The sequence below is a fragment of the Bifidobacterium sp. SKU genome (assembly GCF_026016405.1).
GTDB classification, from domain to species: Bacteria; Actinomycetota; Actinomycetes; order Actinomycetales; family Bifidobacteriaceae; genus Bifidobacterium; species Bifidobacterium bifidum.
In genome coordinates this window covers 1,843,201-2,073,886 of record NZ_CP092890.1, presented here as the reverse complement: position 1 = coordinate 2,073,886, position 230,686 = coordinate 1,843,201, and the positions used below count along the sequence as shown (strand labels likewise).

Genomic DNA, 230,686 nt, shown 5'->3' with positions numbered 1-230,686 from the left:
TGCTGGTGGTCGCGGCCGTGGTGGCGTACCTCGTCAAGTCCGGCAACAAGCGTTTCACCAAGTGGATCTACGTGGGCGTGCTCGCCGGTCTTGCCGGCGCAGGCGTGGTCGCGGTCATCTTCGTGCTCGCGTTCGGCGGGTCCGGCCCGATTCAGGAGATCATGGAAGGCGTGTGCGCCCTGATTGCCATGGCCATGCTGCTATGGACCAGCAATTGGATGCTCAACAAGTCCAGCGTCGAGGCATGGAACCGGTACATCAAGGAGAAGACCGAAGCCGCGGTGGCCTCCGTCTCCTCACAGGTCGATGCCGGCGAAAAGGTCGCATCCCGTACGGTGATCTCGCTCGCCATGCTGAGCTTCCTCGCCGTGTTCCGTGAAGGCGCCGAGACGGTGATCTTCTACCAGTCGATTTACACGATGAGCCGCGATGCGCATGGCATGGTGATTGGTGCCGTCGCCGCCGCGGTGGTGCTGCTGATCATCTTCTTCGTGATTCGCTTCACGTCGGTGAAGATTCCGATCGGACCGTTCTTCCTGGTCACGTCGATCCTGATGTCGGTGCTGGTGGTCGTGTTCGCCGGCGGCGGCGTGCACTCGCTGATCGAGGGCGACGCACTCCCGGCAACGTATCTGCAAGGCGTTCCGACGAACGACTGGATCGGCTTCTACCCGTACGTCGAATGCATCATCGCCCAGGTGATTGCGGCCATCACGGTGATCGCCCTGTTCGTGGTCGGCTTCATCAAGCAGCGCAAGGCGAAGGCCAAGGCTGCCGTGACGGCCGGTGCCGCGAACAATCAACCCAACAATCTGTGAATACCATTCACTACACAACAAAGGAAATAGAGAAATGATGAAGAACAAGAAGATCGCAGCCCTGCTCGGCGTGCTGCTGGCCGGTTCCATGGCCTTCTCGCTGTCCGCGTGCGGTTCCACCAACAATGCTTCCGACAACAAGTCTTCGGGCAGCTCCTCTCAGTCCAGCGACAAGAAGGACGACTCCAGCTCCGGCGCAGGCTTTGAAGAGGTCCCGGTCGGCCCGTCCGGCACCGCCGAGGAGCAGGACAAGGACGCCGGCCCGCTGACCGTCGGCGCCGTGTACTTCCAGCCGATTGACATGGAGCCCGCCTCCATGGGCCTGAAGGCCGCTGATTCGAGCTTCCACCTCGAAGCCGACATCCACGCCAACCAGAAGGGTACCGAGCTGGGCTACGGCAAGGGCGACTTCGTCCCCGAGCTGACCGTGAACTACACGATCATCGACAAGTCCACCGGCAAGGAAGTCGAAGGCGGCAAGGCCACCTCCGGTACCTTCATGCAGATGAACGCCTCCGACGGCCCGCACTACGGTGCCAACGTCAAGCTCGACAAGGCCGGCACCTACCAGCTGAAGCTGTCGATCGAATCCCCGGCCAAGAAGGGCTGGATGCTGCACGTCGATCCCGAGACCGGCGTCAAGGGTCGCTTCTGGACCGAGCCGATCGAGGTCACCTTCGACAACTGGGAATACACCCCGCGTCAGTGGTGATTGACATTGTCTGAGTGAAATGCTCCTCTCTGCCCGAGAGGAGCTTTCGCTGTTTTTATGACGGAATGAACGGAACATAATAGACGGAACAAGGAAAGGGTGCGAATGCTCGAACAGTTCGTAGCGGTGATGCCGGGCACGCTGGGGCCCGCGTTGCTGGTCATGTGCATGAGTGTGATGCTGACCGTCGGCGAGGGGCGTGACAAACCGATCAGCTCCCGATGGCGTCTGTGGGGAATCCTCATCGGATTGGTGGCGGCGATCGTGTTCGCCGGACTGCGTGCATCCGCGGTGATTAACCAGCGTACATTCATCAACTACCCGGTGCTGTGGTGCTGCGTGGTCATCGACCTCCTGCTGATCGTGTTGGTGTTCGTGAACCGACTGATCACCCGCAATTGGCGTCGGCACGCCGCGGTGATGCATCTCGCCAATCTGGTGGCGGCGTTGGGCATCGCGCTCACCGTGTTCTATGCGCTGCCGGACGTGATCCTGCAGCTGACCATCTGGGTCGAGCCGGGAGACCCGATCTTCACGTCCGATATGCTGCTGCGTGCGCTCGGCTTTGTGCTGGGCATCATCGCGTCCGCGGTCATCGCCGCGGTCTTCCGCACGATGCGTTCGACGGCGGTCCGTCCGGCGTTCCTGTCCGCGGTGCTGGTGGTGCTGGTGATCCAGCTGATGCAGCATCTGACCGGCCTGCTGCAGATCATGCAGGCCCGCACGCTGCGGTTCCCGCACATCGCGTTCGTGATGCTCGCCTGGCTGATCAACAACAAGTCCGGTTTGATTATGGCCCAAGCGTTCATATTCCTGATTCCCGCCGTCGCCTCGGTGGTGGCCGGCTTGCGTATGCCGGTTTCTGCGAAGCGACTCGCGGCCGACGTCAATGCGGCCACGGTGCGCAAGCACAAGGCGTTCCGGCGCCGTGCGATCGCCGCCGCCGCATGGAGCGTGGTGGCGATGATCGGCGTTACCGCGACGCTGACCTTGGGCGTGGCCGCAATCAACCAGCAGCCGACTCTCTCGCCGCCGGAAGCGTATTCGCTCAAGGACGGCGTGGCCACGATCCCGTTCAGCCAGGTCGAGGACGGCCATTTGCACCGCTTCGAATACAAGGCCAAGGACGGCACCGTGATGCGCTTCATCATCATCAAGAAGAACGGCGGCGCGTACGGCATCGGCCTCGACGCCTGCGAGAACTGCGGCGACGCCGGATACTACGAGAAGGCCGGCAAGATCATCTGCAAGAAGTGTGAGGTGGCCATCAACCTGGCGACCATCGGCTTCAAGGGCGGGTGCAACCCGATCCCGTTCCCGTACAAGACCGGTAGCGGCAAGATCACCATTCAGACCGCCGACCTGGACGCGCTGAGCGCCCACTTCCAGTAAGGCAGGAAGGGGTTTAGACCATGTTCTTTCTGAGAATGATCAGGCGCTCGTTCACCCGCCAGTTACGCAGGCGCCTGCTGATCGCGCTGACCGTGTGCCTGTCGGCCACGGTGTCGGTGTCGATGCTGGGCGTCGTGTTCGACGTGGGCGACAAGCTCAACGCCGAGCTGAGCACATATGGCTCGAACATCACCGTGCAGCCGAAGTCCGATGCGGTGGTGTCCGACCTGTACAACATGGAGGGCGGCCCGCAGTCCGACGCGGACCCGACCTCGTTCCTGAAGGAGTCCGACGCGGCGAAGATCAAGACGATTTTCTGGGCGTTCAACATCACGAATTTCGCGCCGCAACTCAACGTCCACGCGCAGCTGAACGGCACGGCGGCGGCGGTAGTCGGCACGTGGTTCAACAAGACGCTGAAGCTCGCGTCGGGTGAGACCACCGTCGTGGGCGTCGACGGCATGCGCTCATGGTGGAAGCTCGACGGCAGCTGGCCGAAGGATGACACCGATCAGGGCGTGATCGGCACGACGCTCGCGCAGCAGCTCGGCGTGGGATGCGGTGATACGGTCACCTTGCGCAAGACCACGGCGGCCGGGAACACGCACGAGCAGAAGATTCGCATCACCGGCGTCTACGATTCCGGCGACGACGACAACAGTGCCATCTACATCTCCTCGTCGGTGGCACAGGTGCTGTCGGACCTGCCGGACTCCGTTGACAAGATCGAGGTGAAGGCGCTGACAACGCCGGAGAACGATCTGGCGCGCAAGGCGGCCCAGAACCCCGCCGCGCTCAGCCAAGACGAGTGGGAGACCTGGTATTGCACGGCATACCCCAGCTCAATCGCCTATCAGATCGAGGAGGTCATTCCCGGCGCGGTCGCCAAGCAGGTGCGGCAGGTCGCCGCGCTGCAGGGCAACGTGCTGCAGAAGACCCAGGCCGTGATGATCCTGATGACGGTGCTGAGCCTGCTCGCCGCGGCCGTGGCAGTGGCCAACCTGATGGTCGCCTCGATCGGCGAGCGGTCGAGCGAACTGGCCCTGCTCAAGGCGATCGGTGCGACCGATGGCGCGGTGTCGCGCCTGATGATGGCGGAGACCGCGGCGATCTCGCTTCTGGGAGCCATCGTCGGCGCCGCTTTGGGCTCGGGCGTGGCGCAGATCATCGGGCAGGTGGTGTTCGGTTCGGGCATCACCATGCGCCCGATGGTGTTCGTGCTGGTGTTCGTGCTGCTGGCGCTGACCGTGCTGCTGGCATCGGCGTCGTCGATTCGCTCGATTCTGAGCCTCAAGCCGGCGGAGGTGCTGCATGGACGCTGATCGTAAGACGATGATGAAGGAGGCGTGCTGAGATGACCAATACCGGTATGTTCTTCAGGATGCTGTTGAGTGCGGTGTTCCGCAGGCGGTCTCGCGCGGTCATGGCCGTGGTGGCGTCGCTGGTCGGCGCCGCTACGCTGTCCTGTCTGGCGATGATCTGCATCGCCGTGCCGCAGCAGATGAATCAGGAGATGCGAGCCTATGGCGCCAACCTGATCGTGACGCCGCTCGCCGATTCGGAGAACGGCAAGTCCGGCATCGATGACGCGATGGTCGAGCACACCACGGAGATGGTGAGCGCCAAGGGCTCGGAAAAGCACGCCACGTACCGTTACGAGAACGTGCGCGTCAATGCGGCCCCGTACGTGATGGCCGGCGTCAACCCCGCGCAGGTCAGGAACCTCAACCATCATTGGGTCGTCGACGGCTCCTGGCCGTCCGCGGGCAAGGTGCTGGTCGGCCGGGACGTCGCCGATGCGATGGGCTTGAAGGTCGGCGGCAGCATCACCATCGGCTACCGCGCATCAGACAACGCCGCGTCCTCGGGACAGGCGAGCCAGCCCGGTACTAACGGCACGTCAGACGGCCAGACCTCGTCCGGCTCCACCGGCGCCCAGCAGACCCAGAATGGCCACGTCTCCAGCGACATCATGGACACGTCCGGCACCGAGTTCCGTGTGGCCGGCATCGTTGACACCGGCGGCAGCGAGGATTCGATCATCTACGCGCTGGCCGGCGACGTGGACAAGCTCACCGGCTCCACGCGCGGCGTGGACGTCATCGAATACTCGTCGGGCGCCTCGGACCTCACCGCGCTGGTCAACAGCATCAACGATATGACGTCGATGCATGTCAAGGCGCAGCAGGTCACCAAGATCACCGCTTCCGACACGCGCGTCATCACGATGCTGCAGACGCTGTTCTGGATCGTGTCGCTGGTTGTGCTGGTGTTCACGCTGGTCGGCGTCGGCACCACGATCAGCTCCATCGTCTCGCAGCGGCGCAACGAGATCGGTCTGCGCAAGGCGCTCGGCGCGAGCTCGCATGCCATCGGCGTCGAGTTCTATGTGGAATCGGCGGTGTATGGCCTGCTCGGCGGCCTGCTTGGCACGGCGACAGGCTATGGCATGGCCCGCTGGCTGTGTGCCACCGTGTTTGAGCGTTCCATCGGTTTCAACTGGTGGCTCGCCGTCGTGTCGGTGGTGTTCAGCGCGCTGGTCGCCGTTGTCGCATCCATCCCCCCGGTGCATCGCGCCACGCGCATCGACCCCGCGGTCGTGCTGCGCGAGGAATAGTTGGAATAGTTAAGGAATAATCATGGATATGCTGCTTGAACTCGATCATATTTCCAAGATCTACGGCGACCTGCATGCGGTCGATGATCTGAGCCTGACCGTTCCGCAGGGCGAATGGCTGGCCATCGTCGGCTCGTCGGGTTCCGGCAAGACGACGCTGATGAACATGATCGGCTGCATGGACACGCCGAGCAAGGGCTCCGTTTCGCTGGAGGGCCGCAAGCTGGAGGATCTGAACGCCGGCCAGCTCGCCGACGTGCGCAAGAACCTGATCGGCCTGGTGTTCCAGAAGTTCTATCTGGTGCCGCACCTGACGGCCGTCGAGAACGTGATGGTCGCGCAGTACTACCATTCGGTCGTCGACGAGAAGCAGGCCCTTGAGGCGTTGAAGAAGGTCGGTCTGAAGGACCGCGCCCACCATCTGCCGAGCCAGTTGTCCGGCGGCGAGCAGCAGCGCGTGTGCGTCGCGCGTGCGCTGATCAACAACCCGAAGCTGATTCTCGCCGATGAGCCCACCGGCAACCTGGACGAGAAGAACGAGAAGATCGTCCTCGACCTGTTCCGCCAGCTGCATGACCAGGGCACCACGGTCATCGTGGTCACCCATGACGCTCTCGTGGCGAGTTGCGCCCAGCGTGAAATCATGCTCAACCACGGCGTGCTCGTGGGCGAGAAGTGGAATGATAAAAATGCACATGATGCGTACGTAGCGGCCGGTGGCAAGCCTGCATCCACCGGTTCTGACGCCGAAGGTGCGCAGCATGGCGATTCTTCCATTGATTTCATTGATCCTACCAAGGCGGCGAAGACAGGTGGTGACCATGAGTGACGGCGGCGCTCTGCAGCATGACGGGCTTGCGGACGGCGGTTCCCCGTCGAAATCACGCACGCTGAAGAGCGTGACGGTGGCGGCCGCGGGACTGATCGCGGCGACCACGTTGCTGGCCGGTTGCGGCGAGCCCAAGGCCGCGCCGATGAACGACGAGTATGCCGGCAATTCCGGCGAGACCGAGAAGTCGCAGGAGAGCGAGTCCCAGTCATCGAGCGGCTCCGACAGCTCCTCCAAGCGCAAGTCCACGACCTCCGACAAGAAGGACACCGGCAACTACAAGGACGGCACCTATTCGATCAACGGCCAGTACGGGCCGGTCGGAGAGGATTCCATCGACGTGCACCTGACCATCGCCGACCAGAAGGTCGAGAAGGTCGAGATCGTGGGGCATCCGTTCACGACGATCTCCAAGAACCACCAGAATGACTTCGCCGAGGCAATCAATGGCGTGGTCGATGGCAAGCCGCTCAAGGACCTGAAGGTCGACAAGGTGGCCGGAGCCAGCTGGACGTCGGACGCCTTCAACAAGGCGTTGGAGGTCGCGCGGCAGGAGGCCTCGATTCAATAATCGCATGTCGGTTCGTATGGCGCTTGGGTGGCATGGCATGTCGCCCAAGCGCCATTGTCGTATAAGGGGTGCCGAGGCGCACGATATTACGATTATCATGTACGATTGTACATGTTGTTATTCGAATAACCGTGTGTTGTGCGATAAAATCATGATGTCATGGGATGCGGTGTCTCTGGCGGTGATGGGGGCCGCTGCATCGGGCGGAATCAGACGGTAGGAGGAATGATGGCTCAGGATTACCGCGAATTGGCCACGACTCTCAGAGGCCGTATCGATGCCGGTGAGTTCCGGCAGACCGGGAAGCTGCCCACCGAGGACCAGCTGATAGAGGAGTACCAGACCACGAGGTACCGCGTGCGCAATGCCATCGCGGTGCTCGCCGAGGCCGGCGACGTGTTCCCGGTGCGGGGCAGTGGCGTGTTCGTGCGCGAGGACCGTGAGGGCGATTACCTGTCGATCGGCACCACGCGCGGCATTTCCGCGGAGTACCCGCATCGCAAGGTGACGTCCGTGGTGCAGGAGTTGTCGCTGCTGCAGGCCGACTCCGTGCTGGCCAAGCGCATGCACTGCGCCGAGGGTGATCAGGTGTGGCGTGTCGTGCGTCTGCGGCAGGTCGACGGCAATCCGCTGGCATATGAGACGGCGTGGTATCTTAAGGAATTCGTGCCGTTCATCAATGAGCAGATCGCCGAGGGGTCGCTGTTCGGGTACGCGCGCAACGACCTCGGTCTGAATTTCGGCTTCGTCGACAAGGTGCTGTACGCGGGCAAGCTGGAGGCGGACGCGGCCCGGGTGCTTGGTCTGAACGAGGGTGATCCCGCGCTGTACCTGGAGGATGACTCGTTCCTGACCAACGGCCGTCTGTTCAACTCCTCGTTCATCGCATACCATTACGTCAACGCGAGGTTCTTCACGATGACCTCGATGCGCTGACGCACGGCAGCCGGCTCCGCTCGTAAGGCCGCATGGCCGCCACGACCATCGACGAAAGGCGGACGACGATGTCCAAGATCATCCTGTTGGACGTGGACGGCACACTGGTCGACTACGACAACAACCTGCCGGACTCGGCCGTGAGGGTCATCCGCGCGGCCTTGAATTCTATCTGGAAAGCAACAACGGCCTGTTCGCCAGCGAGGGCTTCGAGGAGGGCGCGCTCGACGCCATCCGCGAGTATTCCGCCCGCAAGGGCAAGGAGAACGTCAATCGCCTGACCGTGCGCGAGGCGTTCCCCGACATGATCTTCGACGGTGAACTGTACCGGGACGACGTGAACAAGATCAGCTACGTGCTCGGCTCGTACCGGGACTTCCTCGACACCCGCGGGCGTTTCCCCGACCTCGAATCGGGCACGTGGGGCGGTAGGGGAGCGACGGCGCTGTTCGGCGATCTCGGAGTCAAGGGCATCACCAAGGCCCATGCGATTGACCGGCTGCTCGCGCATCTCGGCGCGAATCGGCAGGACACCGTCGCGTTCGGCGACGCGGCCGTCGACATCCCGATGCTGGAGTACTGCGCGGTCGGCGTGGCGATGGGCAACGGGTCGGAGGACATCAAGGCGATGGCCGGCATCGTCGCCGGCGATGTGGAGGAGGACGGGCTCGCCCGCGCTTTCGAACGGCTCGGCCTGATGTGAGCCGTCGAAGTAAAAACGATTAATTTATTCGAATAAATTTTGACCACCGGCGTGTCGCAATCTTGACCAGTGAGCGCTGACAATGGCTGAATTATGCCGATAATCGGTGTAATAACAGCGATGTGACCATATTTGACAGGATTCCCATAATCCGTATACTAAAAGCACAAGTTATTCGAACAACAAAAAGTATATCGAATAACTGAAGGCTGAAAAGCCGTGCTGGAAGTACAACAGAAGATGCGGACTACGAAGTCCGCAGATGTCCAAGGAAGGACTCCTGTGATGAAGGAAAGGTTCACCAACGTCGCGCAGAAGACGCTTGACGTGTTCGTGAAATTCGCGAGCACCAAAGCCATCACCGCGCTCAAGGACGGCTTCGTGCTGTCCATGCCGATCACGCTCGTCGGCTCGATCTTCCTGCTGATCGCAAACCTGCCGATCACCGGCTACACCGATTTCATGGCCCGGATCTTCGGCAGCGATTGGAATCTGGGTCTCAACCAGATCAACAACTCCACGTTCAACGTGCTCGCGATGGTCATCGCCGTCGGCATCGGCTACTCCTACGCCCGCAACGAGAAGATGGACGGCATCTCCTGCGGCATCCTGACGCTGGTCTCGTTCCTCATCGTCTCGCCCTCCACGCTGACGGTCACCAGCGACACCATCAAGGCGCTGGGCGGCGACACCGCCACCATCTCCAACGTCCTGCCGAACACGTGGATGGGCGGCAACGGCATCATCTCCGCCATCATCATGGGCCTGATCGGCTCGTGGGTCTACACCACCTGCATCAAGAAGAACCTGCGCATCAAGATGCCCGACGCCGTGCCCGAAGGCGTATCGAACGCCTTCTCCGCGATGATCCCCGGCTTCTTCATCATGTGCTACTCCGCGATCATCTACCAGGTGTGCCAGGTCTTCGGCGGCGTTTCGCTGACCGAGCTCATCTTCAAGATCATCCAGACCCCGATGCAGGGTCTGACCGACAACTGGGCCGGTGCCATCATCATCGTGCTGCTCATGTCGCTGCTGTTCTGGTGCGGTCTGCACGGTCCGAACATCGTCTCCGGCATCATCTACCCGGTGCTCACCGCCAACTCGCTGGTCAACCAGAACCTCATGGACCAGGGCATCAAGGCCACGCAGGCCAACGGCGGCCACTATCTGGTGCCGCAGCTCATCGACTGCTTCTGCAAGTTCGGCGGCGTCGGCCTGACCCTCGGCTTCATCGTCGCGGCGCTGCTGGTCGCCAAGTCCGCCCAGGTGCGCGAGCTGTCCAAGCTGTCGCTCGCCCCCGGCATCTTCAACGTGAACGAGCCCATGATCTTCGGCCTGCCGATCGTCTACAACCCGATCATGCTCATCCCGTTCATTTGCGCCCCGCTGGTCGCCGTGATCCTCACCTACGGTGCCATGGTCATCGGCTTCCTGCCCGCCTTCGGCGCCATGCAGGTGCCGTGGACCACGCCGCCGATCATCTCCGGCTTCCTGCTCGGCGGATGGCAGGGCGTGGTGATCCAGGTGCTGATCTTCGCGGCCTCCATCGCCATCTGGTTCCCGTTCGTCAAGATGCAGGACAAGATCTGCCTCAAGCAGGAGCAGGACGCCGCGGCCGAGTAACCGTCAGGCCGCCGGCCGGCCACTGCGGCCGGCGGCCGGTCCGCACGACACAACTTCAACCCAACCCCCTCAACAAGCCAACAAGTCAACAGCGCGGCCGCAAGGCCGCACCCCACGAAAGGAAACCATCATGCATATCGTCCTTTGCTGCAACCAGGGAATGTCCACCTCCATGCTCGTCAAGAAGATGCGCGAAGCCGCCGCCAAGAACGGTGTCGACGTGCAGATTGACGCCTACCCGATCTCCGAGATCGAGGAGAAGGCTCCCGACGCGGCCGTCATCCTGCTCGGACCGCAGGTGCGCTTCGAACTGAACCGTGTCAAGGGCCTGTTCCCGAACATCCCGGTCGAGTCCATCAACCCGCAGGACTACGGCCTGGTGCGCGGCGAGAACGTGCTCAACCACGCGATCGAGCTCGCCGGTAAGTGATCTCCCTCTCCCGGCGTCGCCCGATACGACGGTGCCGGGCATTCCCTCCCTCATTCCCCACCACCCAACCCCACGAATGACCGTCCGCCGCGAGCCGGTGACCGGCGCGGCGAACACCGACGAAAGGACAGTCCAATGGCGGACGCACCCGAAACCCTTGACATGGAAGTGCTGTGCATGCAGATGATCGTCGCTGCCGGCTCCGCGAAATCCGATTACATGGAAGCGCTGCAGGCCGTCAAGGCCGGCGACTATGAGACCGCCGCCGCGAAGATGAAGTCCGGCGACGAGCAGTACGCGGCCGGCCACGAACAGCACGCGAAGCTGGTGCAGCAGGAGGCGGCCGGCGATCCGGTCACGATGTCGCTGCTGCTCACCCACGTCGAAGACCAGATGATGTCGACCGAGACTGTGAAGCTCATGGTCACCGAGCTCATCGACCTGTATCGAAAGCTCAACGGCTGAGGGCCTTCGGCGCACGACGCGCATATCACGTACGGCAAACACAAGTAAAGGAACAAGCATCATGGGATTTCCCGAGAATTTCCTCTGGGGCGGCGCGGTCGCCGCACATCAGCTTGAAGGCGCATGGGACGTGGACGGCCGCGGCCCGAGCATCTGCGACGTACTCACCGGCGGGGCGGCCGGCGTGGCCCGCAAGATCACCGACGGCGTGATCGACGGGCTCAACTACCCGAACCACCGCGGCATCGACTATTATCACACCTTCCGCGAGGACGATGCGCTGTTCCGGGAAATGGGCTTCAAGTGCTTCCGCACATCCATCTCCTGGTCCCGCATTTTTCCGAACGGCGACGAAGAGGAGCCGAACGAGACCGGACTCAAGTTCTACGAAGAGCTGTTCTCCGACTACCGCGCCAAGGGCATGGAGCCGGTCGTCACCCTCTCCCACTTCGAAATGCCCCTGCACCTGGCCAAGATGGGCGGCTTCACCAACCGCAAGGTCGTCGACTGCTTCGTGCGCTTCGCCACCACGGTGATGGAGCGCTACAAGGACCTGGTGACCTACTGGCTGACCTTCAACGAGGTCGACAACCAGATGAACATGCACACGCCGATCTTCCCGTACACGAACTCCGGCATCATCCCCAACCCGGACGACACCTCGCACGAGGTGGAGCAGAAGGTCTGGCAGGCGATTCACAACGAGTTCGTCGCCGCGGCCATCGCGGTCAAGCGCGGACGCGAGATCAACCCGGACTTCCAGATCGGCTGCATGCTCTCCTTCGTGCCGATCTATCCGGAGACCTGCCGCCCGGACGACGTCATGCTCGCCCAGGAGCAGATGCGCAAGCGCTACCTGTTCGGCGACGTGTACGTGCACGGCGAGTATCCGCGCTACCTGCTCAAGTGGTGGGAGCGTGACGGCATCGACATCGCAATGGAGCCGGGCGACCTCGACGCTATCAAGGACGGCATCGTCGACTACATCTCCCTGAGCTACTACATGTCCGTAGCCGTCAGCTCGCAGGGCTCCACGCTCGACGCGATGGAGCACGGCCTCGACGGGCTGGTGCCCAACCCGTACATCAAGGCCACCGACTGGGGCTGGCAGATCGATCCGGTCGGCCTGCGCTACTCGCTGTGCGAGATGTACGAGCGCTGGAACAAGCCGCTGTTCATCGTCGAGAACGGCGTGGGCATGTACGAGACGCCCGACGAGAACGGCTACATCGCCGACGACTCGCGCATCGAATACCTCAAGAGCCACATCGCCGAGGTCAAGAAGGCCATCGACCTGGACGGCGTGCCCGTCATGGGCTACACGGTCTGGGGCTGCATCGACGTGGTGAGCTTCACCACCGGCGAGATGAAGAAGCGCTACGGCCTGATCTACGTGGACGGCGACGATGAAGGCCACGGCTCGTACAAGCGCAGCCGCAAGAAGTCCTTCGGCTGGTACCAGCACGTCATCGCCACCAACGGCGAGGAGCTGTAAACCCGAATCCCGCCGGTGCCCTGCACGCCGACGGGATTTTCGCATATCATCGCAGGCCGCCATCATCGTCCAATGCGAAGGAGCGTCACCATGACACGCATGCTGTTCCTTGACATCGACGGCACACTGGTCGGCAAAGACCAGCGCATCCCGCAATCGGCCATCCGCGCGATTCGCGCCGCGCAGGGCAACGGCCATCTGGTGCTGATCTGCACCGGCCGCGCGCGAGCAGGCGCGGCGGGATGGCGTTACGCTCTGCGACCTGGTGCCTGGCAGCAAGGGCGGGGGACTGCGTTTCGCTGCGGCCACCATGGTCGTGCCGCTCGCCGACACGGTGGCGATCGGCGACAGCGACAATGATCTGACCATGATCGAGGTGGCCGGCATCGGCATCGCGATGGGCAACGGGGAGCAGTGCGCCAAAGACGCCGCCGATTGGGTCGCCGATGCGGTGGACGCGAGCGGCCTCGCGCACGCCTTCGAGCGGCTGGGCGTGGTGGAGCGGCCCCAGCCCGCGCACGGCACGGCTTTCCGGCAAGGAGCGTAATCCATCTGACTGTATTACGATGGAACATGATTCGTACACCGACGTCGGAGGTATCGCCGTTATGACATCCAAGCAGAACAACTATCTGCGCGAGCGTGAAAAAGCCAATGCGCGCTCGCCATTCTCCAAACGAACGCCGGAACGTGTGATCATGTGCGCCGGTGCCGTGTATTCGGTCGGCATGGCCATCTTCTTCGCGCTGTCGTACTTCGGCGTGATTTCCAGTACGTCCGAGGCCGCCCGGACGTCGGCTCAGGCCGTGACCGCGCTGAGCCGCAACAGCAGCAACACGGCGCTCATCATCCTGTACGCCATCGTGACGGCGGGAGTCGCCGCGGTGACCATATATATGGCCGTGAAGCACATGCAGCCCGGTCCGCGGTTCAAATGGACGGTCGGCTGGATGATCTTCGTGATGGTCTTCTCGCTGTTCACCGCTGACATGGTGGGGCTGATCGCGTTCGGCGTGGCCTTCGGCATGTACATGACACGCGATTGGCAGCTGCTGCGTGCCGTCAACGCCGCGAACGCCGGCAAACGCTCGTCGAAGCGCTGACGCATGGCCTCTGACACGACCAGTCAGCGTCGCGACGGGCAGGAGCTCGCCGCGGACGTCGACGCACTCGCCAACCAGGCGGTACTCGCCGACGTCGAACAAGAAGCGAAAAGCCACTCCGGCAAGGATGCCGCGGACAGGCGGCTGCCGCTGATCGCCCGCATCTACGGCGTGCTCGTGCTGCTGCAGGGCGTCATCACTCTCCCCGTCATCGTGCTGATGGCGGGATATTCGGTGCATGAGATTCTCGACGGCCGTGTGACCGTCGACGTGCTGAACCTGACATTCATCCTCACATGCGCCCAGACGGTGGTCTCCAGCGCCAACGCGGCATGCCTGACCGTGCTGGGCGTGCTGCTGATCCGCAACCGACGGCGGTATTCCGCCTGGTGGTCGTATATCGTCATGATGGTGACGTTCGCCGAGGGACTGCTGTCGCTCGCATTGGACGGGTTGGGCGCGAATCTGCTCGTGCCGTCCATCCAGATGACCATACTGGTCGCGCTCGCCATAACCCTTGACCCGACTCTGCTGGAGGAACGGCGGCTGCAGCGCGCGCTCAAGCGCATGGATGAGCGCGACGAATACGAGGCGGCGCTCGCCAAGGGCATGGTCGGCCGCGACATGAGCGGCAAGGGCTATATCTCGCTGGATTTCTTCAACCTGTTCTGGATTTTCGTCATCGGCTGCATGATCGGGCTGGTGGTCGAGACGATATATCACTGGTATTACTACGGCGAATATCAGGATCGCGCTGGCATGCTGTGGGGGCCGTTCTCGCCGATCTACGGGTTCGGCGCCGGATTCATGACGATTCTGCTCAACCGGCTGTGGCGTTCGAACTGGGTGCTGATCTTCTTCTCCAGCGCTCTGATCGGCGGCGTGTTCGAGTACTGCTCCAGCTGGTTCATGGAGGTCGCGTTCGGTATCAAGGCCTGGGATTACACGGGCGAATGGCTGTCGATAGGCGGGCGCACCTCCGGCAAGTACATGGTGTTCTGGGGGATTATGGGGCTTGCCTGGATCAAGTTCGTGCTGCCGTACCTGCTGAAGTTCATCAACCTGATTCCGTGGAAGGTACGGTATTCGCTGACCGCCGTGGTGTTCGTGCTGCTGTTCATCGACGGCATGATGACATTGATGGCGTTCGACTGCTGGTACGGGCGCATGGCGGGGCATGCGCTGGATTCGCCGATCACGCAGTTCTTCGCCGACCATTTCGGCAACGATTTCATGGCGAACCGGTTCCAGACCATGTCCATCGACCCGTCCAGGGCAGGGCGCATGTAGGTCGTGGGCCGTGCGCGGGCGGGGCTGTGCCGAGCCGGGCCGTGCCGGGCCGGGGCGGACGGAGTGCAAGACCGCCCGAAGTCCTACACTGGTGCACCGGAAGCGCCTGGAGAAGGCGCGGGAAGGGTGGCAATGTCCAGCAAACTGGTGTTTCTCGATATCGATGGCACATTGGCCGACGAACGGCATGAAGTGCCGATCTCCGCGCAGGAGGCATGCAAGGCGGCCCGGTCGCGCGGCCACAAGCTGTTCATCTGCACCGGACGCTCGATGCCGAAGATCGAACGCGGCATTCTCGATCTCGGATTCGACGGCGTGATCTCGGTGGCCGGAGCGCAGGCGGACGTCAACGGGCGGGTGCTGTTCCGGCATGACATCGCGCCCGAAGCGATCGACGCCGCAACCGCGTATTTCGAACGGCACGGCATCGAGAACTACCAGTGGCAGGGCGCGGACGGCATGTACATCTCGTGCGGGTATGCGCGGCATCTTGAATCCAAGGGGTCGGCCGTGTGGAAGAACGGTCAGTTCGCGCGGTACTGGCATCTGATCGACGACATCGCGGTGCCGGACGGTTCCACGCTGGGGCATGTCATCCATGCGAGCAAGGGATCGTATTTCTCCGGAGCGGATCCCGATGTGAGTTTTGATGACGTATCGCGTGATTTGGGGGAGTGGTTCACGCTGGTTCACGGCTCGTACGATGATATTTCGCCCAACAACGGCGAGTTGCTCATCAATGGCGTCGACAAGGGCACGGCCCTGTGCGATGTGGCGAAGGACCTCGGCTACAGCATCGCCGACACAATCGCGATTGGCGACAGCGACAACGACACCGCGATGCTCAAGGCCGCGGGCACGTCCGTGGCGATGGGCAACGCCACTCACGGCATCGAGTGTTTCTGCGACATGACCACCACCGACATCCACGACGACGGTATCGCCAACGCCTTCGTCACCCTAGGCCTGATCTGATTCAGTGCGTCGCGGGGCGACTGCTGTCTTGCCTCCCCCCGCTGGCGGGCTGAGCCGTTAAGCAAACAGCGGAGCTGTTTGTAGGCGAAGTCGAGCTGACAGGCGAGCAGCAGAATGGTCGTGCGCAGCACATCCGTAGTTGCAGGGCCCGGAGGGCTGCCGCGTAGGGACTGTGCCATCTTTTGCCCCCCCCCCCGCTGGCGGGGGCTGTCGCGTAGCGACTGGGGGTGGTCGTCAGTCAGCGCGCGCAAGATGCCGCCTGCGCGCAACGCCGTACTGGACATTGTCCGGTGTTCGCGTGTATCTTGGTAATGTTGCCCCTTTAGCTCAACGGTTAGAGCAGCGTCCTTTTAAGTCGTGGGTTGTGGGTTCGAATCCCACAGGGGGCACGGTTAAGTCCTTGGAAATCGGCGTTTCCGGGGACTTTTTGCTTGCCATTGACTTTCGGCCCTGGTAGGGGCCTGATGGGAGGTGCTTCCTTCCGTCGATTCGTTGCTCGTGTTGAAATCCAACATTCGGATATCATGAAAATTACCAATACCCGCCTGAAGCCGTGACTGCTGCTCTTACATGTGGCGGATCTTTTCATCTGCGATATCAGAGGGGAGTGTGACGATGGCGTCCATTACCGTACATCCAGCCACGCTCCGGTGGCTGTAGCACATAGAGATGGTCTTGCCGAGCTTCCTCAATGGCTAAATGCGGATGCTCCGTTGGACTTGTCTTTTACCAAGCTATCCACGATTGGTTCTGCGTTGCAGATGCCGTTTGGTGCGTTGGTGCGTTCCGTGGTTCCTGAAGCTCGTGAAGACGAGCTGATTAGATATCGGACGATTAACAATCAGGGAGTCGAAGCGAGCCGGAATCTTCGAGATACGATTGTTACTTCAAGGATTTCATGGCTCCGAACGTAGGGGATCGCCATTTCCGTGTCTTCTGGGTGCCGGCCAGTGTTTTTCAAGTGATGGTCGGCGGCGACGGGAAACCGCTCGCTGATGTCCTTCATGACGAACGGGCTCCGATGGATGCACTCCATCGCCGACCCGAAACAACATGCTCAAACGCTCGACAATGTATTAGGAGCATCAGAACACAACGGAAGACAGGCCGGGGCCGTACCGGTCATGGAACCGGCCCCGCGCGTGGGAGCGAGCCCGACGATTCATGGGAACGGCCGTCCGCCCGTCGTTCCTGACGGACCGCCGAGACGATATGGGGGGGGTGGCATCCTTCAGAAATGCGGCGTGTCGGAAAGAAGGGGCAAAGGGGAGGGGGTGATGTCGTGGCTGCCGTCCGCGGCAAAGGAATCCCGGCTTCGTACGGCGGGGGGGGGATGGCGCGTCGGATGGAAGACGTCCCTCGTCGCCGTTCCGCGTTATTCTGCCTTCCGCAGTGAGGGAACCAAGCCGATCCGTCCGGAGGGAGGTGCGCATGCCGGCATCGTCGAAGACCATCGTCCGCGGTTGGGGAGCCGTCCTGGGCCTGGAGGACGTCCGGAAGGCCTACGACGCACGCCGCCGGGCGTCGTTCAGGGGAAGGCTGCTGTCCGTCGTGTCCGTCGCGCTCGTCGTATCGGGGTTGGTGGTGGTGTCCGTGCCGGTCATGCTGCAGTCGTGGTCCGCCGGGGAACAGTCCGCCACGTCCGGTCGTCTGGAGGAGACGGTCGCGGACCGGCCGTATCAGCGGGCGGAGAACGAATTGAAGGAGGCGCGCGCGTACAACCGCAACCTCGCCTCGCACGGACAGTACGTCCTCGGCGAGGCCAACGACCCGTTCACGCAGACGAGGGGTTCCGTCTCCGACAAGAGATACCTCTCCATGCTTGACGCTGGCGAGGGCGTCATGGGGTCGGTCGACATCCCGAGGATCGGGGTCGACCTGCCCATCTACCACGGCACGTCCGAATCCACGCTCGAGCTCGGGGCAGGCCACCTGTACGGCAGCAGCCTGCCCGTCGGGAGGCAAGGGCACGCACGCGGTCATCACCGGGCACAGGGGTCTGATCAAGGCATTGATGTTCACCAGGCTCGACGAGCTCAAGAAGGGCGATTCCTTCTACATCAAGGTGATGGGCGAGACCCTGGGCTACAAGGTCGACCGCGTCAGCGTGATCGAGCCGTCCGACGTGTCGAAACTCAAAATCGTCGAGGACGAGGACCGTGTCACCCTGATGACATGCACGCCGTACGGGGTGAACACGCACCGTCTGCTCGTGTCCGGACTGCGCGCCGCGATCCCGGACGAGATCCCGGACGAGTCACAGGTCATCGACCCGCGTCCGGTCCCTCTGTCCGTGGTGGCGGCCTACGTGCTCGCGGCGTTGTGCATACCGCTGTTGTTCACAAGAGATTCTGATCCGCGGCATCATAGTTCGGGCGTGAAATCCGATTCCGTCCTTGGAAGGAAGCACTGATGAGAATGGCGGAAAACGGAAAAACCACCGGGGGGGATAGGTTCCTCCTGGCCGTGATGGTCGCCCTCGCCATGGTGCTCGCGTTGTCGGTGGCCGGCACCGCGAGCGGTGAGGACATGCCGGCCGGCACGTCCTCGGCGGAGACAGCGGTGAAGTCCGCCGGCAAGACGGGCGAGATCACGTTCCCTGCCGGCTCGTACATCGTCGACATGGGCGACACCTTTTCTGACGACGCCCAGCTCAAACCATACGGCCTCATCTACGATCTCGTCCTCAACGCCAAGGTCCCGGTGTACTGGGTCATCAACGGGAGCAAGACCAGCCAGACCGGCGTGGACCTCACCTACAACGGCAGGAACTACATCTCCGGCCCGTTCGTCATATCCGGCGACGACGTCGATTACAACGTCAGGTCGATGCTGTTCAAGTGGCGCGGCTACGGCGTGCGCATCGATGGGCCCACCGACACCGCCGTCACGGTTGCCGACAGCCGGAAGATCTCCTCGGTCCCCCGCGTCGTGCTCGACAAGCAAAACGGCGATATAGCCAAGAAGTACCTAGTCAAGTCCGGCATCCTGCGGAACGAGAATGCCAGCGATGACCGCGTCTACAAAGAAAAAGCGACTCCGGCGGACCTGGACTCTTCCTGCGACGACATCTACGTCATGCCGCACGCCGAACCGACCACAGCGACGCATAGCCCACTCGCCTCCTTCAACAAGGGCGGCGGCTACATCTGGGCCGGATGCCACGCCGTCTCCTATCTCGAAAGCAATACCAAGGGCAAGGGCGTGGATGACGGTTCCATGTTCTTCCTGTCCACCAACGGCCTGCTCATCGGAGACAAGCATAAAGGAGCGTCGGGTGTAAGCGGCGCCTACCAGGTGGCGGGCGCCGCGTCGGACCCGATCATGCAGTTCGTCGGGAACACGTTCGCCGCGCACGCCAACGGAGCGGAAGAGATCTACATGCCCGCCCCCGGCAGCGCGTGGCGCGCCACCACCAGGGTGCTGGAGACCGACCCGAACCAGTGGCAAGTCCTCGCCGGTATGTCTCCCGGTCCGGCCGTGTTCATGGCCGTGGGTCCCGGATACGGCGACTACGGCAACGGCATGGTCATGTACGAGGCCGGACACGAATTCAAAAAAACACCGACGCCGACCGCAACGCCATACGAGCGTTCCTGAACTTCCTCATCCTGTCCGGAGTGGAGAAAAGCCTCGACGTGAAGGCCACGATCCCGTCCGACGCCACGGCCGGATCGACCGTGCAGGCTTCCGTGACCGTCACCAAAGGCACGCCGCCATACACGTACCAGTGGCAATCCGACTGCAACGCGTCGTTCTCCGACCCGACCGGATCGGCCACTTCCATCACGTTCCCGAACGAAGGCCCATGCCATGTGAAGGTCACGGTCAAAGACCAATGCGGCCGCGCCACGTTCGACACCCGGCTGGTCGACGTCAAGACCCGCAAGGGAACCGTCTCATGGCGCAAGACCGACACCGAAAACAATCCGCTGGCCGGATCCTCCTGGACCCTGACCGGCCCGGACGGCCAGTCCAGGACCATCACGGACAACGGCGAAGGCGACGAGGATCGGACCGACGGATCGTTCAGGGTGACAGGCCTCGACATGGGCGCATACACGCTCACCGAATCCCAAGCCCCGTCCGGGTTCCACAAGGATGACAGTAGCCACCCGTTCACGCTCGACAACACGCATCCCGACTGGACGTTCGCCAGTGGATTCGTCAACAGCCCGACACCCGCCACGGTCACCGTGAACGGCTCCAAAACCCTGACCGGCCGCGATTCGAAGAACGGCGAGGCGTTCAGGTTCACGTTCATCCCATCCGACCAGGCCACCAGACAGGCCGTTAGGGACAAGACCATCAAGGTATCCAAAACACGGTCCGTCGGCGGTTTGCGGGACGGCGTGGCCAAGGACTTCACCTTGGCCACGGCGACCGTGGCCAAGGCCGGCACGTATACGTTTTACGCGGCCGAGGACCGGACGGACTGCCCGGGCGACCTTGCCTGCTCGAAGGCCGGATACCGGATCACCATCACGGCCACCGGCGGCACCGCATCCAGCGGCGCCCTCACCGTCCATGCCTCCATCGCAAAGACCAAGGACGACGAGGGAAACACGGCCGACGTCACCGGCATCGCGAAGGCGGCGTTCACGATCACGCGGGTCGCACAGAGCGCGCTGCCGTTGACGGGTGCGTCCGAGGCCCGGAACAACACGATGCTCGGCCTGTCCGTCATCGCCGCAGCGCTCGTGCTGGCCGTCCTCGGAGCGAAACGCTCCAGGGCGTAGCGACAGATTTCGCGCGCCGCATGCACGCCGGCGCGCGGCCCGTCCGGCCGTCCGGCCGAACGGTCTTTCATGAAAGAAGGAGAGTTCCCCATGAAACTCACTAAGATCACGGCGATGGCGGCCGCCATCGCCACCGTCGCGGGACTGGGGGCCGTCGCGGCGTCCAGCGCGAACGCGCAGGTCGTCACGGACGGTGAGAAGACCATCACGTTGAACGCCACGAGCGCGGACCAATTGACTGGACACACATTCAAGGTCGTGAAGGTCGCGTCCTACGACGTGTACGGCACCGCCCCGAACCAGAGCGTCACCCTCAAGACCGAGGACGGCCTCAAGACGGATATCGCCAAATACCTGAAGTATACGGGCACCGGCGATCCACTCGCCTGGGCGCAGCAGCAGGACCAGGCCAAGCTCGACAAGTCCACCACGAGCCCGTGGCTGGGCGACGGCACCACCCGCGGCCTCGCCGACAAGCTCGCGTCCAAGGCCACGACCACGGTCACGTCGACCCTGTCCAACGAAAACAAGCAGGCCACGTTCACGCTGGACAGCCCGGGCCTGTGGCTGATCGTCGACCAGGTCGTGACCGGCAAGAGCAGCAAGGCCCTGCCGATCCTCGCCGGCACCAAGCTGACCATCAACAACACGGTGTACTCCTCCGGTTCCATCGACATGAAGAACCAGACCGCGTCGGTCAGCAAGACCGTGACCGACCAGACCGTCGCAGCCGGGCAGGATGCCTCCTACACGATCACGACCAAGGTTCCGAACTACGTGGGCTACAAGGTCAACGGTTACCAGTTCACCGTGTCCGATAAGTTCGCGCACAACGCGCCACTGTCCTACAAGACCGACACCCTGAAGGTCACGGTCGATAACAAGCAGCTGAGGGCCGGCACCGACTACACGGTCGCCGGCTTCGACGCCACGTCCAAGACCTTCATCATCGACCTGAGCGGCTACATCAAGGCCAAGGGCTTCAAGGGCACCCCCGTCGATGACTCCAAGTTCACCGACGCCGACCTGGTCGGCAAGAACGTGACCGTCGAATACAAGGCCACCGTGACCGGCAGCACCGGCAACACCGGCGCCGCGAACACCCCGACGATCAAGTATCCGAACGATCCGAGCAACAACGAGAGCAAGCAGGAAGTGCCGGGCACCCCGGTCAAGGTCTTCAACTTCGACTACACCCTGGTCAAGAAGGACAAGACCACCGGTGCTGCGCTCGAGGGCGCCAAGTTCGCCATCAAGAATGCCGCCGGCAAGTACCTCGCCTACACCCGCGACCAGGACGGCAACGGCAAGTGGATCACCCTCGACACCAAGCCGGAATCCACCGCCGACGGCACCCTCTCCGGCGTGTTCACCACCGACCCGAACGGCAAGGTGACCTTCACGGCCCTTGACGAGGGCAAGTACACCATCGAGGAGATCGCAGCCCCGAACGGCTACGTCAACGTGGGCGTGTCCTTCAGCTTCACGATCGCGGCCAACCTCTCCGGCACCGGCGCGGACCAGACCGCGAAACCGTCCTACACGATCGACGCCGATGGCGTCAGCAGCGATCGTTGGGGACTGGTCTCCGACGGCAGCACCGCCGAAGTGGTCGTGGAGAACGTGAAGAGCATCACCCAGCTGCCGCTCACCGGCGGCGCGGGCACCGTGCTGTTCACCGTGGTTGCGGCCCTCCTGATCGGCGCCGGCGTGACCGTCGGCGTCAAGTCCCGCAAGGCGAGCGCCATCGCCTGAACGGTCTGACGGATGCCCCCGGCCCTTCGGGTCCTTCTCCCTCAAGGGGACGTCCGTCCGAGAGGCCGGCATCCCATGGAAACCGCCATGGGATGCCGGCCTTTGCCGTATATGGCGTCTCATACGGAAAGGAACGGCGATGAGAAGGGAGTTCACTCCTGACGAACCTCGTACCTGCGCGGCCTGTGGGCCGTGTCCAACGTCACTCCGACGCGCATCATCTATTCCGACGAGTTCAAAAGATACTTCCTCCGCGAACACGGGAAAGGCAGGGGAGTGACCGAGATCTTCCGCAACGCCGGACTGCCGGTGCCGATCATCGGCAGGAAACGCATCGAACGCTGCGCCGCCCGGTGGGTCCGGCCGGATCATTGTCGTCACCAATGAGCAAGCAGTACATCCCATCCCCAACAACCCGTTGAAGAAAGAGCCTAAGATTCCCGATGTGGCCGAGGCGATGGGCGTGCGCGCCATAAACCTACGTGAGTTCTATGACGCTAGCGGCGATCTCATTCCCCTGCCGTACCCCATTCAGCCGACACTCTGATCGTGTGCTGTCGGCGCGGCGTAGCGGTCATCGTGATCATTTGTCGCATCCTCTGCTGTTCCATTCGTGTGCGTCATCGGCGTAACCACCTCGCGTGTGTCGCCCGGGACATTGAGACAGAACAAACGCAATGGCTTCCTGAGCCGTGGCTTCAATGGAGGGATTTAATCGTGTGTCGGCGCTGTTGCGGCAGCGAGGCGTTCCCTCTGGCGCAATCGCTGAAATACCTGTATGATTGTCCTTATGTCGGACAATTCAGAGAATGCCGATGTGGGGCATGGCGGCGAGAGAGACATGGCTCGGGATATTGAAGCGTCATCGATCGCGAGTCATATCGATTTGTTCTTCGATGAACTGCATCGCATTGACGTGGCGTATTCGGATTACGCTCGCCGAGCCGGAGTGTCGGATAATGTGATGTGCATTCTGGACTACCTCAAGGACCATGATGGGGCGTCGCAGCGGGCGATCTGCGAGTACACGCTGTTGCCGCGGCAGACGGTCAACAATGTCATCGCATCGTTTGTGGCGCATGGGTTCGTGGAGCTTGGGGACGCCGAAGGCGATCGTCGGGTCAAAACGGTCCGTTTCACGCCTGCCGGGCGCAGATATTGCAACAGCTTGATCGCGCCGAGTCGCGCCGCGGAGTATCGGGCGATGAGCGAGCTTCCTGACGAGCTGCGCAGCGCGTTGCTCAAGGGCATGGGCGTCTACGGGCGGGTGTTCCGCAAACAGATGCATGACATTTCCGTGTAGTTTTCCCGCCTCGGACTTCGCCACGCCGTATGGCTCAATTGTCCTACTTCGGGACAATACTGAGATATGAGCGTAGACGATTTCGCGAGGGGAAGGAAGAAGCATGCGGCTGGTTGCCCGTTTCATGAAGCCATACTGGGCGCTGTGCGCGGTGACGACGGTGCTGCTGCTGATCGACGTCGTCGGCGCGCTGGTCATTCCCACATTCGCAGCGGAGCTGCTGAACGAAAGCGCGACATCCGCATCATTCAAGAAGATGACCATCACGGCGGTCGGCATGGGCGTGGCCGCGCTGATTTCCGGCATGTGCGCCGTGGCGGGCGGATGGTGTTGCTCGCAGTTGACCTCTCGCGTCGGCAAGGACATGCGCATGGCTCTGTACCGCAAATCCATGGATCTGTCGATCTATGATTTCCGCAATTTCGGTACGGCATCGATAACCACGCGAACGATCAACGACGTAGTCAACATCCAGATGGCCATGACCAATGTGCTGTGCATGCTGATGCCGGTGCCGATCATATTCATCATCGCGCTGACCCTGTCGTTCCGGCTCGACGTGACCCTGTCTCTGTGGCTGCTGGTGGCGATAGTCTTCGTGTGCGTCGTGGCGCTGTTCATCATGCGATCCGCGGCGCCGTTGTTCCGCAAACTGCAGAAACTGCTTGACCGCATCGGCGCCGTGCTGCTCGAAAACCTTACCGGCGTCCGCGTGATCCGCGCCTTCAACAAGGAATCCCATGAGCGGCGGCGCATGGACGGCACGTTCGTCGACTACGCCGATACGTCCATCAAGGCGAACCGGCTATTCGCGAACCTCGACGGCCTGTCGTACTTCGGCATGAACGCATTCATCGTCGTCGTGTATTTCCTCGCGGGAGGACGCATCAGCGCCGGAAACTTCCAAATCGGCGACATCACCGCCATCGTGGAGTATGCGATCATGGCGCTGTTCTATCTGATGATGGCGCAGATGGTGATCATCACCTTGCCGAGGGCGCTTGAATGCTGCGAGCGTGTGCGGCTGGTGCTGGACCACAGTCCGCAGATCGCCGACCCGGAGCCGGGCGCGGCGGTGGATATGAGCGGCCGCGGTCCGCTCCCGGACGGCGAGGTGCTGGCGTTCCGCGATGTGACATTCCGTTTCGCGGACGCGCAGGAGGACACGTTGCGACATGTCAGCTTCTCCTGCAAGACGGGCCAGACCACGGCGATCATCGGTGGCACGGGCTCGGGCAAATCGACGATCGCCATGCTCGCACTGCGGTTCCATGACGCCAATTGGGGAGAAGTCACCCTCGATGGCGTGGACGTGCGCAAGATGACGCAGCACGATCTGCGGCGCCGCGTGTCCTACGTACAGCAGCAGGCGTGGTTGTTCTCGGGGACGATTGCCGACAATCTGCGGTACGGAGACCGAGATGCCTCCGATGAGCGGCTGAATCATGCGATCGATGTCGCGCAGGCCCGCGAGTTCGTCGATTCGCTGCCGCAAGGACTGGAATCCCGCGTCGCGCAAGGTGGTACGAACTTCTCCGGTGGGCAGAAGCAGCGTCTGTCGATTGCGCGCGCACTGACCGGAGACACCCAGCTGGTGGTGTTCGATGACAGTTTCTCGGCGCTCGATTTCAAGACCGACGCCGCGTTGCGACATGCGCTCGCCGCAGAGACGAACGGGCGTGCGGTGCTCATCATCGCGCAGCGCGTGAGCACCGTCCAGCACGCCGACCAGATCGTCGTGCTGTCGGACGGACAAGTGGCAGGCATCGGCAAACATGACGAACTGATGGCGGACTGCGAGGTGTACCGCGAAATCGTCGAATCGCAGACCAAGGAGCCGGCAATGGGAGAGGAGGCGTGACGAGAATGACAACGCAGAATGACGATATGACGGAAACCGTTGTGAACGCGGGCGACACGGTAAAGACCGACGACATCGAGCTCGAAGCGCCGAAGAACGCGATGGCCACAGCCCGGCGGCTGTTCGTGCAGCTGGGCAATCAGCGGATGCGCCTGTGCGTGGTCGCCGCGTCGATTCTGCTGTTCACGTTTTTCCATATCGCCGCTCCGATGTACAGCGCCGTCGTGGTGGACTCGATATGGGATGCCGTGCAGGGCGCATGGCGTGACGGCGTTCCGTTCTCAGTAAGCTGGAACGCCGGCGGTATCGGCTGGACGATCCTGATTCTGGCAATCCTGTATCTCGGCGAGTGGGGCTTCTACTACCTGCAGTCCTATCTGATGGCGTCCGTGGCCGAAAACCTCAACCTGACGCTGCGCAAGCAGATCAGCGCGAAGATCCAGCGGCTTCCGCTGCGCTTCTTCGACCGCAATAAGCCGGGAGAAGTGCTGAGCAAGGTCACCAACGATCTTGACCGTATCAGCGAAGTCATGCAGACGGGGTTGCTGCGACTCATCACTGCCATCACCACGGTGACCGGCTCGCTGGTCATCATGGTCTACTACTCGTGGCTGCTCACGGTCGTGTTCCTCGTGTTCATGGCATTGAGCATGTGGGTAACCAAACTGGTCGCCCGCAAGAACCTCGAGATCGCGTCATTGCGTCAGGAGACCATCGGAGAGCTGACCGGCCTGGCCGAGGAATACTACAAGGGCCGCAACATCATCAAGGCATACAATCGCGAGGAAGACAGTGCGGCAGCGATGGAGGACGCCGCCGAACGCACCCGAAAAGCCGCGCAGCTCGCCGACTTCATCACGATATCCGTCAATCCTCTGATCCGCATGATCGCGCGGTTCTCGCAGATGGCGGTGATGCTGCTCGCCGGTTGGATGGTACTTGGCGGCCGCATGACCGTCGGCGTGGCGCAGGCGTTCTACCAATACATCAACCAGGTGTCCGAACCGCTGACCGAAGCCAGCTACATGATCAACTCGCTGCAGTCCGCGCTCGCGTCCGCCGAACGCACCTTCGAGCTGTTGGACGAGGAAGAGGAACGGCCCGACCCCCAGCCCGCTGACGCGGCGAAGGTCGCTGAGGAGCCTGTGCGGGGCCGTGTGGTGTTCAACCACGTGAGGTTCGGATACGATCCGCAACGGCCGCTGATGAAAGACGTCAACTTCGTGGCCGAGCCAGGGCAGAAGGTCGCAATCGTCGGGTCAACCGGCGCGGGCAAGACCACGCTGATCAACCTGCTGATGCGATTCTACGAGATCGATGGCGGCGCGATAACGCTTGACGGCGTATCCACAGCCACCATGACGCGAGGCGATCTGCGCCGCGAATTCGGCATGGTGCTGCAGGATACGTGGCTGTTCGGCGGCACCGTGGCGGAGAATCTCGCCTACGGGCGGCCCGATGCGACCCGCGAGGAGATCATCGCGGCGGCCAAAGCCGTGCGCGCCGACTACTTCATACGCACGCTGCCGCACGGCTACGATACCGTACTCGACAACGAGGCCGGGAACCTGTCGGTCGGACAACGCCAGCTGCTCACCATCGCCCGCGTCTTCCTTGCGGACCCGCCGATCCTGATACTCGACGAGGCTACCAGCTCCGTCGATACCCGGACCGAGGCGGAAATCGGCAAAGCCATGACAAGACTGATGGCAGGACGCACCAGCTTCGTCATCGCGCACCGGCTGTCGACGATCCGTGACGCGGACCTGATTCTGTATATGGAACATGGTGACATCATCGAGCACGGCAACCATCATGAACTGTTGGAACGCGGCGGCCGTTACGCCGCACTGTACAACAGCCAGTTCGCGTGACACGCCAAGGCTCATCGACGGGCGATCATGCCGGCGATGAGCCTATGCCTCGCGGTCGAGCGGAGGCAACTTGTGCAGGGTCCGCACGATGTCGCATTGGTCGCGCAGCGTGCCTTCGTCGGCGCACATCGTCGGGTACCACATGCGTTTGCGCAATGTGGACTCCGCCCTCAACAGCATGCCGTCATCGTTGGCGTACTGAAAATGCAGATGACTGAGCAGGCCGCCGCTCGCCAGCGCAGCCCGTTCGGGCATCGGATCCATCGCCACCAGCACACTGAACGGGCAGCCTGCCGGCGCGTCCGTCGCATGAAACACATAACAGGGTTTGCCCTCCAACCCCTTGGCGATGGTCCGGTCAAGCCGATACCGGTAGCGGCCCAGTGAACGATCCGGTCCTGCCAGCCAGTCGATGATGAATCCGTCGGCCTCGCCGGCCGCCGTTTCGACGCCGGCGCTCTCCTGCCGCGGCGCCCCGTGGCGAGGCACCATCCTCCGAATCCGCATCGGCCTGACGGTATCGGAACGAGCAATCGCGCAACCGTATGATCACATCGCTCATAGTATGCCGCCGATGCTCAGTGCCAGCGGGATCGTGCAGACCGCCATCGCCGCCCAATCAAACCAACGCTGTGAATCTCCGTTATGCAGGTATGCCGGCCGAACCGTCCCAATCCCTTGGTAAGTGCCGCGACCGACAGGTCACGCGAGACGATCGTCGCGTTCATCAACAGCGGAACCAGCACGAACTCCAGCGACTGGGCCGGATGCCGCAGCAGCGCGAGTCGGCCGGAGGCAAGACCGCGAAGGGCCATCGCGTCGCGGGTTCGCCGGTAGTCCCGCCCGATTGTCGGAAAGAACCGGATGACCACCATGCAGGGGATGGCCACCGATTCGGGCACGCGCATACGACGCAGCGCGCACACGAATTCGCTGACGCGCGTGGTGGAGAACGCGTAGGCGCCGGTGATGAAACAGGGCATCATCATGCGAAGCCCCACGGAAAACAGCCCGACGACATGTATCCAGGCGTCGGCGCCAGAGCCGGAGGCCGACGCGGCGCCCGAAGCCCCCCCCGTGTCCTGCGTCGCCGCGTCCGGCCACAATCCCCACCCCAGCAGAACCGCATAGCAGGCCGTCAGCCGCAGTCCCATACGCCAGCGTCCGGCAAGGAACAGCGGCGTGAGGAACAGTGCCGTCAGCAGTGCTTCGGCTCGCGCATCCGCGTGGAAGAACAACAGCGTGTTGGCGAGCAGCATCAGATACAGTTTCGCCCGAGGGCCGAGGATGACGGCCGCTGGCGCGGGAGCGGACTTGGATCTGCTCATGCCGTCTGCGCCGGCTGCATATGCGCCGATTCGCCCCGCATGGCTGCTCTCGAATGTTGCCCGTGAATTCATGATGTGTCGGTGTTGATGTTCGCGAACACCACGTAGCTGATGAGCATGCCGATCTTGCTGGAGTATTTGCCGGCTTTGGCAATCAGGTCGGCGACCAGCGCGAAGTACAGCGCGGAGAACACGCCGATGTTGATCAGATCGGGGATGTCAGCTTGCCGGAGCGGCTCTGGTGTGCGGTGCCGGCCTCGGCGGGGCTTCCCGCCTGTGCGGTCGGGCGGGCGCGCCAGACAAACTGCGCCGATTGCGATGCCTTGCCTAGATGCGTGGGCCGGGGCGCCACAATACGGGTTGAAATAGCCGAAATCCGCAATTCCCCGTGTCAAATCGCCGTTTTGTGGCCCGAAAACGGCGATTTGACACGGGGAATTACCAAGAACGGCTATTTCAACCCGTGTTTTGGTGAAGTGCGACGCCGCGATGGAGGGGCGCGGAAAAAGAGAAAGCCCGGCGGGGAAGCCGGGCTTGAGAGAGAAGAGAAGAAGGGGTTCAGTTATTGCGGCCTTGCGGTCGTGATTACTATATAAACGCATGTTTCGGGGCAAGTCATGTGGTTTACCTGAAAAATTCGTGTGAAACCCTGCGTATTTGGCTGAGATGACATAAACATAATATTTGGCCTTCCGCAGTTTTTTCTGCCGCAGCCGTCCCGTTGATGCGCGATGGTGAGGCCGGCTCCTACAGTGGTCGACATGTCATGCACCACATTGCTTATCGGAAAATCAGCCAGCTGCAGCGGCGCGACGATCATCGCCCGCAACGATGATTCCGGCTCCGGCCGCTACGATCCCAAGCGGCTCGTGGCCGTGGCGCCGACGGACCAGCCGCGCCACTACCGCAGCACGCTCAGCCATGTCGAGATCGACCTGCCGGACGACCCGTGCCGCTACACCATCGCGCCGAACGTGCTGCCGAACCGAGGCGTGCTCGCCGAGGCCGGCGCAAGCGAGCGCAACGTGGCGATGAGCGCCACCGAAACCATCGCGGTGAACGAGCGCGTGCTCGCCGCCGACCCGCTGGTCGAGCTCAGGCCAGCCGAAGGCGTGCCGGGAGAGGCCGGCTATCGGCCGGAGACCCCCGGCGGCATCGGTGAGGAGGACATCATCACGCTGGTGCTGCCGTATGTCTCTTCGGCCCGCGAGGGTGTGGAACGGCTCGGCGAGCTGCTGGAACGGTACGGCACCTATGAGTCGAACGGCGTGATCATTTCCGACGTGGACGAGATCTGGTATGTCGAGACAATCGGTGGGCACCACTGGATTGCGCGCCGTGTGCCCGACGACTGCTATGCGACGATCCCCAACCAGCTGGGCATCGACGACTTCGACTTCTCCGACGCGTTCGGCGAGCGGCGGTTCTTCATGTGCAGCGCGGACCTGCGCGAATTCATCGATCGGCACCATCTGGGCCGTGCCATGCGGCCCGCGCAGGGCGCCGGTTTCGGCGTCGCCGCCGTGCTGCCGGACCACATCAACCCGCGTGTGGTGTTCGGCACCAGCACCGTCAAGGACCATATCTACAACACGCCGCGCGCCTGGTACATGCAACGTCACCTGAACCCGAGCGAGGATTGGGATTCGCCCGCGGCCCGCTACACGCCGACCTCCGACGACATCCCGTGGTGCCGGGCGCCGGAGAACAAGGTGACGGTCGAGGACATCGACTTTCTGATGTCGTCGCATTTCGAAGGCACGCCTTTTGACCCGTACGGAACGCTTGGTACACCGGAAAGCCGGCATCGCTACCGTCCGATCGGCATCAACCGCACTGGTCACATGGTCGCGATCGAACTGCGGCACGACGTGCCGGCCGCAGCGGCGGCGGTGATGTGGATCGCCTTCGGTTCCGGCCCGTTCACGGCGGTCGCACCTTTTTATGCGAACGTGGACGACACTCCGGCGTATCTGCGCGACACCACGCCCGAGGTCTCCACCGACAACCTGTACTGGACGAACCGTCTGATCGCCGTAATTGCCGACGCGCACTGGTACGAGACGCGCAACGCGATCGAATACTATGGCGAGCAGGTGCGGGCGTTCGGGCGCCGGCTTGTCGAAGAAACGGATGCGGCGCTCGTCGATGCCGAAGCCGGGGACATCCGCGCGGCGCTCATGGCTGCGAACGAGACGATGGCCGGGCGTCTGCGGGATCTGACCCATAAGCTGCTCGATAACGTGCTGTATACGTCGAGCAACCTGATGCGCAACTCGTTCGCCATGTCCGATAGGTGGGTCTGAGGGCTTGCTCCCTTGTCGCAGCGAACGGTTCTCAATAAGAAAGGTGCGAGTCCGTGTGACGGGGAAAACGAACATGAAAACAGCAGAAAGCCCGGAATTCCGGGCTTTCTACGCAATGTTCGCTTGTTCGAAAATGTGCGGAATCCTCGCACCTTTCTTAATGAGAACCGTTCGCTGCTACCTCATACGTCTGCGCGTGGAAATCACACGTCACGGCGGTGCCGTCGGCGAAGACCGAGCGCTGCACCAGCGGGTCGCCGCCGACAAGGTCATGCCGCACGAGCTCCTGCATGCCGACGCGCCGGTGCAGCCCGGCCACGACCGCACACCGCTCGATGTCATTCTCGGTACGGGCGCGCAGTGCGGCATTCATATCACCGTCCATGCCGGCATATGCGGCGTCACGGATCAGGTACGGCGCACCGCCGTTGAGCAGCGCGTACAGCATGTAGTCGTCGCCACCGGCCACCCGATCCATCATCCACGGCTGGATCACGCAGTCATGGTAGACGAGGTTGTACAACGGCACCGGGATGCCGTGCCGAGGCGCGTCGGGGGAGCGCATTTGGAAGTCGTACGGCGCGTAATGGCAGAACACCAGGCTCGGCACCGCCCAGTCGGACACCTCCTCGGACGAGGTGAGAATGCCGTGCGCCAGCAGGTATTCGAAGCATTCGGCGCGGCGCTCGTAGCATTCGCGGCGGGTCATGCGGTGCTCGGGATGCGAGCATTCGTCGCCTTCATTGCAGGTGAACACGTCCAGATACGCGCAGTCCAGCACGATGCCGTGCGTGGCGATCTCACTGAAGTTGCGGCGCACGTAATCCGGCGCAAGCTCGGCGCACAGGTACGTTTGGCGCCCGCCGGCCCACATCGCGTGCTCGGGCATCGTGCCGTCCGCCAGTCGGATCGCATTGCGCGGGTCGAACGTGCGCGCGGCGAAGTAATAGTCGCGGTATTGGTCATGCGTGCCGAACAGGTCTCCCTGCTCATGACAGGCGTCGATCAGCGATTTCATGCCCTTCCAGCCGCCGGCCTCGCGGCATGCGGGCAGATAGTCGGGATGGCCGTTGTCGTAGCCGGGCTGCGCCCAGCCGTCCAGATGCAGGTACAGCCGCCCGGCACCCATTTCGTGCAGCGTACGCATCTGCCGCTCGCGCTGCGCGAACGTGACGAGCGAATCATTCTTGCCGGGCTGCGCGGGATCATAGAACGACGAGTCCGGCTGAACGTTCGTCTTGATACCGACATGCACCCATGAACGGCCGAGCAGGTCACGCACCGACGGGTTGCGCGCCGCCTTCTCCGCCAGCGTGCGCAGCCGGCCGCGTTCGTTGACGTAAGCGCGGTACGTCTTGCAGATGGCGGTATGGTCGGCATGGTCGAGGAGACGATATCGCACGACACGGCGGTAATCCATGCGGCCGAGACTTGGCTCGAACCACATTCCGACGTGCGTGTACGGTCCGCCGGCCGGATGGTCGATGTCATATCCTGCGTTCCACGGCGTCTCGCAGATGGCGATGTACGCATGCCCGTCGCTGCGCAACTGCGCGAACCAGGGCATGTACCCGCCCGCAGTCTCGAACCGCCCGCCGAAGGAGACCGCATCAGTGCCGACCTCGGTAGGCCAGCTATTCGGTATCATCACGCCCTGCTCGTGGGTGATGAGCGTCACGTCATGCGCGTCCGCACGGTCGAAGGACAGCGGCGCAGGCCAAAGCACCCTGTCGATGCGCGGCTCGGCCCCACACTCGCGCAGTGGCACCCATTCGCATAGCACGTCGCCGCTCGACCGCTCGATCCAGATATACGTCTCAAAAGCGTAATCCGCACCCGCGAACCCGGCGAACACGCTGCGCACGCCGACTCCGGTGCCGGTCTCGATCCGCTCATGCGTGACGGTAGCGGCGCCGGCGAACGAGAATGAACGATCCTCGCGCGTCAGCTGCGGCTCTATGCCGTCGCAGCCGCTCCAGGTCGCACCGTCGCGGCTGAATGAGAACCGCAGCGTCGTCTCATCGAAGCGCAGCATGGTTCCGGACATGGTGAATTGCATCATGGACGTTCTCCTGATCGGTGATGGAGGGGCGAATATCAGCTGGCAGCCCCGTCGCGCGGCACGTCAGTTGAAGCCGACGACCTTCTCTGCGACGACATAGCCGCGTCGGATCACCCAGCGCCCGACAGACCCACGCAGGTTCAGCGCGCGCGACACCAGCTTGCGCCGCACGTCACGCCCGATGGCCGGCGACGCCTTGTCGATGTCCGCCCACAGTTCGTCCTTGAGACGGTAGTTTGCCTTGTCTTTCGACAGGATCAGGAACACCGACGTGACCGAGCTTTCGATCGCGAGGAAATGAATCATATAACGGTATAGGCCGTCCGGCACGGTTCCCGGTTCGGGAGTGGCCTCCACCATGCGCTGGTTGACGAGCCGCAGCTGCGCGACGCGGCGGATCATCACGTCGGTCTGTACGCTCTGCCCCTCGCGCCCGATGAAGTAGTGGTAGAACGGGATGTCCATGTACAGCATCGACTTGACCCACGGGAACGGCTGGTATGCGTAGATGAAATCGACGTAGAACGTGTGCTCGGGCAGCTGCATGCCGGAGTCGCGCACCACCTGGGTGCGGTAGATCAGAGCGTGCATCAGTATGTATTCGGCGACGCCGAAGCAGCCGAGATCGTCCCAGCCGAGCACGGTGTTGGCCGCCATCGCATGACGGAAGTTCACTGTGTGCTTGACGCGCTTGCCCACCTTGTCGTACACGTAATTGGTGACGATCATGTCGACCGGATCCGTGGCGACGCGCTGCACCCGCAGCGTGCCCATGAGCGTGTCGATGGAGGGCATATCCACCCAGTCGTCGGCGTCCACGACCTTGACATACATGCCGGTCGCGTTGGCGATGCCGGTGTTGACCGCGCCGCCGTGGCCCTTGTTGACCTGGTGGATTGCCCGCACGTTGCCGGGCCAGCGCCGCTCGTACATGTCGGCAAGTTCCGGGGTGCCGTCCGAGGATCCGTCATCGACGATCAACACTTCGATGTCGCTGTTGTCCGTCGCGGAGAGCAGCGACTCCACGCAGCGCTCCAGATACGTTTCCATGTTGTAGGCGGGCACCACGAAGGTGAGTGTTTTCGACGATTGTTCCATAGTTCCTCGTTATACAGGTGTCGCGGGGATGACGTGCGACACGTCGCCTCGGATGTTGCAGCGAGTCTAACCTCTACAAGCAAAGCTATCACTAAGCGGCGTTCAGGCAAGTCCCGTCGTCCGTTCCGCCGTTTTTTGGGCTTCCGGCTTGTGCGCGGTTCTGATGATCAGCCGGCGCTCGCGGGCAGGTATGCCGGTTCGTCCGGTTCGGCGGTCTCGACAGGAGCGTCCGGCTCGTCCGGGGCCGTTGTCTCGCTCCGCTCTTTGTCTCGACGTTCTTTGTCTTCCTTGGCTGCGAGCTGCTTCGCCTTCTGGCTCTCGAACCGCAGGATCGGCTTGGAATCCAGCCGGCTCAGGCCGTGCCATGCGAGGTCGACGATGTATGCGGCGAGCTGCTCCTTGTTGACCTTCGGCCGGTCCGCCCAATATTGACCGGTGAATACGGTCATGCCGACCAGCATCTGCGCATAGTATGGCACGCCCTTGGCGGAGAGCTTCCGGCGTTTGAACGCGGCGGTGAGCAGATCCTCCACGCGCAGGCTGATGTCGCCCAGCAGCGAGTTGAACGATCCGGCCGGGTCGGTGGTCGGCGAGTCGCGCACGAGCACTTGGAAGCCTTCGGAGTTCTCCTCGATATAGGTGAGCAGGGCGAGTGCCGCGCGCTCCACGATCTGGCGGGGATGCGCCTTGGTGTCGGACAGCGCCTCGATGAGCGCATTGGTCAGCTCGCGCATCTCACGGTCGACGATTACCGCGTACAGTCCCTCCTTGCCGCCGAAATGCTCGTAGACGATCGGCTTGCTGACCTTCGCGTTCGCGGCGATCTCCTCGACACTCACCGCCTCGAACCCCTTGGATGCGAACAACGCTCGCCCCACGCGGATGAGCTGTTCGCGGCGTTGCAGCGCCGTCATTCTTGCAGTATTGGCCATGAGCTCCAGTGTAGTGGTCGCGGTGCCTAGCGCCTATACCTCCCGAAATGTTGTCGGGGGTCTACGTTTTCGCGGTAGGTCGTGCGGCTGAGGAGAGTCAATCATGAAGACGTATGTGGCCCCGTCGATGACGGCGAGCGAGTTCGACAACCATGACATCGTGTCGTGCGTGTCCTGTTTGATACGTGTTTTCGGTGGCGGTCGCGAGTGTTACCACGATGAGGGTGGGGCACCATTGCCCGACTTGTTCTATGTTGAATATCATGGGACCGCTGGCAATCCGGTGCCGTCTGGTATGCCGCTTTATGCATTGGTGGCAGATTTGCCTATACCAGCGTCTTCCCCGGTTCGATATGTAGGGACGACTCAGGGGCAGCGTCTGTGCCAGCAGTCCAATTAGTCGTCGACTTGGCTGCAACAACGCGACGTATGTGGTATTCCGGCCGCTGTCCGTTGCGGTTTTTAGGCTGGAGCCATGGATACGAATCTGATTATCGGCATCGTCGCCGCAGTGGTGATTGTCGTCCTGCTTATTGTGTGGGGCGTAGTACGCGGCAAGTCGCGTAAGAACGAAGTCGGCGGCCGGCCGGCGGAAACCGCAACATCGCCGCGCCAGGCGGGTCGTGCGGGTGAAGAACCCGAGACGGCCGCCGCAACAGTTGACAGGCAGCTCTCTGCTCCCGAAACCGAGGGCGAAACCGCCTCCCCTCGAAGTGAGGAAGAGCGTAAGCCGGTCGAACCGACGCAGGCCGCCCCGGCCAAGCCGGCGGCTCCCGCATATGATGTACCGGAAAAATCCGGCTCGCGCATTCAGCGGCTCAAGGCGAAACTTTCCAGGTCCTCGAATCCGTTCGGCAAGGCGTTGTTCAACATCCTCACCAAAGACAACCTCTCCGAATCCGATTGGGAGGATGTCGAGGACACGCTGCTGCTGGCCGACGTCGGTGCCGAAGCAAGCGAGCAGCTAGTCGGCGAATTGCGCCGCGATGCGCGCATCACCGGCAAGGCAAGCCCCGACGAGGTGCGCGCCATGCTGCGCGACAACCTGCTCGACCTGGTCGGCCGCGACACCGACCGCCGTCTGAACGTCGACAAGCCGGACGCGCACAAGCCCGGCGTCATCATCATGGTCGGCGTCAACGGCACCGGCAAGACCACCACGGCCGGCAAACTGGCCCGTCTGTTCGTCTCCGAAGACAAGAAGGTCGTCATGGGCGCGGCCGATACGTTCCGTGCCGCCGCAGCCGACCAGCTCGAAACCTGGGGCGCCCGCGTCAACGTGCCCGTCGTGCGCAGCGACAAGGACGGCGCCGACCCGGCATCGGTCGCGTTCGAGGCGGCGGCCCGCGCCAAGGAGGACGACGCCGACGTGCTCATCATCGACACCGCCGGCCGCCTGCAGAACAAGTCGAACCTGATGGACGAGCTCGGCAAGATTCGCCGTGTCACCGAAAAGAACCTGCCCGTCGACGAAGTGCTGCTCGTGCTCGACGCCACCACCGGCCAGAACGGCATGGCGCAGGCGAAGGTGTTCGCCGAGGCGATCGGCCTCACCGGCGTCGTGCTCTCCAAGCTCGACGGCTCCGCCAAGGGCGGCATTGTCATCTCCGTGCAGAAGGAGCTCGGCGTGCCGGTCAAGCTCGTCGGCCTCGGCGAAGGACCGGACGATCTCGCGCCCTTCGACCCGGAAGGATTCGTCGACGGCATTCTCGCGTGAGGTTGTTCGCAAACCGTCGGACATGAACCCTGCAAGCCGGCAGTCCACAACGTGGACAGCCGGCTTTTGCATTCCGGAACCGTTGCCTGCGCCGGAATCCGGCCGAAAGCCAAGATCCGCGTCATCGCGCTTTACATGAGCGTAACGTGTCGTAACGTGTTGAAAACTCAGCGAGCGTTGCATATCGTTGTGTTGATTCCCCTATCAGGGGATGTCAGATGAAGTGGTAACGACCCGCTTCCCGCGCGGTCAAGATGCGCGGCGGCGGGAACGAACAAGAGAGGAAGGTAACGATGGACTCCGGTAATACCGCATGGATGCTCACATCCGCAGCCTTGGTTTTCCTCATGACGCCTGGCGTGGCGTTCTTCTATGGCGGTATGGTGCGCGCCAAAGCCGTGCTGAACATGCTGATGCTGTCGGCGGCGGCCCTGTCGGTCACCGCGGTCGTATGGACGCTGTGGGGCTGGTCGATCGCATACGCCGGCAGCAGCATCGGCGGCATTTTCGGTGACCCTGCGACCGGGTTCCTGCTGAAGGACACGATGGTGTTCGACGCCGGCACCCGTCAGTACACGGCCGCCGGCCTTGCCGCGAACGGCAACAAGTACCCGAGCAGCGTGGACGTGTCGTTCCAGGTCACGTTCGCGATGATCACCGTGGCGCTGATCTGCGGCGCGATCGCCGAGCGCGTGAAGTACAGCACGTGGATGCTGTTCGTGGCGCTGTGGGTCACGTTCGACTACGCGCCGATGGCGCACATGGTGTGGAACAACGGCCTTCTGAGCGCAAAGGGTCCGATCTCCACCGCGATCGGCGCCGCGGCGCATGATTTCGCAGGAGGCACGGTCGTTCACATCAACGCCGCAATGGCGGCCCTTATCATCGTGCTGATCATCGGCAAGCGCAAGGGCTTCGGCACGCAGCCGATTCGCCCGCACAACGTGCCGTTCGTCATGCTGGGCGCGTTCCTGCTGTGGTTCGGCTGGTTCGGCTTCAACGCCGGCTCGGCGTTCGCGGCCAATGGCACCGCTGGCTATGCGTGGATGAGCACGACCGCGGCGACCGCGGCTGCCATGCTCGCCTGGGGCTTCACTGAGAAGATCCGCACCGGTCATTACACGGCTATCGGCGCGGCCTCGGGTATCGTCGCCGGTCTGGTTGCCATCACCCCCGCGGCCGATGTGGTATCGCCGTTGTGGGCCATGGTCATCGGTGCGATCGCCGGTGTTCTGTGCTGCTTCGCATGCGGCCTGAAGTTCAAGCTCGGCTATGACGATTCGCTCGACGTGGTGGGCGTGCATGGTGTCGGCGGTTTGACCGGTACCGTGCTCATCGGCTTCTTCGGCGAGGGCACTGGTCTGCTCGCCGGCGGCGACTGGCGCCAGCTGGCCGTGCAGGTCATCATCGCCCTGTGCGCGATGCTGTACTCCGGCGTGGTGACCGCGATTATCGCGTTCGCGCTGGAGAAGACCATCGGCTGGCGTGTGACCGAAGCCCAGGAGGTCGGCGGCATCGATCTGGCCGATCAGGGCGAACGTGCCTATGATTTTGCTGGTACTGCCAGCTCGGTTCTCAAGGAGGTGAGGTGAGATGAAGCTCATCACTGCCATCATTCAGCCCCATAAGCTCGATGACGTCAAGGAGGCGCTCGCCGCTGCGGGCGTGCACGGCCTGACGGTCTCGGAAGCCAACGGTTACGGCCGCCAGCGTGGCCACACCGAGGTGTACCGCGGGGCGGAATACACGGTCGATCTGATTCCGAAGATTCGCGTCGAGGTGCTGTCCGATGACGCGGACGCGGAGACCCTGGTCGGCGTGATCGTCAAGTCTGCCGGTTCCGGCACGATCGGCGACGGCAAGGTGTGGGTCGCCCCGCTCGATTCCGTGACCCGCGTGCGTACCGGCGAGACCGGCTCCGCCGCGATCTGAAATCGGCCCGTGGTTCGGCGCTTTCCGCCGGACGCGGGTTATCGGTAAGACAAGTCCCCGCACGCCGTCACCTGACCATGCGGGGACTCTTTTATATATCGACATCCTTGCCTCCGGTGACGGAGGGCAAGGATTGAAATTGCTCCCGCTGGCGGGAGCTGTCTCGCGTAGCGAGACTGAGGGTGGTCTTGTGCACCCGGGTGGGTTTGACCACCTCCAGTCGGCTCCATCGACAGCCCCCGCCTGCGGGGCGGAATTTGGTGAAGGTGGTGTGTCTTGAGTTCGGCGGTCGATCATCTCAAGCAACGGTTCATGGACATGAGCCAGCCGGATGCTGACGGCGTGTACCGGGGTGGCTCCGCGAAGCGCCGGGCGCGAACGGAGCTCGCCATGGATTGCCTGCGCCGCCTGTGGAGTGACGCGGTGGCCGCGGTGCCGTTCGACGTGCCGTCCACCGGCATCGGATTCGGCGCGGTCGGGTCGCTCGCACGGGGGCAGATTGGCCCGAGCTCCGACCTGGATCTGGTCATCATCTATGAGCCACATACGATCAACGACCAACAGCTCAATGAGCTGACCAACAAACTGTGGTATCCCCTGTGGGACAGCGGCCTTGACCTCGATCAGTCGGTGCGCACGCGGCAGCAGTGCGAGGCCGTGACCGATTCCGATCTGCCGGCCGCTATGGGCTGGCTGGATGTCAAGCCGATCGCCGGCGATACGGCGCTGATTTCGGCGACGGCCACGTCGATTCTGGAACGCTGGCGTCGAGCGGTCCGCAAGCGGCTGCCGGAACTGCTGAATTCGGCGCGCAAGCGACTGGACGAGTTCGGACGACTCGCCTACCTGAACCAGCCCGACATCAAGGAGGCGCGAGGCGGTCTGCGCGATTCGGTGCTGGTCTCCGCGTTGACTGTGTCATGGCTTGCCGACCGACCGCACGGCCGGTATGACGACGAGGTCGAGGCGTTGCTGGACGTGCGCGATTGCATTCATCTGGCTGCCGGCAAGGACGCGAATCGGCTGCTCGCCCCATATCAGGCGCAGGTGGCGGCGATGCGGGGTCTTGCCGACCCGACACTGCCGCCGGGGGAGCGGGAGGCGCGTTCCATCGAGGACTTGCAAACCCGGCTCGCCCGCATAGGCCGACAGATCGCGTTCGCGCTGGATTCCACGGCGTCGCGTGCCGAGCATTCGCTGACGCATGAGCGCCCGCGTTTCTCGTTCTTCCAGATGCTGTCGCCGCGCGGTGGAGGCAGGCGAGAGGCCCCGAAGTTCGAACAGGTCGCGCCCGGCGTGGCCAAGCACGAGCAGGAAATCGTGCTGGCTCCGGGCGTGGAACCGGAGTCGGACCGGTATCTGCCGTTGCGCGTGGCCGCGGCGGCTGCCGAGTTCGAGCTGCCGATCAGCCCGGTCACCTTGCAGAACCTGCGGCGCTGCCCGATCCGCGATTCCGTGTGGGATGATGAGTCGCGCCAACTGTTCGTGCGTCTGCTGGCCTCCGGGCCGGCGCTCATGCGCGTGTGGGAGGAACTGGATTTCGTGGATATACCCGGTCGATGGATGCCTGAATGGCTGGGCATACGTAATCGCCCGAGCGCGTCTGCAGCGCACCGGTATACCATCGACCGGCACAGCGTCGAGGTGACGTCACGGCTCGCGCGGGTTTCGGCGGCGCGAGGCGAGCGGTATGACGACCGTCACTACACGGCGCTGCTATTGGCTGGCCTGCTGCATGATGTCGGCAAACGTCCGTTCGTGACCGATCATGCGGCAGAGGGCGCCCGTCACGCCGCGGTGATCATGAAGCGCATGGGATTCGACGCGGACATCGCGCGATGGGTGCGCATCCTGGTGCGGGAGCATCTGACGCTCTCTGAGTTCGCGACCGGCAAGAACCCGAACGATCCGGCCGTGGGGGAGTCGCTCGCCCGTTGCGTGGACCGTGATCCGATGCTGCTGGACATGCTGTATGACCTGACCCGCGCCGACGGGTCGTCGCTCGGGGCTACGGCCGGTGAGGAGATATCCAAGCGGTACGGGTGGAGCCATTGGCGCGAAAGTCTGGTGCGTGCCATGTACAGCGCCGCCCGTGAGAGTATCCGGGTACAGGTTGAAGGTGGCTATGTCGACGTTGACTTCGGCTGACACGGGATTGCCCGCCGCGTCGAGGGCGCGTACCACGACCAGGTCCTGCGGTATGTATTCCTGACCGCCGACCACATAGGTGTCGTTGCCCTCTCGCACCCAGCTTTCGAACCCGCGACCGGTCAGGCGCGCGCTGAACTGCTTGGCGGCCTTCTCCCGCACGTCGATCATGCTTTGCTTATCTGTGAGTATTCGGATGTCATCTGATTCGGGGCGGAATCTCCTTCCGCGTGGCGTCTCCCATCTTCGGGAGCCGATGCCATTATCATATGATGCTCAGCTGAGGCAAAGGCGATGTCAAGGTGGGTGTTCCGCAGCGCAGCGAGGGCTGTCGCGGGCCGGTCGTTAGAGGGCGGTCTGACCGAGCCATGATTCGCTGCGTATGCGCAGGCCATTGAACAGGCCGCGGCCGCCCATGAGCACGATATTGAACATCGCCCATAGCAGCACGGTCGAGGCCAGGTCGCCGGGCAGCATGGGCGCGGCCGCATCCACGCAGATCGCGGTCAATGCGATATATACCGTTGCGGTCAGTGTGCAGGTAATCGCCAGGTAGCGGAAATCGCGGGCGCCGATCAGTATGCCGTCCAGCGCCATCATCCACCCCTGTAGTGGCAGGAACGCACCCATCGTCACCATGCCGGCGGCGACCAGCAACTGGACGTGCGGGTTGGGCGAGAACAGGCGGCCGATGAACAGGCCGGCCACGGCGAATCCACAGCCGATAGCGGCTCCGGCCGCCAATCCGGCTCGTCCCGTGGCCCGGGTCAGTCGCAGTGTGCGTGCGCGGTCTCCTGCGCCCATCGCCGCGCCCACCAGGGTCTGACCGGCGATGCCTACCGAATCCAGCATATTCATCGCGAAATTCCAAGACGAGTTCACCGCCTGGAACCCCGCCAGCACTGTCGTTCCCAATCGGGCCGCCGAGGCGACCGTCATCACCATCGCGGCGCGAATGGCGAGTGTGCGGATGAATAGCGGCAGGCCATCCCCTCCGGCGGCGGCGATGCCCGACAGGCGTGGTCGCAGCGCAGCGCCGTCGGCCTTCGCCCATAGCACCGCCGGAACCGTCAGGAACAGTCCCATGAACCATTGTGCGATCATCGTCGCCGCGCCCGATCCGGCGATGCCCCAGCCGAATCCGAACACGAACAGCACATCCAGCATGGTGTTGAGCACGGCGCCGCACACCGCGGCCACCAACGTGATGCGTACCTTCTGCAAACCGCGGAAAATGCCGTTCGCCGCGTACACGAGCAGCATGCCAGGGGCGCCGAGTACCACCGCCTGCGTGTACGCCACCGCCTGGTCGAGCGTCTCGCCCGTGCCCCTGAGCGCCACGCACAGCGGCCGGGCCCCTGCGAACAGAGCCGCCGCCAGCACGATGCCGATGCCGAGAGCCAGCCATAGTCCGTCTATGCCGGCCTGCAGCCCCTCTCGGCGGCGGCCCGCACCAAGCAGGTGAGCCACCTGCGCGGTGGTGGAGTAGGCGAGGAAGATGCACAGTCCCACCGCGGTGAGGATGATGGTCGATCCGATTGACAGTCCGGCCAGGGCGGAGACGCCGATGTGCCCGACGATGGCCGTGTCGATGAGCACGAAGGTCGGCTCGGCGATGAGCTGGCCGAATGTGGGGAGGGCCAGCGCGAGTATGCGGCCGTATGCGGCTCGGTTACCGGTGCGGGCCGTGCCGGCGGTCGCGGGATCGGATGATTGTGGGTCAGGGGTGTGCACATGCACACTGTAGCTCATATGGGCGGGCGCGTATGCGGCATCGAAGAGCTGAAAGCGCGGCGGTGATCCGAATGGGGCGCCGTTTATATCGCATGACGACGTGTTTGGCAAATCGAGTGGGGGTGTTTATGGACTTATCCCCATGTTATGCACAGAGTTATCCCCCTGATGTGGATAACTGCATATGTTATCCCCAGAGTTATCCCCTAAATGTGGATAACTCAACTTTTTTGTCCACATGACGTCACCCGTGCGTGTCGCGCAGGTAAACGCCGGCTGAATATGACTTGCGAGCAAGCCGTGCGTGACGGTGACGAATGTCGCGTCCGCTTACCGCGACATGCCGTCCGAGAGATGGCCCTGTGCATTTTTCGCCAGATATCTTCCACCGGAAAAGCTCCGATATATACTCAAGTCTTATGGCAGCAGAAGAAACGAATTGGGGAGGGCCGCGCCCGCAATCAGGTGGCTCGTATGTGCAGGGCGACGCGGGGTTGCCGGGGCGCGACGCCGTGTTCGACCGCGTGCCTCCGCACGACGACGAGGCGGAGATGGCGGTGCTCGGCGGCATGCTGCTGAGCAAGGACGCCATCGGCGAGGTCAGCCAGATGATCGACGTCACCGACTTCTACCAGCCGAAGCACCAGACGATATACGAGGCGATCATCGACCTGTTCTCGAACTCGCAGAACGTCGATGTGGTGATCGTCGCCAACCAGCTGATGAAGGACGGAAACCTCGACAAGGTGGGCGGCGCCGACTATCTGCACACGCTCGTCGCGTTCGTGCCGACCGCCGCAAACGCCACGTACTATGCCGAGATCGTGCATCAGCGGGCGATATTGCGCAACGTGATCGCGGCCGGCACCAAGATCGCGCAGCTCGGCTACTCGGCGGAGGGCTCGCAGGCCGAAGACGTGGTGAACCTCGCGCAGGCCGAGGTCTACGAGATGAGTACCGGACGCGTCAAGCAGGACTACGAGGCCATCGGCCCGGTGGTGCACGATGCGCTCGAACAGCTCGACAAGCTGCAGAACGGCGATCTGAAAACCGGCGTGCCGACGGGTTTCCGCGATATCGACGACGTGACCCAGGGCCTGCAGCCCGGCCAGATGGTGGTCGTGGCAGGGCGCCCCGCCATGGGCAAGTCGACGCTGGGCATCGATTTCGCCCGTGCGGCCGCGCTGCATCACAATATGACGTCGATCGTGTTCTCGCTGGAGATGAGCAAGGTGGAGCTTGCGCAGCGCATCATCTCCGCCGAGACCAACATTCCGCTCGCGGCGATGCGCCGCGCCGACGACATCACCGCCGACCGGTGGAACACGCTCAACAATTTCTGGAACAAGTTGCAGAACGCGCCGCTGTTCATCGATGATTCGCCGAACATGTCGCTGATGGAGATCCGTGCGAAATGCCGCCGTCTCAAGCAGACCAACGACCTCAAGCTCGTCGTTATCGACTACCTGCAGCTGATGTCATCCGGCAAGCAGGTGGAAAGCCGACAGCAGGAGGTCTCGGAGTTCTCGCGAGCGCTGAAGCTGCTCGCCAAGGAGCTGGAAGTGCCGGTCGTGGCGTTGTCCCAGCTGAACCGTGGGCCCGAGATGCGCAACGACAAGAAGCCGCAGCTGTCCGACCTGCGCGAATCCGGCTCGATCGAGCAGGACGCCGACGTGGTGTTGCTGGTTCATCGACCGGATTTCTACGACAAGGAGGACCGGCCCGGCGAGGCGGATATCATCATGGCGAAGCATCGTAACGGTCCGACGGAGACGTTCCATCTGGCGTTTCTGGGCGCATACTCGAAGTTCAAGGACATGCCGCAGGACTACAACAGCGATCAAGGAGTGTGACGATGGGTGAGGAAAACGGATCCCAGCCTCGTGAAACATCGCGTGAAACACAGCGCGAGGCGCTGGGCGGGCAGTCGGATGCGGCGCGTCCATGGACCGCGTTCGCCACGCCGCTGATCGGCAAAGCCGTACGCGGCGCCTCTCGGCTGCTGCGGCACGGCGGCAGCGCGTTCCCCGGCAAGATCGTCGAACAGATCGACCCCGGTTTCCTCGCCCGCACGCTCGCCGACCTGCCGTATGGCGTGGTGCTGGTGTCGGGCACGAACGGTAAGACCACCACGACGCGCATGGTCGCCTCGATGCTGGAGACGCTGGGACTCAAGGTGTTCACAAATCCGACCGGCTCCAACTTCACGCGCGGCGTCGTCTCGGCGCTGCTGACCGAAGTGCCGTTGAGCGGCAGGCTGGACGCCGACGTGGCCGTGCTTGAGCTTGACGAGGCGTATGCGGTGAAATTCGTGCAGCAGGTGAAACCGCGGTTCGCGCTGTTGCTCAACGTGATGCGCGATCAGCTCGACCGGTTCGGCGAGATCGACAACACCGCGCGTCTGCTGGAGCGTGTCGCCGAGGCGACGACGGGCACCGTGGTGCTCAACCGTGAGGATCCGCGAATCGCGCGTTTCGCTTCGGCCGTGCCGGAAGGCACCGGAGTGCGCTATTTCGGGCTGGCGCCCGAACTGCGTCGGTTCTTCCCCTCCGACGACGACATGCAGACCACCGTCGCCGAAGAGGCCGCGAGCGTGGTCGGCAATGGCAGGCCGTCGGCAAATGACCGCGCGCAGCAGGAGCCGGCAGGCACATCGGTTTCGGCTGAGGCCCCCGATGCCGATGGGCGCGAGGTGACGGCCGATGTCACGCTGACCCGTGTCGGCAACCATGAGGCCGATTTCCTGATTGACGGGCGGGCCGTCCATACCGCCGTCAAGCTGGAAGGCGTGTACAACCTGTTCAACGCGGCGGCGGCGCTCGCCACCGTCCGCGCGGTCATGGCGCAGGATATTGCTTCGGCGCAGGTCGCCGAAACCATGCCCGGCCAGGCCTCGCATGCGTCAGACGCGGCGATATCTGACGAGAGCCCAGTAGACCATGACCGGCTTCTGGCGGCGCTCGCCGAGGTGACCCCCGCGTTCGGCCGCGGCGAAACGATTGCGGTCAACGGCAGCGACGTGCAGCTGCTGCTCGTCAAGAACCCGATGGGCTTCAGGCTGTCGCTCGGCTCGTTTCCGCCCGACGGGCATGACACGATGATTGCCATCTGCGACCTGTACGCGGACGGGCGCGACATGAGCTGGCTGTGGGATGTCGATTTCACCAGCCTGCGCCCGACTGGCGTCGCGATGGTGTCGGGTACGCGAGCCTGGGATATGGCGTTGCGGCTCGAATACGATCAGGTCAGGGTGGAGCAGACCGGCACGGATCTGGAGGCGGCGGTGCGGCAGTTCGTCACCGCCCGTCCCGGTGTGCCCAAACACATCTACTGCACGTACACGTCGATGCTCCGCGTGCGTGCCGAACTCGCCAAGCTGACCACCGTCGCCGATGCCGGCGTCGGGCGATGAGCGGCGCGACGACTGACAGCATGAGCGGGAAAGGCGAACGGATATGGGAAAAGTGATCGACGTGATGTCCCTCTACCCGAAGGACATGAACATCTACGGGGATTCCGGCAACGTGCTGGTGGTTCTGCGCCGGCTGGCACTGTACGGGTATGAGCCGCGCCTGCACGCATACAATCAGGGCGACGAATGGCCCGAGCGCGTGGACATGATCCTCGGTGGCGGCGGTCAGGACACCGGGCAGAAGAAAATCACCGGCGACCTGTTCAAGCGGGCCGGCCGGCTGCGCGACCTGGCCGCGGACGGTACTCCGATGCTGATGATCTGCGGCCTGTTCCAGCTGTTCGGCGAATACTTCGAGACCTCGGAAGGCGAGCGGTTGGACGGCATCAACGTGCTCGGCGCGTACACGGTGGGGCAGAGCCACCGGATGATCGGCAATCTGGTCGAGCACAGCGACGAATTCGGCGACGTGATCGGCTATGAGAACCATTCCGGGCAGACGTTCCTGCGCGAGGGAACGTTGCCGCTGGGGCATGTCGATCATGACGGTACCGGCAACAACGGCGAGGATCATACGGAAGGCGCTCGTGTCGGCAATGTCATCGGCACGTACATGCATGGCTCGCTGCTGCCGAAGAACCCCGCGGTCGCGGATTTCCTGATTCGGGCCGCAGTGACGAGACGGTACGGGGAGTTCGAGCCGGACCAGTCCAGCGAGCAGATGTTCGAACTGGCACGGTTGGACGCTCTGGCGGACAAGGCCCGCAAGGTCGCCGCCGCCCGCCCCCGGTGAATTGGACGGTTCCGCGCCCTCGGACTCTGCGATGCTTGACGGGTCGATGAGCTTGATGGGCCGATGAGCGGATTGCCGGGGCGTGGTTTCCATCTCATAGCGGAAACCACGCCACCCCTATCGCGTTATGCGACGGGTGGGGGTAATCTTGGAACCACAAGTAACCAAAGGAGGTATCATGGCTGATTTCGATTTGGGTGAAGGCCTGCGCCGGGTGTTTCTCGCGGGCGTTGGGGCATTGGCCACCGGCGTTGAGCTGGGGCAGCAGAGCTTTGAGAAGAGCCAGCAGATCGTCGACGGTCTGGTGAAGAAGGGCGAGCTCACCGTGGAACAGGGCAAGGCGTTGAACACCGAGCTCAAGCACAAGGCGCAGGAGGCCAAGGAGAAGGCCGAGGAAAAGACTGAGGGCGCCAAGGAGCAGAGCGATGCCGGTGCCGCCGCCGAAGATCCTTCCCCGGCGGAAGGCTCCGCTGCTTAGCATGCCGGAGCAGCGCACCATGCCGTCCTATACCGCGGGCGGCCATGCCGGCGACCCACGGCATGATCCGGAACGGGGGAAATCCGCATCGGGGTCGGACGGTTCGGCGAAAGACGGTGTCGTGACGCGACGTGCCGGCAAACGCCGCGAATGGGACGGGTCTCCCACCATCGGGCTGTTCAACAATCATCGCGACACCTTCTCCAGCCGATATCACCTGACGAGGCGCGGGAAAGTCAAGCGCCTCGGACAGATCATGCGCATTGCGAACCAGTTCGATGTGGTGCACGGCCTCACTCCGGTGAAGATGAGGCTGATGCTGGAGGCACTGGGCCCCACATTCGTCAAGGTCGGGCAGATACTGTCCATGCGGTCGGAGATTCTGCCGCAGTCGTTCTGCGACGAGCTCGCGAAGCTGCGCGCCGATGCCGACCCGATGCCGTATCAGATCGTCGTCGACACGTTGACGCAGGAATATGGCCGCCCCATAGGCGAGGTGTTCGCCCGCATCGATCCGACGCCGCTCGGTTCCGCATCCCTCGCGCAAGTGCATCGCGCCACGCTGGTCACCGGCGAAGACGTCGCCGTGAAGGTGCAGCGGCCTGGCGTGCGCGAGATCATGGCGTTGGATGTGTCCATCATGCGTTCGATCGCCCGGGCTGCCACGAAGATGCTGCCCAGTGCGCAGGTGGTGGATCTTGGCGGCGTGGTCGAGGAACTGTGGGATACGTTCGAATCCGAGACGGATTTTCTGGTGGAGGCGCGTAACCTCAGCGAGTTCAAGCGCTTCTGCGAAGCCTATCGGTATATGGACTGCCCGAAACCGTACATGGATCTGTGCACCGAGCACGTGGTCGTCATGGATTACGTCGAGGGCATCGCCGTCTCCCATACCGATCAGCTGATCGAAGCCGGGTATGACCTCAAGGAAATCGGCACCAAGCTGGTCGACAACTATGCGACGCAGGTGCTGGACGACGGTTTCTTCCATGCGGATCCGCACCCCGGCAACATCATCATCTCCGGTGGCCAGATCGTGCTTATCGATCTGGGCATGACCGGGCGGCTCAACAGCCAGGCCCGCAGCGTGCTCCGGGAGATGATCTTCGCCGTCGCCAAACAGGATTCCGCCGCGCTGGCGGACGGTCTGCTGCGTTTCGCGGGCACCGAGTCCGATCCTGAGGATTACCCCGCGCTGCTGGCCGACCTGGACATGGTCGTCAAGGAGTTCGGCACGGTAGACCTGGGCGACCTGGACATAGCGGCGTTCCTGACGTCGCTGACGTCGTTGGCCCAAAGGCACGGCATCGAGGTGCCGGGCACGGTGACGACGGTCGGCAGGGCGTTGGTCACGTTGGAGGGCCTGCTGGATGAATTCATCCCCGACGTGAACATGATTCAGATCATCTCCGACCATATTGCCGGCAGCAAGTCGTTGGATCGAGCGGCGAAAGACGAGATCAAGGCGCTGGGCGTCGAGGGACATCAGGCATTGCACGGCTTGCTGTCCGCGGCGAGCGAGTCCAGGGTCGCGATGCGCATGCTCACCCGAGGCCAGCTGCGCATGAACATGGAGGTCGTTGGTTCCGAGGAACCGATGCGCCTGCTGTCGGACATGGTCAACCGTCTGACGATGGCGTTGATCGTCGTCGGCCTGTTCGTCGGATCGTCGATCGTGTACTACGCGGGCATGAAGCCGATCATCTTCGGCATACCGGTCGTGGGATTCATGGGATATGTGATAGCGTTCATCCTCTCCGTATGGATCGTGTTCGACATCTACTTCAAGGGACGCAGATCAAAGCGCCGGTAGTACTCGACGGAATGATTTGCGCCCCACGGTCCGGTCGGTCTTCAGGCCGGACCGTTTTACGGGCCGGTCAGTTTTCCAGGAACAGCTGCGGTGCCTTCATGAAGTTGTTGGCGCAGTGTTCCCCGCAGAAGTAATAGGTTGTGCCGTCGTGCTCGCGCGTGATGGCGTCGTTGTTGACGGCGACGGTCATGCCGCACACAGGGTCGGTCGCGGTCTGCGTCGCGTCGTTCATGTCTGCGGAATGCATGTGGTTCATGTGCATGGGTTGCTCCTTGTTCGGCTGATGGTGATGGCCCTCATCGGTGTGATGGCCATCGGCACGGGGACGGTCTCCGGTGTCGAGAATGATGCTGCGCGCGCCGTGTTGGTCGGGCGCTTTCCTGTCGGCGTCTCTTCCGCCTGCGGCGGTGAAGGAGACGGTGTCGGGGCTCAGTGTGACGCGCCGCATGCGGTTCGCGTTCAGCACCAGGCAGACGGAGCTGAGCGCCATCGCCAGGCCTGCGATCATCGGGCTGAGCAGCCAGCCGGTGAAGGGGTACAGCACGCCGGCGGCGATGGGGATGCCGATGATGTTGTAGCCGAAGGCCCAGGCGAGATTCTCCCGGATGTTGCGCATCGTGGCTTGGGATAGGTTGAGGGTTTTCACCACGCCTCGCAGGTCGCCGCTCATGAGGGTCACGTCGGCGGATTGCATGGCGATGTCGGTTCCGGTGCCGATGGCTATGCCCACGTCTGCCTGCGCCAAGGCGGGGGCGTCGTTGATGCCGTCGCCCACCATGGCCACCAGTCCATTGGGGACGTCGGCGATGGCGGGGGCCACCGACGACTGTGCCGCGGCGGCGTCGCGCGATATCTGCAGCTGCCTTATCCAGTAGGCCTTGCCGTCGGGCCTGACCTGAGCGATCACCGTGTCGATGCCGACTTCCGCGGCGACGCGTTCGGCGACCTCCGCCTTGTCTCCCGACAGCATCACCGTGCGGATACCAGCGGCTCGAAGCGCTGCTATCGCCTCCTTGGAACCCGGCTTGACGCTGTCCTTCGTATAGCTCGGCTTGGCGTAGTCGGCGTCGTCATCGATGGCTCCGACGGTGATCGTCCCGGTCTTGTCGAACACGACGGTTCGGATGTCGCGGGCCTGCTCCAAGGCCCTGGCAGATGTGACCAGCACGCCGTTCGTGGCGCCGAGGCCGGTCGCCGCGGTCACCGATAGCGGCGTGGCCAGTCCGAGCGCGCAAGGACACGCGATGATCAATACGCTGACCGCCGTCACCAGCGCATGGGCTAGTTTGGGTTGCGGCCCGAACGTTATCCATATGGCACCGGTCCACAATGCGGCGATAATCACCGCGGGGACGAACACGCGGGCGATCCTGTCGGCCAGACGCTGCACGGGCGCTTTGGTCGCCTGTGCGCGTGCGACCAGAGCGATGATCTGGGAGAGCACCGTGTCCTCGCCGGTGCGTGTGACCTTCATGACCACATTGCCCTGCTGCATGATGGTCGCCCCCGTCAGGGGCTCTCCGACGCCACGCCGGGCCAGAACGGATTCGCCGGTGATCATGGACTCGTCGACGCTGGCCTCGCCGGCCAACACGACGCCGTCCAGCGGTATGCGCTCGCCGGCGCGGATCACCAGCAGATCGCCGGTCTTCACGCGGTCGATGTCGATGTCTTGGGATTGGGCAGGGTCGAGCCATCCGTCGCCGGATGCCTTGCCGGCGGCCAGATCCTTGGCCAGTGGCGTTCCGACATCGAGGATGTGGGCGACACGTGGGCGCAGCTTGATCAGTGATTGCACGGCCTTTCCGGTGCCCTCACGGGCTTTCGCCTCCAACAGGCGTCCGACCAGAACGAGCGTGATCACTACGCCGACCGACTCGAAGTAGGGCTCTCTCGACCCCTCGGGCATCAGCTCCGAGACGAAGCACAAGGCGATGCTGTACAGGTATGCGGCGGTGGTCCCCAATGCCACCAACGAGTTCATGTCCGGAGAACGATGCCACAGTGCCGGCCATCCGACGCGGTGGATCGGCGCCCCGCAGTAGAACATGACCGGGGTGATGAGTATGGCCTGCAGCCAGGGGTTCATCAGCCATGAAGGAACGAGCGAGTGACTGACGAGCATGAGCATCATGGGGACGAACACCGGGAGCGTGAGAACGGTGCCGATGGCCACCAGCATGCCGGTATGGCGAATCTCCTGACGGCGTTCCTCCGCCTCCTGCCGCTCGGCCAGCAGCGCGTCCGCGGCGGACATCCTGGGCGTGCCGGCCGGTATGGCGGTCCCGGTCGATGCAGTGCCGTCGTCCGGTTTTGTGGCGGAGTCCGTCTCCCCCTCGACGCGAAGCAACCCATGCACCATGTTCATACCGCATGCAAAGGGGTAGTCGCCGGCCGGCAGCGGCGGAAGCGACATCTCGGTGGTCTCGTTGCCTGGCAGCATCGTGTCCGTTCCGAGATCGGGGAACACGACATGCGACGTGCATTCGCCGGTCTCCTTCCGATCGAACCTCAGCGTGATCGGAATGCCGGCTTGCATCGTGACGATATCGGGGGAGTACCCACCCCTGACCGTGATGGTCGCCTGTTGAACGCCGTCATGCAGCGTCGCCCGGGCGCCTCCCCTTCTGGGCGCGAAGAAGAATCGCAGGATGCACCATGTCAGCACGGCGGCTATCACCAGTGCCGCCACACCGAGGAAGATGTCGAATTCCATCGCCGCTCCTTTCCCCTTTCTATCATAATCTCGGATATTAACTATACCCTATACCCCTAGAGGGTATATAATGCGTGTTGTCAGGAATGTTCGCGCTGGGCGGAAGGTTGGTTATGCAGGGTTACGACGGAGACAAGGCGAAGATCCTCGCGCGGCTGCGGCGTGTCGAGGGGCAGGTCCATGCGGTCGCGCAGATGGTGGAGGATGATGTGTATTGCATCGATGTGCTGACCCAGATCTCCGCCGCGACTTCGGCATTGAAGGCCGTGTCGGTGATGCTGGTTGACGACCATCTGAACCATTGCGTGCGGCAGGCGGCGGCCGAGGGCGGCGAGGTGGCCGACGAGAAACTGTCGGAGGTCGAGAAGGTGATTTCCCGACTGGTTCGCTCATAAGTGCGGCACTCGTTCGTCCGCGGGATGATGTGTAATAATACACATGTTCGATGAAGTGCTTGATGTGGTGATCGTTGCGGTGGTGGCGTTGTTGGGTCTGGCCGCCGGATTCGCGCTGGGCAAAATGCGTGGCCAAGCCTCCGCCCGCATGGCGAAGGCCTCCGAGGTGGACGCGCTGAGGGGATCCTGCGAGGCCATGAAGGACGACAATGCGCGGCTTGCCGCCCAAGTGGCTCAGGCCAAGGCCCAGTCCGAGGGACTTCTGCAGCAATTGTCGTTCGCGAAATCCCAGCTTGCTCAGGCGCAGCAGGCGGAACAGGTGCGGGTGCAACGTGAGCGCGAGCGGGCCGAGGCCGATGGGCTGCGGCGCCGGGAAGAGCAGGAAAAAGCGCTGACAGAGCAGGGCAAGGTGCTGTCGGCGTTGGCTCCTTTGCAGAAGAATCTCGATGAGCTGCAGCAGAAGGTCTCGAACATCGAGGAGGGGCGCAAACACGAGATGGGCGTGCTGGGCGAGCAGCTCAAAGGGCTGGGTGAGCAGCAGGCGAGGCTCGACCGTGAGACGAGCTCGCTCTCGGCGGCATTGCGCAACAACAAGGTCCGCGGCGCTTGGGGAGAGGCGCAACTGCGCAACATTGTGGAGTCCGCCGGTTTGCTGGAGCACGTCGACTTCGATACGCAGGTGGTGATGACTGGCGTCGACGGTAAGACGCTCCGGCCTGACATGATCGTCCATCTGCCGGGAGGCAAGACGATTCCCATCGACGCGAAGGTGCCGTATGCCGATTATCAGCGGGCCTGCATGATTCCGGAAACCGCGGGGCCTGAGGATCTGGAACGGCGTGACGAGCTGCTGCGGTCGCATGCGAAAGCTTTGCGTGAACACGTCAGGGCATTGGGTGATAAGGCGTATTGGAGTGCATGCGACACGGCCCCTGATTTCGTGATCGCGTTCATTCCCAACGAGGCGTTGCTGCAGGCTGCAATGGAGGCCGATCCGACATTGATGGATGACGCCTTCGCCCGCAAGGTCGCATTGACCTCGCCGGTCACCCTGTGGGCCGTGCTGAAATCCGTCGCATACGCTTGGCAGCAGCAGAGCCTCACCGATGACGCCAAGACCCTGTTCGACCTGTCGAGGGAACTGTACGAGCGTTTCGCCGTACTGGGGGAGCGTGCGAACAAACTCGGTACCGCGCTCACCCGCACCGTGACGGCGTACAACCAATTCGCATCATCGTTGGAATCCCGCGTGCTGGTCACCGCGCGCAAACTGCAGAAGCTCGATCAGGCCACGGTCATCGGGTCGGTGAACATCATCGATCCGGACAAATCCGATGTCCGTGAAATCACCGCCCCGGAAACCACCTCCGAATAAAACCAACGCAAGAGCATCCAAAGGAATACCAGCATGACTCGGCCCCCGCCAGCGAGGCAAATACGCAACCGCGCGGATATGCATGGCCATTGCCGGCGGTGACTTGACGGCACGCAACGATATCCTGAGAACCATGAATGAAGAGCAAGGATTCCGCAAGACCGGGACGACCGGAACCGCTGTGGGCACGAACAACATTCCTTCCGACGCATCGCCGAATCAGACGGATGACTTCTCCATGCTGGAGCCGCGCGAACAGCTCCGACGGCTGATTGCCGCGGAAATGGAAGGCAAGCCGTTCTGCGAGCTCGCCGGCGTCACCTTCGACCATCGCGGGGCGGCTATCGTCGGTCACATTCTTCTGGACACGCTTGAGGAGAACGGCTATTCCATCGATGATTTCGACGCCGTCGGTGCGTTGACCGCCGCGGCCGTTCCACTGGTCGGCGCGATGATTCAGGCGGCGGCATCGCGCGGTGAAGACCTCGACGGATTCGTCATGGACTTCGTATACCCGTCCATCAAAGGCCCGTCCATCAAGGGCAAGCGCGTGGTATTGCTGGATTCATGGCTCTCGGAGAAATCCTATGTGCAGACCTCGTCGCTGGTGACGCTGCGCAACGGCAATGAGCTGAGCCTCGATTTCGGCGTGGTGGAGCATGAAGGCGCGAAAGTGGTTGCCATCGCATCGCTGATCGGCGGCGTCGACATGACCGAACCCGTCATCGAGGTCGTCAACCCCGTGAGCGGTGAACGGCAGGAGCTGCCATTCATCGAAATCTACCACGAATCCGAACTGCGATAGCCATGCACAAGCCCAACCCCATCTCTCTGGCGGCAAAGGCTTCGGGGGAGCCGGAATTTCGTGAAGTCGGCGTAGGACCATGGACGCAGGAGCACCCCGGTGAGCCACGCCCGGATGACCCTAAATCGCCGAACTACGATCGACGCTACGATACGACGCTGCTGGATGAAGGCGATCGTCGCAACGTGCTCGACCGTTACCGGTACTGGACCGTGAACGCCATTCGCGACGATCTGGACGCGGCCGGTCGCCACGGCTTCGAAGTCGCCATCGAAAACTGGACGCACGATTTCAACATCGGTTCCATGGTGCGCACGGCGAATGCGTTCACCGCGAATCGCGTGCACATCGTTGGCCCGCACAAATGGAACCGCAAGGGCTCGCTGATGACCGAGCTGTACCAGCACGTTGAGTATCATCCCAGCATCGACGAACTCGTCACCTGCTGGAAGCTGCGCATCGCGGGAGAAATTGCCGCCGCCCAGGCACAGGCCGCCGCCGCGGCGATGCACGCGCATCAGGCTCACTCCGATGCGAGTGCGCTTCTCTCGGACGATGACGAATCCAACGGATCCCCCCGATTCGCGTCCGCAACGGATCATTCGGGCTATGATGCGGTCGCGCGGGCCGACGCTCGCATCAGGACGCTGGAATCGTCCCGCATCATCGCGTTGGATATCATTCCCGGTGCCGTACCGATGGAAACCTACCGTTTTCCGGAACGGTGTCTGATGCTGTTTGGCGCGGAAGGCCCCGGATTGTCGAACAAAGCTCTCGAACTCGCTGATGACGTGGTATACATCTCGCAATTCGGTTCCGTGCGGTCCATCAACGCCGGCGCCGCAGCCGCAGTGGCCATGCACAGCTGGATTGCGCAGCACGGGTGACGCGGGTGTGTATGCTCGAATCATGATAACGATAGAGGCCTTACCAAACGCTTCGGGCGTAAGACCGTGCTTGATAATGCCAGTTTCACCGCCGAAGACGACAAGGTGACCGGTTTCCTTGGGTCGAACGGCGCCGGGAAGTCCACGACGATGCGGGCCGCCCTCGGCTTGGCCACCCCCCAATGCGGGCCGTGCGCTGGTTGACGGAGTGCCGTTCGTCAAGACACCATCGCCGATGACCGCCGTAGGAGCGGTTCTCGACGCCAAATCCGCGCATAAGGGTCGGTCCGCCTACACCCATCTGCGTGGCCTCGCCCTTACCAACGGCATACCGCGATCCCGCGTCGATGAGGTCATCGAATTCACCGGCCTTGCGAGCGTGGAAAAGCGCAATGCAGGAGCGTTCTCGCCGGGCAGGGCCGTGCGGTGCTGTTGAGTTCGCGCCTGATGAGCGAGGTCGCATTGACCGCTGACGATCTCGTCATCATCGGTCGCGGCCGCATTCTGGAGACCACGACGGTCGCGGCGTTCGTCGCAGAGCATTCCACCCATTCGATCCGTGTCGCGACGCCGGAACCCGACAAACTGCACGCGGTGTTCGAAACCGCGCCGCAGGTCACCGTCCGCGAGGTGCCCCGCAATGCCAACGACCCGCAGCAAGGCCGGGTGTTCCGCATTGAAGGTGCCGCATTGGAGCCGACTGCGCGGGCGTTCACCCACGCGCAGGTGCAGTACGAGACCCGCGCGATACCGGGGCAGGTGCCGGCCCAATACGGCGAGCCTGCCGCAACCTACACTCAGCCGAACACGCAGGAGGTGCCGCGATGACGCAGCCTCATATCCCGCCGCAGCCTCAGCCCGTGCCGTCGCTCGGCGTGGCGAGACTGGTGTTCCTCGGCCACGAGGTCACGCCGCTGGCTGCCGACGAGTGGAGGATTCCATTGATCGGCCTGCTGGTGTTCAAGAAATCCGACATCAAATGACACCCATTCGGCCATATCGTCGCGCGCTCGGGCACAGCCGCGCGATATGGCCGCTGCCGCAGGGCCGCCGGACACCGCGCAACATCGTGAGAATGTAATGGTGCGTGTCACATACGGCTCATATAGTTAAGGCCATGCCTACATTCACACGTGAAGAAATCGAGCACCTGGGCGATCTCGCCCGTATCGCGCTCACCGATGAGGAGATCACCCGTCTGCAGGGTGAGCTGAACGTCATCGCGGATTCCATCAACAAGGTGCAGGAGGTCGCCGGCGATGACGTGCCGCCGACCGCCAACCCCGTCCCGCTGGAGGCGTACCTGCGCCCCGACGTCGCCGAAACGCCGCTGACGCAGGAAGAGGCGCTTGCCGGAGGCCCGAAGACCGAAGCCGGCATGTTCGTCGCGCCGCGCATTCTGGGAAGTGAGGAGTGACGATGAGCGACACCACTGAACTCGTCAAGCTGTCCGCGGCCGAAATGGCCGCCAAGGTCAAGGCCGGTGAGGTCTCCAGCCGCGAACTGGTCGAGGCCCACCTCGCCGTCATCGACACCGCCGAACCGTCCATCAAGGCGTTCCTGAAGGTCTCCGCCGATCAGGCGCTCGACCAGGCCGACGCCTTCGACGCCAAGAGCGCCGACGACAAGGCCGCGCTGCCCGAACTGGCCGGTGTGCCGATTGCCATCAAGGATATGATCGTCACCAAGGGCATCGAGACCACCGCCGCCTCGAAGATCCTCGAAGGCTGGGTGCCGCCGTACGACGCCACCGTCATCGAGAAGCTCAAGGCCGCCGGCATGCCGCTGCTCGGCAAGACCAACCTCGACGAATTCGCGCAGGGCTCCTCGACCGAGCACTCCGCCTACCAGACCACGCACAACCCGTGGGACACCGAGCGCGTGCCCGGTGGCTCCGGTGGTGGCTCCGCTTCCGCGGTCGCGGCATTCGAAGCCCCGATCGCCCTCGGCACCGACACCGGTGGCTCGATCCGCCAGCCCGGCGCCCTGACCGGCACCGTGGGCGTCAAGCCCACCTACGGCGGCGTGAGCCGTTTCGGCGCCATCGCCATGGCCTCCTCGCTCGACCAGATCGGCCCGGTCTCCCGCACCGTGCTCGACTCCGCGCTGCTGCAGGAGATCATCGGCGGTCACGACAAGCGTGATTCGACGTCGATTCCCGAAGGCCCGCGTCCGATGGCCGCTGCGGCCCGCGAGGGCCTCAAGCGCGACCTTAAGGGACTCAAGGTCGGCCTGATCAAGGAACTCGGCGGCGACGGCTACCAGCCCGGCGTCGAGGCCCGCTTCAACGAGGCCGTCAAGAAGCTCGAAGAGATGGGCGCCGAGGTCGTCGAGGTCTCCTGCCCGCACTTCGAGTACTCGCTGGGCGCGTACTACATCATCATGCCGTCCGAGGTCAGCTCCAACCTGGCCCGCTACGACGGCATGCGCTACGGCCTGCGCGTGATGCCGCCGACCGGTGTACCGCAGACCGCCGCCAACATGATGGCCTACACCCGTGAGACCGGCTTCGGCGACGAGGTCAAGCGCCGCATCATCCTCGGCACCTACGCGCTGTCCGCCGGCTACTACGACGCCTGGTACGGTTCCGCGCAGAAGGTGCGCACGCTCATCATCCAGGACTTCCACAACGCCTTCGAGAAGGCCGACGTGCTGGTCTCCCCGACCAGCCCGTCCACCGCGTTCAAGTTCGGCGAGAAGATGAACGACCCGCTGGCCATGTACATGAACGACATCGCCACGATTCCGGCGAACCTCGCCGGTGTCCCGGCCATGTCGATTCCGGCCGGCCTGTCCGACGACGGCCTGCCTGTCGGATTCCAATTCATCGCTCCGCAGCAGCGCGACGAGGTCATGTACAAGCCCGCCGCCGCGCTCGAAGCCGCACTTGAGGAAAGCTGGGGCGGCCCGATCTGGCAGTCCCTGAAGACCCCGTGGTTCGACGGCCTGAACAAGTGACGCATCGGAAGGAAAACAAACATCATGGCTGAAAAACTGATGAAGTATGCCGATGCCACCAAGAAATACGACGTGGTCTTCGGTCTGGAAACGCACGTGGAGCTGTCCACGAACACCAAGCTGTTCTGCCCGGCCCACATCGAGTTCGGCGGCGAGCCGAACACGCAGCTGACCCCGGTCTCCCTCGGTCTGCCCGGCTCCCTGCCGGTCATCAACAAGACCGCGGTCGACTACGCGATCAAGCTGGGTCTGGCCCTGCACTGCGAGATCGCAGAGTGGAGCCAGTTCGCCCGCAAGAACTACTTCTACCCGGACATGCCGCGCGACTACCAGATCTCGCAGTACGACAAGCCCACCAACGGCAACGGCTACCTGGATGTCGAGCTTGAGGACGGCACCGTGTTCCGCGTGCCGATCGAGCGCGCCCACATCGAGGACGACGCCGGCAAGAACACCCACGTGGGCGGTGCCGACGGCCGCATCGAAGGCGCCGACCATTCGCTGGTCGACTACAACCGTGCCGGCGTGCCGCTGATCGAGATCGTCACCAAGCCGATCGAGGGTGCGGGCGACCGCGCTCCGGAGATCGCCGGCGCTTACATGCGCGCTATCCGCGACATCGTGCGTGCGCTGAACATCAGCCACGCCCGCATGGAGCAGGGCAATATGCGCGCCGACGTGAACGTCTCGCTGCGCCCCTCCGCCGACGCCCCGTACGGCACCCGTTCGGAGACCAAGAACGTGAACTCGTTCCGTGGCATCGAGAAAACCATCCAGTACGAGATCCGCCGTCAGGCGGCGCGTCTGGACGACGGCAAGGAGATCCTGCAGGAGACCCGCCACTGGGATGAGGCCACGCAGACCACCGCCGGCGGCCGTCTCAAGTCCGACGCCGACGACTACCGCTACTTCCCGGATCCCGACCTCGTCATGCTCCACATCACCAAGGAGCACATCGAGGAGATGAAGGCCCAGATGCCGGAGATGCCGCGCGAGCGCCGCAACCGTCTCAAGGCCGAATGGGGCCTGAGCGACCTGCAGATGCGCGACATCCTCAACGCCGACGCGCTCGACCTGATCGAGGAGACCGTCAAGGCCGGCGCCAAGGCCGCCGGTGCCCGCAAGTGGTGGCTGGGCGAGCTGAGTCGCGAGGCCAACGCCAAGGGCGTCTCGCTCGAAGAGCTGCCAATCACCCCGGCCGACATCGCCGAGGTCGAGAAGCTCATCGCCGACGGCAAGCTCAACGACAAGCTCGCCAAGCAGACCGTCGAAGGCGTGCTCAAGGGCGAAGGCACCCCGGATGAGGTCGTCAGGAAGCACGACTACAAGATCGTCGAGGACAACGGCGCCATCGAGGCGGCCGTCGACGCGGCGTTCGAGGCCAACCCGGATGTCGTCGAGAAGCTCAAGAGCGGCAATATGAAGCCGATGGGTGTCATCATCGGAGCCGTGATGAAGGCCACGCGCGGCCAGGCCGACGCGAAGGCTGTCACCAAGGTCGTGATGGGCAAGATCAAGGGCTGACGCCCCACGGGTTCGCCGGAATCCCGAGACTCTGAAATTCCGGTTTGAAGAACGGCCCTTGGCCGCGGTGCTGAACCGCGTGTCGAGGGCCGTTCGTCATGCCGCAGGCGCTCCCACAGCCGGCAGACACGTGGGCAACTCCTTCACAGCAAACGGTCAGTCGGGTAGGATATCTTCTGTACCGACTTCTACCAGCGTCAGTTGAGGAATAACGAATGTCTGAAAATGCCGCATTACCGCTCGATCAGGACGTATCCCGTGAGCTGCCCTCGCAGATCACCATACCGCCGATCAAGGGGGAGATGGTGCACCTGCGCCCGGCCAGCGTCGACGACCTGCCGCGCATGGATGAGCTGGACGCCTACTATGGCGCCTCCAAGATCACCGGCAAGGACGCTCAGGCGGAACGCGCTGTCGTACACACGTGGGTGAGACGCTCGGTGGCGTGGGCGAACGGGCAGAAGCCCGACGAGTCGGGCGTAGGCGATCCGGAGTCCCGCCGCACCATCGCATGGGCGGTACTGACCGACGCCGACCATGACGAGGACGGCGAAATCGACGCGCAGTCGACAGACAACGTCATCGGCATGATTTTCCTGATCGACATCGATGGCTGGTCGCGCTCCGCCCGCATCCAGGTGGTGCTGGGCCGTGACTACCGCGGGCGCGGCTACTCGCGCGACCTGATGCCGCGAGTCATGACGTACGGTTTCGCGCCCGAACCGGCCGGCCTGGGCATGCACCGCATCTGGGTGGCGGTGCCCGAGCAGAACTCGCGTTCGTGCTCCGTCTACCAGTCGCTCGGCTTCGAGCCGTCCGGCGCCTCGCGCGACGCTCTGTGGGATGCGGAGAACAACAAATACCAGGATCTGATTGTCATGGACACGCTGGTGGACGAGTATGATCCCATCCGCTCTCTCGACGCGTTCGGCATGCACGTGATTGAGGACAATCCCGGTGTGCAGGAGGCGATGAGCGCCCGTGAGCACTCGATCGCCATCAGGAAGAACATCGCCGCGCAGGCCGAGCCCGCGCCGGAGCCCGCCGCGGTCGAGGAGAGTGCGGATGCCGAACAGGCGCCCCGAATCGAGAAAGTCGCCGCAGCCCGAGTGCCGGAAGCGCACAATGACGATGAATTGGCCGCGCCGGGCGAGGGAAGCACCTGGCCGTATGGGCAGAGCGAACGCAAACCTTCGAAGGAAGCTTGGTGGCGTATCCTCGGACGTGGCCGTAAACGTGATATGGAGGATGACGAATGAGTGCCGAGGATCTTGACAATTACGAAACCGACGCGGAACTCACCCTGTACAAGGAGTATCGCGACGTCATCAAGCTGTTCACCTACGTGGTGGAGACCGAACGGCGTTTTTATCTGGCGAACAAGGTCGATTTCAACGTGCGTTCCGCCGGTCAGGACGTGTATTTCGACGTGCAGCTCACCGACGCATGGGTGTGGGATGTGTACCGGTCGTCGCGTTTCGTCAAGAACGTGCGCATCGTCACGTTCAAGGACGTGAATGTCGAGGAAGTGCAGAAATCCGATATCGACATCCCCGACGATATGAATTGAGGCGCTGACGGTCGGACCGGCTGATTGCAGGCCGACTGCGGTCGGCCGTCCGCCGTCATTTGCCGGTGCCGTGTGCGCCCCAAACCGGCACGTCGCCGTTTCCCGCTCTCGTTTTCGTTGCGATACGCGGCTTCTCGTGTATGGCGACGGAAGGTTTTTGTAAGCAAAACAACAAAATCGGCGTGCGTTTCCAGCGGTTCATATATACTGTCTCTGATTCAGCGATAAGGAGACCTCACGTGACGCAGAAGCAATCCGTGGTGATCATCGGCGGCGGCCCGGCTGGCCTGACCGCAGCATGGGAGTTCGTCAACAACGGCGGCTCCGACACATACGATGTGACCGTACTCGAAGAAACGCAGGAGTTCGGCGGCATTTCGCGTACCGTCAAGCACAACGGCAACCGCATGGATATCGGCGGTCACCGCTTCTTCTCCAAGGACGACCGGATCATGGACTGGTGGAAGGACGTGCTGCCGCTGCAGGGCGCCCCCAGCTATGACGACAAGAAACTCGGTCGTGAGCACGACATGGAGCCGGGCGGTCCCGACCCCGAAACCACCGACCAGGTGATGCTCAAGCGCCACCGCGTCTCCCGCATCTACTGGAACCGCCGGTTCTTCGACTACCCGATCTCCCTGTCCGCCAACACCTTCAAGGCGATGGGCTTCAAGCTCACCATGGTCGCGGGTTTCAGCTACCTCAAGTCCATGTTCCATAAGCTGCCGGAGACCAGTCTGGAGAACTTCTACATCAACCGGTTCGGCCGCAAGCTCTACTCCATGTTCTTCGAGGGCTACACCGAGAAGCTGTGGGGGCGTCATCCCTCGCAGATCTCCGCCGATTGGGGTGCCCAGCGCGTCAAGGGCCTCAGCATCCTCGGCGTTCTCAAGAACGCCTTCCGCAAGCTCAGCCCCAAGAAGCGCAAGGGTGAGGTCGAAACGTCGCTCATCGAGGAGTTCTGGTACCCCAAGCTCGGCCCCGGCCAGCTCTGGGAGACCGTGGAACGCCGGTGCGTCGACGCCGGTGCCACCGTCATCACCGATGCCAAGGTCGTCGAGATTCGTCAGGCACAGGGCCGTATCGAATCCGTGGTCTACGAGTCCTCGGACGGCAAGCGCACCGAACTGCACGCCGACCAGTTCATCTCGTCCATGCCCGTCAAGGACCTCGTCAACGCCATCGATGCGGCGTCTCATGACGATGACGCCGAAGCGTCTTCGGCGCCTGTCCCGCAGGACATGACCCACATCGCCAACGGCCTGCCCTACCGTGATTTCGTCACCGTCGGACTGCTCGTCAAGCACATGCGCCTCAAGAACACCACCGACATCCCCACGCTCGGCAACCCGCCCATCGTGCCCGATTGCTGGATCTACGTGCAGGATCCCGGTTACAAGGTCGGTCGTCTCCAGATCTTCAACAACTGGAGCCCCTACCTTGTCAAGGATGTCGACGATACCGTCTGGATCGGCCTCGAATACTTCTGCAACGAGGGTGACGATTTCTGGAACATGACCGACGCCGAGGCCACCAAGTTCGCCATTTCCGAACTGACCCGCATGCGTGTCATCAACGGCCCGCAGGATGTCCTCGACTCCCATCGCGAACGTGTCAAAAAGGCGTATCCCGCCTACTTCGACACCTATGCCCAGATGTCCGAACTCGTCGAATACCTCGACTCCTTCGGCAACCTTTACTGCGTCGGCCGCAACGGCCAGCACCGCTACAACAACATGGACCACTCCATGGCCACCGCCATCGAGGCCGTCGCCAACATCAAGTCCGGCAAGACCTCGAAGCAGAACGTGTGGTCCGTGAACACGGATAAGTCCTACCACGAACAAAAGTAACCCACACCAGATATCGCCCCCGCCAGCGGGGGCATTTGTTTATGTCTGCGACTCGGCGTCCGTTTTTGCATTGGTCTCCAGCCCGTTATACAGTATGGAAAGTCCGAAACGCATGGAGTGCGTCGGACGTTCAAAGCGGCAAGACCGCAATCATTCTTAGTGCAGGGACCGGTGCAATACGGTCTGCTAAGGAAAGGCAAACGAGTGGCAACTAGCCAGAATCTTGAAGGTATGAAGCTGATCGAGCTCAAGGAGCTCGCCAAGCAAATGGGTCTGCGCGGTACGTCGACGATGCGCAAGCCGGAATTGGTCGCCACCCTGCAGGCTGCACGATCAGGCGGCGAGGCGCCGGCGGGCGTTACCGTGCGACCGGTAAAGGGCGCCGCAAGCAAGCCGACCCAGCAGACGCAGCCCGCTGCACAGGCCGCGCAGACTCCGGAACAGGCTCCCAAGGCGGAGCCCAAGGGAAGTGCACCGGTGTCAGCGGCGGATGATGCGGTGGCCGGACTGGTCGCGTCTCTGCCCGAGCCCGATGCAGCCTCGACCCGCACGCCGCGTATCTCCCGCCAGAAGGCCGCCGAATCCGACAGCAAGGACGACCGCGCCGCGGCTCCTCGCCGTCGCACCCGCGACGATGCAAAGGCGGGCCAGGTGGCTGCCGATCTGTTTGATGAACTTGACATCGCGCCGGCGGACGATCAGCCGCGTCATCGCGATGATGCGGCTGATTCCGGCATGATGCGTCGTCGTCGCCGTACCATCGAACCGCGCGAGCGCGACCAGCAGAACGACACCGTCCGCGACCTCGACGATATTCTCGCCACGCTTCCGGTGCAGAACGCCAATGCGGACGCCGCCCGCGGCACCCGTGGTGACCGTGATAATCGAGATGACGACGAGCGCGAATTCACCCGCCGCAACCGTAGCGACCGCGCTGACCGTTCCGACCGCGGCGACCGCGGCGGCGATCGCAATGACCGTGGCGACCGCGGTAACGACCGTCGCCAGCGCCGCATGCGCGGCCGCGACCGTGGCGGCCGCGACTACGATGATCGCGACACCCGCGAAGTGCGCATCTCCGACCATCAGGACAACGGCGGCGACGATCTCGTGCCGGTCGCCGGCATCGTCGACGTGCTCGACTCCTACGCCTTCGTGCGCACTTCCGGCTACCTGCCCGGCCCGAACGACGTGTACATCTCGATGGGTCAGGTCAAGAAGTACGGCCTGCGCAAGGGCGACGCCGTGACCGGATCCATCCGCGCGCCGCGCGAGGGCGACCGCCGCAACCAGCGCCAGAAGTTCGTGCCGCTGCAGTCCGTCGACACCATCAACGGCATGAGCGTCGAAGAGGCGGCCAACCGCCCGCAGTTCGCCAAGCTCACCCCGCTGTACCCGCAGGAGCGCCTCAAGCAGGAGACCACGCCGAACAAGCTCACCGGCCGCATCATGGACATCGTTTCCCCGATCGGCAAGGGCCAGCGCGGCCTGATCGTCTCCCCGCCGAAGGCCGGCAAGACGATCACGCTGCAGAACATCGCCAACGCGATCACCACGAACAACCCCGAAGTGCACCTGATGGTCGTGCTGGTGGACGAACGCCCCGAAGAAGTCACCGACATGGAGCGCACCGTGGCCGGCGAGGTCATCTCCTCGACCTTCGACCGCCCGGCCTCCGACCACACCACCGTCGCCGAGCTCGCCATCGAGCGCGCCAAGCGACTCGTGGAGCTCGGTCAGGACGTGGTGGTGTTGCTTGACTCGATGACCCGTCTCGCCCGCGCCTACAACATCGCCGCGCCGGCCTCCGGCCGCATCCTGTCCGGTGGCGTGGACGCCCAGGCGCTCTACCCGCCGAAGAAGTTCTTCGGCGCCGCCCGCAACATCGAAAACGGCGGCTCGCTGACCATCATCTCCTCCGCGCTGGTGGAGACCGGCTCCAAGATGGACGAGGTGATCTTCGAGGAGTTCAAGGGCACCGGCAACATGGAACTGCGTCTGAGCCGCGAGCTGGCCGACAAGCGCCTGTTCCCGGCCATCGACGTGAACGCCTCCGGCACCCGCCGCGAAGAGCTCATCACCTCGCCGCAGGAACTGCCGATTATCTATCGTCTGCGCCGTCTGCTCGGCGGCATGGAGCCCGAGCAGGCATACCAGACGCTGGTGCCGCGCCTGAAGAAGACCGCGACGAACCGCGACTTCCTCTCCGCCATTATCCAGCAGAGCAACAGCAACCCGGTCAACGGCAACTGATCCGGCAGACGGCCTGAACGAGAGGAGCCCCCGCTTCGGCATTGAAGCGGGGGCTCCCGTCTATATCCGGCCTGCTTTCAGGCCATGATCTGCAGATGATGGTATCCGGGCGTATGGCGGCCCAGCGCGGGGTCGACGTGACGTTCGGCGAACACGCGCATCCGTCGCACGCCCTCGCGCAGCTCACGCCCGTCCCCGGCGTAGGAAAGCCTCACGAATCCGGCCCCCTCACTGCCGAAGGCCGTTCCCGGCACCACGGCGACGTGCTCCTCGTCCAGCAGCATACGGCTGAACCTGTCGCAATCCATGCCGCAGGCTCGCACGTCCACGAACGCGTAGAACGCGCCCTGCGGCTCGATCAGGCGCAGCGCGGTGCAGCCGTCGAGCTCGTCCAGCACGATCTGCCGCTTGGTGCGGTATTCCTCGCGCATGGCCGTGACATGCTCCTGCGGGCCGGTCAACGCGGCCACGGCGGCATATTGCGCCGTCGAGTTGACCGATGAGTGCATCAGCTCGGCGAGCTTGCTGGTCTGTTCAATCAGCGGCTCGGGGCCGAGCAGGTAGCCGATGCGCCAGCCGGTCATGGCGAAGGTCTTGGACAGGCTTTCGACGACGACCGTGCGCTCGTGCATGCCGTCGATGGCGGCGATGGAGGGCGCGATTGACGCGGAGCCGTCGAAGACGAACGGGTGATACACCTCGTCGGAGATCGCCCAGATGTCATGCCGGATGCAGACGTCGGCGATGCGCTCCAGCTCGGATAGCGGCGTGACAGCTCCGGACGGGTTGCCGGGGGAGTTGAGAAGAACGGCCTTCGTGCGCGGCGTGATTGCTGCTTCGATATCGTCGGCGTTCAGCCGCATCTGGTGTTCCGGTTTGAGCGCGACGGGCACCGGCACTCCGCCGCACATCAGGGCCTCCGCGTCGTACGAGGTGAAGTACGGCGACGGAAGGATCACTTCATCGCCGGTGTCAAGCAGCGCCTTCATCGCCAGGAACAGACCGATGGTCGCGCCGTCGACCGCCTGTATCTCGGTGTCGACGTCGTAGCGCAGCCCCTTCACCTTTTCGGAGTATGCCGCCACGGCCTCGCGGAACGGCTCGATGCCGAGCACGTTCGTGTATGTGGTGTGTCCTTCGTGGATCGATCGGCATGCGGCTTCCACGATATGCGGCGCCGCGGTGGCGCTGGGTTCGCCCACGCACAGCGAGATTGCGTCAGGCACGTGCTCGACCCGGTCGAATACGTCCCGGATGCCGGAACGGGGGACGCTGAGCGAGTGCTGCGAAAGTGCGGGCATGGACATGGTGTCACCTTTCAATCATGAACAAGAATATAAAATATACAGTAGTACATTGAAAAACAGTAATTATTACTATATATTTCGTAAATAACAGTAAGAAATCAATGGAATAATACTGGATTGACATCGCGATAAGCTGTCATCAGACAAGTTCGCGCCGGAACCGCTCCACATGCAGGTTGCGGCGAACCGTATGACCCGGGAGGACGTGATGGCACAGGCGAATACGCGCAATGACGAGGAACCGGACGCGGCATCGCGCAAGGTGGAGATCAGGCCGGAGGGCTCCGCCATGCTCGACGCCACGGACGAGTCCATCCTCGATGCGTTGGAGGAGGACGGGCGGGCCACGCTGGCTCAGCTGTCCCGGCTGTCCGGCCTGTCGGTGTCCGCGGTGCAGTCCCGCGTGCAGAAGCTGGAGAAGCGAGGAGTCATCAAGGGGTATCGCGCGGTGCTCGACTATGAGCTGCGCGGTCTGCCGATCAGCGCGTTCGTGTCCGTCACGCCGCTGGACTACTCGCAGGAGGCCGATATCCCCGGCAAGCTGCATGAGCTGGAAGGCGTGGTGTCCTGCTACTCCATAGCCGGCGCGCCCAGCTTCATGCTGGTGGTTCGCGTGTCGTCACCCAGCAAACTGGAGGAACTGCTGAACCGCATCCATCGGACGGTGCCGGTCAGCACTGAAAGCACGGTGATCCTGCAGACGTATTTCTGACGGATGCCATTCGCCGTAGGCGTTAGACATCCCGGCCGGCATTGACCATATCGTTCCATCGTTGAGGAATAGCCGACGGCCCGGGTTCGGCCCACGCGCTATGGTAGGCAGTATGAGTGAACCCGAGAACAGCGATTGGGCGAAGCCGTCATCCCGCGAGGTGGGAGGCGGCGGATCCGAAACCGTCATCGACGCCGACACCGCACGGCATGATCCGCAGACCGCGGTCACCGTGGCCAAGATCAAGGCGCTCAGGCAGTCCATCGACAATGTGGACACGGCCATCGTCTCCTTGCTCGCGGAGCGGTTCAAGTACACGTCCCAGGTGGGCGTACTCAAGGCGCGGGCCGGATTCGCGCCGGCGGATTACAAGCGCGAGGACTACCAGATCGAACGGCTGCACCGCATCGCCATCGACGCCGGACTCGATCCCGACATCGCGGAAATGTACCGGGAATTCGTGGTGGCCGAGGCCAAGAAGCGGCATCAGCGCATCGCCGACGCGGGAGGGGATCCCGGCGTGCTCGACGTGTTCGCCTGATCGGCGGAGATTTGCCGCTCTGCCCGCATCGTCGGTGGCGTGCATATGCATGCCTGTATTCGGCATGCGGGCCGCGTGATGATGAATGAAAGGGGGAGCGACGATGGCGCATATGACCGGGGTGATGACGCGAAGCCTGGCGGCTGTCGCCACGCTGGCCCTGACTCTGGCCCCTTCGGCGGGCGGGCCGGTCACGGCCGGTGCCAATCCGGCCGAAGGAGATGCCGGGTATTCCAAGACGCAGAATGTCATGTCTCTCGCCAACTCGGACGGGGTTCCGGGACGCCTGTACGTCACCAACCAGTTCACGGTCTCCCGTGGCGGCGACATCGTCGACTACGTGGCCGGCAACAGCGGTGACGGTTCCATGCTCGCGGCGGAATACAAGGCTGTGGAAACCGGCAAGACCACACAGGAGCGGGTGAAGGCCGGGCAACGCGTGTTGCCGTGGTCGGTCAGCATCGCCTACGGCCTGAACGGCCCGCAGGTGAAGCCGTCCCAGATCGCCGGTGCCAGCGGACTGGTCGATATCCGTATCACCGTGGAGCCCAATGCGGCCGTGTCCAACGGCTACGCGGAGAACAGCATTCCCGTGGTGGCGTTCACCGTACCGTCTGCCGTCTCCGACGATATCACCGTCGGAGACGGCATGACGCTGACGACGCAAGGATCCGACATGCTTGTCAGCGGCGTCGGGGAGCCCGGCAAACGCACGGTGTTCGACTGCTATATGAACGCGAAGAACTTCTCGATGAGCCAACTGGCGTTCGTGACCGTGCAGGCCGATGACACGGCGTCGTTCGTCGACGAGGTCACGGCTGTCTCCGACCGTGCTGACGCACTGGTCAACACGCTGGTCGTCACCGGTTCCGCGTCGGACCACAAACTAATCGAACAGCTGACCACCATGCGCGATCGCGAGCAGAAGCTCGGCGAGAAGGCGATCAAGGAGAAAACCGCAGCGCACAAGGCTGCGTTCTCGTCGTATATGGCGCATTACGTGGGGTCGTACACGACCCATCTGTCCGGCAGCATCGGCTCATCCACGCAGATGCAGGCGCTGATCGGCACAGCCGGCGAACTGACCGGCGACACCCCGATGGCGCAGGCGGTCACCGACCTCGCCAACGCGGTCAACGCGGTCAGTGCCGCGCATGAGCACGACGGCGCAGTACATGCCATAGACGACCTGATTCAGCGCATCCGTCAGCGCGGCACGTCGGGACTCGCCGATGAGATCAGCCAGACCATGGCCCAGGAGTCCACCGAGGGCGCGACGGCGTACAAGGCCGGGCAGAGCCAGCTGTCCAACGCGATGATCCCCTATTCGATGGCCTACACCGACGTGTACACCAAGCATCTGAGCGAGCTGACCGGAGGCACGTCGGCGGGAGCCGCGCGGTATCAGCAACAGGCGATTGACGCCGCCAACGAGGAGTTCTCCACCAGCGCCGACCTTCAGGACGACAATCAGAAAGTGCAGTCGGCGATGGACGCCTTGGCGGCGGCATCCGAACATACGGGCGCGGCGAACGCATTGCAGCAGATCAGCATACAGTTCGCCGGCGCACTGACCAGCACCGCCTCCACCGGCGATGCGCAAGGTGGCGATGCGGCTGCGGACCGGGTGCGTTACGGCTGGGCCGGTTCCGACACGACGTCGATGGCGGCGAAGGCCGAGCGCAAGCGGCTGGCCGCCGTCAGCAAGCAGGAGCGTGAGGAGGCCGAGCGCAAGGCGCAGGCGTTGGCCAGTGGCAAGACCGATGACGACTCGCAGTCAGGCATGAGTATCGGCGATGTGATGGGCAACGCCAGCGGCCTGGGCATGCTCGGCGACGCCGTCAAGAGCGACGGCAAGGGCGGCAACAAGGATAGCGGCGACGGCAAGGATGGCAACGCCAGCGGCAGCGGCTCATCTTCGGCGGCGGGCACGGCATCCGGTTCGAAGTCGGCGTCGGTTCCGAAGTTCTCGCCGGTATACGGCATCGCCGGCATGAACCCCAGATCGCCGTTGCAGAGCACGTCGTCTGAGCTCATCGACGAGACAGTGGCGATTGGTGACGTCTCCGACATGCTGGTTCAGGCCGCGCAATCGTTGGCCGGCAGCGGCAGCGGCAGCGCGGCCGTCGACGGCAAACCGGTCGCGCGTCTCGCTGCCGCGTTGAGACGGTTGTCGTGCGACGGTGCCAACGCATACTCCGACCACTGCATCGCCGACGGGCGGCACAGTTACGACGTGCTATCCGACTGGAACCGGCATACCGAGGATCTGCGTCTGCTGATCATCATGCCAGCCGTGTGACGGGTGCGCGGCATACGGCGCACGGCGCGCAGCCGGCATGCCGCCGTCACGATGCCGTGGGTGCAAAACGGCCCCCTCGTGGATCCGAGGGGGCCGTTTCCGTTAGTGAGAAGCAGGTTACTTCTTGGCCTTCTTCGCCGGCGGCTCACCGAGCTCGCTGGCATCGATGACGACGGTATCGTCGCCCTCGCCTTCGGCCGTGGCCTCCTCGGCGTGCTTTTCGGCGAGATCGAACTTGCCGATCACGCGGCCGGCCTGCGCCACGTCGTCCAGAGCGGACTTGATGGCGTCGATGCCGTCCTTGACGGCGGCCAGCGTCACCGACAGGATCGGGGTCTTCATCGAGACCTTGGCCTCGGACTTGATCTTGCGCAGCTGCTCGACGGCCTTGCCGGCCCAAGCCAGCGTCTCCGGGGAGGCACCGGTGGCTGCTGCGGCATAGATGTCGGCCTTCGGCCAAGCGGCGCGGTGCACGGACCCCTCGCCGGTGTGCATCCAGCTCCACACCTCTTCGGTGGCGAACGGCAGGTACGGGGCCAGCAGGCGCGCGAAGGCGTCCAGGCCTAGGCCCAGCGTCGTGCGCGCGGACTTCACGGCCGCGTCGCTCGGCACCTTGCCGTGCGCGTCGGCAGTGCCGTACGCGCGGTTCTTGACCAGTTCGATGTAGTCGTCGCAGAACTGCCAGAAGAAGCTCTCGATGACTTCCAGCGCCTTGGAATGCTCGTAGGCGTTCAGCGCGTCGGTGGCCTGGCGGATCACCAGCGCCAGCTTCGCCATCACGGCGCGGTCGAGCGGCTCGGTCACATCGACCGGGTTCCAGACGGCGTCGGCCGTCTCGCCCACATGATGGTTCTCGTCCTCGCGACCGATGGCCAGCGCGAACTTCGAGGCGTTGAGCAGCTTGATCGCAAGACGGCGGCCGATCTTCATCTGGCCTTCGTCATACGTGGCGTCGAGGCCGAGACGGGCCGCGGCGGCCCAGTAGCGCACCGCGTCGGCGCCGAACTGCTCGATCGGCTTGTTCGGCACGACGACGTTGCCCTTGGACTTCGACATCTTCTTGTGGTCGGGGTCCAGGATCCAGCCCGACAGCGTGGCGTGCGCCCACGGCAGGCACTTGTTCTCCAGATGGGCGCGATCCACGGTCGAGAACAGCCAGGTGCGGATGATGTCCTGACCCTGCGGACGCAGATCCATCGGGAACGTGGCCTTGAACAGCGCCTTGGAAGCCTCGTCCGGCTCCTCCCAGCGGGTCACGATCTGCGGGGTGAGCGAGGACGTCGCCCACGTGTCCATGATGTCCGGCTCGGCGGTGAAGCCGCCGGGCACATCGCGCTGGGACTCGTCGTAGCCTTCCGGCACGTCATTGGTCGGGTCGATCGGCAAACGGTCCTCGCTCGGAGTGATCGGATGATCGTAATCCGGCTCACCGGAAGCCTTGACCGGGTACCACAGCGGGAACGGCACGCCAAAGAAGCGCTGGCGGGAGATCAGCCAGTCGCCGTTGAGGCCATGCACCCAGTTCTCGTAGCGCACGCGCATGAAATCGGGGTGGAAGTTGAGCTCCTTGCCGCGCTCGATCAGCTCGGCGTTCAGTTTGGCGTCGGTGCCGCCGTTCTTCAGGTACCACTGACGGGAGGTGACGATCTCCAGCGGCTTGTCGCCCTTCTCGTAGAAGTTCGTCATACGCTTGGTCGGGGTCGGCTCGCCGTCCAGGTCGCCGGCCTCGCGCAGCGCGTCGACGATGATCTTGCGGGCGGAGAACGTGGTCTTGCCGGCGGTCGCGGCGAACATCTCACGGCCGGCCGGGTCGGTGATCCAATCCGGGGTGTCCATGACGATGCGGCCGTTGCGCTGGATGATCGGGCGGGTCGGCAGCTTCAGGTCGCGCCACCACTCGACATCGGTCACGTCACCGAAGGTGCAGCACATCGCGATGCCGGCGCCCTTGTCCATCTCGGCGGCCGGGTGCGCGAGAATCGGCACCTTGACCTTGAACAGCGGGGAGTACACGGACTGGCCGAAATACTGCTTGTAACGCTCGTCGTTCGGGTTCGCGATCAGCGAGGTGCAGGCCGCGAGCAGCTCGGGACGGGTGGTCTCGATGTAGATCGGCGTGCCGTCCTCGAAACGGAAGGCGACCTTGTGGTAGAAGCCGGGGTATTCGCGGCTTTCCAGCTCGGCCTGGGCCACGGCGGTCTGGAACGTCACGTCCCACAGGCCGGGCGCGTCCTGCTGATACGCCTCACCGCGCGCGAGGTTGCGCAGGAACGCCTTCTGCGCCACGCGCTGCGGGTGCTCGCCGATGGTGTGGTAGGTCTGCGACCAGTCGATCGACAGGCCGAGGGAACGCCATAGCGCCTCGAACTGCTTCTCGTCCTGGGCGGTGAGCTTCTCGCACAGCTCGATGAAGTTCTTGCGCGAGACCGGCACCTGATCCTTGGCGTCGATCTTCTTGCCGTCGGTGCCCTCGAACGGCGGCTTGAAATCAGGATCGTACTTGAGCGACGTGTCCACGCGCACGCCGTAGTAGTTCTGCACGCGGCGCTCGGTGGGCAGGCCGTTGTCGTCCCAGCCCATCGGGTAGAACACGTCATAGCCTTGCATGCGCTTGAATCGCGCGATCACGTCGGTGTGCGTGTAGCTGAACACGTGGCCGACATGCAGATGGCCGGATACGGTGGGCGGCGGGGTGTCGATGGAATAGACGGCCTTGCGGTCGCGGGTTCCCTGGAACTTGTAGACTCCGTCCTCGTCCCATTCGCCGCGCCACTTGTCTTCGAGCCCGTCGACGCCGACCTTGTCGGGCAACGGGGTGAGGTGTGCCTTGATGATGCTGTTATCCTGCTCTTCGGTCATAAGCGACAGTCTAGAAAGCAATCGTGACAACAGCCGCGCGGCTGCGTCCGCCGGCGGGCGGGTCCGGGCGCATGGACCCGAATCAGTCCGTGGTGGTCATATCGGCGAGCGGCAGCTGCGTGTAGGTCATGTTGACGGGCACTCCGGTGATGTTGCTGCGGTACGCGCTGATCGGCTTGCGCGTGCAGATCCAGTCCACCGGCGAATCGTCGTCGAGCGTGCCGATGAACGACTGGAAGTTCTTCGCGTAGTCGTCGCCGCTGAAGGATTTCAGCGCCTTGCTCCACGCGTTCTGCGAGTCGGTGCTGACGAAGCCGATGTACGAGTTGCTGTTCATCAGGAGGTCCAGATCGTCCTCGCCGTCGGTCTCGTAGATCGTGAAGTCGTATTGGCGGTCCTGCGTCACGGTCTTGCTCCATGTGGCATCGTCGACCATCGACACGGACACGTCCGAATACGCGGGCTCGGCGTACATCGTCTGCTTGACCTGTTCGCCGATCTGGGAGCCGTATTCCTTCGGATAGACGAAGGTCAGCGGTCGTCTGGAGACGCGGAAACGGAAGTATTTGATCAGGTCGTTGCCCTTGCCGATGTCGTGGCCGAACGTCTCATCCGTCTTCTGATATCCGTCGTCGAGCGGTGACAGCGGCCCGGTCATGACCGTGCCGCCGCCCAGCGCCTCGGTCATCGCGTTCTTGTCGATGAGGTAGCGCACTGCCTGCCGGAACCGCTTGTCGGAAAGGATGGACTGCGTGTTGTTGCTGAAGGCGAGCACGACCTTGCGGTTGCTGACGCCCTGCTTCTTGACGATGCCGTCATCTTTCACCGCGTCGGCGGCGGACTGATCCAGCGCGACGGCCGCGTCGATCTGGCCGTTGTTCAGAGCCTTGGCCAGCTCCGTGGTGTCGGCCGCGAAGTTGACGGTGACGGTCTTGGCCTTGGACTTGCTACCCCAATAGTGGTCGTTGCGGCTCAGCGTCAGCTGCTTGCCGGATTGCCATTGGGAGACGGTGAACGGTCCGGACCCGCTGGCCTGCTTTGCGTAGTCGATGTTCTCACGCTGGTTGTAGACGATGCCGATGCGCGTGGTGAGCTTGGCGAGCAGCCGCGGGTCGGGTTCGCGAAGCCGCAGCACCAGCGTGCTGTTGCCGTCCGACTCCACGTTGGACAGCGCGGACAGTTCGTCGCTGCCGACATACTTCTTGGTGATGATCTGCTGCAGGGACCATACGGCGTCGGACGAGGTGATCGTGGTGCCGTCGGCGAACGTCGCGCCGCTGCGCAGGTTGAAGCGGTAGGTGGTGCCGTCTTCGGACACCTTCCACGAGGAGGCGAGCGACGGCTGGATCTTGTTGTTGTCATCGCGCTTCAGCAGCGTCTCATAGACGTTGCCGAGAAGGACGCGGTCGAGCGAATCGTCGTCGGTTGTCCGGATATCCAATGATTCCGGGGCGCCGGTGATGCCGACGCTCACCTTGACGCTTGATTGCAGGCCGCTGAAGGTGGGCAGCGTGTATCTGCGGTGCAGCAGGGACCAGCCCAGCCAGACGGCGCAGCCGAGCACCCCCGCGACGATGACAAAGATGATGGCGGACTTCGCCGAACTGCTGATGGAGGTATGCCGTGCGCTGTGCTGCATGGCTCCGAGTGTAATGCCCGGGGTAAACGGGTCGACGGGGGATCCCTGATGCGTGGGATACCGGCCGGGTCCGTCCGCTTGGTCTATATCAGTGAGCTCGGGCAGGTGTCATGAAGTGGACACACCGCGCAATCGGGTTTGCGCGCGTGACAGGTGGCGCGTCCATGCAGAATCAGCCGGTGCGACAGGTCGGTCCACTGCGACGGCTCGAAATACGAGCAGATCTCCCGCTCGATATGCACCGGATCTGGACTGGACGAGTTCCAGTCGCCGCGCCAGCGCAGCCGTCCCGTCACGCGGATCACATGCGTATCGACGGGGAATCCGGGCACGCCGAACGCGTTGCCCAGCACCACGTTGGCCGTCTTGCGGCCGACGCCAGGCAACGTCACCAGCGAGTCCATCGTATCGGGGACCTCGCCACCGAAACGGTCACGCAGCACTACGGCCAATCCCAGCAGATGCTTGGTCTTGGAACGGTAGAAGCCGAGCGGGTGGATGATGTCTTCGACGTCCTGCGGATTCGCTGCGGCCAGGGATGCGGCATCGGGGAAACGCGAGAACAGCTCGGGCGTGACGGTGTTCACCCGCTTGTCGGTCGTCTGGGCGCTGAGCACGGTGGCTATCAGCAATTGCAGGGGAGAAGTGAAATCCAAGGCGCATTTCGGGTGCGGGAACGCCTCGACGAGCAATGCGTACTCCTCGTGCATCCGCTGGATGCGTGCCCGTTTGGATTCGCGTGGCATGATGCGCCGGTCTTACTGGGCGTCGGCGTCAGTGTCGTCGGAAGCCGCCGGAGCCGCGAGTGACTTGTCTCCCTCGCCCTCGGGCGGGTCGAAACGGTAGCCGACGTTGCGCACGGTACCGATCAGATGTTCGTATTCGCCGCCCAGCTTGGCGCGCAGGCGACGGATGTGCACGTCGACGGTACGGGTGCCGCCGTAATAGTCGTATCCCCACACCTCCTGCAGGAGCTGCGCGCGCGTGAACACACGGCCGGGATGCTGCACCAGATACTTCAGCAGTTCGAATTCCTTGTACGCCAGATCGATGGGCCTGCCGTGCAGCGATGCCGTGTAGCCGTTGGTATCCACCACGAGATCGCCGGAACGGATCTGGCCATCCTCGGTGCGCTCCGAATCGACCGTGGTGCTGGCGCCCGTGATCGGCGCATTGCCGCGTTCCGACACCAGTCGCAGGCGCCCCTCCACCTCGGCGGGTGAAGCGGAGGCCACCACCACATCGGCGATGCCCCACTGCGAGTTGACGACGGTGAACCCGCCCTCGGTGAGGATCAGCACGATCGGCGTGGCCAGACCGGAAGCGTGAATCAGCCGGCACAGCGTCTTCGCCGTGGCGAGGTCATCCCGGGCGTCGAGGAAGAGCACGGTGTTCTCCGGCATCTTCACCAGGCTTGCGGCGTCCATCGGCAGCACGCGCACGCGGTGGGACAGCAGTGCAAGTGAGGGAAGCACGGTGGCAGGGTCGTTCGCGAATGTCATCAGCGTCAAATCAGTCAACCGCTTCCCCTTTCCTGAATATGGATAACCGTAGTACCCATATGGTTAGTGGTCATATTGTAGGCGCATAATGTGGACAGCCGACGCTAGGCTAGAGTTAGTGGAATGGCGGTCGCGAGGCTGCCGCGGATTGCGATTTGTGGAGTGTGATGACGATGGGCGACGGCGAACAACGTACCGGAAGCTCGATTGGCCGCGTACTTGCGGTTCAGGCGGTGGCATACGTGGTGCTATTCGGCGTGACGGGCGTGCTGGAGTTCACGTTCGGGAACCAGGGCGGTGTGGCGCAAGGGGTTGCGATCGCGCTCGCCGTGGTGCTGCTCGTGCTATTCCAGGTTGGGTGGCCGTTCCGTGCCGGCATTGCCGACCGCCTGATCGGCGCGGTTGCGGGTGTGCTGTCGATTCTGTGCGCGCGGACGTCGTTGGCCAGCCAGCTGTTTTACCCCGCGTACGAGGGCGGGCGTCTTGCGGATGATGGACGTCTGGTGATGTATCAGCTGGTGCGTTGGGCGGCGTGCTTCGCGATACTGCTGATCGCGGCGACGATCATCGCGTTCGGCCGGCAGATGGTGCGCGCGGAGCGCAGCCACCTGATTCGCGCGCTGTCGCACTGCATGACGGGGGCCGTGGTCTCCGTCAGCGCCGCGGGATGGTGTTTTGTGCCCGATCTCATCGACATGGGCTCCGCGTCGCCGGATAACGGGCTGCTGACGAGATTCATCATCGTGGCCGCGGCGTTCGTGGTAGTGGCGGTGCTGTTCGCCGTATGCTCGGTGTCGTGGAGCCGCGAGGCGGATCCGGATCCGGCTGCTCCGGCGCCGTGGCTGGGTATCGGGCTGCTGCCGGTGATGCTCAGCGGTCTGCTCGTGTTCGCCGCGTCATTCGTCATGCAGCTGATCTTCTGATATTTGACGGTTTTCTTCGGCAGGGAATACTGGTCTTCGCCAGTATGCGATGCGGGGAGTCGGTACCCGTCATTCAGCCAACGCGCTTCTTTCTTTTGGGCGGTGGAGTTCGTCGGCGAAGGGTCGCCATCATGGGCGGCCTGATCGAGACGGTCGCCACGGACCGCCCTCCGGCGACCGGCTCGCATGGAGGAGCCTGGGTCGAGGACCTCGGCTGCGCGCAATGACGCACACGCGGGGAAGACATGTCCCCTTGGGCACCACGACGAAATCCGCGCCGGCAAGACGATGGCCTCATCGTCCCGGCAATATCCAGACACGGAAAGTCCCGAACACGGACGCTGACAGCCGCATATTTTCAGTCTCGTTGCGTTACCATGCTATGAAGCCAAGGTGCTCAAGCAGCACCTTAAGACCGAGAAGCACGAGCACGGCACCGCCGGCGATCTGCGCCGGCTTCTGCCAGCGTGCGCCAAACACGCGGCCGATATACAGGCCGACAGTGGAGAACGCGCCGGTCACCACGCTGATGACGATCACCGAAAACCAGATGTTGACCTTCATGAATGCGAAGCTCACGCCGACGGCGAACGCATCGATGCTACACGCCACCGCGAGCGGCAGCATATGGCGCCAGTCGAACTGGGCCGTCTCCCGGCTGTTCTCCTCTTCCTCGCCGAACGCCTCGCGGATCATGTTGCCGCCGATGAACGCGAGCAGCGCGAAAATGATCCAATGATCAACCGCGGTGACGTATTTGCTGAACGTGTTGGCCGCGAAAAAGCCCAGAAGCGGGAACAATGCCTGGAAGCCGCCGAACCACAATGCGGTCTTGATGACGTCGACCGGCCGCACGCGCGTGACGGTCAATCCCTTTCCGATCGAGACGGCGAAAGCGTCCATGGCGACGGATACGGAAATAAGCAGTATCTCAATCATAGCTGGAACATAAAGGTTCATCCCGCCGGCTTCCCCGGGGGATGGGCCTCGACGGATAAACCGCCTACGCCTAGGGGGCACGGACTTTGAGAACTGCCGGGCCAGCAAGCCGGCTTTGAATCCAAGCGAATGCTGTTCGCAAGTCGTGAAAACTACAAGGCACTACTGTAACACAACATCGCCCCGCTGGCGGGACGAGCCGTGAAGCAAACAGCGGAACATGTTTGTAGGCGAGCCAGAAAGCTGTGGTCGATAAGATAATAAGATAATAAATGCCCCCGCTGGCGGGGGCTGTCACGGAGCGACTGGGGGTGGTCGTGGCACTTAAGCCAGAGTTACCACCCCCAGTCAGCCGATGGCTGACAGCCCCCGCCAGCGGAGGCGGAAGCGAAGCAAATCACTTCGACGCGTTCGCGAGACGCTCACGCGCCTCCTTGATTTCCTTCTCGGCAACGGTCCTGCAATTGAGGACGGCCTTCGGCCGGCTCATGGTTGGCTCGGTCGCTGTCGCGTCCTCGCACGTTGCCGCCGGACAGCCCACCGGGCTGTCCTGAAGCAAATCACTTCGACGCGTTCGCGAGACGCTCGCGCGCCTCCTTGATTTCCTTCTCGGCAACGTCCGCGCCGGTCCAGTAGTCGCCGGGGAGGACTTCCTTGTTGGGTTCCAGGGCCTTGTACTGCTCGAAGAAGTGCTTGATCTCCTTGAGGTGGTACTCGTTGACGTCGTTGACGTCCTTGATGTCGTCGTAGCGCACGTCGGCGGGCACGCACAGCACCTTGTCGTCGCCGCCCTCTTCGTCTTCCATGTGGTACAGGCCGACGGCGCGGCACTCGATGACGCAGCCCGGGAACACGGAGTTCTTGACCATCACCAGCGCGTCCAGCGGATCGCCGTCCTCGCCGAGCGTGCCTTCGATGTAGCCGTAGTCGTCCGGGTAGCCCATGGCGGTGAACAGCTCACGGTCCAGGGTGATGCGGCCGGTCTCCTGGTCGACTTCGTACTTGTTCTTGGAACCACGCGGGATTTCAACGAGAACGTTGAACGTTTCTGCCATGATATTGCTCCTTAGAGTCGATTGACATAATCACACTCCACAATACCCCGTCGTACGCCGGAAGCGCCACGATTTCGCCCAAAAACGCAGATGGGGCCCGTCGTCGAAACGACGGGCCCCATCACCGAAACGGTCAGCCTGCCGGCCGCGCGTCCCTCATGCGTTCTCAGTCCTCATGCACCACGGTGAAGATGTGCGCCACATCGGCCCACGGTGCCAACGAGACGAAGTTGTCCCAGCTCCACGCGAAGTCGCGGCCGGTCAGCTCGTCGTGTATGTGCGCACCCCACTTCGGATCGATGCCGTAGTCGGGCAGCTCCAGATGCACCATGGCCTGATGCGCCTCGTGACCGTCCAGGTTCACCACCACGATCAGCGTCTCCGGCTTGTCGGTGCCGGTCAGCTCGGCCGGTGTGTGGCGGGCGAATGCGAGGATGTTCGGGTCGGAGGATTCCAGCACCGTCAGGTTGTGGTAGCTGAACGCCTTCGGATGCTCGCGGCGGACGCGGTTTAGGTTGGTCAGCAGCTCGGCGATGCCGTACTTGTCGGCGGCTGACCAGTCGCGCACCTTGACCTCGTACTTCTCGTTGTCGATCTGCTCCTCGAAACCGGGGCGCTGCTTGTTCTCGATCAGCTCGAAGCCGTTGTAGATGCCCCAGCTCGGGCTGCCCATCGCGGCGAGCACCGCGCGCACAGCGTGGCCGGCGATGCCGTTGTCGCGCACGTAGGCGGTGAGGATGTCCGGCGTGGTGGGCCAGAACGTGTTGTGCTGGTAGTAGCCGTCGTCGCCGTTCGTGGTCTCCAGGTACTTGCCCAGCTCCTCCTTGGTGTTGCGCCACGGGAAGTAGCAGTGCGACTGCGTGAATCCAACGTAGCTCAGCGCGCGCATCATGCCCGGGCGGGTGAACGCCTCGGCCAGGAACAGGATCTCCGGGTGCTTCTTGGTGACCGCCGCGATGACGTCCTGCCAGAAGCGCACCGGCTTGGTGTGGGGGTTGTCGATGCGGAAGATCGTCACGCCGGCGTTGATCCACAGTTCGAGAACACGCTCGACTTCCTTCTCGATGCCGGGCATGTCGGCGTTGAAGTCGATCGGGTAGATGTCCTGATACTTCTTCGGCGGGTTCTCCGCGAAGGCGATGGAGCCGTCCGGCTTGTGGCGGAACCAATCCGGGTGCTGCTTGACCCACGGGTGGTCGGGCGAGCACTGCAGCGCGAAGTCGAGCGCGATTTCCAGACCCAGCTCGTGGGCCTTGGCGACGAGCGCCTTGAAATCGTCCATGTTGCCGAGCAGCGGGTCGACGGTGTCATGCCCGCCCAGCTCGGAACCGATGCCGAACGGCGAGCCCGGATCGTCGGGGCCGGCCTCCAGCGCGTTGTTGCGTCCCTTGCGGTTCGTCTTGCCGATCGGGAAGATCGGCGGCAGGTACACGATGTCGAAGCCTTCGGCCTTGGCGCGTTCCAGGCCGGACACCGACGTCTTGAGCGTGCCCTGGACGATCTTGCCGGTCTCCGGGTCGACGTAGGCGCCCTCGGAACGCGGGAAGAACTGGTACCATGCGGCGAAGCTGGATTCCGGACGCTGCACGAGGAAACGCTGGGGCTGGCTGGGCGAGACGCCGTCGCGCAGCGGGTTGGTCAGATGCAGCTGGGCGACCGGTTCGCTGGTCGCCGCGGCGAGACGGTCCTCGGGCGTAAGCGATGTGTCCTTCATGGTGGAGGCAGCGGCGACGAGCGTCTTGCGCTGCGCGGCGCTCAGCTTGGCGTCGGCGGTCTTCGCCCAGCGTTCCAGCAATTGCGCGCCGGATTCGAGGGCGTTCTCGACGTCGTCGTTGACCTTGACTTTGATGGCCGCGTCATGCAGCCAGGACTTGTAGGTGTCCTCCCATCCTTCGATGGTGACGCTCCATTCGCCCAGCTGGCGCTTGATGGCGGCGAATTCGGGCTGCCACGGCTTGACGTCGCTGTGCTCGCCGCAGGTGAGCATGACCTCCCAGCGGTCGAGGCCGGGGTTGGTGCAGGTCATCGGCAGACGCTGCATCTCCTTGCCGCGGTGGTTGCGCACGATGGCGGTGGCACCGACTTTGGTGCGGCCTTCGATGAAGACCTGCGCGGTGACCTTGAACGGTTCGCCCAGCTCGACACGGGCGGGGAAACGGCCGGATTCCTCGTTCGGTGTCACGTCCATGACGGCGATGCGTCCGAACTGCGACGGGTCTGCGACGGGAATGGACTGCGCGGGGACCTCACCGTTGGCGACGGCGGCCGCAGTGGCGGCTTTCGTCGTTCTGGAGGCGCGAGGCGTCTTGGCCGTCGTGCGCTTGCGCGTCGAGGTGGTACGTGATGTGGACTGCTTGCCCGACGAAGTGTGACGGGTTGCGGATTTCGCTTCGGTCTTGTCGTCCGAATGCGATGTGGCTGATCGAGATGAACTACTGCTAAGCGCTGACGCGCCTTTCTTTTCTTCTGCCATACCGCCCATTGTATACGGCTGATGGCCAATGGGCGATTGTGGATAACCCCCTGTCTTATATGCCGAGAACCGCCAAATGTGGATAACTGTCGTGGGGAGTTATCCACAACACGCCGAAGGGGGATAGCCTTCGACCACATTGCCTGAAATCCGGTGGCCGACGGCGTCCGGCATGGCATGGTGTCATCAACCGCCCATCGTGGACGCGGCGGGATTTCAGGAAGGGAATATCATGAACATGGTTGTATTCAGGCGATGTCAGTCCGCGCTGGGGGTCGCGGCCGTCATGGCTCTCGCATTGGTGGCCTCGCTGGTGTTTGCCGCCATGCCGGCCGCGGCGGTGACGTTGAGCAGGGCGGATGCCGGCACGTTTCTGCGCTATGAGCATGGCGGCGAGCAGGTCATCGGCGTCATGGCGAAGGATTCGACGAACAACTATTACTGCATCGAGTCTGGCGAACGCGTCGAATACCAGCTGGGGGAGAGCGTCAAGCTGCGTGACGACGACACCGCGCGCCGGCTCGGCTGGCTGATGGACCATTATCGCGACGGGACGGCCGCGGAGCATGCGGCGATCGCGGTGCTGGCCCATGATCTGCTGGACCTGAAGCCGGACACGTGGAAATCCCGGCGCGTGTCCGTCATGCGCGACAATCCGACGCTGCGGCGCAAGGTAGAGCAGATGTGGGAGGAGGCGGGATCCAACGCCCCGGCGAATGCGACGGTGACGCGTACATACGCCGAAGGCACGCGGACCGGGCGCGTCACGGTGTCGGTGACCAATGCGCAGGGGAAGACGATCGCCGGGATCAAATACGCCGCGACGCTGAACGGTCCGGCGGTGTTCGCGAACGGGAGCGCGACGGTGACCGGGATATCCGGGGCGGAGCCGATCGTGTACTCGTGGAAGGCGACCGGCGAGGGTGAAGTGAAGGCGAGTGTGGCATATGACCGCAAGCAGGTGGACGTGTTCGCAGTCGCGGGAGGCCAGGATCTGGTGCGTTACGGCGGCTCTTCGCAGGTGAGCGGCAAGGCGGTGAATTTCTCGGTCCGCAAGGAGTTCGTGCCCACACTGGGCACCGCCGTCGCGGCCAAGGTGGTCGACGCCGGGCAGCCGGTCGTGGATACCGTCACATCCGGAGTGGATGACGGCGATTCCTGGGCGTCCGGATTGGAGTTGCGGGCGTCCGGATGGTATTTCGACGGGCTCGGCGTGGGCGATCTGTCCGAGCCGGTCATGCCTGGTGCCGACGAGACGGCGAAGGAGTTCATCGCAAGGCTGGGCACAATGGGATTCCGGCCGTCCGCTTATGGCGAGGCGTCGTTCACTGCTCCCGGGCAGCGCGTGGACGTGAGAGCAACGGCCGAGCCGGGCGGCGACGCGGCTTATGAGGCGCCGCGAGGTGGAGGATTCGGCACATGGGTGTGGGCGTTCGAAGTCGAGAAGTTGAGCGATACTGCGCGACAATATATAGGTAAGGATGTGGTCAGCGGGTTCCTGGAATACACGGAGACGAATTCGAACCGTGCTCGGGTGAGTGTGGAATCCACGGTCACGGAGCATACCGGCGTGGTTGGTTCCGAACTGAGCGACACCATTACGGTCGACGGATTCCCCGATGATCACGGATCCTTTGACGGCAATGTCAAGCTTGGCATCGGCGCTGACCGGGCGATGGCGCAGGTGAGCGTGTGGTGGGCGGGCGATCCGAATGATTCCGCCGGCGACGAGGCGTACCGGCCTCAGGGGGAGACGCCGCCGGCCGAGGACAGCAATCACCGGTTGATTGGCGTGTGGGATTATCCGGCGGTCAACGGGCGTATCCGAGTGGGCGCCGGGGCGCCGGACGCTCATGGCGATCCGGTGCACATCGTGGCCGAATCGCCCGGATGGTACGTGTTCGTTTGGAGCTTCGACGGCGATGACCGGGTGATGCCGGCGTCCAGCGCATACGATGACGCGTGGGAGCGCGTGCGCATATGGGATGTGGCACGGCCACGCAAGCCGGCGCTGACCACGCAGGTGGAGCCGGACATTGTGCGGGTCGATGAGCCGTTCCGCGATACGGCGCGGATTGTGGGCGATGTGCCCGAAGGGGCCTATGTGACGTTCACGGCGTACGAGGCGGTGGAGGAAGGGGCGGTGCCCGGCATGAACGGCGTGCTGCTTGACGAGGCCCGCGCCGAAGTGGACCATACGCTGTTCGAGCAGACGATCGCCAGTCCGCAGGTGCGCTCGCCGAAGGCGGGACTGGTGTATTGGAGAGCGTCGCTTCGCTCGCGTGACGGTGATGTGCTGGTTTCGCATGAGCTCGGCGTCGAAGGGGAGACCGTAACCGTCGAAGTGCCTGATGATCCACCCGCTGAGCCGAAGGCGGATCCAGAGCCCGAGAAGCCGGTGCTGTCTCATACCGGTGCGGGGGTCGTCGCCATCATCGTCGTCGGATCCGGAGCCGCCGCGGCCGCCATCGGTGCCCTGGCCTTCCGCCGCCGATCCCGTCGCTGACGCTGCCGCTGGCGAAGGTTGTCTAGCGAGACCGGTGGATGGTTTGAGGCACTTGAGAAAGGCGCAATAGAACAGGAAGGCTAGGAATCTTGTAATTCCTAGCCTTCTATTTGGCATGGATTTGAACCATGGGCCTCATGGTATATGGGTCAGGCGTGGGCGTTTTCGCGACGTCGCATGGTGCGCAACTGGTCGGCGATCCATGTATTGACGACGGCGTTGCGGCTGATTGCCAGCTCGGCGGCTTCCTCGTCTAGTTCGCTGACCATCCATGCGGGCATCGTCAGCGTGATTCGCTTCTCCAGCGGGGGATGATGTTCGACTACGGGATTGCCGAGATCGACATAGCTGAGGATGTCCTCGCCGTTGTCGAACATCTCCTCAAACTGGTCGCTGGTGATCGCTTGGCATCATTTTTTGGCTTTCATGGTATGCCTCCTCGTTCTTGCGCGATCGGTGCACGGGTATGATGCGGATGCGCTTGCCGCGTTTGGCTGTAATCGCCGTCCAATGCCTGCCGTCGATCATCCCGAGCACGATGTGGCGCACATCGTCGTTTCCGGGATTCGGGGCGGTCAGCGTCACTGGAGGCATCGCGCCGGTCGACAAGATCGCGGCCTTCCGCGTACTACGATCAGGGTTTTGATTCTCGACTCCGTATTAGTTATATACAAATCAGTTTTATGTATGGATAAAAGATATGTGTAACAATATCATGGTTTGTAAATTCCTAATCCAAGACTTGAAAGTAAGTCTATGCATTGCTAATCTAGTTCACATGACTGCAGTGATGGTCTCGCCGGCGTTAAAGGCGCAGAAGCAAGAGTTGAGCCTTCAGGATCGCGTTACATACAACATGAAGGTTCTTATCGCCATTCGACAGACCTCTCAGAAGGATCTGGCGCAGGCTATGGGAATTGCCGCGCCGACTCTATCCCAGAAGTTCAGTGGGCGCACCCGATGGAACATGGATGATATAGAAAAAGCCTCCGATTTCCTTGATGTGAAACCGGAGGCACTGGTAGCGGGGCATGGATTTGAACCATGGACCTCTGGGTTATGAGCCCAGCGAGCTACCGAGCTGCTCCACCCCGCGCCGGCTGTTTTCAAACAGCTCTATCTAAGATAGGGGAGAATGCGAGATTGTCAAATCGGCGTGTCGGATTTTTGCGCTGAGTGAAATGCCGGGATTGATAACCGGTCATAACTCATGGCGATAACCTGACGGCGTATCAATATCCCGGCCATTGCCATAATAAGAACATGCCTATCAAGATCCCAAGCGGCCTGCCCGCGCGTGCCATCCTCGACTCGGAACGCATCTTCGCCCTGGAGAAGCCCGAGGCGGAGCGCCAGCGTGTGCGACCGCTCAAATTGGTGATCCTGAATCTGATGCCCAAGAAGGTCGAAACCGAGACGCAGCTGCTGCGCCTGATCTCCAAATCGCCGCTGCAGGTCGAAATCGACTTCATGAAGACATCCACCCATGAACCGACCCATGTCAGTCACGATCATCTGGTCAAGTTCTATGAGACGCTGGATGCCTTCCGCGACAACTACTATGACGGTTTCGTCGTCACCGGAGCCCCGGTCGAGCACCTGCCGTTCGACCAGGTCGATTACTGGGACGAGTTCAAGTCGATTCTCGACTGGGCGAGCGCCCATGTGTTCTCCACCATGTACCTGTGCTGGGGCGCGATGGGGGCGCTCAACTACCGGTATGGCGTGCGCAAGGTCGACCTGCCGGAGAAGATATTCGGGGTGTTCCCGCAGTACCTGCAGGACGAGTACTGCTTCCTGACCAATGGTTTCGACGAGATCGCGCTGCAGCCGCACTCCCGTCTGGCGGGTGTGAACGAGGCCGACGTGGCGGCGAATCCCGACTTGCAAGTGCTCACTTGGGGTCCGCAGTCCGGGCCTGGCCTGATCGCCACTCGCGATTTCTCCGAAGTGTTCGCTCTCGGCCATTGGGAGTACGGCAAGACGACGCTCCAGGAGGAGTACGAGCGCGACATGGCGAAGGGGATGAGCAACGTCCCGTTCCCGCACAACTACTTCCCGCATGACGATCCGCACCTTGAGCCGTTGTTCGCATGGCGATCGCACGCGAATCTGCTGTGGCGCAATTGGCTGAACTGGGTGTATCAGACCACGCCGTACGATCTCACTGAAGTGCCCGGATTGCGGGCGGAGCGCCGGCTTGGCATCGATCGTTTCCGCCACGCGCCCTCCGGCCCGCGCAAGGACGATTTCTCACCGTTCGTCCATGACGACTACGGCGTGATACGTGGCGAATGATGGTTCTCGCCTGCGCTGCGGTCGTTTGACGGGGGTCTGGGACCATCCCGGTCGGCTCCCCGTTGATGGTCTTTCGGATCTGGAGGGCGCAGATGACCTCGGAATCCCGCTGTAATTGGTCGGAGATTCGAGATTTGTTGCATTAGCACGGTTTGGTGTCCACATGGCGTACAAAAGAGGGCCATCGCCGTGTTCAATAGGTGGAATACCGGCCTCTTTTGTCCATGCCTTATGAGTGGTGTTTAAAAAACCGTCCAAATAATGAGACAATGACCAATATGTTAACGCTCACGAATTTGGCGAAGAAACGCCGTACAGCCCTTGGAAAATAAGGCGTGTTGCGTGTTGTCCAAGGTGGTCATAGGATAATCATTTAGTCATTCGGAGCGGAATGTCTGGGCAGGAGCTCCGGTTGGTCGGTCTTATGCCCGGGCAGCTTCGATAACGGCTGGACGGACGATATCCAAACGTCACATTCGCCTCAACCGTTGGGCTAAACTGACAGCTGATAATGAGAGCAGGAGGCGCGATATGGTAGATGCGGTCGGTACGGGCGCACTATTGGCGGCCGACAGCGGTCCCGAACTGCCAACGGTCAATGATTTTCTTCCTCCCGAGATCCTGTTCCAGGGAACCCCCTTCGCGATCAATCGCATCATATTGATCCGCATCGTGGCGACCGTGGTGCTTCTCGTGGTGCTCGGTATCACGGCGAAGCGCGCCAAGCTCATCCCCGGCCGCTGGCAAGGCGTGGTCGAGATGGGCATCGACTTCGTGCGCGACAGCGTCGTATATCAGGTCATGGGCGAGCTGCGCGGCAAGCGCTACGTGCCGATGATTTCGACGTTGTTCTTCACGATCTTTGTGTTCAACCTGTGCGGCATCATCCCCGGCATGAACATGGCGGCCACCGCCACAGTGGTCATGCCGCTGGTGTTCGCGGTCTGGGTGCTCATCCAGTACTGGATCACCGCAGCACGCGAGAAGGGCCTGTGGGGCTACATCCGCGACGAGTGCTTCCCCAAGGGAGTGCCGTGGCCGGTGTACATCCTGCTGGCGCCGATCCAGCTGTGCGAGCTGGTGCTGATCCGCCCCGCATCGCTGACCATCCGTCTGTTCGCCAACATGATCTCCGGGCACTTGCTCGTGGCATCCTGCCTGGCGTTTGCACAGTACTGGGTCATCGACGCGACCAATAAGCTTGCCGGCATCCCCGTCGGCGCGCTGTGGTTCGTCTTCGGTTTGGTGCTCACCCTGTTCGAGGCGTTCGTCGCCTTCCTGCAGGCCTACGTGTTCGCCATCCTCTCGACGGTGTACATCAGCATGAGCTACCCGGAGGAATGAGCCGCACCCGCGTGAGACTCACCACGGACAATACGAATACTTTGCAATTCCCGAGACAACTGAAGAAATTAACCAAGTTTTTTTAACGGTTACGTTAGAAAGGAAACAGAAATGGACATCATTACTCTCGCTCAGGTCACCGGCAGCCTTTCCGTCATCGGCTACGGCCTCGCGACCCTCGGCCCCGGCCTCGGCCTGGGCATCCTGTTCGGCAAGGCGATGGAGTCCACCGCCCGTCAGCCCGAGGTGAGCGGCAAGATCCAGATGATCATGTTCATCGGCCTCGCACTGGTCGAGGTGCTGGGTCTGCTCGGCTTCGTGGCCGCCCTGATCGTTAAGTGAGACGACAGGCGACGATTCACACGTTTATTCGACATTGAAAGGAGGGCTTCATGATGACAATAGCCGCAAGTGACGGCCTCAAGCTGTTCATTCCGCAGGTCTACGACATCGTGTGGTCCCTGATCATCCTTGTCATCGTCGCGCTGTTCTTCCACAAGTTCTTCATGCCGAAATTCAACGCCATCTTCGATGAGCGTGCGGCGAAGATCGAAGGCAACATCGCCAAGGCAGAGCAGTCCAAGAAGGATGCCGACGCCGCCAAGAGCAAGTACGAGGCCCAGCTGAGCACCGCTCGCGTCGAAGCCTCCAAGATTCGTGACGACGCCCGTGCCGAAGCTTCCCACATCATCGCCGACGCACGCTCCCGCGCGGAGTCCGACGCCGCCCAGATCACCGCCAACGCGCAGCGCTCCATCGAGTCGCAGCAGCAGCAGGCGCTGGTCTCCCTCAAGGGCGAAGTCGGTACTCTTGCCACGGCCCTGGCCGGCAAGATTCTCGGTGCCAAGCTTGAAAGCGACGACGTGCAGTCCTCGATGATCGACAAGATGATCGACGACCTGGACACGAACGACAAGAAGTGATTCCGGCGTTCCGGAAAGGGAGGTGACCAATGCGAGGAGAGGCATCCCGCATCTCGGATCGCGTTTCGCGTGACGAGTTGGCGCCCAAGCTGCGCTCGACCGGCAAGGACGCATGGCGTATCGGCAACGAACTGTTCACGATCACCAACGTGCTTGACCACACCGTGCAGCTCGAACGCGCTCTCACCGATCCGTCACGTCCGGTCGACGACAAGATCGGCGTGCTCAAGGAGCTCATCGGTGCCCAGGCCCATCCCATGACCCTGGAGATCATGAGCGATCTGGTCGGTCGCAAATGGAGCCGTGCCGCGCACATCGCCAACGCCGTCGAAGACTTCGGCGTTGACGCCATGATGTACTACGCGGATGCCGCGGGCGTCACCCTGCGCGTGTCCGTGGAACTGGCCGAGCTGCATTCCGCGCTGCTCAACCTGCCGGTTCTGCGTTCGAAGCTCAATGACGACAGCGTACCCGCCAAGGCGCGCATCGATCTGCTGAACGCCGTGCTGGGCAAGACCGAGTTCAACGAGGTCACGCTCCGGCTGGCGGAACACGCCGCGTGCAACCCGCGCAACCGGCGCTATCTGGAGACCATCCAGTGGCTGATCAACAAGTTCTCGCGCCACATGGGCGAGTCGATGATTACCGTGACCACCGCGTCGCCGCTGAACATCGACCAGATCAAGCGACTGACCGACGTATATTCCGCGAAGCTCGACCATCCGGTGCACATCAACTCGGTCGTCGACCCCACGGTCCTCGGCGGCATGCGCATCCAGGTCGGCGACGAGGTCACGGACAACACCGTGGTCGCCCAGCTCCAGCAGCTGCACCGCACGGTAAAGGCGAAAGCCTGACGATACGGTTCCGGGCCGCGCCACACGCGGCGACGGAGCCCGACATGAAATTTTCCAACAATAAGGAGTGATCATGGCAGAACTTACCATTGATCCCGCCACGATACGCAAGGCGCTCGATGATTTCGTCGAGTCGTACAAGCCGAGTGACACCCCCACCCAGGAAGTGGGCTATGTCGCGACGGCCGGCGACGGCATTGCGCACGTGACGGGACTGCCTGGTTGCATGGCCAACGAGCTGCTGACCTTCGAGGACGGCACGCTCGGCCTGGCGTTCAATCTTGACGCCCGTGAGATCGGCGTGGTTATCCTCGGCGATTTCGCAGGCATCGAGGAAGGCCAGGAGGTCCGACGCACCGGCGAAGTGCTCTCCGTGCCCGTCGGCGACGGCTATCTCGGCCGCACCGTGGACCCGCTGGGCAACCCGATCGATGGTCTGGGTGAAATCAAGGGCATTGAAGGGCGTCGAATCCTCGAAGCCCAGGCTCCTGACGTTATGCACCGTCATCCCGTCGACGAACCGCTGTCCACCGGCCTGAAGGCCATCGACGCGATGACGCCGATCGGCCGCGGCCAGCGTCAGCTCATCATCGGAGACCGCCAGACCGGCAAGACCGCAATCGCGATCGACACCATCATCAACCAGAAGAAGAACTGGGAGACGGGTGACCCGAAGAAGCAGGTGCGCTGCATCTACGTGGCCATCGGTCAGAAGGGTTCGACCATCGCATCCGTGCGCCAGAGCCTCGAAGAGGCCGGTGCCATGGAGTACACCACCATCGTGGCCTCCCCGGCTTCCGATTCCGCAGGCTTCAAGTACATCGCGCCGTACACCGGCTCGGCCATCGGCCAGCACTGGATGTACCACGGCAAGCACGTGCTCATCGTCTTCGACGACCTGTCGAAGCAGGCCGAAGCCTACCGTTCGATCTCGCTGCTGCTGCGCCGCCCGCCGGGGCGTGAAGCGTACCCTGGCGACGTCTTCTACCTGCATTCGCGTCTGCTCGAACGCTGCGCGAAGGTCTCCGACGATCTGGGCGGCGGTTCCATGACCGGCCTGCCGATCGTCGAGACCAAGGCGAACGACGTGTCCGCGTACATCCCGACCAACGTGATCTCCATCACCGACGGCCAGATCTTCCTGCAGTCCGATCTGTTCAACGCCAACCAGCGTCCCGCCGTGGACGTCGGCATCTCGGTCTCCCGAGTCGGTGGCGCCGCACAGACCAAGGCCCTGAAGAAGGTCTCCGGCACGCTGAAGATCTCGCTGGCGCAGTACCGTTCGCTGGAATCCTTCGCGATGTTCGCGTCTGATCTGGACGCCGCGTCCAAGAACCAGCTGAACCGTGGCTCGCACCTGACCGAGCTGCTCAAGCAGCCGCAGTTCTCGCCGTATTCGATGGAACAGGAAGTCGTCTCCGTGTGGGCCGGCACCCATGGCAAGATGGATGATCTGCCGCTGGGCGACGTGCTGCCGTTCGAGCACGCACTGCTCGATTACCTGGAGCACAGCACCGACATCCTCAAGACCATCCGTGAGACCGAGAACTTCACGCCTGACACCGAAGCCGCCTTGGACGAGGCCGTCGAAGCGTTCCGCGAGACGTACGTGACCAAGGCCGGCAAGCCGCTGGTCGTGAAGAAGTCCTCGACGCGCAAGCCCGTGCCCGTGGAGCAGGAGAAGATCATCGCCAAGGCCGACAAGCCCGCGCACGATCCGACCAAGCACCCGATGGCTGGAGAAAAGAAGTAGCCCATGGGATCGCAACTCGCATTGAAGGGCAGGATCGCCTCTACGGGATCGCTGGAGAAGATTTTCAACGCCCAGGAGATGATCGCGTCTTCGCATATCGCCAAGGCCCGTGACGTGGCCCTGAACGCGAAGCCGTACGCCGATGCGATTTTCGATGCCGTTCAGGCTGTGGTAGCCCACACCCGTATCACGCATCCGATTGTCAAGAAGGAGGAGGACAACCCCAAGGTTGCCGTCCTCGCCTTGACGGCGGATCGTGGCATGGCCGGCGCATACACCTCGTCGATCATCCGTGAGACCGAGGAACTGCTCACGCGACTCGACGACGCCGGCAAGCAGCCGGAACTCTACGTGTATGGCCGGCGCGGCGTGACGTACTACAAGTACCGCAACCGCGCAATCGCCGACACGTGGGAGGGGGATACCGACAAGCCGGGCGTTGAAATCGCCGAAGCCATCTCCAACGCACTGATGACCGCCTACATGAAGCCGGCCAGCGAGGGCGGGGTCTCCGAGCTCTACATCGTCTACACCGAGTTCATCAACATGGTGGTGCAGAAGGTGCGCGTGCTGCGTATGCTTCCCGTCGAAGTGGTCGAGGCCAAGGTCGAATCCGGCCCGGGCATGTCGCGCGAGAGCGAGGGCGACAACGCCGCCAGCTCCAAGGTGCGCCCGTTGTACCGCTTCGAGCCCAGCCTGGACAAGGTGATGGATGCCATCCTGCCGAAGTACATCCAGTCGCGTATTCACGAATGCCTGCTGGAGGCGGCCGCGTCCGAGACCGCGAGCAGGCAGAACGCCATGCACACGGCGACGGAGAACGCGCGTAACCTGATCGACTCGCTGACCCGTAAGATGAACGCCTCCCGTCAGGCGTCCATCACCCAGGAACTTACCGAAATCATCGGCAGCGCCGACGCGCTGAACACAAAGGAAGAGTAGGAACGCATATGGCTGACAATCAGACCACAGCGGCTCCCGAGACGGCTGCAGAGCCGATCAATGGACGTGTGACGCGTATCCAGGGTTCGGTTATCGACGTCGAATTCCCGGTGGGCCACCTGCCCGATATCTACAACGCCCTGACCGTCGAGCTGACCAACACCGGCGCTCACGAGGAAGGCGAGACCGCGCACACGATCACGCTTGAGGTCGAGCAGCACCTTGGCGACTCCACCGTGCGCGCCGTGGCCCTGAAGCCCACCGACGGCCTCGTCCGCGGCGCTTCGGTGCACGACACAGGCAGCTCGATTTCCGTGCCCGTCGGCGACGTGACCCTGGGCCACGTGTTCGACGTGACCGGTCACGTGCTGAACAAGAAGGCCGACGAGACCATCAAGGTCACCGAACGCTGGCCCATCCACCGCAAGCCGCCGGCATTCGACCAGCTGGAGTCCAAGACCCAGATGTTCGAAACCGGCATCAAGGTCATCGATCTGCTGACCCCGTACGTGCAGGGCGGCAAGATCGGTCTGTTCGGTGGTGCAGGCGTCGGCAAGACCGTGCTGATCCAGGAGATGATCCAGCGCGTCGCCCAGAACCACGGCGGCGTGTCCGTGTTCGCCGGCGTCGGCGAGCGTACCCGTGAGGGCAACGACCTCATCGGCGAGATGGGCGAGGCCGGCGTTCTGGAGAAGACCGCACTGGTCTTCGGCCAGATGGATGAGCAGCCGGGCACCCGTCTGCGCGTCCCGCTGACCGCACTGACCATGGCCGAGTACTTCCGCGACGTGCAGAACCAGGACGTGCTGTTGTTCATCGACAACATCTTCCGCTTCACGCAGGCCGGCTCCGAGGTCTCCACGTTGCTGGGCCGCATGCCCTCCGCCGTGGGTTACCAGCCGAACCTGGCCGACGAGATGGGCTCCCTCCAGGAGCGCATCACCTCGACCCGAGGCCACTCCATCACCTCGCTGCAGGCCATCTACGTGCCCGCCGACGATTACACCGACCCGGCCCCGGCGACGACCTTCGCCCACCTGGACGCGACCACCGAGCTTTCTCGTGACATCGCATCCAAGGGCATCTACCCGGCCGTCGACCCGCTGAGCTCCACCTCGCGAATCCTTGATCCGCGTTACGTCGGCCAGGCCCACTACGACTGCGCCAACCGCGTCAAGGCCATTCTGCAGCGTAACAAGGAGCTGCAGGACATCATCGCCCTGATTGGTATCGACGAGCTTTCGGAAGAGGACAAGACCACCGTCAACCGCGCCCGCCGCATCGAGCAGTTCCTCGGCCAGAACTTCTACGTGGCCGAGAAATTCACCGGTCGTCCGGGCTCCTACGTGCCGGCCGACGAGACCATCGAGGCCTTCACCCGCATCTGCGACGGCGTTTACGACGACGTCCCGGAGCAGGCGTTCTCCGGCATCGGCGGCATCGACGACCTCGAAAAGAAGTGGCACGATCTGCAGAAGGAACTTGGTGAGTGATGGCTGAATCGTCAAAGGCCCTGATGCAGGTCAACATCGTCGCCGCCGATCACCCGGTGTGGCACGGCACGGCGAAGTCCGTCACCATCCCCGCCTCCGAAGGCGAGATGGGTATTCTGGCCGACCACGAGCCGGTGCTCACGGTGATCAAGGGAGGCACGGTTTCGGTCGTGGATCCCGCAGGCGAGCGCCATGCGTTCGAGGTCAGTGACGGATTCATCTCCTTCGATTTCAACAAGCTCACGGTTGCCGTCGAACGCGGCCGTGATGTGGTCCGCACTGAAGGACCCGGTATCGAATAGCGAGCTCTTCGGCACGGCAGCGGCTGTGCCGAAGAGCTCGCACTGGGCGTCGTCTGCATCCCGCAGGCGGCGCCCTTTTTGCGTTATCTACTCGGTGTTATCCCCCACGTCAATGCCCGGCGCACTCCACCATTCCCACCAAAATACGGGTTGAAATAGCCGAAATCCGCAATTCCCCGTGTGAAATCGCCGTTTCAGGATCCAAAAACGGCGATTTCACACGGGGAATTGTTCAAAACGGCGATTTCAACCCGTATTTTGGCGTTCGATACGCTCGCGCTGTCGGCGCGGCCGTACGGTTCGTGCCTGTTACTGGTCCGAGAGGCGCTCCCTCCCTTCCGCGCGTACTGTACACTGGTGTGACGTGCGCGTTATTGTTGCTGATTGCTCTGCTGAATATTCCGGTCGCCTCAGTGCGTCGCTTCCTCCCGCGAAGCGCGTTCTGCTCATAAAGGCCGACAACAGTCTGCTGATCTTCTCCGAACTCGGCTCATGCAAGCCGCTCAACTGGATGGCTGCGCCCTGCACTTTGAAGGACATCACCCCGGACTCTGTTGAGGCCGCGGACGGGCCTGCCCCCGAGCATATCCTTCGCGTCTGCGCCGACAAGACCAGCGACGTCTTGGAAGTCTCCCTGTACCACGTCTACTCCGACACCACCTATGACCTCGGCATCGATCCAGGCCTCATCAAGGACGGCGTCGAAGACCACCTCCAGCGTTATCTCTCCGAACAGATCGACCGCATCGGCCCCGGCTCCAAGCTCATCCGCCGCGAATACCCCACCGCCATCGGCCCCGTCGACATCATGGCCCTCAACGCCGACGGTGAGCACGTCGCCATCGAGATCAAACGCCACGGCGGCATCGACGGCGTCGAGCAGCTCACCCGCTACTGCGAGCTCCTCAACCGCGACCCCCTCCTCGCCCCCGTCCACGGCATCTTCGCCGCCCAGACCATCACCCCTCAGGCCCGCGTCCTCGCCCAGGACCGCGGTTTCGAATGCCTCATCCTCGATTATGACGAGATGAAGGGTAGGGAAGATGATTCCCTTCGCCTCTTCTGAACACGCCTGAACACACCGCGATGGTGCGTTACCTGCGTTGCGTCTCAGTCGCGGTACCTTTGTACCGCTTCCTTCGGTGCGTCTTGGTACCGCGCGCATCGCGGCGTGTTCAGGGGTGTGTTGTGTGGTGGCGCGTTGCCGGCGTTGCTCCTCAGTCGCGGTGCGCTCAGGCGGTATGCATGCGGCCCAGGGCGATGGCGGTGCGTAACACATAGGCCTCGCGCGCGTCGGCGGCGTCCCAGCCGGTGGTTTCGGCGGCCCGCTTCAAACGGTACCGCACCGTGTTCGGGTGTACGCTCAATTCCTTGGCCGTGGTCTCCAACGAGCCGCCGTTGCGCAGGAACGTGGACACGGTCTCCAAAGTAGGATCGTCCGGCCCCGCCGTCTGCAGACTGGCATATACCGTATTCACCAGCTCGTCCACGGCATCCTGATCCCCCAGCAGCGCCCGCTCAGGAAGCACGTCATCGGCACGCATCGGGCGCGGAACCTGCGGCAATGCGGGAGCCGCCGCAATCGCCGAACGGACCGCCTGCACCGTGCGGCAGGCACCCTCGACACCGCGGCGCAAAGGTCCCAGGCACACCGGCGCCTTCGTCGAGAACGCCGACAGTGTATTGGTACACGTCACATCGGGCGTCGCCGCCGCACGCGGCATGATCAGCGCCACGCACAGACCGTTCGTCGTCCCCGTCACGCACGGTCCGCCGCCCAGATCATGCACGGTCCTGCGGATCGCGGCCCTTGTGCCCGCCATCGTGTGCAACGGCTTGCCACCGATGGCAAAGCACAGAAAATCATCCGAAAAATCAAGAATCCCCAGAATCGCCGCGGCACGCTCATCCGCCAACCCATTGACCAGACACGCGAACGCCACCGATTCCAGTCGGGAATCGGCGTCATCCTGAGCGGAACCACTGCTCAGCAGGTCAAGAAAGTCAACGGAACCATGCTCCGTGTCGAAATCGGTCATACCGTCCAGCATAGCCGAACCGTCTGCAAGCGTCACCAGTCGTCACCGGATGTCCGCGTTGCGCCGCGCCCGCTGCGACTCCCGCCAGAACGTGAGCACCACGAATCCGAACACGAACGCCACCGGCAGCATATGCCGCTCGAAATTGTTCGCGGGCGCGGTGATCATCACGCCCATGAGCAGCAGCAGCGGCAGATGCATGACCAGTGTGCGCCACCGGCGAAGCACCACTTCGGCCGCGCCGATCAGCAGCGTCATCATCACATACAGGTTGCCGTGAGCCACCCATCCCAGCACCGGAATCTCACCGAACTGCTTTGCGCCCTCGGCGATGGACTGCCGCCACTCGCTGCACCAGTATTTGATCCACGTGGTCTGGTCTGTCACATAATCGCTGTTCACGTAGTAATCCATCGACACGTACGGCTGATCCATCGGGTTGAAATAGCCGAAGCACTTCGCCAGCAGCGCGTCGATGGCGGTGACGGGATCGGCCTTGACGATCTGCCACCAGGCGCTATTGAACCGGGCCATGTCCTCCTGCGTGACCGACCGCCAGCGGTAGCTCACCTTCTTCGACTGGATGCCGGACGACTTCACCGGGTCGGCATCCTGCGGCTGGTAGGCGTCGGCCATCTGATCGAGATTGAAGATCGGCGCGATCTCCTCCCTGGCGGACTGCGGTATGCTGCCCGGATTGCGCTTGACGATGCGGGCGATCTGCTGCAGCTGGACGCCGTGGCTTTCGATCGGATCGCCGCTGATGATCGCACCGGTGCGGGTCAGCATCACGACACCGCCATGCAGCACGATGACCGGCAGCAGCAACGCGACGACGTACGCCTTCCAGCGGCGATGGTCGGAAAGCAGCGCAAGAATCAGCTGCAGCACGATGATGTACCAAGCGTACTTCGCGCTCGCCAGCATCACCACGCAGGCCAGGATCAATGCGATAAGGCTGCGACGGCGCAGCCTGACCACCTTGTCGCCCTTGCCTCGCCACGTACGGAACAGCTCGTACCACACGCCGAACGCCCACACGAACGAGAACGCGAACAGAGGCGATTTCGTCAGCGAGATCGTCGAGAACACCGCGAGCGGACAGCATAGGAAGAACAGGATAATCACCAGACGCGAGAACCATCCCGAGGCGCCTTCGGGCAGGCGTCCGTTCCCGGCACATGCCCGCGCCGCGAAGCCGGGGGAGGCGTACCCGCGCTCCGGATGCGCGAAATCAAGCATGACCAGTGCCATCGGCCCGCGTTCGGGATGCGTGAAGTCAATGCCGGCGCGGCGCGGCAGCCACGGCAGGTTGAGGAACCGGTTGGCGGTGGCGGCGCAGCAGAACGCGGCGAACAGGAACTGCGCGGATGACAGCACCACGAATCCGACGTCGTTGGAATCGGTGAAATACCGGGAGACCGACAGCACGGCACCATACAGTACCGTCAGCACGATGTTGTGCTGATCGGTCAGGTACGTCGGATTCGACGGCCATATGTAGTGCGCGGTCGGATAGATGTCCATCGGCACGAATGAGAAGAATCCGATATACGGCTGATCCAGGCCGGTCCATTGGTTCCAGGCCCAGCTGAACTCGCGAGCCTGAGAGCGGATGTCGGCGCCGAACGCGGACAGCAGTGTCGTCGGCACCCAAAGCCAGCCGATGAACAGGATCAGTGCGATTTTCCACCACCGGTCGGTGGCACGTACGCATATCCGGGCGAGGAACCGTCCGGTCCGGCTGACCCACGAGCCGGGAGCGGATGCCAGGAGCCGCGCGGCCGCGCGACGTGCGCCCGCCGGAATCAGGCGCCGTGGATGCAGGCCGTTCTTGCCGCTGGACCAGCCGAACACCGGTATGCCGTTCGCCCAGCGAGTCATCGCGACCACGGCGGCGAATGGCACAAGGAATCCGACAACGGCAAACAACCAGTTCAACGCGCCGAAATCCGCGATCGAGGAGTCTGCCCAGTAGAGCGGCCCCACCGCCACGCACAAGGCGATCCACAGGCAGGCCGCGACGGCCAGCGTCCATCGCGCCACGGCCGCGAGACGCGCGAGGGCGGTGCCGGTGGCGCGTCGTGACCTGCCGCCGCTGCCTCCGCGCCCGCCGCGGGCCGGGGTGGCGGCGGAGTGATCCGTGATGTGAGCTGTGGTCATGTCACGGTATTCTACCGATGCGCCTTGAACGGCGGCGATCGTGCCATTGCCGGCATTTGCCGTAGGACGATATCGGGCATAATCTGAAGGCATGTCGGAAACAACAAGGGGAATCATTCCAAACATGCCACGCACCACCGAGGTGGCTGACAATGTGATTGCGGTGGTGGAAACCGCATCGACCAATACGCTGGCGCGGCAGATGCTGCGCGACGGCACCATGGCGCCTCCGGCCGACGGGGGTGCCGGTGTGGCCGTGGTGGCCACTGATGTGCAGAGCGCGGGCCGCGGCCGGCTGGAACGCACATGGGTGAGTGCTCCCGGCGAATCGATGACCTGCTCGTACATCGCCACGCTGCCGGCGGGCGTGATCGCCGACGGCAGTGTAAACGGCTGGCTGACGGTGATCGCCGGGTTTGCCGCGCTGGATGCGCTGCGGGGCGCGCTCGCCGAATGTGGGGTGGCCAGTGAAGATTGCGGTCTGCGGCTCAAGTGGCCGAATGACCTGTTCTGCCAGGGACGCAAGCTGGGTGGCATCCTCACCGAGATGGTGCCGCTGCCCGGGCGCGATGACAGCGCGGCGCTGGTGATCGGCATCGGCATCAACCTCGCGATACCGGCCGACCGGTTGCCCACGGAGCAGTCCACGTCACTGCAACTGCATGTGCAAGGGCTGCCCGATGCCCGGACACTGCGTGATATGATCGCCGCGCATATCGTGCGGTCGCTGAGTTCCCGACTGAGCGGTTTCGTGGCAGACCCGCATGCCGCCGCCGAGCGGCTGCGCGAGGAGACCTCCCGCGTGTGCTGGACGCTGGGACGTCGTGTTGAGGCGCGCTTCACCGATGGTTCGGTGCTGACCGGTACGGCGACGGCGCTGAACGCCGACGCGTCGCTGAGCGTGCGTGACGATGCGGGCGAAAACCATGTCGTGCACACGGCCGACGTCGGCGTATTGCCGCTGTAGTCGCAGCGAACGGTTCTCAATAAGAAAGGTGTGAGCCTGCATCCGTCCGAAATGAACAAAAAATATGGAAGAAGCCCGGAATTCCGGGCTTCTTCCATGTGAGCATTTGTGCGGGAATGTTAGAAATCCTCGCACAAACGCTATTGAGAACCGTTCGCTGCGACAACAGCGACGCGAATCAGAACAGCTTGGCCAGACCGGTCGCCGCGAGCGACGCGACGACGGCCTTGATGACATCGCCGATCACGAAGCCCATCGACGCAATCGCCACGGTCGTGAACGGAACATGCATGACCATGGACTGAATCGTGATGCCGAACAGGTACAGCACCACCAGGTTGCCGGCCAGTGAGGCGCCGAAGTAGCGGACGGCGGTCAGCGCGGCGTGCGGAGCCGAGTCAAGACGCGCCTTGCCGCGCAGCAGGGCGGTGACGATTACGGCCGGCAGGAAGCCGATCAGGAAGCCCGCGCTCGGGCCGAACAGGGCGGCGGTGGAGGCGCCGCCGGCGAACACCGGCAGTCCGGCCGCGCCGGCGGCCAGATACAGCGCCACCGCGCTGCCTGCCTGACGCCAGCTGAGCATCAGACCTGCCAGCATCATGACGAAGGTCTGCAGCGTGATCGGCACCGGGGTGCCAGGGATCGAAATCTCACCAGCTGCCGAAGCGAGCCACATGAGGACGGCGAACAGCACCGGCTTGCCGATGGTCGAAGCCAGCATACGGCCGCGCTGGGCGGTGGAAACAGTACGTTCGGACATGAATAACCCCTCTCGATGATGAAAGAACGGACGGCGAGTGTCCCCCCGTTGTCGCCAATGATAGAAAGCCCTCGCCTTAGACGGCCTGTCGGGAACATACAAAAGTCGAGACGGCCTTTTGTGGATGTTCGCCGGTTACGGTGCCGGAACTTACGTGGCCGTTTGTCTTCGCTCTACAAAATATCGCCGCCGTTTTTGTCGAAAACTTGACTCCGCACTCGCGCGCATACGGCGATAGTGGAATATATGGGAAATATCGTCAAAAAAATACTCGTCGCCAACCGCGGCGAGATCGCGCTGCGCGTGGTGAGAACCGCCCGGGAGATGGGGATTTCCACGGTGGCGGTGTACTCCGAACAGGACCGCAACGCCCAGTACGTCCAGCTGGCCGACGAGTCGTACCTGCTGTCGGGTGACACATACGCGAGCACATACCTCAACGAGGACCTGTTGATCGGCATCCTGCACCGGTCCGGCGCGAACGCCGTGCACCCCGGCTACGGATTCCTCTCCGAGGTGCCGAGCTTCGCCGACAAGGTCGAGAAAGCGGGCGCGATCTGGGTGGGACCGCATCCGCAGGCGCTGATCGACCTCGGCGACAAGATCACCGCGCGTCGCGTGGCGAAGTCCGCGCAGGTGCCGCCGGTGCCGGGCATCAGCGAGCCGGTGCGCGAGCTGCGCACGCTGCTGGACTTCTCGCACACGTACGGCTACCCGGTGATGATGAAGCGCACCGACGGCGGTGGCGGCCGAGGCATCACCGTCGTGCACGACGATGACGAGATGCGTCGCTTCTACATGAACCATGACGCGATGCAGGGCGGCGACCTGGACGAGTACTTCATCGAGAAGTTCATCGACAAGGCCCGCCACGTGGAGACCCAGTGCGGCCGCGACCGTTTCGGCGACTTCACCGTGTACTCGACGCGTGACTGCTCTGTGCAGCGGCGCAACCAGAAGCTCGTCGAGGAGGCCCCCGCTCCGTTCCTGCCGGACGAGGTCATCAACCAGCTGGAGACGTATTCGCGCAGCCTGTTCAACAAGGTCGACTACATCGGTCTGGGCACGTGCGAGTTCATGGTGACCCCGCATCGAAAGGTGTACTTCCTGGAGGTCAACCCGCGTCTGCAGGTCGAGCACACGGTCAGCGAGGAGGTGTGCGGGCTCGACCTGGTGCGCGAGCAGATCGATATCGCCGACGGCGGCCACCTGACACCGGCCCCCGCGCCGCGCGGCCACAGCTTCGAGCTGCGCATCACCAGCGAGGATCCGGCGACGAACCTGACGCCGTCCTCCGGCACGCTGGAGCGCATCGTCTGGCCGTCCGGCCCCGGCCTGCGCATCGATACCGGCGTGGAGCAGGGAGACACGGTCTCGCCGAAGTTCGATTCGATGATGGGCAAGGTCGTGATCACCGCGCAGAGCCGTGAGGCGGCTGTCGCCCGCGTGCGCCGCGCGCTCGACGAACTCGTGATCGAGGGCGTGCCGACCCCGGCCAGCCTGTTCAAGCAGATCTTCAACGACGATGAGTTCACCGCCGAGCATGGTCATCTCTTCGACGTGAGCACGAAGTGGCTGGAGCGCAAGTACCTCAACCATGAGCCGCAGACCGTGCGCTCGGGACAGCCGGCGTCGCTCAGCGGCGAAGGCCAGGACGCCGGCGCGAAGGCCCCGACGAGCGAGAGCTTCGTCATCGAGGTCGACGACCGCCGCGTCAAGCTCACCGTGCCGACCGACATCGTCAACAACCTCATGGGAGCGGGGCGCTCGCGCGGAGCCAAGCGCCCGTCGCAGCCGCTGCGAGGCCAGGGGCTGCACGCCATCGCGGAGAAGAAGGAGCACAACGACGGCAAGTCCGGCGTCATCGCCTCGCCCATGCAGGCGGTGGTCACGCGCATCAACGTCGCGGAAGGCCAGTCCGTCACCAAGGGCGACCTGCTGGTGGTGCTGGAGTCGATGAAGATGGAGAACTACGTGTACGCGCCGGTCAACGGCACGGTCGCGAAGATCTTCGTCGCGCCCGCCACCGGCGTCGAGGCCGGCGAGACGCTGGTCGCGATGGACGTCGACGGCGCCAAGGCGCGCGACAAGTCCGGCGCGGTGGATGACGGCGGCAAATCCGCAAGCACCGCGAAGAGCGGCAAGGAGGGCAAGTGATGACCGATATCATGAACTCGCCGGCCGTGAAACAGGTCATGAAACAACCTGGGCACGTCTCGGCGGACGGCGCCGCACAGGCGCAGGGCGAGCAGCCGATCCGCGCAGCGGTGGTACGCGCGGCGGAACTCGCGCGTGACGCTGAATCCAACGCGCGCACCCGCCAGCACGCCAAGGGCAAGATGACCGCCCGCGAGCGGCTCGGACTGCTGCTCGACACCGGCTCATTCGAGGAGATCGGCCGGTTCCGCGGCGGCGACATCAACGGCGGCAAGGCCGGTTCGGCCGTCATCACCGGATTCGGTGACGTGTACGGCCGCAAGATCGCCGTCTACGCGCAGGACTTCTCCGTCAGGGGAGGCACGCTGGGTCGTGCCGAAGGCGAGAAGATCTGCCACCTGATGGACATGGCGCTGGACCTGAAGGTGCCGATCGTCGCGATCGTCGACTCCGGCGGCGCCCGCATCCAGGAAGGCGTCGCCGCGCTGACGCAGTACGGCCACATCTTCCGCAAGACCTGCGACGCCAGCGGCTTCGTCCCGCAGATCTCGCTGATTCTGGGTCCGTGCGCCGGCGGCGCCGTGTACTGCCCGGCGCTGACCGACCTGATCGTCATGACCAAGGAGAACTCCGACATGTTCGTCACCGGCCCGGACGTCGTCAAGGCGGCCACCGGTGAGACGATCAGCATGAACGACCTCGGCGGCGGACTCGTGCACAGCACGAAATCCGGCGTGGCGCACTACCTCGGCGAGGACGAGGCCGACGCGATCGACTACGCGCGCACGGTGCTCGCCTACCTGCCGTCGAACAGCGACGCCCAGCCCCCGATGTACGCCTATGCGGCGACTCGCGCGGACCGCGAGACCGCGAAACGCCTTACCGACATCGTGCCGGACAACGACCGCCAGCCGTATGACGTGCTCGACGTGATCCGCTGCATCGTCGACTACGGCGAATTCGTGCAGGTGCACGAGCTGTTCGCCACGTCCGCCGTCGTCGGATTCGCCTGCATCGACGGCCGGCCGATCGGCGTGGTCGCCAACCAGCCGAACGTTCGCGCCGGCATCCTCGACGTGGACGCCTCCGAAAAGGTGGCGCGGTTCGTGCGTCTGTGCGACTCGTTCAACCTGCCGGTCATCACGCTCGTGGACACCCCCGGATACAAGCCGGGCGCCGATCAGGAGCACGCCGGCATCATCCGCCGCGGCGCCAAGGTGATCTACGCTTACGCGAACGCGCAGGTGCCGATGGTCACCGTCGTGCTGCGCAAGGCGTTCGGCGGCGCGTACATCGTGATGGGATCCAAGGCGATCGGCGCGGACATGAACTTCGCGTGGCCCAGCTCGCAGATCGCGGTGCTCGGCGCCACCGGCGCGGTGAACATCATCCACCGCAAGGACTTCGTCAAGGCCAAGGAGGCCGGCGAGGACGTCGACGCGCTGCGGGCCAAGCTCGCCGCCGAATACGAGCGCACCACCGTCAACGCGAACCTGTCGCTCGAAATGGGCGAGATCGACGCGATGATCGATCCCGAGCAGACCCGTCAGGCCATCGCCGAATCGCTGCGACTGCTCGCTGACAAGAAGCGCGTGCGCCGCACCACCAAGCATCACGGCAACCAGCCGCTGTAGTCCATCCCGCCGCGGCGGCCACGCCGCGGCACAACAGATTTTGAGCCGATACCGGCAACGGCGGCTCCGCACAATGTCCAAATAAAAGAAGGAACACCAACCCATGTCAGACCCCAATTTCTTTCTCAGTCGGCTCAACGGCGAACCTCATGCGCTCGCTTTCGGCGGACAGTCCACACCCTGGCCGGTTGCGCTCGCTGACCTGACCAATGATCCGGCGCTCGAAGCCACGCTGCGCGGCCATGTCGCCGCGGCGAACACGATGCTCGCCCCCGTGGCCGCCGACCTGCTCGCCACCACCGGACGCGCCGTCGACCTGTTCGGCTTCAAGCCGAACCCGGCACGGCTCGGTGCCGCCGCCGCGGCGACCGTCAGCGTCGAAGGCATTGCGCTCACCCAGCTCGGCGCGCTGATCGACGCCGCCGGTCTCGGCCTTGACGTGGCGAACACCGCCCCCGTCGCCGTGCTCGGCCATTCGCAGGGCGTGCTCGGCGCGCACATGGTCAACGTCATCCGCAAGGCCGGCTCCATCGAGGCCGCGGGCCAGCAGATCGACGAGATCCTGGCCATCGCCGAGCTGATCGGCGTGGCCGGCACCCGCAAGGCGCGCGAGCTCGCGCTCACCGCGCAGCACGCCGGCGCCACTCCGATGCTGTCTGTGCGCGGCGCCACCAAGCGCCAGGTCGAGGTGCTCGCATCCCGCGTGCCGAACCCGCGCGGCCCGATCAGCATCGCCGTCACCAACTCCAGCAACAACCACGTGCTCTCCGGCTACCCGGAGGACCTTGCCGCCTTCGAGGTCGAGGCCGGCAAGGAGCACAAGCGCCAGCAGACACTGCGTGACGAGAAGATCCGCGGCGGCGCGGTGTTCGGGCCCGTCCTCGAATACCTGGAGGTCACGCTGCCGTTCCACTCGCCGCTGATGGCCGATGCCGTCGAGCAGGCCGTGGCCTGGGCGCACGTCTGCGGCTTCAAGGAGACCCGTACGCGCGAGCTGGCCGCCGAAGTGCTGCTCAACCACGTCGATTGGGCGGCCCGCGTCAAGGCGATGCTGGAATCCTGTGATCCGTCCAAGCTGTGGATCGTCGACTTCGGCCCGGGCAACACGCTCGGCAAGCTCATCGGCAACCTGATCCAGGGCACTGGCGTCGGCGTGGTCGAAGCCGCCACGATGGCTGAGCGTTCCGCGCTGTCCACCATGGAGGACGAGCCCGTCCGCACCCAGAACTGGAAGACGTTCGCGCCGAAGGTGTTGCACACTCCCGCCGGCGACAAGATCCGCACCAAGTTCACCGACCTGACCGGCAAACCGCCGGTGCTGCTGCCCGGCATGACCCCGACCACCGTGGATCCCGAGATCGTGGCCGCGGCCGCGAACGCCGGCTATTGGGCCGAGATCGGCGGCGGCGGCCAGGTGACCGCCGACGTGTTCGACCGTCATGTCGCCGAGCTGGAGAACCTGCTCGAAGAAGGCCGCACGGTCGAATTCAACGCGATGTTCATGGATCGCTACCTTTGGAACCTGCAGTTCGGCCCCTCCGGCATCGTGCCGAAGAAGCGCGCGTCCGGCACGCCGATCGACGGCGTGATCGTCTCGGCCGGCATCCCCGAGCTCGACGAGGCCAAGGCGCTCGTCGCCTCCCTGCAGGCGGACGGCCTGCCCTACGTCGGCTTCAAGCCCGGCACCGTCGCGCAGATCCGCCAGGTCGTGGCGATTGCCAAGGCCGTGGCCCCCACGACGATCCTGATGCAGGTCGAAGGCGGTTCGGCCGGCGGCCACCACTCCTGGGAGTCGCTGGACGACCTGCTGACCTCCACATACGCCGAGGTGCGCGCATGCAGCAACCTCGTGCTGGTCGCCGGCGGCGGCATCGGTACGCCGGAGCGCGCGGCCGACTACATCTCCGGCCAGTGGGCGCGCGCCTACGACCTGCCCGACATGCCGGTCGACGGCGTGCTCATCGGCACCGCCGTCATGACCGCCAAGGAGGCCCATACCAGCCCCGCGGTCAAGCAGCTGCTCGTCAAGACGCCCGGCATCACCGACACGTCGGCCGACGCCGACCCGTTCGCGCCCGCCGGCGAGAAGTGGGTGCCGTCCGGCAAGTCGGTTGGCGGAGTCTCCTCCGGCCTGAGCCACCTTCACGCCGACATCTACGAGGTCGAGAACGCCTCCGCCGCCTGCGGCCGTCTGCTGGTGCGCGTCATGAAGCACCCCGAAGAGCTGGAAAGCCGCCGCGACGAGATCATCAAGGCGCTCGACGCCACCGCCAAGCCGTACTTCGGCGACCTCGCCTCGATGACCTACGTCGAGTGGGCCGAGCGTTTCGTCGACTTGGTGTTCCCCGTGGTCGACCCGACGTATTCGCTGCGCTTCCTGCACCTGCTGCAGCGCATCGAAGCCCGTGTGTGCGGTCAGGAATCCGGCGAGTTCACCTCGCTGTTCGCCGGCGTGGACGATGTCGCCTCCGATCCGAAGGCCGCCATCGCCAAGCTGGAAGCCGCCTACCCGCAGGTTGCCGAAATCCACGTGACCCCGGCCGATGTGGCTTGGTTCCCGGTACTCGTGAGCGAATATCCCAAGCCCATGCCGTTCGTGCCGGTCATCGACAATGACCTGCTGCGCCGGTGGGGCCAGGATCAGCTGTGGCAGTCCGAGGACGCCCGCTATTCCGCCGATTCCGTGCGCGTGATTCCCGGCCCGATCTCCGTGGCCGGCATCACCACCGTCGACGAGCCCGTCGCCCACATCCTCGGCCGTTTCGAGGCCGCGGCCCTGGAGCGCACCCGCGAACTGCAGTCCGGTGCCTCCACCGACGCCTACAGCGAGCTCGGCGGCGCCGAGAGCGCCGAAGCGTTCATCCGTACCTGCCCGAACATCTCCTGGGTCGGCCACCTGACCACGAACCCGGCGTACGGCACGCAGGTCGGCGACGCCAACTATGAGATCATCGACCGCGGCGCTTCCGAGCAGGGCGAGGAATACGACCTCGACATCCATCTCGACACGTACTGGGACAACGATCCGGACGGTGGCGTCTCCAAGCACGCCGTGCGCGACATCGTCATCCCGTTGACGCTGCGCGGCACCGAAACCGGCCTGCTGCCGGTCGTCAACCGCGAGCGCCTGGTCGGCAACGTCTACGCGATGCTCGCCGCCACCGCAGGCATCGGCAACACCGCCATCACCGGCGACAAGCTGACCGACATGCCGAAGATCACCCCGTCCGGCGACAAGGCCGCCTACCCGTTCGGCACCGCGTCGGCCACCTACACGCTGTCCGCCAACCTCGGCTACGACCACGAGGCGGCCACCGGCGGCGCGCTGCCGCAGGACCTCGCGCCCTCGCGCATCGCCCCCGACGCGCTGGTCGGCCCGGCATGGCCGGCGATCTACGCGGCGCTCGGCTCCGTGTACGTCAAGGGCTACCCGGTCATCGAGGGACTGCTCAACGCGGTGCATCTCGACCACCTCATCGAGCTTGAGGAGACCGAGGACGAGCTGCTGAAGCACGTCGACGAGACCATCACGCTCACCAGCTGGGCCGAGAACTACTTCGAGTCCGCATCCGGCCGCGTCGTGACCATCCACGTGCTGCACACCGCCGCCAACGGCACCGTGCTCGCCCGCGAGACCGAGCGCTTCGCCATTCGCGGCCGCGTCTACTCCGACGCGCTGCCGGCCGACGCCCCCGAATACGGTGGCGCCCTCGAAGCCAAGCAGGAGGACGACTCCGCCGCAGCCACGGTGCAGGCCACGCCTCGCCGTCTGCTGCGCCGCGTCACCGTCACCGCACCCGATGACATGACTGCATTCGCGCGTACCTCCGGCGACTTCAATCCGATCCACACCTCCACGCGCGGCGCCCGCATCTCTGGGCTCGCCGCCCCGCTGGTGCACGGCATGTGGCTGTCCGCCACCGCCCAGCACGCCGTCCAGGCGCTGGACGACAAGGGTGCTCACTACGAGATCGCAGGCTGGACCTACAACATGTACGGCATGGTGCAGCTCGACGACAAGGTGGAGATCTCCATCGAGCGCGTCGGCAAGGTCGAGCACGGCGGCATGGCATTCGAAGTGACCTGCCGCATCGACGGTCAGCTGGTCTCGCGCGGCACTGCGCTGGTCCGCGCGCCGAAGTCCGCGTTCGTCTACCCCGGCCAGGGCATCCAGAAACAGGGCATGGTGCTTGACGAGCGTGCCAAGTCGCCCGCCGCCCGCAGCGTGTGGGAGCGCGCCGACAAGCTGACCCGCTCCAAGCTGGGCTTCTCGATCCTCGCGGTCGTGCGCGACAACCCGAAGGAGCTCACCGCCAACGGCGTGACCTACCGTCACCCGGACGGCCTGCTCAACCTCACCCAGTTCACGCAGGTGGCGCTCGCCACGGTGGCCTACGCCCAGACCGCGCGTCTGCGCGAGGCCGGCTCCGACATCTGGCCGGCGTACTTCGCGGGCCACTCGCTCGGCGAGTACAACGCGCTGTCCGCGTTCGCCGACATCATCCCGCTGGAGACCGAGCTGGAACTGGTGTTCCACCGCGGCTCCACCATGCACCACCTGATCGAGCGCGACGCCCAGGGCCGCTCGAACTACCGCATGGGCGCGCTGCGTCCGAACCAGTTCGGCGTCAACGACGCGCACGTCAAGGAATACGTCGAGTCCGTCGCCAAGGCGTCCGGCGAGTTTCTGGAGATCGTGAACTACAACCTCGCCGGCCAGCAGTACGCGATCGCCGGCACGATCGCCGGCCTGAAGTACCTGCAGGCCGACGCGTCCCGCCGCGCCAAGGAATATGGCGGCAAGCCGCCGTTCATGCTGGTGCCGGGCATCGACGTGCCGTTCCACTCCACGCTGCTTCGCAAGGGCGTGCCGGAGTTCCGCGACAAACTCGACGCGCTGCTGCCGCAGTACATCGACTACCGTGGCCGTCTGGTCGACCGCTACATCCCGAACCTGGTGGCGTCCCCGTTCGAGATGACGAAGGAATTCGCCGCCAAGATCCTCGAAGTCGTGCCGTCCGAGCGCATCAAGGCCGCTCTGGACGACCCGGCAGTGTGGGACTCCTACGCCGCCGACGACCAGAAGCTCGGCCGTCTGCTGCTCACCGAACTGCTGTCGTGGCAGTTCGCGTCCCCCGTGCGCTGGATCGAGACCCAGGCGCTGCTGTTCAACCCCGCCAACCGCGGTGGTCTCGGCGTGGAGGAGTACGTGGAGGGCGGTCTCGGCAACTCGCCGACGCTCGCCAATCTCGGCTCCAAGACGCTGCGACTGCCCGATTTCTCGGGTTGTGACGTGACCGTGTACAACGTCGGCCGCGATGAGGGCCGTGTGTACATGACCGACTCTGATTCACTGGTGCCGGACGATGAGCCGGAGGAGACCGAGACCGCGGCGCCCGCTGCTGCTCCGGCTCCGGCTGCGCCCGCTGCCGCCGCGCCCGCCGCGGCTCCGGCAGTCGTCGCCGCGCCGTCCGCCGCTCAGGTCGGTTCCGCCGTCGCCGAACTCGGTTCCGCCGTCAGCGGCCCGGTCGACGACCTGCCGTTCAAAGCGTCCGACGCCATCGGTGTGCTCATGGCTTACTCCACAAAGATCCGCCTCGACCAAATCGGCGCGAACGACACGACCGACACGCTGACCAATGGCGTGTCGTCCCGCCGCAACCAGCTGCTGATGGATATCAGCTCCGAGCTGGGTGTGGCCAGTGTGGATGGCGCCGCAGAGGCGACGCTCACCCAGCTTGCACAGCTCGTCAACAAGGTCGCCCCGAACTACAAGGCGTTCGGCCCGGTACTGTCTGATGCGATCCGTGACCGCCTGCGCGCGCTGTTCGGTGCCGCCGGCGTCAAGCCCGCGCACATCCGCGAACGCGTGACCAACGTGTGGCAGCTCGGCGAAGGCTGGGTTGCCGCCGTGACCGCGACCCTGCTGCTCGACACCCGCGAGGGTGCCAGCTCGCGTGGCGGTGATCTGGCCAAGCTGCCCACCGGCGCCGCCGCCAATGCGGCCGCTGCCGATCAGCTCATCGACGATGCGGTGGCCCTGGTCGGGCAGACCAAGGGCGTGGCTGTCTCCAAGCCGAGCGCCGGCGGCTCAGCCGGCGGTGCCGTGGTGGATTCCGCGGCGCTCGACGCCTTCGCGGAGAAGGTCACCGGTGCCAACGGCGTGCTCGCCTCCACCGCCCGTTACGTGCTCAACGAACTGGGCGTGACGGCTCCGGCCGCCGAACCCGGCGAGGACGAGAACGCGGCCGTCGTGGCCGCCGTCGACGCCGAGCTCGGCTCCGACTGGCCCAAGCAGGTCGAGCCGCGCTTCGACTCCCGCAAGGCCATCCTCTTCGATGACCGCTGGGCATCCGCGCGCGAAGACCTGGCTCGCCTGTTCTACAACGGCGACCAGTCTGTCGAGTCCCTGAGCTTTGTCGGCGCCGGCAAGGACGTCGCCGACCAGGCCAAGTGGTTCGCGTCCAAGAGCCATGGACGGCTCGCCGACACCTTCGACCGCATCGCCACCGAGGCCCTCGAATCGGTCGCCGACGTGCCTGACGCATCCCGCTTCGCGAACGACATCGCAGTGGTGACCGGCGTGGCTCCGAACTCGATCGCCGCGCAGGTCGTCAACGGCCTGCTGGCCGGCGGCGCGACCGTCATCGCCACCTCGCACAGCTTCCGTCCGTCCGTCAAGGCGTGGGCGAAGCAAACCTACCGCGAGCACGCGGTGGGCGGCGCCAAGCTGTGGCTGGTTCCCGCGAACCTGTCCAGCTACCGCGACGTGGACGAACTGGTCCAGTGGATCGGCAACGTGCAGAAGAAGACCTCCGGCGCGACCACCACGATCCTGAAGCCCGCATACGAGCCGACGCTGTTCTTCCCGTTCGCCGCCCCGCCGGTGCATGGCACGTTGACCGACTCCGGCGAACTGTTCGAGTCCCAGGCACGACTGATGCTGTGGGGCGTGGAACGCGCGATCGCCGGCCTATCCGCCATCGGCGCCGACACCGACGTGCAGCACAAGCTGCATGTGGTGCTGCCCGGCTCCCCGAACCGCGGCATCTTCGGCGGCGACGGCGCGTACGGCGAGGTCAAGAGCGCGTTTGACGCGATCGTCAACCGCGCCCATGCCGAAAAGGTATGGTCGTCCCGTGTCACTTTCGCCCACCCGAAGATTGGCTGGGTGCGCGGCACCGGCCTGATGGGCGGCAACGACCCGCTGGTCGAGGTCGTCGAACGCCACGGCATCCACACGTACTCCACCGAACAGATCGCCGTGAAGCTGCTCGACCTGTGCACCGCGGAATCCCGCGCGGAAGCAGTCGAGCATCCGCTTGACGTGGACCTGACCGGCGGGCTCGGCAACGCCCCGATCGATATCAAGGCGCTGCGCGCCGAGGCGATGGCCGACGCAGAGAAGGACGCGGCCTCCGCACAGCAGTCGGACGACGACTCCACCTCCGCGAAGACCGCCGCATCCGGCCTGAGCATCAAGGCGCTGCCCAGCCCGCACGTGCCGCAGCAGGCGCCGGTCGACCTGGCCGACTGGCAGAACGTCACCGCCAAGCCCGAGGACGAGATCGTCATCGTCTCCATCGGCGAGCTGGGCCCGTGGGGCTCCGGCCGCACCCGCTTCGAGGCGGAGCTCGGAATCCACTCCGACGGCAGCGTCGACCTGTCCGCCGGCGCGGTGCTCGAACTCGCGTGGAACATGGGTCTGGTCGAATGGCAGGACAGTCCGAAGCCGGGTTGGTACGACACCGACGGCAACCTCGTGCCCGAAGAGGACATCGCCGAGCGCTACCATGACGAGGTCGTGGCCCGCTCCGGCATCCGTCCGTTCGATGAAGGCATGGGCAACGACTACAAGGACGGCGCCGACGAAGAGGAGACCGAGGTCTTCCTCGACCACGACGTCACCTTCTCCGTGCCCACCGAGGACATTGCCAAGGAATACGTCAAGATGGACGAGGCGCACACCTCCATCGCGGCCGACCCGGAGTCGGGCGAATGGAACGTCACCCGTCACGCCGGTTCGATGATTCGCGTGCCGCGTCGCGCCACGATGACGCGCACGGTCGGCGGCCAGTTCCCGAAGGGCTTCGACCCGCTCAAGTGGGGCATCCCGGCCTCGATGGTCGGCGACGTCGACAAGATCGCGCTGTGGAACATCGTCACCACCGTGGACGCCTACCTGTCCGCCGGCTTCACGCCGACCGAGGTGCTGCAGGCCATCCATCCTTCGATGGTGGCGAGCACGCAGGGAACCGGCTTCGGCGGCATGATGTCGATGCGCAAGCTGTACCTTGACCGCTTCCTCAACCATGAGATCCCGACCGATATCCTGCAGGAGGCCCTGCCGAACGTGGTGGCCGCGCATGTGATGCAGTCCTACGTCGGCGGCTACGGCAACATGATCCAGCCGGTCTCCGCCTGCGCCACCGCCGCGGTGTCGCTGGAGGAGGGCGCCGACAAGATCGCCCTCGGCAAGGCCGACTTCGTGGTCACCGGCGCGATTGACGATATCGGCGTGGAATCCGTGATCGGCTTCGGCAACATGAACGCCACCGCCAACTCGGAGGAGATGTACGCGAAGGGCATCGACGCGCGCTTCTTCTCGCGTGCGAACGACCGTCGCCGCGGCGGCTTCCTGGAGTCCCAGGGCGGCGGCACGATCCTGCTGACGCGCGGTGACATCGCGCTTCGCATGGGTCTGCCGGTCGCCGGCGTAGTCGGCTTCATCCACTCGTACGCGGATGGCGCGCACACCTCGATCCCGGCCCCGGGCCTCGGCGCCCTGGCGGCTGGCCTCGGCGGCCGCGACTCGAAGCTCGTGCACGATCTGGCCGCGCTCGGCGTCACCCCCGACGACATCGCCGTGGTCTCCAAGCACGACACGTCCACCAACGCGAACGACCCGAACGAGTCCGAGCTGCACAACACGCTGGCGCACGCCATCGGCCGCACGAACGGCAACCCGCTGTTCGTGATCTCCCAGAAGACGCTCACCGGCCACGCGAAGGGCGGCGCCTGCATCTTCCAGGTCAACGGCCTGACGCAGCTGTTCAAGTCCGGCGTGATCCCGGCCAACGCCTCGCTCGACTGCGTGGACCCGAAGCTGGAGCGCGACGACCACATGGTGTGGCTCACCAAGCCGCTGCACGTCGGCCGCGTCAAGGCCGGCCTCGCCACCTCGCTCGGCTTCGGCCACGTGAGCGGTTTCGCCGCGATCGTGAACCCGGGCGCCTTCGAGGCGGCCGTGGCACACACCGCGGGTGAGGACGCACTGAACGCCTGGCGCGAGCGTGCGAACGCCCGTCTGGCTGCCGGCCAGCGTCACCTTGAGGAAGGCATGATGGGTCGCGCGGCGCTCTACGAGCCGATCGACAACCGTCGCTTCCGCGAGGACGGCACCAAGCTCGCCGACGGCAATCGTTACAACGGCCACGAAGTCGAAAAGGCCATGCTGTTGAATCCTGACGCCCGCCTCGGTCAGTCCGGCTTCTTCGAAGCCTGATCTGCCGAGTCGTTCGTCAGGATTCCCTCGCGGGCGCAGGTAGCGCGCCCGCTCGCTTCGCCTACGGGGAGTTCACTGGACTCCCCGTTTGACGGCTCAGCCTGACGCCCGCCTCGGTCAGTCCGGCTTCTTCGAGGCCTGATCTGCCGAGTCACGTCTGACTGCTGAATGATGGGCCCGCACGTTTCCGCGTGTGGGCCCATTTTGCGTTCGTAAGTGCGCGCCGAAACGACGTGTCCGCGCACATAGCGACGCAAACCAGCCCATTTGCGTCCTTAAGTGCGCACACTTGTCGTTTCGGCGCGCACTTAAGGACGCAAAGCGGCCCGGACCCGTCATACACTGGAACAGGTCTCTCGGAAAGGTGGCGCGGTATGTCGGTTCTCGGTCTCGGGCACGATGTCGTCGATGTCTCGGCGTTCGCCGAACAGCTTGCGGAACCGGGTTCGCGCATGCGAGGGCTGTTCTCTGTGCGCGAGGTGAGGCAGGCCGGAGAGCGGGCCAGACGCAAGAACGATGACGAGTCCACCCACTTGGCGGCGAAGTGGGCCGGCAAGGAAGCGGTGCTGAAAGCCTGGTGCGACGCGCTCGGCGACATGCCGAACCCGTATACCATCGAGAATTTCCCGTGGAACGGCATTGAAATCGTGGATGATTCGCGCGGCCGACCGTGCGTTGCGTTGCGGCCGGACGTCGAGCGGAAGCTGTGTGCGTTGCTGCCCCCCGCAGCCTCCAGAAACTCCGATGAAATGTCGGGCGCGCCCGGGTTGGTCAGGATGGGGCCTGCGGTCATGCGGATGCCGATCGTGACTCCGGTGAGCACGGGTTCCGCGCCGGCTGCGGCGTCGAGCGCATCGGTTTCCTTGGTTTTTCGGTGGCATGTCTCGCTGAGCCATGATGGCGGTATCGCCTCGGCCGTCGCCATGTTGACCGTGTGACGGCGGTTTTCGGCAGTCATGACGCCGCTATACGGACAGTTCTCAGACTCTTTGAAGACGACGCTCGAAATAAGCGTGCGTCATAGGTATGTATGCAGGCGGATATCCGTTGGGGCGTCCGCAGGCATCGGCTGGCGAGTGTACGCCATCCATGTCGGGGCAGAATCCGACATCGGGCTCGTCGGCTGTTTACGGCCCGCTGGTGCGAGGCTCGGGCAAGACTCCCGGGAGACGCACCAGCGGGTCGTATCGTATGCGGCCGACGCTTGTGTGACGATACATCCGTTTTGACGCTGCCATATCTTCCGGCGTACAGTATCATCATGATTGCCTTACACAAAGTCGCAGCGCCGCGACTTGACCGGACTGCAAAAGCGGCGGACGAGGTGGCCGCCTATGAACGCATCGATTCCACCCATGCGAAGGCACGCCGACTCATCGAGCGGGGGAGGTTCGCGCGCAACGATGACGGCGGCATCGCCATCACCGTGGTCGCCGCCGGTGCCATGGACGACGCCCGAGGACGGCTCGGCCGGCCGTGGGCATGCGTTCCCGGGCACTCGTTCGCCATATCGTTCATCGTGACCATCCCCGAATCGGTGGCGACCGATGACGCAGTCAACGGCTGGATGTCGATGATTGCCGGCCTGGCCACTCTGGACGCCATCGAAGGAACCCTGGACGAGTGCGGCGCGGTCCCGTTCGACCCCGAATGCGGGTTCCATCTCAAATGGCCGAACGACATTTACTGCCATGGACTCAAGCTCGGCAGCACGTTCACCCAGGTCGCCTCGCCGCCCGACCGGCACGGTGACGTCGCCGTGATCTTCAGCGTGGGCGTCAACCTGTCGGTGCCCGCGGATCGTTTGCCGACGCCGGAATCCACGTCGCTGCGGATGCACGTCGCACCGCTGCCGCCGACCGCGGAACTGATTGACATGATCGCGGCGCGCCTGGTCGCTTCACTGCGCACCCGTCTGGAGGCGTTCGTGCAGATGCCGCTCATCCAGAGTTCCCGGTTGCGCTCCGAGATGCACCACGTCTGCTGGATGATGGGGCGGCAGATCGACGCGCAGCTCATCGACGGCCGGACGATCGCCGGCAAGGTGGTATCGCTCAACGATGACGCTTCGATCAGCGTGCGCACGGCATCAGGGGAGACGGAGAGGCTGAGCACCGGCGATATCGGTCTCATGGTGTGACGCCTGTTCCGACGGTCCTGTTTTGACGGTCCCGTTCCGCATGGACACGGGAGTTGCCAAAGTGTCGGCGATGTGTATAATAGCTCAAGTCGCCAAAAGCGACATTTTCGCGGATGTAGCTCAATGGTAGAGCCTCAGTCTTCCAAACTGATTACGCGGGTTCGATTCCCGTCATCCGCTCCACTGCCACTTCACCGGCAAATCCGGCCGTCCAATCGCGTTTGACGTGATTCGATAGTAAAACTAGCATGACTAATCGGAACGGTTGAGAGAACGCGTCGTCGATGACGACTGCCACGAGAAGCTGAAATATGGATCGCGGCATCTGGCGAAAACCCGCGGGAACGCAATCGTTTCGCCGCACGCCAGATATACCGCAGCGACGAGGACAGGCCCACCGGGATGTGGGCTTGGTCATGTGATGAGGCATATGCGCGGGCGGTGCACAGTATCACAAGAACAGATAAGGAAACAAATGCGAGCGAATGGTAATTCCACGCATGAGATTCTAGGCAAAATCGTGACGGCCATCGCGTCGATCGCCATGACCGCGGCGTTCGCGGTTCCGGCCATGGCGGCCAGCGACAGCGGCACGGCGGCCGACCCCGGCACGACCCAACAGTCGGGCCAGTACAAGATCTACCCCCAGCCGCAGAACACCGAGTACGGCGACGGCAGTCTGATTCTGCGCGACAAGGCGAACACCGTCGTGGAACCGGGAATCGATTCCGCCACCAAGGCCCGTCTGAACGAGGCCCTGAAGCTCAAGGGCATCGAGACCACCGCGGCCGACGCCGTGCCCGAAACCGCGTACCAGCTCAACGTGCTGGTCGGCATCAACGGATCCAACGGCGTGGTCGACAAGTACGCCAAGCAGCTGATCGCCGACGGCACCCTGAAGGTGGACGACAGCACGTTCTCCAAGAACGACTCCTATGTGCTTGCCGTCCGTCAGGGCAACGCGAAGACGCCCGACACGATCCTCGTGCTCGGCCGCGACACCGATTCCGCGTTCTACGGCCTGACTACCCTGTACCAGATCTTCCAGCAGCTGCCGGGCCGCGCCGTCAGCAACCTGACCTTCAGCGACTGGGCCGACGTCAAGTCCCGCGGCTTCATCGAGGGCTATTACGGCAGCCCGTGGAGCACCAAGGACCGCGTGAACCTGATGACCTGGGGCGGCTACTACAAGATGAACACCTACGTGTACGCCCCCAAGGACGATCCGCTGCACCGCAACAACTGGCGCGGCCTGTACACCAAAGACCAGATCGAGAACGAGATCAAGCCGCAGGCCGAGGCCGGCAACAAGTCGAAGGTGCGTTTCGTTTACGCGCTCGCGCCGTTCCATAACGACGGCGAGGCTAGGGGCAAGCACTTCCGCTTCGACACCGAGGAGCACTACCAGAAGGACCTCAAGGAACTCAAGGCCAAGTACATGCAGACCATTGACGCCGGCGTACGCCAGATCGCACTGCTCGCCGACGACTCCACCGACTGGGGTGCGCAGTACGGCAACGACAACACCTACGTGCGCGTGCTGAAGGACCTGACCGACTGGATCCACGAGCTGCAGCAGGAGAAGAACGACGACGGCACCGCGAAGTACGAGGGCCTCAAGGACACGATCCTCTACTGCCCGGCCCTGTACAGCTACACCGGAGCCGGTGACGCCTGGTACAAGGACATCCCGTCCAACGTGCAGATCGTCATGACCGGCGGCCGCACCTTCGGCGTGGCCAGCAAGGACTTCGCCGACACGTTCACCAAGAACACCGGTCGCGCCCCGTTCATGTGGATCAACTGGCCGTGCTCCGACATGAACCGCAACACCGCCTACCAGTACCTGGTCATGGGAGGCCAGAACAACTTCCTCAAGCCCGGCGCCACATACGGCACCTACGACGGCATCATGCTCAACCCGATGCAGCAGTCCGAGCCGAGCAAGCAGGGCATCTTCATGGCCGCCGACTACAGCTGGAACCTGTGGCAGAGCGAAAAGGACGGACAACAGTCCTGGGAGGACTCCTTCAGCTACATCGACCACAACTCGCCGATCGCGTCCAAGGGCTCCCGTGGCCTGCGTGACCTCGCCATGAACATGCGCATCCTCAACGACGGCGGCATCGACGGCGCTCACAAGGATGCCGAGTATGACGCCGTCAACAAGTGGTGGATCAACAATGAGTCCGTCGACTACACCGGCAAGCTCGACGTCAAGGGCGTCCTGACCGAACTCAAGGGCAAGCTGGACGGCGGCACCGCCACCGCGGCCGACTTCAGCCAGGCGCTCACCGTCTACACCACGCTGCAGCGCGCCGCGAAGAACTACCGCGCGAACCCCGGCGACAAGAACATGTTCGACCAGATCGAACCGTGGATCAGCTACTGGGACGACCTGACCGCCTCCGCCATCGACTACATCACCGCCGCCAAGCAGGCGCTCGCGGGTGACACCGAGGCCGCGAAGGCGACCTACGCAACCGCGAAGGCCGCTTTCGCCAAGTCCGACACGCATACGATCGCCGATTACTACCAGCGCAACAAGCCCGCCCGTGGCGGCCTGGTCATCGTGCGCCCGACCGTGCAGGCGCTCGATTCCTTCGTCAAGGCCAAGACCAGTGGCAGCGTCACCCCGACGCCCTCCGACGCCACGGTCAGCACGAACGGCGTGGGTGCCGCGGCATGGCATGAGAACGTCGATCCGAAGGCCGTCATCGACGGTGACGACAGCACGTTCTTCTGGATGCAGTCCGCCGGCTGCGACTGTGTCAAGGCCAACGCCGCCCTCACCGTCACCTACGCCGAGGCCCGCAAGGCCAAGGAGTTCCGCTTCATCCAGGCGGAAAAGGGCGGTGACACGATCGTCAACGGCAAGATCGAATACCAGGATGCAGATGGCAACTGGACCAAGATCGGCGACGTGAACGGCGACCAGAAGCAGATCTTCACGCTGGACTCCGCCGCGACCGTCAAAGCCGTGCGCATCACCAACCTGGCCCAGACCTCCAAGTGGTGGAAGGTGTACGACCTGTCCGCCACCAAGATCGACGAACCCGGTACGGTGACCAAGGACGCGCTGAACGCCAAGATCGCCGAAGCCGAGAAGGTCGACTCCGCCGACTGGACCAAGTCGAGCCGCGAGGCTCTCGCCGACGCGATTGCCGCCGCCAAGGCCGTCGCTGCCGACCAGGACGCCACGCAGGCCAAGGTCGACGCCGCCGTCGCCGCGCTCGAATCGGCGATGAAGGGTGTCGAACGGTACACGGCGAAGACCGCCGACCAGCTGAAGGCCGAGCACGTCTCCAACGACGATGCCACCTACACCGAGGCGAGCTACAACAAGTACCAGTCCGCGTACGACGACTTCGCCGCCGCGCTGGCCAACGCCGACGATCTGGCGAAGGCCGACGGCGAGGCGCTGGAAGCGGCCTACACCGCCGCGAAGTCCGCGTTGCGCTACGACCAGTCCGCACGCGACTACGCGCAGCTCGCGCTGAACGACGCCGAGCCTTACGTGGGCAAGGCCTCCGAGTACACCAAGGACAGCTATGCCAAGTTCACCGTCGCGTATGAGGCCCTGAGCAAGCAGCTGAAGGCCGACCCGAACGGCGAGGGCGATCCCGCCACCTACACCGCGCTGCGCGCTGCACTCGACAAGGCCATCAAGGGCCTGGTCAAGAGCGACGGCACCGAGCCGGAGCGGCCTGGCGAGAAGCCCGGCGAGAACAAGCCCGGCGAGAACAAGCCCGGCGAGAAGCCGGGTGTCAACAAGCCCGGCGCCGACGGCAAGCTGTCCAACACGGGCGCCGACGTCTTCGGTCTCATCGCCGCAATGACAATGTTGGCCGCGGCGGGCGTGACGATGGCCGGCCTGCGCAAGCGGATCGGCTGATTCGGCATGAGTCCGGGTGGTCGCCCTCGCTCGTGAGAGCCGGGGCGTCGGCCCGGACGACGCTGGCAATTACGGGCTGAAATGGCCGGAATCCAAGATTCCCCGTACGAAATGGTACGTTTCGCGGTGCCGAAACGGCGATAATGTACGGTGAATCCCGGATTCCGTCTATTTCAGCCCGTATTGTCGTGCATGGAAGTCAGTAAAGAACATATGGCGAGCGAGGCGAACATGGCGGACGAAACCAATAACAACGAGGCGACGGAACTGGTCGGTGACCACGTCGAAACCGTTGACGTTTCCAAGCATCCGGACCCATCCATCCCGGTGACCGACCTGTCTCTGGCCGATATCGAGCGGCGGCAGTCGCACCCGGTGCCATGGGCGGTGTTCATCGTGGCGGTGCTGGCCGCCATCATCGCGCCGTACTGGCTCGGACGCTCCCTGGCGGTCGGCCACACGCAATGGCTGATCACCCATCTGAACCTGTTCACCCCGCGCGGCGTGGCCTTCGTGTCGTGGACCGTGACGCTGACAACGTTCACCGGACTCGGTCTCGCCGTGGTGGAGTCGCGCAACTGGCTGTGGCGTATCGTGTTCGTGGTCGGACTGGCCGCCGAACAGTTCATCGCCGGCCTGAGCCTGCTCAAACTGAATTTCTGGTACTCCACGTACGTGGTGTACGGCGACTCCGCGCGGCTGCCGAATGCGGCGAATCTGGGAATCATCGCGGCCGGGGTCGGCGTGGCGGTGTATGCGGTCGTGTGGGTCGGCCTGCTGATCCTCATCAAGAAGGACTCTCCGCTGAACGTGCTGACGCGCAGCTGGGCTTCGTTCATCCTGTTCTTCGCCATCGAGACCGCGGCGCTGTTCATTGTGCTGTTCGGCGGATTGCTGACGGCGGTGTGAGACCCTGCCACGAAAGGCCGGAAGTAGTCCGACCCCTTGCCTATACTATCCCATTGGCGTGTTTCGCCCGCGGATAGAGAGCGCACCGGCATAAAGCCGGGTGCACCGCGCAGCAACCATAAGGAGGATGCCGTGGCACTTACGGCTGAAGAGAAGCAGGAAATCATCACCAAGTACGCGACGCACGAAGGCGACACGGGTTCCCCCGAGGTCCAGGTCGCGCTGCTGAGCAAGCGTATCGCCGACCTGACCGAGCACCTGAAGGAGCACAAGCACGATCACCACTCCCGTCGTGGTCTGCTGCTCATGGTCGGTGACCGTCGTCGTATGCTTGATTACCTCAAGCGCGTCGACATCAACCGTTACCGTTCCCTGATTGAGCGTCTCGGTCTCCGTCGATAAGAGAACTTCCGCCCGGGCATTCCTTGCTCGGGCGTTTTGCATATCGGCATGTGGATGAGGATGTTGCGAATTCGCGGATGACATACTGTGGCCCGGCGGTTGAGGGCCGATGATGAAGAAGAATCTGGAATGAACGGGTGCGGTCCGGGACGGGCCGCGTCAATGAGAAAAGCCGACAAGCTTGAACAAATCGGGATTTCGGCGTCTCGATGTGGATTACAGATATCAGCAGACAATAGAACAAAAAAAGGAGGAACCCTATGGAGGGTCCCGAAATCAAGGCCGTGGAGGCCGTTATTGACAATGGTTCGTTCGGAAAACGAACCCTGCGCTTCGAGACGGGTCGTCTCGCACAGCAGGCGGATGGCGCGGTGGCAGCCTATCTTGACGATGATTCGATGATTCTGTCCACCACCACCGCCGGTTCCAGCCCGAAGGAGAACTACGACTTCTTCCCGCTGACCGTCGACGTGGAGGAGAAGATGTACGCCGCGGGCAAGATCCCGGGCTCGTTCTTCCGCCGTGAAGGCCGCCCGAGCTCCGAGGCGATCCTGGCGTGCCGTATCATCGACCGTCCGCTGCGCCCGCTGTTCCCGCACACGCTGCGCAACGAAGTGCAGGTCGTGGAGACCGTGCTGTCCATCGATCCCGACGACGCCTACGACGTCATCGCCCTGAACGCGGCCTCCGCTTCGACGATGATCTCCGGCCTGCCGTTCGAAGGCCCGGTCTCCGGCGTGCGTCTGGCGCTGATCGACGGCCAGTGGGTCGCCTTCCCGCGCTGGAGCGAGCGCGAGCGCGCCGTGTTCGAGATCGTGGTCGCCGGCCGTGTCATCGAGAACGGTGACGTCGCCATCGCCATGATCGAAGCCGGTGCCGGCAAGAACGCCTGGCACCTCATCTACGACGAGGGCCAGATCAAGCCGGACGAGGAAGTCGTCGCGCAGGGTCTCGAAGCCGCCAAGCCGTTCATCAAGGTGATCTGTGAAGCCCAGAACGAGCTCAAGGAGAAGGCAGCCAAGGAGACCAAGGACTTCCAGCTGTTCCCCGAGTACACCGATGAGCTGTACGCCCGCATCGACGAGATCGCCCACGAGGACCTCAACGAGGCGCTGTCCATCGCGGAGAAGCTGCCGCGCCAGGACCGCATCCACGAGATCAAGGAGCATGTGCGTGAGGCGCTCGCGAACGAGTTCACCGACATGGACGATGCCGAGAAGGAGAAGGAACTCGGCAACGCGTTCAAGGAGCTGCAGCGCCAGATCGTGCGCCGCCGCATCCTCACCGAGGACTACCGCATCGACGGCCGTGGCCTGCGCGACATCCGCACCCTGTCCGCCGAGGTGGACATCGTGCCGCGCGTGCACGGCTCCGCCCTGTTCCAGCGCGGCGAGACCCAGATCCTGGGCGTCACCACGCTGAACATGCTCAAGATGGAGCAGCAGATCGACGCGCTTTCCGGCCCGCAGTCCAAGCGCTACATGCACAACTACGAGATGCCGCCGTACTCCACCGGTGAGACCGGCCGCGTCGGCTCCCCGAAGCGCCGCGAGATCGGCCACGGCGCCCTCGCCGAGAAGGCCATCGTGCCGGTGCTGCCAAGCCGCGAGGAGTTCCCGTACGCCATCCGTCAGGTCTCCGAGGCCATCGGTTCCAACGGTTCCACCTCGATGGGCTCCGTGTGCGCCTCCACGCTGTCGCTGCTCGCCGCCGGCGTGCCGCTGAAGGCCCCGGTCGCGGGTATCGCGATGGGTCTGGTCTCCGGCGACGTCGATGGCCAGCACGTCTTCAAGACGCTCACCGACATCCTGGGCGCCGAGGACGCGTTCGGCGACATGGACTTCAAGGTCGCCGGCACCTCCGAGTTCATCACCGCCCTGCAGCTCGACACCAAGCTTGACGGCATTCCGGCCGATATCCTGGCTGGTGCCCTGCAGCAGGCTCACGAGGCCCGCACCACGATCCTCGACCTCATCAACGAGTGCATCGACGGCCCGGCCGAGATGAGCGAGTACGCCCCGCGCATCATCACCACCACCGTTCCGGTCGACAAGATCGGCGAGATTATCGGGCCGAAGGGCAAGATGATCAACCAGATCCAGGAGGACACCGGCGCCGAGATCGCCATCGAGGATGACGGTACCGTGTTCATCTCCTCCGAAGGCGGCGAAGCGGCCGAGAAGGCCAAGGCCATCATCGACCAGATCGCCAACCCGCACGTGCCGGAAGCCGGCGAGACCTACAACGGCAAGGTCGTCAAGACCACGTCGTTCGGCGCGTTCGTCAACCTCACCCCGGGCACCGACGGCCTGCTGCACATCTCGCAGATCCGCAACCTCGCCAACGGCGAGCGCATCGACGCCGTCGAGGATGTGCTCAAGGAAGGCGACACCGTCGAGGTCGTCGTGCAGGGCGTGGATGACCGCGGCAAGATCTCGCTCGCCATCCCCGGTTTCGAGGACCAGGAGAACAACGCCGGCCGTGGTCGTCGTGACGACCGTGGCGACCGTGGTGACCGCCGCGGAGGCCCGCGTCGCCGTTCCGACCGCGATGACCGCCGTGACGACCGCGACTACGACGACCGTCCGCGTCGCTCCTCCCGCCGTGACGACCGCGATGACGATTTCGACGATCGACCGCGCCGTCGTCGTTCCGACCGCGACTACGACGACCGTGACGACCGCGGCTATGACCGCGATGACCGTCCGCGTCGCCGTTCCGACCGTGACGACCGCGATTACGATCGCGACGACCGCCGTGGCGGCCGTTCCGATGATCGCCGTGGTGGCCGTCGTGGCGGTTACGATCGCAACCCGCGTTACGCGACCGACGAGAACTACGACGAGTACCGCGCCGACCGCGTGGAGCGCTCCGAGCGTCCGCGCCGCCGCGTGCGTCGCGACTTCGATCCGTTCGAGAACTGATCTCTTGCAGCATGGCCGCTCGCGCTAACGGCTCGATGTCCGAGAACCGGCGTCCTCTGAGCCAACGCGGGTAGCCTGCGCCTCACTTACGGGGAGCCCCATCACGGGGCTCCCCGTTTTTGTGTTTTCTGTGCCGCGCGCCCATCCTGCACGTCAAATTACGGGTTGAAATTGTCGTTATTCGCAATTCCCCGTGTCAAATCGCCGCTTTCGGGCCCTAAAACGGCGATTTCGCACGGGGAATCACAGATATCGACAATTTCAACCCGTAATTTGGGGATGATCCGGCCTGGCGGGGCATTCGCCACGGTAGGTGAGGCGGCACCGTTTCCGGATGTGGCCTGCGGCAAAGGCCGCATGCCCCTTGTGCGGCCTCAGCCCGCGAATCCGAGAATCGTGGTCTCGCGGCGGGTGAATCTCGGCGGCGTGCGTTCTACGCCGGGCTCGAATTCCTTGCCTTCGATCTGCTCGATGGCGACTTCGACCGCCCTCGCCGATCAGTCCGATGTCCTTGCCTGGGGCGACGCCGGTGAGCAGCATCATCTGCTCTATCCACGCAAGCGTCCGCGGCGAGCGGGTGTAAATGCATACGCCGTTGCCCTTCCACTCCGGGAACTTCCCTGTCAGCGGCTCGAACGATTGCCAGCGCGTGTCCTTTGCCTCGAACCGCTCCAGCTGTATCCCATGCCGTTCGGCGCATATGACGCTCTCCCGGTCGAAGATGTTGATGAACGGAAACTCGGGGTCGCCGTACGGCACGATGGGCAGGCCGAGTTTCATTGCGGATTTCAGACGCCCGTCATGATGCCGGATGTCCAGCATGATGAATGCGTCGACGAGGTTGCCTTTGCCCAGCCGACGCATGTCGGCGAGGTCTTCGGTCGTGCAGGTCGATGACATCAGGATGAGGTCGTAGCCGTGTTCCTTCGCGGTGGCGCGGATGGCCCGCAGGATGGGGAACAGCTCCGCGCCTTGCGTGGTCTCCGTGGTTTCGGTGAGCAGACCGATGATGTACGAGCGGTTGCTGATCATGGCCCGGGCGTGCGCGTCGGGCACGTAGCCGAGCTCCCGCATCGCCTTCTCGACTTTGTCCCGCGTCTTCTGCGAGATCGGCCGGTTGCCGCTCATGACATACGACACGGTGCTCTGCGCGACGCCGGCGAGGGCGGCCACGTCCTTTGATGATACCGTGCGGAGTGAAGGACATGGACGGCGACACGGTGACGTATCATTTCACATAGTCATGCTTCAATGGCGGCAACAACGATACGAAGGAGTGCACATGGGGTGGATCATTCTGGCGATAGTCATCGTCGTCATCATCGCGCTGGTGCTGTGGGCGGTCGGTGCCTACAACGCGCTGGTCGCGCTGCGCAATCGCGTGAAGAACGGCTGGGCACAGATCGACGTGCAGCTCAAGCAGCGCGCCGACCTGATACCGAACCTGGTCGAAACGGTCAAGGGGTACGCCGGGCATGAATCCTCCGTGCTGACCCAGGTGACCCAGGCGCGCGCCGGAGCCGTCGCGGCCGCGGCGAACCCGAACGCGACCACCGTCGAGCGTGCCGCCGCCGAAAACGCGCTGTCCCGCGCGCTGTTCAACCTGCAGGCGACCATGGAGGCGTACCCGCAGCTGCAGGCGAACCAGAACTTCATGGATCTGCAGGCGCAGCTCAAGGACCTGGAGACGAAGATCGCCTACGCGCGGCAGTTCTACAACGATGTGGTGCTCAAGTACAACACCAAGATCGAGACGGTGCCGAGCAACATCATCGCCGGCATGTTCCACTTCGAGCAGGCACAGTACTTCCAGGCCGACGAGGGGTCCCGCCAGGTGCCGCAGGTGCGTTTCTGACGCCCGACGTCACCGACCGCCGGAACCATCGCCGCTGCTGATCATTGGAGATCGCCATGAACCTGAAACGTCTGCTCCGCTCGCTGGCAACGGCGTTGGCCGGCACACTCGTCGTCTTCGCCATCGTCATCGGCGCCGGCCTGATGCTGAGCGGAAGCTCGCCCGACCTGAGCTACCGCACGCTGGACTATGACGTCGCGGTTCAAGCCGACGGCAGCCTGAAGGTTACCCAGCACATCGACATGAAGCTCCGCACGCGCGACGGCGACACACCATGGCGGCAGCTGTACCAGAAGTACACGCTGCGAGAGGACGGCCTGACCAACATCACCGACATCAGCGTGCGCAACGTCACCGCCGGCGAAAACTATGAGCAGGGCGCGCTGGCATCGCCGGCCGACCATTCCGATACGTCATGGGACCGCGAATACGCCGGGCACTGGTACATCGCGGACGTGACCGACGGGGCCGAGAACCCCCAGCCGTTCGATCCCGCCAAGGACGGGTACGAGATCAGCGACAACACGACCTCGCGGCGGTCGAAAGACGTGGAGATCGGCTGGAACATCCCCGCGACCAAAAAAGCCAGCAGTCTCAAGTTCGACGTGACGATGACGCTCCACGGCGGCACCACGCTCTACAAGGACGTGGCATCGTGGCAGTGGGAGCCGTTCGGTGACAGTAACCTGATCCCCATCGGCAAGGTCACCGGAATTGTGCGCTTCCCCGACGGCATCGACGCCTCCAGCAGCTGGGCATGGCTGCACTACGCCGGCGTCTCCGAAACCTCCCGGATGGACGACGGCTCGCTGCGTTTCAGTGCGTCCGATGTTCGCGCCGGGCAGTATCTCGACGTGGTGGCGGCCTACGACGCCTCCGCCGTCAAGCCTCCGTCCGGATGGCGGCAGGGCGATGCCGCGTGGGTGCGCCAGCAGACCGGCCGCACGTACCTGCCGAAGCTGAAGCAATCCGAAGACCAGCAGGAAATCGCGTGGCGGCAACAGCAGGCCGGCCCGGCCCGCGTGCGCGTGGCCTTGTGGATCGCAGTAGTCCTCGCCGGATTGGCGCTGTTCGTCATCGGCATGGTCGCGGCGGTGCGCAGCTATCGCGAATCCCAATACCACGGCGACATCGAATACTGGCGTGAGCCGCCGGACATGAGCCCTGCCTCGGCCGCGAAGATGGCGGATGTCATGGGACTGTCCAAGAGCAGTGTCGACTCGCTGCAGATGACGGCGACGATGCTGTCGCTCGCCTCGAAGAAGGCGATCGCCATCTATCCGGGTCCGTCGAGCCTGTACCGGGGCATCGATATGAGCAATGCCGACAACGTGCGTCTGGCCGGCATGATTGGCGCCGACGAGGGCAAGGCGAAGTCGCTGGGCAAGACGATGACCATAGTGCTGCTGCCGGCGGGATTCGACAAGGACGCGAAGCGGGAGCTCAACCTGAGCCAGAGCGAGCGTGCCGCGCTGAGCCTGATGCAGAAGGTCTCCAAGCGCGTCGGCTCTCCCGTGTTCGATCTGGACGGCATGAAGCGGCATTGCGAGGACTGGAAGAACGGGTACAAGGCGCTGAACCTGTTCACCGAAGCGTGCTCGTCCGAGTTCGCGATGCTCGGAGCGACGCGCAACGGCGGCACGCTGGCCAGCTGGATGGGCGGCCTCGGCGCCGCGCTGGCGCTGGTCTCCGGCATCATCGCGGTGTTCGGCGGCAATATCGCACTGGCACTGATCATTTCCGCACCGATCATGATGCTGTCGATCGTCGTGTGCTCATATGCTGCGTCCAGTGCGCTGACGTCTTCCGGCCAACGGTATGCGGGACAGGTGCAGGGACTGTACCGGTATCTGCAGGATTTCAGCAATTTCAGTGACCGCGGGGTGGCCGACATGGTGCTGTGGGACCGGTATCTGGTGTATGCCGCGGCGTTCGGCATTTCGGACCGCGTGATGGCGGAGTTCGCCAAGGCGTACCCGCAGGTGACCGATCCGCAATGGCTGGACGCGCATGGCGCCGGCTCGCTGCTGTACTGGAGCTACCGCCCGTACGGGTATGGCTATATGGGCGGTCCGACCGCCGGGGCGGGTGCCGGCGGCGTCGGCGGTGGTTTCGACCCGGCGTCGTTCAGCGCGAACTTCGGTGACTTCGGCGCGCGGCTGAATGCCGGTTTCTCCGAGATCGGCTCCGTCATCCACGCGGCGACGTCCGGTGGTGGCGGTTTCGGCGGTATCTCGGGCGGTTCGTTCTCGGGCGGCGGCGGTTTCGGGGGCTCCTCCGGCGGCATTGGCGGCGGATCTTTCGGAGGCCGCTGAAGTCACGCTCTCAAAACTCGCAGATAGAGGGGCTTTTGGACCGGAAAGCCCCTCTATCTGCGAGTTTTGAGAGCGCAACCTCAGCTAAGCGCGTGGTCGATGTCGCGAATCAGGTCGTCCGTATCCTCCAGACCGACGGCGAGACGGAAGAAACCCTGATGGAACTCGGACGGATACAGGTACTGCCGTTCGTCGTCTTCGCCCAGAAACACGATGAGGCTTTCGGCATGGCCGAGCGACACCGCCGACGTGATGACGTTGAGTTTGCTGACGAAACGGTTGTGTCCGTCATGGTCGGTGTTCAGTCCGAACGCGAGTACCCCGCCGAAACCGGCGTCCGGGCGGGCGAGCTGGCTGGCGGCGAATGCGTGATGCGGGTGCGATTCGAGCCCCGGATACGCCACGAACCGCACCTGCGGCAGTGATTGCAGGTGTTCGGCGATGGCCTGGGCCGAGGCGTTGTGCTGCCTCATGCGCAGCGGCAGCGTGACTAAGCCGCGGTTGATGAGCCATGCGTTGAACGGCGAGATGAACGTATTGTCCACTCCGGCAAAATCTGGTTGAGCAGACGGTATGCGGCGATGTAGGTCGTGTCGGAGAAGATCGCGTGGTCGCCGCGGTTCAGCATGGTCGTGAACGTGGCCGCCAGCGCCGCCACTCCGCTGGCGAGCGCCTACGCGTAACCGGTGCGATTCCAACGGTTGATAGCCCCTCATGCAAAGAACCGTCGCGCTGAGGGGCGCAGAGGTACCGCTCAAAGCGTCACTGTGTGAGGACACCGTCACTGTATGTGCCCTCTCACAGTGACGGTGTTGCTAGAGCCCAGTATTTGCAACGGTTTTCAGGGTGCCGTCACGCTGTGCGCCCTCGCGCGGTGACGCAATTTCAGCCACCGTGCGAGGGCACACATCCGTCAGAAGTCCCAGTCCTCGTCGTCGGTCTCCTCGGCCTTGCCCATCACGTAGGACGAGCCGGAGCCGGAGAAGAAGTCGTGGTTCTCGTCGGCGTTCGGCGACAGCGCCGCCAGAATCGCCGGGTTCACGTCGCACGCCTCGGCCGGGAACAGCGCCGGATACCCGAGGTTCATCAGGGCCTTGTTGCCGTTGTAGCGCAGGAACTTCTCCACGTCGTCGGTCAGTCCCACACGCTCGTACAGCGACTCGGTGTATTCCACCTCGTTGTCGTACAGCTCGTTGAGCAGGTTGTACGTGTACTCGCGCATCTCCTCGCGCTTCGCGTCGCTCACCCGCTCAAGCCCGCGCTGATACTTGTAGCCTATGTAATACCCGTGCACGGCCTCGTCGCGGATGATCAGACGGATCACGTCGGCCGTGTTCGTCAGCTTCGCGTGCGCCGAGAAATACATCGGCAGGTAGAAGCCGGAGTAGAAGAGGAACGATTCGAGCAGCGTGGAGGCGACCTTGCGCTTCAGCGGACTGTCGCCCTCGTAGTAGTCGAGCACGATTTCGGCCTTCTTCTGCAGGAACTCGTTGCGCTCGCTCCAGTCGAACGCCGTGTCGATCTCCTTGGTGGAGCACAGCGTCGAGAAGATGCTCGAATAGCTTTTGGCGTGCACGGACTCCATGAACGCGATGTTCGTGTACACGGCCTCCTCGTGCGGGGTGAGCGCGTCGGGAATCAGCGAGACCGCGCCGACTGTGCCCTGAATCGTGTCGAGTAGCGTGAGTCCGGTGAACACGTGCATGGTGAGCGTGTGCTCGTCGTCACTCATCTTCTGCCAGCTGGGGATGTCGTTGGAGACGGGAACCTTCTCGGGCAGCCAGAAGTTGCCGGTCAGGCGGTCCCATACTTCGAGGTCCTTCTCGTCCTCCAGACGGTTCCAGTTGATCGCGGAGACGCGGTCGATGAGCTTGAGCGGTTTGCGCGATACGGAGATTGGTGCCATGGTTGTCTGCCTTTCGTTGTTGGGGGTGTTCTGTTACGTTCTTTCGGATGACGTCGATCTCGTCGTCGGCGGGTTTGTCTTCAAACTCCTCCGGCGCGGTCAGACGGAGTATGAGCCGGTAGATCATTGGCGACATGTGGGTTCCTTGAGTTGCGGGCGTGCGCAGGGCTGTGGAGCGGAATCGGTGGATGACGTGTGTGGAGACCGCCGTCTGAGGCCGAAGGCGTACGAAGGTACGTCGAGCGCCGAAAAAAGGCGGTATACGCATACATCATCCACCGATTCCTCAGAGCGTGCAGGAGACGCAGCCTTGCACCTCGGTCCCTTCCAGCGCCTGCTGGCGGATGCGGATGTAGTAGAGGGTCTTGATGCCCTTGCGCCAGGCGTAGATCTGGGCCTTGTTGAGGTCGCGGGTGGTGGCGGTGTCGGGGAAGAACAGCGTGAGCGAGAGTCCCTGGTCCACATGCTGCGTGGCTTCGGCGTAGGTGTCGACGATGGCCTTCCAGCCGATTTCGTAGGCGTCCTTGTAGTATTCGAGGTTCTCGTTGGTCATGTAGGCGGCCGGGTAGTAGACGCGCCCGAGCTTGCCTTCCTTGCGGATCTCGATCTTGGAGGCGATCGGGTGGATCGACGAGGTGGAATGGTTGATGTATGAGATCGAGCCGGTGGGCGGCACGGCCTGCAGGTTCTGGTTGTAGATGCCGTCGCGCAGGATGTCGTCGCGCAGCTCGGCCCAGTCGGCCTCGGTCGGGATCGCGACGCCGAAACGCTCGAACAGGGCGCGCACGAGTTCGGTGCGCGGGGCGAGGGAGCGGCGGCCGTCGGTGTACTTGTCGAAATAATTGCCCTCGCCGGCCGGCTTGGCGTACGCCGAATCGGCGAAACCGCGGAACGCCGTGCCGTGCTCGACGGCCAGCGTGTGCGAGGCGCGGTAGGCGTGGTAGGCGACCGTCATGAAATACATGTCGGTGAAGTCGAGCGCTTCCTCGGAACCATACTGGATGCCCTCGCGGGCGAGGAAACCGTGCAGGTTCATCTGTCCCAGGCCGATCGCGTGCCCTTCATCGTTCGCGCGGCGGATCGAGGGCACCGCGTCGATGCGCGTGTGTTCGGACACCGACGTCAGGGCGCGAATCGCCGTCTCGACGGTGCCGGCCAGGCCCGCGTCCATCGCCTTGGCGATGTTCAGCGAGCCGAGGTTGCAGGACACGTCGCGCCCGACGTGCGAGTAGGTCAGGTCCTCGTTGTAGGAGCTCGCCTCCTGCACCTGCAGGATTTCGGAGCACAGGTTCGACATCGTGATGCGCCCGGCGATCGGGTTCGCGCGGTTCACCGTGTCCTCGAACACGATGTACGGGTAGCCGGATTCGAACTGGATTTCGGCCAGCGTCGTGAAGAACTCGCGCGCGTCGATATAGGTTTTCCTGATGCGGTCGTCGGCCACCATCTCGTCGTAATGCTCGGTGACGGAAATGTCGGCGAACGGCTTGCCGTACACGCGCTCCGCGTCATACGGGCTGAACAGCGCCATCTTGGCCTTCTTCTTGGCCAGCTCGAACGTGACGTCCGGGATTACGACGCCCAACGCCAGTGATTTGATGCGAATCTTCTCGTCGGCGTTCTCGCGCTTCGTGTCGAGGAAGCGCAGGATGTCCGGATGATGCGCATTGAGGTACACCGCGCCGGCGCCCTGCCTCGCGCCAAGCTGGTTCGCGTACGAGAACGAGTCCTCCAGCAGCTTCATGACCGGGATCACGCCGCTCGACTGGTTCTCGATGTGCTTGATCGGGGCGCCGAGCTCGCGAAGATTGCTGAGCAGCAGCGCCACGCCGCCGCCGCGCTTCGACAGCTGCAGGGCCGCGTTGATGCCGCGCGAGATCGACTCCATGCTGTCTTCGATGCGCACGAGGAAGCAGCTGACCGCCTCGCCGCGCTGCGCCTTGCCGAGGTTCAGGAACGTCGGCGTGGCCGGCTGGAACGCGCCGGAGAGCATCTCGTCGAGGTATTCGACGGCCCGCTGCTCGCTGCCGGCCGCCAATTCGAGCGCGACCGCCGCGCAACGCTGCGGGAAGTCCTCCAGATACAGTTTGCCGTCGAACGTCTTCAGCGCGTATGACGTGTAGAACTTGAACGCGCCCAGGAACGTGCCGAACTCGAATCCGGAGGATTCGGCGTGCGCGTAGAAGTCGTCCAGGAACTCGGGGGAGTAGCGTTCGAACACCGCCGGGGCGTAATACTGGTGGTCGATCAGGTAGCGCAGGCGCTCGCCGGTGGATTCGAAGCGCTTCGTGTTCGTGGCCACGTGGCCGGTGACGTATTCGCGTTCGGCGGCCTTGTCCTTACCGAACTGGATGCGCCCATCGGCGTCATACAGGTTCAGCATCGCGTTGAGCGCATGGTAGTCGTGCGCCGGATCGTACTGCTCGACAGTGGTGTCGGTGGTGTTGTCGAGCGGCAGCTCGGTGTCGGTGAAGTCAGTCATGAGTATAGTTTTCCCTTGGAGTAACTGGAATAACGGTGATTGTGGCGCGTTCAGCCGCGGTGGTCCCGGAAGAAGCGCACGAGTCCATCGCGCACCTTGCGCGTGTCTTCGCGCGTGCCCATAAGCTCGAAACGGTAGAGGAACGGCACGCGGCATTTCGCGGCGATGATGTCACCTGCCGCGCAGTATGCGGTGCCGAAATTGGTGTTGCCGGACGCGACCACGCCGCGGATCCACGCGCGGTTCGCGGGATTGTTGAGGAAGCGCTTCACTTGCGGCGGCACGGCCTTTTTCGCGTCGCCGCCGCCGTAGGTCGGCACCATCAGCACGTACGGCTCGCGCACGTTGAGCGGCGCCGAGCCCGGCTTGAGGGGGATGCGGTACACGGCGATGCCGATGCCGCTCAGCTGGCAGGACTCGATGAACCGGGCCGTGTTCTCGGAGGCGGAGGAGAAGTACACGACTGCGCCGATGTGCTCGACCGTGTTGCCGGCCGGCTGCTCGGGGGTGCTGGGCGTGGTGCTGTCGGCGGCGGGGATGGCGTGCGCGGCGGTCAGGTCGATCGGGGTGCTGCGCGGATGAGGCTGGGGCGTGCCGGGGGTGGCGGGGGCGCGGCCGTTCATGCGGCCACCGGCGCGGTCTTCTTGGCCAGTTTCTTGGCCAGCTCGCGAATCAGGTCCGGGCGGTAGCCGGTCCAGGATGCATCGGGGGTGATCACGACGGGAGCCTGCTGGAAGCCGGCCTGCTGCAGCTGTGCCAGGGTCTCCGGATTCTGCTCCAGGTTCACGGTCTCGAAAATCACGCCCTGCTTGGTGAGCTGGCGCTTGGTGGCGTCGCACTGCGGGCAATACGGTTTGGTGAACACGGTGACGGTCATGTTGCTCCCTTGATGCGCTGGGGTGAACGTGTTGACTCGCTCAGACTACAGCGTTGTAATTTGCAGTCAAGAACCCCTACAAGTCGTGTCGCGCGCAGTGTGTGGTCACTATATGTAGTGTTTCGTTGGGATGATGCCGATTTTGGGCGATGGTGGATTTTTGGTGTCGGTGTGAAATGTGGGGATAGTCACATGAGCGGTCTCCGGGCGGATTTGTAGCAGCGAACGGTTCTCAATAAGAAAGGTGCGAGCCTGCTGTCGGCCGAAATGAACATCAAAATCGGCTGAGCCCTGGAATTCCGGGACTTTGCCTATTTGTGCGATTGTGCGAAATTGTGCGGAATCCTCGCACGTTTCTTATTGAGAACCGTTCGCTGCTACCGGGGTCGTATCCGCCGCGGCCTCGGCGTATTGTGGAGGGCGACACTATATGACCATCAAGGAGATGCACATGGTACTGCACCGCAACCTCGGTCCGTTCGGCACCACCGCCATCGGCCTCGGCGAAATGCCGCTGACCATCGAGAACAACCTCGGCCACGATAAGGGCATCGAGACCATCCACGCCGCACTCGACGCCGGCTGCCGTCACCTCGACACGGCTTGGGCCTACTACTGCTCCGGCGGCGAAGAGCAGACCGGCGAAAAGCTGATCCGCGAGGCCATGGCCTCTTGGAACGGCCCGAAGGACGAGGTCACCATCGCCACCAAGGTCGGTCATTTCCGCAACTTCACCGACGGCCGCCCCACCTGGGACGTGGACGGGCGCCCCGAAAACCTGATCAAGCGCGGCAAGGAGAGCGCGCTCGCGCTCGGCGTCGACACGATTGACCTGCTCTACTTCCATCGCCCCGACCCGAAGGTGCCGTACAACGAGTCCGTCGAAGCCATCAAGCAGCTGGTGGACGAGGGCGTGGCGCAGGAGGCCGGCATCTCCAACGCTTCCATCGAGCAGATCGACATCGCGCGCGGCATCCTCGGCGACAAGCTCATCGCCGTGCAGAACCAGTACTCGCCGATCTACCTTGACACCGCCGATACGCTGGAATACACGGCGAAAGTCGGTCTGAACTTCGTGTGCTGGAGCCCGCTGGGCGGCTTCCGCAAGCCCAAGGACGAAACCAAGTTCGACCCGTTCCGCGAGATCGCGGCGGCTCGTGGCGTCTCCTACCAGCAGGTCGTGCTCGCGTGGGAGCTCGCCAAGGGCGACCATGTCTTCGTCATCCCCGGCGCCCACCGCCCCGAGACCATCCTCGACAGCCTGCATGCCGGCGATTTGGAGCTCACCCCCGACGAGCTTGTGAGGCTTTAAGGCGACAGGCTCTCAAAACTCGCAGATACACCGGTGGAATAGCGGTTTTCCTTGTCTATCCGCGAGTTTTGAGAGCCTGCTTTTGTAGTCTCACTGGAGTCTTGCGACTCCAGGGCATGGCCACCCCAGTCATGCGTTGCATGAGGTGGATTCTAGTGGTGGTTGCAGCACCTGAGGTTTGAGCGGCCTTCCATGGCCACGTTGTCGGTTGTTGAGGCTATCACGCGGTGTCGAGGAGTTCGAGGATTTTCTCGCTTGGTTTCATGTAGCCGAGGGTCTTGCGGGCCGGTCGTTGAGTTCCTCGGCGACCGCGTCGAGGTAGTCCTCGGGGTATTTGGATAGGTCGGTGCCCTTGGGGAAGTATTGGCGCAACAGGCCGTTGGTGTTCTCGTTGGTGCCGCGCTGCCACGGGGAGTGCGGGTCGCAGAAGTAGACCCGCATGTCCAGGCTCGCGCCGATCTGCTTGTGCAGGGCGAGTTCCGAACCCTGGTCCCAGGTCGGCGAGTTGCGCAGGAGCCTGGGCAGGTTCCGCATCTTGCGGACGATGGCCTGCTGGACCTGGCCTGCGTCGTGCCCGTCGGGCAGGTGCAGCAGGATCGTGAACCTGGTGGCGCGTTCGACCAGGGTGCCGATGGCGCTCCTGTTCGCCGAACCGGTGATCAGATCACCCTCCCAATGGCCGGGGACGGCCCGGTCCTCGACCTCGGCGGGCCGGTCCGAGATCATGACCATGGGATCCCGGAACCGGGGTCTGCGACCCGCGCCGCCACGGGGTTTGCGTTGGGCGCGGCCCTGGCGCATGGCCCGTTTCAGCTCGGCTTTCAGCTCGCCCTTGCCCTGCAGGTAGATGGCCTGGTAGATCGTCTCGACGCTTGCGTGCATGTCCTCATTATCGGGGAAGTCATGCCTGAGCCGGTTGCCGATCTGCTCGGGACTCCAATGCCGTCCAAGGCCGGCGAGTATCTCCCGCCACAGGCGCGTGCCCGGCCCGGCTTTCCTGGGCCTGGGGCGTTTGAGCCGGTCGGCGCTCGATCGCTGGGCGTGGTACGGCTCGTGGCATCCGGTCAGGGGGTTCGTGTTGCGTCGTATCTCGCGGCTCACGGTGGCCGGGTTCCGGTCAAGGAGGCGGGCGATGGCGCGTATGCCGTCGCCCAGGCGCAGCCGGTCGGCGATCAGGATGCGTTCCTCCTGGCCCAGATAGCGGGCGTGTATCTTCCTGGGCTTGTCCATGGTGGAACGATACCAGTCCACCGATGGTCTCTCGTTCCTGCCGGTGGCCCGGGCGCGTCCGTTCCTCCAGGCCTTGCCGGTGCGTTTCGACACCCCGACCGCATGGGCGGCCTGGGTGAAGTTCACGCCCTCCTCGGCCAGCAGGCGCACGTACTCGGCCCGCCTGGCCTCGCACATCGCCTTCCTCGTCGGATAACCGTGCCCCTGGAACACCCAGCGGCCGGTCCCTGTCCCGTCGTCATGGTGGCTCGCGGTCACCTGATCCTCCCTGCGGTAGGCCAGGTGTTGCAACGATCACTAGAACTCGCCGGGAGCGGATTTTGTTAGGGGGGGGGTACTTGACGCCTGATGTCAGAGGCGCGACATTGGCACCAGATTCCATGCACTACACTGGTGGGGTGCTTGAATCTCAACAACGAATGGCCCGGCGTAAGCCGGAAGTGCTGGCTCCGGCGGGCAACCTGCGCGGGCTGAAGGCTGCGGTCGATTACGGGGCCGACGCCGTATATTGCGGCGGCAAGGCGTTCGGCATGAGAAGTGCTCCGAAGAACCTGAGCCTGGAGGACTTCGAAGAGGGCGCCCGCTACGCCCATGCGCGGGGCGCCCGCGTATATGTGACCTGCAACGTGCTGCCGCGCAACAACGAGGTCAGGGCCATCCAGGAATACATCAGCCAGCTGGCCGGCACCGGTGTGGATGCGCTGATCGTCACCGACATCGGCGTGCTCATGACCGCGCATAGCGTCGCCCCCGAGCTGGAACTGCACGTCTCCACGCAGGCGGGCGTCACGAACTACGGTGCCGCCAACGCGCTGTACGACCTCGGCGCCAGACGCGTCGTGCTCGCCCGCGAGATGGATCTGCAGGCCGTGCGAGACATCCGCGCCAACATTCCCGACGACATGGACGTCGAATGCTTCGTGCACGGGTCGATGTGCATGGCGTTCTCCGGACGCTGCCTGATCTCCAACTATCTGACCGGTCGCGACGGCAACCACGGCGAATGCGCGCAGCCGTGCCGCTGGAAGTACTCGCTGGTCGAGGAGAAGCGTCCCGGCCAGTACTTCCCGGTCGAGGCGACCAAAGAGGGCACGTACCTGTTCAACTCGCAGGACATGTGCATGATGGAGCACCTGGATGACCTGATCGACTCCGGCGCCACCAGCCTCAAGATCGAGGGGCGGGCCAAAAGCGCGTACTACATCGCCGCGATGACCAACGCCTACAAGACCGCCGTCAACGAATACATGGTGCAGCGCGGTTTCGAGGCCGCGGACGGCAACACGCTGCGCCCGTTCCACGACCGCGTGATTCGCACCGACGCGCCCGCCCCCGTTTGGCTGAACGATGACCCGTACGCGGCGGAACTGTCCGGTGCCGATCTCACGGACCACATCATGGAACAGGCTGACGTCGCCTTCGCCGGCGTCCCCGGCGACGACGGCGTCCTGGAAGTCGGCCAGAGCCCCACCGCCCCAGACCGTATCTCCGATCTTGAACAACAGGCCCGCAGCACGCGCCGCAAATCGAACACGCGCGACGAGTCCCCGATCGACACGAACGGCTGGCAGCATGCGGCCGTCGCGCCCGCGCCGCCCGTCACACTGCCCGAATGGTTGAAAGAGGAACCCTACAAGGTCGCTCACCGCGAATACTCCACCGGCTTCTATTACCCGGACCGCAAGGTCACCGAGAACACCAACCGCAGCGGCTACTTCCGCTCATGGCTGGTCGTCGGCGAAGTGCTGTCGTGGAGCCCGGACGAAGGCGGTCGCGTCACGCTGATGAGCCGCAACAAGATCGAACCCGGCCAGGAGATCGAATTCCTGCTGCCGGGCGATGCACCGCTCATCTACACCGTGCCCGAAAACGGCCTTCGCGACGCCGACGGCAACTGGGTGCAAGCCATCAACAATCCAGCGCACGTGTTCTCCATGCCGTGCCCGCATGAGGTGCCGGTCAACGCCGCGATCCGCTCCCGCACCAAGCACCCCACCCTCAAAGCCGCCTGACGCCAATCGCCGAGCCGAAGAGCACGCAATCACATAGGATAAGGAATCATGAGCGATACGCAGTTTGATGATGAGATTCTGGACAGCAACGCCATCAGCCCCACCGACGAGGAGGGCAACCCGGTTCCAGTGACGATCCCGATCGCGCTGGCGCCTGGTGTCACTGTCGTCTACACCACGCGCCTGGGCGGGGTGAGCCACGGCGATTTCGGCGATTGCAATCTCGGCGGCAAGGGCGGCGACGACCCGCAGGCGATTCTCGCCAATCGCGTGTCGCTCGTGAAATCCGTCGGCTGCGGGCTCTCGCTGGTCAGTCAGGTGCATTCCGGGCGTGCGGTGGACGTGGATGCATCGTGGCATCTGAACACCCCGTTCGGCTTCGATGTGTCCGGCACGCCCGGTGAGGTGACCGCCGACGGCGAGGCGCAGGCCGCGACCGTCGTGGAGGCGGACGGGCAAGTCACGTCTCGCGCGGGTGTGGCTCTGGGCATGTTCGCTGCGGATTGCCTGCCGGTGCTGATGGCCGACGCCCAGGCCGGCGTGATCGGCGCCGCTCACTGCGGGCGCAAGGGCCTGCAGCGCGGCATCATCAGTGCCACGATTGATGCGATGGTGGCCAAGGGCGCTGCGCCGGAGCGCATCGCGGCCACGCTCGGACCGTGCATCTGCGGCGACTGCTACGAGGTCGGCGACGCCATCGCCGACGGGTTCGACGCGCAATTCCCCGGTACGTTCACCCTGACGCGATTCGGAGGCCCCGGCATCGACATCGCCAAGGCCGCCCGCATGGAGCTCGCCAAGGCGGGTGTTCCCGCCGACAGCATCGTCGACTCGCGCCCGCGCGTCAACGCCGCCTCCCAATACCTGTATGAAGACGAGGAGCTTGCCTCGCTGTGCGCCGCCGACGGCGAAGGCGAGCCTGCGCTCGCCGACCGCTGGAGCACCGTGCGCCACAGCATGTGCACGCTGGAGAACCCGCTGTGGTACTCCCACCGCCGCGCCTCGCTCGCCGGCAAGACGCACGAGGGACGCCTGCTCGCCCTGATCATGCGCGGCTGACCCCGATTTGCCTCGGTTGTGACGAATCGGGCCGCTATCTTCGTTTCGTGAGGTTGATTCCACCGGTCGGGAACATCTATCTTCGTTTCGTGAGGTTGATGGCCAAGTAGCCCAAGGCCCTAAACCGCATGATTCCAATGGCGTTTGGCGCTTAATACTCGCGGTATCGTGTTTGGGCAACCCCTTGAAACGCAGATAGATGTTCGGCGGAGCCGAAATCAACCCCTCGAAAGCGAGATAGCCCGTTGCGGCGGGGCCGACACCGGTGTTGGCGGCCTGTTCGTCGTCGAATCAGAAAAAATTCCGTGCAGAAGAGTGTGGCTTCCGTCACACCCGGGCAGGGCGGGGCATACGGTGGGCGGTATGACTCAGAGAGATGACAGAGAACCCGAAGCACCGGTCGTCGCCGTGGTATTGGCCGCCGGCTTCGGCACGCGCTTCGATCCGGACAACCCCAAGCAGCTGGTGAGCGTCGACGACAAGCCGATCGTCTGCTGGTCCATCGAGGCGTTCGAGCAGAACCCGCATGTCACCGACACCATCGTCGTCGTCAACCCGCAGGTGCGCGATGAAGTGGAACGCCTGGTCGATGAGGCCGGCTACCCGAAGGTGCGCATGATCATCGACGGCGGCGCCGAACGCGCCGACAGCACTGCGGCGGCTCTGCAGGCGCTGGGGGCAGCTGGCATCCCGCCCCGCGCGAAACTGCTGATCCACGACGCGGTGCGTCCGTTCGTCGAGCAGTCCTCGATCGACGGCTGCATCACCGCGCTGGACGAGTTCGAGGCAGCCACGGTCGCATTCGCCTCCACCGACACGATGCTGCTCACCGAGGATCTGGGCGACCGCAAGGTCGTGCGCTCCGTCCCGGACCGCGCGAACATGTTCCGGGCGCAGACTCCGCAGGCATTCCGGTTCGAGACCATCCGCCGCGCATACGAGCTAGCCTCGCGCGACCCCGATTTCCACCCGACCGATGATACGCGCGTGGTCGTCGACTACCTGCCCGACGTCCCGGTCGCCATCGTGGCCGGCTCCCGGACCAACATGAAGATCACCACGCGCGACGACCTGCCCCAGGCCGAGCAGATCTCGCTGGAGATCCGCAAGCGTCTCGCACGCGAACGGATGCATCAGGTGTTCGCCCAGGTCCGCGAGCAATAGCAGCGGCAGGCGTTCGCGGGGTACACTGGCATCATGCAGCAGCTCAATGTCGTGATTTGTGGGTTCGACCACTACGAGAACATCGACGTCAACCCGTCGTACGAAGTGCCCGAGGCGCTCGTCCGCGACGGCATCGGGGAGCCGTCCGACGTGGACGATCCGCTGCATGACGCCAACGTGTCCATCAACACCGTGGCGCTCCCGGTCAGCTTCGCCAACGCTTGGCCCACGTTGCTGGAGACCTTGGATGCGACCCGGCCGGACATCGTGATCGCGACCGGTCTCAAGCATGCGGCGCACAGCGTGGCGATGGAACGCTGCGCCACGAACCTGATGAACGCTGCCCGCCCCGACGCCGACAACGCGCTGCCGCGGTTCGAGCCGATCATCAAGGACGGCCCGGCCGCATATTGGACCCGTTTGCCATTGCGGGCCATCATCAACGATTTCGCGCGCGACGGCATACCCGCCACGCTCAGTTCCGACGCGGGCACGTTCGTATGCAATTCGCTGTTCTACCAGCTGCTGCACTGGACGGCGACACAGGATCGTGTGCTGGCCGGCTTCGTCAGCTTCCCTCCGATCAATGGCGGCAGCAGGCTGCAGAACGGTCTGGATCTGCGCCAGCAGGTGCGTGCTGGGCGCGATGTGGTGCGCGAGACGGTCCGTTATTATCTGCAGCCGTCGTCCGGGGATATTCTCATCGCCTGACGTTTTGCTGGGATGCAGCTGGTTTCTTGCTGGCATGTGTGTACGTTCGCGTATGGTTCGTCGCGTTTCTGGCGTGGGCTTGACGCCATGCGGTACAGTCGTGTGTGGTTGTGCTAACGAGCAGGTGTAATGGCGAAAGGAACCGAACATGGCGGACCAGTTCCCGATTGTGATACGTGGATACGATAAGGAGCAGGTGGACCGGGCGTTTGCCAGCGCGCAGCAGACGCTGGCCGCGTTGCGTGCGCAGATCAAGCAGGATGGGGATCGTCTGCTGCAGTTGCAGGCGAAGCTGCAGGAGGAGCGCAACCGTCAGTCGTCCAAGAACCACACGTTCGCCTCGCTGGGCGCCAACGCCCAGCAGATGCTTGCCTCCGCGGAGCAGACCAGCACCGAGCTGCTGGAGCGTGCCAAGCAGGATGCCGCCTCGACTCGCGCGTCCGCCAAGGCTCAGGCGGAGACGCTGATCAACAACGCGAAGCTGGATGCGCAGCATCTTCTCGATGACGCTCAGGCCAAGGCCGATACGATTACCGGCAACGCCACCAATCAGGCGCAGACCATTACGACCAGCGCGCAGCAGGACGCCGCCCAGCTGCGCGCCGAAACGGCGAAGATCGTGACCGAGCAGCGTCAGTCCGTTGATCTCGAACTCACCAATTCGCGCGAGGAGCATGAAAAGCGCATGGCGTCGGAGCGCGCCAAGCAGGAGCGTGAGATCGCCGAGATGCAGGCGAAGGCGACCCAGCAGATCGCCTCGCAGCGCAGGAGCGCGAACGAGGAGATTGCCAAGCTCAAGTCCGAGTCCAACGACCAGATTCAGGCGGCGCTCGCGGAGGCGAACAAGAAACTGTCCGACGTGCGCGAGCAGGTGTCCAAGATGATGGCCGACGCGCAGCGCAGGGCGGGCGAGATTATCGATGCGGCCAAGGCGAAGGCGCAGGAGATTCGCGACGACGCCGAGGTCCGCCACACGCAGACGATGAGCCAGGTCAACGCCGAGGTCGAGCAGATTCGCACTGACATCGCCGCCCAGCAGGACGAAGCGACCAAGAAGGTGAGCGAGCTGCTCGAAAACCTCGAAGAGCGTCGCGTGGCCGCCAAGAAGGAATCCGACGAGCTGATCGGCCAGGCGAAGACCGTGCGCGAGGATGCCGACACGTATGCGGCGAGCAAGCGCAAGGAGGCCGACGATCAGGCCGCGCAGATCCTGGAAAAGGCCGGCGAGGATGCGGCGTCGCAGATCGAGGATCGCCGCAAGGCCGCGCAGGTCGAGCTGGAGGATCTTCAGGGGCGCATCGCCGAGCTGCAATCGCGTGAGGCGGCCATCACGCAGCGCGTGTCCGAGCTGCGTTCGATGTTTACCAAGGCGTTCAGCGGATTCGGGTTCATGAACGAGCAGGGGGTGGAGCAGCCTGGCGCCGCGTCGCATCAGGGAGCGCCCGATGTGCCGCTGTACAATGCCGCCGCGCAGGATGAGCCGGCACCGGCGTATGAGTCGCATGCCGTCGCGGAGCATGCCGACAATCAGGATGCGGAAGCGGTCGCCGCCGAGCCGGTCGCCGAGCATGTGGCCGAGCGCTCGGCCGAGCACACCGAGGCCGGCGAGGCCGAAACCGCCGAATAGCAGTCGGCCGGGATCCCGAAGCGTCGGATGCCGGGCTTCGCCGTCCGGCCCGCAGGCGGCTGCAGAAGTCGCCGGACTCCTGCCGAATCAAGGTATTGAACCGGTTCGATGGCGGGAATCCGCTGTCGCCGCTACACTCATTAGAGACCCGTCGTGGCATCCGGTCAAACGCTGGATGCCACGTTTCATTGCGGCCACAAAACCGGCCGCGCACGTCCCAAGTCAAAGGAGCAGCATGACCGAGAACACGTCATCGTCTGAAATCACACCGCTGTCCGGCGAGCAGCTGAATGATCTGGTCGCATCATTCGATACCAGCCAGTCCAACCGTCTGGCCATGAACGCCGTCACCGCCGCCGGTATCGACAAGGTCGCGCTGAACTATGACCGTTCCCGTCTGCTGCAGCGCCGCTTCTCCGTCACCGTCGACAACGGCGAGGTCACCCATCAGGACCGTTCCGGTCGCTGCTGGCTGTTCAGCTCGCTGAATGTGGCCCGTTTCGTCGCCAAGAAGAACCTCGGCGTCAAGGAGTTCGAGTTCTCCCAGAACTACGCGATGTACTTCGACAAGCTGGAGCGCGTCAACTACTTCCTGCAGGACGTCGCCGCGCTGGTTCGTGCCGGAGAGCCGTCCGACTCGCGCCTGATCCAGCACCTGCTCGCCGACGTGATGGGTGACGGAGGTCAGTGGACGATGGCGCTGAACGTGTACAAGAAGTACGGTGCCGTGCCGAAGGACCTGTTCCCGGAGACCGAATCCTCGAAGAACACGGGCGCTATGAACACGCAGCTGCGCCACCTGCTGCACACTGCCGTGGCGCACATGTACGCCGACCCCGCGTCGATCGACGACGAGGTCGCCAAGACCGTCGCCGCCGGCCACCGCATCCTGACGATTCACCTGGGCGAGCCGCCGAAGAGCTTCGACTGGGAGTGGACCGACTCCGAGGGCATGTTCCACCGCGACGGCGAAATCACGCCCGTCGAGTTCTGGAAGAAGTACGTGGGCACCGCCGACCTTGAGGATTACGTGTGCCTCGTGGACGATCCGCGCCGCGAGCACGCCAAGGGCAAGAAGATCGGCATCGAGCACCTGGGCAACGTGGCCGGCGGCAACCCGACCGAGTACCTGAACGTGCCGAACCAGTTCATGAAGGATTGCGTGCGCGCGATCCTGACCGAAAAGGGCATCCCGGTGTGGTTCGGCGCGGACTGCGGTCCGTTCATGGATCGCGAGCGCGGCGCGTGGGCGACTGACCTGTTCGAGTACGGCAGCGTCTACGATGTGGACTTCGACATGGACAAGGAGTCGCGCGTACGCTTCGGCGACTCCGCGATGAACCATGCGATGGCGTTCGTCGGCGTGGACGTGGCCGATGACGGCACCACGACCCGTCGCTGGCGCGTGGAGAACTCCTGGGGCGACAAGATTGCCGACAAGGGCTACTTCACGATGAGCGACGACTGGTTCACCGAGTACGTGTACGAGGTGGCCGTGCCCAAGGCGATGCTCCCGGCCGAGTATCAGGCCGCGCTCGCCGAGCCCGCCACCATGCTCCCCGCATGGGATCCGATGGGTGCGCTGGCCTGAGCGAGGTATCGGCCCGTGCGTCGAGCACGAGACTGAATGACCGATTTCGTCGATTCCCCGTGTCGGATGGACATTTTACGAAAGGAATGTGCCGTTCGATGTGGGGAATCGTCATTGACGGCGGTCTTCCGCTATTGTTGGATGACAATGATGTTTCTAGCCAGAGGACCGCGCATCGGTTGCGGCATAGCGGAATAAGCCCAGAGAAAGCTGCATGATGAAGAAAGCGTCGGCCGGAAGCCGCACATCATTCAATACATTCAATCGAATACTGACGTGTCTTATCCCGATCGCGTTCGTGTTGACCGTCGGCGCATGCGGAACTCCCGGCTCCGATGCGGGGTCGGCTGAGCGTCAGTCGTCCGGACAATCCGAATCGGCTGAGTCGTCCGAACCGTCAAGCTCGGCTTCCACGTCCGGCGGACAGCTCGCCACGAGCGTGCTGGAGACGTTGCCGGTCAAGGGACGTGCACCGAAAACCGGTTATTCGCGCGACCAGTTCGGCGCGGCATGGGCCGACGTCGACCACAACGGGTGCGACACGCGCAACGACATCCTCAACCGTGACCTCACCAACAAGACTTACAAGGCCGGTACGCACAATTGCGTGGTGACCAGCGGTCGGCTCGTCGACCCGTACACCGCCGCGGTGATTGATTTCGTGCGCGGGCAAAGCACCTCGGCGGCCGTGCAGATCGATCATGTGGTGGCGCTGTCGGACGCATGGCAGAAGGGCGCGCAGCAGCTGATCGCCGACCGGCGCAAGCAGCTGGCGAATGACCCGTACAACCTACTCGCGGTGGACGGCCCGTCGAACCAGCGCAAGTCCGACGGCGACGCGGCGACCTGGCTGCCCGCCAACAAATCGTTCCGCTGCTCATACGTGGCTCGGCAGATCGGCGTGAAGGCGAAGTACTCGCTGTGGGTGACGCAGGCCGAGCATGATGCGATGTCGCGCGTGCTGTCGTCCTGCCCGGCCCAGACCGTTCCGACCGGCGACGGCGCGGAATCAGTGGCGCCGCAGGAGGACGTGTCGCAAGGCAGCTCATCGCAGGACGGTTCATCGGGCGAACAGTCCGAGTCGAGCACGGTGGTGGAGCCGGCCGCTCCGCCTGACGGCGACAGTTCCGATGTCTACTACAAGAACTGCGCCGCGGTGCGTGCAGCCGGCAAAGCTCCGCTATACAAAGGGCAGCCCGGCTACTCGGCCAAACTCGATCGCGACGGCGACGGCGTCGCCTGCGAATAGCGCCCCATCTCCATCCCGCGAAAGTCCCATCCGCAGCCGCCGGAATGGGACTTTCGCCGGGTGACGGCTTCGCAGCTCCGCCGTGCCCGCATTGCAGCCGTTGTTTTCCGTATTCCGACGGCATCTACTATTGTGTGTTCGGTATTGGTATGCGACGTGAGGGCGCGGGTCGAAAGACGCCGGCCTGCGGTGCGGAAGGAGAGCAGAGCGATGGCAGGGCTTCGTGGTCCGGACAGTTCCGAGGACGAGCGGCATTTGGGCGGGAATGCCGTGTTCCCTGAAACGGTGGACGTGAACATTCGCCAGCTCGACCCGATTCCGGCACCGCGGTATTTTCTCAGGGAACTGCCGCTCACCGATGATATGAGCGACCTGGTGCTGCAATCACGTCAGGAGATCCGCGACATCCTGCACGGTCGCGATGATCGTCTGCTGGTCATCGTCGGCCCGTGCTCGATTCACGATCCGAAAGCGGCGCACGAGTACGCGCAGCGTCTTGCGGCGCTCAAGGGCGAGCTTGAGGACCGACTGATGATCGTGATGCGCGTGTATTTCGAGAAGCCGCGCACGACGATCGGCTGGAAGGGTCTGATCAACGATCCGGATCTGGATGGCCGCTTCGATATCCGCAAGGGCATGTGGCTGGCGCGCAAGGTGCTGACCGACGTGCTTGGCCTGGGGCTGCCGACGGCGACCGAATGGCTGGATCCGATTACACCGCAGTACATCTGCGATCTGATCAGCTGGGGGGCGATCGGCGCGCGCAACACGGAGTCGCAGGTGCATCGTGAGTTGGCGAGCGGCATGTCGATGCCGATCGGCTTCAAGAACGCGACCGACGGTTCGATCAAGCCGGCCGCCGACTCGTGTTTCGCGGCCGGGTTCGAGCACCATTTCCTGTCGATCAACCTGGATGGCCGCGTGATCTCCGCCGAGACGAAGGGCAACCCGGACTGCCATCTGATCCTGCGCGGGTCGAACACCGGCCCGAACTACGATGCGGCTTCCGTGGCGGCCGCGCTTGAGGCGCTGCGCGCGTCGAAGGCGAGCGGTCCGAGCGAACGCGGTCTGGTCATCGATGCGGCGCACGGCAATTGCGGCAAGGACGAGAACGTCGAGGCCGAGGTCATTGAGAACATCGCCTCGCGTATCGCCGATGGAGAGCCGGGCATCCTCGGCGTCATGATGGAGAGCTTCCTCAAGGGCGGGCATCAGAAACCGGCACCGCTCGACCAGCTGGTGTATGGCCAGTCGGTCACCGACTCCTGCGTGCCGTGGGAGCGCACCGAGGAGCTGCTGCACACGCTCGCCGACGCCATCGACGCGCGTCGCGCGCTCTGATCCGGTGCCCGGCCTAGGCCGCTAGGTGGGGCATGCCACAATACATGGCTGCTAGCATATACGTAGGTTCGGCGTGGCCTTGTCTGTTCGAGAGGCCGCGCCGAACCGTTTTTTGCATTGGCGCTGCTTCAGTGATGCATCGTCACAGCGACGCGTCGTCCCAGTGGTCGGCGGCGGGGAGCGAGCGGATCGACGGCATCAGCAGCGCGATGACCACATTGACCGCAAGCACGGCCAGGAACAGGCCAATCGTGGCGCCGAACCCGATGCGTGGCAGCAGGGAGCCGGCGAGCGCTGAGCAGAACAGCGTGGGTATCATCGACAGCATGTCGCTCGCCGACTCGACACGTCCCTGCATCTCGCTCGGCACTTTGGCGAACACGAATCCCATCAGCAGCGAGTTGATGGTGGGGATGGGCAGCCCGACGATCAGCGATGACGCCAGTATCACCAGGTAATCGCTGCTGAACAGCATCGGCAGCAATGTCAGCAGCGACGTCACCGACAGGACGACCAGACCGGTGCCCATGTGCACTCGCTCGCATACCCGTGCGGCGATCACCGCGCCGATCAGCATGCCGACTCCCATGACGGTGTTGACGAAACCGAGTCGCACGGAGTCCACGTGGGTGCTCACCAGTTGCAGGTTCACCGCGGCGAACACGCCGTTGAGCCCGAAATTCACCAGCGCGGCGATTACGCAGATCGCCAGCAGCGTGTGCCTGCGCAGCGTCCAGCGCCATCCTTCGATGAAATCCTCGAAGAACGAGGTGTGCGCCGACTCTGCTGTCGCATCGGCGTCGGGCACGACGGCGGCATCGGACGTGCAGCCCGCTTGCGACGCGGTGTCGGGACGCTTGCTCTTGCGATCTGTCGTCACCATGTCGCGGACATGTTCGTCGACGCGCAGCTGGGCGGCACTGACACCGCTGATCGCGTACATCAGCGAGGCGACCGCGAACGGCAGCCACGGCGCGACCGCGTACAGCACGCCGCCGAGCGGGGATCCCGCGATGCTGACCACGGAATCGCGCCCCTGATTGAGGCTTTGCGCCTTCGGATATTCGCGGGTCGGTATGATCGTGCGCAGCATCGCGTTGGTCGCGTTGGCGAGTAGTCCGTTGACCGCTGACGCCGCGACCGTCACGATGGCGAATATCGGGAATGTGATTGCATGCAGGGCGATCAGCACGAACACCGTTCCCCACAGCAGCGTGCCGAACACGGCGTTGGCGATGATGAGCCCTTTGCGGTTGTGCCGGTCCACGACCGTGCCGCCGAACACGTCGCTGACATGCGTGGCAATTTGGCTGAACGTGGCGAGCCATCCGGCGAGCACCACCGATTGGGTGAGCGAGAAGGCGATCAGCGAGATCGCGAAGCCTTTCATCGCGGCTCCGATCGTCGAGGCGGTGTCTGCAGTGAACCATTGACGATATGTGGGGTTGCCCCACAGCGATTCACTGCGTTGCGGGGAAGTGCGTTCGCGGTGTGGCGCGGTTTGCGCCTGCGATGATTCGGGCATGATGTTTCCTTTGAATAAGTTGAGGGGTGTTGTGCGTCGAGGGGTGAAATTGCGTATGCTTGCGCTCGCCCATTGCATTGTGGGCGCAGGGCGTGGGGTGAGAGGGTATGTCAGGCCGCCGTTATGGCAGCCATCTGAAGGCGTCGATGTTGAGCATGACGGGTTGCGAGCCGTCCCCTTCCTCGTGTGCGAGGTCGCGTGATGTCCATGTGTTGAAGAGCTCGCGCAACTCCTGTGACATGCGCGCGTATTCCTCGCTTGTCAGCCGCAGCACGCTGCTGCTCGTCACCGTTGGGTCCGTCCACTGTTTGGGCAGGTTGTCAGAGGCCGACCTGTATCGCTGCCATGCCTCTTGCCGAAGCGTGGAGCTGACCTGATCCATTGTCGTCGCCATTGCCGAATCGACGGCCGCGTCCGCGTTGATTTCCAGTCTGCGTTGGGCGGCCAGCCAGCAGCTTCTGCGGTTGTCTCCGTCGGGTGATGGCGTTTGCGTGACGAATCCGGCCTTTTCGAGCTGTTTCAGGTGATAGCTGACCGTTCCGGCCGATTCTCCGAGCTGTTCGGCGATCTGGCCGACCGTGACGGGTTCGGTGTCGCTCATCACGGTCAGTATGCGCAGTCGTGTGGGGTGCGACAGCGCCTTCAGGCGGTTCGTGTCGGTGACTGTCGCGGGGTTGTCGCGGCGGGGCGGCGTCTGCGGTTGCGCCGTGTCGGAAGCCTGTGCCATGTCCGTTCCTTCCGTGCCTCATGACACCTGTCGCGTGTGATGCTGCGCTCATGTTATGAAGCGATATCCAATTGACAAGAAATATTGTACAACAACTCTTGTATAAATCAAGTGCCCCCGTTTTTTTCCCGTTTCATGTTAGGCTCGCATAAGAGTTCAAGCGGTGGTTCCTCTCCTTCAAGAAACACCGCGGATACCGGCGCGTGTTGGCATAGGTGCCAGCGCGGGCAGGGGGGTATTAGTGCGCGACCGCAGCGTGGCGCAAGTCAGAGAAGACTGAAAGGGCATGGCTCATCACGATGAATGCACGGCAACTGTGGGCGAAGGCGTGACGTTGTTCGCGTCGGTGAAGGAGGGCGCGTGATGGCGGAATCGGCACGGCACTCAGGGCGCAAAACTCCCTGGAAGACGATCCTGGCGGTGTTGCCGGTGGTCGCGATCGCGGCCGGCGACTACAAGGACGCCGCGGCCGGCGAGACGGCAACGCTCCAGAACATCGTAATGTCCCCGTGCCCGTTCGACGCGGGGCATGGGGACGTTCGTCATGCGCGGCGGATACGGGCTGGCGCGGCCCGTGTGCCGGCCCGTGTATGGCCAAGTACAGGGCCGTGCCTTATCCTTGGGGGAGAGAACAAGGCAAGGAGACATCACGTCATGCAGCAGCAGAACATGGGAGAGCGTACGCCGCAGGGCACGCCGCGTCACGCCGGCCCGAAGCCGCTGAACACGCCGGAGGAGCTGCGGGCCATCCGGCAGGCCATGGACGAGGGCAAGAACCCGCTGCTCGCCACGGGCGTGCCGCGCTGGGAGGATCAGGTGGGCGTCAGCCGTATCATCAACCGCCGGGTGCTGGAGCTCGAACCGCTGCCCACCCCGGCCCAGGTGTTGGCGGAACTGCCCCTTGACTCCGCCGCGCAGGAGATCGTCGCCTACTCGCGCGACGAGATACGCGCCTGCCTGTATGGGCAGGACGACCGTCTGCTCGTCATCGTCGGCCCCTGCTCGGTGCACGACCCGAACGCCGCGCTCGACTACGCGCACCGGCTGTCGAAGGTGATGAAGGAGACCGAAGGCGAACTGCTCATCGTGATGCGCGTGTACTTCGAGAAGCCGCGAACGACGGTCGGCTGGAAGGGACTGATCAACGACCCCGACATCGACGGCAGCCACAACATCCGCAAGGGCCTGCTGCTCGCGCGCAAGACGCTGATCGGCGTGCTGGGCGAAGGACTCGCCGCCGCCACGGAATTCCTGGAGCCCACCAGCCCCCAGTTCATCTCCGACGCGGTCAGCTGGGGCGCGATCGGCGCCCGCAACACCGAATCGCAGGTCCACCGCCAGCTCGCCAGCGGCATGTCGATGCCGATCGGATTCAAGAACGCGACCGACGGGTCCGTCAAGGCCGCCGTCAACGGCTGCTACGCCTCCGCGCAGCAGCACACGTTCTTCGGCATCGACCACATGGGCCGGGCCTGCGCGGTGGAGACGCTCGGCAACCCGGACTGCCACGTGGTGCTACGCGGCTCGATCCACGGGCCGAACTACGACACCGCATCCGTGCGCCGTGCGATGGACGACGTGCGCGCGATGATGCCGGCGGAATCCGCCGCCACCCACGGGCTCATCATCGACTGCTCGCACGGCAACTCCGGCAAGGACGAGCACCGGCAGGCAGAGGTCGTGCGAGACATCGCCCGGCGCATAGCCGATGGCGAGGAAGGCATCACCGGCATCATGATGGAAAGCTTCATCGAAAGCGGCAGCCAGCCGGCGGCCCCGCTCGACCAACTGGTCTACGGCAAGTCGATCACCGACCGCTGCATCGGCTGGGACGAGACGGAACGGCTGTTGCACGAGCTCGCCGACGCGGTGTCCGCCCGGCGCTGGCGCTGAAACGGCGTCCATCACTCTTCACGAACAACCACACGGAAAGGATTCCCATGACCACCATCGCCATCATCGGCGCATTGGACGACGAAGTCGCACTCATCGCCGCATCACTGAACGACGTCACCCACGACCGCCAAGCCGGCCTCGACGTGACGCGCGGCACGCTGGGAACCAACGAAGGAGGCACCGTCACCGCCGTCGCGACCGTCGGCGGCATGGGACTGGTCAACGCCGCCGCCACCACCCAGCACCTGATCGACGCATACCATCCCGACGCGGTGATCTTCTCCGGCATCGCCGGCAACCTCAACCGGAACCTGCACATCAACGACGTGGTGCTCGGCGGCACACTGCGCTACCTCGACACCGACATGCGACTCGTCGGCCAATGGAAGCCCGGCACCGAGCAGCAGCCCGTCGAGGAATTCCACTCCGACGACCGTCTGCTGTCCCTCGCCGACCAGGCGCTCGCGGCCATGGGCGTCACGCACATCATCGGCATCATCGCGTCCGGCAACTACTTCGTCGATACGCCGGCGCAGATCGCCAAGGTCATCCACGACACCGGCGCCGACGCCGTCGAGATGGAAGGCGCATCCGTGGCGCACGTCGCCGCCCGAAACGAAGTACCCGCGTTGGTGATCCGCGCGCTGAGCGACAACGCCGACACCGACTACGAGGAGTTCAAGGGCTTCGACATCTCCGAATACGCGGATACCGCGGCCCGCATCGTGCTCGACATCCTGCGGCGCATGTGACGCCGGGCGCGGCTCGCTCCGACGGGCTGTGCCGCGGAAGGACACGGCAAGTTGAACAACTGGCAAACTTACGTAGTCGCGCTGGCGGCGGGACGTGCGGAGCCGTTACGCTGAAACCATCCGCATCCGCATCATCGGTGCGGGTGGATGAGAGTGGTGCAGGGCCGAGGAAAGGCGGGGCGGGTCCGATGACATGGATGCATGTGGCGTTGGCGGTGCTGGTGACGATTATCGTGTTGGTGATTGCCGTATCGAGGTCGTACGCGCTGGGGCGCGAGTCCGGCGAACGCGACACGCTGGCGGGGCAGGGGAGCGATTCCGGCTCGCTGTTCGGCACCGACGTGCCGGTGCGTGAGGCGGAACAGGGGCTCATCGACGTCATGCCGTCCGAGGTGATCGTCTGCGACGGCAACGGTTCCGTGCGGTGCTCCAGCAAAAGCTCGGTGAACGTCGATGTCATCGAGAACGGCTGGATCGTCAAGGACGAGATCCTCGACATCCTGCACGTCGTGGTGGAGAACGGGGGCGTGCGGGAACGCGAGATGCGCGTCTCGCTCGACCTGACCCGCATGTCGAGCGCGATTTCCGGACGAGGTGTCACCGCCGGCAGCTCCGCGCCCTCCGACAGCTACCTGCGCGTACGCGTCGGCCATATCTGCGACGGTCTGTACGCGGTGTTCATCAACGACGTGACCGAGCAGCGTCGGTTCGAGCAGATGCGCCGCGACTTCGTCACCAACGTCTCCCACGAGCTGAAGACCCCCGCAGGCGCGATCTCGCTGCTCGCCGAAACCGTCTCCGACGCGGCGGATGACCCTGGCGCCGTGCGGTATTTCGCCGGCCGCATCACCAAGGAATCCGCGCGGCTGACCGAACTGGTGACCCACCTGATCGAACTGCAGCGCGCGCAGGACGCGCCGGCGATGCTCAAGGCGCAGCGCATATCCGCCATGTCGGTGGTGCGCGCGGCCGTCGGCGAGAACTTGGTGCAGGCCGGTGCGAAGCACATCGCCATACGGCTGTCGCTGCGCGGCGAGCAGGCGCCGGTCGACGCTGACGCCGCCGCGGACGACGAGGCGCAGCGCGACATCGCCATCATGGTCGACCGGGAGACCCTCACCATGGCCGTGAAGAACCTCGTCGAAAACGCCATCCGCTACTCGCCCGAATACACGACGGTCAGCGTGAGCGTCTCGCTGTGCAAGGACCCGAGCTCCATGACGATTCGCGTGATCGACCAGGGCATCGGCATCCCCTCGGCGTCGCTGGACCGCGTATTCGAACGGTTCTACCGGGTCGATCCGGCGCGGTCGCGGGCCACGGGCGGCTCGGGGCTTGGCCTTGCCATCACCAAGCATTGCGTGCAGGAGTGCGGCGGTACGATCTCCGTATGGTCGCGCGAGGGCGAAGGCTCCACGTTCACCATCGAGCTGCCGGTCGCTCCCGAACCGGATGACGATGACGGCGAGCGGGCGGATGACGGCGAAGCGCCCGGCGAGACCGTCGGCGCGCCGGAGGCCGGCGACGCCGCGACGCAGGAGTAGGCCCGCCGCCACGGTCTCCCCGGCACGTCGGCCACCCATCGTGAAACCCGCGGAAAAGCAACGTAGTCTTCGGAGCCGAATGCGGGTGGTGCCGGAACACGCTACGATGGTGACGGTACGGACATTGAACACAGTATGTGTGAAAGGTAAACATGACACGCATTCTCATCGTGGAAGACGAGGAATCATATCGTGAGCCCTTGGTGTACCAGCTGACGCGCGAGGGCTACGACGTCTCCGCCGCAGCCAGCGGTGAGGAGGGCCTGGAGCTGTTCACCAAGGGCGGCATCGACCTGGTGCTGCTCGACCTGATGCTGCCGGGCATCGACGGCACGGCCCTGTGCCGGCGCATCCGCGAGCAGAGCCGCGTGCCGATCATCATGCTCACCGCCAAAAGCGCCGAGATCGACAAAGTCGTCGGTCTGGAGATCGGCGCGGACGATTACGTGACCAAGCCCTACTCGTTCCGCGAGCTGCTCGCGCGCATCCGCGCGGTCCTGCGGCGCAACCAGGGCGCGGTCGAGGCCAGCGGTGCGGTCGACGACGACATCCCGCTGGTGTGCGGCGACATCTCCATGCAGGTCGGCCAGCATCAGGTCACCGTGCGCGGCGAAAGCGTGTTCTTCCCGCTCAAGGAATTCGAACTGCTCGAATACCTCATGCAGAACAAGGGGCGCGTGATGACCCGACACCAGCTCATCGACCGCATCTGGGGCTCCGATTACGTCGGCGACACGAAGACCCTCGACGTGCACGTCAAGCGCGTGCGCTCCAAGATCGAGGAGGATCCGGCCCATCCCCGGTACCTGACCACCGTGCGCGGCCTCGGCTACAAGATCGACAGCCCGCAGCAGTGACCGGCCCGCACCCGGTATAAAGCGCCCTCGGCCCGCCTGAACCACCCGGTGCAGGCGGGCCGAACCATATACCGCAAACCGCGCATTCCAACTACGTGGCAAGGTCGGCAACTATTCATCTTCTGTTTACCGATTTTGTCTTCCGGCCCCTCGAACAGCTCATAGGCTAGTAACTGTCATGAAAAGGAATCGGCTCTGAATCGTATGACACGAGCCGCTATGACAGTTGATAAGAGGAAAGAAACAATGCGTAAGAATCTCTTCGTTCGTTCCATCGCGGCGGTTTCCGGCATCGTGATGCTGGCGTCGCTCGCCGCCTGTGGCGACAACACTTCGTCCGCCGGCAACAACTCCGGTTCCACCTCGACCGAGAAGATTACCGGCAGCTTCTCCGGCGCTGGTGCCACCTCCCAGCAGGCGGCCGAGGAAGCCTGGATCTCCGCCTACATGGCGGCGAACTCCGGCGCGAACGTCACCTACAACCCGACCGGTTCCGGCGCGGGCGTCACCACCTTCCTGAGCGGCGCCACCGCGTGGGCCGGCTCCGACAAGGCCCTCTCCGATGACGAAGTCACCCAGTCCTCCGACAAGGCGTGCGCCAACGGCACCACCGCGTTCGACGTGCCGGTCTACATCTCCCCGATCGCCATCATCTTCAACTTGAAGGGCGTTTCCGACGCCGGCAAGCACATCAACCTCGATGCCGACACCGCCGCCAAGATCTTCGACGGCAAGATCGTCAAGTGGAACGATCCGGCCATCGCCAACCAGAACAAGGACCTGACCTTGCCCGACACCCAGATCACCGTCGTGCACCGCTCCGACAAGTCCGGCACCACGCAGAACTTCGTGAGCTACTTCAAGGACCAGGCCCCCGACTCCTGGACCCATGAGCTCTCCGAGAACTGGCCTGACATCCCCGGCCAGCAGAGCGCCAAGGGCACCTCGGGCGTCGTCACCGCCGTCAAGCAGGCCGATGGCACCATCGGCTACGCCGACTTCTCCCAGGTCGGCGACCTGGGCACCGCGGCCATCAAGGTCGGCGAGAACTACAACGAGATCTCCGCTGACGCCGGTTCCAAGGTCATCGAGGATTCCGAGATCGACACGTCCGTCAAGGGCGACAACCGCGTGGTCGTGAAGATCAACCACGCCACCAAAGCCAAGGGCGCCTACCCGATCGTGCTGGTCTCCTACGACATCGCCTGCCCCGCCTACAAGGACGCCAACACCGCCAAGTTCGTCAAGAGCTGGCTCACCTACGTGACCAGCGACGAAGGCCAGAAGACCGCCTCCTCCGCTGCCGGCTCCGCCCCGCTGCCGAGCAACATCGTCGAGAAGGTCACCAAGTCCATCGAGGCTATCAAGACCAAGTGATCAGCGTGAGCTGACACGCCGTATGGCGGATGCCGCAGAACACCTGACACAATGAAAGGTGTCTGCGGCTTCTGTCGGTTGTACACGGCCGTGAAGCCACCATTGAAAATGCATACGAAGGAGAACCTGTGAGTTCGCAAGACAAAGCGGCAGACAGTCCGGCCAGTACAGGCAAGACCGGCGATGTCGTGTTCAAGACGATCGCCTATGCTGCCGGCATTCTCATTCTCGTCGCGCTTGCGGCGGTGTTCCTGTTCCTGCTGTTTCAGGCGTGGCCGCTGATCGGAGGCGATCAGGCCGCGAACACCGCCACCATCGAATCATTCACCGGCAACCGCGCGCACAACTTCTGGCAGTACGTGGGCCCGCTGGTGTTCGGCACGGTGCTTGTCTCCGCGCTGTCGCTGATCATCGCGTTTTTCATCTCGATCGGCATCGCCCTGTTCATCTCGCATTACGCACCCAAGAAGCTGGCGACCGCGCTGAGCTACGTGGTCGACCTGCTCGCCGCCATCCCGTCCGTCATCTACGGCCTGTGGGGCGGCCTGATTCTGGTGCCGGCCATCCAGCCGGTGTGGAACTGGTTCGCGAAGTACCTGAGGTGGACCTACATCTTCGATGGATCGCTCAATGACCCGTCGGTCGCCGACAGCCCCTCGCGAACCGTCGCCACGGTCGCCGTCGTGCTGGCCGTCATGATCCTGCCGATCATCACCTCGGTGTCGCGCGACATCTTCATGCAGACCCCGCGTCTGCAGGAGGAGGCGGCCATCGGCCTGGGCGCCACCAAGTGGGAGATGATCAAGCTGGCCGTGCTGCCGTTCGGCAAGTCCGGCATCGTCTCCGCATCCATGCTCGGCCTGGGCCGCGCGCTCGGCGAGACCATGGCCGTCCTCATGATTCTTTCCCCCGGCCTGACGTACTCGATCAAGCTGCTGCGGGCATCCCAGAACCAGACCATCGCGGCGAACATCGCGGCGCAATACCCGGAAGCCGACCCGAACATCGGCGTGCCCGTGCTGATCGGCACCGGCCTCGTGCTGTTCGTTATCACGTTCCTCGTGAACTTCGTCGCCCGTAAGATCACCGAGAAAGCGAGCGCATGATGAGTGAAGCAACTGTAAAGAGCACCATCAGCGTCGACGCGAACGCCGTGAAGAAGACGCCCGCCGCACGCAACGACAAGCAACTGCCCGACATCGACTTCGACCGGTTCAAGACCAGCCGTTCCTTCGCCGCGTCCCGCAAGCGCAAGGACGTCTTCATGAAGAGCCTGATCTGCCTCGCCTTCATCATCGCGTGCATCCCGCTGATCTCCGTGCTGTGGACGACCGTCGCCAACGGCATCAAGCGACTGAACCTCAACTTCCTTTCGTACAACATGTCCGGCGTCGTCGGCGGCAGCCAGACGCCCTCCGGCGGATACGGCGGTGTGCTGCACGCCATCATCGGTACGTTGGAGATCACCCTGGGCGCCATGGTCATCTCCGTGCCGGTCGGTCTGATGTGCGCGGTCTACCTGATCGAGTACGCGGCCCGCGGCAACAAGCTCGCCAAGTCCATCGGCCTGCTGGTCGACGTGATGAGCGGCATCCCGTCCATCGTCGCCGGTCTGTTCGCCTACTCGATGTTCTCGCTCATCGGCGGCCCCGGCACCATCAGCGGCTTCGAAGGCTCCGTCGCGCTTTCGCTGCTGATGATCCCGACCGTCGTCAAGACCAGTGAGGAGATGCTGAAGGTCGTGCCCGGCGACCTGCGTGAGGCCTCGTACGCGCTGGGCGTTTCCAAGCAGCGCACCATCTGCAAGATCGTGCTGCGCACCGCCCTGCCCGGCATCGTCTCCGGCGTCATCCTGGCCATCGCGCGAGTGATCGGCGAGACCGCGCCGCTGCTGATGACCGCAGGCTACGCGACGTTCACCAACGTGAACCTGTTCAGCGGCGAGATGACCACGCTTCCCGTGTTCGTCTACCAGGAATACAGCAAGCTGCGTGCCAACTGCCCGCCCAACGCCGGCTCCTCCTGCGTCACCACGATCCCGATGGAACGCTCCTGGGCCGCCGCCCTGGTGCTGATCATCATCGTGCTGATCCTCAACCTCATCGGCCGTGTCGTGGCTCGCGTCTTCGCCGTGAAGTCCGAACGGTAAGCCGCCGTACACTGTATATACATCAATAAAGGAATTCATATGGGACAACGCATTGACGTCAAACATCTGAACATCTACTACGGCGACTTCCTGGCCGTGGAGGATGTCAACATCAACATCGAACCCAACAAAGTCACCGCGTTCATCGGGCCGTCCGGCTGCGGCAAGTCCACGGTGCTACGCACCCTCGACCGCATGCACGAGATCATCCCCGGCGCCCACGTCAAGGGTGAGGTCGAGCTCGAAGGCAAGAACCTTTATGCCAAGGACGTGGACCCCGTCGCCGTGCGCCGCGATGTCGGCATGGTGTTCCAGCGCCCGAACCCGTTCCCCACGATGACGATTCGTGAGAACGTGCTCGCCGGCGTGCGCCTGAACAACCGCCGCATCTCCAAGTCCGACGCCGACGACCTGGTCGAGTGGGCGCTCAAGGGCGCCAACCTGTGGGAAGAGGTCAAGGACCGTCTCGACAACCCGGGCATCGGCCTGTCCGGCGGTCAGCAGCAGCGTCTGTGCATCGCCCGCGCCGTGGCCGTGCACCCGCAGGTGCTGCTGATGGATGAGCCGTGCTCCGCGCTCGACCCGATCTCGACGTTGGCCGTCGAGGACCTGATCAACGAGCTCAAGGGCGACTACACGATCGTGATCGTGACCCACAACATGCAGCAGGCCGCCCGTATCGCCGATTACACCGCCTTCTTCAACCTGAAGGCCGTCGGCGAGCCCGGCCACCTGGAGTACTTCGCGGACACTACCACGATGTTCAACAACCCCCAGAACGCTGAAGCCGAGCGCTACATCTCCGGTCGTTTCGGCTGATCGGCGGCGCGCTGGCGGACCGCATGCGTTGCATCCGCCCGCGCGTCCATCGCCACAAGACCCCGCCTCCGCGCGGGGTCTTCGCGTTTGTGAGGGGGAGCTCCGGAATAGAAGAAGCGACGACGATGCTGGACAACTGCCGCGTTTTGTTGTTTTGCGGGCGTTGTCCTGCGGTCGTATCTGAATCAATAAACCAGAATGGCTCTATTCCGCGTTTTTGGGTAGTAGCTTCCTTGTACAACAGCCGCGTTGTACAACGACATTCTTGACTGTCACGCTCCGCTCCACCCGAGAACGTTCGCGTTGTTCCCGGTCATAGCATGATTCGACGCCTATCGTCTTCGGTCATACCGATACCCGTGCTTCCTCGCCAGTTCCTCTAGGCTGATTGCGATGACCTCGAATTCTATCGTCGCTCCGCGCTCGGCGAGTCGTCTTGCTATACGCAGGGCCAGTTCCGCAATCGACATCTCGTCAATCAGATTTTGAGCGGTCACGATGATTAATATCCAGCCGGGGGCCCGCAACCGTTCCCTTTTTTCGTTGTCTCGGCGCCACTGGACCTTATCCGTTCGATGATGATCGCCGTCATATTCCACTCCGACCTTGAACTCGACCCATGCGATGTCCAGCGAAATGGCTGCTCCTGAGCGAAAGGTGATTCCAGGAACCACGACATTGCATCGTCCATCCGGTATTCCGTGGCGTTGAACGCCCAGCCGTAGCGAGCTTTCGGCGGGAGACCATACATTGGGGCGTACCAGTGTCATGGCTTGCCTGCAAATGCTTTTTCCTCGGAACGGCGGCATCTCTTTTATGAAACGCTGCAACTCCAGATACAATTTGTCCGCGTCCGGCGCGCCATTGCGCACCAGCATCGCGAGAATGGAATCTCCGAGCACAACCAGATTCTCTGTCGAAAGATATGGGGACAGCTGCACCCACACATGAAACACGTGCAATGCGTGCACGCCATTCGATATGTGGATGAGTGATTGCGGAGTGCAATGGCTCCAGATGTGGACAATGACCGGGACGGATTTCAACGGTCGAATATGAGGCCTGCCGGAGCGCGTCCGCACCGTGACATGCAGCGCGGCCGTGTCGAGATTGCAGTGGGAGGGCACCGGCACGCCTTGCAGTTCCAGAGCGGTGGTCATGCCGAAGAGCAGCTGGCGGTCGGACTGCCCTACCGTGGCGGTGCAGCGTTGCAGAGTCTGCCGCCTAATCTGTTCCAATGACTGGAACATGGTGGCTGTCGGCTCGCCCGGTATCGGTTCGTAATCGTTCATGGGCGCAACGCTAGCGGGTCGGGGGCCCGCGCGCCACCGACGGCGGGATTTCTGTGGATATGTGGATGGAGAACGGGTTATCCACATATATCCACAGGCCGTCCGGCACCATAACATCCATGACTTATGAAGATGTTATGGTGGGCGTGTTCGGGAAACCGGGCGAATAGCAGTTTGTCTCGCCGAGGCCGGATGGCCTCGCACATTCAAGGAAGCAGAGAAAGTATGGAGAAGTTCTTCCATTTGAAGGAGAACGGCACGACCGTGTCCACGGAGATCGTGGCCGGCCTCACCACGTTCTTCGCGATGAGCTATATCATCGTCGTCAATCCGCAGATCCTGCACCAGACCGGCATGCCGTGGGGCGGCGTGTTCCTGGCAACGATCATCGCGGCCATCATCGGCACGCTCGTCATGGGCCTGTTCGCCAATGTGCCGTACGCGCAGGCGGCCGGCATGGGCCTCAACGCGTTCTTCACCTACACGGTGTGCTTCGGTCTGAAGTTCACGTGGCAGGAGACGCTGTGCATGGTGTTCCTGTGCGGCCTCATCAACATCATCATCACCGTCACCAAGATCCGCAAGATGATCATCGAGGCGATCCCGCCCATGCTGCAGAACGCCATCGGCGGCGGCATCGGCATCTTCGTCGCCTACGTTGGCATGCTCAACGTCAACCTCGTCACCTTCACCCCGAAGGACACCAAGGCCGCCGGCAAGGGCCTGGCCACCGGCGCCACGCCTGGTCTGGCCACGCTGAACACCCCGACCCTGTGGCTGTTCCTGATCGGCCTGCTGTTCGCCATCGTGTTCACCGTGCTCAAGCTCAAGGGCGGCATGCTGCTGACCATCGTCATCACCGCGATCATCGGCATCCCGATGGGCCTGACCAGCATGTCCAACTCCGTGTCCATCTCCGACACGTTCGCCCAGCTGCCGCAGACCTTCGGCGTGATCTTCAGCGCCGATGGCTTCCCGGCGCTGTTCTCCGACGTATCCAAACTGCCGCTCGTGCTGGTCACGATCTTCGCGTTCTCGATGTCCGACACGTTCGACACGCTCGGCACGTTCATCGGCACCGGCCGCCGCACCGGCATCTTCTCCGATGACGACATGAAGCACATGGAGGACGGCAAGGGCTTCTCCTCCAAGCTGGACCGCGCTCTGTTCGCCGACTCGATCGCCACCTCCATCGGCGCGATCTGCGGCACCTCGAACACCACCACCTACGTCGAGTCTTCCGCGGGCATCGCGGCGGGCGGCCGCACCGGCCTGACCTCCGTGGTCGTGTCCATCTGCTTTGCGCTGTCGATCTTCCTGTCCCCGGTGATCTCCGCGGTGCCGTCCGCAGCGACGGCCGGCGTGCTGGTCATCGTCGGCTGCATGATGGCCTCCAGCCTCAAGGAGATCGAGTGGAGCGACATCTCCGAGGCGATTCCGGCGTTCTTCGCCGCCGTGTTCATGGCGCTCGCGTACTCGATCAGCTACGGCATCGCCGCCGGCTTCATCACCTACTGCATCGTCAAGACCTGCAAGAAGGAAGCCAAGAGCGTTCACCCGATCATCTGGATTGTCTCGCTGCTCTTCATCCTCAACTTCATCCTGCTGGCAGTGCTGTAATGGCATCTGCCCTGCCTTGAATCCCGGCCCCCGTTGGTTTTCCAGCGGGGGCCGGGATTCGTATCGTGCCGTCTTGTGTGTTTGCTCTCTCGGCAATGCGATGGATGTAAGGGACAGAACGGACTGCCCTATACCACCCGTCGCGACGATGATGTTGACGGTGAGCGGCGATCCGTCCGCAGACGACGATCAGATCGTGGCCTGCGAGATCTGCATCAGCGGCCAGCTGCTCGACAGCCAGTACCGGCGCGGCAAGGACGTCACGGTGACATGCTCCTACAGCTCATGGCAGCAGGAGCCGTTCAACGGGCGCGAGGTCGACCTGCCGAGGCTCGGCGAATACGGCAACGATCTCGCCAAGCTTGTGTCCTGATAAGATCGAGGCCGTTGTCTTTCATAACACATAGACTGAGTGGATGCTGAGCGCAAGGTCGCGATTGGCATACTGGACAATCAGAAACAGCTGGCAAAGATAAAGGCTGGGACACAATAGGGTGGCCGATTTTCAAAGGTGAAAGAAAGGATGTCCATAAATGAACCGAAGAATATCTATGTGGTTGCGCGGTCGTGGCTCTCCATGGAGACCTGCCGCCGCCGTGATCGCCACGGTATCCATGATGCTGGCGACGGTCATGGGCCCCCATTTCGCGGGGATGCGGGCGCAGGCCGTCGAGCCCGTGCAGACCACCACCATCTCGCACACCAAGATCACCGGCGACGGCAACTACTTCACGTTCGCCGACAACGCCTGGGATCCGGGCAACGACGTGCATACGTGGTCCAAGGCGCCATCCGACAGCCTCCCGGCGGAGGACATCTGGTATACGGTCCGATTCTTCGGCAGCGCAATCGACGTCTATGCAGGCAAGAACAGGCCCATGGGCAAGGTGAAATACTATATTGACGGAGCGGAAAAAGGCACGTACAGCCTGTACAACGCCTCCAACATCAACGAGACGAAAATCGCGTCGTTCACCGGGCTTGACGAAGGTGAGCACGTGTTCAAGGCGGTGGCCACAGGCGAGCGGGACACGAATTCCACGAACGCGCTGATCGACTGCGCCAAGGTCGTCGTGACCCATCAGCCGTACGTGGTCACCGGCGTCACACTCGACACGACCTCGATGACGCTGGGCGTTGGCGACAGCAAGCGGATCTCGTATACGGTGGCGCCCGATTACGCGACCATCGATGACATGACCTACACGAGCGGCGACACGAGTGTCGCCACAGTCGGCGCAGATGGCACGGTCACCGCGGTCGCGCCGGGAGCCACCGCCATCACCGTGGCCTCGACTGCGGCCGGCATCAGCAAGACCGTCGACGTCACCGTCGCCAGGATGACACCGAACCTGACCGGCGGCATCGTGGACCCCGATACGCAATACACGCAGAAGCGGTTCGACGAGGTGAAGGCCCTCACGACGAACAACCGGGCGCTGAAAGCGTGGAAGAACGACAAGGTCAACAGCGAGATCTCGCTCGCCGCGGTCGGCACCACCGTCTCGAACCTGACGGTCACCGCAAGCGACCTGACGTCGCAGGGCGGCGACGTCATCGCCAGAAGCAACGTCACGGCCACGTTCATCAAGTCCACCAGGGCATACAACGGCAGCTATCTCGGCTACGGAGACCCGAACCGCGAGGTGCCCGCCGCCACCGAGACCAACCGCTCCGAAAGCAACGACATCCTCTACCAAAGCGGCCCGATCACGGTGAAGGCCAATCAGGTGCAGAACATCTGGGTATCGTTCGCCATACCGAAGGACGCCAAGGCCGGCACCTACACCACCACGCTGACCGCCACCGCAGACGGGATGGAAACGCCGCTCACATTCACCTACACCATCGAGGTGAAGGCCGCTACGCTGCCTGATCCGGCAGAGTATGAGAAGAACTTCGACGTGGAACTGTGGCAGTACCCGTATTCCTCCGCGGAATACTACGGCGTCACCCCGTTCTCGGACGAGCACCTGCAGATCCTCAGATCAAGCATGGAACTGTACAAGTCCATCGGCGGCCACGCCATCACAACCACCATCAACGAGGACGCATGGTCCGGCCAGACCTACAGCGCCAACGCCATCCACTACCCGTCGATGGTGAAGTGGACCAAGAGCGGGGGCGGGTTCACCTACGACTTCACCGACTTCGACAAGTGGGTGACGTTCAACAAGGGACTCGGCATCGGCGACAAGATCGTGATATACAGCATCGCGCCCTGGCACGGCAACTTCACGTACTGGGAGAACGGGACGATGAAGTCCGAGAAATACACGGTCGGATCCGAGCGCTGGAGGAGCGTGTGGACCGACTTCCTGCGCAAGCTCATCGAGCATCTGATGGACAAGGGCTGGTTCGACGAGTCGTACATCGGCATCGACGAGCGCGGCTTCAGCGCCGACGCGTTCGACCTGATCGACTCGATACGGAATATCCACGACGTGCCGTTGAAGACCGCCGGCGCGATGGACGGCTTCGTCAACAAGTTCGACCTGGCGCTGCGCGTCACCGACCTGAACGTCGGCGACACCGCGGCGGCGGCCCATCCCACCGACTTCACCCGGCTGATCGAGGCGCGTGAGGCAAAGGGCCTTCGCACCACGCTGTACTCCTGCACCGAGCATGAGCCCGGCAACTTCTCGCTGTCCGCCCCGGTCGAAAGCTACTGGTCGGTGGTCAACGCGGGCGAGCAGACCAGCGGCTTCCTGCGCTGGGCGTACGACGCATGGGTGGCCGACCCGCTCAACGACGCCACGCACAACGCCTTCGAGCCCGGCGACCCGTTCCTGATTTATCCGAGCGAGAAGAGCGGAGACAAGGTGTCCAAGTCGTCCGTGCGCCTGGAGCGCATCGCCGAGGGCGTGCGCGACGTGAACAAGATCAGGCTCATGGTCACCGAGATCCCCTCGTTGCAGGCCGATGCCGACGCGATGTACGCGAAGATCAGAACGACGGTGACGACCTCGCACTCGTATCTGACCGACGCGCAGGTCACACAGCTTGCCAATGAGATGAGCGGATTCAAGGGTGACCTCGACACGCTCACCGACAAGTACATATCCCTTAAGGCGCAAGGCACGAGCACGGTGGAATCCGTTGCCATCGACGGCGGCGACCAGGAGATCATGCTGGGCACGGCGAAGCAGCTGACCGCGACACTCAAGCCGGCGAACCTGCTGAACGCGTCCGTGACATGGCGCTCGTCCAAGACCGGCGTCGCCACGGTATCCGCCAAGGGCGTGGTGACCGCCGCCGGCGTGGGCTCCACCACGATCACCGCCACGTCCAAGGCCGACCCGACGAAATCGGCGAGCATCACCCTCACCGTGACGCCACAGGTCGTGGCGCAGGGGCTGCACTACTACTCGTTCGACGACTCGAACGCCAACGACTCCTGGGGCACCCGCAACGGCACCGCCGACGCCACGGCGCAATACGTTGACGGCAAGTCCGGCAAGGCGCTCAAGGTCACGGACGGCAAAGGCGTGACCCTGGCCGGCGGCAACGACATCGCGAAGACGGATCCGTGGACGATCGGCTACTGGGTGCGTTCCGACGCCGAACTCACCGGCCGCTCGGCCGTGATGACGAGTGCGGACGGCAAGTACTCGGCCGACCTCAAGATGGACGCCGACCGCGAATCCGGCTTCCGTGTCGGCACCGCCAGCGGCGACGTGCTCACCTTCCGGTACGACTTCCAGCCGGGCACGTGGTATTACATCGCGTGGACTCAGGACAAGGCAGCCGGACTGACCATGTACGTCAACGGCACGAAGATCGGCGCGACGAACACGTGGACGAAGATGCACGATGTCGTCGCCCCGATCGACGTGATCGGCGGCCCCGGCTTCACTGGCCTGATCGACGAGGTGAAGATCTACAAGCGCGTGCTCTCCGACACCGAGATCGCGGCCGGCATGCTGCTGCCCGGTCTCAACCTCGCCGAGCATGAGACCGATATGTACATCGGCGGGACGTACACCATCGTCGCCAACCTGCAGGGCGGCGACGGCGATGGTACAGTCACGTTCGAGTCGAGCGACCCGACCATCGCCAAGGTCGACGCCTCCGGCACCGTTACCGGAGTGTCCCGCGGAACGGCGGTCATTACCGTCCGGGGAGGTGGATTCACCGACATGGTGACCGTCAACGTGAGCCGCGAACTCACCATGAAGAACACGCTGCCGCAGTACAAGCTCGACCAGACGAAGGTCACGGACGTGCACAAGTCACTCGACACGTCCAACCAGTACTTCGGCCAGCCCGACATGATCCGCACGAAGAGCGGCCGTCTGATCACCTCGTTCCCGCAAGGGCACGGCAAGGGACCGTTGATCATGAAGATCAGCGACGACGACGGCGCCACCTGGACGCGCAAGACCGACATCCCCGCGTCGTGGGCCGGTTCGCAGGAGACGCCGACCCTGTACGTGCTCAACCTGGCCGACGGCACCGAACGCATCATGATGATCACCGCCTGCCCGGGCTGGGGCACCGACTCCGCCGGCAACAGGTACGGATGGAACACATCGTATTCCGACGACAACGGTGAGACCTGGACCGAATACCGGCACTGGCAGTCCAACCGCACGTACGACAACGCCAACAACGACGCCATCGTCGCCATGGCGAGCCTCGTGCAGCTCAAGGACTCCGACGGCAACGACATCCAGAAATGGATGGGCGTCTACCACAACTACGCGTACGTCAATTTCAGGACGTACCTCACTTTCGCCGAGAACGGCGACGAGCAGTGGAGCGAATCGGAGCCGTATCTTGCGCAATGGCGCAGCATCGAAAGCGCATACCAGATGTGCGAGATCGGCATGTTCCGTTCTCCCGACGGCAAGCGGATCATCGGTCTGGCGCGCAGCCAGTCGCACAACAACCCGGCGACACTGATCTACTCCGATGATGAGGGCGAGACGTGGAGCAAGCCGATGGATCTGCCCGGCTCGCTGGCGGGCGAACGGCACAAGATTGCCTACGATCCGATTTCCGGCCGTCTGCTGGTCACGTTCCGCGAGATCAACTACGATCTCAACGGCAACAACCGGTTCGACGGCGGCAACGACTGGAACGCCGGCGACTGGGTGGCCTGGGTCGGCACCTACGACCAGCTCATTAACCAGGAGGACGGCGAATACCGCATCCTGCTGGCCGAGGACTGGGCGAACAACGCGAAGTCGGGCGACACCGGCTACGCGGGTGTAGCGGTGCTCGACGACGGTACGTTCATCATGGACACGTACGGTCACTGGGACAAGGAATTCTCGCAGAACTGGCCCGGCGGCGTCACTACCGACCGCTGCTATATCAAGCAGGCGAAGTTCAAGCTCGGCGAGGTCGAATACGCGAACGGTCTCATCGACCGCAGCGGACTGAAGGCGGCAATCAAGCGGGCAGAGGCGCTGAATGCGGCCGACTACACGGCTGACTCGTGGGCGAAGATGGATGCCGCAGTGAAGGCCGCGAAGGCCGGAGATGCCGACGAATCCCTGCAACAGGCGCAGGTTGACGCGCTCGCCGCCGCCATCGATGCGGCCATCGACGGGCTGAAGGCCAAGGATGACGGTGACAAGCACGGACCGGGTGATGGTGGCAAGCCGGGTGACGGTGACAAGCCCGGCGACGGCAAGCCCAGCGACGGCAAGCCGGGCAAGGGCGACGAGACCAAGCCCGATACCGGCAAGAAGGGCGGGCTGAGCGCCACCGGTGCCGGCATCGTTCCGATCGCCGCCGCGGCCCTGACGCTCATGGCCGGTGCGGCGCTCGCACTGGCCAAGCGCTGAGACGACATGGGGCGGTCGGCCCGTCGGACGGAGAATTTTCGTCCGGCGGGCCGATTATTTGCAGCCTCCGACCACGACACGCCCGGAGTGCGTAGCACAATCGTCGCGTGCGTTTGCGGGAATCGGCTCCATGGCGGCGTTTCATGAAATTCGGCATGCCGATCTTGCTGAGCACTCCGGGCGTGTCGCGATGGAATGCCGCCTGTTTAGTCAACATTCCGGACCGACGCGAGCCGCATAGGTCTTCGCTGGCAAATCCTCACTTATGGCCACGATTGCCGTGAGAAACTTATGGTATTGGCAGCGTGGCGTTGATAATGCTTGGCGCCGTGAAGGGATAGCGAGGTCTGCGACATGAGGAACCGTGTGATTCATCGCAATTCGCCGTTCCGTCTACTCGCCGCGGCGCTCGCCGTGCTGACGTTGACCTTATTGGCGGTTATGGTGCCGTGCGAGGGAGAAGCGCACGCAGCCGCGCCCATCAAGGTCGCATGCGTGGGCGACAGCCTTACGGACGGCTCCAAATCCAGTGGCGGCAAGAAAGGCGACACCGCATATCCGGCGTGGCTCGGCCGCATCCTCGGCAGCGGCTATGACGTGCGCAATTTCGGCGCCGCTGGTGACACGCTGCTGCGGGGCACGGGCTGGTCATATTGGGATTCGGCCGAATTCCGGCAGAGCAAGGAGTTCGCCCCCGATATCGTCATCATCATGCTCGGCACCAACGATTCCAAGGACGCCTACTGGAACGAGACACTGTACAGGACCGGGGCGAAGGAGCTGGTGAGGGTGTACCGGGATCTCGCCAGCCGACCGGTCGTGTATTTCGCGAGTTCACCGCACTCATACCGGGTCGCCCCCGGTACCAAATATGTCTCCGTCAACTCCGTGAACAGGTTACATCCCGTACAGGAGTCGCTGATCCGTGACGAGCGTTGGAACACCATCGACCTGTACGCGGCGACCGCGAACCGGCGGCAGCTGTATGACGCCGACGGCGTTCACTTCAACGACGACGGGTACCGGTTCCTCGCCGAGCAGATCGCAGGCGTCATGCACCGGTCGGCGCAGATCATCGGCTCCACCGGAAGGGAACGGGTCATCGCAAACGAGACGGAGAACGGCGCCACGAAAAGAGCCGGCGTGGAATTCGGCCTTACCTCGCAGGGTACCACCGCCGGGAACGCCGGCGATTCGTCCGATGGCAACGGGAAACGGGATGCCCTGCGCGGCTCCGATGCCGTCGTGGCCATCATAGCCATGCTGTCGGCGGGCATTACCGGAGTGGCGCTCGTGCTGGGCGGACGGTCGCGACACGCCCGGGTTGAAGGTGTCCGCTCGCGGCCGTATTCTATATGACTTGTAAACCACAGACCGTTGGTTGGAGTGTGCAAGCACTCACGAAGTTTGGTTCGCCAAGCCAGCGCAGGTTGAGAAATATGTGCCCGTAATACGGCTCGCCGGAAACGGTTGTATGTTGCTCTGCCTGTGCGCAGGGCTTTTTTATTGCCCTGGCAGGGTGCGCGGGACTTCGCAGGATCAATGGCCGATCTAGGAAGGAACGCCATGAAGAGGCCCGAAAAGGAAGCGGTAGTCGCTCAGCTTACGGAACAGTTCCGTAACGCCGACGCTGTCTACCTGACTGAGTACCGCGGGCTTACCGTTCCGCAGGTTTCCGAACTGCGCGAAAAGCTAGGCCGCGATACTTCCTACACTGTGGCTAAGAACACGCTGGCGCGCATCGCCGCCAAGGAAGCGGGCATTGAGGGTCTTGACGACCTGCTCAAGGGCCCGACCGCCATCACCTTCGTGAAGGGCGACTTCATTGAGGCTGCGAAGACGCTGCGTGACTTTGCCAAGACCAACAAGGCTCTCGTTATCTCGGGCGGTTATGCCGACGGCACCGTCTACGACGGCGAGGGTGCTACCAAGCTGGCGGACATGATGTCCCGTCCGCAGCTGCTCTCCAAGTTCGCAGGCGACCTCAAGGCCACGACCGCCAAGGCCGCATACCTGTTCGTCGCTGTGCCTACCAAGGCCGTGCGTACGATCGACGCTCTGCGCGAGAAGCAGGAAAAGGCAGCTTGATTCTCATGCGGCTTGCCGCATGAACCACAATCGGAAAACAACACACATCAGGCGGACGGCAATCGCTGAAGGCCGCCGCCAGAATGAAAGGAAGCCATCATGGCTAAGTACACCAACGAAGAGCTGCTGGAAGCTTTCGGTGAAATGACCCTCGTCGAGCTCTCCGAGTTCGTCAAGGCCTTCGAAGAGAAGTTCGACGTCGAGGCTGCCGCTCCGGCCGCCGTCGCCGTTGCCGCTCCGGCTGCCGGCGCTGCCGCCGAAGAGGAAGAGAAGACCGAGTTCGACGTCGTCCTGACCGCTGTCGGCGACAAGAAGATCCAGGTCATCAAGGCTGTCAAGGCCATCACCAACGCTGGTCTGGCTGACGCCAAGGCCATGGTTGATGGCGCTCCGAAGGCCATCCTGGAGAAGGCCAAGAAGGAAGACGCCGAGAAGGCCAAGGCTCAGCTGGAAGAGGCTGGCGCCACCGTCGAGCTCAAGTAATGATCGCGGGAGTGAAACCCGCACATTGCAGCTTTTCACAGACCCTGCTGTCGCACATGCGGCCGCAGGGTCTGCGCGTATGCGGCGGTCCGCGCACCGGAGCCGAGACCGCTTCTGTGAACGCCTGACACGGCCTGACATGGGCGCTCCGCACCGGTGTGCGCTACAATCCGAAATACCGGCATCAATGCGATAATGTTGTCAATTCATCGGTCATCAATCCCTGAAAACACAGCGGGACATGACACAATGGCACATAGTATGCGAACGAGCGTGAAAGGAAGGGCGGCACGTGACTGGCGATCAGCGGACGATACAGCAGTGGACGGTGAGAATCGGTGGCATCGATCAGAAAACCGTGAAGCCGGGAGACAGCATCGAAATCGGGCGCAAGCCGTTGCGGCCGTTGCCCGATGACGGCACCGAACGCCTGGAGATAGCGGACGGCACGCGGTCCATGTCGAAACGCCATGCGACCTTCGCGGTGAGTCAGAACGGCGGCGGCACCGTGCGCGATCTGGGCTCGACCAACGGGTCATATGTGGTGCGGGGCAATGGCGATCTCATGCGTCTGCCGCCGAACGTCGATTTCCTGTTGCCGACTTCACCGATGCGCCTGCAATTCGGCGATGTCCCCGTCGATTTCATTCGTGTGGAGCAGCCGGTGAGCGACACGTTCGTCGTGCCCGACCTGTTCGGATACGCTTTGGAGACCGTCAAGCAGGAGCCTGATGTGGCCGACATGTCGGTGGATGACATTCTTGACCTGCGTGCAGGGGAACCTACCGCCGCGATCAGCGCTGCCACCGTGCGCAAGCGTGTCGGTGAGCTGAATGCCGCCGCATCGCAGACGTTCCCGCCGCAGAAGACGACCACGGCGGATGGATTGGAGGCGGATTCCGCGGCCGGCGCCGCTGAGCCGGATTCGGAGCTTGCCGTTTCGTCGGATGCTGCCATGCCCGTTGAGGCCGCGGTGCTGGCCAAAACCGTGTCGCCGGCTGAGGCCGACGCTGCTGAGAGCGATGCCGAGGCCAAGGTTCCGGAAGCCGCCGAGTCCTCCGAGAATGCGGCGCCTGCGGGTGCCGTTGATGCCGCGGACGCGGCCGTATCCACTGAGACTGCGACATCCGATACGGCATCGCCTGAAACCGTGACTTCTGGAACCGTGGCATCCGAGTCCGCCGCGGATACGGTACCGGCTGATTCCGCTGTATCTGATTCTGTAGTGACCGCGGCCCAATCGCAGACCAACGATGAGCCGAGCGAGCCCGATTCCATGCCGTTGAACGTGGCCGGTGCCGGTGCTAAGCCGGCGGTGGCGTTGCCCCGCGACCTGTTCGCCGACGCGCTCGCCGAGGACAGCGAAGAGGCCGGGCAGTCCACCGCGCCCGCAGAGCAGGCGGATCAGTTGGCGAACGGACAGCCGTCCGACGACCGATTCCAGCAGGCGCCATCCGATCAGGAGGCGCACGATGACATCCGTCAGGCGGTGAACGAGGTCGCAGCCAACGCGGCCGGTGTGGAAGTCACCGCCGGCGCCGTGGCAGGCGACGGCGTCGTGAAAGCCGATACGGACACCGCCCACGGGGAGATTCCGGAAGAGCACCGCCGGTTCGCGCAGCCGAACGACGACGAGGCGGACTCGACCGGTTCGTTCCGACCCGCATTCGAGCCGGGATCGGTGTTCGAACTCGTGTCGAAAGGCAGGCTTGCCGCCGCCGAACCGAAAATCGAAGTCAACGGGTACACCTCTGACCAGGCGAAGACCACGGAAGACTACACCGAGCAGTTCGCCATCGCGAATTGCGAAGAGCTGTTGCCGTTCCTCGCCATGAATCCATTGCTGTACGATGACCTCTATAATTGGCTGGAAGATCAGGGCAAAGCGGACATCGACGCCGCGCTGGAGAACAATGAGGGCTACAAGAGTTACCGCAAAGCGGTAGGGAAGTGAGTCGGGTCATGAGCGAAAGCATGCAACAGGCGCCCCAATCGCTGGAACGCATGCGTCAATGGCATGAGCAGTACCGCGCCGGATTGGTGCCGTCCCCATTGGAGGACATCAACCAGCTTGGGGCGAAGCTCGATTTGACCCATGCGCATCCCTCCGGCATCGCCCAGCTGTTCGCGGGAGGCCGCGCGTCGCTGGATCTGCTGTTTCGCGACAACGGCATGCTGCGTGCGGCGAACCGCCGACTGGAGCGGGTGCTTGACGAGAAGGCCGCGAAACTGCGCGTCAGCGGCGTCGCGGAACTGTCTCTCACCGTGGGAGTTGCCACATGGGACGACGGTGCCATGCCGGTGCTGCTGTATCCGGTATCCGTGCAAAGCGCCCAGGATGAAGGCGATGTGGCGGTGATCCGGTTCGTCGGGCATGTCCGGCTCAACCCTGCGTTCGTGACGGTGATGCGCGAGCAGCACGTCGAACTTGACGAGCGGGAGCTGTTCAACGGCGCCAACTACGAGAGCGGCACGCCCGAAACGTCCGCGGTGTTCGCGGCGATCACCAAGCGTGCGGAGAAGGTGTTCCCCGATTTCACCATCGAGCGGCAGATTATCCTGGGCTGCTTCATGTCGCCCGGCTCGCTGATTCTTGCCGAAAGCCAGCACATTATCGATACGCTGGCCGAGGGGGCGACCGGCAACACGGTGCTGGACGCGCTCGCGGGCAGCAAGGAGGCCGCCGAAGCGCTCAAGGACTCCGGCGCACCTGCGTTCAGCCCATTCGACGCCGATCCGCACAACGAGTTCGAAGTCGGCGATGTCGACAACGCCGTGCGGTACGCGGCCGATATGGTCGCAGCCGGGCATTCACTCGGAGTCGATGTCGTCAACGGGCGTGACACCGCCGATTACGCCGCCGCCATCGCGTCGCGCTGCGTGATGAACGGCCGCAGCGTACTGTACGTGCCGTGCATCGCCGATCAGAAGCGTCGTTTCCGTCAGGCCATCAGCGCCAATGAGCTCAGCGGCCAAGTGCTCGACGTCTCGGACGAGCGCTGCAATGACAGCATCGACCATCAGCTGATCGCCGCGGTCGGATTCCAGCCCGGCGTCGCCAGCTCCCGGTTCGACCAGATCGCCGATGAGCTGGTCGGCGTGCGTTCCCGTCTCACCCGGTATCTGGGTGACCTGCACTGCACCGACAAGCAGTGGGGCGTGTCCGCGTACCAGACCATACAGAACCTCGCCGAAATCGCCACGTTGCCCGCGCATCCCGCCACCCGAGTGCGGTTGCGCAAGGAGACCGCGCGTGAGATCGGCGGTCATCTGGACGAATGGGCGGCGAAGCTCAGGCGTGCCGGCGAGCTCGGCGAATTCACGCTCGGACCGGAGGATACCGCTTGGTTCAAGGCCTCCATTACGTCCGAGGATGAGGCTGTGACCGTCTACCAGCGTGTGGTCGATCTGCTGCGCAAGTTGCTGCCGTTGACCCGTGAACAGGTGTCGTCCACCGTGCAGACATGCGGGTTCCCGATACCGAACACCGAGCAGGAGTGGGGCCGTCAGGTGCAGGTGCTGAAGAACCTGCGCCGCGTGCTCGACGTGTTCCAGCCGGAGATCTTCGAGCGCGACATCGACGCGATGATCGAGTCGAGCAAGTCCAAGGCCGAACGCAAGGCCGAAGGCACCACTATCGGATTCTGGGAGCGTCGCCGCCATATCAAGGAGGCCAAGAGCCTGCTGCGCGTGGGCGCACAGGTCGAGAACCTGCACGATGCGCTGCAGGTCGTGGCCAAGCAGGCTGCGCAATGGCGCATGTTCGTGCCTCACGGCGGGTGGCCGGTGCTGCCGAACAAGCTCGACGACATCATCGCCACGCAGGAGGAGCTGGCTCGCGACCTGACGGCGCTGGACGCCGTACTGTCCACCACCGTGCAGGGCGGTGATCTGGAATCGCAGGATTTCGTCGCCGTCGAGGAACGTCTGAAGGAGCTGTTCGACGACCATCTCGCGCTGGACACACTGCCGGAGCGCTGCCGTCTCGAACATGAATTCCAGACGGCCGGGCTCACCGAACTGGTCGAGGACCTGCACACGCGCCGTGTGCCGGTGGAATCGGTGGATGCCGAACTGCAGCTGGCATGGTGGACCACGGTGTTCGAGAACATCGTGCGGGCGTCCGCGATCATCTCCAATCAGGATGGGTCGGCGTTGCAGTCCGCTGCGGATCGTTTCGCGCAGGTGGACACCGAACACGTGCGTTCGGTCGGTCCGATGGTCGCGCAGGAATCCATGCGCCGCCTGTGTGAAATGCTGTTCTCCCGCACGCAGGAATCCAACCAGCTGCACACGGTGCTGGCCGGCAAGACCCGCATCCCGCTCAGCCGGATACGCCGTGACCACCCCGAGATCCTGGCCGCGGCCAAGCCCATCATCGTGGCGACCCCGGCCACGCTTGCCGCGCTCACCGATCCGACGACCCTCGCCGACGTGGCAATCATCGACGCGGCCGCGCACATTCCGGCCATCCAGTTGATGACCATCGTCTGCCGCGCGAAGCAGGTGGCCGTGCTGGCCCACCGGTCCACTGTGACCTCGCCGAGCGTGAAGGCGCTGATGGAGCTGCTGCCGAGCGTGAAGGTCCGCTCCCACCCCGTGCGGCGCGCGCCCAGGCTCGCCGCGTTCCTGGAATCCCAGGGGTATGGCGAGGTGCGCTATGACGTCACGACCGAGCCGTCGCAAGGCCGGGTGGCCTTCCACAAGGTCGAGGCGAACGGAACACCGGTCATGGCCACCGGATTGGTCGAGAGCAGCCAGCAGGAGATCGATGAGGTCGTCCGCATCATCACCGAACGCGCGGCGAGTTTCAACGTGGTGCCGGTCGGCTACACGCTGACCGTGGTCACGCTCACCGACGCGTTCCGTTCGCGACTCGGTGCGGAACTGAAATCGCTGGCGTCGAAGAACAAGACTATGGGGCAGTTCCTGCGCCACGTGCGCATCGTCGCGCTGCCGGAGATCGCCGGGGCCCAGTCGACGGACGTGATTCTGTCGTTGTGCTACGCGAAGACCGTGCATGGGCGTCTGCTGCAGCAGTTCGGCGTGCTGGAGGGCGAAGGCGGACGTGCCATGCTGCTGGATGCGCTGGCGCTGTGCGACCGCCATCTCGATATCGTTTCGGCGTTCGACGAGTCTGATCTGGACGATGAGCGACTTCACCAGCCCGGACCGCAGCTGCTGCATGCCATGCTGCGGTGGGTGGAGCAGCTGGACGACCACGTGGTGCGTCCGGTGACCATCACCCGGTCGAACAATGTGCTGTTCAATGATCTGGCGGAGCGCGTGCGGTCCCGCGGACTGAACGCCGCCGTCGACTACGGGTTCGACCGCGGCCTGCACATTCCGATGGTCGTCGGGTTGCCCGACAAGCCGTTCGCGCTGGCCGTGCTGACCGACGACGCGCAGTTCATGAGCGTGCAGTCCACGCGTGAACGGCATCGCGGCCTGATGCAGGACCTTGCGTCGCTGGGCTGGTCGGTGATGAGCGTGTGGAGTGTCGGCGCATTCGTCAACCCGGACAAGGAGGTCGATGCGATCGTGTCGCGCATCGGCGAGATCTACGGGGATGTGCGATGAGCGGCGATACTACTGGTGACGGGGATCGTGTGGCCGCAGATGCCTCGGAGCCAAGGCCGTACAGTGCCTCGCGTCGTACGCGGCGCGAGCACAAACGCGTCGTGTTCCACGGAACCGAGCGCTTCGATGCAGACGGCGTGAAACTCGAACCGGGCGATATGCGCACCGAGCAGCAGCGCGAGGCCGACGACGACAAACGCATCCTCGGCGAACTGCCACCCCACTGGGCCATCTTCAACGACAAACGTTGAGTGTGGTGACCACCCCTGTCGCGCGAACAGCGAGACTGGAGGTGGCTGCTGCGGCTGAGCAACCGCAGCTATTGCGCAGTGACGGCCATAATCGGACCGAGTTCCTGTGCGTTGATGATTGATATGGCTTCGTCGGGAGTCAAAGCAAACGTGATGAGCGTGCCGCCGGTCATCGCATCGTCATGGGCGGCATCCATCGCCGTGGCCGATCGCGCGAGAACGCATGACCGGCCGCCTGCGGATTCGTCACGCGATGAAGTCGTACCAGTCGAAGCGTCGCAAGGGGTGCCGGATACCAGATCCATGACATCACCGGCCGCGATGCCGTCCACCGTGCCGGTGACCCGTACATCGATCACCGTCTGACCGGGTTCCGCCACCGGCCGCCGCGAAACTATGGCGCCGAACAGCGGCTGCCCGGCGGCGATGTCCGTCTGCGCGATGCCTCCCGCCGCCTGATTCGCCGCATCGAGCGTCGTATCCCAACCATCCGATACGGGCATCTGCCGGATCTCCACGTCCTCCGCGCCGATACGCGCGCCGCGTGGGATGAGCCGTGCCGCCACCACGACCGGTTGCGTGACGATGCTCGCCGTCACGCATTGCAGTGTCGCGAATGCTGCAATGGCCGTGCAACAGGCCGCCATCAGCCGCCGTGTGAGCCGCAGCATCCGACGTTGGCGCAACGTGGGGCGCTTCAGCTTCTCCAATATAGAAAAAGTCACCATGCAAGCATGGTGACTGAACGTTGTTCCGATGCGCAAGCCGTGACGAAAATGTGGTCGAAGGCTCGGCAGTTATCCACATCTTGGGCGTGTCGCACATGCGCGGGCCGAGCACTGGCCGCCGGAAGACGGCGAACGCGCCAATGGCAGCTGCTTATTTGCCGGAGCCGCCGCGCCCGTCGGTGCGGTAGAAGCCGTGCCCCTTGAACTCGATCGGCACGGCGGAATACACCTTGCGCACCTGCTCTTGCCCGCACTGGGGGCACACGGTGATCGGGTCGTCCTCGAACGACTGCTGCTCGGTGAAATCGTATCCGCAGTTCTTACAACGGTAATGATAGGTTGGCACGGTTCCTCCCTGGTCGAAGCTCATTATATGATTCCGGCACGTATGCGATGCCCGGCATACGCATCAAGTCCGTTCATATCCTAGTCGTCACGCGGACACCGCGCCGCTCGACGTCTCGTTTTGTTCCCTCCGCGAACTTGCGCGGATGGCGAACTACAGGCGTCGGGCTCCCTGCGGCGTGACCACCCAGTCGACCGGGATATCGTGAGACTGGCGGGGCAGGTCGTCTGCCATGCATTCCCACGGCCAGCAGACGGCGACGACCGGCACGCCTCCGCGTCGGTATGTCAGCGCGCGGTCATACCAGCCGCCGCCGCGCCCAAGCCGGACGCCATGTGCATCCACGGCCAGCGCGGGCACGATGATCAGGTCGGCATCGCCAAGGGCCGCCGGGCCAAGCGTCTGCGTATCCGGCTCATCCGGCCGTTGTGCCATGCCGGTTCCCTCGCAGGTCACGCCATGCAATGAGACCATGTCGGGCAGCAGAGCCCATCCCACGTCCAGACCGGAGCCCAAGCGCGGCACAAGGACGCGCAGCCCGCGGTCGAGCAGCAGGGACAGCAGCGGCCGCATGGGGATTTCGCTGCCCATCGACACGTAGGCGGCCACGGTCGGCGGCCGGTGTCCGCGGCCGTGTGGCGCGGACATGACGCCAGACGTGCCGGCCTGCACGCCGACCAAGTCCAGCAACGGCACAATGTGTTCGGCCAGTGCCGCCGCGGCCGCGTCCCGTTCCTGCCGCGTCACGGTCTTACGCCGCGCGATGGCGTCCCGTCTCAGCTGTCTCTTGCGCAGATCGTCCGACATATCGGCATCGGTCGTCTGCCGGCGTTGGCAAAGGTTCATGGTTACGTTCTATCACGGACGAATGTCCGTCATCGGCGGACGGTGCGCCGTGTCGGAGACGCGACGATGGCACAATGGGTGCGTGTCCGTTTTGCAATCGATATGCGCCGTGTTCCGGCAGCCGGCAGCGCCATCCATCCGCGTGCCGCGGTGGATCGGCATTCCGCAATGCCCGATAAAGCTGCGGCCGATCACGGCGGACGACGAAGAGGAGTGGAACGAGGTGCGGTGGCGCAACGATGCGTGGTTGCATCCATGGGAGTCAGGCGATCCCATGCACGGCTCGCCGATGACCTACAACCAGTGGATGCAGCAGATGCGTCACAACGAGCAGACCGGCCGCGGAGTGGTGTTCGCCATCGATTATCATGAGCATATCGTCGGCCAGATTTCGCTGGGAGCGATAGATCTGGGATCCATGCGCACCGGTGTGATCGGGTATTGGGTCGATCAGCGGTACGCGGGGCATGGCTTCGCGCCGATGGCGGTGGCGCTGCTCGCCGACTGGGCGTTCTGTGATCCGACCGGCCCTCGGCTGCACCGCATGGAAATCGCATTACTGCCGGAAAACGAGCGCTCCCGCAGGGTGGCGTGTAAAGTGGGGTGTCATTATGAGGGCGTGCGGCCCCGGTACATGTTCGTCAACGGGCAGTGGCGCGATCATGAGACCTACAGCCTGTTCGCCGAGGACGCCGGCGACGGGTTCATCCATCGTCTGATAGCTCGACACGCCATGCCGGAATCAGTGCAATCGTAAGGGGAGTCTCCTATTCTTAAGGACATGGGTTATGAGTCGCTGAACACCGTGGTGGTGCTGGTGATTCTGATGGTTATCGCGGTTGGCTGGCTGCCCAGGCGGACGGTCAACAGCATGAAAAAGGTGGCCGAGCACCGTCAGGACAGGTACTCGTCGTCGTTGCATCTGGTGGATGCCGACAGCGGTACTCGATTCTCCGACGAGCATACGCCGCAGCCGAAAGGGGCTATTATGCAGCGGGCGCAAACGAGCACCACGACGCCGACCACGGCGAAAGTGGCGCATATTCGCGAGCTTCGGCGTGCGGCGGTCCGTCGTCGGCGCATATTGGCGCTATCGCTGCTGCTGATCACGGTGCTGGTGCTGGTGCTGTCGATGGTTCTGCCTTTCAGCGCCCTGTTCGCGCTGATTCCGGGCGTGCTGCTGGCGGTCGTGTTGGCGTTGGGCGTGCGGGCCTCCAGTCAGGCCCGTCGCTGGGAGCATGCGCTGGCCGAGGCGCGGCGCAGGGAACGTCTGGCGAAACGGGCCGGGGCGATTGCCCGCCCGCGAGCAAAGTCCCCGTCTCAGGCAAAGTCCACGTCCCCAGACAAGTCTGCGTCTCCGACCAAGTCTGCGGCGAAGGCAATCGCTGATACGGCCGGTGACCAGGTAACCGCCACCGCGAATCCCTCTGCCGAGACCGAAGTGAAGACCGACGTGATGGAACGCCGGGAGATTCGTCAGGCGCTTCACCGCGCACGTATCGAGCAGGATCGCGCGTTGGCCGCCCGTGAGGCGCGGCAGAAGGCCCATGCGATGGCTGCGTCCGAAAACGGCCGGCATGATGTGGATGCGGCATCGGAACAGTCGGAAGCGGCCGTAACGTCGGCCGTGCAGCCTGAGCCGCGGCAGGATGCCGTCGCGCAGCCGTCCGCGGACGAGTCCGCGACGAATGTCGTGGAGCCCGCGGACTCCCATGCCGAAGTGGTCGTCGAGGAGGGGAGCGCCCCCTCGGGCGGCGACATGACCACGGAACTGGATCGGGTGCACCCGGCCGCGGCCTTGGACGCCTTCGAAGTGGCCGCGTCTCAGGATCTGATTTCGTTCTCGTTGGGCGAGCCGCGCAATGGCGTCGACCGCCATGCGCCCGCGCCGGAGAGCCTGGAGATCAAATCGACGAAGCAGGTCGCGAAGGCCGTTCCCGCACTGGTTGCCGAGCAGCCCGCCACCGTGGACGGCGGCGATGCAGGGCAGTCGGATGCGGATGCCACCGTTGCCGCGGTCATGGATGACGCCTCGGTGAACGATACCGACGCGTTCCATCAGACGGAGGTGCGGTCAAGCGTGGATGCCCCGGATGCGTCCTCCGACTCGCTGGGAACCGGCCTTGAGGCGATTCTCGCGCGCCGCTCGTCGTGATTGCGTGTGATTTTCTCTCAGAGCGTTAGCAGTCGAGTTGGCAGAGTGCTAACAATCGCGCTACGATGAGTGCTAGCGCGAAGGGATGATGCCCGAAGTGATCGTCAGCCTCTGAATGGCGGCATTCCATCGCGGGACCATACGATTGGATTTCAAGAATACGAGGTGACCCACAGTGTCGATCAAGCTCACACCGTTGGAAGACAAGATCATCGTCAAGCAGGCCGCTGCCGAGACCCAGACCGCGTCCGGTCTGTTCATCCCGGACAACGCCAAGGAGAAGCCGCAGCAGGGTGAAGTCCTGGCCGTCGGCCCCGGCCGTCGTGACGACAAGGGCGAGCGCATCCCCATGGACGTCAAGGTCGGCGACAAGGTGCTGTACTCCAAGTACGGTGGCACCGAAGTGCACTACGAGGGCGAGGACTACCTGATCGTCTCCTCTCGTGACGTGCTCGCCATTCTTGGCTGAGTGAACGCTGCACGACAGCGCCGTCAGCACGGAACCCCGGATCGCATGATATGCGCCGGGGTTTTCCTATGTCTGGCCGCACTCGTTTGGTAGACTGTGCGGAAGGGAAGACGATACAAGGGAATTCCGATGAGGCAGGCAATCATGATGGTATGTCCGAATTGCGGCAAGCCGATCAGCGCGGGAGGTCACGGCCGTGCCCGCGCCCGCAGCGCCGAAAGAACCCGACCCGAGTGAGACGCGTGTCGCTGCCGTCAAACAGGTGCTCGATACCAAGCTCGCGCAGTACGGCGGCACATGGTCGGCGCCCTACATCGATCTGGAAAGAGGCCGCGACGTCACAGTCAACGACGAGAAACTCGTGGCGGCGTCACTGGTCAAGCTCTACATCATGCTGGCCGTGTTCGACGGCATCGAGCATGGCACCATCACCGATGACGCGAACGTGAACGCCCTGCTGAAGCAGATGATCACTGTCAGCTCGAACGAAGCTGCGAACGGGCTGCTGTCGCGCATCGGCAACGGCGACGGCAAAGCCGCCATCGCCACCGTCACCGCGACCGCGCAACGATACGGCTTCACCTCCAGCGAGGAGCTGCGCACATTGACCGGCATGGCCTCGGGCAACGCGGTGGAGAACTGGACCTCGACGCGCGACTGCGGCTCGTTCCTCTCTCAGGTGTACGCCGGGACGCTGGTGTCGAAAAACGCCAGCGAACGCATGATGCAGCTGCTGCTCGGCCAGACGCGGCGCACCAAGATTCCCGCGGGCGTGCCGTCCGGTGTGAAGGTCGCCAACAAGACCGGCGAGCTGGCGGCCGTTCAGAACGACGTGGCGATCGTGTTCGGTACCCATCCGTATGTGCTCGCGGTGATGAGCAGCGACATCTCCTCAGCCGTGGCCCCAAGCCAGATCACCGAACTGTCCCGCGCCGTATGGGACGCCGCACAATAGCCGCACCCGCTGACGGGGACTGTCGGCGGGGCCGACTGGGGTGGTACGCGCAACGGGTATCGAAAGCAACGGCGGAACTGACGAAGACATCGCGATCGACACTCCCGCCATGTCGGCGGCGGTCATCGGCGACATCATCGACGCGCTTGCCGGCGTGCTGTCGTGCTCCCGCGAGGTGATTGAGCTTGCGGTAATGACGCTGGTCGCGGGAGGGCATCTGCTGCCGAGCGATCTGACCGGTGTCAGCGTGTATTCGCAGGCCACCGGTTCGTTCGATTTCCATCCGGGACCGTTGTTCGCCAATCGTCATCGCCGACGAGGTCAACCGTGCGAATACGAAGGCGCAGTCCGCCATGCTGGAGGCCATGGGCGAGGGGCAGATCAGCGTGGACGGGCATACCCACAGGCTGCGGCAGATTCGCTCGATCGAAAGGGTCCGTGATATCCGTGCGGCATGCCGCAGGGTGACGTTGGCGCCTGAGATGGCGTCGTATATCGTGGCGCTGTCCGCGGCGACCCGTGACGCGCAGGGCGTGCGGTTCGGAGTGTCGCCGCGAGGCCGCCTCAACGTGGCGGCGATGACCCGTGCGCGGGCGCTGATGCAGGGTCGTGATTTCGTGATGGCGGATGACGTGCGCTCGGTGGTGGTCCCGGTGCTCGCCCATCGAGTGTGCGCCGGCGTCGATGCCGGATGCGGTTCGGCCTGATGGAGGCGGTCGGAGAGACCGGATCGCCGGACGCGACGAACGGCATGGGGCGGGCTTGGCGTGCGGCGTGGCGCGAGGCGTGCGATTCGGCATGGGACGCGGGCGTGAGATGGTCGCCTGTCGACACTGAGCGCGGTATTGCCGATCGCATCGCCGAATGTCTGGAAGCCGTGACGCCGGAAGGGGAGTCCGATTTCGGCGCGTATCTGGCCGAACTCGCGGACCATGTGACAGCCGGCGCGTCCGACGTCCGTCGCGCCGTCGCCGGAACCGTTGCGCGGGTTGTGCGCCCGGTGCGCCGTCGCCGCGAAACGACGCGGCAATGCGGTCTGGCGGATGTTCAGATGGCCGTTCCCGGCGTCATTGCGCAGAAAAACATGATGCGAGTATCGAAGGTGAGATGCCGTGATACCTTGGAAATACTTGCGACATGCCGTGTGCGACACGCGAGTTGCAAAAGTCGGCGACTTGTGTTTAGATAGCCAAGTTGCCGGTTGAGGCCACAGCCTCGACAAGCAGCCATGGCGGATTTCCCAAGCGGTCAAAGGGAGCTGACTGTAAATCAGCCGCTTCGTGCTTCAGTGGTTCGAATCCACTATCCGCCACGCCCCGATAGCTCAGTGGTAGAGCACTTCCTTGGTAAGGAAGAGGTCGTGAGTCCAATTCTCACTCGGGGCTCTCTGGCGGGATAGCTCAGCTGGCTAGAGCGTACGACTCATAATCGTAAGGTCAAGAGTTCGAGTCTCTTTCTCGCTACAAAGGCCGGTAAGCCACCGGTAAACAACGACCACAGAGGTGAACCACATGGCAAGCAAAAGCGCCGATATCCGTCCGGGCATCACGCTGGCATGCACTGAGTGCAAGGAGCGTAACTACATCACGACGAAGAACCGTCGTAATACGCCCGACCGTCTTGAGCTGAAGAAGTTCTGCCCGCGTTGCGGCAAGCAGACCGTGCACCGCGAGACCCGCTGAGCTTTATCAAGTCTTTGTCGTAAAAGCCCGACCTTCACCGGTCGGGCTTTTGTCGTTTCATCGCCCCGGCCGTCGCACGGCCGCCGCTCGCGGGACGGGCGCGTGTACCCTAGAGGGCATGACGAGTTTTGCAGATCTGACCACTATCGGCGTCGGCGGCCATATCGCCCGATTCATCGAACCGACCTCGCGCGTCGGGGTGATTGAAGCGGTGGAGGACGCGGACTCCAAAGGGCTGCCGCTATGCGTGATTGGCGGCGGATCCAATCTGCTGGTCGCTGATGGGCCGTTCAATGGCGTCGTCGTGCGCGACGCCCGCCGGCAGATCACCGTGCCCGACGAGGCCGCGCCGGTCGAGAACGGCGAGCGAATCGTGCACGTCAACGCCGAAGCCGGCTGCAACTGGGATGATTTCGTCGCGTTCACCGTCGAGCTCGGGCTGGAGGGCGTGGAAGGTCTGTCCGGCATCCCCGGCACAGTCGGCGCCTCGGTGGTGCAGAACATCGGCGCGTACGGACAGGAAGTCGCAGGCGCGGTCGAATCCGTGGAGGCGTGGGACCGTCGGGACAAGCGGACGCTGGACATCGCGGCTGCCGACATGGGATTCGGATACCGTATGAGCGCTCTCAAGACGAGCATGTATCAGGCTCCGGCGGTGCCGGCCGGCGAGTTCTTCCCGACGCCGCGATACGTGGTGCTGTCGGTGACATTCGCGCTGCGGCACAGCACTACCGGCACGGTCGGTTACGGACAGCTCGCCAAGGCGCTGGGAGTCGAGGTCGGTGACCGCATGGAGACCGCGGCCATCCGCAACGCCGTGCTCAAGGTCCGTGCGGCCAAGGGGATGCTGGAGGATGCCGCGCGTTATCTTCAGCCGGCGATGGCCGGCACCAAGCGCGACGTCAACGTGCGCATCGCGCTCGAAGCGCAGCGTCGCCAGCTGGCCGCAGGCGCGGACACGCCCGTCGTGCGCGATCCCGACCGGCACAGCTGCGGCAGCTTCTTCATGAATCCGGTGCTTCCCGCCGATGCGGCCGATAGGCTGCCGCAGGACGCCCCGCGTTTCCCCGCGACGCTGCCGGATGGCACGGCGGGCGTGAAGACCTCCGCCGCCTGGCTGATCGATCATGCAGGATTCCATAAGGGGTTCAAGGTCGACGAATCCTCGCCGGCCGGCCTGTCTACGCTGCACACGCTGGCACTGACCAACCGCGGGGATGCGGCCGCCTCCGACATCGCGGCGCTGGCGCATGCCGTGCAGGACGGCGTGGAGGCGGCGTTCGGTGTCCGCCTCGTCCCCGAGCCGGTCGTCGTCGGCATGGACCTGCGTTAGCCGCCCAAAGTCCCATTTCGTGCGCGTTAGATGGGACTTTCGCGGGGTGGAGCAAAGCGGGAGCGTGACCGCGCGTCCCCGTTGCCGCGTACTGTGGTAAGTCAAGCTAAGCCAAGGAGGAGTCATGCCATACGTTATCGCCCAGCCGTGCGTGGACGTCAAGGACAAGGCTTGTGTGGACGAGTGCCCGGTCGATTGCATCTACGAGGGTTCGCGTTCCCTGTACATCAATCCGAACGAGTGCGTCGATTGTGGCGCGTGCGAGCCGGTGTGCCCGACCGAAGCCATCTTCTACGAGGATGACCTGCCCGACGAGTGGGCTTGGTACAAGGATGCCGCGGTGAGTTTCTTCGCCGAGGTCGGTGATTTCGGCGGTGCTTCCGCACACGGCCCGATCGGCCACGATCCCGAGCAGGTGGCCGCGTTGCCGCCTCAGAATCAGGACTGATCCGCCCGGTATCATTCTGCAGGCCGTCGCCTTGTGCGGCGGCCGCTTTCATAGAGCACGGTTCCTTCGCCGGGTGGCACGCCACGGCCGGCTGGAGGACGTCGAGGAAAGGACCAGCATGGGCTTTCACGCTTATTCATCGCCATACGATTGGTCTCGCATCGCCCCGTACAAGACAAAGGCGGCACAGGTGCCGGGCGGCATCGTCGACCTGTCGGTGGGCTCTCCCGTCGACCCGGTGCCGCAATCCGTGCGTGAGGCGCTTGCCGCGGCCTCGGACGCGAAGAACGCGCATGGCTATCCGGTGACGGCCGGATCCGGTGATCTGCGCGACGCCATCTTCGAATGGTTCCGTGCCGTGCGCGGCGTGAACCTGCAATCCATCAACGCCGACGTCGTGCCCACGGTCGGCTCCAAGGAGGCCGTCGCGCTGATGGCCTCGCTGTTGCACCTCGGCGAGGGCGATGTCGTGGTCCAGCCGAAGGTCTCGTACCCCACGTACGAGATCGGCACGCAGCTGGCCGGTGCGAGCGTGCTGAAGGTCGATGACGTCTCGGACGTCGACTCATGGTGCCATGTGCCGGGTGTGAAGGCGGTATGGGCCAATTCGCCGTGTAATCCCACCGGCGGCGTGCTGTCCGGCGGCTGGCTGTCCGATATCGTCGCGGCGGCGCGTCGCATCGGCGCGGTGGTTCTGTCCGACGAGTGCTATGCCCTGATGTGCTGGTCGTCGAATTCGCGTGATTTCCACGTGGACGGTGCCGAGGCCGGTGCGTCGACGCCGGTGTCGTTGGCGACGTCCCCGTGCGCGTTGAACACCGCCGTCTGCGATGGTACCGCAGACCGGATCCTGGTGCTGTACTCGCTCAGCAAGCAGTCGAACATGGCGGGATACCGGACCGCGTTCATCGCGGGAGACGCCGGCCTGGTGCGTGAGATGTCGGCGTACCGCAAGCAGATCGGGCAGATCATCCCCGGTCCGGTGCAGTCCGCGATGGCCGCGGGATTGCGTGATTTCGATGCGGCGAAAACCCAATGGACGCGCTATCGCCGCCGTCTGAAGACGCTGGTCGGCGCGCTGCGGTCCGCCGGATACGACGCCCGCATGCCGCAGGGGGCGCTGTACGTGTGGGTGCGGGCGAAGTCGGGCGACTGCTGGCGCGACATGGACGATCTGGCCGCGCTCGGCATCATAGCGAGCCCCGGGGAGTTCTACGGAGCGCCGGAATGCCTGCGCTTCTCCGCCACCGCGAGTGACGATGCCGTCGCCGACGCGGCGCGGCGTCTCTCGCGCTGACGTCGGTCGGCTCACCCACCGGCTCACAATCCCAGCGACGCCGCGCCCTTGCCGTATTTGCGGCGTATCGCGTCCAGCGCCTGCTCCGCGTCGCGCTGCCGCGCCGACCGCGTGACGGTTCCGGCGGACTGTGCCTCGGTCTCCTCCAGCACGTCATCCAACGTCGGCTGCACGGTCGAACCAGCCGACCTCGCCAGTCCGCTCGCGCTCATGCCGGCGAGCCGGATGTCTCGCGGCAGGGGAGTGCCGGGGCTCCGCATGGCGGCGACGCCATCCTCGATCCCCAGCATCCGGCACAGTAGCTCTACGGATTGCGGATACAGCGCGGCGGCCGTGTCCTCGGCGCGTTCCATGGTGTGTGACATCGACTTGTAGCTCAGATCGGCGAACCGCAGTTTCACCGTCACCGTCCGCGCCACCAGACCGCGTCTGCGTAGTGAGCTCGCCACTTCGTCGCAGCACCGGCGCAGCAGGTCGCATACCCGGCGCATGTCGCGCGTGTCCTCGGGGAACGTGCTCTCGGAGCCGATCGACTTCTCCGGAGTGTACGGCGTCACCGCACGCTCATCCATGCCACGCGCGGCCATATACAGGCCGTGGGCCATGGTCTGCGAGCCGATGGCCGTGGCCAGCGTCTGCTCGCTCATCTTCGCCAGGTCGGCCACGGTCTTCACGCCCCACTCCGCCAGCCGCCGCTCCAGCGAAGGCCCGATGCCGGGTATGCCCCGCAGCGGCATCATCTGTACGAACTCGGCGTGACGGGCGACGGGAATCAGCAGCATGCCATCAGGCTTCGCATTCGTCGACGCCATTTTCGCGACCAGCTTGTTCGCGGCGACGCCCACCGAACAGGTCACATGGAACCGCGAGGCGACCTCCTGTCGTATCCAGGCGCCGATCCGGGTCGGCCGTTGCCAGGCGAGCAGCGCCCCCGACACGTCCATATACGCCTCATCCACCGAAACCTGCTCGAACCGGTCAGTGACCTGGCTGAACACCTCTTCGACGATGCGCCGAGACATCATCCGGTAGTAGTGCATGTCCACCGGCAGGAACACGCCGTCCGGGCACAGCTGACGGGCGCGGGCGCTCGCCATCGCCGAATTGACGCCGTAACGCCGTGCCTCATAGCTCGCCGCCGACACCACCGAGCGTGTCCCGGTGCCGATGATCACCGGCTTGCCTTTGAGTTCGGGATGACGTGCCACTTCCAGCGAGGCGTAGAAGGCGTCCATGTCGATGTGCAGCACCGTGCAGCCGGTCTCGTCATGCCCCCAATCGCGTTTGGCGGCGGCCAGTCTAGGTGCGGTGCTCATATCCCTTATCGTACCGTACCGTACCGTGCCGGGCTGGGATGGAGCGGGCCTTGCCGTACCGGTTGGGGAGCGGCCGTCGCAATTTCTTTGCCGCCCGCGCGTGGCCTGGCCTGTCGGAGCGCAGGGCGCCGCGAAATTGCTGGCGTTGCTGGTGATCGTCGCGGGGATCGTCACGTTCACGGGCGACTCGAATCCGGCGCATTGACCCGCCGTCAGGCCCCGTATGACGCCGCGTGCGGCACACCGTGTTGCTGAAGTCCGGGGGACGATGGTAAGATACCATGTTGTTGCGCCAATGTGCAACATGGAGACATGCCTGAGTGGCCGATAGGGGCACCCTGCTAAGGTGTTAGTCGTGTTTAGCGGCTCGAGGGTTCGAATCCCTCTGTCTCCGCCGACTAGGCTCCGGACGTTTGCCCGGGGCTTTTTGCTTTTTCCGGGTCTTTCTCGAGGGACGTCAAGAACGACTATTGCAGCCCGTATTATGGCAGCAGGCTGGAGCCGCCGGCGCGTGGGTCGATGCTGTGTGACCGGTAGGGAATCGGTAAGCCACGAAAAGCTGAATGTCCGCTGGGATTTGTGTGGTCATGATATGAGAGAGCCGGTCGTGCATAATCCGCGCGACCGGTCATCCGGGCAAAGCATACCGTCCCTTGTAGCGAAGCAGGGGGGGCGGAGGTACGCCATTGTCCGTCCGTCTCCAAGCAGTCATTCTACCCCCTTCGTTTACCGTGACACGATGATGTCATCGTTCACATAGTAAGAAAGATGCCGCCGCAATGTGATTGCATATGCCGGTTTCCCGCGCGTGTCGCACGTCCGTGCTTGTGTCGTATGGGAGATCCGCCCGCGCGTGTCGTGTCCGCTTACTGGACAGTAGCTGACGGGCGTTAGACTGAGAACCATCAGGACGAGATGAGCAAGGAGCGTACGATGGGGCACATCCGGGGAAAAGGGCATCACAGGACGACGGCATCGCATTCGCCCGTCAGGGCGCTCGTCGTCGTGCTGGTCATCGTGGCGGTGCTCGTCGGCGGCGGATGGCTGGTCGTGCGGCATATGCAGGCCGCCGCTCCCGTCGCGAAACCGGACAAGGCCGCGACGGTGACCCGGGTCGATCTCGACAACAAGCAGGCCGTACCCGAACCGGTTGTGGAGCACCATGGCAATTCGCCCGACTGCCCGGACACCGACTGCATCTCCATGCTGGTCAACGGCGACCTGCTGTTCCATCCGAACCTGTGGAAGCATTTCGCCGGTGCGAACACCGCCGCCACCGATGGCACGGCGTTCGATTTCACGCCGCTGTTCGAAACCATGAAGCCATACATCCAGGCGTCCGACATCGCCGTGTGCGAGTTCGAGACGCCGATCGCCAAACGCGGCGGTCCCTACACCGGCTATCCGGTATTCAACGTGCCGCCGGAGGTCGCCGATGCCGCGGCCTCGGTCGGCTACACCGCCTGCACGCACGCCACCAACCATTCATGGGATCAGGGTGCCGACGGCATCGCCCGCCTGTGGGATACGCTCGCGTCCAAGGGCATCGCGCAGACCGGTTCGTACAAGACCGAGGAGGACTCCACCAAGCCGCTGGTCATCGACTCGCCCACGGGCGGCGGCAAGCTCGGCCTGGTCACCGGCACGGTGTCGCTCAACGGCATGACCGCCGACCATGACTGGCAGGTCGACCGCCTGCGCGAAGCCGGCGACCCCCAGCATCAGTCCGACATCGACCGTGCCGTCGCCAAGGCCAAGGCCGCCCGTGAACAGGGCGCCGACGTGGTGGCCATGGCCATGCATTCGGTGCAGGAATACATCGACTACGCCGATTCGTGGCAGGTCTCCGAGGCACATGAGCTCGCGGACACCGGCGCGTTCGACGTGATCTACGGCGCCGGATGCCATTGCGCGCAGCCCATCGAGAACTACAACGGCACGTGGATCATCTACGGGCTTGGCAACACGGTGACGGTCAGCGCCCCCGCCAGCAGAATCGTCAACAATCAGGGCGTGACCGCCCGCATCCAGTTCGCCGGCCGCAAGGGCGTGGTCGGGGCATGGCGCGTCAGCCGCATTGACTGGGTGCCGACCGCGAACATGCGGCAGGGCTCATACCAGTGGTGCCCGATCTCCAGCGACCATCCCAACGGCACATGCTGGTCCGAATCGCAGGATGCGCAGGTGCGCCAGCGCATATGGAACGTCATCTATTCGATGGGCGCCGACAAGAACGTCGTGAAGGAGTGGAACATCACCGATGAAAACCGTTCTTGACACGTCCGACCGGCCGGCGCATGACGCACTGGTGGAGAAGAAGTCCGAGTTCATCGCCGATGTGTGCCATGTGGATGCGTTGGACGAGGCGCTGCTGTTCGTCGATTCCGTTCGCCAGCTGCACCCCAAGGCCCGGCATGTGGCGTACGCCGCGATATGCGTCGACGGCGATGGTCGCGTGCGGGAGAGGATGAGCGATGATGGCGAACCATCCGGCACCGCCGGCAAGCCCATTCTCGACGTGCTGCGGCAGGGAGATCTGATGAACTGCGCAGTGACGGTCACCCGGTATTTCGGTGGTATCCTGCTGGGGTCGGGCGGGCTGATTCGCGCGTATTCGTCCGCCGCCTCGCTGGGCGTCAAGGTGGCCAGACTGGCGTCCATCGAGACGTGCCGCAGATACACGACAGCGCTGCAGTACCCGCAATTTGACGTGTTCCGTCAACTCGCCTCGGATTGCGGGGCCGCGCTGGAGAATGAGCGGTACAGTGACCGTGTCGTACTGGACACGGTGGTGCCGGTGGAGCGTGAGCGGGAATTTCTCCGGCGCGTGCGTGAGACGTTCAGCGCGACGGTGACGCCCGAATCCGGTGAACTGATAAGCCGTCCCGTCGCAATCTAAACAGGCGCGCTGTTATGCGCAGCATGTCTGGGGGTGGTTTTGCGGTACTCAGCTCACCCGTCAGCAGGAACGCAATACTTTGCGGAAGATATGGTTCGGTTCGGCGACCCCTCGGGTATGGTGATGACTATGAGCGAGATGCAACGACATGATGACGAGGCCACGGCGCGCGAGGCCACAGCGCAGACTGCAGCGCAGTCTCAGCCTGACACGCAGTCTCAGCCCGACAGCGCCACTGACTCCACGCCCTTCGAGCCTCTGACCGCCACGTATGAGCGGCTGCGGCACTCCACCGATAGCGCGGAACTGTCCGAGTTCGCGCGCCGTCCGTTGCCGGACCGTTCCGATCAGGCGGCGTTCTCCCGTGCGACGGCACTACTGGAGGCCGTCGCCGGCAACCGGCACACGCCGTTGGAAGATCGCATCATGCTGGCGGAGACGATGCCGTTCCCGAACATCCTGGTCAAGCTGTCGACGGACCCGAGTCCGGACGTGCGCAGGGCCGTGGCGGCCAACGAGGACGACAAGAACTGGCTGGTGGGGCGCCTGACCAAGGACGAGGTCCCCGAGGTGCGCGACGCGGCGCTGCGCAACAAGCGCACATCATGGAAGATGCGGCTGGAGGGAGCGCAGAACACCGATCTTGACGCCGACACTCTGGACGTGCTGTCAAGGCTCGGAGTATCGGAGGAATCCGGTGCCCCGGCGATTCTCGCGACGATGGTGCGGCGCGCGGTGGCGTTGAACCCCGGCACTTCGCAGGAGACGCTCGACCGGTTGCGCGACGACCCTTCGCCCGAAGTGGCGAAAGCCGCGGCGAGCCGGACCTCGGACGCCTCGTGACGCATCATTGCGCGACACCCTCCCTGCGCTCCCTCCTGCCACCCCCGTACTGACCCCGTTTCGTTCCGACCCGTCCGCCGCCGGCGGATCAGGCGATAATCGCGGGTAAAATCTGGCGCAATTCGCGGTATACGTAAGCGTGCCGCGCAAAAGCGGGCTTACACTAAGGAATATGACAGAGAGTACAGAAAGTGCGGAGCGTCTCGCGCGTCCGCTGATCCATCTGGCGCGTCTGGTTGGATTGGCCACGAGCTACATCGGCATGAGCGACGACTATCACGAGATCGATGATGATGTCCTGAAGGCGTTGCTGGGTGCGTTGGGCGTGGACGCCCATGACGATGACGCCATCGATGATTCCGTTGTCCGTATCCTTCGCGAGCGCCACGGGCGTCTCGTCGCCCCGACCGTGTTGCATGTCGTCGGCAAGGAAGATCGTGTGCTGCTCAACACCGGTATCATGCAGATTCCCTCCGCAACCATCACGCTGGAAAACGGCGACGAATACCAAGGTGCGCTGGAGCCGGGAGCCGGAGACGGATCGCAGGCGTACGAGGTCGACGGCAAGTTCGTGGCGACGGCATCCATCACCATACCCGCGGATCTGCCGATGGGATACCATACGCTGCATGTCAGCGTGGGCGACCGCACGCAGGATGCCACGCTGATCAGCGCCCCCGAGCGTATTCCGATGCTGCCGGCCATGGAACATGACCAGCTGTGGGGCTGGATGGCCCAGCTGTATTCCATCCGGTCCGCCGGATCCTGGGGCGTGGGTGATTTCGAGGACCTCAAGACCCTCATGGTCGATTCGCACAGCAAGACCGGCGCCGATTTCATGCTGGTCAACCCGCTGCACGCGTGCGAGCCGGTAGCGCCGCTCACCCCGTCGCCGTACCTGCCGATTTCCCGCCGCTTCATCAACTTCACGTACATTCGTCCCGAGGCGATCGAGGAATATGCCGGCCTCGGCGATGACCTGAAATCGCAGATCGGCGAGCTGCACGCGCAGGCCGAACCGCTGAACGGGGACGCGCAGATTATCGACCGTGATTCGATGTGGCGCGTGAAGATGCACGCCCTGTGGCTGATTTTTAAGGCCGGGCGCAGCGAGGAGCGTCAGAAGGCGTTCGACGACTACAAGAGCACGTCCGCCGAAGGGCTTGAGGCCTACGCCACGTGGTGCCTGTGCTACGACAAGTGGGGCGCGCCGACCGGCGAAGCCGACAGCTGGGAGAAGCGCCTCGACAAGAACAGCGACGAGGTGCAGGGGCTGCGTCGACAGTTCCCCGACACATTGGACTTCTACCGCTGGTTGGAATGGATCGCCGACGAGCAGCTGGGAGCCGCTCAGCAGGCCGCGAAGGACGCCGGCATGCAGATCGGCCTCATGGCCGACATGGCGGTCGGCGTGCATCCGTCCGGCTCCGACGTGTGGTGGAACCCGGAGTGTTTCGCCAAGGGCGCCACGGTCGGCGCGCCGCCGGATTACTTCAACCAGCAGGGGCAGGACTGGAGCCAGCCGCCACTCAACCCGATCGAGCTGGAGAACACCGGCTACCTCACGTATCGTCACATGGTGCAGGGCATGTTCGCCCATGCAGGCGCGGTGCGCATCGACCACATCCTCGGCCTGTTCCGCCTGTGGTGGATCCCCTCCGGGCACACGCCCAAGGACGGCGCCTATGTGCAGTACGATTCCGAGATCATGCTCGGCATCCTGGCACTTGAGGCGTCGCGCGCCCACGGCGTGGTCGTCGGCGAGGATCTGGGCGTCGTGCCTGACCACGTCTCGACGTCGCTGTCCGCGCATCAGGTGCTGGGTTGCGCCGTCGAATGGTTCGAGCAGATGGATGGCAAGTTCCGCGCCCCGAAGGATTGGCGCGAGTTCTCGCTCGCCTCGGTGAACACGCACGACCTGCCGCCCGCAGCCGGATATCTCGCGTACGAGCACGTCGAACTGCGCGAGCGCCTGGGACTGATCGAAGGATCGGTCGAGGACTTCGAGCAGAACGCGCGCGCCGAGCACAAGGCCATGATGGTCATGCTGATCGTCAACGGCTATCTCGACCCCGACCTGCTGAAGGACGAGAAAGCCCACGAGCAGGAGATCGTCGAGGCGCTGTACCGCGGCCTGCGCGGCTCCCCGTGCAAGCTGCTCGCGGCGTCCATCGTGGACGGCGTGGGAGAGCGCCGCGCCCAGAACCAGCCCGGCACCAACAACGAATATCCGAACTGGCGCATCCCGCTGGCCGACGGCAAGGGCAATGTCGTGCCGCTGGAGGAGCTGTTCTCCAACACGCGTCTGCTCTCGCTCGCCAAGGTCATGCAGGGGCGCTGAGGGTGCGATATGGGCATGCCATCCGGCCGTACATGTCGTTCGGCCGGATGATGAAGTGTGTCGTGTGGCGTTGCGAAATGTCAAAGGTGGCGTTATCATAGAGGATTGTTGTGTTTCCCTAAGGGGTCCTTCAAAGCGCTTTCCCACTCGCCATCGAGGACTTTCAGGGAGCCCACGGATAATGAGGCCGAAACCGCCAAGCCTGACCAGCGCGGCAGTCCAAGCCCGGAACACAATAAGCAAGAAAAGGTACACCAGTGAAAACTTTCACTCCGAAACCAGCCGATTTGACTCATGACTGGTACATCATCGACGCCACCGACGTGGTGCTCGGTCGTCTGGCCACTCAGGTCGCCACGCTGCTGCGCGGCAAGAACAAGCCGACCTACGCGCCTCACGCCGATTCCGGTAACCACGTGATCATCATCAATGCCGACAAGATCGCTCTGACCGGCAACAAGATGGGCAAGGAACTGTACTCGCACTCCGGTCGTCCCGGTGGCCTGCGTCGCGATAGCTACGCCGAGCTGCTGGCGAACAAGCCGGAGCGCATCATCAAGGCTGCCGTCAAGGGCATGCTGCCGAAGAACCGTCTGTCCAAGGTGCAGCTGGACCGTCTCCGCATCTTCCGTGGTGCCGAGCATCCGCACACCCCGCAGCAGCCGCAGGTTTTCGAGATCGCTCAGGTCTCGCAGCAGGCCAAGTGAACCGAAGGGAGATAGAGAATCATGGCTGAAAACACCAACGACTCCGCGGTTCAGGCAACCGAAGAGGAGCTCACCAGCTACACCACCGAGACCAACGCGGGTGCCGGCACCGGCACTTCCGCGATTGCTCCGGGCTACGGCACCGGCCGCCGCAAGGAAGCCGTCGCCCGCGTGCGTCTGGTTCCCGGCACCGGCAAGTGGACCATCAACAAGCGCACCTTGGAGGAGTACTTCCCCTCCAAGCTGCTGCAGCGTGAGGTCAACTCCCCGATCGTGCTGCTCAAGCTCGAAGGCAAGTTCGACGCGATCGTCCTCGTTGACGGCGGCGGCACCACCGGTCAGGCCGGTGCCATCCGTCTCGGCGTTGCCCGCGCTCTGAACGCCATCGACCGTGACGCCAACCGCGCCGCCCTGAAGAAGGCCGGCATGCTGACCCGCGACTCCCGTGTCGTGGAACGCAAGAAGGCTGGTCTGCACAAGGCACGTCGCGCTCCGCAGTTCTCGAAGCGTTAATATACGTCAGTTCTGGCTATCGCGAGGCCCTTTCGGAAACATCGTTTCCCGGAAGGGCCTCGTTCGTTATGAGCACCTCTACTGCAGCCTGCGCATCACGCTGATGCTGAGTGCGGGCATCGTCCATACCACCGACCCGTTAACCGTAGCGTTGCCGCCATCACGGGCCGACGCGGAAGCGCCATGCACGGTACTGGCCGCAGACATGGTCGCCGAAACATCCGCGCCAACGCCCGGGGCCTGCTCGTCATCCTCGAACAGCACATCGGCATGCTCTGTGGTGGCGCCAAGCAGATCCAGCTTGTCCTGCTCGGCCAGCGACGCCTGAACGGTCTTCAACAGCTGATGGATGTTGTCCTTCTCGCTGACGGACATGATCCAGTTGCTGCGCAGCGCCTGGTTCTTGCCGATACGCTGCAGCCGATCGCCCGGCGCCGGCCGCAGTCCGACCGCGGTCGCGGAACTCCAGTCACACTGCCAGGAGCAGTCGCTCGGCAGGGTGAACCGGCGTACCTCGTCGACGCCGTTGATCACGATGAGCACATCGACCTCATCCTGCGAGAGCAGTCGCATCGCGAAGCTGCGTATCGTCGTGTCGAACCAGTCCCGATCCATCGGCGTGGTGCCGTCGGGCAGATACCATTGCACGCGGCTCGACGGCTTGAACAGGCCGAGCTGCGTGAGCCGCGTGAAGAACTCCTCGTGATGGTACAGTCCCAGCGACTTGCGTATCGACAGCAGTCGGGACACCGTATCCAGGCGGTGCATCTGCATGGTTTTGCGGGTCTGGTACATCCAGTCCCAGTTCAGCCAGGTGATGTCGTTGTCCTGCGCATAGGCGTTGTTGTTGCCGCTCTGCGAGTTGCCGAATTCGTCGCCTGCCAGCATCATCGGCGTGCCCAGCGACAGCATCAGCGTGCCGAGCATGTTCATGGCGGCCTGCTCGCGTTTGCGGATGATCGCCGGGTCGTCGGACGGCCCCTCGACACCGAAGTTCGCGGAGTGGTTCACGTTCGATCCGTCGATATTGTTCTCGCCGTTGGCCTCGTTGTGCTTGACCGCGTATCGGGTCAGGTCGGTGAGCGTGAATCCGTCGTGGCACGAGACGTAGTTGATCGAGGACACGCATCCGCGCCCGGGCTCCGTGGCGAACAGGTCGGACGAACCGCACAGTCGCGTGGCCATCTCCTGCATGCCGATACCGCTGGGCGCCCCCGGTTGGGTGTCGGTGATCCAGAATCGGCGCACCGTGTCGCGGAACCGGTCGTTCCACTCGCTGAACGGCATGCCGAATCCGCCGGTCCTCCATCCCTGCGGCCCCAGGTCCCAAGGCTCCATGATGAGTTTCAGGTTGCCGAGCAGCAGGTCGGAACGCAACGCATACAGGAACGGGTGATGCTTGGTGAAGTCCCCGTCCAGCCGCGCCAGCGACACGCCGAGATCGAATCGGAACCCGTCGATGCCGATGCGCTTGGCCCAATACCGCAGCGAGTCCACGGCGAACGTCACCACGTGCGTGTTGGTGAAGTCGAAGGTGTTGCCGCAGCCGGTGGTGTCCTCAAGCCGCCCGATATTGCCCTTCTGACGCCGGTAATACAAGAGCGCGTCCAGACCGCGCCAGCATGTCGTCGGCCCTTCCACGCCGCCTTCGCAGGTGTGGTTGTACACCACGTCCATGATGACCTCGAACCCGGCCTCATGCAGCGCGCGCACCATGCCGATGACCTCGTCGCGGACCGCCCGGGCCCCCTTGCGCTGGGCTTCGGCAGTGGCGTACGAAGGCTCGGGGGAGAAGTAGCTGAGTGGCGAGTACCCCCAGTAGTTGTGCCGCCCGCGCTCCTGCAGGAACAGCTCATCCTGCTTGGCCTGGATGGGCAGCAGCTCGATGGAGGTGACGCCCAGGGATTGCAGGTACGAGAGCGTGGTCGGGTGGGCGAGGCCCGCGTACGTGCCGCGCAGTTCCTTGGGCAGCCAGGGTGCGTTCGCGGTGAATCCCTTGACGTGCAGCTCGTACAGCACGGTCTTGCTCCACGGCACGTGCGGGTGCGAAGGGTCGGCGTCGTGCTTGCTCTTGTCCCGGTCGTCGATGGCCACCGACACGGGCATGTTGCCCAGTGCGTCGACGGTGCTCATCGGCCCGAACGCTGAGCCGCGCACCTTGCCGTCCTCGCTGACGTCGCACTGGTATGAGAACGCGGCCGGCGACAGCTTCATGCGGCCGTCGATCCCCTTGCCATACGGGTCGAGCAGCAGCTTGTACGGGTTGAACCGCAGCCCCTTGCTCGGATCCCACGCGCCGTCCACTCGGTAGGCGTAGCGCATGCCGTCCCACGCCTTGGGAAGATGCACGTACCACAGGCCGTAGTTCGGCCCATCCATGCGGAACAGCGTCTCGCGCACGTACATGGGCTCGATGATGCGCGTGCAGACGGCGTGCTCGTGTATTTCGTTGATGAACGGCGTTGCTGAATCATCGAAGATGCGGATGGCGTCGTTGAAGAAGGCGGTGGGTTGATCGACCTTCTCGTAGATGCAGAGCCACACCTGATCGGCTGTTTCGGAACGGACGATGACATCGGCGCCGCCGTCTTCCGTGAAGTACAGGCCCGGTCGTGTCGCATAGCGATGAGGGATTGCATACCGCTGAGGTATCGCGTGTTTCATACACCCATTGTAGCGGTGTCGATTTTCGTCCGTGTCGGAGCGGGCGAGGACGGGTGCGGGCCCGTGTCCCAGCCGCACAGCGCGTCCATGTAGGGGTCGGTGAACTGCATGGCCGCGCCGATGGCGCCGCTGTTCTCGTCGCTGCGGCTCAGCCGAAGGGTGAAATGGTCGGTGCCGAACACGCTGAGGGCCGTGACCCGCCGCTGCAGGTCGGCGATGTTGTCGTGGTCGAGGTACAGCGCCGCCTCCCCGCCGATGACGACGTCGGCGCAGATGACGCACCGCACGTTGGCGATGGCCAGCGCCACGTGGTCGAGCCAGTCGTTCATGCGCTCGCGGTGATGGGTCTCGCCTTGCTCCAGCACGCTGAAGAAGCCGGGGATGCTCTCGTAGTCCTCCGGCAGGTTTTCGGGAGAGCAGTAGGCGGCCATGCAGCCGCGCCTGCCGCAGTGGCACGGTTTGCCGCCTGGGACGAGCGTCATGTGTTCGATGGCGCCATCGCACAGGTTCGGGCCGCGGTGCAGGCGGCCGTTCATGATGAGCGCGCCGCTGGGTCTGCGGTTCAGGTACAGGCATATGGCGTCGCTGATGGCGGCGTCGTGCAGCGTTTCGGTCATGGCGATGGCCGCGGCCTCGCGGATTAGTTGACGCGGGTAGCGCACCGACTGGGCGATGGTGTCGATGGTGACGCCGGTCGCTCCGGTCGAGTCGTTGAAGGTGATGACGGTGCCGTCGGCCGAGATGGCACCGGGGATGGCGAAGGATACGCCGAGCACGGGGCCGTGGGCCTTTTCGGTCTCCGCAGCGAAATCGTTGATCGCCGAACCCATCCGCTGGTAGTAGGCGTTGGTGTTGGCATAGGGGAGCGTGCGCGAGAGGGTGGCGATGGGACGCCCCTGCAGGTCGATGGCGCATAGGCGCAGGGTGTTGCGGTGCATGGTGACGCCGATTGCGGTGCGATGACTCGGGTTGAACCGGTAGCTTTGGGATTTGCGGCCGCCCGTGGAGTCGGTCAGGGGGCCGGGAGCGATGATGCCGTCGTGTTCGAGCGCGCGGATGTTGCCGGTGATGGTCGGCAGGCTCAGCTGCAGATCGAGCTGCAGCTGGCGCTTGGTGACGTTGCCGTGCGTTGCGAGGTGGCGGATGATGGCCTGCCTGTTGCGCGTCTTGGTGATGTTTCGGGTTGTGGCGATGTCGGTGTCCGTGGTCGTCATTGGGGCCTCGTTGCTGGGTTGATTCCGTGTGGTGCCGGACGCATGACACCGCTTTTAATAAATAATTTTATAAAAGTTTGTCGACGAGTGCAACTTTTATAAACATGCTTTATATAAGTTGTGTCTCGAAAATTCGTTTGATGGTGTGCGATGTCGCAAAAAGCGAACAAAAGATATCATTTCGTGGAATATCGGCAGCAAAACAAGGTTAAATGTAACAAATAGCAACAAATAAATACCAAAAACAAACACGAAACGCCGTCGTTTTTGTTCGTGTGCGTTTGCGCAGTGTATCACGTAGATTGTGACGTAGGCCACAGATGCGCAATAGCGAGCATGTGGATGGATGATCCGCCAGGTGATGGCGGCAACGACAACGGAATGAAACCACAGCTAGTCGAGGAGTATTCATGGCAGAAGCAACACAGGTCGAGGCGCCCGCCAAGCCGAGCCCCGAGGAGAAGCGCGCGGCGGCCGAAGCCGAGGTCGACGCCCTTGTCAAGAAGGGTCTCAAGGCCCTTGACGAGTTCGAGAAGCTCGATCAGAAGCAGGTCGACCGCATCGTCGCCAAGGCGTCCGTCGCGGCCCTGAACAAGCATCTGGTGCTCGCGAAGATGGCCGTCGATGAGACCGGCCGTGGTCTCGTCGAAGACAAGGCCACCAAGAACATCTTCGCCTGCGAGCACGTCACCCACTACATGGCCGGGCAGAAGACCGTCGGCCTGATCCGCGAGGACGAGGTCATGGGCATCGACGAGGTCGCCGAGCCGGTCGGCGTCGTCGCCGGTGTCACCCCGGTCACCAACCCGACCTCCACCGCCATCTTCAAGTCGCTGCTGGCACTCAAGACCCGCTGTCCGATCGTGTTCGGCTTCCACCCGGGCGCCCAGAAGTCGTCCGTGGCCGCCGCGAAGATCGTCCGCGACGCCGCGATCGAAGCAGGCGCACCCGAGAACTGCGTGCAGTGGATCGAACACCCGTCCATCGAGGCGACCGGCGCGCTGATGAAGCACCCGGGCGTCGCCACCATCCTGGCCACTGGCGGCCCCGGCATGGTCAAGGCCGCGTACTCCTCTGGCAAGCCCGCCCTCGGCGTCGGCGCCGGCAACGCTCCGGCCTACATCGATACCGATGTGGACATCGAACGTGCGGCGAACGACCTGATCCTCTCCAAGCACTTCGATTACGGCATGATCTGCGCCACCGAGCAGGCCATCATCGCCCACAAGGACGTCTACGCGCCGCTCGTCAAGGAGCTCAAGCGCCGCAAGGCATACTTCGTCAACGCGGACGAGAAGGCGAAGCTGGAGCAGTACATGTTCGGCTGCACCGCCGGCTCCGGCCAGAAGCCGGTCCTCAACTCCGTGGTGCCGGGCAAGTCCCCGCAGTTCATCGCCAAGGCCGCCGGCTTCGAGATCCCCGCCGACGCGACGATCCTCGCCGCCGAATGCAAGGAGGTCTCCGACGACGAGCCGCTGACCCACGAGAAGCTCGCCCCGGTGCAGGCCGTGCTCAAGGCCGACGACAAGGAGCAGGCCTTCGAGATGTGCGAGAAGATGCTCAAGCTCGGTGCCGGCCACACCGCCGCCATCCACACGAACAACGAGGCGCTGGTGCGCGAGTACGGCCTGCGCATGCACGCCTGCCGCATCATCTGGAACCAGCCGAGCTCGCTCGGCGGCATCGGCGACATCTACAACGCGATTGCCCCGTCGCTGACCCTGGGCTGCGGCTCCTACGGCGGCAACTCGGTGTCCGGCAACGTCCAGGCCGTGAACCTGATCAACATCAAGCGCATCGCTCGGAGGAACAATAACATGCAGTGGTTCAAGATTCCGGCCAAGACGTACTTCGAGCCGAACGCCATCAAGTACCTGCGCGACATGCACGGCATCGAGAAGGCCGTCATCGTGTGCGACAAGGTGATGGAGCAGCTCGGCATCGTCGACAAGGTCATCGACCAGCTGCGCGCCCGTGACAATCGCGTCACCTTCCGAATCATCGACTACGTCGAGCCGGAGCCCTCCGTCGAGACCGTCGAGCGCGGTGCCGAGATGATGCGCGAGGAGTTCGAGCCCGACACGATCATCGCGGTCGGTGGCGGCTCCCCGATGGACGCGGCCAAGATCATGTGGCTGCTCTACGAGCACCCGGAAATCTCCTTCTCCGACGTGCGTGAGAAGTTCTTCGACATCCGCAAGCGCGCGTTCCGCATCCCGCCGCTGGGCGAGAAGGCCAAGCTTGTGTGCATCCCGACCTCGTCGGGCACTGGTTCGGAGGTGACGCCGTTCGCCGTGATCACCGACCACAAGACCGGATACAAGTACCCGATCACCGACTACGCGCTGACCCCGTCCGTGGCCATCGTGGACCCGGTGCTGGCCCGCACCCAGCCGCGCAAGCTGGCCTCCGACGCCGGCTTCGACGCCCTGACCCACTCCATGGAAGCCTACGTGTCCGTGTACGCGAACGACTTCACCGACGGCATGGCCCTGCACGCGGCCAAGCTCATCTGGGACAATCTGGCCGAGTCCGTCAACGGCGAGCCGGGTCTCGCCAAGACCGACGCGCAGGAGAAGATGCACAACGCCGCCACCATGGCCGGCATGGCGTTCGGCTCCGCGTTCCTCGGCATGTGCCACGGCATGGCCCACACCATCGGCGCCCTGTGCCACATCGCCCACGGCCGCACCAACTCCATCCTGCTGCCGTACGTGATCCGCTACAACGGTGCCGTCCCGGAGGAGCCGACCAGCTGGCCGAAGTACAACAAGTACGTCGCCGACAAGCGCTACCAGGACATCGCCCGCATCATCGGCATCGACCCGGGCAAGACCCCGGCCGAAGGCGTCGAGAACCTGGCGAAGGCCGTCGAGGACTACCGCGACAACAAGCTCGGCATGAACAAGTCCTTCCAGGACTGCGGCGTGGAAGAGGACTACTTCTGGAGCGTGCTCGACCAGATCGGCATGCGCGCTTACGAGGACCAGTGCACCCCGGCCAACCCGCGCATCCCGATGATCGAGGACATGAAGGACATCGCCGTGGCCGCATACTACGGCGTGCCGCAGGCCGAAGGCCACAAGATTCGCGTCGAGCGCGAGGGTGTGGCCGCCACCGAAGAGGCGTCCGAGCGCGTCTGACGATGGCATGACATCACCCATCCCAGGTGATTGAACCAATGTGGGGGTCTTCCTATGCGGAAGGCCCCACAATTATTTCAGGCCATTCCTGCCTCCCGCTGGCGGGAGGTGGCACGTAGTGCCGGTGAGTGGTCACGCGGATTCAGTGATTACCTCCACTAATCTTCTCTTCGCGACTACCCACTGAATCCGTCAATTACCTGCCTTGTCTCCCTCCGCGGCGGTGATCGCCTCGGCTATCGGATCATGCCGGAAATCGTGGTTGCGATACTCAGGATCATCCACCGGCAGATGCTGCACCAGCGTGTCGAACACCTGACTGTATATCTTGCCGTGATCGAGCACCGCGTCGAGCACGTGACCGCCGAACGTGCGATCGTCTGACAGAAAATGCTCGTGAAAACCGGCGACGGCGGCTCCATGAAACATCTCCGGCGAGAAATATCCCAGCATCGTGCCCTTCACGTCGTGCCGCAGGAACATCGCCTGCCGGTCGGCGACCTCCACCAGAGTCGGGTACGGGGCCTGCTGTTTGATGACCGCCCTCGTCTTGATGAAGCTGAAAGTGCCTCGCACGATGACCGAGAAGAACGTGTTGGCGCGGCCGTTCGCCTCGACGATGCGGTTGTTGAGATCCTCCAGGCCGATATCGCGGCGCTCGCACTGGTATTGGAACGCGGCGTGATGCACGTTCGCGAACGGCATGGTGAAATCGTCCGGCACGCGTTCCGCCACGCCGCTTTGTCCGACCTTATAGGCGACGCCGTCGAGGATGATGAGCTCGCCGTCGAGCCCTTCGCCGGTTCCGATGCCGGTGTCGCCGTGGGTGAGCAGTTCGCCGATGGTCGTGGTGCCTTCGAGCAGTCCGGGCACCAGCAGCGCCAGCGTGCCGTGCTGGTACAGCTGGTTGGCGTGATGCGCCGTGATGGGTTTGATCTGTGCAGCTTGCGATTTTGTCACGGTGATTATGATAATGCAGCACGCGGGGCGCTTCAACGCGGGCTTCACATAGGGGAGCGCCTGCGCTGTGACCTGCCTCACGAACAACACAGCCACCTCATCCCGCCAAAGTCCCATCTGCGGCCTCTGAAATGGGACTATGGTCGGGGAGGGAGTCGGATAGGAAGGGGGAGGCGGATCGCCGCTATGCCAGGTGAGGACAGATGATGATGACCGCTATGAACACCAGTAGCAGGCACATCGCTTCGGTGACGCCGGCGATCATCGGTTTCGGCCGTCGTTGCCCCACAGCGAGCGCTCCCGGCGCAGCCATGCGGCGAGGAATGACAGCCCGGCCAGCGTACGACGAACAAAGGCGCCCACCGCAGCGCGCCCGGACGCATGATGACGAATGGCAGTCCGACCACGCACAAGGCCGCCGAATACACGATCGTTGGCGGCATCCAACGGCGGGCGAACCGTGATTTGAACCATCGCGCCGCGGAGAACTGCACGCAATAGCACAGCACCCAGGCGGCGAACAGCCATACGGTGTCCGCGTTGACGCCGCCCAGTATCACTCAGGCGCTCGCGGCTACCTCCGATGCTGCGGTTCAGGCTCCGAGTGCCGTTTCGCCACGGCGGCACCGCCCGTCAGCAGTGCGAGTGCCGCCAGGGCGATGATCGGAGCCGTGCTGGCGCCGGTCTTGGACAGCGGGTTGGACACGCCGTTTGGCTGCGTCGATGGCCTTCGTGGACTTGTCGGAGTAAGTCGCGGTAATCTTCAGACCAGTCGGGTCGAACTGCTCCTGATGTTCCTGCACCCAGGTCTTCTCGATCTCACGGAACTTCGCATCGCCGACCGTCGAACGCAACGCGGCGAGGGCGGGCGCGCCGCGGTTGTACGCCGCGGAAGCACCGCCGAACAGATCGGTCTTGTTCTCATCGCCGGTGACCGGGTACTTCCACCACGGGTTGCTGACGTCGGTGGTGTCGTACAGCTCTTCCACTTCGCCTGCACGTCGAGGCTGCTGGTGTTCTCGTAATACTGACCGTTTCCGAACCTTCGGGCATGGATTGTGGATATTGGTGCACGAAAGCCTGGCAGAGTGGAATCTTCCCCCCTTCCCTGAATGTCTCTCCCAAGTTGGTTGTCATCGTACAGCACGAAAACCGTGCGCGGGGCCGTTTGGCTACTGCCTTTCCCGATAGCCCATTGAAAATCGTGTACGGATAGGTGTATCGGCGCACTGAGAGGTGAGAATAATGGGCTATCTGCATTTCGAGGGGTTGATGGCAGAGTAGAGGCGCTCCGGGAACCGCATGATTCCAACAACCGTAGGGCAGTGATACCGAGGGTATCGTGCTCTGACAACCTCACGAAACGCAGATAGACGTTCCCGAGGCGCCAAATCAACCTCACGAAACGTAGATAGCGCCGAGGGGCGGCAGCCCTGAGGGGATATGGCGGGATTCGGGCGTGCGACACGCCCGCGGAGCCGTGTGGCCGGTAGCCCGGTGGGCTGCCGGTAGGCGACGCCGAGGGGCGGCAGCCCTGAGGGGATATGACAGGATTCGGGCGTGCGACACGCCCGAATTCCCTATAGGTACCCCTGGTGCTTTAATTAACAAGTTGCCTGTTTTGGGCTCGCAAATTGGAATCAAAAAAGCGAGCGTGGAACAAGGGGTCCGTTTCGACGGGCTTCTTGCATGTCTACGCACTGATGTGGTTATGGCCGCGAAAAGTATTTTCGTGTGTCATGCTCGCCGGTGCCCTTTAGCAGGATGGTAATAGTCAACGAATCGCTAGAAAGGGCGGACGGCAATGGCGGGACAGAAAATCCGCATCAGGCTTAAGTCCTATGACCATGAGGTCATCGACCAATCGGCGAAGAAAATCGTCGAGACGGTGACGAACGCGGGTGCCACTGTGGTGGGCCCGGTTCCTCTGCCGACCGAGAAGAACGTGTTTGTCGTTATTCGTTCTCCTCACAAGTACAAGGATTCTCGCGAGCATTTCGAGATGCGTACGCACAAGCGTCTCATCGACATCGTGGACCCCACCCCCAAGGCTGTGGATTCTCTGATGCACATCGATCTGCCTGCAGATGTCAACATCGAGATCAAGCTGTAAGGGAGGAGGGATCGTTATGACTTCGCAAAGAGGTAGCCACAAGGCTCTGCTGGGTCGCAAGCTCGGCATGACGCAGGTGTGGGACGAGAACGGCTTCTTCGTCCCCGTCACGTTGGTGGATGTGTCCACCAACGTGGTCACGGCCGTCAAGTCCGAGGAGACCGATGGCTACAAGGCCATCCAGATCGGTTACGGCCAGATTGATCCCACCAAGGTGACCAAGCCGCTCGCTGGTCACTTCGCCAAGGCCGGCGTGACCCCGCGTCGCCACCTCGTTGAGGTGCGCACCGAGGACGCCGCCGAGTACGAGCCCGGCCAGGAGCTGTCCATCGACGCTTTCGCCGAGGGCTCAGAGGTGGATGTCACCGGCACCACCAAGGGCAAGGGCTTCGCGGGCACGATCAAGCGCTGGGGCTTCAAGTCCTACCGTCGTACCCACGGTTCTCACAAGAACGAACGTCGCCCCGGCTCCGTCGGCGCATGCGCCACTCCGAGCCGTATTCTCAAGGGCAAGCGCATGGCCGGCCGCATGGGTCACGTGACCGCGACCGTCCAGAGCCTGACCGTCATGTCCGCTGATGCCGAGAACAATGTCCTCGCCATCAAGGGTGCCATTCCCGGCCCCAAGGGCGGCATCGTCCTCGTCCGCACCGCAGTGAAGGGAGCCTGATTATCATGGCAAACGTTACTCTCAACGTCACTGACGGCAAGGGCCAGGCCACTGGCTCCGTTGAGGCGCCCGCCGAGCTCTTCGGCCACACCGCCGACGAGGTCCAGGCTCACGTCCCGCTGATCCACCAGGTCGTCGTGGCCCAGCTGGCTGCCGCCCGTCAGGGCACGCACGCCACCAAGACCCGCGGCATGGTTTCCGGCGGTGGCAAGAAGCCGTGGAAGCAGAAGGGCACCGGTCGTGCCCGTCAGGGCTCCATCCGTGCACCGCAGTGGTACCACGGCGGCACCGTGTTCGGTCCGCAGCCGCGCGACTACTCGCAGCGCACCCCCAAGAAGATGAAGGCCGCGGCCCTGCGCTACGTGCTTTCCGATCGCGCCAACGCCGGCCGCGTCGTCGTGGTTGACTTCGGTGTCACCGACACCCCGTCGACCAAGGCCGCCATCGCCGCGCTCACCCCGGTGACCGAGAACAAGTTCACCACCGTGGTGTTCTCCCGCGATAACGTCAACGAGTGGCTGTCGGTGCGCAACATCCCGACCGTTCACCCGATCTTCGCCGATCAGCTCAACACGTACGATGTGGTCACGGCTCAGTACGTCGTCTTCACGAAGGAAGGCCTTGAGGCCTTCGTCGACGCGAAGACCAAGCCGGCCGCCAAGGAGGCCTGATCATGGTCGCTATTCACAAGCCAGCACATGACATCATCCTGAAGCCTGTCGTCTCTGAGAAGAGCTACGCCCTGTCCGATCGCGGCCAGTACACCTTCGTGGTGGCTCCGAACGCGAACAAGGTGCAGATCAAGCAGGCTATCGAAGAGATCTTCAAGGTCAAGGTGACGAACGTCAACACCCTCAACCGCGCCGGCAAGCGCCAGCGCACCCGCACCGGTTTCGGCCAGCGTGTTTCCCAGAAGCGCGCCATCGTGACCGTTGCCGAGGGCCAGTCGATCGACATCTTTGGCAACTGAAGGTTAGCCGAGAAAAGTTAAAGGAAGAACTATATTATGGCTATCCGCGTTTATAAGCCGACGACCGCGGGCCGTCGTAACGCGTCCGTCTCGGACTTCTCCGAGCTTACGCGCACCACGCCTGAGAAGTCGCTGGTTCGCAAGCTCAGCAAGACCGGCGGTCGTAACTCTTACGGCCGTATGACCTCCCGCCACCGCGGTGGTGGCCACAAGCGCCAGTACCGTCTCATCGACTTCAAGCGTTGGGACAAGGACGGCGTGCCGGCCAAGGTCGCTCACATCGAGTACGACCCGAACCGTACCGCTCGCATCGCGCTGCTGCACTACGCCGACGGCGAGAAGCGTTACATCATTGCCCCCGAGGGCATCAAGCAGGGTGACACCATTGAGACCGGCGAGAAGGCCGATATCAAGCCCGGCAACAACCTGCCGCTGAAGAACATCCCGACCGGTACGATCGTGCACGCCATCGAGCTCCGTCCGCTGGGCGGCGCGAAGATCGCGCGTTCCGCCGGTGCCGCCGTGCAGCTCGTCGCCAAGGACGGTGCCTACGCCCAGCTGCGTATGCCGTCCGGCGAAATCCGCAATGTGGATGCTCGCTGCCGCGCCACCATCGGTGAGGTCGGCAACTCCGAGCACGCCAACATTCAGCTCGGCAAGGCCGGTCGCGCCCGTTGGATGGGCAAGCGTCCGTGGACCCGTGGTGAGTCCATGAACCCCGTCGACCACCCGCACGGCGGTCGTACCCGCGGTGGCAAGCCGCCGGTTTCGCCGTGGGGCAAGGGTGAGGTTCGTACTCGTCGTCCGAAGAAGGCCTCGAACAAGATGATTGTTCGTCGTCGTCCGAATGGTAAGAACCGCAAGTAAAGGGAGTATCGAGAAGATGACTCGTAGCATCAAGAAGGGCCCCTTCGTCGACGCCCACTTGCAGAAGAAAGTCGACGAGCAGAACGAGAAGGGGACCAAGAACGTCATCAAGACGTGGTCTCGTCGTTCGATGATCACCCCTGATTTCATCGGACACACCTTCGCTGTTCACGACGGCCGCAAGCATGTCCCGGTGTTCGTCACCGAGGCCATGGTCGGTCACAAGCTCGGTGAGTTCGCCCCCACGAAGACCTTCAAGGGTCACGTGAAGGACGACAAGAAGGCCCGCCGCTAAAGGAGAGAATGACTTATGGAAGCTAAAGCAATCGCTCGTCACGTCCGCGTGACGCCGCGCAAGGCTCGCCGCATGGTCGACCTCATCCGAGGCAAGAAGGCCACCGAAGCCGTTACCATTTTGAAGTTCGCCCCCCAGGCCGCGGCCCTTCCGGTTCGCAAGGTGCTGGAGAGCGCCATCGCCAACGCTCGCGTCAAGGCCGACAAGGCCGGTGAGCCGTTCCGCGAGAATGACCTGGTCGTCAAGACGACCTATGTGGACGAGGGCGTTACGCTGAAGCGTTTCCGTGCTCGTGCACAGGGCCGTGCCGCTCGTATCAACAAGCGCACCAGCCACATCACGGTCATCGTTGCCAACAAGGAAGGGGATCGCTGAGATGGGTCAGAAGATCAACCCGTTCGGATACCGTCTGGGCATCACTGAGAGCCATCGCTCGAAGTGGTTCTCCGATTCCAACAAGGTCGGCGAGCGCTACAGTGATTTCGTGCTCGAAGACGACAAGATCCGCAAGGTCATGAACAAGGATCTCGAGCGTGCGGGCGTGTCCCGTATCGTCATCGAGCGTACCCGTGACCGCGTGCGCGTGGACATCCACGCCGCCCGTCCGGGCATCGTCATCGGACGCCGTGGCGCCGAGGCCGAGAAGGTCCGCGCCAAGCTCGAAAAGCTGACCGGCAAGCAGGTCCAGCTCAACATCTTCGAAGTCAAGAACGCCGCGCTGGACGCCCAGCTCGTCGCTCAGGGCATCGCGGAGCAGCTGACCAACCGCGTCACTTTCCGTCGCGCCATGCGCAAGGCCCAGCAGGACGCCATGCGCGCCGGTGCCAAGGGCATCCGTATCAAGCTCTCCGGCCGCCTCGGCGGTGCGGAAATGAGCCGTTCCGAGTTCTACCGCGAAGGTCGCGTTCCGCTGCAGACCCTGCGCGCTCTGATTGATTACGGCTTCTTCGAGGCCAAGACCACTTACGGCCGCATCGGCGTGAAGGTCTGGATCTACAAGGGCGACATGACCGAGCGTGAGTTCGAAGAGCAGCAGGCGCAGCAGAACAACAACCGTCAGGGCCGTCGCGGCGATCGCCGCCCGCGCCGTGGCAACCGTGCCGCCGGCGCTCAGCAGAAGGCCGCGACCGAAGCCGCTCCGGCTGAGGCCCAGGCCGCCGCCGAGGCTCCTGCCGCAACGGAAACGAAGGAGTGAGCTGATGCTTATCCCAAAGAGGACCAAATATCGTAAGCAGCATCGTCCGGGCCGCTCTGGCATGTCCAAGGGCGGTACCGAAATCGCTTTCGGCGATTACGGCATTCAGGCGCTTGCCCCGGCGTACGTGACCAACCGTCAGATCGAGGCCGCGCGTATCGCCATGACCCGCTACATCAAGCGTGGTGGTCGTGTGTGGATCAACATCTTCCCCGACCGTCCGCTGACCAAGCACCCGCTGGGCGCCCGAATGGGTTCCGGTAAGGGTACCCCCGAGTTCTGGATCGCCAACATCCACCCCGGTCGTGTGATGTTCGAGATCGGCGGCGTGTCCGAGGAAGTCGCTCGCGAGGCTCTGCGCCGCGCCATCGACAAGCTTCCGATGAAGTGCCGCATTATCGCACGTGAAGGTGGTGATATCTGATGGCAGTCGGTACCGCTGATTACGCAATCAAGAATCTGAACGAGAAGACCAACGCAGAGATCGAGGGCTTCCTCAAGAAGTCCAAGGAAGAGCTGTTCAACCTGCGCTTCCAGGCTGCCACCGGTCAGCTCGACAACACTGCCCGCCTCAAGGCGGTCAAGCACGACATCGCCAGGATGTACACCGTCCTGCGCGAGCGTGAGCTCGGCATCAGCCAGGAGCCTGAGGCTACCGAGACCAAGTCGGAGGAGAAGTAAGCATGGCTGATACTACAGAGCGCAACTTCCGCAAGGTTCGTCGCGGTTATGTCGTGTCCGAGGCAATGGACAAGACCATCACCGTCGAGCTCGAACAGCGTTCGACCCACCCGCTGTACGGCAAGGTCGTCCGCTCCACCAAGAAGGTCAAGGCCCATGATGAACACAACGACGCCCATGTTGGCGACCTCGTGAGTATTATGGAAACTCGGCCTCTGAGCAAGACCAAGCGTTGGCGTCTCGAATCCATCATCGAGCGCGCCAAGTAAACAAGTTCGGCAAGGCTCCGCGAGACACCCTGCCTGCGCTGGTATAGGCAGGCAGGGTGCTCGGGGAGAACCAGCTCGGCTAAGGAGAATCAATGATTCAGCAGGAAACGCGGCTTCATGTCGCCGACAACACGGGTGCCAAGGAACTCCTTGCCATTCGCGTGCTCGGTGGATCGAAGCGACGCTATGCCGGCCTGGGCGACGTCATTGTCGCCTCGGTCAAGGACGCGATCCCTGGCGGGTCGGTCAAGAAGGGCGATGTGGTCAAGGCCGTTGTCGTCCGTACCGTCAAGGAGCACCGTCGTGTCGACGGCTCCTACATCAAGTTCGACGAGAACGCCGCCGTCATTCTCGGCTCCGGCCGTGAACCGAAGGGCACTCGTATCTTTGGACCGATCGCCCGTGAACTGCGCGACAAGCGCTTCATGCGCATCGTGTCCCTCGCTCCGGAGGTGATCTGACATGGTAGCCAAGATCAAGAGCGGCGACCTGGTCAAGGTCATCCGCGGCAAGGATCGCGGCAAGGAGGGCACCGTCACCCGCGTGCTGCCCAACGACCGTCTGATCGTCGAGGGTGTGCAGATCGTCAAGAAGCACGTCCGCGCCACGCAGCAGGGACAGCAGTCCGGCATCGTCTCCGTGGAGGCCCCGATCCATCGCTCCAACGTGATGCTGGTCGACCCGGAGACCAAGGAGCCGACCCGTGTCGGCGTGAATGTTAAGCAGGAGGCTCGTGACGGCAAGGTGAAGACCGTGCGCGTGCGCGTCGCCAAGAAGTCCGGAAAGGAGCTGGCATGACCGATAGCACTATCGAGGCGCCGGCAACTCCGCGCTTGAAGCAGCAGTACAAGGACGTCATCGTTCCTGAACTGGAGAAGGAGTTCAAGTACTCCAACCCCATGCAGGTCGCTCGTGTCCAGAAGGTCGTCGTCTCCATGGGCGTCGGCGCTGCGGCCCGCGACTCCAAGCTCATCGAAGGCGCCGTCAAGGACCTCACTCTGATCACCGGCCAGAAGCCGAAGATCACCAAGGCCAAGAAGTCCGTCGCGCAGTTCCACCTGCGTGAAGGCCAGGCCATCGGTGCGTACGTCACCCTGCGTGGCGACCGCATGTGGGAGTTCCTGGATCGCCTTCTGACGCTGGCTCTGCCGCGTATCCGCGATTTCCGCGGCATCAACGGCAAGCAGTTCGATGGTCAGGGCAACTACAACTTCGGCCTCACGGAGCAGTCCATGTTCCACGAGATCGACCCCGACAGCATCGATCACCAGCGTGGTATGGACATCACCGTGGTGACCAGCACCAAGGACGACAAGGAAGCAAGCGTGCTGCTCAAGCACCTCGGCTTCCCCTTCAAGGAGAACTGATATGGCAAAAACCGCTCTTAAGAACAAGGCGGCCGGCAAGCCGAAGTTCAAGGTGCGCGCCTACACGCGCTGCCAGGTCTGCGGTCGTCCCCACTCCGTGTACCGTAAGTTCGGCCTGTGCCGCATCTGCCTTCGCGAGAAGGCCCACCGCGGCGAGCTGCCCGGAGTCACTAAGTCCAGTTGGTAAACATCGACGCTGAAGGTCCGCGGCCCGAACGTCTGCAGTGCAGGCGCTAGGGCGGCGGAAACCACGGCGAGAAAGGGCAACAAGCCCACATGACAATGACAGATCCGATCGCAGACATGCTCACGCGTCTGCGTAACGCGAGCGCGGCAAAGCACGAGACCGTGGAAATGCCGTACTCCAAGTTCAAGGCGAACATCGCCGAGATCCTGAAGCGCGAAGGCTACATCAAGGACTTCACCGCCAAGGAAGCCAAGGTCGGCCAGGACCTTGAGGTCACCCTCAAGTACGGCCCGAACGGCGAGCGTTCCATCCAGGGCATCAAGCGCATTTCGAAGCCGGGCCTGCGTCGCTACGCGAAGTCCGACTCCCTGCCTATGCCGCTCGGTGGCCTCGGCATCGCCATCATCTCGACCAGCTCGGGACTGATGACCCAGAAGGAATGCCTCGACCGGGGCATTGGCGGCGAGATCGTCGCCTACGTGTGGTGAGAAAGGAGAGCTGACACATGGCATCGCATATTGGTAAGCTCCCCGTCACCATCCCGGCTGGCGTGGAAGTCGCTATCGAGGGTCAGAACTTCTCCGCCAAGGGTGCGAAGGGTTCCGATTCCTACGTCATCCCTGAGGGCATCACCGCTCAGGTCGAAGGCAACGAGATTATCCTGACCGCCGCGGATGACCTGCGTCCCACCCGTGCCAAGCACGGTCTGAGCCGCTCGATCATCGCCTCGATGGTCAAGGGTGTGCACGATGGATTCGAGAAGCGCCTGCTCATCGTCGGCACCGGTTACCGTGCCGTCGCCAAGGGCAAGGGCATCGAGTTCTCTCTCGGCTACTCTCACACGATCACCGTCAACCCGCCGGAAGGCATCACTTTCGAACTGCCGAACGCTAACGAAGTGGTCGTCAAGGGCACCGACAAGCAGGTCGTTGGCCAGGTCGCCGCTAACATCCGCAAGCTGCGTGCTCCGGAACCCTACAAGGGCAAGGGCATCAAGTACGCGGACGAGCGCATCCTGCGCAAGGCCGGAAAGGCTGGTAAGTGATATGAGCGTCAAGATTCTAGGTAAGGGCAAGAAGGTCGCGCGCCTTCGTCGTCACGCTCGTCTTCGCAAGAAGGTCGTCGGCACCCCGGAGCGTCCGCGCCTCGTCGTCACCCGCTCCAACCGTCACATGGTCGCTCAGATCGTTGACGACACCAAGGGCCACACCCTGGTGAGCGCCTCCACGCTGACCGCCGAGTTCGCCGGCTTCGAGGGCACCAAGTCCGAGGCCGCCAAGAAGGTCGGTCTGCTGGTGGCTGAGAAGGCCAAGGCGGCAGGCATCGAGCAGGTCGTGTTCGACCGCGGTGGCAACAAGTACACCGGTCGCGTCGCAGCCGTCGCTGATGGCGCCCGTGAGGGAGGTCTGGCACTGTGAGCGACAACGAAGTGAAGGAAACCCAAGTGGCTGAAGAGACTCAGAACACTGCGGCACCCGAGAACAACAACAATGATGAGCGCAAGTCCCGTCGTGGACAGCGTGGCGAAGGCCGACGCGGCGAGCGTCGCAACCGTCGTGAGGAGAACCACGGCGACGAGATGCTCGATCGCGTGGTGACCATCAACCGCGTGTCCAAGACCCACAAGGGTGGTCGTACGTTCAGCTTCGCCGCCCTCGTTGTGGTCGGCGACGGCAACGGCACCGTCGGTGTCGGCTACGGCAAGTCCCGTGAGGTCCCGGCGGCCATCGCCAAGGGCCAGCTCGACGCCAAGAAGCACATGTTCACCGTTCCGCGCATCCGTGGCACCGTCACCCACCCGGTGATCGGCCATGATGCCGCCGGCACCGTGCTGCTTCGCCCGGCCGCCCCGGGTACCGGCGTTATCGCCGGTGGCCCCGTGCGCGCCGTCATGGAGTGCGCCGGCATCACCGACATCCTCACCAAGTCGATGGGCTCCGCCACCGCCGTGAACATGGTTCGCGCCACCGTGGCCGCCCTCAAGCAGCTTGAGGAGCCGGAAGAGATCGCTGCCCGCCGTGGCCTCGCCCTGAACGAGGTCGCCCCCGATGCGATGCTTCGCGCTCGCGCCGCCGGCATCGCCGAGGCCAAGAAGGCTCGTGAAGAGGCTCAGGCCAAGGCCGCCGCTGAACAGAAGGATGGTGAGTGATGGCTAACCTGAAGATCACGTTGCACCATGGTCTGGTGAACCGCACGCCCAAGCAGCGCGCGACCGCCCAGTCCCTTGGTCTGCGCAAGATCGGCCAGAGCGTGATTCGTGAGGACAACTCCGTTACCCGCGGCATGATTCTCACGGTTCGTCACCTCGTTACCGTTGAGGAGGCTGACTGATTATGGCCAACGAAGATGAACTCCTGCAGATGCACAATCTGAAGCCCGCCCCGGGTGCCAAGAAGGACCGTACTCGCATCGGTCGTGGTGAAGGCTCCAAGGGTAAGACTTCGGGTCGTGGCGACAAAGGTACGAAGAAGCGCTATCAGGTTCGTCCGGGCTTTGAAGGCGGCCAGCTGCCGCTGTACATGCGCCTGCCGAAGCTGCGTGGCTTCAAGAGCCCGTTCAAGAAGGAATACCAGGTTGTCAACGTCTCCGCTCTTGGGGAGCTGTTCCCTGAGGGCGGCGAGGTCACCGTTGACGCGCTGGTTGCCAAGGGCGCTGTCCGTGGCGGTTTCCCGGTCAAGGTTCTCGGCGATGGTGACATCACCGTGGCCGTCACCGTGAAGGGCGCCAAGGCATCCGCTTCCGCCAAGGCCAAGATCGAGGCCGCCGGCGGCTCTGTTTCCGAAAACTGATTGTTGTTCGGCAACACTGCATGTGACCAATGAGATAAGGCCCTCCCCGCTCATGTCGCGGGCGAGGGCCTTATCTGTCATTACGACTCGTCATATGACATATGACACCAGCGTGTCTGCGGGTAGACCCCGTACGCTAAACTCGACGGTTAGAGTCTGTTTGCTTCGGTGCGCCGGGCGCGCACAACGGAAAGGAATCCTTGTGAGGACGTTAATCCAAGCCTTTCGGACCAAGGAACTGAGGAACAAGATCCTCTTTACCTTAGCCATGATCATCATCTACCGTATTGGTTCGTTCATCCCGACGCCGGGAGTCAACTACAAGACGGTGCAGGATTGTATCAACACACTTAGCGGTAGCCAGGAAAACTTCATCGGCTTGGTCAACCTCTTCTCGGGCGGTGCAATGTTGCAGCTGTCCATTTTCGCGCTGGGTGTCATGCCGTACATTACCGCTTCCATCGTCGTGCAGCTGCTGCGCGTGGTCATCCCGCGCTTCGAGGCGCTGCACAAGGAAGGACAGTCCGGTGAGGCCAAGCTGACGCAGTACACGCGTTACCTCACCATCGGCCTGGCCGTGCTGCAGTCCACCACGATTCTGGTGACCGCACAGTCCGGCGCACTGTTCAACAACATGTGCTCCTCGCCGATTCCGGACAACTCCGTGTGGAACCTCTCCGTCATGGTTCTGATCATGACCGGTGGTACCGGCCTGATCATGTGGATGGCCGAGTTGATCACCGACAAGGGCATCGGCCAGGGTATGTCCATCTTGATCTTCATGTCCATCTGCTCCGGCTTCCTGCCGCAGCTGTGGGAGATCGGTTGGGGCACCAACGGCACCAACGGCGATTGGCTGAAGTTCGGCATCGTCACCGGCGTGCTGGTGGTCATCCTTGTCTTCGTCGACTTCGTCGAGCTGAGCCAGCGCCGCATCCCCGTGCAGTACACGCGCCGCATGATCGGCCGTAAGATGTACGGCGGCTCCTCCACCTACCTGCCGCTGAAGATCAACATGAGCGGTGTCATCCCGCCGATCTTCGCGTCCTCCATCCTGGCCATCCCGACGCTGATCGCGCAGTTCGGCAAGTCGGGACAGTCCTGGGTCGACTGGATCAACAAGAACCTCGCCAACACCACTTCGGTGTGGTACATCGCGCTGTATGCGCTGATGATCGTGTTTTTCTGCTTCTTCTACACGTCGATCACGTTCAACCCGGACGAGACCGCCGACAACATGAAGGAATACGGTGGCTTCATCCCTGGCATCCGCGCCGGCAACGCCACCAGCCGTTACCTGAACTACGTGATGAACCGCCTCAACACGGTCGGTGCCGTGTACCTGCTGTTCGTCGCGCTGATCCCGACCGTGCTGATCATGGCGCTGAACCTCAACTCCAAGCTGCCGTTCGGCGGCACCACGATCCTGATCATCGCGGGCGTTGGTCTTGACACGCTGCGTCAGGCCAAGGCCCAGACCGAACAGTTCCAGTACACCGGCTTCCTGCTCGAAGGCATCGACCACAAGGAAGGCTGATCCTTCTGCGCTCCCGCTTTTACGGGAGCGAACATATATAACGTATTCACTTCACCAAGGAGACCACATGCGACTGCTGATCATGGGCCCGCAAGGTGTCGGCAAGGGCACCCAGGCCGCCCTGCTCGCCGAGCACTACGGCATCCCCGCCATCTCGACCGGCGACATCTTCCGCTACAACATCAAGAACAAGACCGAGCTCGGCCTTGAGGCGCTGAAGTACACCGACAAGGGCGAACTGGTGCCCGACGAGCTCACCAACAAGATCGTCAAGGACCGTCTGGCCATGGACGACGCCAAGAACGGCTGGATTCTCGATGGCTACCCGCGCAACGCCTCCCAGGTCAAGGCGCTGGACGCGATGCTCGAAGAGCTCGGCACGCCGCTGGACAAGGTCGTCGCCCTTGACGCCGACCATGATGTGCTGATGCAGCGCATCGCCAAGCGCGCGCAGGAGCAGGGCCGTTCTGACGACACCCCCGAGGCCATCGCCAAGCGTTTGGCCACGTACGCCAAGGAAACCGCTCCGCTGCTCGACACGTACAAGAGCCGCGGCCAGCTGGTCGCCATTGACGGCGTCGGCGACATCGACGCCATTCAGGCCAACATCGTCGCCGCGCTGAGCGACTGATTGCCGCTGCCGGTCGTATCGCCGGCAGGAGCAAGGATAAAGCAAAAAATTATAACGGGTCATGCACGCCTCGGCGTGTCGTGACCCGTTATGATATATCCTTTAAATTTGGTGTGTCTTCGGACATACAAGTGTAATACACCCAAGGAATGGACTGTAAGGCTTATGGCAAAAGACGGTGTGATTGAAGTCGAAGGTCAGGTAGTGGAAGCGTTGCCGAATGCGATGTTCCGCGTCGAACTTGAGAACAAGCACATCGTGCTGGCGACGATTTCCGGCAAAATGCGGAAGAACTACATCCGCATCCTGCCGCAGGATCGCGTCGTGCTGGAAATGAGCCCCTACGATCTGAACCGTGGGCGTATTACGTACCGTTACAAGTAAATAGGTACAAGCAAAGGAAAACCATGAAGGTCAGCCCTAGCGTGAAGAGGATCTGCGAAAACTGCCGCGTGATCCGCCGTCACGGCCGCGTCATGGTGATCTGCACGAACCCGCGCCACAAGCAGCGCCAGGGCTGAGAGCAGATTCCAGCGGCAACAAGTAAATAAGGCGCTGAGTCACAGCGAACAGCTGAACCCCGGGTACGCAGGCCCGGGCCGGGAAACCGGAAGACTCGGTGCACGACCTGCGTGAACACAGAAGGAATCGCAATGGCACGTCTTGCCGGAGTCGACATCCCCAATGAGAAGCGCATCGAGATCGCCCTCACCTATATTTTCGGTGTAGGTCGCACTCGTGCCAAGGAAACGCTTGCCGCGACCGGTATCAACCCGGATATTCGCGTCAAGGATCTGACGGATGAGCAGCTGATTACGCTGCGTGATTACCTCGAAGGCAATTACAAGATCGAGGGCGATCTGCGTCGTGAAATCGACGCGGACATCCGTCGCAAGATCCAGATCAACTGCTACCAAGGCCAGCGTCACCGTAAGGGACTTCCCGTGCGCGGTCAGCGCACCAAGACCAACGCCCGCACCCGCAAGGGTCCGAAGCGCACGGTCGCCGGAAAGAAGAAGGCCACCAAGTAATAGGGTGGCGTCGATTCGGGCCACGGGGTGACACCCATCGTCCGGATCCAATCCAAAACAACAGTTCGTTACAAGGAAACGAGGGTCAATGGCAGCTCCTAAGCAGGCCGCGCGCAAGCCTCGTCGTCGTGATCGCAAGTCGATCCCCGTCGGGCAGGCGCATATCAAGTCAACGTTCAACAACACCATCATCTCCATCACCGACCCGTCCGGCGCAGTCGTGTCCTGGGCATCCGGTGGCGATGTCGGATTCAAGGGCTCCCGTAAGTCCACTCCGTACGCCGCTGGCATGGCGGCCGAGTCCGCGGCCCGCAAGGCCATGGAACACGGCGTCAAGAAGGTCGATGTCTTTGTGAAGGGCCCGGGTTCCGGTCGTGAGACCGCCATCCGTTCTCTCCAGTCCGCTGGACTCGAAGTCGGTTCCATCACCGACGTCACTCCGCAAGCGCACAACGGCGTTCGTCCCCCGAAGCGTCGTCGCGTCTGAGCACTCAGCAATCTCATCCATCCAAAACCGCTTACGGAAGGTGAGTGCACCACCGTCCAGAAGCTGAAAGGATACACACAGTGCTTATCGCACAGCGTCCGACACTTACCGAGGAATCCATCAATCCGCAGCGTTCCCGTTTCGTCATCGAGCCGCTTGAGCCCGGTTTCGGATACACACTTGGTAATTCGCTGCGCCGCACACTGCTGAGCTCGATTCCGGGCGCGGCGGTCACTTCCGTGCGTATTTCCGGTGCCCTGCATGAGTTCACCACTCTGCCGGGTGTCGTGGAAGACGTCACTGAGATTCTGCTGAACATCAAGGGCATCGTGCTGACCAGCGAGTACGACGAGCCCGTGGTCATGTATCTGCGCAAGAGCGGCAATGGCGAAGTCACCGCGGGCGACATCACACCGCCCGCCGGTGTCACCATCGCCAACCCGGACCAGCACATCGCGACCCTCGCCGACGACGGCGAACTCGAAATCGAGTTCACCGTCGAGCGTGGCCGTGGATACGTCCCCGCGCAGATGAACAAGCAGGACACCGATGAGATCGGTCGTATCCCGGTCGATTCGATTTACTCCCCGGTGCTCAAGGTAAGCTACAAGGTCGAGGCCACGCGCGTCGAACAGCGCACTGATTTCGACAAGCTTATTCTGGACGTGGAGACCAAGCCGGCCATTTCACCACGCGATGCGGTGGCTTCCGCTGGCTCCACCCTGGTTGAGCTGTTCGGCCTGTGCCGTGAGCTCAACGTGCAGGCCGAAGGCGTCGAAGTCGGTCCCGCTCCCGTCGCGGAGGAGACCAACCCCGAGATGGCCGTCCCGATCGAGGATCTCAACCTCACGCAGCGCAGCTACAACTGCCTCAAGCGCGAGGGCATCCACACGATCGGCGAGCTTGTCGCTCACACCGAGCAGGATCTGCTGGATATTCGCAATTTCGGTATGAAGTCGATCGACGAGGTCAAGGACAAGCTGCAGTCCATGGGACTGTCGCTGAAGTCGTCGCCGCTGGGCTTCGATACCAACAATTTGGAAGGTGGTACGTTCTTCTCGCCTGAGGACGAGTGACGTCACCTTTCGCAACAGATATAACCGTCGGATTCGGACGTTCGGGCATGTGCCCACCTGAATCCGACGGGCTATAAGGAGAAACTATGCCTACACCCAAGAAGGGCCCGCGTCTGGCGTCAAGCCCGGCCCATGAGCGCCTTATGCTCGCGAACATGGCCACCAGCCTGTTCCAGCACGGTCGCATCACCACCACGCTGCCGAAGGCCAAGCGCCTTCGTCCGCTGGCCGAGCGCCTGATCACCTTCGCGAAGCGCGGTGACCTGCACTCCCGTCGTCGCGTGATGCGCGTCATCCGCAACAAGTCCGTCGTGCACGTGCTGTTCACTCAGATTGCCGAGCAGATGGAGCAGCGTGAGGGCGGCTACACCCGTATCGTCAAGATCGCTCCGCGCAAGGGCGACTCCACGCCTGCCGCCGTCATCGAGCTCGTCACCGAGCCGGTAAGCCCGAAGAAGGCTGTCGTCAAGGAAGCTGAGGCCGCCACCAAGGTCGCCGCCGCTACCGAGGCTCCGGTCGAGGAGACCGCCGCCGCTGAAGCTCCGGTTGAGGCGCCCGCCGAGACCGCTGCCGAGGAGACCGCCGACAAGGCCGAGTGAGACCCGTCTCATAGACATTGATAGGGGCTGGGAACCGTAACTGGTTTCCAGCCCCTGTTTTTTGTTTGTTGGGTGGTACTGGAGGCTGTTGACGGGCCCTAGTCCGTTGCACGGACAGCCCTCCGCCAGCGGATGCGTTGGCATCAGATGCGGTTGCGTTCCTAAGTACGCGCCGAAACGACAACCGTGCGCACTTAGGAACGCAAATAGCCCCGTTTGCGTATCTAAGTGCGCGGACTCGTCGTTTCTGCGCGCACTTAGATACGCAACAGTAGGCGATAATGACATATACACGTTATTACGTACCTGCATGCAACGGAAGAGGGGGCTCCCGGTGTGAACCGGGAGCCCCCTCTAGGGTCTCAGCGTGTCATCCGCGGGGGATGACACGTAATTCGGTCAGATCCTGCGCTTACGCACCAGCAGGTAGCCTGCGGACAACAGCAACAGGGCGCTGAAGACGACCGCCGTGACCGAAGCACCGGTCTTGGCGACCTCGTCAGGCGTGTTCGGCTTCGGCTTGTCGGCACCGGGCTTGTTCTCGCCCGGCTTGTTGTCGCCAGGAGCCGGGGTCACGGTCTTCGCCTTGACGGTGATCGTGAAGGAGTCGGTGAGCTTGCCGGAGGTCACTGTGACGGTGACGTCGCCCGCAGCCGTGAACGGCTTGGTCAGGTCGACGGTCTTGCCGTCGGCGTCGACCGCGGACAGCTTGTATTCGCCGTCCTTCAGCAGCGCCGTCTTGCCGTCGGACCAGGTGCCCGTCACCGCGAGACCTGTCTTGGCGAACGTCTCATCCACGGTGTACGTGGTCTTGTCCGGCTTGGACGTGACCTTGATGGACTTGAGCGTCGCGGGTTCCGGATCGGGATCCTTGGCCGTCACGGTCACGTCGAAGGTGGCGGTCTTGCCGTTGGCGGTGACCGTGACAGTGACCTTTCCGGCCTTGGCGAACGCCTTGTCAAGCGCGACCGCGGCACCGTCCTGCGTGGCTGAGAGCGTGTACTCGCCGGCCGTCAGGGTCTTCGTGCTGCCGTCCGACATCGTGGCGGTGACCGCCAGTCCAGTGGCGTCGAACGTGTCGCCGACCTTGTAATCGGTGACGGTCGGCTTGGTGACGGCGATCGAGCTGATGGTCGGCTTCGGGCCGGGATCCGGCGTGGAGTCCTTGGTGAACTTCGCGGTCAGAGCCGTGTTGCCGTCGGCTGCGAACGTGTACGTGGCATCGGTGGAAACCGCCGTCTCACTGGCCGTCGTGAACCAGCCGCTGAACCTGTAGCCATCCGCCGCGACCGCCTTGGCGGTCACCGAGGCACCGGATGCGACGTCCACGGCCGTATCGGTGCCGGTTTCGCCCTCGGCGGCTACGCTCACCGTACCGCCTTCGGCCGGATCGGCCGCGACGAATACGCGCACGGTGGAGGACGGCTTGTTCGCCACGCCGAACTCGGAGACCGCGACCCAGCCATCGTTCGAGGACTTGGCCACGAACTTGACGTACCGCACTTCCTGCTCGTCGAACATGAAGGTCTTCTTGGCGCGGCTGGCCTCGAACACCTGATCCGTGGCGACCTGCTTCCACTCGTCGTTCGCGTTGGCCTTGACGTACAGATCGGCCTTGGTCACCTGTCCGCTGTCCTGGCTGGTACGCGGCGTGAAGGAGAACTGGTTGATCGTGTACTTCTGGCACATGTCGATCTCGGCGTAGAACGAGTTCGAACCGGTCAGCTTGTCCGTGGCGCCCTTCCAGTTGGAATGCCAGATGGTGCTCGGGTTGTTGTCGAACGCGTACCGCAGCAGACCTTCCGTGTCGTTGTATTGGGTCTCGGAATTGGTCGTGCCGGTCCAGCAGGACTTGTTGTACTGGTCTGTCTCGGCCTCGGACTTCTTGACGATGACGTTGTCGATGACGCCGTTGATCGCAGAGGTCTTCGAGCCGATACGCTGCAGCGGCAGTGCGAAGGTCGCGGCGGTGATGCCGGTCTTCTTCTCGATGCCCTTGTCGATGTACTTGCCGGTCGCATCGCTCACGAATTCGCCGTCAACATACAGCTTCGTGGTCTGCTGGTCCACCTTGATGGTCACGGTGACCGTCTTGCCGACCGGCAGCTCGTAATCGAAGTAGTAGTTGTACAGCTCTCGCGTGAAGCCGAGCTTGCCGTTCTCCATGACGCGGATGTCATGCGTGCCGTACGGAGCGTCGGCCTCGAAGAGGATGTCTCCGGGCTTGGCAGCCTGCTGGAGCGTCACATCGAACGTCAGCTCGTTGCCGTTGCCGAGCTTGTCGAGCTTGGATGTGGCATAGCTGGAGCCGCCGGCGAGCTTGAGCGACTGGTCCTTGACGGCGGCCTTGCTGCCGTCGCCGATGGTCAGGTCGCGGCCGTTGCCGCTGGCGTCGGCGAGCCCGTCGTTGAAGTCGTAGCTCTCGTAGACGCTGTTCTTCGAAGTGGCCTGGTAGTACGGGTTGGTGCGAGGGCCGGTTCCCTGCTTGGCGGCCAGCGCCGTGAGTTTCGCGGCGGTGCCCTTCTCCTTGCCGGTGGCGGCCCAGGTCTTCTCGGCGTAGAACGGCATCGCGTCGAAGAAGCGCCAGTACAGGTCGGATTCGGTCAGACCCGATGCGCTCTTGTCGATGTTGTCGCTCCAGATCGCGAACGCGGCGCCGAGCATCTGGTCGTCGCCGGAGGGCACGGCCTGGTAGCCGCCGCTGCTGCGGACCTTGTTGGGCTCGAAGCTGTCGAAGACGCGGCTGATGTTCAGCAGGTCGCCGTACGCGTTGGCACGTCCGTAGCTGCCGTTGGGCACCATGTAGCCGTAGTCGTCGATCGTGTTGATCAGCTTGTAGCCCATGTTGTACATCTGGAGGCCGTCGGCCCAGTCCTTGGACCACAGGTTCATCTCGACGTTCTCGATCGCGTCCTTGGTGATCTCCGTCTTGTGGTCGTTGATCCAAGTCAGGCCGCCCCACATGCGCACGGTGTTCGTGTCCTTGATGTAGGGGACGATCTCGTTGATGAACTTACGGTATGCCGTGTAGTTGTAGAGGAACTCGTCGGCACCGATGTGCACGGTCGTGTCGCTGTCGAACGTCGGGTCGTCGCCCTTGGTGTAGTCGTCGAAGATCTCCTTGATCTTGGCGATGGTCTCGGGCTTGGACACGTCGAGGTGGTCGATGAGCGGTCGGTTGGAGTTGATCGGGGAGACCCGTCCCTTCACCATGAGCTCGGGCCAGATCTTCGTGAAGGAGTTGGCGTGCGCGGGCACGTCGATCTCCGGCACGACGTTCATGCCGAGGGCGCGCTCGTCCTGGATGAACTGCTTGAACGTCTTCTTGGAGATGGAGTAGTCCTCGGCCGTGGGCGATTCGCCCTTGTCGTTGGTCAGGCTGGATTCGAGACGGAACGCGTCATAGGCCTTGAACGCCTCGTCCTCGTTGTCGCCCTTGCCGTAGTTCTCCAGGAAGATGTAGTTGTCGGACAGATGCGCCTGGAAGTCGTTCATCTTGTAGTAGCGCATCGTGCGGGTGATCTCGCGCATCATCTCCAGCGAGACGGGCTTGCGGGCCACGTCGAGCAGGAGTCCGCGGGTGGTGAAGCGCGGGTAGTCGCGCATCGAACCGATCACGAAGCCGTTGGCGTCCTGCTTGGTCATCTGCAGGATCGTCTGCATCGCGTACATGTTGCCGGTCACGCTGGACGACTTGGCGACCACGCGGTCGGCCCGGATGTCCATCGTGTAGCCTTCGTCGCCGAGCTGCGCGATCGCGGCCGTGGAGTCGGTCTTGACGAAGTTGAACGCACCGGCTTCGGCGGCGCCCTTCTTGGCGGTCAGCTTGATGCCGGTGAAGTCCTTGTAGTCGGCGACGAACTCGTCGACCACGGCCTTGAGCGAATCATCGTCGTAGACGACCTTCGTCACGGCGGAGGCCGCCAGCTTGGCGGCACTGGTCGAATGCCATTCGGCGATTTCGGGGATGATGGTCGGCTTGGCGTTGTTGCCTTCCTGCTGCTGGTTGGTGCCTTTGACGACGTAGGGGATGTCGGAGGTCGTCTTGGTGTTGCCGGTGGCGGTGTCGGTGACGACGTAGGCGACCTGCACGGTCTTGTCGACCAGCGGGTGGTTGACGGTGCCGTCGGCGGCGATGAGCTGCTCGTAGTCGGCGCCGTTGAACTTGACGGTGTAGCCGTCGGGCACAGTGGGCAGAGCCAGCGTGTCGGTGTCGGTCTCGATGGTCAGGTGGTTGGATTCGAGGTCGGAGACCACGCTGTCGAGCGTGGCGCCCGGCTCGGCCTGATCGTTCGAATACGCCTCCCATTCGGCGACGCTCACGTTGTTGTATTCGGAGCTTTTGATCGCGAAGTTCGACAGCTTGAGCGAGCGGGCGTTGACGGCCTGATCGAGCTGGATGACGACGTCAGCGACATAACCGGCCCCGGAGGCCGTCATCGCGTAGCCGGACTTGAGCGTGTGCTCGGTGCCTTCGGAGTCGGTGTAGGACAGGTCGAAGCTCTGGACATTGGTAGGCTTCGGATTCACGTCACGCTCGAAGAAATAGATGCGGATGTCCTTGACCGCGGTGAGCCGCGGGAATTCCGCCTTCAGCCAGATGTTGCTCGGGGTCTCGTAGCCGCTGGCCCAACGGTTGTTGCGGCCGGTGCGGTTCTGGTCGATCGCCTTGTCGGGGGTGAGCGTCGCCGTCTCGTTGCTGGAGGCGGTCATGGTGGCGCCGAGCATGTGGTTCGTGTCGGCCGTGTCGAGCACGGTCTCCTTGGGTGCGGAGTACACGGAAATCTCGTTGATGCCCACGTTGACCCAGTTCATGGTGCCGCCGTCGGCGGACAGTACGGTCACCTTCACGGCGGACGCCTGCTGCGCCTGGTCAAGCAGGATGATCTCCTGTTGCTTGGCGCGGGTGTCCTTCTGATACACCTTGGTATAGGTGTCGCCCTGCTTCAGCTCGACTTTAAAACTGGTGATGTTCTGATCGGCATCTTTGCGCTCGAAATCGATGTTGATCTGCTTGACGGTCTTGGTGCCGCCCAAGCCGACCTCGATCCATTCGTTTGCGGCCTTGTTCTGCGCGGTGCCCCAGCGTGTGCCGAGATCGCCGTCCACGGCCTTCTCGGGCGCAGTCGTCGCCACTTCATATGAACTGGCCGTTACGGTCTGATTCAGTGCAAGATTGTCATCGCTGGCTTGCGCCGCCGTGACGCCGGTCAGCGACATACTCAGTAGTGTCACGGCTGCCAGGACACTGCCTATGGCCGCTTTCACTCTCCTCAATCGCATAATCTCTCCATTGGGTATGTGGTTAATGTTGTTTCTGTTATTGTCGGAATCTTTGTTGATTGGTTAGCGCATCGCCGCATTCGTTGCGACTTTGCTCCAATATAAACAAAGTTTACCGTTACATCCAACATTTGCACACAGTGTATCGGCACATGGGTGTCGCGAGGTGGGGAAGGGGACTCGGCGCGGCGTCGATATACTGGTGGGCGTGATGAGATTGCGCATTGACCTGGCATATGACGGCGGCGGCTTCTTCGGATGGGCGAAGCAGCCGACGATTCGCACCGTGCAGGGCGAGATCGAACGGGTGCTGCACACGATTACGCGCGTGCCGGTCGACGATCCCGCCGAGCCGCTGCGCCTGACCGTCGCCGGCCGCACCGACACGGGCGTGCATGCCTCGCATCAGGTCTGCCATCTCGACATCGGCGAGGAAACGCTGAGCCGCTGCGTCGGGCACATGAGCGTGCCGCCGACCGTAGCGCTCAAGCACCGTCTGCAACGCATGCTGCCCGCGGACATCACCATCCATGACGTGACGGTCGCGCCGAGCGGATTCGACGCGAGGTTCTCCGCACTGGAACGCACTTACGTGTATCGCGTGGCCGACCGTGCCAGCGAAGTCGACCCGCGTCTGCGCGGCTTCGTGCTGCACCTCGACGCCGACCTCGACGTCGCCGCGATGAACGAGGCCGCCGCGATGACCATCGGACTGCATGATTTCGGCTCGTTCGCCACCCCCAATCCGGGCGGTACCACGATTCGCGAGGTCAAAACCGCATATTGGCGGCGGATCCCCACCCGGCCGCTGGTCGTCGACGGCATGGGGGAGCGATACCGCACGCCGGCCGCCGAATCCGACCTGCTGTGCTTCACCATCGTCGCCGACGCCTTCGCTCGCAACATGGTGCGCTCGCTGGTCGGCGGCTGCATACAGGTCGGCATGGGCAAGCGCTCGACCGACTGGTTCCGAGAGAAGATGGCCGTGCCGCTGCGCGAGGGCTCCACAGGGCCGATCGCGCCGCAAGGGCTGACGCTGGAGCACGTCGCCTATCCCGCCGACGACGAGCTCGCCGAACGGGCCGAGCGTATACGCGCCAAGCGCACGCTGTAGACGCGGGGGTGGGCGCGAAGGCAGACGTTCGGCATGCCGGCGAACCGTTCGCGGCGCGACCGATTCGTAACATGATTGTCGATTTTTCGAGCGAATGCGGAAACCACGGCCGCATACGCTGGGACGAGTTCAGTATCATAGAGCATAAGCGTTCAGCATGCGTATCTGTGAGACAAGGAGTCGCCATGACAGAACGGTCAGCCCGACAATTCGCCGAGGAACTGGTCAACAGGCGAGGAGACATCAACCGTGAACTGAGCCGCAACGGCGTGCGTTTCGGCGTATACAAGAACGGCGAATACCACGACCGGCTGTTTCCATACGACCCGATCCCGCGCATCATCGAATCCGACGAATTCGACGAGCTGGAAGCCGGCCTCAAGCAGCGCGTGAACGCACTCAACGCCTACCTCAAAGACATATACTCAGACAAGCGCATCATCCACGACGGCGTCATCCCCGAAGAATACGTGTACACGTCGGCCGGCTACTTTCCGCAAGTCAACGGCGTGACTCCTCCCGGCGGCATCTTCGCGCACATCGCAGGCGAAGACCTCGTCCAAGGCGAGGACGGGCGCTGGTGGGTGCTGGAAGACAACCTGCGCATCCCGTCGGGAGCCAGCTACCCGCTGTTCGCGCGCGACATCGAACGCCGTACGAATCCCAAACTGTTCCGCGACGTGCACGTGCGCGACAACCGCGACTATCCGCGGCTGCTGCGCAAGGCCATGGACTTCGTATCCACCGAAGGCATCGCCGTCGTGCTCACGCCGGGGCGCTACAATTCGGCGTTCTTCGAGCACGCCTACCTGGCCGAGAAGACCGGCGCGGCACTCGCGTTCCCCGAAGACTTGGAAGTCGTCGACAACAAGCTGTACTTCCTCGACTATGCCGGCAACCGGCATCGCGTGGGCGCCGTGTACCGCCGCCTGTCCGACGAATACCTCGACCCGTTCGCGTTCAACCCGGACTCGGTTATCGGCGTGCCCGGACTGCTGTCGGCCTACCGTTCCGGCAACGTCGCCATCATCAACGCGCCCGGCAACGGGGCCGCGGACGACAAGGCGATCTACTATTTCGTGCCGCAGATGGTCCGTTACTACCTCAACGAGGAGCCGATCCTGCACAACGCGCCGACCTACATGCCGATGTTCGAGAAGGACCGCAAGGAAGTGCTCGACCGCATGGGCGAGCTGGTCATCAAGGACGTGGCGGAAGCCGGAGGCTACGGCGTCGTGTTCGGCTCGTCGCTCGACGAGGCCGCGCGGGAGGATCTGGCCGACCGCATCAAGGAGGATCCGCGCCGGTTTATCGCGCAGGAGGTCATCCAGTTCCGCGACATCGACGTGATCGACCCGGACAGTGGCGAGGTGAGCCCGCGCAAGTGCGATCTGCGCGCATTCGTGGTCACCGGGCAGAACACGCACGTGTGGTATTCCGGCTTGACGCGCTACTCGTCAGTGCCCGGCCAGATGATCGTCAACTCGTCGCAGGGCGGCGGATTCAAGGATACGTGGGTGCTGGCGCCCGAAGACGGCAGCACGGACAAGCAGCGCGAGGAGTCGGTCGCCTCGGTGAACCTCATTCCGCATTCGAAGCGGCACTCGCTGTCGCTGGTCACCGCGTCGAAGGCCGACAACCTGTACTGGCTCGGGCGGTACACCGAGCGCGCGTTCACGACACTCGTGCAGTTCTTCCCCTTCTACGACCGCGTGATGGACACCGATGTGGACGCGTTCCGCCCGTTCGCGAAGGCGCTCGACCTACCGCAGGATTTCGAGGACTTCGACGGGTTCATCCACTCCTTCCTCTACGACGGCACGAACCCCGACTCGGTGCGCTCCGCCATCGTCGCCGCGTTCAACAACGCCGTGGTGCTGCGCCCGGAGCTGACGTCGAGGCTGCTGCAGTACGTCGAGCTCGCGGTGAAGAACATCACCGAGGCCGCCGAGCGTTCCGCCAGCGCGGATGACATCTACTCGCAGCGTGACATCGCCGACGACATGCTCGCGTTCTGGGGCGGCATCGAGAACTCCACCGCAGACATCACACTGAAGGCGTTCGTGTTCATCGGCAAGTACATCGAGCGCATCGACCTGTACACCCGCTTCCATCTGGACAATAGCGAGCTCGACGCGCCGCTCGCCAAGTTGGAGACCTACTCGCGCACGCTCGACGGCATGCCGTTGCCCTCATGCTTCGTGTCCGGCATCAGCTGGCTACTCGGGCAGTTGCCGAGCCGCGGCTACCCGGAGCTGACGAGCCGCCTGAACGAGTTCCTCACCGACTTCAACAGCCGGGCCATCACCGGCGACCCGAAGGACGCGGGCATGCTCAACGCGATGAACATGGACGCCAAGCGTCCGTGAGGGGCAGACCGCCGATCGGAGCGTGACCGGTCGGCGGCCGTCAGCTGACGGATGACCTCCGCCGTTTCTGCTAGACTAGAGTGGATTTTTGCGAGCATTATCCGACGAGGAGCCTGCCGTCATGAAGAAACTGGTGTTTGACTACGAGATGAAGCTGACGTTCAGCTCGCCGGTCACCGACCATCGTTTCCAACTGCGCTGCGTGCCTGCGACCGGCCCGCGACAGCAGGTGGTGGACGTGGAGGTCGCCATCGAGCCGGACGTCGAACTGGAGACGACCATCGACTCGTTCGATTCCGTGGTCATGACCGGGTTCATCCCGCAGCCTCACACGATATTCAGCTATTCGGTGAAGGGCATCGCGTTCGTCGACAACGCCCACATCAAGTCGGAGATCTACAAGCCGCTGTACCGGTTCAACTCGGCGCTGACGATTCCCGGGCCGTGCATCGAGGCCATGATCGCGGCGTGCCGGGCGCGCATCGCCGGGCTGCCGGCTGACGCCACGCCGATTGATCAGGCATGGGAGGTGATGGACGAGGTGTATCAGGCGTTCACGTATACGCCCGCTTCGACCACGATCCGCACCACCGCCGAGCAGGCGCTCGCCCAGCGCAAGGGCGTGTGCCAGGACTACGCGCACGTGATGCTCTCGGTGTGCCGCCACGTCGGGCTGACCGCCCGCTACATCGCGGGCCTGCTGGGCGGCGAGGGTGCGACGCACGCATGGGTGGAGATCTACCACGACGGCCGTTGGATCGGGCTCGACCCCACCCACAACCGCATGGTCGACGACAACTACATCACCATCGCCCACGGGCGCGATTACCGCGACTGCATGCTCGACATCGGCATCTTCTCGGGCTATCAGGTCCAGCAGAACCAATGGGTGAACGCCTCCGTCCACGAGCAGCTGCTGTGAGGACGGTTGCCTGGGGCGTTTTGCGGGCTATCTCGCTTTCGAGGGGTTGATTGAGGCTGCTCGGGTCATCTATCTGCGTTTCAGGGGGTTGCTCAAACGCGATACCTGATGTATTCGGCTTGTTACGCTATTGGAATCATGCGGATTAGCGAGCCGTCATACTTGACCACCAACCCCTTGAAATGCAGATAGATGTTTTGCAGGAGCTGAATCCACCCCTCGAAACGCAGATAGCTCGCCGATGGAGGCTCGATGGAGCGGTGGCAGGTGCGCCACGCGCTGATTTGCGTAATCGGGAAATCGACTTATAATGAACAAGTTGCGTTTTTTCGCAGCGCATGGATAGGTGTCCGAGCGGTCTAAGGAGCACGCCTCGAAAGCGTGTGAGGCTAACCCCTCCGCGAGTTCGAATCTCGCCCTATCCGCCAGCAAAGAGGGTTCCGGGATTCTCCCGGAACCCTCTTTCGGGCTTATAGGAACTTTTGTGGTGCTTTAGGTCTGGTTCTCGGCGTCAGTCGGTGCCGTTGGGATATCGCGTGCCGGTGTGGAATTCGTTCCAGTCGATGCCGATCCCGTATGCGGGCGAGACGTCGCCTTCCGGTTCGGGCGACGTCGCTTTCCCGTCCTCCAGCGGATCGTCGGGAATGAATGATTCCGGCCGCGGGTGCGCGGTCTTCATGTAGCACACCCATTCGCACGCGCGGAGCATGTGCTCCTCGGGCAGTCCGCGGGTTGCGCAACACGTTCTTGACGACCGAGTTGACGCCGCCCTCCAGCCGGTTCGTGGTGCGCGCCACCGGCCCACCTGCGGCAAGCGCCGGCCCGGGAAAGGCGAAGAGTCCCCCGCGCGGAACAGTTTCTCCAACCGCCGGCAGCAGCGGCGCAGCTCCTCGTATGCGCGCCACTGGAAGGCGAGGACTTCTCCGCTTTCGCCGTCGATGGCGATGATCAGGCGCCAGCCGTGGCCCATGTACGTGCCGTCGGCCATGACCGTGTGGCGCTTCGCGTCCGGCGGGGCGATGCGCGGCCGGATTGACCAGCACCATGCGATCCGCTTGCGCAGGGCGTGCGCGTCGCCCGTGGATTCCGACGCCGTCTGGGACGACGGCCCCGGCAGCCATGAGAGGAACTCCTCCAGCGTCCGCGCCCGTCTGCGGCCGCGCTGCGGCATCGTCGAGCTCAGCCGGCAGGCCCGGCATCTCCACCGTTGCGTGCCCTTGCCGGTCCGTCCGTTCTTCTTCATCGCACGCCCGCATGCCGGGCATTTCTTCGCTTTGCTGGATGGCGTTCTCACACCATCCAGCCCACCACCGGGAGCGCATCTTTTTCCACGCGGAGAAAAAGACATGCCGACACGCCTACTCGTACAAGGCCAGACCTCGATCATAAACACCACAAAAGCTCCTATAGGCCCTACGTTGTCGTTGCTGGCTCATCGATGAGCCATCGAGGGTGAGTTTGGCGTTTTTCCCATCGGGTTTCACGGCAACGTGAGACCTTTTACGAAGAAACGGTTATGCTGCGCATATGCAATCGGGCTGACTTCTGCGGCGTACGGGTGTTGCTTTTACCCCCGTATGCATAATAGGGCTGCGGGAGTGATGCGATCAGGAGAAGAGGAACGCGTCCATGTCGGGGTAGCCGAGTGCGAATGCGGAGGTGATGTGGGAGGAGATCAGCGTGGAGAGGACACGCAGGCGTGCGTCGTTTTCCGTGCCGACGGTGTTGGTATCGGTGGCGTTGACGTCGGTGGTGTCAGTTGCACTGTCGGTATCGCCGCTGCCGTTGGTGTTGTTGCCGGTCTTGTCGGTGTGCTTCGACTTGGCCGACGCCCCGTCATCGGCCATGGCGGCGAGCTGCTCCCGGGCGCAGTCGATCTCCGTCAAGGCCGTTGTCGGCACGCTCAGGCCGGTCGTGGAATCGGTCATCGAGGTCGGCGAGGCGAGGATCTTCTGGATGTCGTAGACCTTTTCTCGCGGGTCGCGGCTCAAGCCGGACGCGGTGAAGAGCAATTGCCCCGCGGTCTTGTGCCGGTCGGACCGGCTCAGGGTGGCGCCGGGCGTATCCCGCGCGGCGAGCACCTCCATGACGAACCCGGCGCGGTCCTCGGCCAGCGACATGGCGCCCAAGGTGGCGCCGTC

At 63.4% G+C, this 230,686-nt stretch carries 188 protein-coding genes, 8 tRNA genes and 8 pseudogenes (2 of these 204 running past the window's edge); 159 read left to right on the top strand and 45 right to left on the bottom strand.

Annotation, left to right across the window (positions count from 1 at the left end):
* From MMB49_RS08850 to MMB49_RS08730, 26 genes and pseudogenes are all read left to right on the top strand, one after another.
* Positions 1-818, top strand: the final stretch of a protein-coding gene (locus tag MMB49_RS08850) for an FTR1 family iron permease (RefSeq protein ID WP_047271047.1). It extends 949 nt beyond the left edge of the window; 818 of the gene's 1,767 nt are visible here — the last part of the coding sequence; its start codon lies off the left edge, out of view; the stop codon is at positions 816-818.
* Between the two features lie 34 nt (positions 819-852).
* Positions 853-1,530 (top strand): iron transporter, encoded by a 678-nt coding sequence (locus tag MMB49_RS08845; protein WP_013390319.1) that lies wholly within the window; start codon positions 853-855, stop codon positions 1,528-1,530.
* Positions 1,531-1,635: 105 nt separating this feature from the next.
* Complete coding sequence (locus MMB49_RS08840; protein ID WP_047271045.1) at positions 1,636-2,922, top strand: DUF2318 domain-containing protein; 1,287 nt, start codon at positions 1,636-1,638, stop codon at positions 2,920-2,922.
* A gap of 20 nt (positions 2,923-2,942) precedes the next feature.
* A complete protein-coding gene (locus MMB49_RS08835; RefSeq protein ID WP_047271044.1) occupies positions 2,943-4,244 on the top strand; it encodes an ABC transporter permease in 1,302 nt (433 codons plus the stop codon).
* Positions 4,245-4,276: 32 nt separating this feature from the next.
* Positions 4,277-5,539, top strand: coding sequence for an ABC transporter permease (locus MMB49_RS08830; protein WP_047271042.1), 1,263 nt, complete (start codon positions 4,277-4,279; stop codon positions 5,537-5,539).
* A gap of 28 nt (positions 5,540-5,567) precedes the next feature.
* Positions 5,568-6,368 (top strand): ABC transporter ATP-binding protein, encoded by an 801-nt coding sequence (locus MMB49_RS08825; RefSeq protein ID WP_003819481.1) that lies wholly within the window; start codon positions 5,568-5,570, stop codon positions 6,366-6,368.
* A complete protein-coding gene (locus MMB49_RS08820; RefSeq protein WP_047271131.1) occupies positions 6,361-6,939 on the top strand; it encodes an FMN-binding protein in 579 nt (192 codons plus the stop codon). The genes MMB49_RS08825 and MMB49_RS08820 overlap by 8 nt, the downstream gene beginning before the upstream one ends.
* Positions 6,940-7,164: 225 nt before the next feature.
* Entirely contained in the window at positions 7,165-7,875 is a 711-nt protein-coding gene (locus MMB49_RS08815; protein ID WP_003816112.1) for a GntR family transcriptional regulator, read from the top strand.
* Positions 7,876-8,047: 172 nt separating this feature from the next.
* Positions 8,048-8,578 carry an HAD hydrolase family protein gene (locus tag MMB49_RS08810; protein ID WP_081020294.1) on the top strand — a complete coding sequence of 177 codons (531 nt, stop codon included), beginning with the start codon at positions 8,048-8,050 and terminating at the stop codon, positions 8,576-8,578.
* A 285-nt stretch (positions 8,579-8,863) separates the two neighbouring features.
* The gene (locus tag MMB49_RS08805) at positions 8,864-10,204 is read left to right on the top strand and encodes a PTS sugar transporter subunit IIC (RefSeq protein ID WP_003816115.1); all 1,341 of its coding nucleotides are present in this window, start codon (positions 8,864-8,866) and stop codon (positions 10,202-10,204) included.
* Positions 10,205-10,334: 130 nt separating this feature from the next.
* The gene (locus MMB49_RS08800) at positions 10,335-10,634 is read left to right on the top strand and encodes a PTS sugar transporter subunit IIB (protein ID WP_003816116.1); all 300 of its coding nucleotides are present in this window, start codon (positions 10,335-10,337) and stop codon (positions 10,632-10,634) included.
* Positions 10,635-10,769: 135 nt separating this feature from the next.
* Entirely contained in the window at positions 10,770-11,099 is a 330-nt protein-coding gene (locus MMB49_RS08795) for a PTS lactose/cellobiose transporter subunit IIA (protein ID WP_013390312.1), read from the top strand.
* 61 nt (positions 11,100-11,160) lie between these two features.
* Positions 11,161-12,594 carry a 6-phospho-beta-glucosidase gene (locus MMB49_RS08790; RefSeq protein ID WP_047271038.1) on the top strand — a complete coding sequence of 478 codons (1,434 nt, stop codon included), beginning with the start codon at positions 11,161-11,163 and terminating at the stop codon, positions 12,592-12,594.
* Positions 12,595-12,666: 72 nt separating this feature from the next.
* Positions 12,667-12,954, top strand: a complete 288-nt coding sequence (locus MMB49_RS09695; protein WP_349826540.1) for an HAD hydrolase family protein — start codon at positions 12,667-12,669, stop codon at positions 12,952-12,954.
* Positions 12,860-13,141: an HAD family hydrolase gene (locus MMB49_RS08785; protein ID WP_047271037.1), complete on the top strand. Its 282-nt coding sequence runs from the start codon at positions 12,860-12,862 to the stop codon at positions 13,139-13,141. The genes MMB49_RS09695 and MMB49_RS08785 overlap by 95 nt, the downstream gene beginning before the upstream one ends.
* A 61-nt stretch (positions 13,142-13,202) precedes the next feature.
* Positions 13,203-13,697: a hypothetical protein gene (locus tag MMB49_RS08780; protein ID WP_022174007.1), complete on the top strand. Its 495-nt coding sequence runs from the start codon at positions 13,203-13,205 to the stop codon at positions 13,695-13,697.
* A gap of 3 nt (positions 13,698-13,700) precedes the next feature.
* A complete protein-coding gene (locus tag MMB49_RS08775) occupies positions 13,701-14,987 on the top strand; it encodes a putative ABC transporter permease (protein WP_003816121.1) in 1,287 nt (428 codons plus the stop codon).
* Between the two features lie 132 nt (positions 14,988-15,119).
* The gene (locus MMB49_RS08770) at positions 15,120-15,962 is read left to right on the top strand and encodes a Cof-type HAD-IIB family hydrolase (protein ID WP_003823564.1); all 843 of its coding nucleotides are present in this window, start codon (positions 15,120-15,122) and stop codon (positions 15,960-15,962) included.
* A 316-nt stretch (positions 15,963-16,278) separates the two neighbouring features.
* A tRNA-Lys gene (locus MMB49_RS08765) sits at positions 16,279-16,351 on the top strand.
* Between the two features lie 1,042 nt (positions 16,352-17,393).
* Positions 17,394-18,375: pseudogene (locus tag MMB49_RS08760) on the top strand (class C sortase).
* Entirely contained in the window at positions 18,375-19,562 is a 1,188-nt protein-coding gene (locus MMB49_RS08755) for a hypothetical protein (RefSeq protein WP_229940992.1), read from the top strand. The pseudogene MMB49_RS08760 and the gene MMB49_RS08755 overlap by 1 nt, the downstream one beginning before the upstream one ends.
* Before the next feature lie 38 nt (positions 19,563-19,600).
* Positions 19,601-20,701, top strand: a complete 1,101-nt coding sequence (locus MMB49_RS08750; protein ID WP_229940993.1) for a SpaA isopeptide-forming pilin-related protein — start codon at positions 19,601-19,603, stop codon at positions 20,699-20,701.
* A 90-nt stretch (positions 20,702-20,791) separates the two neighbouring features.
* The gene (locus tag MMB49_RS08745) at positions 20,792-22,456 is read left to right on the top strand and encodes a SpaA isopeptide-forming pilin-related protein (protein ID WP_047271032.1); all 1,665 of its coding nucleotides are present in this window, start codon (positions 20,792-20,794) and stop codon (positions 22,454-22,456) included.
* Between the two features lie 841 nt (positions 22,457-23,297).
* The gene (locus MMB49_RS08740; protein WP_013390305.1) at positions 23,298-23,759 is read left to right on the top strand and encodes a MarR family winged helix-turn-helix transcriptional regulator; all 462 of its coding nucleotides are present in this window, start codon (positions 23,298-23,300) and stop codon (positions 23,757-23,759) included.
* Between the two features lie 103 nt (positions 23,760-23,862).
* Entirely contained in the window at positions 23,863-25,620 is a 1,758-nt protein-coding gene (locus MMB49_RS08735; protein ID WP_047271030.1) for an ABC transporter ATP-binding protein, read from the top strand.
* Positions 25,621-25,625: 5 nt separating this feature from the next.
* Complete coding sequence (locus MMB49_RS08730) at positions 25,626-27,494, top strand: ABC transporter ATP-binding protein (RefSeq protein ID WP_047271028.1); 1,869 nt, start codon at positions 25,626-25,628, stop codon at positions 27,492-27,494.
* 42 nt (positions 27,495-27,536) lie between these two features.
* Here the strand turns inward: MMB49_RS08730 and MMB49_RS08725 are convergent, their stop codons facing one another.
* The 3 genes from MMB49_RS08725 to MMB49_RS08715 all read right to left on the bottom strand — a co-directional run bounded on the left by MMB49_RS08725 (position 27,537) and on the right by MMB49_RS08715 (position 29,217).
* Positions 27,537-27,986, bottom strand: a complete 450-nt coding sequence (locus tag MMB49_RS08725) for an ABC transporter ATP-binding protein (protein ID WP_080545217.1) — start codon at positions 27,984-27,986, stop codon at positions 27,537-27,539.
* Between the two features lie 86 nt (positions 27,987-28,072).
* On the bottom strand, positions 28,073-28,822 hold the full coding sequence (locus MMB49_RS08720) for an energy-coupling factor transporter transmembrane component T (protein WP_229940994.1): 750 nt from the start codon (positions 28,820-28,822) through the stop codon (positions 28,073-28,075).
* Positions 28,823-28,890: 68 nt separating this feature from the next.
* A complete protein-coding gene (locus tag MMB49_RS08715; protein WP_229940995.1) occupies positions 28,891-29,217 on the bottom strand; it encodes an MptD family putative ECF transporter S component in 327 nt (108 codons plus the stop codon).
* Positions 29,218-29,583: 366 nt separating this feature from the next.
* On the opposite strand from MMB49_RS08715, the gene MMB49_RS08710 reads away from it, so the two are divergent.
* Complete coding sequence (locus tag MMB49_RS08710) at positions 29,584-31,128, top strand: C69 family dipeptidase (RefSeq protein ID WP_047271125.1); 1,545 nt, start codon at positions 29,584-29,586, stop codon at positions 31,126-31,128.
* Between the two features lie 157 nt (positions 31,129-31,285).
* Here MMB49_RS08710 and MMB49_RS08705 read toward each other — a convergent pair whose 3' ends face one another.
* From MMB49_RS08705 to MMB49_RS08695, 3 genes are all read right to left on the bottom strand, one after another.
* Positions 31,286-33,187 (bottom strand): DUF5696 domain-containing protein, encoded by a 1,902-nt coding sequence (locus MMB49_RS08705; protein WP_080959276.1) that lies wholly within the window; start codon positions 33,185-33,187, stop codon positions 31,286-31,288.
* A gap of 66 nt (positions 33,188-33,253) precedes the next feature.
* Complete coding sequence (locus tag MMB49_RS08700) at positions 33,254-34,288, bottom strand: glycosyltransferase family 2 protein (RefSeq protein ID WP_013390299.1); 1,035 nt, start codon at positions 34,286-34,288, stop codon at positions 33,254-33,256.
* Positions 34,289-34,455: 167 nt separating this feature from the next.
* A complete protein-coding gene (locus tag MMB49_RS08695; RefSeq protein ID WP_047271020.1) occupies positions 34,456-35,202 on the bottom strand; it encodes a TetR/AcrR family transcriptional regulator in 747 nt (248 codons plus the stop codon).
* A gap of 805 nt (positions 35,203-36,007) precedes the next feature.
* Between MMB49_RS08695 and ftsY the strand changes: the two are divergent.
* The 4 genes and pseudogenes from ftsY to MMB49_RS08675 all read left to right on the top strand — a co-directional run.
* Positions 36,008-36,937 (top strand): annotated as a pseudogene (ftsY, locus tag MMB49_RS08690) (signal recognition particle-docking protein FtsY); the annotation flags it as partial.
* A gap of 293 nt (positions 36,938-37,230) precedes the next feature.
* Positions 37,231-38,529 carry an ammonium transporter gene (locus MMB49_RS08685; RefSeq protein ID WP_003815992.1) on the top strand — a complete coding sequence of 433 codons (1,299 nt, stop codon included), beginning with the start codon at positions 37,231-37,233 and terminating at the stop codon, positions 38,527-38,529.
* 1 nt (position 38,530) lies between these two features.
* Positions 38,531-38,869: a P-II family nitrogen regulator gene (locus MMB49_RS08680; RefSeq protein WP_003814240.1), complete on the top strand. Its 339-nt coding sequence runs from the start codon at positions 38,531-38,533 to the stop codon at positions 38,867-38,869.
* Positions 38,870-39,145: 276 nt separating this feature from the next.
* Positions 39,146-41,017, top strand: a complete 1,872-nt coding sequence (locus MMB49_RS08675; RefSeq protein ID WP_047271015.1) for an HD domain-containing protein — start codon at positions 39,146-39,148, stop codon at positions 41,015-41,017.
* A gap of 345 nt (positions 41,018-41,362) precedes the next feature.
* Here the strand turns inward: MMB49_RS08675 and MMB49_RS08670 are convergent, their stop codons facing one another.
* Entirely contained in the window at positions 41,363-42,769 is a 1,407-nt protein-coding gene (locus MMB49_RS08670) for an MATE family efflux transporter (RefSeq protein WP_047271013.1), read from the bottom strand.
* A 401-nt stretch (positions 42,770-43,170) separates the two neighbouring features.
* Between MMB49_RS08670 and dnaB the strand changes: the two genes are divergently transcribed.
* The 5 genes from dnaB (at position 43,171) to MMB49_RS08645 (ending at position 49,247) form a co-directional block, all read left to right on the top strand.
* Positions 43,171-44,604 carry a replicative DNA helicase gene (gene dnaB / locus MMB49_RS08665; RefSeq protein ID WP_172581649.1) on the top strand — a complete coding sequence of 478 codons (1,434 nt, stop codon included), beginning with the start codon at positions 43,171-43,173 and terminating at the stop codon, positions 44,602-44,604.
* Positions 44,605-44,606: 2 nt separating this feature from the next.
* Entirely contained in the window at positions 44,607-46,163 is a 1,557-nt protein-coding gene (locus tag MMB49_RS08660; protein WP_047271011.1) for a Mur ligase family protein, read from the top strand.
* A 43-nt stretch (positions 46,164-46,206) separates the two neighbouring features.
* The gene (locus tag MMB49_RS08655) at positions 46,207-46,956 is read left to right on the top strand and encodes a type 1 glutamine amidotransferase (RefSeq protein ID WP_003815981.1); all 750 of its coding nucleotides are present in this window, start codon (positions 46,207-46,209) and stop codon (positions 46,954-46,956) included.
* A gap of 178 nt (positions 46,957-47,134) precedes the next feature.
* Positions 47,135-47,434 (top strand): hypothetical protein, encoded by a 300-nt coding sequence (locus tag MMB49_RS08650; protein WP_003815980.1) that lies wholly within the window; start codon positions 47,135-47,137, stop codon positions 47,432-47,434.
* Positions 47,382-49,247, top strand: coding sequence for an ABC1 kinase family protein (locus MMB49_RS08645; protein WP_047271009.1), 1,866 nt, complete (start codon positions 47,382-47,384; stop codon positions 49,245-49,247). Before MMB49_RS08650 ends, MMB49_RS08645 begins: the two co-directional genes overlap by 53 nt.
* 67 nt (positions 49,248-49,314) lie before the next feature.
* On the opposite strand, the gene MMB49_RS08640 is transcribed toward MMB49_RS08645, so the two are convergent.
* Complete coding sequence (locus MMB49_RS08640; protein ID WP_047271007.1) at positions 49,315-51,963, bottom strand: HAD-IC family P-type ATPase; 2,649 nt, start codon at positions 51,961-51,963, stop codon at positions 49,315-49,317.
* A gap of 113 nt (positions 51,964-52,076) precedes the next feature.
* Between MMB49_RS08640 and MMB49_RS08635 the strand changes: the two genes are divergently transcribed.
* The 13 genes and pseudogenes from MMB49_RS08635 to rho all read left to right on the top strand — a co-directional run bounded on the left by MMB49_RS08635 (position 52,077) and on the right by rho (position 65,583).
* A complete protein-coding gene (locus MMB49_RS08635) occupies positions 52,077-52,358 on the top strand; it encodes a metal-sensitive transcriptional regulator (RefSeq protein ID WP_003814260.1) in 282 nt (93 codons plus the stop codon).
* Between the two features lie 43 nt (positions 52,359-52,401).
* Complete coding sequence (locus MMB49_RS08630) at positions 52,402-53,733, top strand: DNA recombination protein RmuC (RefSeq protein WP_013390292.1); 1,332 nt, start codon at positions 52,402-52,404, stop codon at positions 53,731-53,733.
* Between the two features lie 133 nt (positions 53,734-53,866).
* Complete coding sequence (locus MMB49_RS08625; protein ID WP_003815972.1) at positions 53,867-54,538, top strand: orotate phosphoribosyltransferase; 672 nt, start codon at positions 53,867-53,869, stop codon at positions 54,536-54,538.
* 2 nt (positions 54,539-54,540) lie between these two features.
* Positions 54,541-55,425: a TrmH family RNA methyltransferase gene (locus MMB49_RS08620; RefSeq protein ID WP_003815971.1), complete on the top strand. Its 885-nt coding sequence runs from the start codon at positions 54,541-54,543 to the stop codon at positions 55,423-55,425.
* 66 nt (positions 55,426-55,491) lie between these two features.
* Positions 55,492-56,253, top strand: a pseudogene (locus MMB49_RS09560) (ATP-binding cassette domain-containing protein).
* Positions 56,250-56,408: a hypothetical protein gene (locus MMB49_RS08600; RefSeq protein ID WP_003820008.1), complete on the top strand. Its 159-nt coding sequence runs from the start codon at positions 56,250-56,252 to the stop codon at positions 56,406-56,408. The pseudogene MMB49_RS09560 and the gene MMB49_RS08600 overlap by 4 nt, the downstream one beginning before the upstream one ends.
* 134 nt (positions 56,409-56,542) lie before the next feature.
* A complete protein-coding gene (gene gatC / locus MMB49_RS08595) occupies positions 56,543-56,842 on the top strand; it encodes an Asp-tRNA(Asn)/Glu-tRNA(Gln) amidotransferase subunit GatC (RefSeq protein WP_003815962.1) in 300 nt (99 codons plus the stop codon).
* A 2-nt stretch (positions 56,843-56,844) separates the two neighbouring features.
* Positions 56,845-58,383, top strand: a complete 1,539-nt coding sequence (gene gatA, locus MMB49_RS08590; protein ID WP_047271006.1) for an Asp-tRNA(Asn)/Glu-tRNA(Gln) amidotransferase subunit GatA — start codon at positions 56,845-56,847, stop codon at positions 58,381-58,383.
* Positions 58,384-58,407: 24 nt separating this feature from the next.
* Entirely contained in the window at positions 58,408-59,907 is a 1,500-nt protein-coding gene (gene gatB / locus MMB49_RS08585; protein ID WP_013363939.1) for an Asp-tRNA(Asn)/Glu-tRNA(Gln) amidotransferase subunit GatB, read from the top strand.
* 215 nt (positions 59,908-60,122) lie between these two features.
* Positions 60,123-61,166, top strand: coding sequence for a GNAT family N-acetyltransferase (locus tag MMB49_RS08580; RefSeq protein WP_003820016.1), 1,044 nt, complete (start codon positions 60,123-60,125; stop codon positions 61,164-61,166).
* Positions 61,163-61,477, top strand: a complete 315-nt coding sequence (locus MMB49_RS08575) for a DUF2469 domain-containing protein (protein ID WP_003820018.1) — start codon at positions 61,163-61,165, stop codon at positions 61,475-61,477. Before MMB49_RS08580 ends, MMB49_RS08575 begins: the two co-directional genes overlap by 4 nt.
* A gap of 239 nt (positions 61,478-61,716) precedes the next feature.
* Positions 61,717-63,330, top strand: coding sequence for an NAD(P)/FAD-dependent oxidoreductase (locus MMB49_RS08570; RefSeq protein WP_013363938.1), 1,614 nt, complete (start codon positions 61,717-61,719; stop codon positions 63,328-63,330).
* 204 nt (positions 63,331-63,534) lie between these two features.
* A complete protein-coding gene (rho, locus tag MMB49_RS08565) occupies positions 63,535-65,583 on the top strand; it encodes a transcription termination factor Rho (RefSeq protein WP_047271003.1) in 2,049 nt (682 codons plus the stop codon).
* Between the two features lie 77 nt (positions 65,584-65,660).
* On the opposite strand, the gene MMB49_RS08560 is transcribed toward rho, so the two are convergent.
* Positions 65,661-66,890, bottom strand: coding sequence for a pyridoxal phosphate-dependent aminotransferase (locus MMB49_RS08560; RefSeq protein ID WP_047297644.1), 1,230 nt, complete (start codon positions 66,888-66,890; stop codon positions 65,661-65,663).
* A 289-nt stretch (positions 66,891-67,179) separates the two neighbouring features.
* Between MMB49_RS08560 and MMB49_RS08555 the strand changes: the two genes are divergently transcribed.
* The 3 genes from MMB49_RS08555 (at position 67,180) to MMB49_RS08545 (ending at position 70,445) form a co-directional block, all read left to right on the top strand.
* Positions 67,180-67,602 (top strand): Lrp/AsnC family transcriptional regulator, encoded by a 423-nt coding sequence (locus tag MMB49_RS08555; protein WP_047271122.1) that lies wholly within the window; start codon positions 67,180-67,182, stop codon positions 67,600-67,602.
* Positions 67,603-67,714: 112 nt separating this feature from the next.
* Positions 67,715-68,143 (top strand): chorismate mutase, encoded by a 429-nt coding sequence (locus MMB49_RS08550; RefSeq protein ID WP_003814292.1) that lies wholly within the window; start codon positions 67,715-67,717, stop codon positions 68,141-68,143.
* Positions 68,144-68,246: 103 nt separating this feature from the next.
* Positions 68,247-70,445 carry a hypothetical protein gene (locus MMB49_RS08545; protein WP_047271000.1) on the top strand — a complete coding sequence of 733 codons (2,199 nt, stop codon included), beginning with the start codon at positions 68,247-68,249 and terminating at the stop codon, positions 70,443-70,445.
* 117 nt (positions 70,446-70,562) lie between these two features.
* Here MMB49_RS08545 and valS read toward each other — a convergent pair whose 3' ends face one another.
* From valS to MMB49_RS08525, 4 genes are all read right to left on the bottom strand, one after another.
* Entirely contained in the window at positions 70,563-73,304 is a 2,742-nt protein-coding gene (gene valS, locus MMB49_RS08540) for a valine--tRNA ligase (RefSeq protein WP_047270999.1), read from the bottom strand.
* Between the two features lie 82 nt (positions 73,305-73,386).
* On the bottom strand, positions 73,387-74,943 hold the full coding sequence (locus MMB49_RS08535; protein WP_047270997.1) for an ABC transporter substrate-binding protein: 1,557 nt from the start codon (positions 74,941-74,943) through the stop codon (positions 73,387-73,389).
* A gap of 83 nt (positions 74,944-75,026) precedes the next feature.
* A complete protein-coding gene (gene nth / locus MMB49_RS08530; RefSeq protein ID WP_003814299.1) occupies positions 75,027-75,689 on the bottom strand; it encodes an endonuclease III in 663 nt (220 codons plus the stop codon).
* Positions 75,690-75,701: 12 nt separating this feature from the next.
* Entirely contained in the window at positions 75,702-76,463 is a 762-nt protein-coding gene (locus MMB49_RS08525) for a winged-helix domain-containing protein (RefSeq protein ID WP_047270994.1), read from the bottom strand.
* Positions 76,464-76,612: 149 nt separating this feature from the next.
* Here MMB49_RS08525 and MMB49_RS08520 point away from each other — a divergent pair, with 149 nt between their 5' ends.
* Positions 76,613-77,368: a hypothetical protein gene (locus MMB49_RS08520; protein WP_003818411.1), complete on the top strand. Its 756-nt coding sequence runs from the start codon at positions 76,613-76,615 to the stop codon at positions 77,366-77,368.
* A 372-nt stretch (positions 77,369-77,740) separates the two neighbouring features.
* Here the strand turns inward: MMB49_RS08520 and MMB49_RS08515 are convergent, their stop codons facing one another.
* The 3 genes from MMB49_RS08515 to MMB49_RS08505 form a co-directional block, all read right to left on the bottom strand.
* The gene (locus tag MMB49_RS08515; RefSeq protein ID WP_003818414.1) at positions 77,741-78,307 is read right to left on the bottom strand and encodes a manganese efflux pump MntP family protein; all 567 of its coding nucleotides are present in this window, start codon (positions 78,305-78,307) and stop codon (positions 77,741-77,743) included.
* Between the two features lie 560 nt (positions 78,308-78,867).
* Positions 78,868-79,362, bottom strand: coding sequence for an inorganic diphosphatase (locus tag MMB49_RS08510; RefSeq protein ID WP_003814306.1), 495 nt, complete (start codon positions 79,360-79,362; stop codon positions 78,868-78,870).
* Positions 79,363-79,528: 166 nt separating this feature from the next.
* A complete protein-coding gene (locus tag MMB49_RS08505; protein WP_047270990.1) occupies positions 79,529-81,835 on the bottom strand; it encodes an alpha-1,4-glucan--maltose-1-phosphate maltosyltransferase in 2,307 nt (768 codons plus the stop codon).
* Positions 81,836-82,067: 232 nt separating this feature from the next.
* Between MMB49_RS08505 and MMB49_RS08500 the strand changes: the two genes are divergently transcribed.
* The gene (locus tag MMB49_RS08500; RefSeq protein ID WP_047270988.1) at positions 82,068-84,341 is read left to right on the top strand and encodes a hypothetical protein; all 2,274 of its coding nucleotides are present in this window, start codon (positions 82,068-82,070) and stop codon (positions 84,339-84,341) included.
* 149 nt (positions 84,342-84,490) lie between these two features.
* On the opposite strand, the gene brnA is transcribed toward MMB49_RS08500, so the two are convergent.
* Together brnA and MMB49_RS08490 are read right to left on the bottom strand one after the other, a co-directional pair.
* Positions 84,491-84,718 carry a type II toxin-antitoxin system BrnA family antitoxin gene (brnA, locus tag MMB49_RS08495; RefSeq protein ID WP_047270987.1) on the bottom strand — a complete coding sequence of 76 codons (228 nt, stop codon included), beginning with the start codon at positions 84,716-84,718 and terminating at the stop codon, positions 84,491-84,493.
* 4 nt (positions 84,719-84,722) lie between these two features.
* On the bottom strand, positions 84,723-84,950 hold the full coding sequence (locus tag MMB49_RS08490; protein ID WP_225841094.1) for a BrnT family toxin: 228 nt from the start codon (positions 84,948-84,950) through the stop codon (positions 84,723-84,725).
* A gap of 91 nt (positions 84,951-85,041) precedes the next feature.
* Here MMB49_RS08490 and MMB49_RS09555 point away from each other — a divergent pair, with 91 nt between their 5' ends.
* On the top strand, positions 85,042-85,404 hold the full coding sequence (locus MMB49_RS09555; protein ID WP_003814313.1) for a helix-turn-helix domain-containing protein: 363 nt from the start codon (positions 85,042-85,044) through the stop codon (positions 85,402-85,404).
* Here MMB49_RS09555 and MMB49_RS08480 read toward each other — a convergent pair.
* Positions 85,361-85,437, bottom strand: a tRNA-Met gene (locus MMB49_RS08480). The two genes, MMB49_RS09555 and MMB49_RS08480, sit on opposite strands and share 44 nt — an antisense overlap.
* 167 nt (positions 85,438-85,604) lie before the next feature.
* Here MMB49_RS08480 and MMB49_RS08475 point away from each other — a divergent pair.
* From MMB49_RS08475 to nucS, 10 genes are all read left to right on the top strand, one after another.
* Positions 85,605-86,639, top strand: coding sequence for a homoserine O-succinyltransferase (locus MMB49_RS08475; RefSeq protein WP_047270984.1), 1,035 nt, complete (start codon positions 85,605-85,607; stop codon positions 86,637-86,639).
* Positions 86,640-87,170: 531 nt separating this feature from the next.
* Entirely contained in the window at positions 87,171-87,983 is an 813-nt protein-coding gene (atpB, locus tag MMB49_RS08470) for a F0F1 ATP synthase subunit A (RefSeq protein ID WP_003814317.1), read from the top strand.
* 111 nt (positions 87,984-88,094) lie between these two features.
* On the top strand, positions 88,095-88,325 hold the full coding sequence (atpE, locus tag MMB49_RS08465) for an ATP synthase F0 subunit C (RefSeq protein ID WP_003814320.1): 231 nt from the start codon (positions 88,095-88,097) through the stop codon (positions 88,323-88,325).
* A 53-nt stretch (positions 88,326-88,378) separates the two neighbouring features.
* On the top strand, positions 88,379-88,906 hold the full coding sequence (locus MMB49_RS08460) for a F0F1 ATP synthase subunit B (protein ID WP_003819064.1): 528 nt from the start codon (positions 88,379-88,381) through the stop codon (positions 88,904-88,906).
* A gap of 29 nt (positions 88,907-88,935) precedes the next feature.
* A complete protein-coding gene (locus MMB49_RS08455) occupies positions 88,936-89,763 on the top strand; it encodes a F0F1 ATP synthase subunit delta (protein WP_003819067.1) in 828 nt (275 codons plus the stop codon).
* Between the two features lie 73 nt (positions 89,764-89,836).
* Complete coding sequence (atpA, locus tag MMB49_RS08450; protein WP_003814328.1) at positions 89,837-91,516, top strand: F0F1 ATP synthase subunit alpha; 1,680 nt, start codon at positions 89,837-89,839, stop codon at positions 91,514-91,516.
* 3 nt (positions 91,517-91,519) lie between these two features.
* Positions 91,520-92,458 carry a F0F1 ATP synthase subunit gamma gene (locus MMB49_RS08445; protein WP_003817787.1) on the top strand — a complete coding sequence of 313 codons (939 nt, stop codon included), beginning with the start codon at positions 91,520-91,522 and terminating at the stop codon, positions 92,456-92,458.
* 8 nt (positions 92,459-92,466) lie between these two features.
* Positions 92,467-93,951 carry a F0F1 ATP synthase subunit beta gene (gene atpD / locus MMB49_RS08440; RefSeq protein ID WP_003814333.1) on the top strand — a complete coding sequence of 495 codons (1,485 nt, stop codon included), beginning with the start codon at positions 92,467-92,469 and terminating at the stop codon, positions 93,949-93,951.
* Positions 93,951-94,253, top strand: coding sequence for a F0F1 ATP synthase subunit epsilon (locus MMB49_RS08435; protein ID WP_003817785.1), 303 nt, complete (start codon positions 93,951-93,953; stop codon positions 94,251-94,253). The genes atpD and MMB49_RS08435 overlap by 1 nt, the downstream gene beginning before the upstream one ends.
* A 364-nt stretch (positions 94,254-94,617) precedes the next feature.
* Positions 94,618-95,319 (top strand): endonuclease NucS, encoded by a 702-nt coding sequence (gene nucS, locus MMB49_RS08430; protein ID WP_047270981.1) that lies wholly within the window; start codon positions 94,618-94,620, stop codon positions 95,317-95,319.
* 166 nt (positions 95,320-95,485) lie between these two features.
* Here nucS and MMB49_RS08425 read toward each other — a convergent pair whose 3' ends face one another.
* Positions 95,486-96,304 (bottom strand): PucR family transcriptional regulator, encoded by an 819-nt coding sequence (locus MMB49_RS08425; protein ID WP_003814340.1) that lies wholly within the window; start codon positions 96,302-96,304, stop codon positions 95,486-95,488.
* 30 nt (positions 96,305-96,334) lie between these two features.
* Entirely contained in the window at positions 96,335-98,455 is a 2,121-nt protein-coding gene (locus tag MMB49_RS08420) for a DUF6020 family protein (protein ID WP_047270978.1), read from the bottom strand.
* Positions 98,456-98,579: 124 nt separating this feature from the next.
* Between MMB49_RS08420 and MMB49_RS08415 the strand changes: the two genes are divergently transcribed.
* Positions 98,580-99,422, top strand: coding sequence for a biotin--[acetyl-CoA-carboxylase] ligase (locus MMB49_RS08415; RefSeq protein WP_165755188.1), 843 nt, complete (start codon positions 98,580-98,582; stop codon positions 99,420-99,422).
* Positions 99,423-99,600: 178 nt separating this feature from the next.
* Here MMB49_RS08415 and MMB49_RS08410 read toward each other — a convergent pair whose 3' ends face one another.
* Positions 99,601-100,182 (bottom strand): biotin transporter BioY, encoded by a 582-nt coding sequence (locus MMB49_RS08410; protein WP_003817773.1) that lies wholly within the window; start codon positions 100,180-100,182, stop codon positions 99,601-99,603.
* Between the two features lie 246 nt (positions 100,183-100,428).
* Between MMB49_RS08410 and MMB49_RS08405 the strand changes: the two genes are divergently transcribed.
* The 11 genes and pseudogenes from MMB49_RS08405 (at position 100,429) to MMB49_RS08360 (ending at position 123,748) form a co-directional block, all read left to right on the top strand.
* On the top strand, positions 100,429-102,339 hold the full coding sequence (locus MMB49_RS08405; RefSeq protein ID WP_047270974.1) for a biotin carboxylase N-terminal domain-containing protein: 1,911 nt from the start codon (positions 100,429-100,431) through the stop codon (positions 102,337-102,339).
* Positions 102,339-103,973 (top strand): acyl-CoA carboxylase subunit beta, encoded by a 1,635-nt coding sequence (locus tag MMB49_RS08400; RefSeq protein ID WP_013390270.1) that lies wholly within the window; start codon positions 102,339-102,341, stop codon positions 103,971-103,973. Before MMB49_RS08405 ends, MMB49_RS08400 begins: the two co-directional genes overlap by 1 nt.
* A gap of 103 nt (positions 103,974-104,076) precedes the next feature.
* Positions 104,077-106,668 (top strand): annotated as a pseudogene (locus tag MMB49_RS09690) (fatty acid synthase subunit beta domain-containing protein); the annotation flags it as partial.
* A gap of 144 nt (positions 106,669-106,812) precedes the next feature.
* Positions 106,813-113,478, top strand: a pseudogene (locus MMB49_RS08395) (acyltransferase domain-containing protein); the annotation flags it as partial.
* A 374-nt stretch (positions 113,479-113,852) separates the two neighbouring features.
* The gene (locus MMB49_RS08390) at positions 113,853-114,416 is read left to right on the top strand and encodes a holo-ACP synthase (protein ID WP_021648305.1); all 564 of its coding nucleotides are present in this window, start codon (positions 113,853-113,855) and stop codon (positions 114,414-114,416) included.
* 323 nt (positions 114,417-114,739) lie between these two features.
* Positions 114,740-115,618, top strand: coding sequence for a biotin--[acetyl-CoA-carboxylase] ligase (locus MMB49_RS08385; protein WP_013363915.1), 879 nt, complete (start codon positions 114,740-114,742; stop codon positions 115,616-115,618).
* A gap of 109 nt (positions 115,619-115,727) precedes the next feature.
* Positions 115,728-115,801: transfer RNA gene (locus MMB49_RS08380), tRNA-Gly, on the top strand.
* Between the two features lie 292 nt (positions 115,802-116,093).
* Positions 116,094-119,513: a beta-N-acetylglucosaminidase domain-containing protein gene (locus MMB49_RS08375; RefSeq protein WP_047270970.1), complete on the top strand. Its 3,420-nt coding sequence runs from the start codon at positions 116,094-116,096 to the stop codon at positions 119,511-119,513.
* A 213-nt stretch (positions 119,514-119,726) separates the two neighbouring features.
* The gene (locus tag MMB49_RS08370) at positions 119,727-120,422 is read left to right on the top strand and encodes a hypothetical protein (RefSeq protein ID WP_047270968.1); all 696 of its coding nucleotides are present in this window, start codon (positions 119,727-119,729) and stop codon (positions 120,420-120,422) included.
* A 132-nt stretch (positions 120,423-120,554) separates the two neighbouring features.
* Positions 120,555-120,824 (top strand): 30S ribosomal protein S15, encoded by a 270-nt coding sequence (gene rpsO, locus MMB49_RS08365; RefSeq protein WP_003814361.1) that lies wholly within the window; start codon positions 120,555-120,557, stop codon positions 120,822-120,824.
* Between the two features lie 260 nt (positions 120,825-121,084).
* Positions 121,085-123,748: a polyribonucleotide nucleotidyltransferase gene (locus MMB49_RS08360; RefSeq protein WP_047297641.1), complete on the top strand. Its 2,664-nt coding sequence runs from the start codon at positions 121,085-121,087 to the stop codon at positions 123,746-123,748.
* Between the two features lie 261 nt (positions 123,749-124,009).
* On the opposite strand, the gene MMB49_RS08355 is transcribed toward MMB49_RS08360, so the two are convergent.
* Positions 124,010-124,921, bottom strand: a complete 912-nt coding sequence (locus tag MMB49_RS08355; protein ID WP_013363911.1) for a LacI family DNA-binding transcriptional regulator — start codon at positions 124,919-124,921, stop codon at positions 124,010-124,012.
* Positions 124,922-125,030: 109 nt separating this feature from the next.
* Between MMB49_RS08355 and MMB49_RS08350 the strand changes: the two genes are divergently transcribed.
* Both MMB49_RS08350 and MMB49_RS08345 read left to right on the top strand, forming a co-directional pair.
* Positions 125,031-125,603 carry a LemA family protein gene (locus MMB49_RS08350; RefSeq protein ID WP_013363910.1) on the top strand — a complete coding sequence of 191 codons (573 nt, stop codon included), beginning with the start codon at positions 125,031-125,033 and terminating at the stop codon, positions 125,601-125,603.
* 56 nt (positions 125,604-125,659) lie between these two features.
* Positions 125,660-127,918 (top strand): DUF2207 domain-containing protein, encoded by a 2,259-nt coding sequence (locus MMB49_RS08345; protein WP_047270964.1) that lies wholly within the window; start codon positions 125,660-125,662, stop codon positions 127,916-127,918.
* 80 nt (positions 127,919-127,998) lie between these two features.
* On the opposite strand, the gene MMB49_RS08340 is transcribed toward MMB49_RS08345, so the two are convergent.
* The 6 genes from MMB49_RS08340 to MMB49_RS08315 form a co-directional block, all read right to left on the bottom strand.
* A complete protein-coding gene (locus tag MMB49_RS08340; protein WP_082247812.1) occupies positions 127,999-128,463 on the bottom strand; it encodes a PLP-dependent transferase in 465 nt (154 codons plus the stop codon).
* Complete coding sequence (locus tag MMB49_RS08335; RefSeq protein ID WP_229941000.1) at positions 128,409-128,546, bottom strand: hypothetical protein; 138 nt, start codon at positions 128,544-128,546, stop codon at positions 128,409-128,411. The genes MMB49_RS08340 and MMB49_RS08335 overlap by 55 nt, the downstream gene beginning before the upstream one ends.
* Before the next feature lie 285 nt (positions 128,547-128,831).
* A complete protein-coding gene (nrdF, locus tag MMB49_RS08330) occupies positions 128,832-129,824 on the bottom strand; it encodes a class 1b ribonucleoside-diphosphate reductase subunit beta (RefSeq protein ID WP_047270962.1) in 993 nt (330 codons plus the stop codon).
* Between the two features lie 286 nt (positions 129,825-130,110).
* Positions 130,111-132,306: a class 1b ribonucleoside-diphosphate reductase subunit alpha gene (gene nrdE, locus MMB49_RS08325; RefSeq protein WP_047270960.1), complete on the bottom strand. Its 2,196-nt coding sequence runs from the start codon at positions 132,304-132,306 to the stop codon at positions 130,111-130,113.
* Positions 132,307-132,356: 50 nt separating this feature from the next.
* A complete protein-coding gene (gene nrdI / locus MMB49_RS08320) occupies positions 132,357-132,779 on the bottom strand; it encodes a class Ib ribonucleoside-diphosphate reductase assembly flavoprotein NrdI (protein WP_100219089.1) in 423 nt (140 codons plus the stop codon).
* Positions 132,780-132,925: 146 nt separating this feature from the next.
* Complete coding sequence (locus MMB49_RS08315) at positions 132,926-133,183, bottom strand: glutaredoxin family protein (RefSeq protein WP_003816589.1); 258 nt, start codon at positions 133,181-133,183, stop codon at positions 132,926-132,928.
* Between the two features lie 451 nt (positions 133,184-133,634).
* Here MMB49_RS08315 and MMB49_RS08310 point away from each other — a divergent pair, with 451 nt between their 5' ends.
* Positions 133,635-134,495 (top strand): aldo/keto reductase, encoded by an 861-nt coding sequence (locus MMB49_RS08310; RefSeq protein WP_003814383.1) that lies wholly within the window; start codon positions 133,635-133,637, stop codon positions 134,493-134,495.
* Positions 134,496-134,715: 220 nt separating this feature from the next.
* Here MMB49_RS08310 and MMB49_RS08305 read toward each other — a convergent pair.
* A pseudogene (locus MMB49_RS08305) lies at positions 134,716-135,983 on the bottom strand (IS30 family transposase).
* 161 nt (positions 135,984-136,144) lie between these two features.
* On the opposite strand from MMB49_RS08305, the gene MMB49_RS08300 reads away from it, so the two are divergent.
* The 8 genes from MMB49_RS08300 to MMB49_RS08265 all read left to right on the top strand — a co-directional run bounded on the left by MMB49_RS08300 (position 136,145) and on the right by MMB49_RS08265 (position 146,479).
* Positions 136,145-137,737, top strand: a complete 1,593-nt coding sequence (locus tag MMB49_RS08300) for a peptidase U32 family protein (protein WP_047270908.1) — start codon at positions 136,145-136,147, stop codon at positions 137,735-137,737.
* A gap of 48 nt (positions 137,738-137,785) precedes the next feature.
* Entirely contained in the window at positions 137,786-138,796 is a 1,011-nt protein-coding gene (locus MMB49_RS08295; protein ID WP_047270906.1) for a polyphenol oxidase family protein, read from the top strand.
* 363 nt (positions 138,797-139,159) lie between these two features.
* The gene (locus MMB49_RS08290; RefSeq protein ID WP_003821673.1) at positions 139,160-139,960 is read left to right on the top strand and encodes an IspD/TarI family cytidylyltransferase; all 801 of its coding nucleotides are present in this window, start codon (positions 139,160-139,162) and stop codon (positions 139,958-139,960) included.
* Positions 139,961-139,993: 33 nt separating this feature from the next.
* Positions 139,994-140,671, top strand: a complete 678-nt coding sequence (locus MMB49_RS08285) for a pyroglutamyl-peptidase I (protein WP_003814393.1) — start codon at positions 139,994-139,996, stop codon at positions 140,669-140,671.
* A gap of 148 nt (positions 140,672-140,819) precedes the next feature.
* Positions 140,820-142,298 (top strand): cell division protein, encoded by a 1,479-nt coding sequence (locus MMB49_RS08280; RefSeq protein ID WP_047270905.1) that lies wholly within the window; start codon positions 140,820-140,822, stop codon positions 142,296-142,298.
* Between the two features lie 235 nt (positions 142,299-142,533).
* Positions 142,534-143,889 (top strand): C1 family peptidase, encoded by a 1,356-nt coding sequence (locus MMB49_RS08275; RefSeq protein WP_047270903.1) that lies wholly within the window; start codon positions 142,534-142,536, stop codon positions 143,887-143,889.
* Between the two features lie 214 nt (positions 143,890-144,103).
* Positions 144,104-145,138 carry a DUF1524 domain-containing protein gene (locus MMB49_RS08270; protein WP_047270902.1) on the top strand — a complete coding sequence of 345 codons (1,035 nt, stop codon included), beginning with the start codon at positions 144,104-144,106 and terminating at the stop codon, positions 145,136-145,138.
* 210 nt (positions 145,139-145,348) lie between these two features.
* The gene (locus MMB49_RS08265) at positions 145,349-146,479 is read left to right on the top strand and encodes a 3-deoxy-7-phosphoheptulonate synthase (protein ID WP_047270900.1); all 1,131 of its coding nucleotides are present in this window, start codon (positions 145,349-145,351) and stop codon (positions 146,477-146,479) included.
* A 142-nt stretch (positions 146,480-146,621) separates the two neighbouring features.
* Here the strand turns inward: MMB49_RS08265 and MMB49_RS08260 are convergent, their stop codons facing one another.
* Together MMB49_RS08260 and MMB49_RS08255 are read right to left on the bottom strand one after the other, a co-directional pair.
* Positions 146,622-148,004: an MFS transporter gene (locus MMB49_RS08260; protein ID WP_047270899.1), complete on the bottom strand. Its 1,383-nt coding sequence runs from the start codon at positions 148,002-148,004 to the stop codon at positions 146,622-146,624.
* 121 nt (positions 148,005-148,125) lie between these two features.
* Positions 148,126-148,731, bottom strand: a complete 606-nt coding sequence (locus tag MMB49_RS08255; protein ID WP_003814406.1) for an ArsR/SmtB family transcription factor — start codon at positions 148,729-148,731, stop codon at positions 148,126-148,128.
* Positions 148,732-149,385: 654 nt separating this feature from the next.
* Here MMB49_RS08255 and MMB49_RS08250 point away from each other — a divergent pair.
* The 8 genes from MMB49_RS08250 (at position 149,386) to pstB (ending at position 158,125) form a co-directional block, all read left to right on the top strand.
* Complete coding sequence (locus MMB49_RS08250) at positions 149,386-150,624, top strand: 3-deoxy-7-phosphoheptulonate synthase (protein WP_047270897.1); 1,239 nt, start codon at positions 149,386-149,388, stop codon at positions 150,622-150,624.
* Positions 150,625-150,671: 47 nt separating this feature from the next.
* Positions 150,672-151,379, top strand: a complete 708-nt coding sequence (gene mtnN, locus MMB49_RS08245) for a 5'-methylthioadenosine/S-adenosylhomocysteine nucleosidase (RefSeq protein ID WP_047270895.1) — start codon at positions 150,672-150,674, stop codon at positions 151,377-151,379.
* A 188-nt stretch (positions 151,380-151,567) separates the two neighbouring features.
* Positions 151,568-152,923, top strand: a complete 1,356-nt coding sequence (locus tag MMB49_RS08240; protein ID WP_047270892.1) for a sensor histidine kinase — start codon at positions 151,568-151,570, stop codon at positions 152,921-152,923.
* Between the two features lie 152 nt (positions 152,924-153,075).
* Positions 153,076-153,780 (top strand): response regulator transcription factor, encoded by a 705-nt coding sequence (locus MMB49_RS08235; protein ID WP_047270890.1) that lies wholly within the window; start codon positions 153,076-153,078, stop codon positions 153,778-153,780.
* Between the two features lie 246 nt (positions 153,781-154,026).
* A complete protein-coding gene (pstS, locus tag MMB49_RS08230; RefSeq protein WP_003814415.1) occupies positions 154,027-155,157 on the top strand; it encodes a phosphate ABC transporter substrate-binding protein PstS in 1,131 nt (376 codons plus the stop codon).
* A 128-nt stretch (positions 155,158-155,285) separates the two neighbouring features.
* On the top strand, positions 155,286-156,263 hold the full coding sequence (gene pstC, locus MMB49_RS08225) for a phosphate ABC transporter permease subunit PstC (RefSeq protein ID WP_003814417.1): 978 nt from the start codon (positions 155,286-155,288) through the stop codon (positions 156,261-156,263).
* The gene (pstA, locus tag MMB49_RS08220; protein WP_003816561.1) at positions 156,260-157,306 is read left to right on the top strand and encodes a phosphate ABC transporter permease PstA; all 1,047 of its coding nucleotides are present in this window, start codon (positions 156,260-156,262) and stop codon (positions 157,304-157,306) included. Before pstC ends, pstA begins: the two co-directional genes overlap by 4 nt.
* A gap of 39 nt (positions 157,307-157,345) precedes the next feature.
* Positions 157,346-158,125, top strand: a complete 780-nt coding sequence (pstB, locus tag MMB49_RS08215) for a phosphate ABC transporter ATP-binding protein PstB (RefSeq protein WP_003814420.1) — start codon at positions 157,346-157,348, stop codon at positions 158,123-158,125.
* A gap of 332 nt (positions 158,126-158,457) precedes the next feature.
* Here pstB and MMB49_RS08210 read toward each other — a convergent pair whose 3' ends face one another.
* Positions 158,458-159,417, bottom strand: coding sequence for a hypothetical protein (locus MMB49_RS08210; protein WP_052773292.1), 960 nt, complete (start codon positions 159,415-159,417; stop codon positions 158,458-158,460).
* Positions 159,418-159,642: 225 nt separating this feature from the next.
* On the opposite strand from MMB49_RS08210, the gene MMB49_RS08205 reads away from it, so the two are divergent.
* From MMB49_RS08205 to MMB49_RS08165, 9 genes are all read left to right on the top strand, one after another.
* Complete coding sequence (locus MMB49_RS08205; protein WP_003816557.1) at positions 159,643-161,037, top strand: NCS2 family permease; 1,395 nt, start codon at positions 159,643-159,645, stop codon at positions 161,035-161,037.
* Positions 161,038-161,185: 148 nt separating this feature from the next.
* The gene (locus MMB49_RS08200; RefSeq protein ID WP_047270888.1) at positions 161,186-161,410 is read left to right on the top strand and encodes a hypothetical protein; all 225 of its coding nucleotides are present in this window, start codon (positions 161,186-161,188) and stop codon (positions 161,408-161,410) included.
* Between the two features lie 160 nt (positions 161,411-161,570).
* Positions 161,571-166,832, top strand: a complete 5,262-nt coding sequence (locus tag MMB49_RS08195) for a glycoside hydrolase domain-containing protein (RefSeq protein ID WP_047270887.1) — start codon at positions 161,571-161,573, stop codon at positions 166,830-166,832.
* 354 nt (positions 166,833-167,186) lie between these two features.
* Entirely contained in the window at positions 167,187-168,191 is a 1,005-nt protein-coding gene (locus MMB49_RS08190; protein ID WP_047270885.1) for a GDSL-type esterase/lipase family protein, read from the top strand.
* A gap of 207 nt (positions 168,192-168,398) precedes the next feature.
* Entirely contained in the window at positions 168,399-168,920 is a 522-nt protein-coding gene (rplJ, locus tag MMB49_RS08185) for a 50S ribosomal protein L10 (protein WP_003814430.1), read from the top strand.
* 99 nt (positions 168,921-169,019) lie between these two features.
* On the top strand, positions 169,020-169,403 hold the full coding sequence (rplL, locus tag MMB49_RS08180) for a 50S ribosomal protein L7/L12 (protein ID WP_003814432.1): 384 nt from the start codon (positions 169,020-169,022) through the stop codon (positions 169,401-169,403).
* Positions 169,404-169,695: 292 nt separating this feature from the next.
* Positions 169,696-171,357: an FHA domain-containing protein gene (locus tag MMB49_RS08175; protein WP_047270883.1), complete on the top strand. Its 1,662-nt coding sequence runs from the start codon at positions 169,696-169,698 to the stop codon at positions 171,355-171,357.
* 8 nt (positions 171,358-171,365) lie between these two features.
* The gene (locus MMB49_RS08170) at positions 171,366-174,983 is read left to right on the top strand and encodes a helicase (protein WP_047270880.1); all 3,618 of its coding nucleotides are present in this window, start codon (positions 171,366-171,368) and stop codon (positions 174,981-174,983) included.
* Positions 174,980-175,234: a hypothetical protein gene (locus tag MMB49_RS08165; RefSeq protein WP_013363879.1), complete on the top strand. Its 255-nt coding sequence runs from the start codon at positions 174,980-174,982 to the stop codon at positions 175,232-175,234. Before MMB49_RS08170 ends, MMB49_RS08165 begins: the two co-directional genes overlap by 4 nt.
* Before the next feature lie 68 nt (positions 175,235-175,302).
* On the opposite strand, the gene MMB49_RS08160 is transcribed toward MMB49_RS08165, so the two are convergent.
* The 3 genes from MMB49_RS08160 to MMB49_RS08150 form a co-directional block, all read right to left on the bottom strand.
* A complete protein-coding gene (locus MMB49_RS08160) occupies positions 175,303-175,881 on the bottom strand; it encodes an SAF domain-containing protein (RefSeq protein WP_229940951.1) in 579 nt (192 codons plus the stop codon).
* Between the two features lie 232 nt (positions 175,882-176,113).
* Positions 176,114-176,308: an evolved beta-galactosidase subunit alpha gene (locus tag MMB49_RS08155; protein WP_003815625.1), complete on the bottom strand. Its 195-nt coding sequence runs from the start codon at positions 176,306-176,308 to the stop codon at positions 176,114-176,116.
* Positions 176,309-176,461: 153 nt separating this feature from the next.
* Positions 176,462-177,115, bottom strand: coding sequence for a 5-formyltetrahydrofolate cyclo-ligase (locus MMB49_RS08150; RefSeq protein WP_003814444.1), 654 nt, complete (start codon positions 177,113-177,115; stop codon positions 176,462-176,464).
* A 61-nt stretch (positions 177,116-177,176) separates the two neighbouring features.
* Here MMB49_RS08150 and MMB49_RS08145 point away from each other — a divergent pair, with 61 nt between their 5' ends.
* The 13 genes from MMB49_RS08145 (at position 177,177) to dapC (ending at position 185,493) form a co-directional block, all read left to right on the top strand.
* Positions 177,177-177,911, top strand: a complete 735-nt coding sequence (locus MMB49_RS08145) for a GNAT family N-acetyltransferase (protein WP_013390238.1) — start codon at positions 177,177-177,179, stop codon at positions 177,909-177,911.
* Positions 177,912-177,935: 24 nt separating this feature from the next.
* The gene (locus tag MMB49_RS08140; protein ID WP_047270876.1) at positions 177,936-179,309 is read left to right on the top strand and encodes a hypothetical protein; all 1,374 of its coding nucleotides are present in this window, start codon (positions 177,936-177,938) and stop codon (positions 179,307-179,309) included.
* 175 nt (positions 179,310-179,484) lie between these two features.
* Positions 179,485-179,778: a co-chaperone GroES gene (groES, locus tag MMB49_RS08135; RefSeq protein ID WP_003814450.1), complete on the top strand. Its 294-nt coding sequence runs from the start codon at positions 179,485-179,487 to the stop codon at positions 179,776-179,778.
* Between the two features lie 196 nt (positions 179,779-179,974).
* Entirely contained in the window at positions 179,975-180,733 is a 759-nt protein-coding gene (locus MMB49_RS08130) for a serine hydrolase (protein WP_047270874.1), read from the top strand.
* Positions 180,734-180,972: 239 nt separating this feature from the next.
* Positions 180,973-181,440, top strand: coding sequence for an AAA family ATPase (locus tag MMB49_RS08125; protein WP_116453799.1), 468 nt, complete (start codon positions 180,973-180,975; stop codon positions 181,438-181,440).
* Entirely contained in the window at positions 181,425-181,922 is a 498-nt protein-coding gene (locus tag MMB49_RS08120) for a hypothetical protein (protein WP_047270871.1), read from the top strand. The genes MMB49_RS08125 and MMB49_RS08120 overlap by 16 nt, the downstream gene beginning before the upstream one ends.
* Positions 181,923-181,963: 41 nt before the next feature.
* Positions 181,964-182,045 (top strand) — tRNA-Tyr (locus tag MMB49_RS08115).
* A gap of 1 nt (position 182,046) precedes the next feature.
* A tRNA-Thr gene (locus MMB49_RS08110) sits at positions 182,047-182,118 on the top strand.
* A gap of 4 nt (positions 182,119-182,122) precedes the next feature.
* Positions 182,123-182,196 (top strand) — tRNA-Met (locus MMB49_RS08105).
* Positions 182,197-182,244: 48 nt separating this feature from the next.
* Positions 182,245-182,415: a 50S ribosomal protein L33 gene (rpmG, locus tag MMB49_RS08100; RefSeq protein ID WP_003814458.1), complete on the top strand. Its 171-nt coding sequence runs from the start codon at positions 182,245-182,247 to the stop codon at positions 182,413-182,415.
* 118 nt (positions 182,416-182,533) lie between these two features.
* Positions 182,534-183,748, top strand: coding sequence for a UDP-N-acetylmuramate dehydrogenase (locus tag MMB49_RS08095; RefSeq protein WP_003815639.1), 1,215 nt, complete (start codon positions 182,534-182,536; stop codon positions 183,746-183,748).
* A gap of 124 nt (positions 183,749-183,872) precedes the next feature.
* On the top strand, positions 183,873-184,196 hold the full coding sequence (gene fdxA / locus MMB49_RS08090; protein ID WP_003814463.1) for a ferredoxin: 324 nt from the start codon (positions 183,873-183,875) through the stop codon (positions 184,194-184,196).
* A gap of 118 nt (positions 184,197-184,314) precedes the next feature.
* Entirely contained in the window at positions 184,315-185,493 is a 1,179-nt protein-coding gene (gene dapC / locus MMB49_RS08085; RefSeq protein WP_047270869.1) for a succinyldiaminopimelate transaminase, read from the top strand.
* A gap of 23 nt (positions 185,494-185,516) precedes the next feature.
* Here dapC and dinB read toward each other — a convergent pair whose 3' ends face one another.
* Positions 185,517-186,809, bottom strand: a complete 1,293-nt coding sequence (gene dinB, locus MMB49_RS08080) for a DNA polymerase IV (RefSeq protein ID WP_047270867.1) — start codon at positions 186,807-186,809, stop codon at positions 185,517-185,519.
* Positions 186,810-187,115: 306 nt separating this feature from the next.
* On the opposite strand from dinB, the gene MMB49_RS08075 reads away from it, so the two are divergent.
* The 7 genes from MMB49_RS08075 (at position 187,116) to rpsI (ending at position 194,112) form a co-directional block, all read left to right on the top strand.
* Positions 187,116-187,203: transfer RNA gene (locus tag MMB49_RS08075), tRNA-Ser, on the top strand.
* A gap of 539 nt (positions 187,204-187,742) precedes the next feature.
* Positions 187,743-189,086 (top strand): CapA family protein, encoded by a 1,344-nt coding sequence (locus tag MMB49_RS08070; protein ID WP_047270866.1) that lies wholly within the window; start codon positions 187,743-187,745, stop codon positions 189,084-189,086.
* Positions 189,070-189,708, top strand: coding sequence for an IMPACT family protein (locus tag MMB49_RS08065; protein ID WP_013363867.1), 639 nt, complete (start codon positions 189,070-189,072; stop codon positions 189,706-189,708). Before MMB49_RS08070 ends, MMB49_RS08065 begins: the two co-directional genes overlap by 17 nt.
* Positions 189,709-189,837: 129 nt before the next feature.
* Positions 189,838-190,551 carry an AbrB family transcriptional regulator gene (locus MMB49_RS08060; RefSeq protein WP_081111252.1) on the top strand — a complete coding sequence of 238 codons (714 nt, stop codon included), beginning with the start codon at positions 189,838-189,840 and terminating at the stop codon, positions 190,549-190,551.
* Between the two features lie 172 nt (positions 190,552-190,723).
* On the top strand, positions 190,724-192,892 hold the full coding sequence (malQ, locus tag MMB49_RS08055; protein ID WP_003815647.1) for a 4-alpha-glucanotransferase: 2,169 nt from the start codon (positions 190,724-190,726) through the stop codon (positions 192,890-192,892).
* 257 nt (positions 192,893-193,149) lie between these two features.
* Positions 193,150-193,599: a 50S ribosomal protein L13 gene (rplM, locus tag MMB49_RS08050; RefSeq protein ID WP_003814479.1), complete on the top strand. Its 450-nt coding sequence runs from the start codon at positions 193,150-193,152 to the stop codon at positions 193,597-193,599.
* Between the two features lie 21 nt (positions 193,600-193,620).
* Entirely contained in the window at positions 193,621-194,112 is a 492-nt protein-coding gene (gene rpsI, locus MMB49_RS08045; RefSeq protein WP_003814481.1) for a 30S ribosomal protein S9, read from the top strand.
* Positions 194,113-194,190: 78 nt separating this feature from the next.
* Here the strand turns inward: rpsI and glgX are convergent, their stop codons facing one another.
* Both glgX and MMB49_RS08035 read right to left on the bottom strand, forming a co-directional pair.
* Complete coding sequence (glgX, locus tag MMB49_RS08040) at positions 194,191-196,776, bottom strand: glycogen debranching protein GlgX (protein WP_047270862.1); 2,586 nt, start codon at positions 196,774-196,776, stop codon at positions 194,191-194,193.
* On the bottom strand, positions 196,773-197,990 hold the full coding sequence (locus tag MMB49_RS08035; protein ID WP_047270860.1) for an ROK family protein: 1,218 nt from the start codon (positions 197,988-197,990) through the stop codon (positions 196,773-196,775). Before MMB49_RS08035 ends, glgX begins: the two co-directional genes overlap by 4 nt.
* Before the next feature lie 410 nt (positions 197,991-198,400).
* Here MMB49_RS08035 and adhE point away from each other — a divergent pair, with 410 nt between their 5' ends.
* A complete protein-coding gene (adhE, locus tag MMB49_RS08030; protein WP_003814487.1) occupies positions 198,401-201,133 on the top strand; it encodes a bifunctional acetaldehyde-CoA/alcohol dehydrogenase in 2,733 nt (910 codons plus the stop codon).
* A 192-nt stretch (positions 201,134-201,325) separates the two neighbouring features.
* Here adhE and budA read toward each other — a convergent pair whose 3' ends face one another.
* From budA to MMB49_RS08015, 3 genes and pseudogenes are all read right to left on the bottom strand, one after another.
* Positions 201,326-202,210 (bottom strand): acetolactate decarboxylase, encoded by an 885-nt coding sequence (gene budA / locus MMB49_RS08025; protein WP_047270857.1) that lies wholly within the window; start codon positions 202,208-202,210, stop codon positions 201,326-201,328.
* Positions 202,211-202,372: 162 nt separating this feature from the next.
* Positions 202,373-202,653: pseudogene (locus tag MMB49_RS08020) on the bottom strand (YwiC-like family protein); the annotation flags it as partial.
* 33 nt (positions 202,654-202,686) lie between these two features.
* Positions 202,687-203,082: a hypothetical protein gene (locus tag MMB49_RS08015; protein ID WP_052773291.1), complete on the bottom strand. Its 396-nt coding sequence runs from the start codon at positions 203,080-203,082 to the stop codon at positions 202,687-202,689.
* Positions 203,083-203,897: 815 nt separating this feature from the next.
* Between MMB49_RS08015 and rpsJ the strand changes: the two genes are divergently transcribed.
* The 29 genes from rpsJ to rplQ all read left to right on the top strand — a co-directional run bounded on the left by rpsJ (position 203,898) and on the right by rplQ (position 218,857).
* The gene (gene rpsJ / locus MMB49_RS08010; protein ID WP_003808013.1) at positions 203,898-204,206 is read left to right on the top strand and encodes a 30S ribosomal protein S10; all 309 of its coding nucleotides are present in this window, start codon (positions 203,898-203,900) and stop codon (positions 204,204-204,206) included.
* Between the two features lie 16 nt (positions 204,207-204,222).
* The gene (rplC, locus tag MMB49_RS08005) at positions 204,223-204,876 is read left to right on the top strand and encodes a 50S ribosomal protein L3 (RefSeq protein ID WP_003814493.1); all 654 of its coding nucleotides are present in this window, start codon (positions 204,223-204,225) and stop codon (positions 204,874-204,876) included.
* 5 nt (positions 204,877-204,881) lie between these two features.
* Positions 204,882-205,547, top strand: a complete 666-nt coding sequence (gene rplD / locus MMB49_RS08000) for a 50S ribosomal protein L4 (protein WP_003815665.1) — start codon at positions 204,882-204,884, stop codon at positions 205,545-205,547.
* Positions 205,548-205,549: 2 nt separating this feature from the next.
* On the top strand, positions 205,550-205,846 hold the full coding sequence (gene rplW, locus MMB49_RS07995) for a 50S ribosomal protein L23 (RefSeq protein ID WP_003814498.1): 297 nt from the start codon (positions 205,550-205,552) through the stop codon (positions 205,844-205,846).
* Positions 205,847-205,882: 36 nt separating this feature from the next.
* On the top strand, positions 205,883-206,713 hold the full coding sequence (rplB, locus tag MMB49_RS07990) for a 50S ribosomal protein L2 (RefSeq protein ID WP_003814500.1): 831 nt from the start codon (positions 205,883-205,885) through the stop codon (positions 206,711-206,713).
* A 16-nt stretch (positions 206,714-206,729) separates the two neighbouring features.
* Positions 206,730-207,008: a 30S ribosomal protein S19 gene (rpsS, locus tag MMB49_RS07985; RefSeq protein WP_003814508.1), complete on the top strand. Its 279-nt coding sequence runs from the start codon at positions 206,730-206,732 to the stop codon at positions 207,006-207,008.
* Positions 207,009-207,023: 15 nt separating this feature from the next.
* The gene (gene rplV, locus MMB49_RS07980; RefSeq protein WP_003814510.1) at positions 207,024-207,383 is read left to right on the top strand and encodes a 50S ribosomal protein L22; all 360 of its coding nucleotides are present in this window, start codon (positions 207,024-207,026) and stop codon (positions 207,381-207,383) included.
* Position 207,384: 1 nt separating this feature from the next.
* On the top strand, positions 207,385-208,203 hold the full coding sequence (gene rpsC, locus MMB49_RS07975) for a 30S ribosomal protein S3 (protein WP_003814512.1): 819 nt from the start codon (positions 207,385-207,387) through the stop codon (positions 208,201-208,203).
* 4 nt (positions 208,204-208,207) lie between these two features.
* Positions 208,208-208,627, top strand: a complete 420-nt coding sequence (gene rplP, locus MMB49_RS07970) for a 50S ribosomal protein L16 (RefSeq protein WP_003814515.1) — start codon at positions 208,208-208,210, stop codon at positions 208,625-208,627.
* Positions 208,627-208,884, top strand: coding sequence for a 50S ribosomal protein L29 (rpmC, locus tag MMB49_RS07965; protein ID WP_003814517.1), 258 nt, complete (start codon positions 208,627-208,629; stop codon positions 208,882-208,884). The genes rplP and rpmC overlap by 1 nt, the downstream gene beginning before the upstream one ends.
* Before the next feature lie 2 nt (positions 208,885-208,886).
* A complete protein-coding gene (gene rpsQ / locus MMB49_RS07960; RefSeq protein ID WP_003814519.1) occupies positions 208,887-209,153 on the top strand; it encodes a 30S ribosomal protein S17 in 267 nt (88 codons plus the stop codon).
* 92 nt (positions 209,154-209,245) lie between these two features.
* The gene (gene rplN, locus MMB49_RS07955) at positions 209,246-209,614 is read left to right on the top strand and encodes a 50S ribosomal protein L14 (protein ID WP_003814521.1); all 369 of its coding nucleotides are present in this window, start codon (positions 209,246-209,248) and stop codon (positions 209,612-209,614) included.
* Position 209,615: 1 nt separating this feature from the next.
* Positions 209,616-209,951, top strand: coding sequence for a 50S ribosomal protein L24 (rplX, locus tag MMB49_RS07950; protein WP_003814523.1), 336 nt, complete (start codon positions 209,616-209,618; stop codon positions 209,949-209,951).
* Positions 209,948-210,520 (top strand): 50S ribosomal protein L5, encoded by a 573-nt coding sequence (gene rplE / locus MMB49_RS07945; protein WP_003814525.1) that lies wholly within the window; start codon positions 209,948-209,950, stop codon positions 210,518-210,520. Before rplX ends, rplE begins: the two co-directional genes overlap by 4 nt.
* A 1-nt stretch (position 210,521) precedes the next feature.
* Complete coding sequence (locus tag MMB49_RS07940; RefSeq protein WP_003814530.1) at positions 210,522-210,707, top strand: type Z 30S ribosomal protein S14; 186 nt, start codon at positions 210,522-210,524, stop codon at positions 210,705-210,707.
* A gap of 89 nt (positions 210,708-210,796) precedes the next feature.
* Complete coding sequence (gene rpsH, locus MMB49_RS07935) at positions 210,797-211,195, top strand: 30S ribosomal protein S8 (RefSeq protein ID WP_003814533.1); 399 nt, start codon at positions 210,797-210,799, stop codon at positions 211,193-211,195.
* Positions 211,196-211,212: 17 nt separating this feature from the next.
* Positions 211,213-211,752 (top strand): 50S ribosomal protein L6, encoded by a 540-nt coding sequence (rplF, locus tag MMB49_RS07930; RefSeq protein ID WP_003814536.1) that lies wholly within the window; start codon positions 211,213-211,215, stop codon positions 211,750-211,752.
* A gap of 1 nt (position 211,753) precedes the next feature.
* On the top strand, positions 211,754-212,125 hold the full coding sequence (gene rplR / locus MMB49_RS07925) for a 50S ribosomal protein L18 (RefSeq protein ID WP_003814538.1): 372 nt from the start codon (positions 211,754-211,756) through the stop codon (positions 212,123-212,125).
* Entirely contained in the window at positions 212,122-212,856 is a 735-nt protein-coding gene (gene rpsE, locus MMB49_RS07920; protein WP_003815670.1) for a 30S ribosomal protein S5, read from the top strand. Before rplR ends, rpsE begins: the two co-directional genes overlap by 4 nt.
* Positions 212,856-213,038, top strand: coding sequence for a 50S ribosomal protein L30 (rpmD, locus tag MMB49_RS07915; protein WP_003814541.1), 183 nt, complete (start codon positions 212,856-212,858; stop codon positions 213,036-213,038). The genes rpsE and rpmD overlap by 1 nt, the downstream gene beginning before the upstream one ends.
* Positions 213,039-213,040: 2 nt before the next feature.
* Positions 213,041-213,496, top strand: a complete 456-nt coding sequence (rplO, locus tag MMB49_RS07910) for a 50S ribosomal protein L15 (RefSeq protein WP_003814543.1) — start codon at positions 213,041-213,043, stop codon at positions 213,494-213,496.
* A gap of 202 nt (positions 213,497-213,698) precedes the next feature.
* A complete protein-coding gene (secY, locus tag MMB49_RS07905) occupies positions 213,699-215,033 on the top strand; it encodes a preprotein translocase subunit SecY (protein WP_003815673.1) in 1,335 nt (444 codons plus the stop codon).
* Positions 215,034-215,100: 67 nt separating this feature from the next.
* Positions 215,101-215,664 carry an adenylate kinase gene (locus MMB49_RS07900; RefSeq protein ID WP_003815675.1) on the top strand — a complete coding sequence of 188 codons (564 nt, stop codon included), beginning with the start codon at positions 215,101-215,103 and terminating at the stop codon, positions 215,662-215,664.
* Positions 215,665-215,829: 165 nt separating this feature from the next.
* Entirely contained in the window at positions 215,830-216,048 is a 219-nt protein-coding gene (gene infA / locus MMB49_RS07895) for a translation initiation factor IF-1 (RefSeq protein WP_003808114.1), read from the top strand.
* A gap of 23 nt (positions 216,049-216,071) precedes the next feature.
* Positions 216,072-216,185, top strand: coding sequence for a 50S ribosomal protein L36 (gene rpmJ / locus MMB49_RS07890; protein WP_003814578.1), 114 nt, complete (start codon positions 216,072-216,074; stop codon positions 216,183-216,185).
* Between the two features lie 132 nt (positions 216,186-216,317).
* Positions 216,318-216,695, top strand: a complete 378-nt coding sequence (gene rpsM / locus MMB49_RS07885) for a 30S ribosomal protein S13 (protein ID WP_003808138.1) — start codon at positions 216,318-216,320, stop codon at positions 216,693-216,695.
* Between the two features lie 88 nt (positions 216,696-216,783).
* Complete coding sequence (gene rpsK / locus MMB49_RS07880; protein ID WP_003814580.1) at positions 216,784-217,182, top strand: 30S ribosomal protein S11; 399 nt, start codon at positions 216,784-216,786, stop codon at positions 217,180-217,182.
* Between the two features lie 80 nt (positions 217,183-217,262).
* Positions 217,263-218,258, top strand: coding sequence for a DNA-directed RNA polymerase subunit alpha (locus MMB49_RS07875; RefSeq protein WP_003814583.1), 996 nt, complete (start codon positions 217,263-217,265; stop codon positions 218,256-218,258).
* 86 nt (positions 218,259-218,344) lie between these two features.
* Positions 218,345-218,857 (top strand): 50S ribosomal protein L17, encoded by a 513-nt coding sequence (gene rplQ / locus MMB49_RS07870; protein ID WP_003819143.1) that lies wholly within the window; start codon positions 218,345-218,347, stop codon positions 218,855-218,857.
* A gap of 399 nt (positions 218,858-219,256) precedes the next feature.
* Here the strand turns inward: rplQ and MMB49_RS07865 are convergent, their stop codons facing one another.
* Complete coding sequence (locus tag MMB49_RS07865) at positions 219,257-224,077, bottom strand: discoidin domain-containing protein (protein ID WP_047270848.1); 4,821 nt, start codon at positions 224,075-224,077, stop codon at positions 219,257-219,259.
* Between the two features lie 274 nt (positions 224,078-224,351).
* Here MMB49_RS07865 and MMB49_RS07860 point away from each other — a divergent pair, with 274 nt between their 5' ends.
* The 4 genes from MMB49_RS07860 to MMB49_RS07845 all read left to right on the top strand — a co-directional run bounded on the left by MMB49_RS07860 (position 224,352) and on the right by MMB49_RS07845 (position 228,973).
* Positions 224,352-225,254, top strand: a complete 903-nt coding sequence (locus MMB49_RS07860) for a tRNA pseudouridine synthase A (protein WP_041777801.1) — start codon at positions 224,352-224,354, stop codon at positions 225,252-225,254.
* A gap of 185 nt (positions 225,255-225,439) precedes the next feature.
* A complete protein-coding gene (locus tag MMB49_RS07855) occupies positions 225,440-227,623 on the top strand; it encodes a circularly permuted type 2 ATP-grasp protein (protein WP_047270845.1) in 2,184 nt (727 codons plus the stop codon).
* Between the two features lie 121 nt (positions 227,624-227,744).
* Positions 227,745-228,545: a transglutaminase family protein gene (locus MMB49_RS07850; RefSeq protein ID WP_003814594.1), complete on the top strand. Its 801-nt coding sequence runs from the start codon at positions 227,745-227,747 to the stop codon at positions 228,543-228,545.
* Positions 228,546-228,885: 340 nt separating this feature from the next.
* Positions 228,886-228,973: transfer RNA gene (locus tag MMB49_RS07845), tRNA-Ser, on the top strand.
* An 83-nt stretch (positions 228,974-229,056) separates the two neighbouring features.
* Here the strand turns inward: MMB49_RS07845 and MMB49_RS07840 are convergent.
* Together MMB49_RS07840 and MMB49_RS07835 are read right to left on the bottom strand one after the other, a co-directional pair.
* Positions 229,057-229,839 (bottom strand): annotated as a pseudogene (locus tag MMB49_RS07840) (hypothetical protein).
* A gap of 313 nt (positions 229,840-230,152) precedes the next feature.
* Positions 230,153-230,686, bottom strand: the 3' portion of a protein-coding gene (locus MMB49_RS07835) for a hypothetical protein (protein ID WP_225840956.1). Its footprint extends 225 nt past the window's final position; 534 of the gene's 759 nt are visible here — the last part of the coding sequence; its start codon lies beyond the right edge, outside the window; it ends in the stop codon at positions 230,153-230,155.

Excerpts from the sequence above, each read along its gene's own strand:
- MMB49_RS08835 (WP_047271044.1), top strand. The coding sequence starts at position 2,943 with ATGTTCTTTCTGAGAATGATCAGGCGCTCGTTCACCCGCCAGTTACGC.
- nrdF (WP_047270962.1), bottom strand. The coding sequence starts at position 129,824 with ATGGCACCAATCTCCGTATCGCGCAAACCGCTCAAGCTCATCGACCGC.
- MMB49_RS08310 (WP_003814383.1), top strand. The coding sequence starts at position 133,635 with ATGGTACTGCACCGCAACCTCGGTCCGTTCGGCACCACCGCCATCGGC.
- MMB49_RS08435 (WP_003817785.1), top strand. The coding sequence starts at position 93,951 with ATGGCTGAATCGTCAAAGGCCCTGATGCAGGTCAACATCGTCGCCGCC.
- nth (WP_003814299.1), bottom strand. The coding sequence starts at position 75,689 with ATGCCACGCGAATCCAAACGGGCACGCATCCAGCGGATGCACGAGGAG.
- rpmD (WP_003814541.1), top strand. The coding sequence starts at position 212,856 with ATGGCTAACCTGAAGATCACGTTGCACCATGGTCTGGTGAACCGCACG.
- MMB49_RS08260 (WP_047270899.1), bottom strand. The coding sequence starts at position 148,004 with ATGCCCGAATCATCGCAGGCGCAAACCGCGCCACACCGCGAACGCACT.
- MMB49_RS08280 (WP_047270905.1), top strand. The coding sequence starts at position 140,820 with ATGGCGGACCAGTTCCCGATTGTGATACGTGGATACGATAAGGAGCAG.
- rpmJ (WP_003814578.1), top strand. The coding sequence starts at position 216,072 with ATGAAGGTCAGCCCTAGCGTGAAGAGGATCTGCGAAAACTGCCGCGTG.
- budA (WP_047270857.1), bottom strand. The coding sequence starts at position 202,210 with ATGGGACTTTGGCGGGATGAGGTGGCTGTGTTGTTCGTGAGGCAGGTC.
- dinB (WP_047270867.1), bottom strand. The coding sequence starts at position 186,809 with ATGAGCACCGCACCTAGACTGGCCGCCGCCAAACGCGATTGGGGGCAT.
- valS (WP_047270999.1), bottom strand. The coding sequence starts at position 73,304 with ATGACCGAAGAGCAGGATAACAGCATCATCAAGGCACACCTCACCCCG.
- MMB49_RS08695 (WP_047271020.1), bottom strand. The coding sequence starts at position 35,202 with ATGACGGCGCTGCAACGCCGCGAACAGCTCATCCGCGTGGGGCGAGCG.
- rpsC (WP_003814512.1), top strand. The coding sequence starts at position 207,385 with ATGGGTCAGAAGATCAACCCGTTCGGATACCGTCTGGGCATCACTGAG.
- MMB49_RS08290 (WP_003821673.1), top strand. The coding sequence starts at position 139,160 with ATGACTCAGAGAGATGACAGAGAACCCGAAGCACCGGTCGTCGCCGTG.
- MMB49_RS08800 (WP_003816116.1), top strand. The coding sequence starts at position 10,335 with ATGCATATCGTCCTTTGCTGCAACCAGGGAATGTCCACCTCCATGCTC.
- MMB49_RS08370 (WP_047270968.1), top strand. The coding sequence starts at position 119,727 with ATGGCGAGCGAGGCGAACATGGCGGACGAAACCAATAACAACGAGGCG.
- MMB49_RS08790 (WP_047271038.1), top strand. The coding sequence starts at position 11,161 with ATGGGATTTCCCGAGAATTTCCTCTGGGGCGGCGCGGTCGCCGCACAT.
- gatC (WP_003815962.1), top strand. The coding sequence starts at position 56,543 with ATGCCTACATTCACACGTGAAGAAATCGAGCACCTGGGCGATCTCGCC.
- rpmC (WP_003814517.1), top strand. The coding sequence starts at position 208,627 with ATGGCAGTCGGTACCGCTGATTACGCAATCAAGAATCTGAACGAGAAG.
- atpE (WP_003814320.1), top strand. The coding sequence starts at position 88,095 with ATGGACATCATTACTCTCGCTCAGGTCACCGGCAGCCTTTCCGTCATC.
- rpsJ (WP_003808013.1), top strand. The coding sequence starts at position 203,898 with ATGGCGGGACAGAAAATCCGCATCAGGCTTAAGTCCTATGACCATGAG.
- MMB49_RS08825 (WP_003819481.1), top strand. The coding sequence starts at position 5,568 with ATGCTGCTTGAACTCGATCATATTTCCAAGATCTACGGCGACCTGCAT.
- rpsM (WP_003808138.1), top strand. The coding sequence starts at position 216,318 with ATGGCACGTCTTGCCGGAGTCGACATCCCCAATGAGAAGCGCATCGAG.
- MMB49_RS08755 (WP_229940992.1), top strand. The coding sequence starts at position 18,375 with ATGAGAATGGCGGAAAACGGAAAAACCACCGGGGGGGATAGGTTCCTC.
- MMB49_RS08270 (WP_047270902.1), top strand. The coding sequence starts at position 144,104 with ATGATGAAGAAAGCGTCGGCCGGAAGCCGCACATCATTCAATACATTC.
- rplP (WP_003814515.1), top strand. The coding sequence starts at position 208,208 with ATGCTTATCCCAAAGAGGACCAAATATCGTAAGCAGCATCGTCCGGGC.
- MMB49_RS08095 (WP_003815639.1), top strand. The coding sequence starts at position 182,534 with ATGACGAGTTTTGCAGATCTGACCACTATCGGCGTCGGCGGCCATATC.
- rplB (WP_003814500.1), top strand. The coding sequence starts at position 205,883 with ATGGCTATCCGCGTTTATAAGCCGACGACCGCGGGCCGTCGTAACGCG.
- MMB49_RS08740 (WP_013390305.1), top strand. The coding sequence starts at position 23,298 with ATGGCTCGGGATATTGAAGCGTCATCGATCGCGAGTCATATCGATTTG.
- MMB49_RS08705 (WP_080959276.1), bottom strand. The coding sequence starts at position 33,187 with ATGCAATTCACCATGTCCGGAACCATGCTGCGCTTCGATGAGACGACG.
- pstS (WP_003814415.1), top strand. The coding sequence starts at position 154,027 with ATGCGTAAGAATCTCTTCGTTCGTTCCATCGCGGCGGTTTCCGGCATC.
- MMB49_RS08820 (WP_047271131.1), top strand. The coding sequence starts at position 6,361 with ATGAGTGACGGCGGCGCTCTGCAGCATGACGGGCTTGCGGACGGCGGT.
- malQ (WP_003815647.1), top strand. The coding sequence starts at position 190,724 with ATGACAGAGAGTACAGAAAGTGCGGAGCGTCTCGCGCGTCCGCTGATC.
- MMB49_RS08475 (WP_047270984.1), top strand. The coding sequence starts at position 85,605 with ATGCCTATCAAGATCCCAAGCGGCCTGCCCGCGCGTGCCATCCTCGAC.
- rplR (WP_003814538.1), top strand. The coding sequence starts at position 211,754 with ATGAGCGTCAAGATTCTAGGTAAGGGCAAGAAGGTCGCGCGCCTTCGT.
- MMB49_RS08745 (WP_047271032.1), top strand. The coding sequence starts at position 20,792 with ATGAAACTCACTAAGATCACGGCGATGGCGGCCGCCATCGCCACCGTC.
- rpsS (WP_003814508.1), top strand. The coding sequence starts at position 206,730 with ATGACTCGTAGCATCAAGAAGGGCCCCTTCGTCGACGCCCACTTGCAG.
- MMB49_RS08250 (WP_047270897.1), top strand. The coding sequence starts at position 149,386 with ATGCAGCAGCAGAACATGGGAGAGCGTACGCCGCAGGGCACGCCGCGT.
- dnaB (WP_172581649.1), top strand. The coding sequence starts at position 43,171 with ATGGCAGCAGAAGAAACGAATTGGGGAGGGCCGCGCCCGCAATCAGGT.
- MMB49_RS08515 (WP_003818414.1), bottom strand. The coding sequence starts at position 78,307 with ATGATTGAGATACTGCTTATTTCCGTATCCGTCGCCATGGACGCTTTC.
- rpmG (WP_003814458.1), top strand. The coding sequence starts at position 182,245 with ATGGCAAGCAAAAGCGCCGATATCCGTCCGGGCATCACGCTGGCATGC.
- MMB49_RS08295 (WP_047270906.1), top strand. The coding sequence starts at position 137,786 with ATGAGCGATACGCAGTTTGATGATGAGATTCTGGACAGCAACGCCATC.
- MMB49_RS08065 (WP_013363867.1), top strand. The coding sequence starts at position 189,070 with ATGAAAACCGTTCTTGACACGTCCGACCGGCCGGCGCATGACGCACTG.
- MMB49_RS08265 (WP_047270900.1), top strand. The coding sequence starts at position 145,349 with ATGGCAGGGCTTCGTGGTCCGGACAGTTCCGAGGACGAGCGGCATTTG.
- MMB49_RS08345 (WP_047270964.1), top strand. The coding sequence starts at position 125,660 with ATGAACCTGAAACGTCTGCTCCGCTCGCTGGCAACGGCGTTGGCCGGC.
- rplX (WP_003814523.1), top strand. The coding sequence starts at position 209,616 with ATGGTAGCCAAGATCAAGAGCGGCGACCTGGTCAAGGTCATCCGCGGC.
- MMB49_RS08060 (WP_081111252.1), top strand. The coding sequence starts at position 189,838 with ATGAGCGAGATGCAACGACATGATGACGAGGCCACGGCGCGCGAGGCC.
- MMB49_RS08655 (WP_003815981.1), top strand. The coding sequence starts at position 46,207 with ATGGGAAAAGTGATCGACGTGATGTCCCTCTACCCGAAGGACATGAAC.
- gatA (WP_047271006.1), top strand. The coding sequence starts at position 56,845 with ATGAGCGACACCACTGAACTCGTCAAGCTGTCCGCGGCCGAAATGGCC.
- brnA (WP_047270987.1), bottom strand. The coding sequence starts at position 84,718 with ATGTTCGACAACGGCGAGGACATCCTCAGCTATGTCGATCTCGGCAAT.
- dapC (WP_047270869.1), top strand. The coding sequence starts at position 184,315 with ATGGGCTTTCACGCTTATTCATCGCCATACGATTGGTCTCGCATCGCC.
- MMB49_RS08205 (WP_003816557.1), top strand. The coding sequence starts at position 159,643 with ATGGAGAAGTTCTTCCATTTGAAGGAGAACGGCACGACCGTGTCCACG.
- MMB49_RS08815 (WP_003816112.1), top strand. The coding sequence starts at position 7,165 with ATGATGGCTCAGGATTACCGCGAATTGGCCACGACTCTCAGAGGCCGT.
- MMB49_RS08390 (WP_021648305.1), top strand. The coding sequence starts at position 113,853 with ATGTCGGTTCTCGGTCTCGGGCACGATGTCGTCGATGTCTCGGCGTTC.
- MMB49_RS08535 (WP_047270997.1), bottom strand. The coding sequence starts at position 74,943 with ATGCAGCACAGCGCACGGCATACCTCCATCAGCAGTTCGGCGAAGTCC.
- MMB49_RS08635 (WP_003814260.1), top strand. The coding sequence starts at position 52,077 with ATGCAGGGTTACGACGGAGACAAGGCGAAGATCCTCGCGCGGCTGCGG.
- MMB49_RS08190 (WP_047270885.1), top strand. The coding sequence starts at position 167,187 with ATGAGGAACCGTGTGATTCATCGCAATTCGCCGTTCCGTCTACTCGCC.
- rpsK (WP_003814580.1), top strand. The coding sequence starts at position 216,784 with ATGGCAGCTCCTAAGCAGGCCGCGCGCAAGCCTCGTCGTCGTGATCGC.
- MMB49_RS08275 (WP_047270903.1), top strand. The coding sequence starts at position 142,534 with ATGACCGAGAACACGTCATCGTCTGAAATCACACCGCTGTCCGGCGAG.
- pstB (WP_003814420.1), top strand. The coding sequence starts at position 157,346 with ATGGGACAACGCATTGACGTCAAACATCTGAACATCTACTACGGCGAC.
- MMB49_RS08145 (WP_013390238.1), top strand. The coding sequence starts at position 177,177 with ATGTCCGTCATCGGCGGACGGTGCGCCGTGTCGGAGACGCGACGATGG.
- gatB (WP_013363939.1), top strand. The coding sequence starts at position 58,408 with ATGGCTGAAAAACTGATGAAGTATGCCGATGCCACCAAGAAATACGAC.
- MMB49_RS08195 (WP_047270887.1), top strand. The coding sequence starts at position 161,571 with ATGAACCGAAGAATATCTATGTGGTTGCGCGGTCGTGGCTCTCCATGG.
- rplF (WP_003814536.1), top strand. The coding sequence starts at position 211,213 with ATGGCATCGCATATTGGTAAGCTCCCCGTCACCATCCCGGCTGGCGTG.
- rplD (WP_003815665.1), top strand. The coding sequence starts at position 204,882 with ATGGCAAACGTTACTCTCAACGTCACTGACGGCAAGGGCCAGGCCACT.
- MMB49_RS08210 (WP_052773292.1), bottom strand. The coding sequence starts at position 159,417 with ATGAACGATTACGAACCGATACCGGGCGAGCCGACAGCCACCATGTTC.
- MMB49_RS08445 (WP_003817787.1), top strand. The coding sequence starts at position 91,520 with ATGGGATCGCAACTCGCATTGAAGGGCAGGATCGCCTCTACGGGATCG.
- MMB49_RS08645 (WP_047271009.1), top strand. The coding sequence starts at position 47,382 with ATGCCGGTGCCGCCGCCGAAGATCCTTCCCCGGCGGAAGGCTCCGCTG.
- rplN (WP_003814521.1), top strand. The coding sequence starts at position 209,246 with ATGATTCAGCAGGAAACGCGGCTTCATGTCGCCGACAACACGGGTGCC.
- atpD (WP_003814333.1), top strand. The coding sequence starts at position 92,467 with ATGGCTGACAATCAGACCACAGCGGCTCCCGAGACGGCTGCAGAGCCG.
- MMB49_RS08460 (WP_003819064.1), top strand. The coding sequence starts at position 88,379 with ATGACAATAGCCGCAAGTGACGGCCTCAAGCTGTTCATTCCGCAGGTC.
- MMB49_RS08730 (WP_047271028.1), top strand. The coding sequence starts at position 25,626 with ATGACAACGCAGAATGACGATATGACGGAAACCGTTGTGAACGCGGGC.
- rplV (WP_003814510.1), top strand. The coding sequence starts at position 207,024 with ATGGAAGCTAAAGCAATCGCTCGTCACGTCCGCGTGACGCCGCGCAAG.
- atpB (WP_003814317.1), top strand. The coding sequence starts at position 87,171 with ATGGTAGATGCGGTCGGTACGGGCGCACTATTGGCGGCCGACAGCGGT.
- MMB49_RS08235 (WP_047270890.1), top strand. The coding sequence starts at position 153,076 with ATGACACGCATTCTCATCGTGGAAGACGAGGAATCATATCGTGAGCCC.
- MMB49_RS08300 (WP_047270908.1), top strand. The coding sequence starts at position 136,145 with ATGGCCCGGCGTAAGCCGGAAGTGCTGGCTCCGGCGGGCAACCTGCGC.
- MMB49_RS08650 (WP_003815980.1), top strand. The coding sequence starts at position 47,135 with ATGGCTGATTTCGATTTGGGTGAAGGCCTGCGCCGGGTGTTTCTCGCG.
- MMB49_RS08520 (WP_003818411.1), top strand. The coding sequence starts at position 76,613 with ATGACGATGGGCGACGGCGAACAACGTACCGGAAGCTCGATTGGCCGC.
- rpsQ (WP_003814519.1), top strand. The coding sequence starts at position 208,887 with ATGGCTGATACTACAGAGCGCAACTTCCGCAAGGTTCGTCGCGGTTAT.
- MMB49_RS08845 (WP_013390319.1), top strand. The coding sequence starts at position 853 with ATGATGAAGAACAAGAAGATCGCAGCCCTGCTCGGCGTGCTGCTGGCC.
- rplO (WP_003814543.1), top strand. The coding sequence starts at position 213,041 with ATGGCCAACGAAGATGAACTCCTGCAGATGCACAATCTGAAGCCCGCC.
- pstA (WP_003816561.1), top strand. The coding sequence starts at position 156,260 with ATGATGAGTGAAGCAACTGTAAAGAGCACCATCAGCGTCGACGCGAAC.
- MMB49_RS08805 (WP_003816115.1), top strand. The coding sequence starts at position 8,864 with ATGAAGGAAAGGTTCACCAACGTCGCGCAGAAGACGCTTGACGTGTTC.
- mtnN (WP_047270895.1), top strand. The coding sequence starts at position 150,672 with ATGACCACCATCGCCATCATCGGCGCATTGGACGACGAAGTCGCACTC.
- MMB49_RS08425 (WP_003814340.1), bottom strand. The coding sequence starts at position 96,304 with ATGCTGGACGGTATGACCGATTTCGACACGGAGCATGGTTCCGTTGAC.
- MMB49_RS07900 (WP_003815675.1), top strand. The coding sequence starts at position 215,101 with ATGCGACTGCTGATCATGGGCCCGCAAGGTGTCGGCAAGGGCACCCAG.
- MMB49_RS08200 (WP_047270888.1), top strand. The coding sequence starts at position 161,186 with ATGATGTTGACGGTGAGCGGCGATCCGTCCGCAGACGACGATCAGATC.
- infA (WP_003808114.1), top strand. The coding sequence starts at position 215,830 with ATGGCAAAAGACGGTGTGATTGAAGTCGAAGGTCAGGTAGTGGAAGCG.
- MMB49_RS08405 (WP_047270974.1), top strand. The coding sequence starts at position 100,429 with ATGGGAAATATCGTCAAAAAAATACTCGTCGCCAACCGCGGCGAGATC.
- MMB49_RS08780 (WP_022174007.1), top strand. The coding sequence starts at position 13,203 with ATGACATCCAAGCAGAACAACTATCTGCGCGAGCGTGAAAAAGCCAAT.
- MMB49_RS08360 (WP_047297641.1), top strand. The coding sequence starts at position 121,085 with ATGGAGGGTCCCGAAATCAAGGCCGTGGAGGCCGTTATTGACAATGGT.
- MMB49_RS07865 (WP_047270848.1), bottom strand. The coding sequence starts at position 224,077 with ATGTCGCTGACCGGCGTCACGGCGGCGCAAGCCAGCGATGACAATCTT.
- MMB49_RS08500 (WP_047270988.1), top strand. The coding sequence starts at position 82,068 with ATGAACATGGTTGTATTCAGGCGATGTCAGTCCGCGCTGGGGGTCGCG.
- MMB49_RS08830 (WP_047271042.1), top strand. The coding sequence starts at position 4,277 with ATGACCAATACCGGTATGTTCTTCAGGATGCTGTTGAGTGCGGTGTTC.
- MMB49_RS09695 (WP_349826540.1), top strand. The coding sequence starts at position 12,667 with ATGCGAAGGAGCGTCACCATGACACGCATGCTGTTCCTTGACATCGAC.
- MMB49_RS08350 (WP_013363910.1), top strand. The coding sequence starts at position 125,031 with ATGGGGTGGATCATTCTGGCGATAGTCATCGTCGTCATCATCGCGCTG.
- MMB49_RS08140 (WP_047270876.1), top strand. The coding sequence starts at position 177,936 with ATGGGTTATGAGTCGCTGAACACCGTGGTGGTGCTGGTGATTCTGATG.
- MMB49_RS08415 (WP_165755188.1), top strand. The coding sequence starts at position 98,580 with ATGCCACGCACCACCGAGGTGGCTGACAATGTGATTGCGGTGGTGGAA.
- MMB49_RS08170 (WP_047270880.1), top strand. The coding sequence starts at position 171,366 with ATGAGCGAAAGCATGCAACAGGCGCCCCAATCGCTGGAACGCATGCGT.
- MMB49_RS08335 (WP_229941000.1), bottom strand. The coding sequence starts at position 128,546 with ATGCTGAACCGCGGCGACCACGCGATCTTCTCCGACACGACCTACATC.
- MMB49_RS08240 (WP_047270892.1), top strand. The coding sequence starts at position 151,568 with ATGACATGGATGCATGTGGCGTTGGCGGTGCTGGTGACGATTATCGTG.
- MMB49_RS08070 (WP_047270866.1), top strand. The coding sequence starts at position 187,743 with ATGGGGCACATCCGGGGAAAAGGGCATCACAGGACGACGGCATCGCAT.
- rplE (WP_003814525.1), top strand. The coding sequence starts at position 209,948 with ATGACCGATAGCACTATCGAGGCGCCGGCAACTCCGCGCTTGAAGCAG.
- nrdE (WP_047270960.1), bottom strand. The coding sequence starts at position 132,306 with ATGACTGACTTCACCGACACCGAGCTGCCGCTCGACAACACCACCGAC.
- MMB49_RS08560 (WP_047297644.1), bottom strand. The coding sequence starts at position 66,890 with ATGTCCATGCCCGCACTTTCGCAGCACTCGCTCAGCGTCCCCCGTTCC.
- MMB49_RS07940 (WP_003814530.1), top strand. The coding sequence starts at position 210,522 with ATGGCAAAAACCGCTCTTAAGAACAAGGCGGCCGGCAAGCCGAAGTTC.
- MMB49_RS07850 (WP_003814594.1), top strand. The coding sequence starts at position 227,745 with ATGAAGAAACTGGTGTTTGACTACGAGATGAAGCTGACGTTCAGCTCG.
- MMB49_RS08770 (WP_003823564.1), top strand. The coding sequence starts at position 15,120 with ATGTCCAGCAAACTGGTGTTTCTCGATATCGATGGCACATTGGCCGAC.
- MMB49_RS08455 (WP_003819067.1), top strand. The coding sequence starts at position 88,936 with ATGCGAGGAGAGGCATCCCGCATCTCGGATCGCGTTTCGCGTGACGAG.
- MMB49_RS08375 (WP_047270970.1), top strand. The coding sequence starts at position 116,094 with ATGCGAGCGAATGGTAATTCCACGCATGAGATTCTAGGCAAAATCGTG.
- fdxA (WP_003814463.1), top strand. The coding sequence starts at position 183,873 with ATGCCATACGTTATCGCCCAGCCGTGCGTGGACGTCAAGGACAAGGCT.
- MMB49_RS08120 (WP_047270871.1), top strand. The coding sequence starts at position 181,425 with ATGCGGTTCGGCCTGATGGAGGCGGTCGGAGAGACCGGATCGCCGGAC.
- rpsH (WP_003814533.1), top strand. The coding sequence starts at position 210,797 with ATGACAATGACAGATCCGATCGCAGACATGCTCACGCGTCTGCGTAAC.
- rplW (WP_003814498.1), top strand. The coding sequence starts at position 205,550 with ATGGTCGCTATTCACAAGCCAGCACATGACATCATCCTGAAGCCTGTC.
- MMB49_RS08255 (WP_003814406.1), bottom strand. The coding sequence starts at position 148,731 with ATGGCACAGGCTTCCGACACGGCGCAACCGCAGACGCCGCCCCGCCGC.
- rplQ (WP_003819143.1), top strand. The coding sequence starts at position 218,345 with ATGCCTACACCCAAGAAGGGCCCGCGTCTGGCGTCAAGCCCGGCCCAT.
- MMB49_RS08160 (WP_229940951.1), bottom strand. The coding sequence starts at position 175,881 with ATGGCGGCCTGTTGCACGGCCATTGCAGCATTCGCGACACTGCAATGC.
- MMB49_RS08580 (WP_003820016.1), top strand. The coding sequence starts at position 60,123 with ATGTCTGAAAATGCCGCATTACCGCTCGATCAGGACGTATCCCGTGAG.
- MMB49_RS08505 (WP_047270990.1), bottom strand. The coding sequence starts at position 81,835 with ATGGCAGAAGAAAAGAAAGGCGCGTCAGCGCTTAGCAGTAGTTCATCT.
- MMB49_RS08550 (WP_003814292.1), top strand. The coding sequence starts at position 67,715 with ATGAGTGAACCCGAGAACAGCGATTGGGCGAAGCCGTCATCCCGCGAG.
- MMB49_RS08840 (WP_047271045.1), top strand. The coding sequence starts at position 1,636 with ATGCTCGAACAGTTCGTAGCGGTGATGCCGGGCACGCTGGGGCCCGCG.
- MMB49_RS08660 (WP_047271011.1), top strand. The coding sequence starts at position 44,607 with ATGGGTGAGGAAAACGGATCCCAGCCTCGTGAAACATCGCGTGAAACA.
- MMB49_RS08710 (WP_047271125.1), top strand. The coding sequence starts at position 29,584 with ATGTCATGCACCACATTGCTTATCGGAAAATCAGCCAGCTGCAGCGGC.
- adhE (WP_003814487.1), top strand. The coding sequence starts at position 198,401 with ATGGCAGAAGCAACACAGGTCGAGGCGCCCGCCAAGCCGAGCCCCGAG.
- MMB49_RS08700 (WP_013390299.1), bottom strand. The coding sequence starts at position 34,288 with ATGGAACAATCGTCGAAAACACTCACCTTCGTGGTGCCCGCCTACAAC.
- MMB49_RS08555 (WP_047271122.1), top strand. The coding sequence starts at position 67,180 with ATGCTCGACGCCACGGACGAGTCCATCCTCGATGCGTTGGAGGAGGAC.
- MMB49_RS08600 (WP_003820008.1), top strand. The coding sequence starts at position 56,250 with ATGACGCAGCCTCATATCCCGCCGCAGCCTCAGCCCGTGCCGTCGCTC.
- rplL (WP_003814432.1), top strand. The coding sequence starts at position 169,020 with ATGGCTAAGTACACCAACGAAGAGCTGCTGGAAGCTTTCGGTGAAATG.
- MMB49_RS08670 (WP_047271013.1), bottom strand. The coding sequence starts at position 42,769 with ATGAGCTACAGTGTGCATGTGCACACCCCTGACCCACAATCATCCGAT.
- MMB49_RS08795 (WP_013390312.1), top strand. The coding sequence starts at position 10,770 with ATGGCGGACGCACCCGAAACCCTTGACATGGAAGTGCTGTGCATGCAG.
- MMB49_RS08685 (WP_003815992.1), top strand. The coding sequence starts at position 37,231 with ATGGACTCCGGTAATACCGCATGGATGCTCACATCCGCAGCCTTGGTT.
- MMB49_RS08720 (WP_229940994.1), bottom strand. The coding sequence starts at position 28,822 with ATGAGCAGATCCAAGTCCGCTCCCGCGCCAGCGGCCGTCATCCTCGGC.
- MMB49_RS08725 (WP_080545217.1), bottom strand. The coding sequence starts at position 27,986 with ATGGTGCCTCGCCACGGGGCGCCGCGGCAGGAGAGCGCCGGCGTCGAA.
- MMB49_RS08620 (WP_003815971.1), top strand. The coding sequence starts at position 54,541 with ATGCACAAGCCCAACCCCATCTCTCTGGCGGCAAAGGCTTCGGGGGAG.
- MMB49_RS08680 (WP_003814240.1), top strand. The coding sequence starts at position 38,531 with ATGAAGCTCATCACTGCCATCATTCAGCCCCATAAGCTCGATGACGTC.
- MMB49_RS08735 (WP_047271030.1), top strand. The coding sequence starts at position 23,863 with ATGCGGCTGGTTGCCCGTTTCATGAAGCCATACTGGGCGCTGTGCGCG.
- MMB49_RS08150 (WP_003814444.1), bottom strand. The coding sequence starts at position 177,115 with ATGTCGGACGATCTGCGCAAGAGACAGCTGAGACGGGACGCCATCGCG.
- MMB49_RS08625 (WP_003815972.1), top strand. The coding sequence starts at position 53,867 with ATGAATGAAGAGCAAGGATTCCGCAAGACCGGGACGACCGGAACCGCT.
- MMB49_RS08400 (WP_013390270.1), top strand. The coding sequence starts at position 102,339 with ATGACCGATATCATGAACTCGCCGGCCGTGAAACAGGTCATGAAACAA.
- rplC (WP_003814493.1), top strand. The coding sequence starts at position 204,223 with ATGACTTCGCAAAGAGGTAGCCACAAGGCTCTGCTGGGTCGCAAGCTC.
- MMB49_RS09555 (WP_003814313.1), top strand. The coding sequence starts at position 85,042 with ATGTGTAACAATATCATGGTTTGTAAATTCCTAATCCAAGACTTGAAA.
- MMB49_RS08385 (WP_013363915.1), top strand. The coding sequence starts at position 114,740 with ATGATTGCCTTACACAAAGTCGCAGCGCCGCGACTTGACCGGACTGCA.
- MMB49_RS08640 (WP_047271007.1), bottom strand. The coding sequence starts at position 51,963 with ATGGAATTCGACATCTTCCTCGGTGTGGCGGCACTGGTGATAGCCGCC.
- MMB49_RS08545 (WP_047271000.1), top strand. The coding sequence starts at position 68,247 with ATGGCGCATATGACCGGGGTGATGACGCGAAGCCTGGCGGCTGTCGCC.
- MMB49_RS07855 (WP_047270845.1), top strand. The coding sequence starts at position 225,440 with ATGACAGAACGGTCAGCCCGACAATTCGCCGAGGAACTGGTCAACAGG.
- MMB49_RS08775 (WP_003816121.1), top strand. The coding sequence starts at position 13,701 with ATGGCCTCTGACACGACCAGTCAGCGTCGCGACGGGCAGGAGCTCGCC.
- MMB49_RS08410 (WP_003817773.1), bottom strand. The coding sequence starts at position 100,182 with ATGTCCGAACGTACTGTTTCCACCGCCCAGCGCGGCCGTATGCTGGCT.
- MMB49_RS08285 (WP_003814393.1), top strand. The coding sequence starts at position 139,994 with ATGCAGCAGCTCAATGTCGTGATTTGTGGGTTCGACCACTACGAGAAC.
- MMB49_RS08510 (WP_003814306.1), bottom strand. The coding sequence starts at position 79,362 with ATGGCAGAAACGTTCAACGTTCTCGTTGAAATCCCGCGTGGTTCCAAG.
- rpsI (WP_003814481.1), top strand. The coding sequence starts at position 193,621 with ATGGCTGAAAACACCAACGACTCCGCGGTTCAGGCAACCGAAGAGGAG.
- atpA (WP_003814328.1), top strand. The coding sequence starts at position 89,837 with ATGGCAGAACTTACCATTGATCCCGCCACGATACGCAAGGCGCTCGAT.
- MMB49_RS08315 (WP_003816589.1), bottom strand. The coding sequence starts at position 133,183 with ATGACCGTCACCGTGTTCACCAAACCGTATTGCCCGCAGTGCGACGCC.
- MMB49_RS08420 (WP_047270978.1), bottom strand. The coding sequence starts at position 98,455 with ATGACCACAGCTCACATCACGGATCACTCCGCCGCCACCCCGGCCCGC.
- rplJ (WP_003814430.1), top strand. The coding sequence starts at position 168,399 with ATGAAGAGGCCCGAAAAGGAAGCGGTAGTCGCTCAGCTTACGGAACAG.
- MMB49_RS07860 (WP_041777801.1), top strand. The coding sequence starts at position 224,352 with ATGAGATTGCGCATTGACCTGGCATATGACGGCGGCGGCTTCTTCGGA.
- MMB49_RS08575 (WP_003820018.1), top strand. The coding sequence starts at position 61,163 with ATGAGTGCCGAGGATCTTGACAATTACGAAACCGACGCGGAACTCACC.
- glgX (WP_047270862.1), bottom strand. The coding sequence starts at position 196,776 with ATGAAACACGCGATACCTCAGCGGTATGCAATCCCTCATCGCTATGCG.
- MMB49_RS08035 (WP_047270860.1), bottom strand. The coding sequence starts at position 197,990 with ATGACGACCACGGACACCGACATCGCCACAACCCGAAACATCACCAAG.
- MMB49_RS08165 (WP_013363879.1), top strand. The coding sequence starts at position 174,980 with ATGAGCGGCGATACTACTGGTGACGGGGATCGTGTGGCCGCAGATGCC.
- MMB49_RS08630 (WP_013390292.1), top strand. The coding sequence starts at position 52,402 with ATGTTCGATGAAGTGCTTGATGTGGTGATCGTTGCGGTGGTGGCGTTG.